At 68.6% G+C, this 225,841-nt stretch carries 198 protein-coding genes and 3 pseudogenes (2 of these 201 only partly in view); 88 read left to right on the top strand and 113 right to left on the bottom strand.

Annotated features, from left to right (window positions below; translation table 11 throughout):
• The 3 genes from CYFUS_RS42225 to CYFUS_RS52045 all read right to left on the bottom strand — a co-directional run.
• Positions 1-484: the 5' end (the start) of a choice-of-anchor D domain-containing protein gene (locus CYFUS_RS42225; protein WP_232537120.1), read on the bottom strand. Its footprint begins 2,516 nt before the window's first position; the window shows 484 of its 3,000 coding nt (coding positions 1-484); the start codon lies at positions 482-484; the stop codon falls past the left edge of the window.
• A 201-nt stretch (positions 485-685) separates the two neighbouring features.
• Positions 686-1,540 (bottom strand): alpha/beta fold hydrolase, encoded by an 855-nt coding sequence (locus CYFUS_RS42220; RefSeq protein WP_095990359.1) that lies wholly within the window; start codon positions 1,538-1,540, stop codon positions 686-688.
• Positions 1,541-1,847: 307 nt separating this feature from the next.
• Complete coding sequence (locus tag CYFUS_RS52045; RefSeq protein WP_198316326.1) at positions 1,848-2,021, bottom strand: hypothetical protein; 174 nt, start codon at positions 2,019-2,021, stop codon at positions 1,848-1,850.
• Between the two features lie 260 nt (positions 2,022-2,281).
• Here CYFUS_RS52045 and CYFUS_RS42215 point away from each other — a divergent pair, with 260 nt between their 5' ends.
• The 3 genes from CYFUS_RS42215 to CYFUS_RS42205 all read left to right on the top strand — a co-directional run bounded on the left by CYFUS_RS42215 (position 2,282) and on the right by CYFUS_RS42205 (position 4,247).
• Positions 2,282-2,701 (top strand): hypothetical protein, encoded by a 420-nt coding sequence (locus tag CYFUS_RS42215; protein WP_232537119.1) that lies wholly within the window; start codon positions 2,282-2,284, stop codon positions 2,699-2,701.
• 70 nt (positions 2,702-2,771) lie between these two features.
• A complete protein-coding gene (locus CYFUS_RS42210; protein WP_095990357.1) occupies positions 2,772-3,200 on the top strand; it encodes a hypothetical protein in 429 nt (142 codons plus the stop codon).
• A gap of 54 nt (positions 3,201-3,254) precedes the next feature.
• Positions 3,255-4,247: a bile acid:sodium symporter family protein gene (locus CYFUS_RS42205; protein ID WP_095990356.1), complete on the top strand. Its 993-nt coding sequence runs from the start codon at positions 3,255-3,257 to the stop codon at positions 4,245-4,247.
• Between the two features lie 15 nt (positions 4,248-4,262).
• On the opposite strand, the gene CYFUS_RS42200 is transcribed toward CYFUS_RS42205, so the two are convergent.
• From CYFUS_RS42200 to CYFUS_RS42190, 3 genes are read right to left on the bottom strand one after another with little or no spacing between them, the layout of a single operon-like run.
• Complete coding sequence (locus tag CYFUS_RS42200) at positions 4,263-4,955, bottom strand: Coq4 family protein (protein ID WP_095990355.1); 693 nt, start codon at positions 4,953-4,955, stop codon at positions 4,263-4,265.
• An 11-nt stretch (positions 4,956-4,966) separates the two neighbouring features.
• On the bottom strand, positions 4,967-5,776 hold the full coding sequence (locus tag CYFUS_RS42195; RefSeq protein ID WP_095990354.1) for an SDR family NAD(P)-dependent oxidoreductase: 810 nt from the start codon (positions 5,774-5,776) through the stop codon (positions 4,967-4,969).
• 57 nt (positions 5,777-5,833) lie between these two features.
• Positions 5,834-7,648, bottom strand: coding sequence for a flavin-containing monooxygenase (locus CYFUS_RS42190; protein WP_198316325.1), 1,815 nt, complete (start codon positions 7,646-7,648; stop codon positions 5,834-5,836).
• A 146-nt stretch (positions 7,649-7,794) separates the two neighbouring features.
• On the opposite strand from CYFUS_RS42190, the gene CYFUS_RS54170 reads away from it, so the two are divergent.
• Positions 7,795-7,917: a hypothetical protein gene (locus CYFUS_RS54170; protein ID WP_269770176.1), complete on the top strand. Its 123-nt coding sequence runs from the start codon at positions 7,795-7,797 to the stop codon at positions 7,915-7,917.
• Between the two features lie 81 nt (positions 7,918-7,998).
• Here CYFUS_RS54170 and CYFUS_RS42180 read toward each other — a convergent pair whose 3' ends face one another.
• Complete coding sequence (locus CYFUS_RS42180; RefSeq protein WP_232537118.1) at positions 7,999-8,544, bottom strand: MarR family winged helix-turn-helix transcriptional regulator; 546 nt, start codon at positions 8,542-8,544, stop codon at positions 7,999-8,001.
• A gap of 6 nt (positions 8,545-8,550) precedes the next feature.
• Complete coding sequence (locus CYFUS_RS42175; protein ID WP_095990353.1) at positions 8,551-9,237, bottom strand: Coq4 family protein; 687 nt, start codon at positions 9,235-9,237, stop codon at positions 8,551-8,553.
• Between the two features lie 212 nt (positions 9,238-9,449).
• Here CYFUS_RS42175 and CYFUS_RS42170 point away from each other — a divergent pair, with 212 nt between their 5' ends.
• From CYFUS_RS42170 to CYFUS_RS42130, 9 genes are all read left to right on the top strand, one after another.
• A complete protein-coding gene (locus CYFUS_RS42170; RefSeq protein ID WP_095990352.1) occupies positions 9,450-10,544 on the top strand; it encodes an SMP-30/gluconolactonase/LRE family protein in 1,095 nt (364 codons plus the stop codon).
• A gap of 12 nt (positions 10,545-10,556) precedes the next feature.
• Positions 10,557-11,543, top strand: coding sequence for an alpha/beta hydrolase (locus CYFUS_RS42165; RefSeq protein ID WP_095990351.1), 987 nt, complete (start codon positions 10,557-10,559; stop codon positions 11,541-11,543).
• 300 nt (positions 11,544-11,843) lie between these two features.
• Complete coding sequence (locus CYFUS_RS42160) at positions 11,844-12,209, top strand: DUF6184 family natural product biosynthesis lipoprotein (protein WP_095990350.1); 366 nt, start codon at positions 11,844-11,846, stop codon at positions 12,207-12,209.
• Between the two features lie 51 nt (positions 12,210-12,260).
• A complete protein-coding gene (locus tag CYFUS_RS42155) occupies positions 12,261-13,268 on the top strand; it encodes a serine/threonine-protein kinase (RefSeq protein ID WP_095990349.1) in 1,008 nt (335 codons plus the stop codon).
• A 67-nt stretch (positions 13,269-13,335) separates the two neighbouring features.
• Positions 13,336-14,676, top strand: a complete 1,341-nt coding sequence (locus CYFUS_RS42150) for a sigma 54-interacting transcriptional regulator (RefSeq protein ID WP_095990348.1) — start codon at positions 13,336-13,338, stop codon at positions 14,674-14,676.
• Between the two features lie 43 nt (positions 14,677-14,719).
• Positions 14,720-16,255 (top strand): serine/threonine-protein kinase, encoded by a 1,536-nt coding sequence (locus tag CYFUS_RS42145; RefSeq protein ID WP_198316324.1) that lies wholly within the window; start codon positions 14,720-14,722, stop codon positions 16,253-16,255.
• Between the two features lie 6 nt (positions 16,256-16,261).
• Positions 16,262-17,134 carry a PEGA domain-containing protein gene (locus CYFUS_RS42140; protein ID WP_095990346.1) on the top strand — a complete coding sequence of 291 codons (873 nt, stop codon included), beginning with the start codon at positions 16,262-16,264 and terminating at the stop codon, positions 17,132-17,134.
• Between the two features lies 1 nt (position 17,135).
• Positions 17,136-18,218, top strand: a complete 1,083-nt coding sequence (locus CYFUS_RS42135) for a hypothetical protein (protein ID WP_095990345.1) — start codon at positions 17,136-17,138, stop codon at positions 18,216-18,218.
• A 167-nt stretch (positions 18,219-18,385) separates the two neighbouring features.
• A complete protein-coding gene (locus tag CYFUS_RS42130; protein ID WP_095990344.1) occupies positions 18,386-19,372 on the top strand; it encodes a hypothetical protein in 987 nt (328 codons plus the stop codon).
• Between the two features lie 112 nt (positions 19,373-19,484).
• Here the strand turns inward: CYFUS_RS42130 and CYFUS_RS42125 are convergent, their stop codons facing one another.
• Positions 19,485-19,979 (bottom strand): imm11 family protein, encoded by a 495-nt coding sequence (locus tag CYFUS_RS42125; RefSeq protein WP_232537117.1) that lies wholly within the window; start codon positions 19,977-19,979, stop codon positions 19,485-19,487.
• A gap of 225 nt (positions 19,980-20,204) precedes the next feature.
• Positions 20,205-22,127, bottom strand: a complete 1,923-nt coding sequence (locus tag CYFUS_RS42120) for an AAA domain-containing protein (RefSeq protein WP_095990343.1) — start codon at positions 22,125-22,127, stop codon at positions 20,205-20,207.
• A gap of 131 nt (positions 22,128-22,258) precedes the next feature.
• On the opposite strand from CYFUS_RS42120, the gene CYFUS_RS42115 reads away from it, so the two are divergent.
• The gene (locus CYFUS_RS42115) at positions 22,259-23,107 is read left to right on the top strand and encodes a helix-turn-helix transcriptional regulator (RefSeq protein ID WP_095992551.1); all 849 of its coding nucleotides are present in this window, start codon (positions 22,259-22,261) and stop codon (positions 23,105-23,107) included.
• Here the strand turns inward: CYFUS_RS42115 and CYFUS_RS42110 are convergent.
• The 3 genes from CYFUS_RS42110 to CYFUS_RS42100 all read right to left on the bottom strand — a co-directional run bounded on the left by CYFUS_RS42110 (position 23,097) and on the right by CYFUS_RS42100 (position 26,116).
• Entirely contained in the window at positions 23,097-24,065 is a 969-nt protein-coding gene (locus CYFUS_RS42110) for an oxidoreductase (protein ID WP_095990342.1), read from the bottom strand. The genes CYFUS_RS42115 and CYFUS_RS42110 overlap by 11 nt on opposite strands.
• Before the next feature lie 115 nt (positions 24,066-24,180).
• A complete protein-coding gene (locus CYFUS_RS42105) occupies positions 24,181-25,269 on the bottom strand; it encodes an AAA family ATPase (protein WP_095990341.1) in 1,089 nt (362 codons plus the stop codon).
• 19 nt (positions 25,270-25,288) lie between these two features.
• Positions 25,289-26,116 (bottom strand): PPK2 family polyphosphate kinase, encoded by an 828-nt coding sequence (locus CYFUS_RS42100; protein ID WP_095990340.1) that lies wholly within the window; start codon positions 26,114-26,116, stop codon positions 25,289-25,291.
• A gap of 88 nt (positions 26,117-26,204) precedes the next feature.
• Here CYFUS_RS42100 and CYFUS_RS42095 point away from each other — a divergent pair, with 88 nt between their 5' ends.
• On the top strand, positions 26,205-26,663 hold the full coding sequence (locus CYFUS_RS42095; protein ID WP_095990339.1) for an ATP-binding protein: 459 nt from the start codon (positions 26,205-26,207) through the stop codon (positions 26,661-26,663).
• Between the two features lie 46 nt (positions 26,664-26,709).
• Positions 26,710-28,776 (top strand): thioredoxin domain-containing protein, encoded by a 2,067-nt coding sequence (locus CYFUS_RS42090; RefSeq protein WP_095990338.1) that lies wholly within the window; start codon positions 26,710-26,712, stop codon positions 28,774-28,776.
• A 39-nt stretch (positions 28,777-28,815) separates the two neighbouring features.
• Here CYFUS_RS42090 and CYFUS_RS42085 read toward each other — a convergent pair whose 3' ends face one another.
• The 6 genes from CYFUS_RS42085 to CYFUS_RS42060 form a co-directional block, all read right to left on the bottom strand.
• On the bottom strand, positions 28,816-31,803 hold the full coding sequence (locus CYFUS_RS42085) for an RICIN domain-containing protein (protein WP_232537116.1): 2,988 nt from the start codon (positions 31,801-31,803) through the stop codon (positions 28,816-28,818).
• Between the two features lie 140 nt (positions 31,804-31,943).
• The gene (locus CYFUS_RS42080; protein WP_095990336.1) at positions 31,944-32,981 is read right to left on the bottom strand and encodes a multidrug resistance efflux transporter family protein; all 1,038 of its coding nucleotides are present in this window, start codon (positions 32,979-32,981) and stop codon (positions 31,944-31,946) included.
• Positions 32,982-32,985: 4 nt separating this feature from the next.
• Positions 32,986-34,167: a trans-sulfuration enzyme family protein gene (locus CYFUS_RS42075; protein ID WP_095990335.1), complete on the bottom strand. Its 1,182-nt coding sequence runs from the start codon at positions 34,165-34,167 to the stop codon at positions 32,986-32,988.
• Positions 34,164-35,771 (bottom strand): B12-binding domain/radical SAM domain-containing protein, encoded by a 1,608-nt coding sequence (locus tag CYFUS_RS42070; RefSeq protein WP_232537115.1) that lies wholly within the window; start codon positions 35,769-35,771, stop codon positions 34,164-34,166. Before CYFUS_RS42070 ends, CYFUS_RS42075 begins: the two co-directional genes overlap by 4 nt.
• Positions 35,772-36,183: 412 nt before the next feature.
• On the bottom strand, positions 36,184-37,329 hold the full coding sequence (locus CYFUS_RS42065) for a cyclic nucleotide-binding domain-containing protein (RefSeq protein ID WP_095990333.1): 1,146 nt from the start codon (positions 37,327-37,329) through the stop codon (positions 36,184-36,186).
• Between the two features lie 240 nt (positions 37,330-37,569).
• A complete protein-coding gene (locus tag CYFUS_RS42060; RefSeq protein WP_232537114.1) occupies positions 37,570-38,427 on the bottom strand; it encodes an SCO family protein in 858 nt (285 codons plus the stop codon).
• A 307-nt stretch (positions 38,428-38,734) separates the two neighbouring features.
• On the opposite strand from CYFUS_RS42060, the gene CYFUS_RS42055 reads away from it, so the two are divergent.
• The 3 genes and pseudogenes from CYFUS_RS42055 to CYFUS_RS53445 all read left to right on the top strand — a co-directional run bounded on the left by CYFUS_RS42055 (position 38,735) and on the right by CYFUS_RS53445 (position 39,366).
• A complete protein-coding gene (locus CYFUS_RS42055; RefSeq protein WP_095990331.1) occupies positions 38,735-38,923 on the top strand; it encodes a microviridin/marinostatin family tricyclic proteinase inhibitor in 189 nt (62 codons plus the stop codon).
• An 83-nt stretch (positions 38,924-39,006) separates the two neighbouring features.
• Positions 39,007-39,099 (top strand): annotated as a pseudogene (locus tag CYFUS_RS54415) (hypothetical protein); the annotation flags it as partial.
• Between the two features lie 105 nt (positions 39,100-39,204).
• The gene (locus CYFUS_RS53445; RefSeq protein WP_232537113.1) at positions 39,205-39,366 is read left to right on the top strand and encodes a hypothetical protein; all 162 of its coding nucleotides are present in this window, start codon (positions 39,205-39,207) and stop codon (positions 39,364-39,366) included.
• Between the two features lie 72 nt (positions 39,367-39,438).
• On the opposite strand, the gene CYFUS_RS42045 is transcribed toward CYFUS_RS53445, so the two are convergent.
• From CYFUS_RS42045 to CYFUS_RS42035, 3 genes are all read right to left on the bottom strand, one after another.
• Positions 39,439-40,011, bottom strand: coding sequence for a hypothetical protein (locus CYFUS_RS42045; protein WP_157758967.1), 573 nt, complete (start codon positions 40,009-40,011; stop codon positions 39,439-39,441).
• Positions 40,012-40,727: 716 nt separating this feature from the next.
• On the bottom strand, positions 40,728-41,255 hold the full coding sequence (locus CYFUS_RS42040; protein WP_095990329.1) for a VOC family protein: 528 nt from the start codon (positions 41,253-41,255) through the stop codon (positions 40,728-40,730).
• Between the two features lie 92 nt (positions 41,256-41,347).
• A complete protein-coding gene (locus tag CYFUS_RS42035; RefSeq protein ID WP_198316323.1) occupies positions 41,348-42,277 on the bottom strand; it encodes a LysR family transcriptional regulator in 930 nt (309 codons plus the stop codon).
• A gap of 124 nt (positions 42,278-42,401) precedes the next feature.
• Here CYFUS_RS42035 and CYFUS_RS42030 point away from each other — a divergent pair, with 124 nt between their 5' ends.
• From CYFUS_RS42030 to CYFUS_RS42010, 6 genes are all read left to right on the top strand, one after another.
• The gene (locus tag CYFUS_RS42030; RefSeq protein ID WP_095990327.1) at positions 42,402-43,391 is read left to right on the top strand and encodes a zinc-binding alcohol dehydrogenase family protein; all 990 of its coding nucleotides are present in this window, start codon (positions 42,402-42,404) and stop codon (positions 43,389-43,391) included.
• Between the two features lie 57 nt (positions 43,392-43,448).
• On the top strand, positions 43,449-44,375 hold the full coding sequence (locus CYFUS_RS42025; protein WP_095990326.1) for an ADP-ribosylglycohydrolase family protein: 927 nt from the start codon (positions 43,449-43,451) through the stop codon (positions 44,373-44,375).
• A gap of 55 nt (positions 44,376-44,430) precedes the next feature.
• Positions 44,431-45,105 carry a hypothetical protein gene (locus CYFUS_RS51330; RefSeq protein WP_232537112.1) on the top strand — a complete coding sequence of 225 codons (675 nt, stop codon included), beginning with the start codon at positions 44,431-44,433 and terminating at the stop codon, positions 45,103-45,105.
• A gap of 707 nt (positions 45,106-45,812) precedes the next feature.
• Positions 45,813-46,787 carry an AHH domain-containing protein gene (locus CYFUS_RS42020; protein WP_232537111.1) on the top strand — a complete coding sequence of 325 codons (975 nt, stop codon included), beginning with the start codon at positions 45,813-45,815 and terminating at the stop codon, positions 46,785-46,787.
• A gap of 26 nt (positions 46,788-46,813) precedes the next feature.
• The gene (locus CYFUS_RS42015; RefSeq protein WP_198316322.1) at positions 46,814-47,359 is read left to right on the top strand and encodes an imm11 family protein; all 546 of its coding nucleotides are present in this window, start codon (positions 46,814-46,816) and stop codon (positions 47,357-47,359) included.
• A 182-nt stretch (positions 47,360-47,541) separates the two neighbouring features.
• The gene (locus CYFUS_RS42010; RefSeq protein ID WP_095990323.1) at positions 47,542-48,381 is read left to right on the top strand and encodes a hypothetical protein; all 840 of its coding nucleotides are present in this window, start codon (positions 47,542-47,544) and stop codon (positions 48,379-48,381) included.
• 170 nt (positions 48,382-48,551) lie between these two features.
• Here the strand turns inward: CYFUS_RS42010 and CYFUS_RS42005 are convergent, their stop codons facing one another.
• Positions 48,552-49,535 (bottom strand): FG-GAP repeat domain-containing protein, encoded by a 984-nt coding sequence (locus CYFUS_RS42005; protein WP_095990322.1) that lies wholly within the window; start codon positions 49,533-49,535, stop codon positions 48,552-48,554.
• Positions 49,536-49,892: 357 nt separating this feature from the next.
• Between CYFUS_RS42005 and CYFUS_RS42000 the strand changes: the two genes are divergently transcribed.
• Positions 49,893-50,540, top strand: a complete 648-nt coding sequence (locus CYFUS_RS42000; protein ID WP_095990321.1) for a hypothetical protein — start codon at positions 49,893-49,895, stop codon at positions 50,538-50,540.
• Positions 50,541-50,633: 93 nt separating this feature from the next.
• On the opposite strand, the gene CYFUS_RS41995 is transcribed toward CYFUS_RS42000, so the two are convergent.
• The 7 genes from CYFUS_RS41995 to CYFUS_RS41965 form a co-directional block, all read right to left on the bottom strand.
• Positions 50,634-51,446, bottom strand: a complete 813-nt coding sequence (locus tag CYFUS_RS41995) for a hypothetical protein (RefSeq protein ID WP_095990320.1) — start codon at positions 51,444-51,446, stop codon at positions 50,634-50,636.
• Positions 51,443-51,955 carry a hypothetical protein gene (locus tag CYFUS_RS53440; RefSeq protein WP_232537110.1) on the bottom strand — a complete coding sequence of 171 codons (513 nt, stop codon included), beginning with the start codon at positions 51,953-51,955 and terminating at the stop codon, positions 51,443-51,445. Before CYFUS_RS53440 ends, CYFUS_RS41995 begins: the two co-directional genes overlap by 4 nt.
• A 769-nt stretch (positions 51,956-52,724) precedes the next feature.
• Complete coding sequence (locus CYFUS_RS41985; RefSeq protein WP_232537109.1) at positions 52,725-53,570, bottom strand: hypothetical protein; 846 nt, start codon at positions 53,568-53,570, stop codon at positions 52,725-52,727.
• Positions 53,567-53,719: a hypothetical protein gene (locus CYFUS_RS41980; RefSeq protein WP_232537108.1), complete on the bottom strand. Its 153-nt coding sequence runs from the start codon at positions 53,717-53,719 to the stop codon at positions 53,567-53,569. Before CYFUS_RS41980 ends, CYFUS_RS41985 begins: the two co-directional genes overlap by 4 nt.
• Before the next feature lie 766 nt (positions 53,720-54,485).
• Positions 54,486-56,024 (bottom strand): transglutaminase-like domain-containing protein, encoded by a 1,539-nt coding sequence (locus CYFUS_RS41975; RefSeq protein WP_095990319.1) that lies wholly within the window; start codon positions 56,022-56,024, stop codon positions 54,486-54,488.
• Positions 56,025-56,064: 40 nt separating this feature from the next.
• Positions 56,065-56,445, bottom strand: a complete 381-nt coding sequence (locus tag CYFUS_RS41970) for a GNAT family N-acetyltransferase (RefSeq protein WP_232537107.1) — start codon at positions 56,443-56,445, stop codon at positions 56,065-56,067.
• The gene (locus tag CYFUS_RS41965; RefSeq protein ID WP_232537106.1) at positions 56,402-57,526 is read right to left on the bottom strand and encodes a D-alanine--D-alanine ligase family protein; all 1,125 of its coding nucleotides are present in this window, start codon (positions 57,524-57,526) and stop codon (positions 56,402-56,404) included. The genes CYFUS_RS41970 and CYFUS_RS41965 overlap by 44 nt, the downstream gene beginning before the upstream one ends.
• A gap of 110 nt (positions 57,527-57,636) precedes the next feature.
• On the opposite strand from CYFUS_RS41965, the gene CYFUS_RS41960 reads away from it, so the two are divergent.
• On the top strand, positions 57,637-58,926 hold the full coding sequence (locus CYFUS_RS41960) for an HD domain-containing protein (protein WP_095990318.1): 1,290 nt from the start codon (positions 57,637-57,639) through the stop codon (positions 58,924-58,926).
• Positions 58,923-60,434 carry an MBL fold metallo-hydrolase gene (locus tag CYFUS_RS41955; RefSeq protein ID WP_095990317.1) on the top strand — a complete coding sequence of 504 codons (1,512 nt, stop codon included), beginning with the start codon at positions 58,923-58,925 and terminating at the stop codon, positions 60,432-60,434. The genes CYFUS_RS41960 and CYFUS_RS41955 overlap by 4 nt, the downstream gene beginning before the upstream one ends.
• On the opposite strand, the gene CYFUS_RS41950 is transcribed toward CYFUS_RS41955, so the two are convergent.
• The 3 genes from CYFUS_RS41950 to CYFUS_RS41940 form a co-directional block, all read right to left on the bottom strand.
• A complete protein-coding gene (locus CYFUS_RS41950) occupies positions 60,419-62,293 on the bottom strand; it encodes an FTR1 family protein (RefSeq protein ID WP_095990316.1) in 1,875 nt (624 codons plus the stop codon). The genes CYFUS_RS41955 and CYFUS_RS41950 overlap by 16 nt on opposite strands.
• A 67-nt stretch (positions 62,294-62,360) precedes the next feature.
• On the bottom strand, positions 62,361-62,837 hold the full coding sequence (locus CYFUS_RS41945) for a dihydrofolate reductase (RefSeq protein WP_095990315.1): 477 nt from the start codon (positions 62,835-62,837) through the stop codon (positions 62,361-62,363).
• Positions 62,834-63,628 carry a thymidylate synthase gene (locus CYFUS_RS41940; protein ID WP_095990314.1) on the bottom strand — a complete coding sequence of 265 codons (795 nt, stop codon included), beginning with the start codon at positions 63,626-63,628 and terminating at the stop codon, positions 62,834-62,836. The genes CYFUS_RS41945 and CYFUS_RS41940 overlap by 4 nt, the downstream gene beginning before the upstream one ends.
• Positions 63,629-63,711: 83 nt before the next feature.
• Here CYFUS_RS41940 and CYFUS_RS41935 point away from each other — a divergent pair, with 83 nt between their 5' ends.
• The 3 genes from CYFUS_RS41935 (at position 63,712) to CYFUS_RS41925 (ending at position 66,371) form a co-directional block, all read left to right on the top strand.
• Positions 63,712-64,272 carry a cob(I)yrinic acid a,c-diamide adenosyltransferase gene (locus CYFUS_RS41935; RefSeq protein ID WP_095990313.1) on the top strand — a complete coding sequence of 187 codons (561 nt, stop codon included), beginning with the start codon at positions 63,712-63,714 and terminating at the stop codon, positions 64,270-64,272.
• Between the two features lie 50 nt (positions 64,273-64,322).
• Entirely contained in the window at positions 64,323-65,342 is a 1,020-nt protein-coding gene (gene queG, locus CYFUS_RS41930) for a tRNA epoxyqueuosine(34) reductase QueG (protein ID WP_095990312.1), read from the top strand.
• Between the two features lie 84 nt (positions 65,343-65,426).
• On the top strand, positions 65,427-66,371 hold the full coding sequence (locus CYFUS_RS41925; RefSeq protein ID WP_095990311.1) for a DMT family transporter: 945 nt from the start codon (positions 65,427-65,429) through the stop codon (positions 66,369-66,371).
• Here the strand turns inward: CYFUS_RS41925 and CYFUS_RS41920 are convergent.
• Positions 66,368-67,030 (bottom strand): hypothetical protein, encoded by a 663-nt coding sequence (locus CYFUS_RS41920; RefSeq protein WP_157758965.1) that lies wholly within the window; start codon positions 67,028-67,030, stop codon positions 66,368-66,370. The genes CYFUS_RS41925 and CYFUS_RS41920 overlap by 4 nt on opposite strands.
• Positions 67,031-67,145: 115 nt before the next feature.
• On the opposite strand from CYFUS_RS41920, the gene CYFUS_RS41915 reads away from it, so the two are divergent.
• Positions 67,146-68,216: a YihY/virulence factor BrkB family protein gene (locus tag CYFUS_RS41915; RefSeq protein ID WP_095990309.1), complete on the top strand. Its 1,071-nt coding sequence runs from the start codon at positions 67,146-67,148 to the stop codon at positions 68,214-68,216.
• 9 nt (positions 68,217-68,225) lie between these two features.
• Here CYFUS_RS41915 and CYFUS_RS41910 read toward each other — a convergent pair whose 3' ends face one another.
• From CYFUS_RS41910 to CYFUS_RS41890, 5 genes are all read right to left on the bottom strand, one after another.
• On the bottom strand, positions 68,226-69,050 hold the full coding sequence (locus CYFUS_RS41910; RefSeq protein ID WP_095990308.1) for a M48 family metallopeptidase: 825 nt from the start codon (positions 69,048-69,050) through the stop codon (positions 68,226-68,228).
• A gap of 151 nt (positions 69,051-69,201) precedes the next feature.
• Complete coding sequence (locus CYFUS_RS41905; RefSeq protein WP_095990307.1) at positions 69,202-70,665, bottom strand: O-antigen ligase family protein; 1,464 nt, start codon at positions 70,663-70,665, stop codon at positions 69,202-69,204.
• A 13-nt stretch (positions 70,666-70,678) separates the two neighbouring features.
• Complete coding sequence (locus tag CYFUS_RS41900; protein WP_157758964.1) at positions 70,679-71,764, bottom strand: glycosyltransferase family 4 protein; 1,086 nt, start codon at positions 71,762-71,764, stop codon at positions 70,679-70,681.
• Positions 71,761-72,603, bottom strand: a complete 843-nt coding sequence (locus tag CYFUS_RS41895; RefSeq protein ID WP_198316321.1) for a PIG-L deacetylase family protein — start codon at positions 72,601-72,603, stop codon at positions 71,761-71,763. Before CYFUS_RS41895 ends, CYFUS_RS41900 begins: the two co-directional genes overlap by 4 nt.
• Positions 72,593-73,858, bottom strand: coding sequence for a glycosyltransferase family 4 protein (locus CYFUS_RS41890; RefSeq protein ID WP_095990304.1), 1,266 nt, complete (start codon positions 73,856-73,858; stop codon positions 72,593-72,595). The genes CYFUS_RS41895 and CYFUS_RS41890 overlap by 11 nt, the downstream gene beginning before the upstream one ends.
• A 169-nt stretch (positions 73,859-74,027) precedes the next feature.
• Between CYFUS_RS41890 and CYFUS_RS41885 the strand changes: the two genes are divergently transcribed.
• Entirely contained in the window at positions 74,028-75,530 is a 1,503-nt protein-coding gene (locus tag CYFUS_RS41885) for a hypothetical protein (protein ID WP_157758963.1), read from the top strand.
• Positions 75,531-75,562: 32 nt separating this feature from the next.
• On the opposite strand, the gene CYFUS_RS41880 is transcribed toward CYFUS_RS41885, so the two are convergent.
• The 5 genes from CYFUS_RS41880 to CYFUS_RS52040 are packed head-to-tail and all read right to left on the bottom strand — an operon-like array spanning position 75,563 to position 80,942.
• A complete protein-coding gene (locus CYFUS_RS41880; protein ID WP_095990302.1) occupies positions 75,563-76,471 on the bottom strand; it encodes a glycosyltransferase family 2 protein in 909 nt (302 codons plus the stop codon).
• Complete coding sequence (locus tag CYFUS_RS41875) at positions 76,468-77,676, bottom strand: hypothetical protein (RefSeq protein ID WP_095990301.1); 1,209 nt, start codon at positions 77,674-77,676, stop codon at positions 76,468-76,470. Before CYFUS_RS41875 ends, CYFUS_RS41880 begins: the two co-directional genes overlap by 4 nt.
• A complete protein-coding gene (locus CYFUS_RS41870; RefSeq protein WP_095990300.1) occupies positions 77,673-78,857 on the bottom strand; it encodes a glycosyltransferase family 4 protein in 1,185 nt (394 codons plus the stop codon). The genes CYFUS_RS41875 and CYFUS_RS41870 overlap by 4 nt, the downstream gene beginning before the upstream one ends.
• Positions 78,845-80,053, bottom strand: coding sequence for an alkaline phosphatase family protein (locus tag CYFUS_RS41865; RefSeq protein WP_095990299.1), 1,209 nt, complete (start codon positions 80,051-80,053; stop codon positions 78,845-78,847). The genes CYFUS_RS41870 and CYFUS_RS41865 overlap by 13 nt, the downstream gene beginning before the upstream one ends.
• A 13-nt stretch (positions 80,054-80,066) precedes the next feature.
• A complete protein-coding gene (locus CYFUS_RS52040) occupies positions 80,067-80,942 on the bottom strand; it encodes an SLBB domain-containing protein (protein ID WP_232537879.1) in 876 nt (291 codons plus the stop codon).
• A gap of 288 nt (positions 80,943-81,230) precedes the next feature.
• On the opposite strand from CYFUS_RS52040, the gene CYFUS_RS41855 reads away from it, so the two are divergent.
• On the top strand, positions 81,231-83,078 hold the full coding sequence (locus CYFUS_RS41855) for a GumC family protein (RefSeq protein ID WP_157758962.1): 1,848 nt from the start codon (positions 81,231-81,233) through the stop codon (positions 83,076-83,078).
• 542 nt (positions 83,079-83,620) lie between these two features.
• Positions 83,621-84,823, top strand: coding sequence for a glycosyltransferase family 4 protein (locus CYFUS_RS41850; protein ID WP_095990296.1), 1,203 nt, complete (start codon positions 83,621-83,623; stop codon positions 84,821-84,823).
• Between the two features lie 20 nt (positions 84,824-84,843).
• On the opposite strand, the gene CYFUS_RS41845 is transcribed toward CYFUS_RS41850, so the two are convergent.
• Genes CYFUS_RS41845 through CYFUS_RS41835 form a run of 3 tightly spaced genes read right to left on the bottom strand, consistent with a single transcriptional unit; the run spans position 84,844 to position 87,165 of the window.
• Positions 84,844-85,797: an SGNH/GDSL hydrolase family protein gene (locus CYFUS_RS41845; protein ID WP_095990295.1), complete on the bottom strand. Its 954-nt coding sequence runs from the start codon at positions 85,795-85,797 to the stop codon at positions 84,844-84,846.
• A gap of 2 nt (positions 85,798-85,799) precedes the next feature.
• Complete coding sequence (locus tag CYFUS_RS41840) at positions 85,800-85,979, bottom strand: hypothetical protein (protein ID WP_095990294.1); 180 nt, start codon at positions 85,977-85,979, stop codon at positions 85,800-85,802.
• Between the two features lie 4 nt (positions 85,980-85,983).
• The gene (locus tag CYFUS_RS41835) at positions 85,984-87,165 is read right to left on the bottom strand and encodes an MBOAT family O-acyltransferase (protein WP_095990293.1); all 1,182 of its coding nucleotides are present in this window, start codon (positions 87,163-87,165) and stop codon (positions 85,984-85,986) included.
• Between the two features lie 319 nt (positions 87,166-87,484).
• On the opposite strand from CYFUS_RS41835, the gene CYFUS_RS41830 reads away from it, so the two are divergent.
• The 3 genes from CYFUS_RS41830 to CYFUS_RS41820 all read left to right on the top strand — a co-directional run bounded on the left by CYFUS_RS41830 (position 87,485) and on the right by CYFUS_RS41820 (position 90,025).
• On the top strand, positions 87,485-88,735 hold the full coding sequence (locus CYFUS_RS41830) for a M20/M25/M40 family metallo-hydrolase (RefSeq protein WP_095990292.1): 1,251 nt from the start codon (positions 87,485-87,487) through the stop codon (positions 88,733-88,735).
• Between the two features lie 108 nt (positions 88,736-88,843).
• Complete coding sequence (locus tag CYFUS_RS41825; RefSeq protein WP_095990291.1) at positions 88,844-89,353, top strand: YfbM family protein; 510 nt, start codon at positions 88,844-88,846, stop codon at positions 89,351-89,353.
• Positions 89,354-89,398: 45 nt separating this feature from the next.
• On the top strand, positions 89,399-90,025 hold the full coding sequence (locus CYFUS_RS41820) for an RNA polymerase sigma factor (RefSeq protein WP_095990290.1): 627 nt from the start codon (positions 89,399-89,401) through the stop codon (positions 90,023-90,025).
• A 43-nt stretch (positions 90,026-90,068) separates the two neighbouring features.
• On the opposite strand, the gene CYFUS_RS41815 is transcribed toward CYFUS_RS41820, so the two are convergent.
• The 7 genes from CYFUS_RS41815 to CYFUS_RS41785 all read right to left on the bottom strand — a co-directional run bounded on the left by CYFUS_RS41815 (position 90,069) and on the right by CYFUS_RS41785 (position 99,937).
• Complete coding sequence (locus tag CYFUS_RS41815) at positions 90,069-90,971, bottom strand: efflux RND transporter periplasmic adaptor subunit (protein WP_095990289.1); 903 nt, start codon at positions 90,969-90,971, stop codon at positions 90,069-90,071.
• Between the two features lie 179 nt (positions 90,972-91,150).
• Positions 91,151-92,398 carry an imm11 family protein gene (locus CYFUS_RS41810; RefSeq protein WP_095990288.1) on the bottom strand — a complete coding sequence of 416 codons (1,248 nt, stop codon included), beginning with the start codon at positions 92,396-92,398 and terminating at the stop codon, positions 91,151-91,153.
• Between the two features lie 8 nt (positions 92,399-92,406).
• Positions 92,407-93,726 (bottom strand): AHH domain-containing protein, encoded by a 1,320-nt coding sequence (locus CYFUS_RS41805; protein ID WP_095990287.1) that lies wholly within the window; start codon positions 93,724-93,726, stop codon positions 92,407-92,409.
• Positions 93,727-94,098: 372 nt separating this feature from the next.
• Complete coding sequence (locus CYFUS_RS41800; RefSeq protein ID WP_095990286.1) at positions 94,099-95,136, bottom strand: ATP-binding protein; 1,038 nt, start codon at positions 95,134-95,136, stop codon at positions 94,099-94,101.
• A gap of 70 nt (positions 95,137-95,206) precedes the next feature.
• Positions 95,207-96,103 (bottom strand): DUF2381 family protein, encoded by an 897-nt coding sequence (locus tag CYFUS_RS41795; protein ID WP_095990285.1) that lies wholly within the window; start codon positions 96,101-96,103, stop codon positions 95,207-95,209.
• 5 nt (positions 96,104-96,108) lie between these two features.
• Complete coding sequence (locus CYFUS_RS41790; protein WP_095990284.1) at positions 96,109-97,824, bottom strand: serine/threonine protein kinase; 1,716 nt, start codon at positions 97,822-97,824, stop codon at positions 96,109-96,111.
• A gap of 148 nt (positions 97,825-97,972) precedes the next feature.
• Entirely contained in the window at positions 97,973-99,937 is a 1,965-nt protein-coding gene (locus CYFUS_RS41785) for an SIR2 family protein (protein WP_095990283.1), read from the bottom strand.
• Between the two features lie 56 nt (positions 99,938-99,993).
• Between CYFUS_RS41785 and mutM the strand changes: the two genes are divergently transcribed.
• The 8 genes from mutM to CYFUS_RS41745 all read left to right on the top strand — a co-directional run bounded on the left by mutM (position 99,994) and on the right by CYFUS_RS41745 (position 107,943).
• The gene (gene mutM / locus CYFUS_RS41780) at positions 99,994-100,854 is read left to right on the top strand and encodes a bifunctional DNA-formamidopyrimidine glycosylase/DNA-(apurinic or apyrimidinic site) lyase (RefSeq protein WP_095990282.1); all 861 of its coding nucleotides are present in this window, start codon (positions 99,994-99,996) and stop codon (positions 100,852-100,854) included.
• Between the two features lie 77 nt (positions 100,855-100,931).
• Positions 100,932-102,785 carry a TIGR04551 family protein gene (locus CYFUS_RS41775; protein ID WP_095990281.1) on the top strand — a complete coding sequence of 618 codons (1,854 nt, stop codon included), beginning with the start codon at positions 100,932-100,934 and terminating at the stop codon, positions 102,783-102,785.
• Positions 102,786-102,797: 12 nt separating this feature from the next.
• Positions 102,798-103,007 carry a hypothetical protein gene (locus CYFUS_RS41770; protein WP_095990280.1) on the top strand — a complete coding sequence of 70 codons (210 nt, stop codon included), beginning with the start codon at positions 102,798-102,800 and terminating at the stop codon, positions 103,005-103,007.
• Positions 103,004-104,245 (top strand): diaminopimelate decarboxylase, encoded by a 1,242-nt coding sequence (lysA, locus tag CYFUS_RS41765; protein WP_095990279.1) that lies wholly within the window; start codon positions 103,004-103,006, stop codon positions 104,243-104,245. Before CYFUS_RS41770 ends, lysA begins: the two co-directional genes overlap by 4 nt.
• A gap of 16 nt (positions 104,246-104,261) precedes the next feature.
• Positions 104,262-105,149 carry a 4-hydroxy-tetrahydrodipicolinate synthase gene (gene dapA, locus CYFUS_RS41760; RefSeq protein WP_095990278.1) on the top strand — a complete coding sequence of 296 codons (888 nt, stop codon included), beginning with the start codon at positions 104,262-104,264 and terminating at the stop codon, positions 105,147-105,149.
• Between the two features lie 13 nt (positions 105,150-105,162).
• Positions 105,163-105,948, top strand: a complete 786-nt coding sequence (gene dapB, locus CYFUS_RS41755) for a 4-hydroxy-tetrahydrodipicolinate reductase (RefSeq protein ID WP_095990277.1) — start codon at positions 105,163-105,165, stop codon at positions 105,946-105,948.
• 46 nt (positions 105,949-105,994) lie between these two features.
• Entirely contained in the window at positions 105,995-106,522 is a 528-nt protein-coding gene (folK, locus tag CYFUS_RS41750; RefSeq protein WP_095990276.1) for a 2-amino-4-hydroxy-6-hydroxymethyldihydropteridine diphosphokinase, read from the top strand.
• On the top strand, positions 106,519-107,943 hold the full coding sequence (locus CYFUS_RS41745) for a tetratricopeptide repeat protein (RefSeq protein WP_095990275.1): 1,425 nt from the start codon (positions 106,519-106,521) through the stop codon (positions 107,941-107,943). Before folK ends, CYFUS_RS41745 begins: the two co-directional genes overlap by 4 nt.
• Positions 107,944-107,956: 13 nt before the next feature.
• On the opposite strand, the gene CYFUS_RS41740 is transcribed toward CYFUS_RS41745, so the two are convergent.
• Entirely contained in the window at positions 107,957-108,904 is a 948-nt protein-coding gene (locus CYFUS_RS41740; RefSeq protein ID WP_095990274.1) for a D-2-hydroxyacid dehydrogenase family protein, read from the bottom strand.
• A gap of 11 nt (positions 108,905-108,915) precedes the next feature.
• On the bottom strand, positions 108,916-109,986 hold the full coding sequence (locus CYFUS_RS41735; RefSeq protein WP_095990273.1) for a KpsF/GutQ family sugar-phosphate isomerase: 1,071 nt from the start codon (positions 109,984-109,986) through the stop codon (positions 108,916-108,918).
• 174 nt (positions 109,987-110,160) lie between these two features.
• Between CYFUS_RS41735 and fsa the strand changes: the two genes are divergently transcribed.
• The 4 genes from fsa to CYFUS_RS41715 all read left to right on the top strand — a co-directional run bounded on the left by fsa (position 110,161) and on the right by CYFUS_RS41715 (position 114,190).
• A complete protein-coding gene (gene fsa, locus CYFUS_RS41730) occupies positions 110,161-110,817 on the top strand; it encodes a fructose-6-phosphate aldolase (RefSeq protein ID WP_095990272.1) in 657 nt (218 codons plus the stop codon).
• Positions 110,818-111,063: 246 nt separating this feature from the next.
• The gene (locus CYFUS_RS41725; protein WP_095990271.1) at positions 111,064-112,200 is read left to right on the top strand and encodes an acyl-CoA dehydrogenase family protein; all 1,137 of its coding nucleotides are present in this window, start codon (positions 111,064-111,066) and stop codon (positions 112,198-112,200) included.
• Positions 112,201-112,381: 181 nt separating this feature from the next.
• Positions 112,382-113,179, top strand: coding sequence for an electron transfer flavoprotein subunit beta/FixA family protein (locus CYFUS_RS41720; protein ID WP_095990270.1), 798 nt, complete (start codon positions 112,382-112,384; stop codon positions 113,177-113,179).
• 45 nt (positions 113,180-113,224) lie between these two features.
• A complete protein-coding gene (locus CYFUS_RS41715; protein ID WP_095990269.1) occupies positions 113,225-114,190 on the top strand; it encodes an electron transfer flavoprotein subunit alpha/FixB family protein in 966 nt (321 codons plus the stop codon).
• A 107-nt stretch (positions 114,191-114,297) separates the two neighbouring features.
• Here the strand turns inward: CYFUS_RS41715 and CYFUS_RS41710 are convergent, their stop codons facing one another.
• Positions 114,298-114,852, bottom strand: a complete 555-nt coding sequence (locus CYFUS_RS41710) for a cytochrome c oxidase assembly factor Coa1 family protein (protein ID WP_095990268.1) — start codon at positions 114,850-114,852, stop codon at positions 114,298-114,300.
• Positions 114,853-114,993: 141 nt separating this feature from the next.
• On the opposite strand from CYFUS_RS41710, the gene CYFUS_RS41705 reads away from it, so the two are divergent.
• Positions 114,994-115,923 (top strand): DMT family transporter, encoded by a 930-nt coding sequence (locus tag CYFUS_RS41705; RefSeq protein ID WP_198316320.1) that lies wholly within the window; start codon positions 114,994-114,996, stop codon positions 115,921-115,923.
• A 1-nt stretch (position 115,924) separates the two neighbouring features.
• Here CYFUS_RS41705 and CYFUS_RS41700 read toward each other — a convergent pair whose 3' ends face one another.
• The gene (locus tag CYFUS_RS41700; RefSeq protein WP_095990267.1) at positions 115,925-118,339 is read right to left on the bottom strand and encodes a PAS domain-containing protein; all 2,415 of its coding nucleotides are present in this window, start codon (positions 118,337-118,339) and stop codon (positions 115,925-115,927) included.
• A 234-nt stretch (positions 118,340-118,573) separates the two neighbouring features.
• Here CYFUS_RS41700 and CYFUS_RS41695 point away from each other — a divergent pair, with 234 nt between their 5' ends.
• On the top strand, positions 118,574-119,551 hold the full coding sequence (locus CYFUS_RS41695) for an MBL fold metallo-hydrolase (RefSeq protein WP_095990266.1): 978 nt from the start codon (positions 118,574-118,576) through the stop codon (positions 119,549-119,551).
• Positions 119,552-119,567: 16 nt separating this feature from the next.
• Here CYFUS_RS41695 and CYFUS_RS41690 read toward each other — a convergent pair whose 3' ends face one another.
• Complete coding sequence (locus CYFUS_RS41690; RefSeq protein WP_095990265.1) at positions 119,568-121,043, bottom strand: pentapeptide repeat-containing protein; 1,476 nt, start codon at positions 121,041-121,043, stop codon at positions 119,568-119,570.
• A gap of 43 nt (positions 121,044-121,086) precedes the next feature.
• Here CYFUS_RS41690 and CYFUS_RS41685 point away from each other — a divergent pair, with 43 nt between their 5' ends.
• Both CYFUS_RS41685 and CYFUS_RS41680 read left to right on the top strand, forming a co-directional pair.
• The gene (locus tag CYFUS_RS41685) at positions 121,087-122,052 is read left to right on the top strand and encodes an RluA family pseudouridine synthase (RefSeq protein ID WP_095990264.1); all 966 of its coding nucleotides are present in this window, start codon (positions 121,087-121,089) and stop codon (positions 122,050-122,052) included.
• Positions 122,049-124,634 carry a penicillin-binding protein 1A gene (locus CYFUS_RS41680; protein WP_095990263.1) on the top strand — a complete coding sequence of 862 codons (2,586 nt, stop codon included), beginning with the start codon at positions 122,049-122,051 and terminating at the stop codon, positions 124,632-124,634. Before CYFUS_RS41685 ends, CYFUS_RS41680 begins: the two co-directional genes overlap by 4 nt.
• Before the next feature lie 21 nt (positions 124,635-124,655).
• Here CYFUS_RS41680 and CYFUS_RS41675 read toward each other — a convergent pair whose 3' ends face one another.
• Positions 124,656-125,417: an SDR family NAD(P)-dependent oxidoreductase gene (locus CYFUS_RS41675; RefSeq protein WP_095990262.1), complete on the bottom strand. Its 762-nt coding sequence runs from the start codon at positions 125,415-125,417 to the stop codon at positions 124,656-124,658.
• 623 nt (positions 125,418-126,040) lie between these two features.
• Between CYFUS_RS41675 and CYFUS_RS41665 the strand changes: the two genes are divergently transcribed.
• Complete coding sequence (locus tag CYFUS_RS41665) at positions 126,041-126,802, top strand: hypothetical protein (RefSeq protein WP_095990261.1); 762 nt, start codon at positions 126,041-126,043, stop codon at positions 126,800-126,802.
• A 123-nt stretch (positions 126,803-126,925) separates the two neighbouring features.
• On the opposite strand, the gene CYFUS_RS41660 is transcribed toward CYFUS_RS41665, so the two are convergent.
• A complete protein-coding gene (locus CYFUS_RS41660; protein ID WP_095990260.1) occupies positions 126,926-127,570 on the bottom strand; it encodes a glutathione S-transferase C-terminal domain-containing protein in 645 nt (214 codons plus the stop codon).
• On the opposite strand from CYFUS_RS41660, the gene CYFUS_RS41655 reads away from it, so the two are divergent.
• Together CYFUS_RS41655 and CYFUS_RS41650 are read left to right on the top strand one after the other, a co-directional pair.
• On the top strand, positions 127,569-128,468 hold the full coding sequence (locus CYFUS_RS41655) for an alpha/beta hydrolase (RefSeq protein ID WP_095990259.1): 900 nt from the start codon (positions 127,569-127,571) through the stop codon (positions 128,466-128,468). The genes CYFUS_RS41660 and CYFUS_RS41655 overlap by 2 nt on opposite strands.
• A complete protein-coding gene (locus tag CYFUS_RS41650) occupies positions 128,465-129,106 on the top strand; it encodes a hypothetical protein (protein ID WP_095990258.1) in 642 nt (213 codons plus the stop codon). Before CYFUS_RS41655 ends, CYFUS_RS41650 begins: the two co-directional genes overlap by 4 nt.
• A 39-nt stretch (positions 129,107-129,145) precedes the next feature.
• Here CYFUS_RS41650 and CYFUS_RS41645 read toward each other — a convergent pair whose 3' ends face one another.
• The 7 genes from CYFUS_RS41645 to CYFUS_RS41615 form a co-directional block, all read right to left on the bottom strand.
• Entirely contained in the window at positions 129,146-131,209 is a 2,064-nt protein-coding gene (locus CYFUS_RS41645) for a D-(-)-3-hydroxybutyrate oligomer hydrolase (RefSeq protein ID WP_232537105.1), read from the bottom strand.
• 1,031 nt (positions 131,210-132,240) lie between these two features.
• Positions 132,241-132,753, bottom strand: a complete 513-nt coding sequence (locus CYFUS_RS41640) for a hypothetical protein (protein WP_095990257.1) — start codon at positions 132,751-132,753, stop codon at positions 132,241-132,243.
• A gap of 59 nt (positions 132,754-132,812) precedes the next feature.
• Positions 132,813-133,466, bottom strand: coding sequence for an isochorismatase family cysteine hydrolase (locus CYFUS_RS41635; RefSeq protein ID WP_095990256.1), 654 nt, complete (start codon positions 133,464-133,466; stop codon positions 132,813-132,815).
• On the bottom strand, positions 133,414-133,851 hold the full coding sequence (locus CYFUS_RS53435) for a carbohydrate-binding protein (protein WP_269770175.1): 438 nt from the start codon (positions 133,849-133,851) through the stop codon (positions 133,414-133,416). Before CYFUS_RS53435 ends, CYFUS_RS41635 begins: the two co-directional genes overlap by 53 nt.
• A 53-nt stretch (positions 133,852-133,904) precedes the next feature.
• Positions 133,905-134,588, bottom strand: a complete 684-nt coding sequence (locus CYFUS_RS41625) for a glutathione S-transferase family protein (RefSeq protein WP_095990255.1) — start codon at positions 134,586-134,588, stop codon at positions 133,905-133,907.
• Positions 134,589-134,607: 19 nt separating this feature from the next.
• Positions 134,608-135,150, bottom strand: a complete 543-nt coding sequence (locus CYFUS_RS41620; protein WP_095990254.1) for a hypothetical protein — start codon at positions 135,148-135,150, stop codon at positions 134,608-134,610.
• Positions 135,151-135,191: 41 nt separating this feature from the next.
• The gene (locus CYFUS_RS41615) at positions 135,192-136,223 is read right to left on the bottom strand and encodes a histone deacetylase (RefSeq protein ID WP_095990253.1); all 1,032 of its coding nucleotides are present in this window, start codon (positions 136,221-136,223) and stop codon (positions 135,192-135,194) included.
• A 145-nt stretch (positions 136,224-136,368) separates the two neighbouring features.
• Between CYFUS_RS41615 and CYFUS_RS41610 the strand changes: the two genes are divergently transcribed.
• The 7 genes from CYFUS_RS41610 (at position 136,369) to CYFUS_RS41580 (ending at position 144,702) form a co-directional block, all read left to right on the top strand.
• Positions 136,369-138,426: a HAMP domain-containing methyl-accepting chemotaxis protein gene (locus CYFUS_RS41610; protein ID WP_095992543.1), complete on the top strand. Its 2,058-nt coding sequence runs from the start codon at positions 136,369-136,371 to the stop codon at positions 138,424-138,426.
• A gap of 117 nt (positions 138,427-138,543) precedes the next feature.
• Positions 138,544-138,987, top strand: a complete 444-nt coding sequence (locus tag CYFUS_RS41605) for a Sec-independent protein translocase subunit TatA/TatB (RefSeq protein WP_095990252.1) — start codon at positions 138,544-138,546, stop codon at positions 138,985-138,987.
• Positions 138,988-139,023: 36 nt separating this feature from the next.
• Entirely contained in the window at positions 139,024-140,235 is a 1,212-nt protein-coding gene (gene tatC / locus CYFUS_RS41600) for a twin-arginine translocase subunit TatC (RefSeq protein WP_095990251.1), read from the top strand.
• Between the two features lie 54 nt (positions 140,236-140,289).
• Positions 140,290-141,375 (top strand): potassium channel family protein, encoded by a 1,086-nt coding sequence (locus CYFUS_RS41595; protein WP_095990250.1) that lies wholly within the window; start codon positions 140,290-140,292, stop codon positions 141,373-141,375.
• A gap of 407 nt (positions 141,376-141,782) precedes the next feature.
• Complete coding sequence (locus CYFUS_RS41590; RefSeq protein ID WP_157758961.1) at positions 141,783-142,595, top strand: C2 family cysteine protease; 813 nt, start codon at positions 141,783-141,785, stop codon at positions 142,593-142,595.
• Between the two features lie 55 nt (positions 142,596-142,650).
• Positions 142,651-143,079, top strand: a complete 429-nt coding sequence (locus CYFUS_RS41585; RefSeq protein ID WP_095990248.1) for a DUF1810 domain-containing protein — start codon at positions 142,651-142,653, stop codon at positions 143,077-143,079.
• A 105-nt stretch (positions 143,080-143,184) separates the two neighbouring features.
• Positions 143,185-144,702: a class I adenylate-forming enzyme family protein gene (locus tag CYFUS_RS41580; RefSeq protein ID WP_232537104.1), complete on the top strand. Its 1,518-nt coding sequence runs from the start codon at positions 143,185-143,187 to the stop codon at positions 144,700-144,702.
• Positions 144,703-144,853: 151 nt separating this feature from the next.
• On the opposite strand, the gene CYFUS_RS41575 is transcribed toward CYFUS_RS41580, so the two are convergent.
• The gene (locus CYFUS_RS41575; protein ID WP_095990246.1) at positions 144,854-145,210 is read right to left on the bottom strand and encodes a DUF952 domain-containing protein; all 357 of its coding nucleotides are present in this window, start codon (positions 145,208-145,210) and stop codon (positions 144,854-144,856) included.
• Positions 145,211-145,346: 136 nt separating this feature from the next.
• On the opposite strand from CYFUS_RS41575, the gene CYFUS_RS41570 reads away from it, so the two are divergent.
• The gene (locus CYFUS_RS41570) at positions 145,347-145,862 is read left to right on the top strand and encodes a hypothetical protein (protein ID WP_095990245.1); all 516 of its coding nucleotides are present in this window, start codon (positions 145,347-145,349) and stop codon (positions 145,860-145,862) included.
• A 38-nt stretch (positions 145,863-145,900) separates the two neighbouring features.
• Here CYFUS_RS41570 and CYFUS_RS51310 read toward each other — a convergent pair whose 3' ends face one another.
• The 4 genes from CYFUS_RS51310 to CYFUS_RS41555 form a co-directional block, all read right to left on the bottom strand.
• Positions 145,901-146,041, bottom strand: coding sequence for a hypothetical protein (locus CYFUS_RS51310; RefSeq protein ID WP_157758960.1), 141 nt, complete (start codon positions 146,039-146,041; stop codon positions 145,901-145,903).
• A 115-nt stretch (positions 146,042-146,156) separates the two neighbouring features.
• Positions 146,157-146,381, bottom strand: a complete 225-nt coding sequence (locus CYFUS_RS41565) for a hypothetical protein (protein WP_095990244.1) — start codon at positions 146,379-146,381, stop codon at positions 146,157-146,159.
• A 100-nt stretch (positions 146,382-146,481) separates the two neighbouring features.
• On the bottom strand, positions 146,482-147,951 hold the full coding sequence (locus CYFUS_RS41560; protein ID WP_095990243.1) for an alpha/beta fold hydrolase: 1,470 nt from the start codon (positions 147,949-147,951) through the stop codon (positions 146,482-146,484).
• Positions 147,952-147,983: 32 nt separating this feature from the next.
• On the bottom strand, positions 147,984-149,273 hold the full coding sequence (locus CYFUS_RS41555; RefSeq protein ID WP_095990242.1) for an O-acetylhomoserine aminocarboxypropyltransferase/cysteine synthase family protein: 1,290 nt from the start codon (positions 149,271-149,273) through the stop codon (positions 147,984-147,986).
• Between the two features lie 390 nt (positions 149,274-149,663).
• Here CYFUS_RS41555 and CYFUS_RS41550 point away from each other — a divergent pair, with 390 nt between their 5' ends.
• A complete protein-coding gene (locus tag CYFUS_RS41550) occupies positions 149,664-151,232 on the top strand; it encodes an exopolysaccharide biosynthesis polyprenyl glycosylphosphotransferase (RefSeq protein ID WP_095990241.1) in 1,569 nt (522 codons plus the stop codon).
• Here CYFUS_RS41550 and deoD read toward each other — a convergent pair.
• A complete protein-coding gene (gene deoD, locus CYFUS_RS41545) occupies positions 151,226-151,942 on the bottom strand; it encodes a purine-nucleoside phosphorylase (RefSeq protein ID WP_095990240.1) in 717 nt (238 codons plus the stop codon). The genes CYFUS_RS41550 and deoD overlap by 7 nt on opposite strands.
• Before the next feature lie 182 nt (positions 151,943-152,124).
• Here deoD and CYFUS_RS41540 point away from each other — a divergent pair, with 182 nt between their 5' ends.
• On the top strand, positions 152,125-154,866 hold the full coding sequence (locus tag CYFUS_RS41540; protein WP_095990239.1) for an ATP-binding protein: 2,742 nt from the start codon (positions 152,125-152,127) through the stop codon (positions 154,864-154,866).
• 1 nt (position 154,867) lies between these two features.
• On the opposite strand, the gene CYFUS_RS41535 is transcribed toward CYFUS_RS41540, so the two are convergent.
• The gene (locus tag CYFUS_RS41535; RefSeq protein WP_095990238.1) at positions 154,868-156,703 is read right to left on the bottom strand and encodes a bifunctional metallophosphatase/5'-nucleotidase; all 1,836 of its coding nucleotides are present in this window, start codon (positions 156,701-156,703) and stop codon (positions 154,868-154,870) included.
• 130 nt (positions 156,704-156,833) lie between these two features.
• Between CYFUS_RS41535 and CYFUS_RS41530 the strand changes: the two genes are divergently transcribed.
• Positions 156,834-157,970, top strand: coding sequence for a pectinacetylesterase family protein (locus tag CYFUS_RS41530; RefSeq protein WP_232537103.1), 1,137 nt, complete (start codon positions 156,834-156,836; stop codon positions 157,968-157,970).
• A 54-nt stretch (positions 157,971-158,024) separates the two neighbouring features.
• Here CYFUS_RS41530 and pruA read toward each other — a convergent pair whose 3' ends face one another.
• The 3 genes from pruA to CYFUS_RS41515 form a co-directional block, all read right to left on the bottom strand.
• A complete protein-coding gene (gene pruA, locus CYFUS_RS41525; protein ID WP_095992542.1) occupies positions 158,025-159,662 on the bottom strand; it encodes an L-glutamate gamma-semialdehyde dehydrogenase in 1,638 nt (545 codons plus the stop codon).
• 79 nt (positions 159,663-159,741) lie between these two features.
• Entirely contained in the window at positions 159,742-160,122 is a 381-nt protein-coding gene (locus CYFUS_RS41520; RefSeq protein WP_095992541.1) for a response regulator, read from the bottom strand.
• A 119-nt stretch (positions 160,123-160,241) separates the two neighbouring features.
• Positions 160,242-160,934, bottom strand: coding sequence for a S1 family peptidase (locus tag CYFUS_RS41515; protein ID WP_095990236.1), 693 nt, complete (start codon positions 160,932-160,934; stop codon positions 160,242-160,244).
• 144 nt (positions 160,935-161,078) lie between these two features.
• On the opposite strand from CYFUS_RS41515, the gene CYFUS_RS41510 reads away from it, so the two are divergent.
• From CYFUS_RS41510 to CYFUS_RS41490, 5 genes are all read left to right on the top strand, one after another.
• Complete coding sequence (locus CYFUS_RS41510; protein ID WP_198316319.1) at positions 161,079-161,750, top strand: hypothetical protein; 672 nt, start codon at positions 161,079-161,081, stop codon at positions 161,748-161,750.
• 50 nt (positions 161,751-161,800) lie between these two features.
• Entirely contained in the window at positions 161,801-163,006 is a 1,206-nt protein-coding gene (locus CYFUS_RS41505; protein WP_095990235.1) for an acetyl-CoA C-acetyltransferase, read from the top strand.
• A 32-nt stretch (positions 163,007-163,038) separates the two neighbouring features.
• Entirely contained in the window at positions 163,039-163,254 is a 216-nt protein-coding gene (locus tag CYFUS_RS41500; RefSeq protein ID WP_071899186.1) for a hypothetical protein, read from the top strand.
• A 163-nt stretch (positions 163,255-163,417) separates the two neighbouring features.
• Entirely contained in the window at positions 163,418-163,615 is a 198-nt protein-coding gene (locus tag CYFUS_RS41495) for a hypothetical protein (RefSeq protein ID WP_095990234.1), read from the top strand.
• 228 nt (positions 163,616-163,843) lie between these two features.
• The gene (locus CYFUS_RS41490) at positions 163,844-164,497 is read left to right on the top strand and encodes a rhomboid family intramembrane serine protease (protein WP_332468321.1); all 654 of its coding nucleotides are present in this window, start codon (positions 163,844-163,846) and stop codon (positions 164,495-164,497) included.
• Here the strand turns inward: CYFUS_RS41490 and CYFUS_RS41485 are convergent.
• Positions 164,457-166,154, bottom strand: coding sequence for a sigma-54-dependent Fis family transcriptional regulator (locus tag CYFUS_RS41485; protein ID WP_095990233.1), 1,698 nt, complete (start codon positions 166,152-166,154; stop codon positions 164,457-164,459). The genes CYFUS_RS41490 and CYFUS_RS41485 overlap by 41 nt on opposite strands.
• 418 nt (positions 166,155-166,572) lie before the next feature.
• Here CYFUS_RS41485 and CYFUS_RS41480 point away from each other — a divergent pair, with 418 nt between their 5' ends.
• On the top strand, positions 166,573-167,220 hold the full coding sequence (locus CYFUS_RS41480) for a YceI family protein (protein ID WP_095990232.1): 648 nt from the start codon (positions 166,573-166,575) through the stop codon (positions 167,218-167,220).
• A gap of 273 nt (positions 167,221-167,493) precedes the next feature.
• On the opposite strand, the pseudogene CYFUS_RS54725 reads toward CYFUS_RS41480, so the two are convergent.
• From CYFUS_RS54725 to CYFUS_RS41455, 5 genes and pseudogenes are all read right to left on the bottom strand, one after another.
• Positions 167,494-167,622 (bottom strand): annotated as a pseudogene (locus CYFUS_RS54725) (hypothetical protein); the annotation flags it as partial.
• Between the two features lie 253 nt (positions 167,623-167,875).
• Entirely contained in the window at positions 167,876-168,985 is a 1,110-nt protein-coding gene (locus tag CYFUS_RS41470) for an NAD(P)/FAD-dependent oxidoreductase (RefSeq protein ID WP_095990231.1), read from the bottom strand.
• Positions 168,986-168,997: 12 nt separating this feature from the next.
• Complete coding sequence (locus tag CYFUS_RS41465; protein WP_332468320.1) at positions 168,998-169,576, bottom strand: isoprenylcysteine carboxyl methyltransferase family protein; 579 nt, start codon at positions 169,574-169,576, stop codon at positions 168,998-169,000.
• 163 nt (positions 169,577-169,739) lie between these two features.
• Positions 169,740-174,044 carry a DUF6982 domain-containing protein gene (locus CYFUS_RS54165; RefSeq protein WP_157758959.1) on the bottom strand — a complete coding sequence of 1,435 codons (4,305 nt, stop codon included), beginning with the start codon at positions 174,042-174,044 and terminating at the stop codon, positions 169,740-169,742.
• Positions 174,045-174,171: 127 nt separating this feature from the next.
• Positions 174,172-175,524 carry a peptidase MA family metallohydrolase gene (locus CYFUS_RS41455; RefSeq protein WP_095990229.1) on the bottom strand — a complete coding sequence of 451 codons (1,353 nt, stop codon included), beginning with the start codon at positions 175,522-175,524 and terminating at the stop codon, positions 174,172-174,174.
• 180 nt (positions 175,525-175,704) lie between these two features.
• Between CYFUS_RS41455 and CYFUS_RS41450 the strand changes: the two genes are divergently transcribed.
• Positions 175,705-177,540, top strand: coding sequence for a DUF7594 domain-containing protein (locus CYFUS_RS41450; protein ID WP_095990228.1), 1,836 nt, complete (start codon positions 175,705-175,707; stop codon positions 177,538-177,540).
• 13 nt (positions 177,541-177,553) lie between these two features.
• Here the strand turns inward: CYFUS_RS41450 and CYFUS_RS54160 are convergent, their stop codons facing one another.
• The 4 genes from CYFUS_RS54160 to CYFUS_RS41430 form a co-directional block, all read right to left on the bottom strand.
• Positions 177,554-178,867: a hypothetical protein gene (locus CYFUS_RS54160; RefSeq protein WP_157758958.1), complete on the bottom strand. Its 1,314-nt coding sequence runs from the start codon at positions 178,865-178,867 to the stop codon at positions 177,554-177,556.
• Positions 178,868-178,961: 94 nt separating this feature from the next.
• Complete coding sequence (locus tag CYFUS_RS41440; protein WP_095990226.1) at positions 178,962-181,373, bottom strand: glycoside hydrolase family 65 protein; 2,412 nt, start codon at positions 181,371-181,373, stop codon at positions 178,962-178,964.
• Positions 181,370-182,179, bottom strand: coding sequence for an HAD family hydrolase (locus CYFUS_RS41435; RefSeq protein ID WP_095990225.1), 810 nt, complete (start codon positions 182,177-182,179; stop codon positions 181,370-181,372). The genes CYFUS_RS41440 and CYFUS_RS41435 overlap by 4 nt, the downstream gene beginning before the upstream one ends.
• 186 nt (positions 182,180-182,365) lie before the next feature.
• Complete coding sequence (locus tag CYFUS_RS41430) at positions 182,366-183,268, bottom strand: hypothetical protein (protein WP_157758957.1); 903 nt, start codon at positions 183,266-183,268, stop codon at positions 182,366-182,368.
• 271 nt (positions 183,269-183,539) lie between these two features.
• Here CYFUS_RS41430 and CYFUS_RS41425 point away from each other — a divergent pair, with 271 nt between their 5' ends.
• Entirely contained in the window at positions 183,540-184,922 is a 1,383-nt protein-coding gene (locus CYFUS_RS41425; protein WP_095990223.1) for a right-handed parallel beta-helix repeat-containing protein, read from the top strand.
• Positions 184,923-184,943: 21 nt separating this feature from the next.
• On the opposite strand, the gene CYFUS_RS41420 is transcribed toward CYFUS_RS41425, so the two are convergent.
• The 5 genes from CYFUS_RS41420 to CYFUS_RS41400 all read right to left on the bottom strand — a co-directional run bounded on the left by CYFUS_RS41420 (position 184,944) and on the right by CYFUS_RS41400 (position 190,223).
• Complete coding sequence (locus CYFUS_RS41420) at positions 184,944-185,564, bottom strand: hypothetical protein (RefSeq protein WP_095990222.1); 621 nt, start codon at positions 185,562-185,564, stop codon at positions 184,944-184,946.
• A 54-nt stretch (positions 185,565-185,618) separates the two neighbouring features.
• Positions 185,619-186,476, bottom strand: coding sequence for a Uma2 family endonuclease (locus CYFUS_RS41415; RefSeq protein WP_095992538.1), 858 nt, complete (start codon positions 186,474-186,476; stop codon positions 185,619-185,621).
• Positions 186,477-186,681: 205 nt separating this feature from the next.
• The gene (locus CYFUS_RS41410) at positions 186,682-188,112 is read right to left on the bottom strand and encodes a family 43 glycosylhydrolase (protein WP_232537876.1); all 1,431 of its coding nucleotides are present in this window, start codon (positions 188,110-188,112) and stop codon (positions 186,682-186,684) included.
• Between the two features lie 195 nt (positions 188,113-188,307).
• Positions 188,308-188,943, bottom strand: coding sequence for an RloB family protein (locus CYFUS_RS41405; protein ID WP_095990220.1), 636 nt, complete (start codon positions 188,941-188,943; stop codon positions 188,308-188,310).
• Positions 188,944-188,945: 2 nt separating this feature from the next.
• The gene (locus CYFUS_RS41400) at positions 188,946-190,223 is read right to left on the bottom strand and encodes an AAA family ATPase (protein WP_095990219.1); all 1,278 of its coding nucleotides are present in this window, start codon (positions 190,221-190,223) and stop codon (positions 188,946-188,948) included.
• 350 nt (positions 190,224-190,573) lie between these two features.
• On the opposite strand from CYFUS_RS41400, the gene CYFUS_RS41395 reads away from it, so the two are divergent.
• Positions 190,574-191,920, top strand: a complete 1,347-nt coding sequence (locus CYFUS_RS41395; protein ID WP_095990218.1) for an SPFH domain-containing protein — start codon at positions 190,574-190,576, stop codon at positions 191,918-191,920.
• A gap of 4 nt (positions 191,921-191,924) precedes the next feature.
• Positions 191,925-193,328, top strand: a complete 1,404-nt coding sequence (locus CYFUS_RS41390) for a hypothetical protein (RefSeq protein WP_095990217.1) — start codon at positions 191,925-191,927, stop codon at positions 193,326-193,328.
• A gap of 16 nt (positions 193,329-193,344) precedes the next feature.
• Here the strand turns inward: CYFUS_RS41390 and CYFUS_RS41385 are convergent, their stop codons facing one another.
• Both CYFUS_RS41385 and CYFUS_RS41380 read right to left on the bottom strand, forming a co-directional pair.
• Positions 193,345-194,712, bottom strand: coding sequence for a glycosyltransferase (locus CYFUS_RS41385; RefSeq protein ID WP_095990216.1), 1,368 nt, complete (start codon positions 194,710-194,712; stop codon positions 193,345-193,347).
• Positions 194,713-194,783: 71 nt separating this feature from the next.
• Positions 194,784-195,539 (bottom strand): class I SAM-dependent methyltransferase, encoded by a 756-nt coding sequence (locus CYFUS_RS41380; RefSeq protein ID WP_095990215.1) that lies wholly within the window; start codon positions 195,537-195,539, stop codon positions 194,784-194,786.
• A gap of 90 nt (positions 195,540-195,629) precedes the next feature.
• Between CYFUS_RS41380 and CYFUS_RS41375 the strand changes: the two genes are divergently transcribed.
• Positions 195,630-196,157 (top strand): hypothetical protein, encoded by a 528-nt coding sequence (locus CYFUS_RS41375; RefSeq protein WP_095990214.1) that lies wholly within the window; start codon positions 195,630-195,632, stop codon positions 196,155-196,157.
• Here the strand turns inward: CYFUS_RS41375 and CYFUS_RS41370 are convergent.
• The 3 genes from CYFUS_RS41370 to CYFUS_RS41360 form a co-directional block, all read right to left on the bottom strand.
• Positions 196,141-196,824, bottom strand: a complete 684-nt coding sequence (locus CYFUS_RS41370; RefSeq protein WP_095992537.1) for a LysM peptidoglycan-binding domain-containing protein — start codon at positions 196,822-196,824, stop codon at positions 196,141-196,143. The two genes, CYFUS_RS41375 and CYFUS_RS41370, sit on opposite strands and share 17 nt — an antisense overlap.
• Positions 196,825-196,967: 143 nt before the next feature.
• The gene (locus tag CYFUS_RS41365; protein ID WP_095990213.1) at positions 196,968-197,978 is read right to left on the bottom strand and encodes a methyltransferase; all 1,011 of its coding nucleotides are present in this window, start codon (positions 197,976-197,978) and stop codon (positions 196,968-196,970) included.
• A gap of 189 nt (positions 197,979-198,167) precedes the next feature.
• Complete coding sequence (locus CYFUS_RS41360) at positions 198,168-199,355, bottom strand: DUF6068 family protein (protein ID WP_095990212.1); 1,188 nt, start codon at positions 199,353-199,355, stop codon at positions 198,168-198,170.
• 393 nt (positions 199,356-199,748) lie between these two features.
• Between CYFUS_RS41360 and CYFUS_RS41355 the strand changes: the two genes are divergently transcribed.
• The 3 genes from CYFUS_RS41355 to CYFUS_RS41345 all read left to right on the top strand — a co-directional run bounded on the left by CYFUS_RS41355 (position 199,749) and on the right by CYFUS_RS41345 (position 201,839).
• Entirely contained in the window at positions 199,749-200,519 is a 771-nt protein-coding gene (locus CYFUS_RS41355) for a zinc-dependent metalloprotease (protein ID WP_095990211.1), read from the top strand.
• 3 nt (positions 200,520-200,522) lie between these two features.
• Positions 200,523-201,293, top strand: a complete 771-nt coding sequence (locus CYFUS_RS41350) for a trypsin-like serine peptidase (protein ID WP_095990210.1) — start codon at positions 200,523-200,525, stop codon at positions 201,291-201,293.
• Positions 201,294-201,419: 126 nt separating this feature from the next.
• A complete protein-coding gene (locus tag CYFUS_RS41345; protein WP_095990209.1) occupies positions 201,420-201,839 on the top strand; it encodes a GFA family protein in 420 nt (139 codons plus the stop codon).
• Between the two features lie 38 nt (positions 201,840-201,877).
• Here the strand turns inward: CYFUS_RS41345 and CYFUS_RS41340 are convergent, their stop codons facing one another.
• Positions 201,878-202,741, bottom strand: a complete 864-nt coding sequence (locus CYFUS_RS41340) for a ketopantoate reductase family protein (protein WP_095990208.1) — start codon at positions 202,739-202,741, stop codon at positions 201,878-201,880.
• A gap of 90 nt (positions 202,742-202,831) precedes the next feature.
• On the opposite strand from CYFUS_RS41340, the gene CYFUS_RS41335 reads away from it, so the two are divergent.
• The gene (locus CYFUS_RS41335; protein WP_095992536.1) at positions 202,832-203,482 is read left to right on the top strand and encodes a TetR/AcrR family transcriptional regulator; all 651 of its coding nucleotides are present in this window, start codon (positions 202,832-202,834) and stop codon (positions 203,480-203,482) included.
• Positions 203,483-203,500: 18 nt separating this feature from the next.
• Here the strand turns inward: CYFUS_RS41335 and CYFUS_RS41330 are convergent, their stop codons facing one another.
• Positions 203,501-205,375, bottom strand: coding sequence for a chloride channel protein (locus CYFUS_RS41330; RefSeq protein WP_095990207.1), 1,875 nt, complete (start codon positions 205,373-205,375; stop codon positions 203,501-203,503).
• Positions 205,362-205,916 carry a MarR family winged helix-turn-helix transcriptional regulator gene (locus CYFUS_RS41325; protein WP_095990206.1) on the bottom strand — a complete coding sequence of 185 codons (555 nt, stop codon included), beginning with the start codon at positions 205,914-205,916 and terminating at the stop codon, positions 205,362-205,364. The genes CYFUS_RS41330 and CYFUS_RS41325 overlap by 14 nt, the downstream gene beginning before the upstream one ends.
• 129 nt (positions 205,917-206,045) lie before the next feature.
• Between CYFUS_RS41325 and CYFUS_RS41320 the strand changes: the two genes are divergently transcribed.
• Positions 206,046-206,690, top strand: a complete 645-nt coding sequence (locus tag CYFUS_RS41320) for a glutathione S-transferase N-terminal domain-containing protein (RefSeq protein WP_095990205.1) — start codon at positions 206,046-206,048, stop codon at positions 206,688-206,690.
• Positions 206,691-206,792: 102 nt separating this feature from the next.
• Here the strand turns inward: CYFUS_RS41320 and CYFUS_RS41315 are convergent, their stop codons facing one another.
• Complete coding sequence (locus CYFUS_RS41315) at positions 206,793-208,940, bottom strand: M13 family metallopeptidase (RefSeq protein ID WP_095990204.1); 2,148 nt, start codon at positions 208,938-208,940, stop codon at positions 206,793-206,795.
• Between the two features lie 111 nt (positions 208,941-209,051).
• On the opposite strand from CYFUS_RS41315, the gene CYFUS_RS41310 reads away from it, so the two are divergent.
• Positions 209,052-209,477 (top strand): hypothetical protein, encoded by a 426-nt coding sequence (locus CYFUS_RS41310; protein ID WP_095990203.1) that lies wholly within the window; start codon positions 209,052-209,054, stop codon positions 209,475-209,477.
• A gap of 54 nt (positions 209,478-209,531) precedes the next feature.
• Here the strand turns inward: CYFUS_RS41310 and CYFUS_RS41305 are convergent, their stop codons facing one another.
• The 4 genes and pseudogenes from CYFUS_RS41305 to CYFUS_RS41290 form a co-directional block, all read right to left on the bottom strand.
• Positions 209,532-209,984: a hypothetical protein gene (locus CYFUS_RS41305; protein ID WP_095990202.1), complete on the bottom strand. Its 453-nt coding sequence runs from the start codon at positions 209,982-209,984 to the stop codon at positions 209,532-209,534.
• Between the two features lie 71 nt (positions 209,985-210,055).
• Positions 210,056-211,603: a DUF4215 domain-containing protein gene (locus CYFUS_RS41300; protein WP_095992535.1), complete on the bottom strand. Its 1,548-nt coding sequence runs from the start codon at positions 211,601-211,603 to the stop codon at positions 210,056-210,058.
• A gap of 227 nt (positions 211,604-211,830) precedes the next feature.
• Complete coding sequence (locus CYFUS_RS41295) at positions 211,831-213,639, bottom strand: serine hydrolase (RefSeq protein WP_095990201.1); 1,809 nt, start codon at positions 213,637-213,639, stop codon at positions 211,831-211,833.
• Positions 213,640-213,848: 209 nt separating this feature from the next.
• Positions 213,849-214,103 (bottom strand): annotated as a pseudogene (locus CYFUS_RS41290) (peptidase M19); the annotation flags it as partial.
• A 210-nt stretch (positions 214,104-214,313) separates the two neighbouring features.
• Between CYFUS_RS41290 and CYFUS_RS41285 the strand changes: the two are divergent.
• Positions 214,314-214,817 (top strand): gamma-glutamylcyclotransferase, encoded by a 504-nt coding sequence (locus CYFUS_RS41285; protein ID WP_095992534.1) that lies wholly within the window; start codon positions 214,314-214,316, stop codon positions 214,815-214,817.
• Positions 214,818-214,908: 91 nt separating this feature from the next.
• Here CYFUS_RS41285 and CYFUS_RS41280 read toward each other — a convergent pair whose 3' ends face one another.
• The 3 genes from CYFUS_RS41280 to CYFUS_RS41270 form a co-directional block, all read right to left on the bottom strand.
• Positions 214,909-216,480, bottom strand: a complete 1,572-nt coding sequence (locus CYFUS_RS41280) for a hypothetical protein (RefSeq protein WP_095990200.1) — start codon at positions 216,478-216,480, stop codon at positions 214,909-214,911.
• Position 216,481: 1 nt separating this feature from the next.
• Positions 216,482-217,696: a threonine ammonia-lyase gene (gene ilvA, locus CYFUS_RS41275; protein ID WP_095990199.1), complete on the bottom strand. Its 1,215-nt coding sequence runs from the start codon at positions 217,694-217,696 to the stop codon at positions 216,482-216,484.
• Positions 217,697-217,769: 73 nt separating this feature from the next.
• Complete coding sequence (locus CYFUS_RS41270; RefSeq protein WP_095990198.1) at positions 217,770-218,999, bottom strand: Glu/Leu/Phe/Val family dehydrogenase; 1,230 nt, start codon at positions 218,997-218,999, stop codon at positions 217,770-217,772.
• A 64-nt stretch (positions 219,000-219,063) separates the two neighbouring features.
• On the opposite strand from CYFUS_RS41270, the gene CYFUS_RS41265 reads away from it, so the two are divergent.
• Positions 219,064-219,549 carry a helix-turn-helix domain-containing protein gene (locus tag CYFUS_RS41265; RefSeq protein ID WP_095992533.1) on the top strand — a complete coding sequence of 162 codons (486 nt, stop codon included), beginning with the start codon at positions 219,064-219,066 and terminating at the stop codon, positions 219,547-219,549.
• Positions 219,550-219,571: 22 nt separating this feature from the next.
• Here CYFUS_RS41265 and CYFUS_RS41260 read toward each other — a convergent pair whose 3' ends face one another.
• Positions 219,572-221,977: a DEAD/DEAH box helicase gene (locus CYFUS_RS41260; protein WP_095990197.1), complete on the bottom strand. Its 2,406-nt coding sequence runs from the start codon at positions 221,975-221,977 to the stop codon at positions 219,572-219,574.
• Positions 221,978-222,046: 69 nt separating this feature from the next.
• Between CYFUS_RS41260 and CYFUS_RS41255 the strand changes: the two genes are divergently transcribed.
• Entirely contained in the window at positions 222,047-223,132 is a 1,086-nt protein-coding gene (locus tag CYFUS_RS41255; protein ID WP_095990196.1) for a sigma-70 family RNA polymerase sigma factor, read from the top strand.
• A 10-nt stretch (positions 223,133-223,142) separates the two neighbouring features.
• Here CYFUS_RS41255 and CYFUS_RS41250 read toward each other — a convergent pair whose 3' ends face one another.
• The 3 genes from CYFUS_RS41250 to CYFUS_RS41240 all read right to left on the bottom strand — a co-directional run.
• Positions 223,143-223,529, bottom strand: coding sequence for a YkgJ family cysteine cluster protein (locus tag CYFUS_RS41250; protein ID WP_002643380.1), 387 nt, complete (start codon positions 223,527-223,529; stop codon positions 223,143-223,145).
• A 101-nt stretch (positions 223,530-223,630) separates the two neighbouring features.
• Entirely contained in the window at positions 223,631-225,472 is a 1,842-nt protein-coding gene (locus tag CYFUS_RS41245; RefSeq protein WP_232537100.1) for an RICIN domain-containing protein, read from the bottom strand.
• 313 nt (positions 225,473-225,785) lie between these two features.
• A protein-coding gene (locus CYFUS_RS41240) for a nucleotidyltransferase (RefSeq protein ID WP_095990194.1) crosses the window boundary here: on the bottom strand, positions 225,786-225,841 show its 3' end. 799 nt of this gene lie beyond the right edge of the window; the window shows 56 of its 855 coding nt (coding positions 800-855); its start codon lies beyond the right edge, outside the window; the stop codon is at positions 225,786-225,788.

Here is a 225,841-nt window from a genome sequence, read left to right as displayed (position 1 = left end):
GCAGCACGCGCTCGCTGTCCACCTCGAGCGTCTCGAAGTCGAGCACCTCGGGCTCCATGCGCACCGTCAGCGGCGCGCCCTGGCCCAGCACGCGCACCGTGTGCTCCTTGCCCGAGTTGGCGTCCGTCCGCACCTGCAACGAGGCCTCGCTGCCCCCTTCCGTGAGCGGGTGGAAGCGCACCTTCACCAGCTTCTCCTCCCCCGGCATCAGCCGCGCGTCCCCGTCGAAGGACACCTCATAGGAGGGGTTGTCCCCGAGCTTCAGCGCCTCCAGCGCATGGAAGGGCACGTAGCCCACGTTGCGCAGGCGCACGACCTTCTCGCGCCACTCGCCAACCGGCACCTCGCCAAAATCGAGCGCGTTCGTGTCCACCGCCGCCGTGGCCTGGACCGCCCGGGTCTCCCCCGTCTCGTGGCACGCCGCCAGGAGCCCCGCCAACAGCGACAACTTGATGAGCCGCCTACCGCCTCGCTCTTTCATCATCACCCGTCCCCGCCTCGCACCCAATTCCTGCGCTGCTTCCATCAAATTCCGTACCAGTCCAAGCGGCCGATCACGGATGAGGAATTCCAGGGGGTTGTGGGCGAATGGGGAGGTGTAGGTGTTGGACCGACGGAAAGGGTTTGCCCTGGGGGGTGAACGAGTTTTCACCCTTGGCTGGCGGGGAGGTGGGAAACCGGCGCCTCAGGGAGGGAGGAAGTCCACCAGGGCACGGGCCACGGCCTCGGGGTTGTCCATGTGGACGTGGTGGCCACCGGGAATCTCCTGGGGAGGCCGGGCGAGGCGCAGGGCCTCGAGGCGCGCGCGGGTGCGCTCCTCGTCGAAGCGCAGGCCCTGGGCGCCGAGCAGCAGCTGCACGGGGCAGGTGACGGCGGCGCTCAGGGCGAGCCACTGGGCCTCATCGAAGGCCTGGGCGAAGCGGCGGCGGTGGGTGGGGTCGAACGTGAAGGAGACGCCGCCCTCCACGGGCTCGGTGCCATGGCGCGCCAGGTGGATGGCCGCGGGGCCGGACAGGTCCGGGTTGTTCTCGCGCAGCCGCGCGGCAGCCGCCGCCACGTGGGGGTAGACCTTGCGATTCGGCGGGCGCTCCAGGTCCTCCAGGAAGCCGCGCAGGCGCGACACGGCCCTGTCGGGCGAGCCCGCCTGGGGGCCGAGGCTCTCGATGAGGGTGAGACTGCTCACGCGCGAGGGGCGCGCGGCGGCGTACGCCGTGGCGATGATGCCCCCGAGCGAGTGGCCGACGACGTGTGCCGCCTCCAGCCCGGCGGCGCGCAGCACGGCCTCCACGTCCACGAGGTGGTCGCCGAACTGATAGCTGGCGGGGCGTGGCAGCCACGCGCTGCGGCCCATTCCGCGCAGGTCGAACAGCACCAGCCGCCAGGTGTCCGGCAGGAGCCCGGTGAGCAGGTCGAAGCTGTGCGAGTGGTCCAGCCAGCCGTGCATGAAGAGGACGGCGGGCGAGCCCGAGGCGTTGCGCTGGCGCGCGTGAAGGGCGAGCCCGTGGGCATCGACGCTCAACGGCTCGAAGGCGGAAGGCAAGGCAGCGGACTCCTGGTGGGCGCGCGAGGGGCGGCAGCCTATCAGGTGGACTCCCGATGTCCGGTGACTTGTGTCCTCCGCTCGGTCGTCGAGCCACGCAGGGGCGGCGCGCTTCGCGTCGCTGTGCAAGGCGTGCGGCGTGCCGGCTTTCACCGAGGCGATGCGGGACAAGCACGCCGCGCCGCTTCGGCTTCCACGAGATGCACCTCGACAACGTCGAGGAGACGGTGAATCGGATGGACCGCCCGTGGGCGCTCGAGCTGCTCCCGGCCTGAGTCCGGATGGACCCGGCCCGGGTGGGGCGGGCTCACGCCGTGGGCTGGCTGGGCTGCTCCGTCGGGACCGAGAGCACCAGCGCGAGCTGCCGTGCCTGTCCCTCGGTGCTGCAGCGGTACTCCTGCACCTTGCCGGTGTGGGTATGCAGGCGCAGCACCCAGATGTCCGCTTCCTTCGACACGACCGAACGAGCATTCGACGACATGGTCTTCCCCCGTGTTTACGACCTTCGCTCGTCCTGCTCTAGAGCAGTTTCCATGCCATGTCCGGCTTTCGCCGTTACCCAATGAATCCAGGGAGTTGGCCTTTGCCCATGACTTCAGGGGTGACACTTTTTGACACAGGTGGGTCAAAACGTACAAATCACTTCGTGGAATGATCGTGAAACACGAATTCATTGTTTTATTGGATTGAACAGTTCAAGATGGAATGAAACTTCAAACCCCGACGAAGCGAGGTCTCTCCATGAAGCCCACCCATCTGCTGACCGCGTTGTCCGTGCTGTGCCCCGCCCTGGCGTGGAGCAGCCCGACGCACAACGTCATGTCGAACCGGGGCCTCTACGTGAGCGAGCCGGGCGCGGCCTCCCAGAACATCACCTCCGCTGACATGACCTTCGTCTGGACGGAGGGCACCACCAACGCGTTCGGTCTGGCCAAGGCCTGGGTCGCCACCGGGGATGCCTATGAGTTCCAGCTCGCCTCGGTGACGGCTCCCACGACGGCCACGAGCATCCAGGGGTTGTGGAACATCAGCAAGAACGGGACACTGCTGTGCGCGAGCTGCGCGGGACAGGTCTACGGCTTCTCCGGTTCCTTCAAGTTCTACACCGTCGACAGTGGCTATCACTTCAGTGGCTTCATCACGAGCCGTTACGACTACTGAGCACGGCCGACTGGCGCGTCAGGCCCTCGCGGTAGCTTGCGCTTCCACCCCGACGAAGAGAGGTCTCTCCATGAAAGCCACCCATCTGCTCTCCGCGCTGTGCGTGCTGTTGCCGGCCCTGGCGTGGAGCGCTCCGACACACAGCATCTGGTCGACGCAGGGCTACTACCTGAATGTGCCGGGTGTCTCCACGACCGTGTCCTCCGCCAACATGTCCTTCAATTGGACGGAGGGCACCGGCCTCGCGTTCGTCAACGCCCAGGCCAAGGTGCCCTCGGGCGATCTGTATGCGTTCCAGCTCGTCTCCGTGACGGCCCCCACGACGGCCGATGAGATCGTGGGGCTGTGGAACGTCAGCAAGAACGGGGCGCCGTTGTGCACGGGCTGCGCGGGAAGCGCCTACGGGCTCAGCCTGCCCCTCAACAGCTACTTCAAGATCTACGTCGGAAACTATAGCTACCACCTCAGCGGTTTCATCACGAACCGCTACGATTACTGAGCGCGGTGGCTCCCGGCCTTTCGCGAGGCTGTCCGTCCCCGCGCGATGAGGCCCATGTCCCTCCTGTCCCGACTCCGACCTGACTCCTTCACCCTGGCGCTGGCCGGGACCGTGGTGCTGGCGACCCTGCTCCCCCTGCGGGGTCCCGCCGTTCCCCTGTTCGACGCGGTGACGAACGCGGCCATCGCGCTGCTGTTCTTCCTGCATGGCGCCCGCCTGTCACGCGAGGCCGTGCTCGAGGGGGCGACGAACTGGAGGCTGCACCTGGTGGTGCTGGCCTCCACCTTCGTGCTCTTTCCCCTGCTCGGGCTGGGGCTGCGCTGGGGGCTGCGCGACTGGCTCGCGCCCGAGCTCGGGTTGGGGGTGTTGTTCCTGTGCCTCTTGCCCTCGACGGTGCAGTCCTCCATCGCGTTCACCGCCCTGGCGCGTGGCAACGTGGCGGCGGCGGTGTGCAGCGCTTCCGCCTCGAACCTGCTGGGCGTCGTCCTCACGCCCGTGCTGGTGGGCCTGCTCTTGAATCAGCGTGGAGGCGGTATCTCCGGGCAGGCGGTGGGGGCCATCTTCGCCCAGCTCTTCGTGCCCTTCGTGACGGGACACCTGCTGCGCCCCTGGATCGGCGCCTGGGTCGGGCGCCACCGCGCGGTGCTGGCGCTCGTCGACCGGGGCTCCATCCTGCTCGTGGTCTACACCGCGTTCAGCGAGGCGGTGGTCAACGGGCTCTGGTCCCAGTTGGACGCGAGGGACCTCGGGGTGCTGGGGCTGGTGAGCGCGGCGCTGCTCGCGGCGGTGCTGGGGCTCACCACGTGGTTCAGCCGGTGGCTGGGCTTCTCGCGGGAGGATGAGATCGCCATCGTCTTCTGTGGCTCGAAGAAGAGCCTGGCCAGTGGCGTGCCCATGGCGGGCGTGCTCTTTCCCCCGGCCACGGTGGGCGCCCTGGTGCTGCCGCTGATGCTCTTCCACCAGCTCCAGCTCATGGTGTGCGCGGTGCTCGCGCGCCACTATGCCCGGACGTGGCCTCGGGAGCCGTCCGAGGCCACCCCCTCCTGACGCCTCGGTCGAGGGTCAGTTCATCCGTTGCGCGGGGGCGCACAGCCGCGCGCTGAGCGTGGCCACGGGAGTCTCCCAGTGGTGCTCGAAGGGGAAGCCGAGGAACTGCGGGGACGCGTGGCCACGGCGGTACGCGGCCTGGATTCGCCGCAGGTACTCGGACCGCCCCACACCGGACTGCGGAGCCCTGAGGTGTTCGAGCGAGCTGAACAGCAGGATGAACGCCGCGGTCCGGATGCCCAGGTTGCCCAGGGCGTACGCCTGCAGCTCCATCTCGCCCATCACGTCCGTGGCGTAGCCCGTCAGCACGTGCAACAGGTCATGCGTCTCGCGGTAGCGCTTGCCAATGAAGTCGATGTCGTTCTTGAGCTCGAGCGTCGTCTCGAAGGGCGAGATCTTGTTGTCGCGGAAGTAGCGCGCGAACTCATGGCCGAGCGTGCCCTCGGGCAGGCGCTCGAGCGCGGCCAGGTCCAGTTCCTTGCCCTGCAGGGAAGGGCGCTCGGACAGCAGGCGGCGTCCCTCCTCGCCGCTCTGGAGTTGCTGGACGAGTGAGGCGTAGACGCCGAGGTCCAGGCAGATGTTGAGCAGCTGGCCGCAGGTGGGATTCGCTGGATCGTTCTTGAGCACCTCCAGGCACTGGCGCGCCACGCTCAGGCGGGTGAACAGGGAGGCGTTGTCGGGCAGGGACGGGGTGTGGGGGGCGGTCATGGGAGTCGTTCCTATTGCGGCAACAAACTGCTCATCTGATTGAAGATGAACCGCGCCGCGCGCTGGGGGTTCAGTCTGTAGATGGCGTCCATGAGCCTGGAGTCGGAGCCCACCAGGACGCGGTAGCGGTTGTTCTCGATGCCGTCGAGGATGAGCTGCGCGGCCTTGGCTGGGGCCAGCATCTTGAAGGACGTCTCCCCGCCCTTCACCTGCATGCTATTCATCACCACCCCCGAGTTCGCCGCGATGTTCGTGCCAATGGCTCCTGGGAAGACCACCGTGACGCGCACGTTCGTCCCCAGCAGCTCCGAGTTCAAACCCTCCGTCAGCAGTTTGACGGCCGCCTTGGCCGCTCCGTAGATGGTCTGTCCCGGCACGGGCAGGAAGCCCCCCATGCTGGAGATGTTCGTGATGTGCGCCTCCGGGCGTGCGAGCAGGTGGGGCAGGAACGCCTTGGTCATGTAGAGCGTTCCGAACAGGTTGACGTTCATCACCCGGTCGATCGCCGCGTAGTCGAGGTCCTTCAGCTTGACGAAGGGTTGAATGACGCCCGCGTTGTTGATGATGCCGTCGACAGCCCCGAAGCGGGAGATGACCTGCTCCGGGAGCGACTCCACCAGGGCCCGGTCCGTGATGTTCACGGTGTAGGTGGCCAGGTTGGCTCGGTTCATCCCCGCCAGCGCGGCGGTCTCCTCGAGGGCAGAGGCGTTGATGTCCACGGCGGCGACGCTCGCGCCCTTCGACAGAAGAGCGAGGACGAGCTCCCTGCCCATGCCGTTTCCGCCGCCGGTCACGACGATGATCTTGTTCTGGACCTTCATGGTTGTGTTCTCACGGGTGCGGATACGAACCGATCGATGTGGGGAGGAATCGCGGCATCATGGGTGGGAAGACGTCCCGCCACGGGTGAGTTCCAGGCCCGCGAGTTCGTTTCCCTCGCGCCAGTTGCGCAGGAGCTCGATGAACTCGATCGTGCCGCCTGAGAAAGGGGCATTGCGCATCGTGCTCGGGGGAGGCGGGGCGCCCTCGTTGTTGAAGTAGCCGGGCGTGCATTCGACACCGCTGAAGGCCGCGGCCTTCATGAGGGTGCCGAGGATCACCTCCCACCACTGCTGCTGCGCCTGCTCCGTTGCCTCGATGGTCTCGATGCCTTGCTTCAGGCACCGCGCGATGATGTAGGCGGCGTGTTGAGACTGCTCGTTGAGGATGGAAACGAAATTGATCGCCCATCCGCTCTGGGTGAGGCTGAACATCAGGAGGTTCGGATAGCCGCGGCTGTGCATGCCGTGCAGCGTCGCCGCGCCCTCGGCCCAGTTCTCATTCAGGGACTTGCCGCCGCGCCCGCGAATGTCGAAGCCCAGCCGGCGGGTATACTCGCTCGAGACCTCGAAGCCCGAGGCGTAGATGAGGCAGTCGACCTCGTACTCCTTGCCCTTGACCACCACGCCGGTGGGGGTGATTCGCTCCACGCCCTTGCCCTCGGTGTCGACGAGCTGGACGTTGGGCCGGTTGAACGTGTCCAGGTATTCGTCGTGGAAGCAGGGCCGCTTGCACATCTGGTTGTAGTAGGGCTTGAGCGCCTCGGCCGTCACCGGATCCTTGACGATGGCGTCCACCCGCGCGCGGATCTCCTCCATCTTGCGGAAGTCCGTCAACTGGCGGAGCTCGGCGGCCTCCTCGGGGGTCTTGGCACGACGGCTCTCGGTATCCTGGAAGATGTACGTCCACCCGTCGCGCACCATGTCGACGTCCTGCTCACGGCCGGAGACGAGCGCGGTGAAGTTGAGGATGCGCTCCTGCTGCCAGCCGGGCTTGAGTGTCTTCACCCATTCCGGGTCCGTCGGCTGGTTGCCTCGCACGCCGACGCCCGAGGGCGTGCGCTGGAAGACATACAACTGTTTGGCCGACGCACCGAGGTGGGGGATGGCCTGGACCGAGGTCGCGCCCGTGCCGATGATGCCCACGCGCTTGTCCGCCAGCCGGGTCATGCTGCTCGTGGGGCTGCCGCCGGTATAGGCATAGTCCCAGCGGCTGGTGTGGAAGCAATGGCCCTTGAAGGACTCGATGCCCGGGATGCCGGGCAGCTTCGCCTTGTGGAGGATGCCACCGGCGGTGATGACGAACCGCGCCGCGAGCTTGTCGCCCCGATCCGTCGTGATGTTCCAGCGCCGGGCGTTCTCGTCCCAGTCCATCGTCTGGACCAGGGTCTGGAACAGCGCCGCCTTGTAGAGATCGAAGTGCCGGCCAATGCGCTGACAGTGGGCGAAGATCTCCGGCGCCTTGGCGTACTTCTCCGTCGGGATGTAGCCGGTCTCCTCGAGCAGCGGCAGGTAGATATAGGACTCCACATCGCAGGCGGCGCCCGGATAGCGGTTCCAGTACCAGGTACCGCCGAAGTCACCCGCCTTCTCGACGATGCGGATGGACTCGACCCCCGCCTGGCGCAGCCGCGCCCCCGCGAGCAAACCACCAAAACCACCCCCGACAATCAAGACGTCGATCTTCTCGGTCAGTGCCGGACGCGTGAAGCCGGGCTCGACGTAGGGGTCCTTGTCGAAGTCCGCATAGACGCCGCTGAAGTCGCGGTACTGGGCGTTGCCGTCAGGACGCAGCCGCTTCTCGCGCTCGAGCCGGTACTTCTCCTTCAGCGCTTCCGGAGAGAAAGAGGGTTCACCCTTCTTCGACGCAGTCATTCGCGCACTTCCTTTCGGCCAGACGGCCGCGGCACATGTACACGGCTGTGTACATCACGGACATAACCCAAGTGCTGTCGTAAGTAAACACCCGTGTACATCGAAGGCGGGGCCTGGGTTCCACCGCCGCCCCGGTCCGGCGCGCCATGCACGACTTGAAGAGCGTGCTGTTCGACACGCTCTCGGCCGGCGCCGACAAGAAGATCGTCCTCGATGTGGCGGCCCTGATCGACGAGGCCGCGCAGAAGCTCGAGAGACTCCGCTCGTGAATCGTCAGGCTGCTCAGGGAATCAGGCATGAAGCTCAGGAGTCTGGCAACGCGTCTCGGGCCAGCCCTCCTGAGAGCCGTGTCACTTCTTCTGGTCACTGTTCGCGGGCGGCATGCGTCTCCGCCGGGTGGGGCGCACCTCCTCGTCCTCCGGTCCTTCCTCGGGGGGCGAGGGCGTGCGTTGCTCCAGCGCGCCGAGCGCACGCTCCAGGAGATCCATCGCGCGGCCCAGTTCCTTCAGCTCCGCCTGGGAGGCGCTCGCGAACTGGGCGGCCAGGTCACCGGTCAGCGCCTGCCGGACCTGCTGGCTCACCGACAATCCGGCCTCCGTCAGCACCATGCGCAGCCGCCGCCGATCGTCGGGCTCGGCCTCGCGTCGCACGTAGCCCTGCCGCTCCAGGCGGTCGAGCAGCCCGGTGATGACGGCCGGCGTGACCAGCAGCCGCCGCGCCAGGAGCCTGGGCGAGGAGATTCCCTGATGGATGGCGTAGAGCATGGTGAGCTGGCGCAGACTCAACTCTCCGGCCAACTGGTTCGCCTGCACGCTCGTGGCGGCCCAGCGGTGGAGGCGGGACATCAGCACCAGTGCGCGCTCGGCGTGCTCGATGGAGGGGGCGCTCCGAGTCATCGCTTCCTACGCCTTCGCGGGGGCGCACAGTCGCGCGCGCAGCGTGGCCACGGGAGTCTCCCAGTGCTCCTCGAACCAGAAGTCGAGGAACTGCGGGGACGCACGGCCACGACGGTACGCCGCCCACACCCGCCGCAGGTACTCGGACCGCTCGATGCCGGACTGCGGAGCCTTGAGTTGTCCGAGCGTGCTGTTCAGCAGGACGAACATCGTGGTCCGGAGCCCCAGGTTGCCCAGGATGTACGCCTGTAGCTCCATTTCGCCCATCACGTCCGTTGCGTAGCCCGTCAGCACGTGCTGCAGGTCATGCGTCTCGCGGTAGCGCTTGGAGAGGAAGTCGACGTCGTTCTTGAGCTCGAGCGTCGTCTCGAAGGGCGAGATCTTGTTGTCGCGGTAGTAGCGCGCGAACTCATGGCCGAGCGTGCCCTCGGGCAGGCGCTCGAGCGCGGCCAGATCCAGCTCCCTGGCAGACAGGGAAGGGCGCTTGGACAGCAGGCGGCGTCCCTCCTCGCTGCGCTGGAGTTGCTGAACGAGCGCGGCGTAGACGTTGCCGTTCAGGCTCAGGTTGAACGTCTGGCCGTAGGTGGGGTTCGTTGGGTCCTGCTTGAGCCCCTTCAGGCACTGGCCCGCCACACGCAGGCGGGTGAACAGGGAGGCATTGTCGGGCAGGCGAAGGGTCTGGGCATGGCTCATGGCGGGCTCTCGGGATTGGGCCTGGTGGTTGACGGGGCCTGGCGTGGACAAACTCGCTTCATCCGTTTATGACGTAAACGGTAAGCGAGGTAAACGAATCCGTCAACGTGTATCCTTGTTGACACGCGAGAAGGAGGCCGAGAGACATGCCGTCACCTGGTGGGGATGCGACACGGGCACCTGCTGCCCCCCGTCGCTTGTTCAGAAGGGGATTGCGCATCGCCGCACGCGGTCTCCTCGCTCTTCTGGTGTTCGCCGCCGCGTTCGCTCTCTACTGGAAGCTCTGGCCGGCCGGGCGGGGTGTGGGCAGGGAGTGCGAGCTCAAGAGCGGTGTCCACGCCCTGTGTGGGATCAACAAGCCGGAAGACATGCTGCGCCTCGGGGACAGTGCCTGGGTCGTCACGGGTAACATGGGCAACGATGACTGGGCCGGGGGCGGCTTTTATGCCATCAGGATTGGTGACGAGGCTTTCCGCGCCATGACACCCGATCTCTCTCGCCCGGTCTCGCCGACCTACCGTGACTGCCCCGGGGCACCCGATCCGAAGCTCTTCTCCGCGCACGGGGTTGCCCTCCGTGCCCGCGCCAATGATGAGTACACGCTCTACGCGGTCAACCATGGTGGTCGCGAGTCGATCGAGGTGTTCGACGTCCGGGTTTCCTCCGAGGGACCAGAGCTGACCTGGACCGGCTGCGTCGTGCTGCCTCCGGAGCATGCGGCCAACTCCGTCGCACCCCTCCCGGACGGCGGCATCGTCGCCACCATTCCGCGCCTTCCGTCTTCATCGGAGGGGGTGGTGTTGCAGTGGGTGCCTGGCGGCGGTTGGACCGAGGTTCCGGGTACCCGCCTCGAAGGAGACAACGGCCTCCTCGTGTCGCCTGATGGCACGCGCCTGTACGTGAACGAGTACAACAACAGCAGGGTGCACGAGCTCTCTCTCGATGGAGCCGCCACCCATTCCCGGTCCGTCGACCTTGGCTTTCATCCAGACAACATCCGGTTCGCGCCCGACGGCTCCATTCTCGCGACAGGGCACCCGGATTCCATCGTCGTCGTTGGCCTGTGTGGATTCCTGGTGAAGTGCGGCATTGAGACGGAGGTGGCCCGCATCGATCCGACCACCTTCCAGGCGACCACGCTCTTCGAGCGGGGTGCGAACGAGACCTTCAGTGGGGGCACGAGCGCCGTCGTCATCGGTGACGAGCTCTGGATCGGATCCTTTGTCTCGCGCGCGCTCCTGATCGTGCCGCTCGGCGAGCTGAGGCAGCCGCTCGGAGCACCCGCGGCGTCGCCAACACACGAGTGAAGGAGCAAATAGATGAAGCCAACCACGAATCCGTTTCACCCTGACCTGCAACGCGCCGCGCGCCTCATCCCGAACGTCACGATGAGCCGACCGGTGCTCTCCGTGGTGCGGTTTCTCGCCCGCTTCCAGCGGAAGCCCCGCGTCCCCGTGGACGCGGCCGTGGAGGTGCAGGACGTGCGGGTGCCCGGGCCCACGGGGGCTCCGCCGGTGCGCGTGCGGACCTATCGGCCCCGGTCGGTCCAGGGACCGACGCCGGCGCTCCTGTGGATTCACGGGGGTGGATACATCATCGGCCAACCGGAGCAGGACGATGTTCTTTGCATCGAGTTCGCGCGTGAGCTGGGCATCCTCGTCGCCTCGGTGGACTACCGGCTGGCACCCGAGCACCCCTTCCCGGCACCGCTGGAGGACTGCTACGCGGCGCTGCGGTGGCTCTTCGCCCAGGCGGGGGCGCTCGGCGTCCTCCCCGAGCGCATCGCCATCGGTGGGGCGAGCGCTGGTGGGGGACTCACGGCGGCGCTGGCTCAACTGGCGCACGACCGCCAGGAGGTCCGGCCCGCCTTCCAGCTGCTCGTCTACCCGATGCTGGACGACCGCACGACGACGCGCACGGACATCGACGGCACGAGCCACCGCGCCTGGAACCAGGGCAGCAACGTGTTCGGCTGGAGGTCCTACCTGGGACGCGAGCCGGGAGGCGCGCAGGTGCCGGTGCATGCCGTGCCCGCGCGGCGCGAGGACCTCTCGGGTCTCCCTCCGGCCTGGTTGGGCGTGGGCAACTGCGACCTCTTCCACGACGAGGATCTCGCGTACGCCAGGCGCCTGCAGGCCGCTGGCGTGTCGTGCGACGTCGTCGTGGTGCCCGGAGCCTTCCACGGCTTCGACATCATCACCCGCGGCGCCGGGGTGGCGCGTGACTTCCGTGCGGCCTACTCGGCCGCGCTCCGCCGGGCCCTGTTCCCGGCGCCCGGTGCCGCGGAGCACGCCAAGGCGGGCTGAGTCACCCAGGAACAGGGCTCGCCCTGCCCTCGGTCGGGGCCCGAGGAGCTGAAGCCAGCACCGTCCGACGTGAACGAGGCCGGGCTCGCCGTTCGGTGGCCAGTGACCCGGTGACACGTGGTCCGCTGGCCGGGGAGGGTGTTGGCCACAACCTACAGGCCCGGTGCTTCCTGTTGTCTCGAGCCTACAACCCTCGCACCGCCGCCTCGTCGTTTCGCGGGTTTGGCGTTGGTCCGTCCCTTGCTCATGGGGCGCATGTCGTCGTGCAGACCTCATCACCCCGCTTCACGAGTCACTCCTATGCGCATCTCGTCCTCCCTCTCCCTGCTGTCCCTGCTTCTCCTTCTCCCCGCGTGTGGCCCGACCACCCGCGCGGATGCGCAAAGCCAGGCCACCCGCGCTGCCTGCGACTACTACGCGGAATGTGAGGAAATCGGCTCTGGCGAAGGCAAGGAGTTCCAGGACTGGAACGAGTGTGAGGTGAAGACCCGCGATTTCTTCCAGGCCGCATGGACGGCGGACAACTGCCCCGCCATCAACGAGACGGGGCTGGAGACGTGTCTGAAGCGCATTCCCACGACCTCGTGCTCGAGCGTGGCGGACTTCTTCAACACCGCGATCCTCGTCTGTGGCGCGGGCTCGGTCTGCCAGGACGTCCAGGACTGAGCGCGTGGTGGAGCGGCTCGAGGGGGGTGGAGAACCCGCTATGTTATCGCCATGACCCAGGGAGGAGAGGCAGGCACGGTGGGCCGCTATCGGCTGGTGTCCCGCCTGGCGCGCGGAGGCATGGCGGAGGTGTTCCTCGGCGTCCTGCCCGGGCCCGAGGGCTTCGAGAAGCCGGTGGTCGTCAAGCGATTGCTGCCGGAGCTGGCCGGACAGGACGCCTACCGACAGATGTTCGCCCAGGAGGCGCGGCTGATGGCCACCTTCGGCCACGCGCACGTCGTCTCGGTGCTGGACTTCGGGCTGGAGGCGGGCGCGCCCTACCTGGTGTTGGAGTACGTGGAGGGCGTGGACCTGGCCCGGGCGCTCGCCGCGCGAGGACCGCTGGTGCCCGCGCTCGTGCGGCACCTGGGCTTGTGCCTGTTGCGCGCGCTCGAGCACGTGCACGGCCTGCGCGACACCCAGGGCGAGTGGCTGGGGCTCGTCCACCGGGACGTGAGTCCCGCGAACGTGCTGCTGGGGCATACCGGCGACGTGAAGCTGGGAGACTTCGGCATCGCCAAGGGGCTGCGCACGCCCTCGCGCACCGCGCCCGGCAGCACGCGCGGCACGCTGCGCTACATGTCCCCCGAGCAGGTGCGCGGCGGCCCCCTGGACGCGAGGGCCGATCTCTTCTCGCTCGGGGTCCTCCTCTACGAGGCGGTGGTGGGCCGCATCCCCTTCGCCGCGGCCACGGACGCGCAGCTGCTGCTCGCCGTGCGGGACGCGCGCCTGGAGCCCGCCGAGCACCTGCTGCAACGGGCCGGGCCGACCCTGGCGAGCGTCCTCCAGCGCGCCCTGCGCCCCCATCCCTCCGAGCGCTTCGCCTCGGCGGGAGACATGGCGCGGGCCCTGTTGGACGTGGACACCGGCTCCGGGGCGGAACAGCCCTGGCACGTGGCCGGGTTGGTGGCGGAGACGCTCGCCGCCGGGCGTACCCCGGAGGACTCCGGGCCCGGGAAGCGAGTCGCGAGCCCGTTCTCCGCCGCCCTACTCGAAGGCCGGGGGGACGAGGAGGCGTGATGCCGGTGTGCCCGTGACTCCCCGGCCGCGTGCCCTCCCGGACGGAAAGGTGCTATGCACGACGGGCATGTCAGGGCGTACCGAGCTCATCCCCACGCAGACACCGGCCCGTGGGCTCTCCGTCCAGAGGGTGAACCTCGAGGTGTCGGCCGGCCCGGACGCGGGCACCACGGTGAGCAGCTCCGCCGAGAAGCTCACCCTCGGCACGGCCCCGGGCAATGATCTGGTGCTCACCGACACCACCGTGTCGCGCTTCCACGCCGAGCTGGTGCGCGAGCGCGGCGGCTACCGGGTGAAGGACCTGGGCAGCACCAACGGCACGCGGGTGGACCACGTCCGCGTGCAGGACGCCTATGTCGCGGACGGCTCCACGCTGACCTTCGGTGGCACCACGGTGCGCTTCTCCCTGGTGGCCACGCGGGACGTGTTGCCCCTGCATCCCGAGCCCCGCTTCGGCGCGCTGGTGGGCGAGAGCGCCGTGATGAGGGCCCTGTTCGCCCAGCTCGTGCGTCTGGCCGCCACGGACGCCACGGTGCTCGTCGAGGGCGAGAGCGGCACCGGCAAGGAGCGGGTGGCCGAGGCGCTCCACCAGGCGAGTCCGCGGGCCTCGGGCCCCTTCGTGGTGGTGGACTGTGGCTCCATCCCCGCCGAGCTGGTGGAGAGCGAGCTGTTCGGCCACGAGAAGGGGGCCTTCACCGGCGCCACCCACGAGCGCCGGGGCGCCTTCGAGGCCGCCAACGGGGGCACCCTCTTCCTGGACGAGCTGGGCGAGCTGCCCCTGGCCGTGCAGCCCAAGCTGCTGCGCGCGCTGGAGCGTCGGCAGATCAAGCGCGTGGGCGCGGATGGGTACCGGAGCGTGGACGTGCGCTTCGTGGCCGCCACGCACCGCGACCTGCGCGAGGCCGTCAACCGCGGGCAGTTCCGCGAGGACCTGTACTTCCGGCTCGCCGTGGGCATGGTGCGCGTGCCACCGCTGCGCGCGCACCTGGAGGATCTGCCGCACCTGCTGGAGCACCTGTGGACGGAGACGTTCCGCTCACTCGGCCTGCCGCCCCGGCCCTTCACCGCTCCCAGCCCCGAGACGCTGCACCAGCTCTCCACCTTGCCCTGGCGCGGCAACGTGCGCGAGCTGCGCAACTTCGTCGAGCGCAGCGTGGCCCTCTCCGGCGCGCTGGATGCCTCGTTCCTCCAGGCGGCCAGTACTCCGGCGGCGTCGGCCGGGGCTCCCACCGTGCGCGTGGAGCTGCCCTACAAGGAGGCCAAGGAGGCCTGGCTCGCCCACTTCGAGGAGACGTACCTGCGCCAGCGCCTGGCGGCCTCGGGCGGCAACGTGAGCCAGATGGCGCGCGAGGCCGAGGTGGACCGGGCCCACGTCATCAAGCTGTTGCGCAAGCACGCGGTACGCTGACGTCCGTGACCTCTCCTTCCCCCGTGCCATGAACCCAGCTCCCATGCCGCGCTGTCCGACGTGCCAGAGCGAGTACGCGGAGGACGTCTCGTTCTGTCCCCGTGATGGCGCGGCGTTGCTGCCCGCCGTGCTGGAGGGCCGCTACCGGTTGCTGTCCCCGCTCGGCGCGGGAGGTATGGGCGTGGTGTACCTCGCCGAGCACCTGGGCCTGCGCAAGAGCGTGGCGGTGAAGCTGCTGCGCGGTGAGCTGTCTCGAGACCCCGTCTTCACCCGCCGCTTCGAGCAGGAGGCCATCGCCGCCAGCCAGATCGGCCACGAGCACATCGTCAACGTGACGGACCTGGGCCGCACCCCCTCCGGCGAACTCTTCTACGTCATGGAGTTGCTGGAGGGAGAGAGCCTCGGGGCGCTGCTGCTGCGCGAGCACTTCCTCCCGCTGTGGCGCGCCGTGCCGATCCTGACGCAGGTGTGCTGGGCGCTCGAGGCGGCGCACGCGCGCGGCATCGTCCACCGGGACGTGAAGCCACAGAACGTGATGCTCCTGCGGCGCCAGGGGCAGGCGGACTTCGTCAAGGTGGTGGACTTCGGCATCTCCAAGGTGATGCAGGGACAGACGGGCAGCGGCCTCACCGAGGCGGGCGCCATCCTCGGCACCGCCAACTACATGGCCCCGGAGCAGGCGGCGGGCGGGACGGTGGATGCCCGGGCGGATGTGTACTCGTTGGGTGTGCTCACCTATGAGGTCTGCACCGGCTCGCTCCCCTTCCGCGGGGACAACACCTTCGCCACGATGTTGCAGCACCTGGAGGCCACCGCCGAGCCCCCTGGCCGGCGCCGTCCGGACCTCGGCCTGCCGCCGGAGCTGGACGCGCTGGTGTTGAGCGCGCTCGCCAAGGATCCGGCTGCTCGCCCCACCTTGGAGACGTTCCGCGCCGGGCTGGAGGCTCTCGCCCCGGGCCGCGTTCCCCTCCAGCTCACGCCGGCCATGGCCACCGGCCACGTGTCCGCGCTCCCGTCCGCCGCACCGTTCGCTGCTCCGCCCGCCGTGGCCGAGCCCTTCGAGCCTACCGTGGTGTCCACCCGGAGCCTGGAGTCGGTCCACCAGGGCAGGCGCGGCGGGCTCCTCGTGGGGGGCGTGGGCGCGCTGCTGCTGCTCGGCGGCGTGGGGCTGTGGGCAATCACCTCGCGCGGCCCGGCCGTGGCTCCTTCCGCTGTCCCGGCGCAGGTGGCGGCCCCCGCGCCGGTTCCAGCCGTGGAGCCCCCGAAGGAGTCCGCTCCTCCGTTGGCCCCGGCCCGTCCACGCTTGTCCATCGCTTCGCGGCCCGAGGGCGCCACGGTGACGCTGGGCGGGCGGGTGCTCGGAGTCACTCCCCTGGAACTTGAGCGTCCGGATGGAGATGCCGGTTCCCTGCGCCTCACCCTGAAGGGCTATGCCCCCAAGGAACTCGAGCACCTGCCCGAGGGCGAGCGGCTGGATGTCACGCTGAAGAAAACATCACAGCAGAGCGCGCGGACCGACAAGCCCCAGACGGGCAATGCCCAGGGCAAGGTCCAGGACCTCAAGGCCAACCCCTTCTGACCGACGATGACCACCTGCCACCGCCGCATGTCCTTTCCGGCGCTCCTTGTCGCGCTGCTGCTCGCCCTGGCAGGTACAGGGGCGAGTGCCACCGAGCCCGGAGCCGCCCGCGCCGCCGCTCGCAAGCACTTCGATCGTGGCACTACCCTCTACCAGGAGGGCCGCTACGCCGAGGCCGCCGCCGCCTTCGAGGCCGCCTACCAGACGCTCGCCAACGGCGTGGTCCTCTACAACCTGGGCCAGTGCTACGAGAAGCTCGGCGATCTCCAGCGGGCCATCGGCTACTACCGCGACTACCTGCGCATGGTGCCCGGCGCGGAGGACCGGCCGCTCGTCGAATCGCTCATCGCCCGGCTGGAGAAGCGCCACGAAGAAGAGCGCCGTCCCCAGGTGACCGTCTCCAGCGAGCCCGCGGGGGCGCGAGTCCAGGTGGATGGCGAGGCGCGAGGGGTGACGCCCTGGAGCGACAAGCTCAAGGTGGGCCCGCACCGGCTCGAGGTGACACACGAGGGCTATCAGCCGTTGCGGCGCGACGTGGAGCTGCGGCCGGGCGAGCCCCTCGAGCTCCGGCTGATGCTCACGCCCCTGCCGAAGGTCGAAGTGTCGATCGATGACCATCCGGGACAACCCAGGAGGCGCGTCTGGACGTGGGTGGCCGCGGGTGCGGCGGGGGCGGCGACGGCGGGGGCGGTGACGCTCGGGCTGTTGGCGCGCTCCGACTCGCGGGAGCTGCTGGCCCGGCCGCACGAGCGCGCCGAGGCGCAGCGGCTGCACGACTCGGCTCTGGGCCGGGCGCGGGCCTCCAACATCCTCACCGGTACCGCGGGCGTGGCCCTGCTGGCGGGCACGGCCCTGTTCTTCTTCGAGGGGAGCTTCTGACGTGCGCGCATGGCTGGTGGTGATGATGATGGCCCTGGCGGGCTGCAGCGTGCAGGTGACGGGCGCGCCATGCGAGGACGACCTGCAGTGCCCGAGCGCCCAGCGCTGCACCGCCGAGGGGCGCTGTGTGGCGGGTGCCCGCTCCGGGGATCATTTGCAGGAGTCCTGCCGCATGGCGATGGAGACGCTCGCCCGGCGCGCGAACCAGTGCTACGGCGGGCCGCCGGACAGCTACCAGCGGCTGCTGGACACCGACGCGGTGTGTGCCTCGGTGGTGGCGAGCGTCCAGATGGGCCGTCAGGCCTTCCTTCCGGAGCAGTTCGGCGCGTGCGTGCGCCGCCTGCGCGACCTGCCCTGTGGCGCGCTGACGCTCGAGGAGTTCAGCCAGGGAAACCTGTTGGCCCGCTGCGACGCCCTGGCGCCCCAGGTGGCCGAAGGCGGCGTCTGCGGCGGCAACATGGACTGTCAGGGCGGCTGGTGTGACACGAGCGCCGGCTGTCCTGGCGTGTGCAAGCGCTACGTGCCCGCGGGGAGCAGATGTGACGACAGTGTCCCGTGCCAGCCCGGCTCCACCTGCTCGCTCAACGTGTGCCGCGCGTACGCGAACCTGGGGGAGTCCTGCGCCTGGGGAGTGCGCTGCGCGCCCGAGGCCAACGCCGCGTGCGTGGACAATGTGTGTGTCGCACGCAAGGAGGCCGGTGCCTGCGCGAGCACCGACGAGTGTGCGCCCGGCCAGGTCTGCGCGAAGCTGGCCGTGGACGCGACCGCCCCGCGCGAGTGCCGCCCGGCCCGGGGCCTGGACGAGGCCTGCGCGCCCGGGGCCCTCGAGTGCGGTGGCCTGCTCTACTGCGAGGCCGCCTCCGCGCACTGCCGTCCGTGGAGGGAACTCGGCCAGACGTGCTTCAACCCGGACGGCACGGAGGAGCGGGCCCTGTGCCTTGGGAGCCGGTGCGCCTTCGGTCCCTTCGCCCAGCTCGTCTGCCAGCAGTACGTCGCCCCCGGAGGGGTCTGCGTGCTCAACGCGGACTGCGGCCCCACGGGCGCCTGTCGTAACAAGGTCTGTGTCACCACCTGGTGCCGGTAGGGGCGCTCTCCACCCTGGGCCTCATGTAGGGCGCGCCCTACAGCGCGGGCGCCCCCTGTAGGGTGCGGCCTACAGGCTCGGCGGGAGCACCTCATGGTTTCGCGGGTTTGGCGTTGGTCCGTCCCTTGCTCATGGGGACGGCACGACTCCCCACCCGAGGAAACACCATGAAGAAGATGTTCGGCGTCCTGGCTTCGCTCTCCCTTGCTGCTTGCGGCCCCCAGATCGAAACGGTGTCCTTCAAGGACGGTCTGCCCTCCCAGGAGATGGCGAAGCTGGAGGTCCCCTCCGAGAGCGCGCAGCGCATCGATGACGGTCTGGTCCGCGTGGAGCAGACGCTGCGAGGTGACGTCTCCCACACCTGGCTCGTGACGGGGGGGACGGTGCTCTTCGTCAACGGCGTCACCCTGTGGACGCTCGGCGCGCTCAACTTCGTGGCGGGCTTCGAGCCGACCTCGGATGACGGCACCACGGCGGTGTGGGGTCCGCACAACAACGACTGGGAGGGCACCACCTGGAAGCTGACGGCCGTGCGCACCGCGCCCAATGCCTTCCGCTACACCCTGGAGGCCAAGGCCAGGGGCGCCGCGGACAGCGAGTACGCCGCCATCATCACCGGCGCGCACACGGTGGCGGTGGATGACAAGGGCAAGGCCATCAAGGGCTACGGCGAGGGGCGCTTCGACATCGACTACGACAAGGCCGCCCGACTCCCGCACCAGGACAGCAAGAAGGGTCGCATCAGCTTCCACTACGCTCGCCCCAACCCCACGGCCGCCGTCACGGTGGACGTGGACCTCGAGCAGTTCGTCAACGACGCCGCCGTGCCCGACACGGCCGCCTACCGCTACAGCCAGGTGCCCGGGGGCGAGGGCTCGTTCGAGTTCGCCGTCGACTCGAACATCCACTGGTTCGATCTGACCAAGATCGCCCTGGAGCGCTGGAGCATCAAGAGCCGCTGGACGGCCACGGGCGCGGGCCGCGCGGACGTGCGCGCGACCGGAGGCGATCTCGCCAGCCCCGTGACGCTCAACGAGTGCTGGGACACGAAGTTCCGCTCCACCTTCCTGGACGGCAACGTGGGCTCCCAGGTGCGTTGGGGTAACGAGTCCACGGACTGCGCCATCATCGGCGCGTCCTACTCCACGCGCTGAGGCCGATGGAAAAAGGGCCGGTCACGTAAGTGCGGCCCTTTCGTTCATCTGAATCCGGCACCCCGCGAGCCCCCTCTCTCCGCGGGTGTTGCCGGGGAAATGACGTTCCACCTCAGCCCTCGTTCGACGCGTGAGGCCCCGTTACACGATTGAAGTACACTCCTGTGTTGCCAATTCGCTCGATCCTCGCCTTGATCTCCTCGGAAACGATGAGGGCTACTTCCCAACCCATCGGGCGGAAGACACGCGCATTCTCGATCTTCGAGGTGTCTATCCGTAGACCAGAGATCGAGCGGTACTCTCCCACCCGTTCGGGCACGGCGCCATCTGAAGGGTATACCTGGACCTCCCGAGAGTTCTTTTCGTCAACGCACTTGAAACTCCTGGTCGCGTTTACGATGTAGTACCGCTCGGGCGTACCCTCGACTTCGACCGGGAACAATTGCACGTCGTCAGGTGCAAACTCACGGAAGGCACGAGCGACTTGCTCGTTTGCAATGGGTGTGCGGTCTGCATTGGCTACCGTAAACGTGCGCTCTTCTCCATGGTGGAAGGGTTTGGTCTTGAGCGGACCAGGGTCTGGCACCGGCTTGCCTTCCACGAACATCCAGGGATCCTCCAGTTCGCCACCCGCCATGGGAACGGGAGTGTCGAGTCACCATTGAGGAACATCCCCAATTTCTACTACATAGAAATTGCGCTCCATCTTACCCTTTGACTTATTTCAACGAAGCTGCGGTGGAGCAATTTCTCCACGGGAAGGACTGGGAAGAGGTCTTCGCGTCCCCGGAGGGTGGTTGGCCAGGACGCGTGCCCGGGAGCGCGCGGGGAATTAGGCATCCTCGTTGGGGTCGGGCCATTCCCAGGCGGAGCGGTAGCCCGCGCCCTCCTGGGTGGACTCGATGAAGCGCGCGTAGAAGGTATGGCCGCTGAGCGTGGCCGAGTCGCCCACGACGAAGAGGTGCCGGCGGGCGCGGGTGAGCGCCACGTTCATGCGGCGCAGGTCCGAGAGAAAGCCAATCTGCCCCTCGGAGTTGGAGCGCACGAGGCTCACGAGGATGGCGTCCTTCTCCCGCCCCTGGAAGGCATCCACGGTGTCCACCTCCACGTCGGGCGAGAGCGGCTCCACGCGCTCGCGCAGGGCGTGGGCCTGGGCACGATAGGGCGTGATGACGGCCAGCTCGCGCGGCGCGATCCCCGCGGCCAGCAGCTCCCTCACCCGGGCGACGATCAGGTCCGTCTCGCCGATGTTGAAGAGACTGCCGGTGTCCTTTTCCTGCTCCTCCTCGAAGCCCTTGCCGGCCGTGTCGAGGTAGAGCACGGGCGGGAAGTCTCCCGGCGTCTCCGGTGGCAGCACGTCCGCGAGGGTGCGCCCGGCCACGCTCGGGTGGGCGCGCAGCTCGCCGCCATACATCTCCTTCGAGGGGAAGGTCATGATGGCGGTGTTCATCCGGTACTGCTCGCGCAGCATGCGTTTGACGCCGTCCCCATGGTCCGCGAGCAGGCGCTCGAAGAGGCTCACGGCCAGGCCTGCCTTGGCGGCTTCCGGAGAGAGGATGGTGGGGGGAAGCTGCTGGGGGTCTCCCGCGAGTACGACTTTGGGGGCACGCAGGAAGCCGAGCAGGGCGAGCGGCTCGGTGGACTGGGCGGCCTCGTCCAACAGCGCGAGGTCGAACTCCTCGTGGGCGAGCACGCCGGAGTCGAGGCTCGCGAGCGTCACGCACACCACCTGGGCGCGCTCCAGCACGTTGCGCACGGCCTTGCGCTCGAGGGCGCGCGCCTCGTCGAGCAGGCCCTTGGCCTCGGTGGTGGAGGCGCGGGCGTTGGAGAAGCGCTCGCGGCTGCGGCCCTGGGTGCGCTGGCGGCGCGCGTAGCCGAGCAGCGAGAAGGCCTCGTCGAACAGCTCGCGCGAGAGGACGCGGTCGGGGTGGTCCTCGACGATGAGATCCAGGGTGTGCTCCTGGAGCCGGGGCGTGACGCGGGCCGGGTGGCCCACACGCACCGCGCGCAGGCCCTTGTCGAGACACAAGTCGAGCAGGTGGTCCACGGCGGCGTTGCTGGCGGCGGCGCACAGCAGGCGCTGGCCCTGGGCGACGGCCTGGGCGGCCACCTCGGCGAGCACGGTGCTCTTGCCGGTGCCGGGAGGGCCGTGCACGAGGAAGAAGTCCTCGGCGGCCAGTGCGCGGGCGACGGCGTCGTGCTGCTCGGGGTTGAGGGGGCGCGAGGGGGTGAACTCGCGGAGGGAGTCGAAGCGGGGGGGCTCGTTGCCGAGCAGCACCTCGCGCTTGCGGCGGCCCAGGCCCTTGTCGAGCGCCTTGACGCGGGAGAGGCCGGCGCGCATGCGCTCGTAGGTGACGTCGTTGGGGACGCGGTCGAGCCGCAGCAGGCCCTCGTGGATGAAGGGGGGCGGGGAGCGGTCGAAGGCGAGCTGGACGCGGGTGGTGGTGGCGCGGGTGACGAGTGCCCGGGCGGGCTCCTTGACCTCGGCGCGGCGGGGGAAGACGGCCACCTGGTCGCCGTTGTCGAGCCGGGCGGGGAAGCGGGCGCGGTCCTGGCGCGCGAGCGTGACGAGGACCCGGCCTCCGAGGCCCACTTCTTCCTCCAGGCTCTCCAGGTCGAGGAAGGACAGGCCCTGTTCGGCGCGCTGCTGGAGGGACATGCCCTCGGCGAGGGCCGCCATGCGGGCGCGCTCGGCATCGCGCTCCATGGAGAGGAGGCGGCCCAGGGAGTCGAAGAAGGAGACGTCGCGAGGCATGGGGGAGGTTATGCCACGGCCGCTCCGGAAACGGGCCCCGTGTCGGGGGCGAAGGGCTCGAGGTGTGGGCTCGCGCACGGTGGCCCGGTGCGGGAATTCTCGTCGATACTCTCCTCCGCTTGCTCTCCTCCATGACCGAGTCCTCCCGCCGTTCTTCCCGCTCCGAGCTCGCCGAGTTCCTCCGCAGCCGTCGCGCGCGTGTTCGTCCGGAGGACGTGGGGCTGTCCGGAGGTTCGCGCCGTCGCACGCCCGGCCTGCGCCGCGAGGAGGTCGCTCGCCTCGCGGAGGTCGGCATCAGTTGGTACACGTGGCTGGAGCAGGGACGGGACATCCAGGTGTCCGAGCCCTTCCTGGAGCGGCTCGCGCGGGCCCTTCGCCTCAACCCCGCCGAACGCGCTCATCTCTTCGAGCTCGCGCAAGGCCGGCCACCGCCGCGCCTCGCCATCACGCCCGCATCCGTGAGCCCCGCACTCCAGCGAGTGCTCGACGTGCATCCGTTTCCGGGCCTCGTGACGACTCCGCGGTGGGACGTGGTCGCGTGGAATCCGCCGGCCGTGATTCTCTATGGGGACTACGCGCTGCGGCCACCCGCGCAGCGCAACATCCTGTGGTCCGCTTTCACCAGTCCGCGCACCCGCCTGCGCACGGAGCCCTGGGAATCGCACGCACGCGGGCTGGTGGCGCGCTTCCGCCTCGACGCCGGCCGCGCCGCCGATCGTACGGAGTTCGACGCGCTGGTGGCCGAGCTCTCGGAGGTGAGCCCCGAGTTCCGGCGCTTCTGGAGCGAACATGACGTGCTCGAAACCGCCGAGGGCGTGAAGTCCATCACCCACCCCGAGGTGGGGGTGATCGAGTTCGAGCACGTCACGCTCACGCATTCCGAACCCGACGGGCGCCTGCTGCGGATCACGCTCTATGGGCCGCGTCCTGGAGTCAGCACCACGCGGGCGCGAAAGCTGTTCGGCGCGGTCACGCGTTGAGCGAGACACCCGTCCACGCTTCGCTCCTCGCCCAGAGCCGCTCGGCCGCGTCGGGATCGATGGCCCACGGCCGGACCCCCCAGGTGTGGGGCGCATCCGCCGCGACGACTCGCGCGATGTCGACATCCTCGCAGTAGACGCCCCCCATTCCCTCGAGCTGGGGGCTGGTGGCGCACCACACGTTCGTCGCCGCGCCTTGCTCGATGCTCTTGAACTCGTTCACCGCTGGGACGCGTCCGTACTCGTCGCGTACACCCGTCGCGCGAAGCTCCTCGTCGGAGAGATGACGCACCAGATCCGTCAGGATGGCGCCCGGGTGCAGGGAGAACGCGCGCACGCCATGGGGCTCTCCGCGTGCATCCAGCGCGAGGGCGAAGAGGACGTTGGCGGTCTTCGCTTGTCCGTAGGCCAACCATTTGTCATACGGGCGCCGCTCGAAGTGCGGATCGTCGAAGTCGATGCCCGCGCGTCGATGCCCGCGCGAAGACACCGAGACCACTCGCGCGCCCCGTGCCTTCCGAAGGGCGGGCCAGAGCCGAGCGGTGAGCTGGAAGTGACCGAGGTGGTTCACGGCGAGCTGCGATTCGAAGCCCCGCGTGTCGCGCGCCAGGGGGCAGGCCATGATCCCCGCGTTGTTCACGAGCATGTGGAGCGGGCGGCCCGAGTCCAGGAAGCGCCGCGCGAACGCGTCGATGGACGCCGGCTCAGCCAGGTCCAAGTGCTCGAGTTCCACTCCCGGAACGCCGGCGAGCGCGGCGCGGGCCTTGTCGGGCGTTCGCGCCGGAACGATCACGGTCGCGCCGGCTCCGGCCAGGACACGCGCTGTTTCGAGGCCGATTCCCGAATAGCCTCCGGTGACGATGGCGAACGCGCCGCGCAGGTCTCGTGAGCCGAGGGCCTCCTGGGCGGTGGTGTGGGCTCCAAATCCAGACGGAATGGGCTTCTGGGCACTGGGCATGACGTCTCCTTGTCACGTCACAGTTAACGAGCCGCGTGCGACGCACCAGAAGGTGAATTTGTCATGGGTGTGGCAGTAACAGGATCGTCCACGCGGCATGAGTGCACGCATGGAGTCAATCCGTGTCTGTTTCATCCACGAGTTCAGTGGCACCCCCTGTCCTGCGCAGCGTCAGGAGGGCTGCGCGGGTGTGCTTCTCCAGGGAGGTGGCGAGCTCCCCGGCGTGCGTGGTGACGAAGATCTGCCCCCGGCGGCTCGCGTCGGCGATGAGGCGGGCGAGTGGCTCGAGGAGCGAGGGGTGCAGGCTCGTCTCGGGCTCGTTGAGCGCGAGGAAGGCGGGCGGCCTGGGAGAGAGCAGGGCGGCGAGCAGGCACAGGTAGCGCAAGGTGCCGTCGGACAGCTCCGCCGCGCCCAGGGGGCGGCCGAGCCCGGGCATGTGCAGGTGGAGCGAGAAGCGTCCCTCCTCGGCACCCAACTCCAATCGCGCACCGGGAAAGGCCCGCGTCACGGCCTCGTGCATCGCCCGGGCGTCTCCGATTTCCTGGATGGTCATCAACGCCGCGGCCAGGTCCCTTCCGTCATGGGCCAGCGCGGGAGTACGCACGCCGACCTGCTCGTGGCGCAGGGGCGAGTCGGGATCGGTCCGGAAGTGGTGGTAGAAGCGCCAGTGGAGCAGCTCCGCGCGCAGCGCGCTCAGCAGGGGGAAGCGGTGCGGCTCGGAGATCTGCGCCAGCACGGACTCGTGGCCCCACAGCCTGGCGGCGAAGGTGGTGCGGCGGCCCTCCGCGTCCCGCGCGAAGACGCTCTGGGCACGGCGCTCGGCCACCACGTGTCGGCGTGTGCCCTCGTGCACCCAGACCGTCTCCTCCTTCACGTCCGGGTCGAGCATGAAGGGTCCCTGGGGCGGCGGCACGAGTCCGCAGGACAGCTCGTAGGCCAGGTCCTCCAGGCGCACGCCCACGGTGACGCGCGCCGTCTCCGTCTTCTTGCGCGCTCCCGCCCACAGCGCCGAGGGCATTCCTCCCTCCTCGGCCAGCGTGTGCGCGAAGTCCCCCCGGGCCGCGGCGTGCAGCAGATACAGCGAGCGGTAGACGTTCGTCTTGCCGCTGCCATTGGGGCCCACCACCACCGTCACCGGCGCGAGCTCGAAGCGCAACGCGTGCACCGAGCGGTAGCCGGAGATCCACAGTTCCCGGACGGACATGATGCTCTCCGTGCTCCCTTCACTTGCCCTTGCGCCAGGCGGCCAGCTCCTTCTTCTTCTCCTGGCCCACCTCGTCGAGCTTGCCCTGCCAGGCGTCGCGGTAGGGCCGGAGCGTCTCGGCGAGCGTGTGCGCCACCACCAGGTTGCGGTACCACTTGGCATTGGCGGGGACGATCGTCCAGGGCGCGTTCTTTGCCGACGTGCGCGCGAACACCTCCTCGTAGGCCTGGGTGTAGTCCTCCCAGTGCGCCCGGTCCTCCCAGTCTCCGGCGCTGATCTTCCACGCCTTGCGCGGCTCCTTCTCGCGCGAGCGCAGCCGCTCCTCCTGCTCCTCGAGGCTGATGTGGAGGAAGAACTTGAGGATGATCGTCCCATGCTCGGCGAGCAGCTCCTCGAAGTCGCGGATGTGGCTGTAGCGCTCCTTCCAGAGCGACTCGGGCACCAGTCCCTTCACGCGCGAGACGAGCACGTCCTCGTAGTGCGAGCGGTTGAAGATGCCGAACTCGCCCTTGCGTGGCGTGTCCTTGTGGACACGCCAGAGGAAGTCATGCTCCAGCTCCTCGGGGGTGGGCACGCCGAAGGAGGTGACGCTGAGCCCTCGGGGATTGAGGAAGCCCGCGACGTGCTTGATGGTGCCATCCTTCCCGGCGGTGTCCCGGCCCTGCAGGACGATGAGCACGGCGTTCATCCGCGCGCCCCACAGCAGATCCTGCAGGTCGAAGAGCTCCTCGCCGAGGGCTTCCAGTTGCCGCTTCGCCTCCTCCTTGTCCGTCCCCGCTGGAGGTTCCGGCGAGATGTCGTCCAGACGGATCTTCTCGTTCTGCTTGTTGATGGTACGGATGTCCATGGTGTCCTCGCCGCGAGAGCGGGGCAGGTTTCCACGCGGAGGAGGGCCTGACAACAGCCACCGCCGCCACTGTCACACAGGGCACGCCATGGAACTCGTCCTCTTCATAGGGCTACAGGGCTCGGGCAAGAGCAGCTTCTACCGGGAGCGCTTCGCGGCCACGCACGTGCACGTGAGCAAGGACCTGTGGCCCAACGCGCGCAAGCGCGAGGCGCGGCAGTGCCGGCTCATCGACGAGGCGCTCGCGCGGGGCGAGTCGGTGGTGGTGGACAACACCAACCCCCGGCTCGAGGACCGGGCTCCCCTCATCGCCATCGGCCGGGAGCGGGGGGCGAGGGTGGTGGGCTATGCCTTCGAGTCGGACCTGGAGGCGTGCCTCGCGCGCAACGCGGGGCGTGTCGGCCGGGCCCGGGTGGAGGACAGGGCCATCCTCATCACGCGGCATCACCTGCGCTGGCCCTCGTATGCCGAGGGCTTCGAGGCTTTGTTCCACGTGCGACTCACCCCGGAGGGCGGTTTCATCGTGAACGCCTGGGGCACTCCGTAGCCCTTTGCCCAGCACCTTTCCTCCCGGGCCGTTAGGGTGCGCGTCCATGGCCAACCGACTCGAGCGAGAGCCCTCTCCCTACCTGCGGCAGCACGCCTCCAACCCGGTGGACTGGTACCCCTGGGGGGAAGAAGCCTTCGCGCGGGCGCGGGCGGAGGACAAGCCCCTGCTGCTGTCGGTGGGCTACTCGGCCTGTCACTGGTGCCACGTCATGGCGCACGAGTCCTTCGAGGACGAGGCCATCGCCCGGTTGATGAACGAGGGCTTCATCAACGTGAAGGTGGACCGCGAGGAGCGGCCGGACGTGGATCAGCTCTACCAGGGCGTGGTGCAGTTGATGGGGCAGGGGGGAGGCTGGCCGCTGACGGTGTTCCTCACGCCGGACCTCGTGCCCTTCTTCGGTGGCACCTACTTCCCGCCGAAGGACCGGTATGGACGGCCGGGGTTTCCCAAGGTGCTGCAGGCGCTGCGCGAGGCCTGGGACACGAAGCGCGACGAGCTGCTGAGCCAGGCGCGGGAGTTCCGCGAGGGCCTGGGCGAGCTGGCCCTGCATGGGCTGGACGCGGCGCCGGCGGCGTTGAAGCCGGAGGACATCGTGTCCATGGGCCTGTCCCTGTTGCGCCGGATGGACGGCGTGAATGGCGGTTTCGGTGGGGCGCCCAAGTTCCCCAACCCCATGAACGTGGCGCTGGTGCTCAGGGCCTGGCGGCGGGCTCCGGAGCACGACGCGCTGAAGCAGGCGGTGCTGCTGACGCTGGAGAAGATGGCGCGTGGCGGTGTCTATGATCAGCTCGGAGGGGGCTTCCACCGCTACTCGGTGGACGAGCGGTGGACGGTGCCCCACTTCGAGAAGATGCTCTACGACAACGCGCAGCTCCTGCACCTGTACGCGGAGGCGCAGCAGGTGGAGCCGCGGCCGCTGTGGCGCAAGGTGGTGGAGGAGACGGCGGAGTACGTGCGGCGGGAGATGACGGATGCGCGGGGCGGCTTCTACGCCACCCAGGACGCGGACACGGAGGGCGAGGAAGGCCGCTTCTTCGTCTGGCTTCCCGAGCAGGTGCGCGAGGTGTTGCCGCCGGAGCTGGCGGAGCTGGCGCTGCGCCACTTCCGCGTCACCGCGCTGGGCAACTTCGAGCATGGGCGCACGGTGCTGGAGTCCGCGGTGACCGTGGAGGCCCTGGCCGAGGAGCTCCAGCGGCCGGTGGAGGAGGTGGCCAAGGGGCTGAGCGAGGCGCGGCGGCGGCTCTTCGAGGCACGCGAGCGGCGGGTGAAGCCGGGCCGGGACGACAAGATCCTGGCGGGCTGGAACGGGCTGATGATTCGCGGGCTGGCGTTCGCGGGCCGCGTCTTCGATCGGACCGACTGGGTGGAGAGCGCCCGGAAGGCGGCGGACTTCGTGCTGGCGGAGCTGTGGGACGGCCAGCGGCTCTCGCGCTCGTACCAGGAGGGGCAGGCGCGCATTCCGGGCTTCCTCGAGGACTACGGAGACCTGGCGGCGGGACTCACCGCGCTCTACCAGGTGACCTTTGAGCCCCGCTATCTGGAAGCGGCGGAAGCGCTGGTGCGCACGGCCGAGACGCTCTTCTGGGATGAGGAGCGGGGAGCGTACCTGACGGCGCCGAGGACGCAGGGCGACCTGGTGGTGGCCACCTACGCGACGTTCGACAACGCGTTTCCCTCGGGCGCGTCGACGCTGACGGAGGCGCAGGTGGCGCTCGCGGCGCTCACGTCCAACAAGCAGTACCTGGAGCTGCCCGAGCGCTACGTGTCACGCATGGGCGAGCAGTTGCGCAAGAACCCGATGGGGTATGGGCACCTGGCGCTGGCAGCGGACGCGCTCGTGGATGGCGCGCCGAGCGTGACCTTCGCGGGGACGCGGGAGGTGGTGGAGCCCCTGCTGGCGGTGTCCCGGACGGTCTACGCGCCCACGTTCGGCTTCACCTGGAAGGAGCCGGGGGCCCCCGTGCCGCCCTCGATGCGCGAGACCTTCCTGGGCCGGGAGCCGGTGGGTGGATGCGCCGCCGCGTACCTGTGCCGGAACTTCGCCTGCGAGCCGCCCCTCACGGATGCGGGGCGGTTCGCCACCCGGCTCGCGGGCCCTGCTGCTCGATGAGCTCGGGCACGGCGGTGCTTGCCGTGCCCGAACGCGGGTTCAGGGCCAGATGCGCGAGGTCCAATCCCGCCACTTCTGGATGCGCTGTGCCTCGGCACCCAGCTGCGTGGCCTTCCAGACGCCATACTGCTGCTTCTGCTCGGCCGTCACCCTTCCGTCCACCGTGTTCATCGCGAAGTTGCCCGAGGTCGGCTGTGCCAGGGGCTGGCGGGTCCGGTCCACACAGAACGCGAACCCGGCATACGGCTCGGGCTCCCCCAGCTCCGTGTTGGCTGGATCGCAACGCCGCCAGCTCGCGGGATCGGTGTCGGTGTACAGGACATTGAACTGGTTGATCGCCCCGTTGAGCACCTTCAGGTACAGGCCCGGTTGGAGTTGCTCGAGCTTGCTGAAGGGCGTCCTGCTGGTGCCCAGGGTCGTCGCCTGATCCATGAAGTTGGTGGGAGCCAGGTGCTTCAGGACCTGTGCCCGGCCGAAGCGTCCGCGGTTGTTGATGAGGCCGTTGGTCTGGGTGGGCACGTAGAGCGGGATGTCGTTGTTGACGTACTGGGCCGACTTGATACGGGCCTGCAGCAGCCGGATGTCGCTCAGGAAGGCCGCGTTCGCGTGCGCGGGCGTCGAGCTGCCCAGGCTCTGCGACAGGAGCTCGTCGAAGCCGGTCAGATAGGGCCAGTCCACCGAGAAGTTCACCCAATCACCTTGAGCGCCCGGGTTGATGGAGACCTGCATCTGGTACCAGGCGTTGGTCCGGTAGTACGAGCCCACGATGTTGGAGCGCTCCCAGGCCAGGTACCACTCCCGGGTGACCTTCCCCGAAGACTCGTCGGCCTGGTAGAGCATGTGCGGAGCCAGGAAGAACACGCTCACCGTCATGAAGGGCCAGCCGCGCACTTCACCCCGGCCTCTCCAGGTCTTGGTGGTGGAGTTGAAGTCGCCAATGAACCACTGCTGATTGCCTTCGAGCCCATGAGTGTGGGCCCACTCCCACTGCTTGATGACGTTCCAGTGGAGCATGCTCATGACGGCGCGCTCGATGAAGGCGTTGGTGGTGAAGGACGCCGGATCGCTGGCCGTCGTGGCGCTGGAGGCGCGCGCGGCCAGGAGGCGGGCACCGACCTGCGCGCCATACTCGCCGGAGCTGGCGACGTGATTGCCACGGCCCCCGCCCAGGAAGCGGTAGGCCTCCCAGCCAAAGTTGGTGAAGTAGTTCTGGGCCTCGTTGCGCTCGCTCGGGGTCAGATGGCTCCAGTCTCCGTATTGCCCGTTGGGATTCTTGTGGGCCTTGAGCCACGCCTCGATCTGGTCCGCGCTGGCCTTGGGATGGGTGCGGCTGCTTTGCGACCACTGGGCTCCGTTCTCGAAGGAGCCGGCGCTGCTGGCGCCCGTGGGCCACACGTCGAGCGGATGGATCGTGGGCAGCCAGGCGTTCCAGTCGGGGTACTGCAACGGCATGGCGACTTCCCGCGCGTTCATGGTGGCGTTGGCGTTCATCACGGCATCGACGTCGGCCTGACTCAGGGAGGCTGGCGGCTTGCCGAAGAGGGCCTGGACGGCCTGGGTGGGTGTCTCGAGCACCGCGCCCAGACCTGCTCCGGCGGCCCATTCGATGATGGGTTTACTGTCCAGCCCCGGGCCAGGCTGGTACGGCGGGTTCCACGGCGTGGCCTGGGCCACGTGGGGGACGTTCCTCTGGCTGTAGCGGATGTAGGCGGCGATCTGCTTGCCTTGTGCCTCGGTCAGGCCGTGGAAGCGCGAGCGCTGCACGATGGCGTTGTTGGAGTAGTTGAAGTACTGCAAATCCCGCCCATCGCTCGCGTGGCAGGAGGAGCAGGCGGCCGTGATGTTGCGTCTGACGATGCTGCTCTTGAGGAGCTTGCCCTGGCCATACCAGAGCGCCTCGCCCGCCGTGACGTCGGCGCTCCAGGTCTGGCCCGCCACCTTCTCGGCTTGGATGTCGGCGTACTGCACGGGGTTGCTGGCCAGGCTGTTGCCCTGGGCGTCTTGCAACTGGAGGTTGAGGACGCGGTAGCCATTGGACTCACCATCGGTCCCGTTGAAACGGAACTGGATGCGGTTGGCTCCAGGCGCGGCCACGAGCCTCGCCCGGGTGGTGGCATCGAGCGCGAGGCTCATGCGCGTGGTGTAGAACCCGCCACGGAGCAGACCGCCCTGGACGCGTTCGACATCGGCCAGTTTCACGGTGGCGTCCGTGATGTCGATCCAGGGAATGCTGCCGGCCTGATCCGGGCTGATGCCGCCGAGCACGCGCACGCTGGCCTTGATCCGGGTGGGCGGCTGGCTCGTCGCTTCGAACTCGGGGGCGCCAAAGAAGGCGCAGCGGTGGCACGTCCACCACAGCTGGCTCACGGTGCCGAGTTTGCTGGAGTCCACGTGGAGGCTGGCCTCGGAGATCGCCGGGAGCGACGGGGCGCCATCGCTCAGGAGCTCGAGCGGCAACTGGAGCGGACTGGTGGAGGGGTCGGGCTCCGGTTGGCTCACGGCCTCCAGCCGCCACTGCTGATTGGGCTGGCCGTGGCAATCCCACTGGTGGATCAGTCCGCCCACGGCCTGGCTCATGTCCTTCACGTCGATGCACTTGCCGCTGTGCGAGGCCTTGATCTGGTAGGCATCTCCCTGTGCGGTCAGGATGAAGCGCTGGTTGGGCCCGCCGTTGTCGTTCCACTGCTGGAGCGGCTCGCCACTGACCTGGTTGTTCCCGCGCACGTCCAGGGGCTTGCCACTGTGGACGGCACGCAACTGGTAGGTGCCATCCGCCGAGGACAGCACTTCGAAATGTTGATGCGCCACGTTGGCGCAGGTGGCTTGCTGGACGGGGGCTCCATCGGCCGTGCTGGCGCTGGCGACCTCCAGGCACAGGTTGGAGTGCACCGAACGCAGGCTGTACTGGCCCACGGCCAGTGCCCCCTGGTTGTTGCCGCTCTGGGGATGGAGCGGGAGGGGTTGCGGCGTCGGGTCCGTGTCGCCACGGTCTCCACACGCCGCCAGCAGGCCCACGACCAGTGCCATCACCCCGCGAGGGACGCGGCGATGGCCTTTCAAGGATTCTGAAGATTTCCAGGTAATCATGAACTCAGGGTAGAGCTTCATGCCCTGGTGGAAATCACCCCAAAGAGGGAGCGAACTCTCACCCTGATGAGGGAGAAGCGTTACCCGGGGTTGGCCCTTTCTTGCTCCGAGGGGCTCGGCTCGGCGTCGGCTCCAGCGGGGCTGCCCAGGGTGAAACCGACGAGCCCGGAGATGACCAGGAGGAGCCCCGCCAGCGCGCCCGCCTCGGGCAGGGGTGCCCCCAACAGCAGCACTTCTCCGAGCAGGGCGAAGACAACCTCGCCCGCCTGGGTCGCGTCAACGGCGGCGATGCTGTAGGCGTCACTCGCCGTGGTCCGGGCGCGGAGGAACAGCGGGGTGGCGATCACCCCCGAGGACAGCGCCACGACCAGCGTCTGTAGCACCTGGGATGACGAGGGCGCCGGCGGGCGCATGACGAGGCCGAGTCCGCACCAGAACGGAACCGAGCCGAGCACCATCAACAGCACACAGGAGGCCGCATCCACGAGGGCCGGCGAGTGGATGGGCGCGATGCGCGTGCTCGTGCCATGACGAGCCGCGTTCAGCATCTGGTTGCCGAAGGGGTAGGCGAGGGCCGCCACGAGCACGGGGACGACCCCCAACACCAGCTCCCGCGTGGACAGTCCGCCCCGCCACTCCTGCAGATTGACGAGGCTGATGCCCACGAGCACCAGGGCGATGAAGAACACGCCCCGAAGAGGAACGCGCAAGCCGAAGGCCCGCAGGACGAGGGGAGAGGCGAGCAGGGTGGACTGCCACGTGGTGGCGAGCACCCACCCCGGGGTGTGATCCGCGGCGAAGCAGATGCCCGCGTAGAACACGCCGAAGCCCACTCCGCCGGAGAGCAACCAGAAGCCGGGACGTGAGCGGAAGACCCGGGCGACCTCCACCAGCCCGTCGCGCCCCCGCCGCACGCCTACCCAGCCGCCGAGAATCAGCAGCATCGCGGCGTAGCGCAGACTGGCGCTCCAGAACCAATGCCCACCGGACAGGCTCATGGCGCGGTTGAGCACGAACGAGAGGCTGAAGAACGCGGACGCCAACACCCCCCACGCGACGAGCCGCCCCAGTCCGGGGCCGTGGGTCCGCCGCTCCCTGGACACCCGCTCGTTCTCCATGTGCCTAGCTCCTCTCGAGTGCCTGCCGCAGATCGGCGAGGATATCCGAGGGCTCCTCCAGGCCGAGGTAGATCCGCAGGCATGTCCCGCGGGCCGCGGAGCGCGACACGGTCCGCCACTCATTGGCCTCGAAGATGGTCGCCAGACTGAGCGAGCCTCCCCAGCCATAACCGATCCGGACCACCCGGAACCGATCCACCATCGCGTTCACCGTGGGCCGGTCGAGCCCATCGAACGCGATCGTCACCAGGCTGTTGGCGCCCTGGAAGTCACGCCGCCACACCGAATGTCCCGGTGCCTCCGGTAGGGACGGGTGGAACAGCGCCCGGACGCCTGGATGCCCGGCGAGGCCCTCGAGGACGAGCCGGGTGGTGTGCTCCTGATGGTTCAACCGGAGATCCAACGTCGCCAGCGCCAGGGAGGCGCGCGCGCAGGCGTCCGGACTGACGTGCAGGCCGAGCAGGGCCGTCTGGTTCTTGATGAGCGCGTGCAGGCGCTCCGTCCGCGTGACCACCGCGCCCAGGGACACGCCGGCCGGAGCCGCGTGGTACTTGGTCAGCGAGAGCACCGAGATGTCGACTCCGTGGGCGAACGGCTGGAAGCAGCGCGACGCCGCCCAGGTGTTGTCGAGCACCGTCACGATGCCGTGGCGGGCGGCCGTCTGGCAGAGGGCCGCGACATCCTGCACCTCGAAGGTCATGGAGCCCGGAGACTCCATGAACACCAGGCGGGTATTGGGCCTGAGCAGGGGTTCGAGGTCGGTGACGTCCGGTGGGTAGTAGGTAACGGCGACCCCGGCGGTGGCGAGGCACTGATCGATGTACCAGCGCGTCGTGTACGTCACCGTATCGACGATGAGGACGTGGTCGCCCTGCTTCAGCAGCGCCGACAAGGTGGCGACCAGTGCGCTCTGCCCCGAAGGCGCCAGCGCCGCGAAGGTGCCCCCCTCCAGCGCGGCCACGGCCTGGCCGAAGGCCTCGGTGGTCGGTGTTCCCACCCCTCCGTAATAGAAGTTCTCATAGGGGCTTCGCCCCGAACGGCGGAGCGAGTCCGGATCGATCGGGGCGAGCGACGCCGTGTCGGGGAACAACACCGTGGTCGCGTTGATGGCCGGCAGGACCGGGACCTCGACGCGTCCCACGGGGAACGTGCCGATCTGCGCCGTGCGGGTGGTCTTGATCGTCACGAGTAGTGTTCCCCCAGGGTGGGCAGGCCAGGCATCAGGGGCTTCTCGAGGGTGTCGAGCATCGCGGTCACCTCGCGCACCTCAGCGAGCCGTGGCGGGCCGACATGGGGCAGGGGGTAGCGCACGGAGGCCTCGCCAAAGCGATGGAAACACTCGAGGAAGGGCCCCTCGGGCGTTCCCCATTCGATGTACTCGTATCCGGCGCCGCCGTCCTGGCCACAGAGCGGGTGTTGCACCGCCCAGTTCGCGCTGACCGGCGAGGGCATTCCATACATGCCTCGCATCATCCGCAGCGCCTCGAGCAGTTCCAGCCGGCGCTCCTGCGTCTCCCCCAGGCCGAAGAGGATCGCGCAGCCACAGTGGATGCCCTGCTCGCCCAGGAACTCCAACGCCTGATGGATGCGTGACAACCAGGGAGCCTGGTCGCGGCCGAGATCCTTGCTCATGCCACCGATGGCCTCGGGGACCAGGGTCTCCACGCCGACGAACACATAGCGCAGGCCCACTCCCGCCAGCCGCGCGAGCTGGGTCCGGCGGGTGAGGATCTGATCGATGGTCAATTGGGCACCGAAGACGATGTCGAGCGGCTCGGACTCCAGCCGATCCACGAACTGATCCACCAGCCGGGGACTGCCCCCCAGTATGACGGAATCCTCCACGAAGGCGCTGGCGCCTCGGGCCGGATGATCCTCGGCGATGACCGTCACGGCCTCCGCCAATTGACGGTGGAGCCGCTCGCTGGAACGCGTGGGATCCCTCAACCCGCCCGTCACCGAGCTGCGCTCGCTGCAGAACCCACAGTCGTAGACGCAGCCGCGGCCGGTGTCGCTGAAGGCGTGCGCCGTCACCCGCCCACCGAACACATCGAACCCGGCGGCCGCGCCAAACATCCGCGAGGGCGAGGGCATCTGGCTGTAATCCAGACGCGCTCCGGTGCTGGGCAGCACACGCGGGGTGTCCCCGTCCAGCGCGCCCGCTATCCAACTGCCCGGAACCCGGGCGTCGAGCCGCTCCAACACCGAGAGCGACAGGTCCGCGCTCCCCTCGGCCTCGGCCGCCGCCACGGCCTCTCCCAGGGCGGCGATGAGGTGCTCGCCGTCTCCCGCCACGACCAGGTCGAACACCCGGGCGATCCGTCCCGTGGCCATGAGCCGCAGGGGCGAGCTGGGGTGATGGCGCACGTGCTCCGGCAGCCGCTCGGAGTGCTTCTCCAGGTACATGGATTCACTGGGGTGCCGACCGCCCAGTACCACGACGACCTGGTCTCCGAGGAGCTCCTTGGCCAACGAGGCGCAGGTCACCGCGCCCGGCAGACACAGCGTCATGGCCCCAATCAGGAGGAGGTTGGGCCGCTCTCGTCGCAGCAGCTCGGCGAACACGGACATGTCGTCGAGCGAGTACATCAAGAGGGTCTGGGCGCGTCGCTGGGCGCGCGTCCCGGCCCAATTGCTGCGTGACCAGGCGCTCGATGGATCGAACGTGCGATGCGCCGCGTAGCGGCAGGCATTGAAAAGGCTCGCGGGATCCTGGCTGTTCAACGCCCGGGAATCCTTCGCGCCCTTGATCCAGTCCGGGGCGGAGACGGCAATGGCTCTCAAAGGCATGAGACGGAACTCCTCCTTGGCTTCAAGGGAAAGGGGGGACGTACTCACACGGCGGAGTCCGCGGCCGCGGCCGGTACCCGGGCTCACGGCGATCCAACGCACGCCCGTGGTGAATCACTCCCGCCTGACATGGCCGCGCCAATGTCTCCAGGTCGACTCCAGAGAACATCACGCAATCCGTTGACTCGGATTCCACACTTCCGGGTCCTTGAACACATAGACACCGGAAAATGTGCGAGTTTTTGAAAGCAAATCAGGCACCCGACCCGGAGATCGAGCGCGTCATGTCTCCCTCCCTGCTCGCCCTCCAGTCGGCCGTGCTTCGCCTTCTCTTGGAATGTGGAACCTGCTTGAGCGAGGGTCCAGGCTCGCTCCGCGCGGCCTGTCCCTCGAGCAGGAACGCGGTGGAGCCTCAGCTGCGCCGAGGTGCCTCTCCGCGCGCCGCGGGCTCCAAGAACAGCCCGGAAGAGTACAGGATGCGATCGTTGCTCATCCGCGAGAGCGCGTCGCACAGCCCGGGCTGATCCATGAGGAACCGGTCGCAGCTTCCCCAGTCCAACCGCAGCAGCAGGCAGGTCGTCTCCGCGCGCACGGTGGCGGTGGCCGTCAGGCCGAGCATCAGGGAGATCTCCCCGAAGATGTCGCCTTCCTCCAGCGTCCGCAGGAGCCTCTCGCTGCCGTCCGGATGACGGTGCAGCACCTGGCACCGGCCCCGCAGCAGCAGGTACAGGGCATCCACCGGCGTGCCCTGTTCGAGCAGGATCGCCCCCTTCGCCCTGGCGCGGAGCTGGAATTCACCAGCCAGGGCGGCCCTGCGCTCGGGAGGGAGGAGCCGGAAGAGCGGATTGCCTCGGAGCACGTCACTCAGCAGGTGCTCGTGGTGATAGGCCCTCAGCATCTGCGCCACGGAGGGGTAGCGCTGGATGAGCCGCTCCAACCGCTCCCGTGACAGTTCGAGGACCGCCGTGCGCTCGAAGGCCTTGACGCTCGCGAGCCTCGGCACGCCGGAGAGGATGGACATCTCCCCGAAGAAGTCGCCCTCGCCCATGAAGGCGACCGTGCGCCGCCGCCCCGATTTCAGCGTCCGAACCACCTCCACGCTCCCCTCCACGATGGCGAACATGGAGTCGCCCGGCTCTCCTTCCTCGACGATGGTCTCCCCGGCGTGGAACTCCCGCAGTTCCAGCGCCTCCATGACCGACAGGAACTCCTTCTCGCCGAGCCGCGAGAGCAGGGAAACACGCTGCGAAGTCCTTCCCTCGGCCTGGCCCGTCTGGTGGGCCGACACCTGCCCCATGGGCATCGGCACGGAGAGCCCCAGCTTCGCCAGGAGAGCCATCTTCCGGACATCGAACTCCGCGAGCAGCCGCCGTGTCGGCTCATGATCCGGCTCGAATCGGAGGATGACCTTGCACAAGGAGATGGCGCGCATCAGCCATCCCCGCCGGGCCCACGTCTCCGCCAGGTGTTCGTAATCCGAGAGCGACTCTTCCGGCTGCTCGCTGGAAGGGAGTTGAACGGCCTCATCATGCAGCTCGCGCGACGTGTCGGACGACATGTTTCCCCCTGACATGTTTTTCCCCTCGAACAGGGCATTCCGTGTCGACAGGCCCTGACGACCGACAGCGTGCTCACTCCCTCGCTTCGTGTCTGTGAGCCAGTTCACAGCCCCGGCGAAAGTGCCGCCATTCCCCGTCCGGTCGGCTCGCATCCGGCTTCTCTGTTCAGCGGATGACATTGCCGTGGAATCACGGCACCCACCTCGCGGCCCGCCAGGCACGCGCCGTGGCCAGGCCCATCAAGCGCCGTTTCCCGACGCTTGCCGTTGGCGCGCGTTCCTGCGAATCAGCACCGCCAGGGTCGCGGCCATGCCGACTCCCACGAACCACCACATCCGCAGGAAGCCGAAGACGTAGAAGCCGTAGCGCCGCGTCGCCGGATCGTACTTGAAGCACGAGAGCATGACCCGCTCGAGCGTGATTCCCGCCTTGCCTTGCGCGGCCTCGTTGATGGCCAGGCGCATGTCCATGGCGGGGAAGTCGACGCCGTAGAGATAGCGGCTGACCGTCCCTTGCGGCGACAGGACCATCACCACCGCCGCGTGCGCATACTGGTCGGAGGATTTGTCATACGCGTAGCCAAAGCCCACCGCGTCCGCCACCTTCTTCACCTGCTCCTGCGTGCCGGTGAGGAACCGCCATGGGGCCTGCTCGGGCTGACCCAGTTGCTGGAGGTAGCGCGCCCGCCACTTCGAGGCCTCCTCGGGCGTGTCACGCGGATCGATGGAGAGGGTGATCGAATGGTAGTCCTTGCCCAGCCCGAGCTGGGTCTCGCTCAAGCTCTTGACGAGACCCTTGAGCACCAGACTGCATAGCTGGGGGCAACGGAAGTAGGCCAGGGAGAGCACCGTCGGCCGATCCGGGGACAGCATCTGCCGGAGCGTGACGCGCTGACCACCCTCATCGATGAGCTCGGTGTCCAAGGGAACCGGCCCGCCCAGCTTCTCGTCCACCCGGACCGCCTCGAGCGCCGAGGGCGGGGTGTTCAGCGCGGGCTCCGAGTGGGTCGGAGGACCAAACGCCTCGGCGCGTCTCGCGAGCAACAGGAGGAAGGCCAGGGCGAACAAGGTGGAAGTGGGGCGGGATCGGCTCGACAAGACGGGCTCCACGAGGTCGGGGAAGCAACTCCCCTCTCATGGTACAACTCGGGGCGAGTCCCAAGCGCTTCGTGGCCCGTCTACCCGTGCCCTTCAGTAGCGAGCCTTTTCCGAGTTATCGGCGGCCGCGTTGCGCCCTCCGCGGAGGGGAATGCTGGCGCCTGTCCGTGAGCGTTTGGTGCGCACGGCTCCACCGTCAGCAGACAGGCGAAGGGGCCGCGCTCGTGGCGCGCCCGCCGTGACATTTCACCGCGCTGGACTCTAACTCCAGTGACCACCTGATCAACGGGTGGCATGGAGGTTGGTCATGAAGAAGGACAAACAGGACTCGTCCCAGCAGAAGGGCAAGAGACCGTTCTTCGCACGCCTGCTCGAGGCCCAGGAACTCGAGCAGGCCGCCGGTGGCGCTCCGCTGCAGACCCTGAAGTTCCCCTCGGACTCGGATGAAGGGGGCCCCATCACCAGGAAGTGGCCCTCGGATTGCGAAGACGGTTAGTGACCCTCGACCCCTCTCGCCCTCCGAGGGCTGCCTGACACCCATGAGACCTCCAGCTCTCGCTCGACGAGGCCGCTGGGGGGCAGCTCTCCGGACCCGAGGGGGAGCTCGAGCTGGCCGAGGTCTCCTCCGTCTGGTACCGCCGCAACGCGACGGCCCAGCGCCTTCCCCCGGACATGGAGCCGCAGGGTGCCCCGCACGCTGATGACCAACGACCCGGAGGCGGTGCGTGCCTTCGCGGCGAGCTGCCCGGGGCCCGCGAGGACTGGCGCCGGGAGGGCGTGGCACTCCTCGATGCGTGGCGGCCCTACACGCTGCCCGAGCCGGTGCACACCCGCGTGTTGAAGCTGATGGACGCGCTGGGGCTCAACTATGGAGCGTTCGACTTCATCGTCACCCCCGAGGGGCGCCACGTCTTCCTCGAGTCGGTCCGAGTCCTTTGATTCCTTCCCGGCGGAACCTTCACGGCGTCACCGGCAGCCTGGCGCGGAACGGGCCCTCCACGTCTCTCCTTGCTACGGAATGTTGCTTGGATCACTCGTGAAAAGAGTATGGAAAAGGGTTGTTTCGGAGGGCTCGAGCAATCCGGCGTAAAGGGGCACGGGTGTTTCCGCCAGCTCACGAGGAAATGCGCTGAAGCCAAACATCTTTTCAATCGTCATGGCGACGACCTGGTCCGGCCAGGCCATGTTGGGCGGGGGTTGTTCGAAACTGGCCCTGAAGTTTTGCCTACGGCCGTCGATGTAGTCCCATTCCACGCCATACACGAAGTAGACAGGTGCCAACAGGCTCACACAGCCCACGACGTCCCAGTTGGATTGGGGGAACCATGACTCTTTTGGTAGATAAACCATGCACCGGGGCCCGCCATCCATTGATGGATATGTTTCACCGATTGTGTAATCAGGAAGTGCGCTCCGCAACTCGTCCCTGAATGCGTACCAGGGCTCCATGTGGGCAATCCATTGTTTCCAGATATCGTCATGTCGTTTCGTTTCGGGACTCGGTTCTGTCGTGAACATGAAGGCGTTGCTCGAATTGTAATATTTCCTGACGGTGGCAATCAGGTCTTCTTTGGAGGGGAGCACGAAAAGTCCGGATGGTTAGGGCTTGGGTGCGGGAATGCCAAATATGACCGGCTTTGCCGTGGAGTTGCAGGTCGATTTGACTCGAGAGCCCGGAATGGCTGCGCTGAGCCTCGACTCGAACGCTTTTCTAACAGTCATACACAGTGTGTAGAGCGGTGGTGGTGGAGGCTTGGTCATTGTTGAGAGCACTGCGTATGCGGCCTCGTTGGCACAGTCTGCCGAGATGCGCTGGGCAAGAGGTGTGGATATGGGACCGCTGTTGTTTTCTATTGGCATCTCGATGCCGAAAGGGCAGGTATATATCTCCCCTGTATCTCCGTTTTTGATCTGTGCGTGAACACACGCCACGCGCCACCCACCCGGGCCGGGTGTTCTTTGTGGTACAGTCGTAGTGAACTGGAAATGTGCTGGTTGGATTTGACCTGTCACGGTTGACGCACAGCCCGAAAACAGGACGGCTAGCGGCAGGAGTGCGGCCAGGTGTGCAAGCCGATGAGGCGTGACCGCTGCGCCGTTCAGTCGCGAACGCAAGGTAGCGGCAAGCGTCCAACGGACACGCTTGATTGCAGCTGGGGCATTGGCGGTCAGGAGAAGCAACGCCATTTTTCTCATTCCCCTCGGTGTTGCTACAAGTTCGGGCTGCGCCATGCGTGGATGCCGCATGGGCGATTCGAGCCTCCCGCTCAATCGGTAGCCATGAGCCGCTCCAACCGCGGCTACTTTCCCTTGCTCAGGGTCGAGTCCGGGCGCTTGAACGTGCGGCTCATATGCCCGGCACCCTCCTGGTCTCCGCGCGCGAAGCCCCAGGAGTAACCGCCCGGTGGATTGGAGAGGATTTCCCAGGAGTTGTCGTCCATGTCCCAGAAGTAGAAGCAATAGGTCCCGTGCTGGACGACCGGCTTCGTGATCTTCTTCAGGCCCCACTTCTCCGCGTCGCGCTTCACCACCTCGTAGGTCGCGTCGACGGCGGCCTCGTTCTCGACGTCGAGCCCATTGTGGTTGAGGAAGGGCATCTCCTCCTTCGCGCGAGCCGGACCCTGCACGACCACGATGATCTGCTCACCACCGAGCCGGGCCCAGAACGATTTGTCCGACATCTGGACGGTCTCGAAGCCGAGGAACTCCTTGAAGAATCGCCGCGTGCGCTGGATGTCGCGGCACTCCAGCGTCGCGTGGCTGTAGAACTTGAGCTTGAGCGTGGGCTCGACCTTGTCCTCTGGCTCGCGATCGATCTTGGTGTCCATGTTCGAGGAAGATACAGGAACTCGGACATGGCGCAGAAGGTGCCCGTCTCCCCCCCGAGAGGGTACTCGTGGCTCCCGGGGGAGTGGTGGTCTTACGAGGTTCGCCCCTCGGCAACGCCGTCTCGGAAGGTTTTTTCCGCCATCTCGACGAAGCGGCGCACCTTGGCCGGGACGTAGGGCGCGGGCGCATAGATGGCGAACACCCCGCGACCCACCGGCATGAAGCGTTCGAGGACCGTCTCGAGCCGCCCGGTCGCGAGGTCCTCCTCGACGAGATAACGGGGCAGATCGGCGATCCCGAGTCCAGCGAGCGCGGCCTGTCGCAGGGCGTGGGTGTTGTTGACGTGCAACCGGCCCGAGACGCGAATGGGCGTGGTGTGCTCGGCGTTCTCCGTGGCGCGCAGGTGCCACGTCTCCACGGGCTGACCCGCGACGAACACGATGCATTCATGGTTCGAGAGCTCACCAGGTCGGCGCGGGCGGCCTGCTCGGGCGAGGTAGTCGGGGCTGGCGCAGAGCACGCGCCGGTCATCACCGAGCCTGCGAGCCACGAAGGCAGGCGGTGGCTGGGCCGTCATGCGGATGGCCACGTCGACGCCCTCCTCGATGAGATCGATCCTGCGGTCCGAGAACTCGACGTGGACCTTCACGGACGGATGTGCCCGCTGGAAGGCGAGCACCACCGGCATCACCCGCACCTGGCCGAGCACCGTCGGCGCGGTGATGCGCAGCGTGCCGTGCGGGGTGTCCTGGACGCTCTCCGCCTCGCGCTCGACGGATTCGATGGACTCCAGGATGGAGCGGGCCCGCTCGCAGTAGCGCGCACCGGCCTCGGTGAGCTGCATGCGACGCGTGGTGCGCTGGAGCAGCCTTATCCCCAGCCGGGATTCGAGCCGCGAGACCTGCTTGCTCACCGCTGAAGACGTCATGCCCAGCTTCGTCGCGGCGGCGCTGAGCGAGCCCGCGTCGACGACGGCAACCAGGATGGACATTCCGGTGATGGCCTCGCGGTGCTCCAGCATTCGTGAATCCTCGGCAAGAGTGCTCGTCCTGGGGGAGCCTTTTTCATTCGCCAGGAACAACGCAAGTTCTGGGTCATCGAGGCGCCGGCCTTGATTCCCACCTTCTTCCGAAGAGAGCGCCACCATGGCCCCCACCAAGACCCAGAAAGCCCTCGTCGTCAGCCCCAGCGATACGAGCCGGTTCGAGTTCGTGGAGCGAGAGGTCCCCCAGCCCGGCCCGTATGATCTCCTCGTCGAGGTCAAGGCCGTCTCCGTCAATCCCGTCGACACCAAGGTGCGCGCGAAGCGGCCGGGCAAGGCCCTCGGCTGGGATGCCTCGGGCGTCGTCGTCGCTCGGGGCTCGGAGGTGAAGCGCTTCCGCGAGGGCGACGAGGTCTTCTACGCCGGTGACCTCACCCGGGAGGGCACGAACGCGTCGCTGCACGTGGTGGACGAGCGCATCGTCGGCCACAAGCCGCGCAAGCTGGACCACCTCCACGCCGCGAGCATCCCCCTCACGGCGCTCACCGCCTGGGAGGGTCTGTACGAGCAGCTCCGGGTCGAGCAGGGCAAGACCCTCCTCGTCATCGGCGCGGCCGGCGGCGTCGGCTCGCTCGTGGTACAGCTGGCCAAGAGGCTGACGAAGATGACCGTCATCGGCACGGCCTCGCGCGACACCACCCGGGACTGGGTGAAGAAGATGGGCGCGGACCACGTGGTGAACCACCGTGAGAACCTGCCCGCGCAGCTCGCGGCGCTCGGCCTGAAGAACGTGGACGCCATCTTCTGCTGCGTCGGCACGGATGCACACTTCGAGACGATGGCGGAGCTGATCGCCCCAGGCGGACGCATCGTGTCCATCGTGGAGCCCGAGCAACCGCTGCCGATGGGGAAGCTCTTCGGCAAGAGGGCGAGCTTCTCGTGGGAGCTCATGTTCACGAAGTCGATGTACAAGACGCCGGACATGGCCACCCAGCAGACCATCCTCGACCGCGTGGCCGACTTGTTGGACGAGGGGGTGCTCACCTCGACCCTGACGGTGGACGCGGGCGTGTTGGAGCCCGCCGCGCTCGCCGAGGCGCACCGGACCGTCTCCTCCGGCAAGATGGTGGGCAAGCTCGCCTTCCGCCTGTAGACGAGTTCAGTCTCGCGGCTCCGCGAGTAGCCCGCCTTCACGTATAAAAAGGGGGACATGACCTCTCCCTCCTCCCCCGGTAGCGACGAGCGGAGTGCCCGTCTGACCCGGGCCCTGGTGTCCCTGGAGGGCCTCTCCGTGGGGGATGCCTTCGGCGAGCGCTTCCTCCAAGCCCCGGCCGTCGCCGCGGAGAGCGTGGCGAAGCGCGAGGTCCCCGCGGCGCCGTGGCCGTACACCGACGATACGGAGATGGCGCTGGCGCTCGTCCAGGTGTTGGAGGAGCACGGCCGCGTCGAGCCGGATCGTCTGGCGCGTCTGTTGGGTGCCCGCTACCGGAAGAACCCGCGCCGCGGCTATGGCGCCACCGCTCACGACATCCTGCAGAAGATCCATCTGGGAATGCCCTGGCGGGAGGTGTCCTCCGAGGTCTTCGGCGGCACGGGCTCCATGGGCAATGGCGCGGCCATGCGCGTGGCCCCGCTCGGCGCCTGGTTCGCCACGGATCTGGAGCGCTGCGTCGCCGAGGCCCGGCTGTCGGCCCAGGTGACGCACTTCCACCCCGAGGGACAGGCGGGCGCCATCGCCATCGCCGTGGCGGCGGCCTGGGCGCACCGCTGGCGAGAGCGGCGCGGGCCCGCGCGAGAGCTCTTCGACACCGTGCTCGAACACACTCCGCCCGGGGAGACACGCGAGGGCTTGGAGAAGGCCCGGCGGTGGCCGCTCGAGGCCACTCCCACGTCCGCGGCGCGCGCCCTGGGCAGTGGCCGGCGCGTGCTCGCCCAGGACACCGTGCCCTTCTGCGTGTGGTGCACGGCCCGGCACCTGGAGGATTACGAGGCGGCGCTCTGGAGCACGGTGGCCGGACAGGGTGATTGCGATACCACCTGCGCCATCGTGGGCTCCCTCGTCTCGCTGAGCGCGGGCCGCGAGGCCATTCCCCGCGCGTGGCTCGAGGCGCGCGAGCGGCTCCAGCGCACGGTGTGACGCGTTCAATGAGTTTTTTGATACCTTCCGCGGTTTTGTTCACGAGAATGGATGGATGCTCTTGCCTGACCGTATCCGCATCTTGCGACCAAGAGGGCCGAGGAACGCCATGGATGATTTTTGGAGAAGGTTTCCGCTGCGTCAGGGCGTTTTGGATCGAGTCAAAATCATCATCGGACAGGAGCCATACAGGCAGAGTTTCGGCAATAGAAGACTTGCCGTCGATAGCCGTTCGTCGACGCATTCGTTCTATCGCGAACTCGGCTGTGTCGGGTTCTTGGTGGGTGATTGGATCAAGATTCAGGACTCTTTGGAGATGCTTTTCAATCTGCTTTTCAGACATGAGTGTGCTTTGTCTGCTTTGGATTTCCTGAGATCAAATAGAATTGATCCGGTTTCTTTCGCTGACAGCTTGTGGGATCGTGCTGGAGTTGCGCTCTTCAATAGGACTGTTGACGGAGAAGACAAGGGAGTCGATATATGGTGCTTTGCAAGGGGGCAGGCAGAAGTTTCTCAAGAAGTTCTAATGCTATTCGCCGGAGAAAAAGCCGCTCATCAATTCCCTGGTGTTTGCAGCAACTGCAAGTCGGCAGTTGCAATACATCCAAGCGGGGTAAACCTGAATAACGATCCAGTAAAGTACTCAAATACGTGGTATCGTTGTGACGAAAACGCCCTCCGAGTCGTTAATGGTGGTTTTCGTCTCGATGAGTTTCGAATACTGCGATAGAAGAGCGGGAAGCCGTCATGAGGACTCGTATCGGCACCTCTCTCCCCTACGAGTCGTTTGACACCTGGTCAGGTGGCTCCGCGGCCATACGCCCCAACTCTTTTTTCGTCCCCGTCCCCCTCGAGGCCCGGACCTGAGCGGAGGCATCGTCCGGAAGTCCGTGCCGGAAGGAAGCCACCCGACTCGGAATGTCCCGGCGAGTTCGGCTTGGTCGCATGCCCTACGGGGGACCACGCGAAGTAGAAGGTTTCGCCCAGGGGCGGTCAGATTGACTTCCCTTCGGTCCTGCTAAGAGGGCAGAACACAAGTTCATGAATCCGCGAGCCATCCTCTTTCTCTTGTTGCTGTTTCCACTCGCGGTCCGTGCAGATCCACCCGAAGTCGGGTCCCGCCTCCCGGTATTGCACCCTGTGCTGGTGAGTGAACCTCACGGCTCACCTCATGGCCGGAGACTTGAGTTCGCCTTCAAGCGCATTCCACCACATCCTCTCCTGGCCGGCCTCACCATCGACGAAGCGCGAGCATTCGTGGAGGCATTGGAGACGGAGTTCCAGGTGCCTCGCTCGGGGACCACTGGGCACATGAGCTGCTCAACCTGTGTGTTGCCAGCAGGTGCTGCTGCATGCTGTCCTTCGCACGAGGAACAAGCCGCTCAATTGGAGAAACGCCTTCGTGAGGGGTACGAGAGGATCTTCGGAACGTCATCGATGCCACGGCCATCCTCTTTGGAGAACAGCCGGTGGTTCCAGGCGCTCAAACTTTCACCGCGCTACATGGATGAGGGAGTGCGCGAGGCCGCCATCTCGCTGCTCAGTTCGCCCACCACCGCGTACTCCATGGCGCTCTCCATGATGCTATACATGATGACGTGGGCGGCGCCCGAGCCCCTCTTCTCCAAAGCGCTGGCCGCAGCGGTCACCGTGGGATTGTTGATGACCTACAGCGCGGTTGAACTCCACGCCGTGGGAGTGGCCTGCCTGAATTTGTACCGGGAGTCAGAAGCGGCCAGGACCCAGGAGCAGTTGGAGGCGGTGGCCATGCGTTTTGGAAAGGCGATAGGCGGAGTGGGACTGCGGGTACTGGTGACCGTGGCGGGAGCGAAGTTGGCTCGGAGTCTTCCGGAGGTGCCACAAGGAGGACCGTGGGCGCGTTTCTCTCCTCCACGCTTTGCTCTGCCGGCAGGAGGCACGCGAGGAAGTTGGTCAATAGGCGTGGGATCTCGCGCGCAGGTCAGTGTGGCGGATGGTACCGTGATGCTCATGGGGGCATCCGCGAGTACAGCGGCCGCCGCGACCGCTGGCGCGGCGAGCGCTTCCCGGACGATGGGGGCTTGCCGGGATGAATCGAACAAGGGCGAGGCCAAGGGACATCACATCGCCACCAACAAGAACGACACCGCCGAAGTCAGAGGTGGTCCCTGGACCCCTGTGTTCGAGCAGATCTTCAAGCGGGCGGGGATGAGCCTCGACGAACCCGCCAACATCGTGCATCTCGTCGGGCATCAGGGGCCCCATCCCGAGGAGTACCACCAGGAAATCTACAGCCGTCTGAACGATGCGATTTCAACCTGCCAAACGCGAACTGAGTGCAAGCGCAAGCTCGTCGAAGCACTCGATGAAATCGCGGGCGATATCTGTAAGCATGGGTCGCGGCTCAACAAGCTCCTCACGAAACAACCATGAGACCTCAATCCAGATATTTCCGCCTGATGGATGACGTGCACATCGAGGGACGGTGGCACGTGGAAAGCCCGCTGGATGCGCAGGGGAGAGAAATCATCCCCCAGGACTTCTTGCGAGGCAGGGCGCTCCATTGGGATGCGCCGCTTGTCCTCCCTTTGTATCGTCGGGGACGTGCTCTGGATTTCAGCCAGACGGGCCTCAATTTCGCGGTGGTCAATGGTCGGTTCGCCACCCTTTGTGAGCGGCTGGGAATCCAACATCAGATACAGCTCATTCCGGCACGGGTCGAAGAGCATCCCGAGCCCTACTTCGTCCTCAACACCCTTCGCCTCATCCGGTGTGTGGATGAGGCTCGGTGCGAAGAACTCTCCTTCTGGGAACCCCGTCATGGAGAGCCCGAGAGAGTGGGCCACTACCGGAACGTGGTCGGGCTGAAAGTGGACCCTGAGAAGGTCGGGGACGCCCACATCTTCCGGCCATGGGGCTGGCCCGTGGCCCTCATCGTCTCCGAGCGCGTGAAACGGGCACTGGAAGACGAGGGGCTGAGTGGCCCCAGGTTCGTCGAAGTTTGAGCGGTGCTAGTACTTCTCGGTGACTTGGGAAGTCGCGTCGGGGAGGACGCCCTCTCCGGGAAGGTGTCAGACTCGACTTGTAGGCGCCGGTCGGGGCCAACTGCGAGGCCACCGTCCTCTGCTCCTCCTCGTAGCGCCAGAGCGGTTCCGGCACGGTATGCTCCCTGGGAGGAGGTGGCCGGTTGCGTATCCGAGTCGCGATGTGGTCCTCGATGTGGTTCCTGGCCTTCACGGGCGCGTGCGCGCACGGTGGGGCGGGTCGGGAGCGTGTGACGGCGGCCACCGGCTGCGCGGCCTCGGGCTCCCTGTGCTGGGACTTCGAGGAGGGCACGCTGCCGGCTGGCTGGACGCCGTACCGGGATGAGTTCAGCGGGCAGTTGCTCGTGGATGACTCGCGGGCGCACCGGGGCCGGTACTCGCTGCATGCGAGGCAGCTTGTCGGCGGGAAGGAGGGCTCGCAGGGTGGGCCCAAGAAGACGGTGCGCTTCAACCTGCCCGCGGGCTTCGGGCCCGTGCTGTGGGGCCGCGTCTGGGTCTACGCGACGCCCGCACGGCCGGTGTCACATGCGGGCCTCTTCAACGCGCGATATCCCCGGCCAGGGAGCGGCGAGCGCGCCTTCGAGACGCTCGACTGGTACGAAGTGGCCACGTTCCAGCAGAAGTACATGGCCATCTGGCACCCGCCCGAGCCACCGGGATTCCCGGAGTGGGTGCAGGTGTCGGGCACGCCGCTCGTGCTGGATGCGTGGGCCTGCCTGGAATGGCAGTTCGATGGGGCCAACGGAGACAATCCGGAGGCGGCCGAGCCACGTGTCTGGCTGGACGGCGTGGAACTGGAGTGGCCCGAGCGCTTCGTCTTCTCCGATCCTCCCGCGACGGCGCCGGTGGTGAGGGAGAAGGCGTCCGACTTCACGGTGGTGGAGACGGGCGTCTTCCTCTATCAGGGCCTGTCGGTGCCCACGGACTGGTGGCTGGATGACCTGGCCATTGGCAGACAGCGCATCGGTTGTGGAGAGGGCTGAGGCGTGGGCCGTCCGTCACCGGATTCCCTCACGAGCTTCCGGGAACTCCATGAACTGCTGATGGACTACGAAGGCCCCAGCCTGTTCGAGGACATGTTGCGGCCGGCGATTCCCGCCGCGCGGGTGTTGCTCGAGCCGCTGCGGGGCGCTGATGGCTGGGGCCCACGGCACTACTGCTGCTTCGGTGGCATGGGGGTGTCGCCGCTGGTTCCCCACTGGCGGGTGACAAAGGTGCCACTGGAGCTTTGCAGGATGGTCCAGACACCGGTGGATGGGCGCCAGAGGGCATGGTCCGCCTTCCCATCCCCGTCGAAGTCGCCGTTCACGGGGATGTCCGACGCGGCGCCGAAGACGACACCGCCGGCGATCTGCCCGTCGGAACTGCGAATGGTGTAGAACTTGGTCTGCGAGGGTCTCCACACGGAGAGGTCTGTCTGCCCGTCGCCGTCGAAGTCTCCGGACAGCGGGATGTCTCCGTTGGTACCCCACTGGAGGTTGACGAAGGTTCCACTGCCGCTTGGCAGGATGGTCCAGATACCGGTGGACGGGCGCCAGAGGGCATGGTCCGCCTTCCCATCGCCATCGAAGTCGCCGTTCACGGGGATGTCCGACGCGGCGCCGAAGACGACACCGCCGGCGACCTGCCCAGTGGAACTACGAATGGTGTAGAACTTGGTCTGCGAGGGTCTCCACACGGAGAGGTCTGTCTTCCCGTCGCCGTCGAAGTCTCCGGACAGCGGGATGTCACCGCTGGTTCCCCATTGGCGGGTGACAAAGGTACCACTGGAGCTTTGCAGGAGGGTCCAGACACCGGTGGATGGGCGCCAGAGGGCATGGTCCGTCTTCCCATCCCCGTCGAAGTCTCCCTCGGTGGGGATGTCCGTCGAGGCGCCGAAGACGACGCCGCCAGCGACCTGCCCGTCGGAGCTGCGAATGGTGTAGAACTTGGTCTGCGAGGGACGGTGGACGGTGAGATCCGTCTTGTGATCGCCATCGTAGTCGGCAACGACCCGAGTGGCGGGGCCTAACCGTGCCTGCTGCGTCTGGCTGGGTTCTTCTCGCGGCATTTCGTCGGGGCCCGAGCCGCACCCGGCCGCGATGCCAAACATGCAGAGGGAGAGAGAAGCGGATGAGATCCTGCCTGGCTGGAACATGCACATCTCCTCGTGAGGAAGGAAATAGCTATTCTAGCGCACCGAATCAGGCAGACACAACGCATCAGGGAAATTTCCAAGCATTTCCACCAAGAAGAACTCGAGGTACCGAAGAGCTCCCCACTCGAAATTCATGAGTGGAGCATGGGAAGGATGGAAGGCTTGTGGAGGGAGCGGGCCTGTATGAAGTGGCGAAGGAACTGGGCATGAGCAACTGGGGCAACGTGGCTCGGAGGGCGAAGGAGTCGGCGCGTGTGGAACGGAACACCGTTGGACTGACTTCGGAGGGCATCTGGTCCTCCTTGACTTGAAGGGTCCAATTCGCTCCCCTGTGAGCCTCCAAGGAGGAGGCTCACCATGGCGGACGAGAAGAGCGGGAAGGGCGATGGACCGGGGCCCTTCGAACTGGGCAGGTGCTGCGAGGTGGATTCCCGCCTGGGGAGCCTCCACGAATCGCGGAACGCGGCCACGGGCACTCCGGCCCTGACGCTCGTTCCGAGAGAGGGCGTGGAGTGGCAACCCGAGGGAGCCTGCCGGATGCGTCTCATCTACGAGCCGGAGCGGGACTCGGTCGACGCCCACCTCTCCAGCGGGCCCGTTCCTGGCCTGGGGTCCAGGGACTCGCGCGTGCGCCGGGTGGGTCCTTCCAGGACGTGGCTTGCCGCTGGGGTTGTCGTGCTCGTGGTGGGCCTCGGTGTCTGGTCGTTACTCTGGCCTCACGCGCTCGAGCCTCTGCGGGTGGATGGCGCACCAGGCGAGTCTCTGTTCTTCGCGGATGGACAGGACCTCGCCCTGGCGGTCATCGCCTATCCGATGCCGGAGACACCCTTCAAGGAACAGCGCAAGCCGCCGTGTCTCGAAGGGACGGAGACGGAAATCCGGGGGGGATGCTGGATCCAACACAAGCTGGATGCTCCCTGTCCGCGAAACACGGCCGAGTACCAGGGCAAGTGCTTCATTCCCGTGAAGAAGCCGGAGCCCTTGCCGCGCTCCGTGCTGCCCTGAGTTCCAAGGGGCTCAGGACTCGTATCGGCGTACGTGAGAAGTGGACGCGCCAGCGCCCCGCAGGCGTGCCTCTTCGACGTCATCGACGCCTTGTCACGCACTCCCCTGCGGTGTATCGGGTGGCAGCTCGTATCCCTTGGCCATGGAAAGGGGGTAGAGGGCGCGGTGGCCGATGTTGGCATGATACACCGCGAGGTAGGGCTCACCTGCGATTGACACCCACGCCCATCTGGCTGGCTCGGGTTGTGCCGTCAGCCAGGCCTCTGCTTCCTCAATGCTGGCGAAAGACGCGGCGGCGACGGGCGGCTCCTCTTGTGCGAGCTCCGCGAGGTAGTACTCGAGACCACGGTTGCGCAGCAGGCGGCGGACGTTCGTTTCACGGTCATGGAACACATCGTGATAGCCGTTCGCGATCAGCACGTTGGCGAAATCGGGAGGATTGGGGTGATTTCCAAGCCAGGCTTCCGCCTCCTCCCTCGTATCAAAAGAGGCAATAGCATAAGGAGGTGCACCCGCCTCGACGTGCTCGAGGTACTCCCCGAAAGCGCTGGTCTGACCGGTCAAGGCGATGAAGTGGAACGCATCGAGAAAGACCTGGAGACGCTTCTTCTCCTCGGAGGAATCGGCCTCGTCGCGAAGCTTCGTGAAGAAGCCAGCCGCTCCGTCCATGCGCTCCTCGAGACTCGCGGAGGACTCTGGAGGCGGGCCGACGGTCGCGGCAGGGTGGGCATCAGACGAGAGGGCTTCGCGGAAGTCTGAAAATTGATACCGCTGTCCCGTAGCGAAAACGAAGTGGATGGCATCTCGCGCGAGCCCCAGAATGCGCGCCTGTTCGGGTGACTGTGCATCGCTCCAGAGCTTCCCAATCACCTCGTGTGAATCGGAAAGAAGGGTAGAGGACGTCATGGCTGCACCGCCGCGATTTGGGGTTCGGAAGGAGCATCAGACGACACGAGCAGGACCGCTGGAACGAGGACCAGCGCGGTTCCTCCGCTGCCCACGACAACCGCGACGAACACCACCCCGGCAATGACAACCACGGTACCAGCCAAGAGTTCGTCGTGGTGCTGCTTCAACCACTCGACTGCTTTGTCCGTAGCCGGAAATTTCAGGGTTTCGGCCAGTTCGCGGAGCCGACAACAGTCATTGTAAGCGGGCCTGCACCTGTCGCGACATATCGCATCTTTCGAGCCCCGACTCGCGTGGCTCCAATTCCGGCCCCTGAGCGACTTCATGCAAATGTCCTTGCAGGCATCAAGCTCGTCGTCGCAACTGCGAGTCCAGGCAGCCCGGACAACGGGGGCATCAGCGATACTGCTGCTCGCTCGGTTCGGGTACTTTGACAGGTCGAAACTGCTCAACGGCTCCCAGGCGTGGGTGACCTGACCCTCCGGTGTCTCCTTGATGACGAGCACCCAGCGAGAAAGTTCTTGGACGCTCGTAGGGGCAGGGCTCGAAGTCCGGAGCGTACTACAAGAAAAAAGCAGAAGGCCGAGGCTCATCACCATGAGCCGCTGAGGGGTCGAAGCCGTTCGCATGCTGTGGGTTTTGTACCATGAGGTCTCCGGGCGTCGGCCGATTTTCCGGCGCCTGCCCTGTAGTCCCGGGAGGGGGTCAAGGGACCTGGTCCGACAACTCCTCCCTTCCGAGTCGTCTGACGCCCTACCCAGGGCTTCATCCCCGTGAAGAAGCCGGAGCCCTTGCCGCGCTGCTCGGTGCAGCCCTGAGTTCCAGAGGTGGGGCAGGCGCGGTGGTACGGGCGGCACGGAGGCAGGACATGGTGTTGGACGACTCGTAGTGAGTGAGATGTCGGCACGAGTTCAACGAGTCCTTTGACTCCCTCTGCGGGCAATGACAATCCATTCGCCTTCACCTTGGAGTAGGAGGACGGTGCCACCCGTCTCGATTTGTTTGGGCTCGTGCCACGCGCTCAGTCCGGTGCCTCTCGTGTCTCCTCGGCCCGTGGGCGGGCACCCTACCTCGTCCGTAGGTTCAGGTGGGATAGCTTCTCTCGTGGGACTTTGAATCAAGCCTGGGCCTCGGTGATGGCACGGACGGCGCGCTGCACGAGGTACGCCGACGCGGGCTCGAACACATCGCCCCGATGGAGACGCCCGGAGAGCGCGTCCTCGAGCAGGCCCAGTCGCGCGGCGACCGTGGGCGCCTCGGTGAGGATGCGTGGGGCTACTCGTCCTCCCCTTCGGCCTCCACCACCGCATTTTGGGCCTCCTCACGCTCGACAGCCCGCTTCCTCTCCTCCCACTGCGTCAGGGTGGAGGCCACATGGTGAAGCGTGTGGCGCTTCAGCCTCTGGTGGTGCACCGCGAGATGATGCTCCCCGGCGATTGACACGAACTCAAAAGGCGCAGTGGGGTGGTTCTCCAGCCACGCCTCTGCTTCCGCACGGGTTTTGAAGGATGGTGGGTTGGGAGGTATTCCTTCCGCGACGAGTCCTTCGACATAGGGCTCGAGCATGTACTCGCGGTACATGCCGCGAGTGTTGTCTTTACGATCATGCCACATCTGATGATACTCATCGCCAATGAGTATCAACACCGAACTGGGGGGCTCCGTGAGGCTCCTCAGCCAGGTCTCCGCTTCCTCGCGCGTCGTGAAATGCTCGATGGCGAGCGGAGCATGGCCGAGGCGGTTTTTGATGTAGTCCTCGCAAGCCTCGAGTTGGCCAGTGTCGGCGATGAAGTTGACCTGGCTGATGAGAAGGCTCACGGACTGCTTCTGTTCAGGCACAGGCGTCTCGTCGAAAACCTTCAGGAGAAGTGCCATGACCCTTTGCGAGATCGTATCCTGATGCGCCTCGAGGGCGGTGCTCACCTGGGGAGATGTCATGGGAGCCACCTCCTTGAGGTAGTCTTCGAACAGGTAGACCTGGCCTGTCGCCATGATGAAGTCCCTGTACGCGTTCACCTGAATCCAGAGCCGCTGTTCTTCTTTTCTGCCTTCGAACTCCGCTGCGTGCCGCCGAGACGCGGCGAATAGAAATGCGCTGTGAAGGGAGTGATAGATGCTCATCGGGTCGCCTCCGCGAGAGAGGGGGCGGCTGGCGACCCCGAGGGGTTCTCCGCGACAAACACGAGCGGCATCAGGATGAGGGCACCTCCGCCTGAGGCGGCGACCGCGGCAACGAAGGCGACTCCAGCGATGACGATGACGGTGCCCACGAGAAGCTCCTCGCGGTGCGTCTTGATCCAATCAACCGCGGGCTCTATCGCATTGAACTCCGCGGCATATTCTTCGGCCCAGCTGCCCCGTTTCTTGTTGCACTGAGAAGGTGCCAAAGGACTCGTATTTCGACCTGACGGTGTCTTGGCGACGGTGAACTACCAGAGCCGATCCGTGAAGAGGCAGTGGATGATCTGGGCATGACCCAGGTCCAGATTTCCCACTTGAACGTCTGGAACTGGTGCGAAGAGAACCTCATTGGAAAGCTGGGATGTTCCCAGTACGGACCGCGCCAGCGAGTTCAATCGGGTCTCGAGTGATTGGTATTCAAGAGGGAGAGGCGGATGCCATATCCGCTGCTCGATGATTTGATGGTTTTCGACGTGTTGCCAGGAAGCGTAGATGTGGTGCACGGGCGCGAGGATGCTTGCGAGTAGCACCACGGCCTTCTGTTCGGATGCTCCTACGGGTGAGTCCACGAGCGATACTCGAACACAGCGGCAGGGGTCGTAGAGCAGAAAGGGGAGTTCCCAGAGACTACACTCCGGTAGTTCCTGGTGGATGCGTCGCAGGAGTGTGCTCCAGGTGCTGCTCTCTGCTTGGGCTGTCTTCCTGCGTTCGCGCAGTTCGACAGTCTCCGCCTGTGATTCATATCGCGCATCCGTGGTGTAGACATTCCTCGGGTAGAAGCGGTGGAGCAGGTCGGTGAGTTCAGCGGCTGTGAGTGGCATCAGCGAACTTGCCCAGCGCCCGAGTTGAAACGGCCTACTTCACCTCGAGCACCTTGAGCGAACCGATGAGGGGGGTGATCTCCGCGTTGCCCTCGCGCCCCACGCCAAAGTGCGTGGCGTCCGCCACCACCTGGTTGAAGGTCGGATCCATCTGGGTCCACTCGCCCACGAAGGCCTCCACCCACTCGTGCCAGTAGAGCGCAGGAACTCCATCCGCGTTCACCATGTAGATGACGCCATCCACCCGCCGGGCCGGAATGCCCGCCGCGCGCAGCAGCGACACCGTCAGCAGCGAGTGCTCCGTGCAGTCCCCCTTGCGCTGGCGCAGCACGTCCGTGGCCCGGTCCGCGCTCGCCCCGTAGTCCTTCTGCAGCGCCGTCGCCACCCACTCGACGATCTTCTTCGCCGCCGCGTACGCGTCCTTCTCTCCCCCCACCAGCATCCGTGACTGCTCGACGATGCGCGGGTTGTCGCTCTCGATGATGATGGACGTCTTGAGGTTCTCCCCTCCCTCGGGATCCGCGAGCGGCCGGGGCTTGAGCACCTTGGGCTCCGGAGGCTTCGCGGACAGTGTCACCAGGACGCGCCCGTCCTTCTCGCGCTGGTACTTCTGCCGGTAGCTGTCCTGCTGGAACTTCTCCGGCAGGTTCTCCATCACCAGCTTCACCTCGCCGGGAATCGCGTGCGCCGACTCGGGCAGCGCCTTGGGCAGCACGACGCGCGTCAGGCCGAACACTTCCACCAGATCCAGCCGCTTCGCCACCGCCTCGGGCTCGGCGCGTGCCTTCATCGTCTGGCCGTACTCCATCTCCAGCAGCCGCCCGTCCTCCTCGGCCACCCAGGCCGTCACCGGCACCTTCTCCTTGTCCGAGACGCTCACTGCCCGGCCCACCTTCACCTTGACGCCGCTGATGAGCCGCTCCTCGGAGGGCTGCACCGTGGTGGCGAGCTTGTAGGTGCCCAGGTCCATCCCATCCAGCACCGCCCCGCTCACGTCCTTCCGGCGCAGCAGCGCCACGCGCACCTGGTCCGCGTCCTCCACCACCTCCGTCGTGGCCGGCAGGTTCACCGTCTCGTCCTGCATCCCCGGACGCTTGCGCACCACGCTGATCCCCGTGGGCGTGGCGTTGCCCACCAGTGTCTGCGTGCCTCCATCCCCGTGCTGCTCGATGGTGAAGGCCACCAGCCTGCCCCCGGGGCGGGCCTCGTAGATGCGCTCCTCGCGGTGGACGCGCTCGGACAGCCGCGCCCCCACCTGCGCCTTGAAGTGCAATTCATTGATGGCGCGCACCCGGTCTTCCCGGCCCGGGATGAGGCCCAGGTCGTTGAAGACGTAGCCCACCTTCTTGTCCACGAGGTACAGGCCCAGGTACTCGCCCCCCGCGGGCCGCTTCGCCTTCACCACGTCGGAGACGGTGGCGGGCGCTTGCTGGGGCGCGGCGGCGGACTCGGGGGCCCGCTGCTCCTGGACCGGAGGCGGGGCCGCGGGCGCGGCGTCCTGCTTCTTGCACTGCACGAGCGCCAGACCCAGGACGGCGGCGCTCAGGGAGAGGAAGGTCTTGAGGGAAGTCACGCGCGCGGCTCCGGCGCGCGGGCCTGGCGCGCGGTGCGGCTCAGACCCGCTTGGTGAGGATGATGAGGTCGTCGCCGACCTTGTAGAAGTCGCGGATGCGCGCCTCCTCCGTGTACTTCATGGAGGCGTAGAAGCCGCGGGTGGGACCGTAGGCCTCGGTGGCGCTCGTCTCCACGCGGATGATGCGGGCCGTCAGGCGGCGCAGGTCCGCCTCCATGCCCGACACCAGCGAGGCGCCCACGCCCTGGCCCCGCACCTGCGGGTCCGAGGCGATCCAATACAGGTCGTACGTGCCCTCCGTCATCGGCGTGGGGCCGTAGCACACGTAACCGACGATCGTCCCGTCCCGGTCCGCGACGAGAATCTTGTAGTCGGGGTTATTCGGCTGAAGCGCGAGATCGACGAGCTCGATGGCGCACACCTGCTCGTCCTGGGAGAAGGTTTCGATTCGGCGAATCAGGGAGGCGAGGGGCTCCCGGTCCTTTTCTGCGAGCGGTCGGATGTCCATGGTGTCTCTCGAGGGCGATCGCCACGAGTTGCCGGGCGAGGGTGCGGTAGTCGATTCCGGCCGAACGCGCGGCCTTGGCGAAGCCCGCCTCCGGGTGGAGATCGCAGTTGGGGTTGATGTCGATGACGTAGGGCACGCCCTCGGGGGTGACGCGCAGGTCCACGCGCCCATAGTCCCGGCCCTCCAGCGCGGCGAAGGCGTCCATCGCCGTCTGGACGAGCCGTGCCTCCAGGGCGGTGTCCGTCAGCAGACAGGGGCCGGAGGGGGTGTTCACGTACTCGGGTGAGCCGGTCTCCCACTTGCCCGCGTAGGTGACGATGTTGGGCCGGTCGGCGAAGAGCTGGCCGAAGCGGATCTCCGACAGGGGCAGGGCCCGGCGGGGCGAGTTGCCCAGGAGCGGCACGTAGATTTCGCGGCCGGCGATGAACTGCTCGACGAGCGCGGGCTGGTGGAAGGTGCGCAGCACGGCGTCCACCGCGCGACGCAGGCCCTCCCGGTCGTGCACCACCGAGTCGCTCGTGATGCCCACGCTGGCGTCCTCGCGCGCCGGCTTGACGATGAGCGGATAGGGCAGGTTCACCGCGTCCAGGTCCTCGAGCCGGTCCACCCGCGCGAAGCCCGGGGTGGAGACGCCACGCGCCTTGAGCAGCTCCTTGGCCTTGTCCTTGTGCAGGGCGAGCGTCAGCGAGAGCGCGGACGCTCCCGTGTAGGGCAGCCCCAGCATGTCCAGCAGACAGGGGATGATGGTTTCCGCCCGGCTGTCCGCCGCCACGGACTCGCAGAGGTTGATGACCAGGTCGGGCTGCATCCGGGCGAGCACGTCCACGAACTCCAGCCGGGAGCCCGTGACGGGAACGAGCTCGACCTGGGTTCCATCTTGGGTGAGGGCCTCGGAGAGCGCGGAGGCCACTCGCATCACGTCTGCTCGCGCCTCCCGACCCGGGTCGTCCTCCAACTGCTCATGGTCTCGGTTGTACAGGATGGCGATGTGCATGCGGGGCATGTGTCGACGGCCAGGGTTAGCACGTCCCCAGGGGGGATGACAGTTCACAGCGGGCCCGATTGGCTGGCCGCTGAGCAGTGTCTGGAAGTATGAGGAGAACCATGCGGATTCGTGACCCCATCCACGGCACCATCGATGTGAGTGGCGAGGAGAAGGCCGTCATCGACAGCCGGTTCTACCAACGGCTTCGCCACGTGCGCCAACTGGGCTTCGGCGACCTGGCATTCCCAGGGGGCACCCATACCCGGCATGCGCATTCGCTCGGCGCCATGCACGTGGCCTCCCGGGTCTTCCTCGCCGTCACCGCCCGCTCGGGCCTGCCCGCGCCGGTGCGCGAGCGCTTCAACGCCGCCGTCCGGCTCGCCGTGCTGTGTCATGACCTGGGGCACATGCCCCTGTCCCATGCCTCCGAGAGCATCGCTCCCCGGCGTGCGCTGCTGCGGCTTCCGGCCTGGTTGGACCCCGTGGCGGAAGGCGAGCAGGCCACGCACGAAGATTTCACCGCCAAGCTTTTGTTGGACAGTTCACTCACGCCGCTCATCGAGGAGCGCTACGCGCCCCAGGGAATCACTCCCGAGGCGGCGGTGGGACTCATCACCGGGGCCATGCCCCCGAAGGATCCCGGCTTCTCCCACGAGGGGGTGGACTGGACGCCGCTGTTGCGCGCCATCGTGTCCGGGGAACTGGACGCGGACCGCATGGACTACCTGCTGCGCGACTCGTTCTACACGGGCGTGAACTATGGCCGGTACGACATGGACTGGCTGGTGTCCAACCTGAACCCGGCCATCAAGGACGGGCGCGCCTATCTGGCGTTGAGCCGGGCGGCGGCGTTCGCCTTCGAGGACTTCCTGCTCAGCCGCCACCACATGTTCCTGTCGGTGTACTACCACCACACCTCGGTGAACTTCGATCACATGCTGCGGCGCTACTACGAGGAGGCGCCCGGCGAGTTCGAGATCCCCGCCGACCCCGAGGCCTTCCTCTACTGCGACGACGTGGCGCTCTGGTACACGCTGCGCCGCTCGAAGAACCGGTGGGCCCAGCGCATCGCGTCGCGCCAGGGCTTCAAGCTGCTCGCGCAGTTCACCGAGCGCGACGTGGGCTATGATCTGGAGGTGCTGCGCAGCGCGCTGGTGACGGGCGGCTTCGAGCACTTCACGGTGGAGTCCCGGGGCGTGCTCTCCAAGTACTTCTCGGAGGGCGCGGGGCCGAGCCTGTTCATCATCGACGTGTCCACCGGTCGGCTCACGGAGGTGGCGCGCTACACGCCGCTCTACCAGCGCTACAAGGGCGCGGTGCGGCTGTCCCGGGTGTACGTGCGGCCGGATCAGATCGAGGATGCGCGCAACATGATGGCGCGGTTGCTTGGACAGGTGGTGCGGGAATGAGTGAGACGATCGCTGGTGCGCCTCCACCACCCCCCGTGGCGGTGCCCCGGCTCGCGTCGGTGGTGGTGCCCTACCGCCGCACGCCCACGGGGGTGGAGCTGTTCTGGGTGAAGCGCGAGAAGGCGCTCGCCTTCGCGGGCGGCTTCTATGCCTTTCCCGGCGGGAAGGTGGACAAGGCGGACGCGGCGGTGCCGGTGCGGGGGGCCTCGGGGCAGGAGGCGGCGCTGCGGGCGGCCGCGGCGCGCGAGCTGCTGGAGGAGACCGGGGTGCTGGTGGCCGAGGGCGCCGAGCGCCTCTCCGCCGAGGAGGTGACGGCGCTGCGCCGGGCGCTCCTGGCGGGCGAGTCGTGGGGAGCGCTGCTGGAGCGGCACGGGCTCGTGCTGCGGGCCGAGGACTTCCCGGCGGCGGGGCGGTGGGTGACGCCGGAGTTCGCGCCCGTGCGCTTCGACACCTTCTTCTATCTGGTGGAGGTGGGCGAGGGGATGCGGGCGGAGTGGTGGGCCGGGGAGCTGTCGGAGGCGGCGTGGGTGACGCCGGCCGAGGCGCTGGCTCGCTGGGAGGTGGGCACGGCGCTGCTGCACCCGCCCGCGGTGCACGTGCTGCGGGTGATGGCGCGCTTCGGCTCGCGCGAGGCGGCGCTGGCGGAGCTGGACGCGCCGCCGCTCGGCCCGGACTTCATCGCGCGCCGCATCGAGTACCACCAGGGCGTGCGGGTGTTCCCCGTGCGCACGGCGACCCTGCCACCGGCCACGCATACCAACGTGTACGTGCTGGGCAATGGGGAGCTGCTGCTCGTGGACCCCGGGGCGGGGGACGAGGAAGAGCTGGAGGGGTTGCTGGAGATGGTGGAGGGGCTGGTGGCGGAAGGGGCCCGGGTGAAGGCGGTGGTGCTCACCCACCACCATGGAGACCACATCGGGGGCGTGGGCGCGGTGAAGGCGCGGCTGAACGTGCCCCTGTGGTGCCATGCGCGCACGGCGGACCGGGTGCCCGTGCCGACGGAGCGGCTCCTGGAGGACGGTGAGGTGCTGGAACTGGCGGGGACTCCGCCCCAGCGCTGGCGGGTGCTGCACACGCCGGGACACGCGCGGGGTCACCTGTGCCTGGTGGACGAGCGCACGCGCGCGGCGGTGGTGGGTGACATGGTGGCGGGCGTGGGCTCCATCGTCATCGATCCTCCCGAGGGGGACATGAGCGAGTACCTGCGGCAGCTCGCGCGGCTGCGGGACTGGCCGGTGACGACGCTGCACCCGGCGCATGGGATGGCGATTCCGGATGGGCCGGGCAAGCTCCAGGAGTACCTGGACCACCGGGCGGCGCGCGAGGCGCGCATCGTGGCGGCGGTGCCCGAGGAGGGTGTCACCCTGGAGCAGGTGGTGGAGCGCGCCTACTCGGAGACGCCCGCGTTCCTGCTGCCCATCGCGGAGCGCAGCGCCCTGGCGGTGTTGCTCAAGCTGCTCGAGGAGGGCCGGGTGCGCGAGGAGTCCGGTCGCTACTTCCCGGCCTGAGCCTCGGCCTGGGACGAGGCGTCCGCCAGGCTCGCCGCTCCGCCGCCGCGCCGCTTGATGATGAGCAGGGCGAGCGGAATGGCGGTGAGCACCGCCTGGGGGATGAGCGACATGGCGTCGGGGTAGATGCCGAGCAGATCGATGGTGACGAAGCGGATGGGGTGGATGGGCACCAGGGCCACCTCCTGGAGCGCGCGGATCGCCTTGCCCAGGAGGATGACGGCGGTGGTCACCAGCAGCACGGTGGACGCCTTGAAGAGCGTCTTCATGGGCAGCTTGTAGCCCACGCGGTTGACGAAGAGGACGAGCACGGTGAGCGCCACCGCGCCCGCGGCGCACCCCCAGGCCACGCCCGACGCCGAGTCGAGCGCGAGCCCTTGCAGGAAGATGGCCGTCTCCACGCTCTCGCGCAGCGCCGAGGTGAAGGCGATGGCGAACAGGCCCATCATGCTGCCGCGGCCCAGCGCGCCCTTCATCTTCTCGCGCAGCTCGCCCATGAACTTGCTCATGTTGGCGCGCGCGTTGAGCCACAGCGCCGCGTACAGCAGCATCGCCACCGCCACGAGCCCGGCGATGCCCTCGAGCATCTCGCGGTTGGCCCCGTTCATCAGGTGCCGGCCGAAGATGAAGGCGAGCGCCCCCACCACCAGCGCGGACACCCAGCCCAGGTGCACCACGCGCGCGTACTCGGGCGCCTGCATCTTGCGCAGCATCGCCAGCAGCGCGGCGATGATGATGGTCGCCTCGAAGCCCTCGCGCAGCAGGATGAGCAGGGTGATCCAGATGACGGACAGGAAGCTCATCGTCTCGCCACTGTCCCGGCGCGCCTCGTCCAGCAGCGACAGGAGGACACGGCCCTCGTCCTGGAGGTGCGGGCTCTTGCGCTCGGCGGCCACGCGCGTGTCCAGGAAGGCCTTCTCCAGCTTGAGCACCAGGTCGGGGTTGCGCGCCCGGAGCGTCACCTCCACCGGCTCCAGTCCCTTGAGGTAGGCGTCCAGGAGCGCGTTGCGCGCGCCCAGCATGTCGCCGGAGGCGCCCAGCTTGAGCGCCTGTTCCACGTACTCGCGCGTCACCAGCAGGCCGCGCTCCTCGTCCACGTCGGGCATCTTGCGGCGCAGGCACGCGAGGTGCTCCTGCCCGTAGGCCTGGACGAGCTCGTTGTCCGTGGAGTTGGCGAGCTTCTCCAGCGACACGCGCGGCGGGACGGCGTCACACGCGGGCTGGCGGAGCGTGAAGAGATAGAAGGCCAGGCCCCAGCGCTCCTCCTCGTTCAGGGTGGGGAAGCCCGGCATGGGCGTGCCCGGTACGCCGAAGCCCACCGTGTTGAAGGCCTTGTAGGGCGTGAGCCCGCCCATCACCTCGGGATCATGGAAGTTGGTGGGGACGGGCTCCATCGTCCGGGCGATGGGCACCTCCGCGCGCCCGTCCGCGCCGTGACAGGCCGCACAGCTCTCCAGGTAGACCCGCTCGCCCACCTTCAGGTCCGGCGGCACCCGCGGGCTGCGCGCCAGTCCCCCCGCGAGCACCAGGTCCTCCACCAGCGCCCCGCAGTCCTGGCTGACGCCCTCGGGATCCTCGGCCTTGTCCACCCGGGCCTTGATCTCCTCCAGCCGCGCGAGGAACGTCTCTCCCGGGCGTCCCAGCTCGCGCGCCGCGTCGGTGGCCTCGGCGATGAAGCTGCGCTGCTCGGCCAGCTCGAAGTCCGACCTGGACTCCACCGCCGCCGGGTAGTCGGCCTGCAGGTATTGCAGAATGCCCACCAGGCGGTGCCAGGTGCGCGCTTCGGACTCGCTCTCGGCGGCGGTGGCCAACGGCGCCGCGAGCAGCAGGGACAGCAGCAGTAGACCGGTGCGCTTCACGCTCCACCCTCTACCAGTCCGCCCACATATTCTCAATGTTGCGAGTCAGAATCAAAACCGGGAGTCATCACCGCTCGTAGGTGAGGAAGGCGAAGGGTGGCGTGGTGTCGGTGGCCGGGTGGGACTCCTCGGCGGTGAGGCGCCAGGTGGACAGGTCCACGGCGGGAAAGAAGGTGTCGCCCTCGTACTCGCGATCGATGCGCGTGAGGTACAGCCGACGCACCCGGTCCATCGCCTGCTCGTAGAGCTGCGCGCCCCCGGCGAGGAAGACCTCGTCGCCGCGTGCCCGCGCGAGGGCCTCCTCCAGCGAGTGCGCCACCTCGATGCCCGCGGGGGCCCAACCGTGTTGACGCGTCACCACGAGCATCGTCCTGCCGGGCAGCGGCCGGCCGATGGACTCGTACGTCTTGCGGCCCATGAGGAGCGTGTGTCCCAGGGTGAGCCGCTTGAAGCGCTGGAGGTCCGCCGGCAGACGCCAGGGCAGGGTGTTGTCCCGGCCGATGCAGCGGTTGGACGCCATCGCCACGATGGCCGACAGCATCATACGGCCACCGGTGCCTTGATGGCGGGGTGGGGCTCGTACCCACTGAGTGTGAAGTCCTCGTACTTGAAGTCGAAGAGCGAGCGGACGGCCGGATTGAGCGTCATCCGGGGCAGGGGTCGGGGCTCGCGCTGGAGCTGCTCGCGTGCCTGCTCCACGTGGTTGAGGTACAGGTGCGCGTCGCCCGAGGTGTGGATGAACTCATGGGCCTCGAGCCCCGTCACCTGCGCCACCATCATCGTCAGCAGGGCGTAGGAGGCGATGTTGAAGGGCAGGCCCAGGAAGATGTCCGCGCTGCGCTGGTAGAGCTGGCAGGACAGCCGCCCGTTGGCCACGTAGAACTGGAACAGGATGTGACAGGGCGGCAGCTTCATGGCGCCCAGGTCCGCCACGTTCCACGCGCTCACCAGGTGACGCCGCGAGTCGGGGTTCTTCTTCAGCCCCTCGACGAGCTGGGTCATCTGATCGATGGCGCCCCCGTCGGGCGTGGACCAGGAGCGCCACTGGTGGCCGTAGATGGGGCCGAGGTTGCCCTCGGCGTCGGCCCACTCGTCCCAGATGGTGACGCCGTGCGCCTGGAGCGCATGCACGTTCGTGCCGCCCGCGAGCATCCACAAGAGCTCGTGGATGATGGACTTGAGGTGGAGCTTCTTCGTCGTCACCAGGGGGAAGCCCCGTGTGAGATCGAAGCGCATCTGATGGCCGAAGACACTCAGCGTGCCGGTGCCGGTGCGGTCGCTCTTCTTCGTGCCGTGATGCAGGACGTGCTCGAGCAGGGCGAGGTAGGGTGTCATGGACTTCTCCTAGCCCACGGCCCCCCCGGGCGCGAATTTCCGCCAGGTGCGGTGCCGATTGTCCAACGGAAGGGAACACGCTTTTGAAGATCTATACGAAGACTGGAGACAAGGGAGAGACGGGCCTGTTCGGTGGAGGACGGGTCCGCAAGGACAGCCTGCGCGTGGACGCCTACGGTGAGGTGGACGAGCTGAACGCCTCGCTGGGGCTGGCGCGCTCCCTGTCCATGCCGAGCGACCTGGATGCCCTGCTCCAGCGCCTGCAGGAGCAGCTCTTCACGGTGGGGGCGGTGCTGGCCACGCCTCCCGGTACCAAGGCCTCCGGTTTCATTCCCCCGCTCAAGAGCGAGTGGATCGCGGACATGGAGCGGGCGATCGACACCTTCGAGGGCGAACTGTCCCCCATGACGCACTTCATCCTGCCCGCGGGCGTCCAGGCGGCCGCCGCGCTGCATCTGGCGCGCACGGTGTGCCGGCGGGCCGAGCGCCGCGTGGTCACCGCCTTCAGCGAGGGCGAGGCGTCCAATGACGTGCTGTCCTTCCTCAACCGGCTCTCGGACCTGCTCTTCGTCATGGCGCGCGTGGCCAATCGCCGGGCGGGCGTCGAGGACGTGAAGTGGATCCCGGAGAAGTCCACGACCTAGCCCCGCGGGTCATCTCGGAAGGGGCGCGGCGGTTGGGTTATGTAGAAGCCGTGCCCCCGCTGTCCACCGAACACCTCCGCCAGCTCTCCACCCAGGTGGGCTTCGATCTCGCGGGCTTCGCGCGCGCCGAGCCCATTCCGGGTGACTTCCTCCTGGAGTGGTTGGCGGCGGGCCGCGACGCCGACATGGACTGGCTGGGCGAGCGGACGGCCGAGCGGCTCGACGTCTCGCTGCTGCTGCCCGGCGCGCGCACGGTGATCGCCTTCGCGACCAACTACTACCGCGAGGAGCCTCGGACGGAGGACTCGCCCATCGCCCGCTACGCGCGGGGTCGGGACTACCACTCCACCCTGCGCGACAGCCTGAAGTCCTTCCGCCGCCGGCTCAAGGAGGCGTACCCCGAGGTGCGCGACTACGGCAGCGTGGACTCGGGCCCGATGATGGAGAAGGTGTGGGCCTCTCGCGCCGGGCTGGGCTACGTGGGCAAGAATGGCTGCTTCATCACCGAGCCCCTGGGCTCGTGGGTGGTGCTGGCCGTGCTCGTCCTCGACGCCGAGGTGGACGCGTACGCCGACGGGCCCACCGCCGATCGCTGCGGCAGTTGCCACCTGTGCATCATGTCCTGCCCCACCGGGGCGCTACTCGGCCAGGGCCGGGTGGACGCGCGGGCCTGTCTCTCCTACCAGACCATCGAGAACCGCCATGCCGAGGTGCCCGAGTCCTTCCGGGTGGAGATGGACAACCTCGTCTTCGGTTGTGACATCTGCCAGGACGTCTGCCCCCTCAACCGCCGGCCCGTCAGCACCTCCAACAAGCGCTTTGTTCCCCGGGCGGTCGCCGAACTCGGGGTGATGGAGCTGGCGGCGCTCACCCCCGAGCAGTACGACCAGCTCATTCCTGGCACCGCGCTCGGCCGGGCCAAGTACGACGGCCTGCGCCGCAACGCCGTGTACGCGCTCGGGGCCGCCAGGCGCATGGAGGCCCGGCCCTTGATCGAGCGGCTGCGTGAGGATCCGAGCGAAGCCGTGCGTCATGCTGCCGAGTGGGCCCTGCTGCACCTCGGTTCCTGACACTTGTCCTGGTGACATTCACGCGGGCCGGGATGGCCGGCCGGGTCGGTGAATCGCGAGGGGTTATCTGCTACGTGTCGCCGCGTGCAGGCCTCCACCACCGAGATCGTTCCCGCTCAGCGCGAGTCGCTCAGCGGGGTCTATGCAGCCTTGTTCCTGCAAGTCGTCATCAGCGCGGGGACGTATCTGGCCGGCAAGCGCGCCATGGAGGAGCTGCCCCCGCTCACGGTGGTGATGTGGCGCTTCCTGCTCAGCGCCTCCCTCTTCTGCCTGCTGCTCGCCTTCACGCCCGGACCCAAGCTGCCGCCGCGCTCCGAGTGGCGCCGCGTGTTCATGCTCGGCCTGCTCGCGGGCCCGCTCAACCAGGTGTTGTTCTTCCATGGACTGTCCCACTCCACCGCGGCCCACGCGGCGCTGCTCTACGCGCTGACGCCGCTGGGCGTGTACCTGTTGGGGCTCGCGCGCGGGCAGGAGCGGGCCTCGTCGCGCGCGGTGCTCGGCATCCTCACGGCGCTCACGGGCGTGGTGGTGCTGTTGCTCGGGCGGGGGCTGGCCTCGGCGCGCGGCTCGCTGCTGGGAGATCTGCTCATCCTCGGCGCGGTGATCGCGTGGGTTGCCTTCACCACCGAGGGCAAGCCCTTCGCCTCCGCCCATGGCTCGGTGCGCTCCACCGCGTGGAGCATGGTGGCCGCCGCCCTGCTGCTGCTGCCCGTGGCCCCCTTCGTCCTCGAGCCCGCGCGCACCTTCTCCGCGAGCCCCTCCGCCCTGGGCAGCATCGCCTACCTGGCCGTCCTCACGTCCGTGGTGGCCTACCTCATCTGGTACTACGCCCTGACCAAGGTGCCCGCCTCACACGCGGCCATCTTCTCCAACCTCCAGCCGGTGATGACGGCGCTCGCCGCGTGGCTCCTGCTCGGCGAGTCCCTGCATGGGGAGCTCATCCTCGGCGGCGCCCTGGTGCTCGTCGGCGTGCGGCTGACCCAGAGCGCCCCCACGGCGCCCGGGCGTCAGGGCCTCGAGCGCGCCTAGTCCTTCCACCAGTTGTCGTCGGAGTGCCGCTTCGAGGCGCCCTTCTTCGGGGTCTCCGCGGGCTTGCCTGGCTTGGACTCCTTGGACTCCACGTGGGGCGCGGCATTCTCCTTGGATGCCTCCGTGGCCGTGTCCTCGGAGTCTCCGAAGATGCGGATCTCCTCCCGCTTTCCCCTGGGGGGCGCGCTCTTCTTCTCCTCGGCGGGCGGCTTCGGCGCGGGAGCTGGTTCCTCCTCGGGCTTCTCCTCCACCTCGGCCGGCGCGGGGGGAGGAGGGGCGGCGGGCGTTTCCTCCGGAGCGGACTCCGCGGGAGGCGCGGCCTCGCTGGCCCGGTAGACGCCCCGGCGCTCCGTGTCCTGGAAGGACGTGGGCTTGGAGGGCTCCTCGAACTGCTCCGAGGCCGGAGCCGAGCCGGTGGGGGAGGCGGGCAGATCTCCCGCCGTGTTCCGGAGCGTATAGAAGCGGGTGGTGCACGCGTCCCGCTCCCGGGTGCACCGGGCGATGCACTGGTTGAGCAACTGGTACTTCGTCGTGCCGCCGCCGTAGTCGATGGTGCAGTCCTCGCGGCATGTCCCATGGTCCTCACGGCATCCCGGGGGGATGGACCGGTCATCGCCAGCGGTGAGTGTCAGCAGGAGGACGAGCGGGAGCATGGGCATGATGGGGCGAAGGGTAGCAGGCCTCCAGGCCGCGTGGCATGGGCCGGGCACTGGTGCTCGAGCCCTTCTCGTGGCTAGCTTGCTCGCTCAACCCAAGACCCGTGCTGGGGAAGGAATGCGACTGCGTAAGCCGAGGAGCCTCACATGGCGCGAGTTCTTCCGGCGCCTCTGGGTGGAGATCGAGGAGGACGCGGTCACCGAGTGCGCGGCGCAGCTCGCCTTCTATTTCCTCTTCGCGCTCTTTCCCTTCCTCTTCTTCGTCGTGACGCTCGCGGCCCACCTGCCGCTGGAGCGGGGCGCGGTGGTGTCCATGGTGGAGCGGCTCGGCCCGCTCATGCCGGCGGATGCCCTGGGGCTGGTCCAGGCGCACCTGCGCTCCATCGCCCAGGACACCCAGCCACGCCTGGTCACCTTCGGCCTGGCGTTGTCGCTCTGGTCCGCCTCGCGCGGCGTGGACGCGTTCCGCCGGGCGCTCAACCTCGCCTATGACGTGCCCGAGTACCGGCCCCTGTGGCACACCCAGGGGCTCGCGCTGCTCATGACCGTGGCGGGCTCGCTGCTCATCCCCGTGGCCCTCACCCTGTTCCTGTTGGGCGGGCGGTTGGGGGAATGGATCGCCCAGCACCTGCACGTGCTCAACGCCTACCACGCCGTGTGGTCCTGGTTGCGCTGGCCCTCCGTCACCGCGCTCGTCATGCTGGCGCTCGCCCTGTGCTACTGGCGCCTGCCCGCCGTGCGCCACCGCTACAGCTTCCTGTCCCCCGGCGCGTTGATCGCCAGCGTGCTGTGGCTGCTCACCACCTGGGGCTTCACCCAGTACGTCGAGCACTTCGGCCGCTACAACGTCACCTATGGCTCCATCGGCGGCGTCATCGTGCTCCTGCTGTGGCTCTACCTCACCGGCCTCATCTTCATCCTCGGAGGAGAGGTGAACGCCATCCTCGAGCAGGCCGAGGCCGAGGCGGCGCTCGCGCAAGGGCGGCCCCCGCCCATCGAGACCCCCCACCTCAAGGGCGAGGCGGAGGTGGAGGCGGGAGGCTCGGGGCGTGAGCGGCTCGGCTTCTGGCGGTGGCGCCGGCGCATGGCCGAGCGCGCTCCCACCGACATCGAGCCCCCCGCCGAGTTGCGGGACGAGGCACCCGAGGCTCCCCCATCAGAAGAGTCCGAGCGCTCGTCCCTGCCGTAGCGCGGGTGCCTACTTGCGCAGGCGCTGCTTGATGGCGGCGAGCTGGCTGCCACCCAGCTCCGCGCCCTTCAGCCGGTTCTGCTGGATGAACTGGTTGATGTGCACGACGCGGTCGGCGCTCGCCGGGTGCGTGCTCAGCCACTTGAGCACCGCGGGCGTCTTGCCCTCCTGGGCCGCGAGCTTCTGGAAGAAGGAGGCCAGGGCGTGCGGATCGTAGTTCACCGCCGAGATGTACCTGGCGCCCAGCTCGTCCGCTTCCGTCTCGTTGCTGCGGCTGAAGGCCAGGGCCGCGCCATTGCCGGCCAGGCTCGCGGCGATCTGCGACACCGTCCCGGCGTTCTTGCCGAGCGCCGCGTCGACGATGGCCTGCTCGCCGTACTGCAGCAGCATCGCCTGGGCGGAGTGCCGGCCCACCACGTGCCCGGCCTCGTGGCCCATGACGCCGGCCACCTCCGCCTCGTTCTCGGCCGCGAGCAGCAGGCCCGTGTACACGTAGAGGTAGCCGCCCGGCGTGGCGAAGGCGTTCACCGTCTTCGGGTCATCGATGACGTTGATCTTCCACTTCACCCCGGGGCGATCCTTGTTGGCCTGTTGCAGGATGCCCGTGGAGAGGTTGCGCACGTACTCCACGACGGTGGGGTCCTCCAGGTACTTGATCTTCTCCTTCGTCTCCAGCTCCTGCTTCACCTGCAGGCCGAGCTGGTTCTCCTGTTGATCCGAGATGAGGAGGGAGGCCGCCGTGCGCCCCACGTTGAACTTCTTGCCCGCCGCGCAGCCCGTGGAGAACCCGAGCGCGTACGTGAGGGTGACCACCGCCAGGAGAATCCGCTTCATGCCTCGCCTTCCTTTGTCTGGGTGATGCTCCGCGAAGGGGCGTCGTATCCATCGGGCCGGGGCTCGGCAAGCGCCCCGTGATGAAGGGTCGGCATCACGACGCCTGGCCGCGAGGCCCAGGGCGCCGGGCCTCACGGGGTACGCCGCGTTTTCAGGCGTTGACGCCGGAGGGCGTGCTCGTCGCGGGACGGCTCACCTCCAGGTGACGGCGGGCGCGGGCTCGTGCGCGAAGCCGGGCCGCCACCCACCGCGAGGGTCGCGCCGGATACAGGCCAGCGAGGGCGCCCAGCAGGATGTGCAGCAGGAAGAGCAGGGGCGTCTGGCGGATCTCCCACTCGACGAGGCTCTGCAACACCACGCCGAGCAGGGAGAAGAAGACGCCGGTGCCGAAGCGGGAGCGGAACGACTTGGAGCGCGCGCGCAGGAAGCTCGCTCCCAGTTGGAGCCAGCGCCACCAGAGCACGCCCAGGAGGATGACCCCCAGCCACCCGCTCTCGCCGAGGGTGATGGCGTACAGGCTGTGCGCCGGAGCCGCCTGGGGCGCCTCCACGTTGGAGCCCGCGGGGATGGGCCTGAAGCGGGGGCGCTCGTCGGTGCTCTCGTAGGGCACGTAGCGCATTCCCAGCATCGGCCCGTAGCGGTTGGTGACGCACCAGGACCAGTTGTTCAGGCCGCAGCCCCAGGGCCGCTCGTTGACGATCAGATCGGCCAGGTTGAGGTAGACGATGCGGCCCTCGGTGGGCTTGTCGCCGTACTCCGCGGCCAGTGACGTCTCGAAGCGGGAGTTGAAGGCGTCTCCGAGCTTGAGGTACAGCCCCGTGCCCACCACGGCGAGGAGCACGGCGGTCACCGCCACGCGGATCGGGTTCTTCCAGAAGCCGCAGGTGAGGCCGACCCCGAAGAGCAGCAGCAGGATGCCGACGAAGCCCGCCCGGGAGATGGTCATCACCACCGACAGGGTGCCGAGCAGCGCGCCCACGCCGCACCAGCGCCGCAGCGTGCGCGGCGCGTCGGAGAGGTAGACGGCGAACAGCATCGGCGCCGTCATCAGGTTGTACATGGCCAGGCTGTTCGGGTGGTTGAGCGTCCCGTCCGCCCGGGCATGGCCCAGGATGATCCGCGAGTACACGGTCGCGAGGAATTCGTACGAGGTCGCGAGCGCCAGGGCCGCGACGATGATGCGCAGGTGCCGATCCTCCTTCACGTAGAGCGCCACCGCGAGGAAGAGCAGGGTGGCGCGGATCATCTTCGACAGCTCGAACATGCCGAAGATCCACGGGTCCGACGTCACCACGCGCAGCGCGTTGTAGCCGACGAACAGGACCATGGCGGACAGGCACATGGGCATGGCCGTGCCGGGTCTTCTGCGCTTCAGCTCGTCGACGAGGACGAAGATCCACAGGTAGTCGAGCCAGGACCACTCGAGGCCCCGCGTGGTGCCGCGGTACCACTCCCGGCTCATCAGGTTGATGTCGATGAAGCCGGAGTGGACGGTGCCCAGCACCAGGAGGAAGACGCAGGCGTCCTTGCGCCAGGACGCGCGCCCCACCCAGCCGCTGCCCACGTAGAGCACCACGGCCGAGACCAGCAGGAAGAGGATGGACTTGGTTTCCATCAGGGCCGCGCCCTCAAGCCAGCGCCTCTCGTGGGGCCGCCGGACTCAGCTCCTCGGCCAGATCCATCAGCACCTGGGCTCCCGCCCGGTCGGTGAAGCGCTCCTGGGCGAAGCGCAGCGCGTGGGCGGCCGTGCGGCCGAGCGCCTCGGGGTCCTCGAGCACCGAGCGCAGCGTGCGCCGCCACTCCTCCACGTCCCCCATGGGCACGAACCAGCCGTTCTCCCCGTGGTGGATGTAGTCCTCGGTGCCGATGCACCGGGTGGCCACCACCGGCACGCCGAGCGACATGGCCTGGATGAGGGTCATCTGCCCGCTGGCCGTCTCCTGGTTGTTGACGGGGATGGCGACGAGCTCCGCCTCCGCGATGATGCTCAGGTAGTCCTGCTGGGGGATGCTGGTGATGACCTTGACGTTGGCCGGGACCGGTCCGCCCGGCAGGCCATGCGGATGCGCCACGACCACCAGTTGGATGGGCAGGCCCTCCACCGCCTTGAAGAGGGTGGCGTAGTCCCGGCCCGACGAGCCGAGCGCGGCGATGTAGCGCGGCGCCAGCCCGAAGCGCTCGCGGGCCCCGCGGAACTTCTCGGCCTCGAGCGGCACCCCGGTCAGGTACGTGAAGTGGAAGCGGGACTCCGGCACGGCGAAGGTGCGCGCGTACGCGGTGCGCTCTTGCTTCGTGTAGACGATGAACCGGTCCACGTACCGGTAGGCGATGCGCGACAGCCACTTGCGCGCCCCGTGGTACTCGTGGCCGCAGTTGAAGTACCAGACGACATGCGGGGTGCGCTCGAAGGTCAGCAGGTTCACGAGCCCCTGCGTGAAGCCTCCCTGCGGGAAGGCCGTGACGATCACGTCCTGCGGATGGCGTGCCAGGTGCAACCGGGCCTTCAGGGCGAGCTGGACGAGCTGCAGCCACTTCTTGCCGGGCGTGCGCTTCTGGGTCGAGTCGACGCGCTCCTCCAGGCTCACGTACGAGCACTCGAAGCGCTCGGGTGGCAGGAACTCGCCGAGCCACTTGCGATCCGGGCGGAGGAACCACGCGACGAACAGGACGCGCACCTTCGCGCGCTCTGCTGGGGTGTCCTGGTCTTGGTTCATGAGATGGGTCGTGGGTTGAAGTCGATGCGACGATAGAACTCGAAGCCGTCGAAGAAGCATTCGAGGAACTCCCCTCCGTCGACGTCCCGGAGGGTAACCCAACGCGGATCTCCGTGGCGGCGTTCCAACTGGGAGGTGTGCCGGGCGAGGGCCGCCCGCTTGCCCGCGAGCACCTCGTGGACGTTCACGCACGTGCGGAACGCCGAGGAGCGCACCAGGCCCCTCACCGTCGAGGCGGTGTTGCGCACCCACGTCCGTGGATCCCACAAGGCGCCGTCGCGGCGCACGTGCGGCCAGTAGCGCCAGGACCAGACGGCGTATTCGAAGACCGTGACGGGCCGGTTCACGCGCCGCAGGGCCTCGTGCACGATGAGGCAGGTGGAGCCATGGTCCGGGTTCTCCCCGGCCGCGTAGGGAACGAAGAGCTGCTCGGGCCGATGCTCCTCGAGCAGGGCGACGACCCGGGAGATGGCCTCCTCCCGATGCTCCAGCAGGTAGCGGTCGGGGAAGCCCAGCAGGTGCACGCGCGAGGCGTCGACACCCAGCAGCTCCGAGGCCTCCAGGGCCTCGCGTGCCCGCACCTCCCTCAACTCCTCGGGCGGGAGCAGCTCGGGATGCGAGCCGGAGCCATCCGTCACGAAGACGATCCGCACCGGCACGTCCAGGCGCCGCTTCAAGAGGATCGTCCCGCCACAGCCTAGCGTCTCGTCGTCGGGATGGGGCGCGAAGACCATGGCGGGGCGTCGCATCTCCTCCTCGTCGAGGCGCCGCGCCGAGCGCGCCAGGGCCGAGCGGCAGGCCTGCCGGGACAGGGCTCGAATCAGGGGGCTACTTCGCACGGCGACGGTTCTCCTCCAGGACATCCAGGTAGACGTCCTGCGTTCGCTGGGCGAAGGCGGTCCAGCTGAAGCGCTGGCGGACGACTTCCCTGCCCGCCCGCGCCGCGGCGTCGAGTCTCTCGGGCGACGCGAAGCACGAGCGCAGGGCCGAGGCCCAGTCCTCCGGCTCCTGCGTCCGCACGAACAGGCCCTGCTCCCCGATGGCGTCCGCGAGGATCGCCAGGCCGAAGCGGGTCCCCATGAGCACCGGGCAGCCGGCCGCCCAGGCCTCCAGGACCACCAGGCCGAACGGCTCGACGTGGGAGGTCATCATCATCAGCCTGGACAGGGCGAGCAGATCGGGCACCTCCTGGACGGCATCCAGGTTGCCCATGATGTGGACGCGCGCGCCCAGGCCGGACGCCTGGATTTCCCGCTCGAGGCTGGCGCGGTAGTCGGCCTCCACGGTTGCGCCCGCCAGCACGAGGTGCGCGTCCGGCGGGGCTCCCCGGGCGAAGGCCTGGATGGCCAGGAGCTGGTTCTTCGCCCGGGTCAGCCGGGCGAGCACGGTGATCACCGGGCCGTTGGCGAGCTCCGGCCAGCGGCGGCGTGCCCGCTCCGCGTTGCCCGACTCCATCCGCCGCGGATCCACCCCTTGCTCCATGAGGATGACGCGCTGGCCGTACTTCTCGGTCATCGCCTGCCGTTCCTCCTCGTTGAAGACGATGATCCGCGCGGCGTCGTCGAGCACGCGGCGCGCGCCCACGAGCATCCCGAACGGGCGGCCCAGGTCCACCGCCCCCGAGAAGCGCTCCGCCATCGCCTTCTGCTGCCAGTCCTGGACGGTGAGCAGCGGCCCATGGATGGAGATGACATAGGGACGCCCCGTCAGCCGCAGGGCGGTTCGCACGGCCCCGCCGATCCGGCCGGCCGTGTGCAGGTGGACGAGCGGGAGCTGTCGGTCCCACAGCAGCCGCAAGGGCTCATCCACCGTGAGCACGCTGCCGGTCTCCTTGAGGGCCCGCCGCTTGCTCGCGGAGCCGAGGTACGGGGACAGGACGTGGTAGCGCTTGACGGGGACCGTGGGGTCCAGGGCATGGCCGGAGCCACTGGCGCCAGAGGTCATGTAGGGCGCGTGGATCTCCGCTCCCCAGCCCAGGAGCGCGAGATGGCGTGCCACCTGCTCCACGTGGGTCTCCATGCCTCCCCACTCGGCGGGATTGTATTTGCGAATGACGTGCGCCACGCGCGGCATCATCCGGGTCTCGCCAGCCATGTTCCTCCCACGCAGTCACGGGCCATTCCGGGCAGCATACGGGGGCCGGGGGTCGCCTCAAACGGGAATGGGCGGGGAGGGGGAGAAGCTCCGTGAGGGGAGCACTCGGCCGAGCATGGCGCGGGGGACGGGGTTTCGGCGCGAGGCGTGGTATGCACGGGGGCGCACCATGAGCCAGAAGCCTTCGACCCGGGGAACGATCTTCAATCTCATCGCGGCCTGCGCGCGGCACCTCGCGGGGGTCGTGGCGGGTCTCTTCACCATTCCCCTGGTGGCGCGCTCGATGGGTGCGGAAGGGCTGGGGGCCTGGGCGGTGCTCAGCACCACCGGGTACCTGATGGCGCTCTCGGATCTCGGCTTGAGCGTCTCGGTGCAGCGCACGGCCGCCCGCCCGGACCACGCCGCCACGCGCCGGATGATCCGCCTGGCGCTCCTCGTGGTGAGCATCGTCTGCCCGCTCCTGAGCGTGGGGGCGTACGCCCTGATGGTCTGGCTGCCCTCCGAGCAGAACACGGTGCTCCAGGCGGACGTGGCCCGTGCGGCCCTGCCGATGCTGTTCGCGGGACTGGTGGGCTCGCTCGCCAACCCCATCCGGGGCTTCCTCATCATGCGCAACGACTTCCCCGTGCTGGCCCGGGGGCGCGCGTATGCCTCGGCGGTCCAGGTGGCCCTGACGGCCCTGGGACTGTGGCTCTCCCCCACGCTCCTGGCGCCCACGCTGGGCGTGCTCGCCAGCTCGTTCGTCGAGGCCTTCGTCATGGTCCGGGCGGCCCGCAGGCATGACCCGGAGCTGTCGCTGCGCCCCGGGTGGCCGAACGACCCCGCCGAGGTGCGCGACGCGTTCCGCCAGGGCTCCGCGGCGCTGGCCATCAACTTCGGGGTCGCGGCGGCCGTGCGCGCGGACGTCCTCATCCTCACGTCGTATGTTCCCCTGGCCGCGGTGGGCGCCTATCAGGTCGCCGCGCGGGCCGTGGACCAGGTCGCCGTCTTCGCCAAGCAGGTGTGCGCGTGGCTGCTGCACCGGCTCGGCACCGCGGAGGAGCGCTCCTCGGCCGTGCGGCTCGGCACCGCGGCCATGGGCGGACTGGTCGCCAGCGGACTGCTGGCGCTCTGGCTGGATGGGACGCCCCTGCTCGTGGCCTGGGCGGGTCCCGTCGCCAGCGAGCGGCTCACCTCCGTGACGCTCGCCATCCTGGGCGCCGCGGCGGTCATCCAGGCTTCCCAGGAGGCATCGGCCGCCACCCTGACGCTGAGCAACGACAGCGCCTGGCGGGCGGCCCACCCCATCCTCATCGGCCACATGTTCAACGTGACCGTCTCGCTCATCGGCGTGAGGTACTTCGGCGCCTGGGCCGTCGCGGGAGGCACGGCCTGCGGCAACCTGCTCATGGCGGTGCTCATCTGGGGTCGCTCCCGCGCGTTGATGCAGTGGCGCCTGTCCCAGGTGCTCCGGACGCTCGCTCCCATCCTGGGCGCGGTGCTCGTCGCCGGGGGCGCGGGCTGGGGGCTGGCTCCGCTCTCCACGGTTCATCCCCTGGCGAGCGCGGCCGTGTGCGGCGTGGTCACCGTGCTGGGTACCGGGACGTCCCTGTTCCTCTGGTGGCGCCGCGACACCGCCAGTGCCTCCGCTCCGCCGCCGCCCGTCACCGCGGAACTGCCCGCCGTCGAATGATCGTCGGACGGGCGCCGACGGGCTCCCGCCGCTCACTGCCGCTCGAGCACCACCTTCTGCCCCGTGCTGGCGTCGCGGTTTCCGCTGCGCAGCCGCTGCTCTCCCAGCCGATGCCCCTGCAGGTGGGCCCAGTGGTAGACGAGCCGCCGGGGGAAGGTGAGCGCGAGCCCCGGCAGGTCCCTCGCCGCGACGTGGGCCAGCGCATCGCGGGCGCAGGAGATGCCCGTGCGCAGGGCGAAGCGGGCCAGGGAGGAGCGCTCACGCAGGATGAACGCGTCCGCCTCGCCCTCGATGAACCGCCGCCCGTAGAGCTGCCGGAGCGTGTAGTTGTGCGAGTGCATCACCAGCGCCTCGGGCACGTAGCGCACGCGCAGGCCGTTGTTGCGTGCCCAGTAGCCCCACTCGGTGTCCTCCGAGCCCCACGCATCCTCGTAGAAGGGGTGCTTCTCCCAGGCCGAGCGCGTCATCGCCGCGAAGGGCAGCGAGTAGGCCATCCAGGGTGGAGTGTCGCCCGTCTCGGGGAACGCCGCGGCGTAGTCCCGGCGCACCCAGGTGTGGGCCTCGGGCCGTGGGAGCTGGCGTGCGAACGTCGCGTCGGCGCTGCCGTTCTCGATGGGCGCCACCAGCCGATCCAGCGCGTCGGTGACGAGCGGCACCGTGTCCGAGTTCTGGAAGACGATGAGGCTGCCCCTGGCCTCGCGGATGGCCATGTTGAGCACCAGGCCGGGGAAGTACTCCTTGGCCTCGATCTTCACGAGCCGGCAGGGGTAGCGGCTCACGATGTCGAGCGTGGCGTCGGTGGAGCCGGAGTCCACCACGAGCAGCTCGAAGTCCCGGCGCGTCTGGGAGAACAGGGCGCTGAGCGCCTGCCCGACGACCCAGGCGGCGTTCTTCGTGCGCATGATGATGGTGATCTTCCCGTCCGTCGTCGTGTGATTCATGAGGGAGTGTCCTCCAGGGTGAGACCGAGCTTGCGGGCGGTGTGGATGAAGTTCGGGTCCCCCGCGGAACCCCAGAAGCGCAGGTAGGCGCGTTGCAGAGCGATGTCCGAGGTGCTGGCCGCGCCGAGCGCCTGCCGCGCGAACTCCCGGCCGGCTCCGGGCGCGCCGTAGGTGACGTAGGGGAACACCGCGGCCATGAGGCCCCGGGCGCCTCCGAGCCGCAGCCCGAGCCGCGCGCGCCTGCCCAGCTTCACGGGCACCGCCGGAGGGGACTTCAAGCCGGCGCGCAGCTTGTGCAGCCACGCCCGCGCGTCGAGTCCTCCCTCGATGAGGGCGTGCCGCAGCGCGCGCTGCGGGTAGTCGCTCCAGTCGAGCCAGGGCTCGCCCAGCCGGGCCGACTCGCAGGCGAGGTGCACGGCGGCGAGCTGCGTGCGTGTCTCGGACATCCACGCGCGCAGATCCCGCTCGGCGAAGCCCGTGTAGTCCGGCTCGAACCGGAAGGCACTGGCCTCCTCGTACAGGCGCCGGAAGGCTTCCGGGACGTCGGTGCGCCCGGCCATGCGGCGGCGCTTCTCCACGTAGCTCCAGTGGTACGCCCCGCGGAAGAACAGCAGCGCGTCGCCGTAGCCGATGATGGCCTTCACCGTGTGTCGGATGAGGGCGCGGCGCGACTCGGCGTCCAGCTCGCCCCGGGCCAGCAGCAGCTCGTTGATGACCAGGAGCGTGCCCCGGTTGATGAGCAGATCCCTCACGTCCTCCGGGAGGATCGCCTCGACGCGGAAGCGCTCGAGCGAGGGCAGCAGGGCCGCGTCGCCCAGGATCGTCTTGTGGCCGTGCCGCACGTCGTACCACATGACCCGGCACGGAGCGCGGCTCAGGCTGGAGAGCGTGACGAGCCCCATGTCGATGCCGACCTGGTACTCGGTGCGCAGGGGCTCCAGGGCCCGGTCGAGTTCGCCCTTGAGCCCCGCGGGTGGCGCGTTGCGGACCACGAGCATGAGATCGAGGTTGTTGTGGGGCCGCTCCTGGCCTCCGGCACGGTCCACGCCGCCCTCGCCGCGGCCATAGCCACCGATGAGGGCGAGCGTGAGCAGCTCACCTGGCGCGAAGCGCGGGGCGATGAGGGCTCCCGCCCGTGTCACCAGCTCCGAGATGGTGCGCTCGACGGCGGGGGAGCCCCGGTGGGTGTAGCGCTCCCCGGTCATGCCCGCCTCCTGCCCTCGGAGGCCACGCGCTGGAGCAACCGGTGCAGGCCGGCGACATGGTGCTCGGGCAGGAAGCGCTCGCGATGCAGCCGCGCGCCCTCCTGGCCCATCTTCTCGCGCAGGGCCTTGTCGCCGAGCATCCGGTCGATCGCGGCCGCCAGCGCGGCGGGGTCGCCCGAGGGCACGCCCAGGCCGGTGCGCTCAGGGAGGAGCCACTCGCCGATTCCACCGATGAGGCTGCCGATGACGGGCGTGCCATGCGCCAGGGCCTCGAGTCCGACGAGCCCCAACGTCTCCGGCGCGCGGCTGGGGAAGACGAGACAGGCGGCGCGGCGGTACTCGGCCGACAGGGCCTCGCTGGAGGCCAGGGGGCCCACGAAGGTGACCCGGTGCTCCAGCCGCAGGGCCCTGGTCAGGGCCTTGAGCTCCTCCTGCTGCCGCCCCTGTCCCACCAGGCGAAGCCGGGCGGGCCGCGAGGTGCGCGTGAGGGCGTGCAGCAGCACGTCGATGCCCTTGCCGGTGCTGAGCTGACCCACGGCCAGCAGCAGATCCTCCTCGCGCTCGACGGGCTGGGGCGCGTCGGCGGGAGGCTGGGCGTAGAGCGGCAGGACGTGGAGGCGGGCGCGGTCGAACCCATGGGCGGCGATGTGGCCCGCCATGTACTCGGAGCCGACGACTCCCATCTCCTCGTGGCGCACCAGCTCCTGCTCGGCCTGGAGCTCGCGCAGGGAGGCCAGCTTGACGCCGGGCCACCGGGCCGTGCGCCCGATGAAGCCCAGACACGTGATGCAGGCGCTGCCCACCGTCTGGGTGCAGGTCGTCTTCGTGAGCGTGGTGTACTTGTGCTCGCGCAGGCAGAACATCCGGTGGTCGTGGAAGAAGCGCATCACGGGCGCGGGCGAGTCGCGCAGGGCACGGGTGCCCTCCACGCCGAGCTGGTGCACGTACACCACGTCCGGCGCGAGCTCGCGCAACTGCCGCGCCAGGTCCACGATGGGGAAGGCCCCCTCGAAGGGCTCCAGCATCACGGGCGAGGGGTCCGGCGAGGCCCCGACGTCGTAGAACAGGAAGGAGCGCACGCCGTGCCGGGCGAGCTCCCGCGCCGTTTCCCGCACATAGCGCTCGGCACCACCCACCGGCCGCGCGCTCTCGTTGATCCACGCGACGGTCAGGCCGCCCATGACACCCCCGTGCCGCCCAGGCCGAGCAGGGAGCGGATCCAGGTCGCCACGTCCGTGAGCGCCCCGACACCCGCGGGAATGGGCCGGTCCGAGGCGATCGCCGCCCGGGCCGAGTGACAGTCCACGTCGTAGCCGTGCATGCCGCGCACCGTGCCACCCACGAAGCTCGGGGAGAAGAGGTTGCCCTCGTCGAGCACCAGGAGCGCGCGTCCGTACGGCGCATCCTTCACGGGCGCCTTGCGGGCCTGGAGCTCGCGCGTGTCCAGCCACCGCCCCGGAAGCCCCTCCGCCTCCACCAGGGCTCGCGCCCGGTCCAGCTCCTGGTCATCACCCCAGAAGCGCATCATCGTGCTGTCCACGAACAGGCGCATGCCCGACAGGTGCCGCACGAGGGGGCGCGGGTCGATGATGCGGTGGATGTCCGCCATGCCGTGGTCGCCCACCACGATGGTGGTCACCTCGCCGCCGCCCGCGCGCATCGCCTCCACCGCGCGCTCGATTCCGGTCGTCACCCGGCGCGCGGCCGCCGCCGCCTCCTGGCTGCCGTTGCCCGTGCGGTGGAGCGCGCCGTCGATCTCGGTCGCGTACGCGAACGCGAGCTGGGGGCGCTTCGTGCGCAGCATCTCCTCGGTGTGCCGCCAGCGCTCGGCCTCGGGCATGCGCCAGGGCGCGGTGAAGACCCGCAGTCCCGCCTGGCGCGCCTGGGACAGGAACGTCTCCTGTCCGCCGATGCGCTCGGCGGTGAAGAGGTCCTCGCGCTCGGGCATGTCCAGCCACCCGAACAGCTCGGGCGGAACCCGGTAGAGGTCCACGTAGCCGGTGAGCCCCGCGGTGCGCGCGAGCGCCCTGGCCGCCAGCCGCCGCACCCGGCCCCGCTCGTGGATGAGGCGCGGCAGCAGGCCCAGGTGGACGAGCGGCGAGAGGACGCCGGAGCCCTGATTGGCCTGGGAGAAGAGGCACATGCGCCCATGCTGCTCGGGCGCGGTGCCGGTGAGGATCGTGGGCAGCGCGCCGCAGGAGTAGCCCAGGATGCCGTGCAGGTGTCCCCGGTAGGGCAGCCCTCCCAGCCCGCCCGCGAACTCGAGCTGTGACGGCCCGAGCGCGTCGACGAAGACGAGCAGGACGCGCTGTTCGGCGCCGCCTCCCGTCCGCGCGACCGTGGGGGAGGGCTGCTGGGAGATGTGTGACGGATGCATGCTGTGTTGGTTCCTAGCGTTGGAGCTGGGTGCTCACCGCCGCGGCGGCTCCCACCGACAGGAGGGGAATGAGGCGCTGAATGACATCGGTGGTGGTGTAATACCAATGAGACGTGACGAAGACGACGTCTCCACGCGCCAGTTCGACATCCGTGCCTTTACCTCCGATGAGATCCGTGACGCTCGCCCGGTAGACACGCGGCTTGGAGAGCGGTCCCCGGATGACTCGCACATCCGCGTAGTCCGCCGCGTTGCGCACCAGGCCGCCCGCTCCGGCCAGGGCCTCCGACAGCCGCAGGCCCTTGCGCCAGGGAATCGAGCGGGGCTCGCGTACGTCGCCGTAGACGGCGATCGCGGCGCCTCGCAGCGCGGGGACGTACAGCACGTCACCGCTCTTGATCTGGACGTCGTGTCGGGGGTTGCCCATCACGGCCTCGGGGACGCTGATGGGCAGGGCCACGCCCGCCCGAATCAGCCGCGTGGACTCGAGGTCGCCGTATTCGATCAGCTCGGCCGACCGCTCCAGCTCTCCCACCCGGGTGCCGCCCGCCTTCGCCAGCAGCTCGGAGACCCGCGTCGGACCGCCCAACGGGTAGATGCCCGGTTTCTCGACCGCACCCAGGACACTCGCCTGGTGCCCCGCTGGCTCCACGAGCGAGAGAGACACGACGCCGTACTTGTCGAAGCGCCGCAGCCCTTCCTGTATCCTGGCCTCCGCCACGTCCAAACTGATGCCGCCGACCTGGACAGCGCCCACGAGTGGCACGTAGAGGACGCCGAGGTCGTCCACACTCATGCGCCCGACCTCGAACGGGGTCACCGAAATGATTCTCAAGGAGAGCACATCGCCCGGTTTCAACACGAAAGGCTCGGGGGGAATGGGAGCCATACCGGACGGCGTTGCGACTTCCTCCTGCTTGAAGTCGGGATCTTCCGAGGGCGTGGTGGGTGCGCGTGGCAGATGGGCGCACGCGGGAAGGACGAGCCAGGCGCCAAGGGCGAGTGTGAGCAGACGCGACATCGATGACCTCAATCTCCAGGCAAGAAACACGCCACGCGATTCGTGGCATCTGTTGTGTGGTAGTGGAAGGCGAAACAATGCAGACCTCCAGTAGAAAGCAGAAGATCCTCGACCTTGGGGCGAGGACACAAGGCGGCAACGATCAGGGGGTGATGCATGTTCGCGCCAGTTGAGGGGGAGGTGCCCGAGGCGGGCTTGGAGCGGCCCGGCCTTCCGTTGGAGCCCGTGCGGCTCGCGTGGGCGTTGCGCCGGAGGAGCCGGCTGATCGCCCTGGCCGTGGTGCTCGCCATTCCGGTGGGTCTGGTCGCGGCGTTCTTCCTGGCCCCGCGGGAGTTCGTGGCCCAGTCGGTGCTGGTGTGGGAGCCGGTGGCTCGTTCCTCGACACCCGCCCGGGATCTGCAGACCCTGACGAGCTCGGTGAAGTTGCCGGGCAACGTCGCGCAGGTGCGCGAGCGGCTGAAGCTGTCGAGCTCCCTCGAGGACGTGGGGGCGCGCATCCGCGTGGGCGTCGTCTCCAACGAGTCGAACGTCCTGACCATCTCGGGCACGGGCACCAGCTCGGAGGAGGCCGCCCGCTTCACCCAGGCCGTGACGGATGTCTTCCTCGATGCGCGGGTGCGGATCGCCCGGACGCGCATGGAGGAGCAGCTCAAGGGCCTCAAGGAGGAGGTGGAGCAGATGCACAAGCAGCTCACCTCCGCCCGTGAGCGCTACGACGGCTTCCGTGCCCAGCACCACGTGGTGGACTTCACGCTCGACCGCAAGACGGCCATCGAGCAGCTGGCCCTGCTGCGCTCCGAGGTGCACAAGAGCCGCGTCGAGGCGGACTCGAACTCGAAGAAGGCGAACCTGCTGCGCTCGGCGGTCCAGAAGGCCCCGGCGCAGCTCGTGCTCACGGAGAACCAGGTCCAGGCGGATCGCCAGAAGCTGGCCGAGCTGAGCGCCCAGCTGACCGCCCGCCGCGCGAGCCTCTCCCAGGAGCACCCCGAGGTCCGGGGACTCCAGGCCTCGGTGGAGGCCCTGGAGCGCACGCCCGCGGATGCCTACACCGTGACGGGCAGGCAGGTGGGAGCCAATCCGGAGTTCCTGGTCCTGCAGGAGCAGTTCACGCGCGCCTCCATCGATGGAGAGGCGGCGCAGCAGAAGTGGCAGTCCTACGCCAAGCTGGAGGAGTCCCTCAACGAGCGCGTCCTCCAGCTCACGGCGTTGGAGGGCGAGGCCAACCTGTTGCTCGCGGACGTGCATCTCGCCGAGGAGCGTCTGGGCAAGCTCAAGGCCGAGCAGGCCGAGCTCGAGGCGGGGGTGCGTCAGCCCTCGTCCGAGCTCCGGGTGCTCAACAGTCCGGTACCGCCGCCCTTTCCCGCCAACTCGTCCCGCCGCAAGGTGGCCCTGGCGTTCCCGCTGTTCGCGGGGCTGCTCGCCGTGCTCTTCGTCGTCGGTCAGGAGCTGCGGGGCCTGCGGCTGCGCACCCCGTCGGAAATCGCCTTCTGGGCGAAGGCCCCCGTGCTCGCCTCCTCGTCGTGGCCCCAGGCCCCGGAGGAGCTGCGCAACCTCACCCTGGAGCTCGCCTCGCGGGGAGAGCAGGCGCAGGGGATGACCTTGCTGCTGCCCCTGGATCCCGCGCGGGGCGCGAGCGCCGCCGAGCTGGTGGAGGCGCTGCGCGCGCGGATGCCCTCCCTGCGGCTGTGGGACGAGGCCGACCGCGTCCAGGCGCTGCGGCGTGCCGCGCGCGAGAGTGCCCGCGTGGTGGTGTTGGTGGAGGCGGGAGCGCACGCCGCGCTGGAGTTCACCGGACTGCGGCGCCTGCTCGGCCGGGAGGATGGGATTGGCCTCGTGGTGCTCGGGCTGGGGCCCGAGCTGGCCCTGCTGCGCGATCGGGTGGGGGATGACTCGGACTTCTGGGGTCCACCCCTGTCCCACGCGGAAGCCCTGTCTCCTGTCCGCGGCGTCGTGAAGGAGTCGTATCCCATCGATTCCGAGCAGCGGCTGGGCGGGCGGCGGTGACGGCGTGAGCGGCGCCCGTTGGGCACTCCCGACGGGCCCTGTCTCCGCGAGTGGGGATTTTCTTCGTCGCCTTCTGATCCAGACGTCCCGTTTGAGGACAATCCTGTCAGGAGGCTGACTCATCGGGAGGAGCGAGCCCCCTCGGACTTTCATTGGAGCCCGTAACTTCGAATGTGTGTGTCTGAGCCGCGGGGTGCGAGCTGCCCGCGGCGCACCATCTGCTTTGTTTCCTGGATGACTTTTCCAGGGCGGCGGGGCGGATTTCCTGGGAAGGGGCCTGGACACGCATGGTTACGCGGGCCGTGACGAACTTTCCCGGAAGTTTCCAAATTCTTTATTCGTTTGCTACATGTTCGACATCCCAGGCGCACTGGACCTGGTTTTTTATATCAGGTATTTACTTTGCGATAACGAAACTGTCATCCCCTGGACCAGGACAGCCCGGAGCTCTTGCTTCCGGTGTGAGGGGATGAGGGGGCCGGTGAGGCCCGGATACCAGGGCCTGGCGAATTCATTGCGGTAGAGGTGGGAGAGGCAGACGCATGAGGCTGGCAATGGCGCTGGGCGGAACCGACTGGGGACGCTCCGGAATTGGGACGTATACTCGCGCGGTGCTGGCGAGGCTGGGGCGCACGCTGCGTGCGTCCGGTGGCGAGCTGGTGGCGCTCGGTACCCCGCGGGATTTCGAAGCGTATGAGGGGGTCCTCGCGGACGCGAAGCGGGTGGTGTTGCCCTCGCTGCTGGACAAACCCGTGCTGAGTGCCTCGTGGTATCTCACCCGCGTGGGGGCCTGTGCGCGCGCGGCGGGGGCGGATGCGCTCCTGCTGCCCGCGGCCAACCGCCGGGTGCCTCTGCGGCTCGGTATTCCCTCGGTGGGCGTGGTCCACGATCTCGCCCAGTTCAGCGTCCCGAACAAGTACGACGGGCTGCGCACCCGCTACGTGCGCAACCTGCTGCCCCGGGCCTTCTCGTCCCTGTCGGCCCTGGTGGTGGTCAGCGAGTCCACCCGCGCGGACGTGGCGCGCATCCTCGACTACTCACCCGATCGGCTCCACGTGATTCCCAATGGCGTGGACACCGAGCGCTTCCACACGCCGGAGCCCTCGCAGATCGCCAAGGCCCGCGCCCACACGGGCTTGAGCGGTGACTACCTGCTCTACCTGTCGCGCCTGGAGCATCCGGGCAAGAACCACCTGCGGCTGTTGCAGGCCTATGCCGCGTCTCCCGTGCGCCAGACCCACCAGCTCGCCCTGGTGGGAGCGGACTGGGGCGGTGAGGCCCGCATCCGCGCGGAGATCCAGCGCTTGCAGCTCGAGGATCGCGTGCGCATCCTCGGCTTCGTGGCCGACGAGTTCATCCCCGGGCTGCTCGCCGACGCCTCCGCGGTCATCGCGGTGGGGCTGTGCGAGGGCTTTGGTCTGCCCGCGCTGGAGGCGCTGGCCATGGGCCGCCCCGTGGTCGTCTCCAACACCGGCGCCCTGCCCGAGGTCGTCGGAGAGCTGGGCATCCTCTGCGATCCCTACGACTCCTCGGACATGTCCGCGGCGCTGACCCGGGTGGTGGGAGATACCGCGTGGCGTGAGCGCATCACCCGCGAGGGCCCCGCGTATGCGCGACGGCTCAACTGGGATCGCTCCTGCGACCAGCTCCTGACCCTGTGCTATCAGGTGGCCGCCGTCCCCAGGCCGGTTCCGCAGGTCCCGGTTCGTCCTTCTCGCGTGACCGCGGCGATCAAGGCGGCCTAGCCGTCCGCGTGTCGCGGGCCTCAATCGCTGGAGCGATCGAGGCCGCGCGACAGCTCCCGCCCGAGCCTCTCGCTGAAGAGCCGGGCGCCCTCCGGATTCAGGTGGACTCCGTCCGCCTTGTAGTACCTGCGCTCCACAACCCACTGGCTCGCGTCGATGTAGAGGCCGTGGGCCGCCTCCACCTTCGCGCGGTTGTAGGCGCGCAACGCGCGGGAGGCCGGCTCCTCGTGGAACGCGGGCGGACGCCCGTCGGGCATCGCGACGACGATCATCCGCACGCCCCGGGTCTCGGCCAGGCGGAAGAGTTCCTTCACGGCCGCGGAGAAGCCCCGGTCCTCCTGGACCACGCGGCTGATCCGCCGGGTCAGCTCCTCCAGGTCCTCCCTCGGGGCCGTGCTGGCCGACGACATGCCCCAGGCACCCATCGCCTTGCGGAGCGTCTCCACCTTGGACCAGATCGTGGTGCGCTCGGCGAGCATGGGCAGCAGTGACATGGCGCGAAAGCGCCACGCCGTCCCCCACGAGCCAGGCGCATAGAGCGCGGCGGCGTCTTCGGGGAAGGAATAGGCGAGGGCGCGGCTGCTGATCATGTCCCGCCAACCAGTGTTGGACTGGAGGCTGAGCTGATCGTCGAAGTAGCCGTAGACGATGTCCCGCACCTGGGGCAGACGCGGGAGCGCTTGTTTCAGGATGAGCGCGTGCTCCACGGGCGTCGTCGCGTGGAGCGCCGCGTTGAACGAGGGGGGCGCGTGCCCGGCCGGGCTCCACGCCGCGGTGAAGGCGGCGATGTCGGCTCCGTCCTCGAGCAGGGAGTTGCCCAGGAAGAGCAGCCGGGTGTCTCGTGGGGCGTTGTCGAGGCGGGCGAGGAACTGGCGTCTCGCGGTCAGCCGTGTCGCCATCTCGACGGCGAGGTTGAACACGACGAGCACCACGAGCGCGGTGACAACGGACGGGAGCAGGCGCCTTCGGGTCATGGTCAGAAGTCGATGTAGATGAACTTGGAAGCCTGTCCCGAGAAGGCCAGGATGGCGCAGATGAGCAGTCCCCAGTAGAGCCCCAGCGCGAGGGGGGACAGGGGGCTCGTGCCGTCGGGTGGAGCGTCGGTGACGCCTCCCAGGTACTCGAGCCTCTCCTTGAGTCGTGGCGGTGTCTTCATCGTCTCACCCGAGGAACAGCCGGCGGAAGAAGAACCGGGCCGTGGGCAGGTCCATGCAGAAGAACGCCCAGCCCAGGTTGACCATGACGAAGGTGAGCGCCCAGCTCAGCGCCTGGCCGGCCAGGGACGGAGGGCCCTCGCGGGGGCCGCGCCAGCCCGACCAGAGGCGGTGGATGGCGAGGAGCGCTCCGTGCCAGAGCCCCCACACGACGAAGTTCGTGCCCGCGCCGTGCCAGATGCCGCTCACCAGCATGGTGGTCATCAGGTTGGCGTAGACGCGCACGGGCGCGCGCCGCGAGCCGCCGAGTGGGATGTAGACGTAGTCGGTGAGCCATTTGGAGAGCGAGATGTGCCAGTGCCGCCAGAACTCGGCGATGTTGGTGCACAGGTAGGGCCAGTCGAAGTTCTCGGGGACCTTGATGCCGAACAGGCGCGTGGAGCCGATGGCGATGTCGGAATAGGCCGAGAAGTCGAAGTAGATCTGCATCCCGTACGCGAGCAGCCACACGGGCAGTATGGCCCGGTGGGCCACGGCGAGATCGGCCTGGTTGAGATGGACGGTCATCGCGGTGAGGGTGTCGGCGATGACGAACTTCTTGGCGAGGCCACACAGGATGCGGGTGGTGCCGCGCTCCCAGTCGGTGCGCCAGTCGGTGCTCGGCGCCTCCAGCTTGGGCAGGAAGTCCTGGTAGCGCTTGATGGGCCCGGCCACCATGGTGGGGAAGAACAGGATGAAGGCCATGTACTGGCCAAGGCTCCCCGTCCTCGTCTTGTCGCGATAGCGATCCACGGCGTAGTGGATGAACTCGAAGGTGAAGAACGAGATGCCGAGCGGGAGGAACGCCCCTTCCCAGTAGAACGGATTCGTCTCCCGGGGCCCGAAGACCAGTCCGGTGAAGAAGTTCCAGTACTTGAACACCGCGAGGAAGAAGACGCTCTGCACCACGCCGAGCAGGCACAGCATCGAGCCCGGGCGGTAGAGGCGGCTGCAGAGCGCCTCCCACGCGAAGATGGCGAGGCAGGCCGCGCCCATGGCGCCACCGGACTCCGTCAGCGAGAAGTAGACGAAGAAGAGCGCGCCGAAGAGGACGCACATCCACGGTCTGGCGCCGGGCGGCAGGAGCCGGAAGAGCAGGGCCGCCGGAATGAGGAACAGGAGGAAGTACGCGAGGGTGTTGAAGATCATCCGAGAGCCGCGCCCCTTGTAGCCCAATTCGCTGGAGCGCGGGCCCCTCACTGCCGCGTCTGCTCTTCTTCGTCGCCAATGTCATGGTGACAAGAAATGCGCTCCCGGAGAGGCGTGAGCCTTATCTCCTGAACACTCACACGGTAGTGTGACAGGCGCGTCAAACTGCTTTGACGTCATTACTCCAAGAAATGCTTGTCTTCACGAGTGGTGTGGCTGATTTCTGAGAAAGCAGCTAAAAGGGCGCCTCCGGTGAATCTGGACAAAACCGGTTCACGGAATCAAACCAGGGGTAGCATCCACCGCCGAGGAGCAGCCTATGAGGACGATGAAGTTCGGTGCGGCCGCGTTGTTGCTGATGTGCACCACCCCCGCGTTCGCGGGAGAGAAGGACAAGGAGGTGTGGATCACCATCGGGACGGACGCGCTGGAGCCAGCGCTGGCCTCGTTCCAGGGGCAGGGCCTGGTGGCGCCGGCCGTGACGCGCGAGAAGGGTGGCGTCGCGGTGATGCGCGTGCGCGAGTCCCAGCTGGAGAAGCTGGCCTCGGTGATGCACGACAAGCTCAACCGGTGCGCGGGCTTCATCGCCCATGACTCCGAGGAGCAGGCGCTGGCGGCGGTGGAGAGCGCTTCCTCGCCCAAGCCGGTGCAGTCCCTCATCAGCTACACCATCGACAACGCGACGACGGTGAACTCGCTCCTGGGCAGCGTTCAGGAGTCGAGCATTCGCAGCACCATCACCTCGCTGTCGACGAAGTGGACGTCGCGCCGCTACAACGTGCAGTCGGGCGCGGACGCGGCCACGTGGATCAAGAGCCAGTGGACGACGCTGGCCGGCTCGCGCAGCGACGTCTCGGTGGCGTTCTTCAATCACTCCTCCTGGCTGCAGCCGTCCGTCATCCTCACCATCAAGGGCACCACGCTGCCCAACGAGGTGGTGGTGCTCGGCGGGCACCTGGACTCCATCAACGGCAGCAGCTCCACGGCCAGCGCGCCGGGCGCGGACGATGACGCCTCGGGTATCGCCTCGCTCACCGAGGTCATCCGCGTGGCCATGCTCAAGGGCTACAAGCCGGCCCGCACGGTGAAGTTCATGGCCTATGCCGCCGAGGAGGTGGGCCTCAAGGGCTCGGCCGCCATCGCCGCCCAGCACAAGAGCAGCGGCACCAACGTGGTGGGCGTGCTCCAGCTCGACATGACCAACTACCGCGGCTCCAGCTACGACATCGTCCTGGTGTCCGACTACACCAACGCCGCGCAGAACTCCTTCCTCACCAGCCTCATCTCCAAGTACCAGCCCGGGGTGACCTCGACCTCCACGCGCTGCGGCTACGGCTGCTCGGACCACGCCTCCTGGTACAACCAGGGCTACCCGGCCTCCATCCCCTTCGAGGCGCTCATGGGCCAGGACAACCCGTACATCCACACCTCGAGCGACACGCTCACGCAGTCGGCCGGGAGCGCGCAGAACTCGGTCAAGTTCGTGAAGCTGGCCGCGTCCTACATGGCCGAGCTGGCCAAGGGCACGGCGAGCTCCGCCCTGGTGCCGGACGCCGAAGCCGAGCGTTGATGCGACGCTGACGGCGCTCGGGTCCTTCCTCCGCCCGGAGCGTCGTCTTCCGTGGAGCATGCGGTGCGCCGCCAGGCGGGGTAGGGTCGTGGCTCACGGAGAATTCCCATGGGCATGATCCTCGTCTTCCGCCTGGCCCGGCGCGAGCAGCTTTCCTCCCTGCTCGCATCGCCGGAGCAAGTGATCGACTTCCTCCATGACACCGACGAAGAGGACGCTGGCCGCTCGGAGAGCGGTTTCGACCTCGACAAGGCCTGGCACGGACTCCACTTCCTGCTGACGGGAACGGATTGGGGAGGCAAGCCCCCGCTGAACTTCATCGTCGCGGGCGGCGAGATGATTGGAGACGTGGACGTCGGCTATGGGCCGGCTCGCGCCTTCACTCCCGAACAGCTCGCGGCGCTCTCCCGGGCCCTCGATGCGATCAGCTCGGACGCGCTGCGCCAGCGCTTCGATCCGGCGAAGATGATGGAGCTGGACATCTACCCGAGCATCTGGGACCGGGACCCCGCCGATGACGACACGTTGGGGTACGTGCTCGAGTACTTCGAGATGCTCAAGTCGTTCCTGCGCAAGGGCGCGGAGCAGGGGCTCGGGTTCCTCGTGTACATGAGTTGAGCGGCCGGCTGTAAGGCCCGGGCGGCACGTCCGTCCGCGGATTATATGATGCTCCAGCGGGTCCTCTTCCCCACGGTCGACATGCGAAGCCCTCCTCCTCCCTCCAGCGCCCCGTCCGACACCGAGCCGGCGCGCGAGGAGGCGCTGCGGATCCTGCTCGACCATCGGGACCGCTTCGCCTCCTTCCTGGCGAGCCGGGTGGACAGCGAGGCCGTGGTGGAGGAACTGCTCCAGGCCGCCTACGTCAAGGCGCTCGAGAAGAGCGCGGCGCTGCGGGACGAGGAGCGCGCGGTGGCCTGGTTCTACCGCCTGCTGCGCAATGCCCTGACCGACCACTACCGGCACCGCGCCGCGGAAGCCCGGGCACTCGAGCGCGAGGCCCGACAGCCCCTCGCCGTGCAGCCGGAGCCGGGAGCCGGCTCGAAGGTCTGTGCCTGCCTGCATGGCGTGTTGCCCACGCTCAAGCCCGAGTACGCACGCATGGTGCGGCGGGTGGACCTGGAGGAGCAGTCCGTCTCCGAGGTGGCGCACGAGGCGGGGATCACTCCCAACAACGCGATGGTCCGCCTGCACCGGGCCCGTCAGGCGCTCAAGACGAGGCTCCAGCACACCTGTGGCGCGTGCGCCGCGAGCGGGTGCCTGGACTGTTCGTGCCGGAGCGACGCTTCCTGAGCGACCCCTGTGGGCACGAAGCCGCTTCTCACGGGGCTGTTTTCTAGGGTCTCGCGCGGACGTGGACGAGCAGTCCCGTGGAGACCTCGCGTGGCGGTGGTTGGCTGAACATCGCGGTGGCGAAGAGCAGGCGGGCCGCGGCGTCCACCTCGGGTGAGATGCTCTCCACGGCTCCCTGGAGGGAGAGCTCTCCTTGGAGCACCTTCAGCTCCACGAGTGCGCCTGGTTGGAAGTCGCCTGCCTCTTCCTCGGTGACGGCGAAGCGCACCCTCCATTCGCCACTGCCGAGCAGCCGGAGCACGGGTTGCCCTGCGGAGAGGTGTGTGCCGGGGCCGACGAGCCGGGAAGTCACCACGCCAGCGAAGGGCGCCACGAGCGTGGCGTCCTCGAGGTGCTGTCTCAGCCCGGTCACCTGGGCCTGGCGCTGGAGTGTCTGGACCCGTGCCGCCTGCATGCGAGCGGCGGCGGCGCTCTCCTCGTCGCTCATTCTGTCCAGCTCCTCCCGCGAGTAGACGCCCAGCTTCAGCGCGCGCGGGGTGAAGGAGGGGCGCCTGTTGGCATGGGCCTCGGAGAGGGCGAGCGAGATGGCGTGCTCCTCGGCACGAGAACCCTGGAGGGCGGCCTCGGCCGCGGCCAGTTCCCGCTGGAGTGAGCGCGTGTCGAGCCGGGCCAGCACCTGCCCCTCGTGGACGGACTGGCCGACCTCGACGTCCACCTGCTCCAGCCGGGAGTCGAAGCGGGCGCTCACGTCCACGGAGTCATTGGGAATGACGACGCCCAGGATGGGCTGCTGGGCGCCCGGGCGGGAAGACGATGGGTCCACGACCAGGGCGGGCGGCGTGCCGTCCTCCATCGAGCCCGCGCTCGCGAGGCCAGGCACCGCGGCCCCCACGCTCCCCAGCCAGACCAGCCCCCTCATGGCCATCATTCGCACCGAACGACGCATTCCGCATCTCCCGTGGCAGGTCCCCTCTGGGAAGAGGGGGCACGGGCGCGTTGTGACGATTTCCGGCGCGCGAGGTTTGCTCCGTCTCCATCATGAAGAGGATGGCGAACTCGCGTTGTTGCACCACCATCCCCTCGATCTTGGTGCCCGGGCGCAGATGGAGCTGCCGCCGCGCCGTGCTACGCCACAGGCTTCCTTTTGAGACGCGACAGGTGCTCCTCGCCGTTCTCCGCGAAGCGTCGTGCCAGCTCGGCCTGGCCCTCCGCGCCGTGCTCCAGCAGGTACGCCAGCTCCGAGGGCAGCAGCGACTTGACGGTGACGAGCTTCACCTCCCCATACGGCGTGGGGAAGTGACTCGGCAGCGTACGTGACGCCACGCCCAGCAGCACGGCCACCCTGCCCTCCTCGGTGACGAGCGACTTGGGCATTCCCTTACCGGACACCTCCATGGAGAAGAGGCCCGCCTTCACGCTCTCGCGTACCTGCTCGTGCTCGGCGACTTCATCCGCCACACGGTTCAACAGCAGCAGGGGCCACCCCTTGGAGATGTCCTTCACGGCCGCGTCCACTTCCAGGGCGAGCTCCAGACCGAAGCCCACCGAGGGCTCCAGGCGCTCGATGAAGGGGTCCGAGAGCCCGTGCGTGACCAGCAGCGTACGCCCCGCCTCGCGACGGATGACGCGCCAGAGCTGCCGATGGCCCGGCCACGAGCCGCTCATGGCGATGGGCATGAAGACCTCCTTGTCCAGCGACCCCAAGGAACTCCAGGCGGCCTCACGAGCGGTGTCCGCCTGCTCGAACAACTCGCGGCTTTTCTGGTCCCGCGCGCGTTCCTCCGCGCTGATGGCGCTCGGGCCGGTGACCTCCTTGAACTTCGCCCCCGTTGCTCCCATGCGCTCCAGGGCCTGCTTGATGTCCTCGGAGATGATGATGGCCGGGCTCCAACCCCAGGTACGGAACACTCGGGCATCGCCCACTTTCGAGGGGTCGATGCGCATGCCAATCACGGACCTGTACTGGCCTGTCTCGTCGGGCCTGCCATCCTCCGGCTCCCAGTGGCGCACCTCGTCGGATGCCTCATCGTCGATGCACTTCACGACACGCGTGATGTTGAGCAGGACGTACGGTTCGCTCTGCCCGTCCACCTCCACCGGAATCAGCTGCACATCACCAGGCGCCAGCTCGGCGAACATGGCCGCCACCCTGGCATGAACCACGGGGATGGTTGCACCCGCCAACAAGGAGAAGTCGAGCGGCCTGCCCGGGACATAGATGGGTATCCGGATCCGCCCTTCGACGTGAGCGGGATCACCCCGTACGAACTGCCAGGTACGAATCTCCTGCCCCTGCTGATCCACGGGATCATCCAGGTGCCAGCGACCCGGGATGTAAACGTCATCGAACAGATCGAAGTACAGTCCCGTCATGAGGACTCCTAGGGTGATGCCCCGCTGGTTAGCAGCTTGTTGAGCCTGCTTCCCTCTCTGATGATCTCCTCGGCCAGCTGCCGAAGTGCTTGCCTCAATGCAAGCGCGCACTCCTGCTGGTTGGAGCACTTGTCCGTCGCACCTTTCAGGTGCTTATGAACGAGTTGATGGTACTCCTCAGGATGAGGCCCCTTGTGCCCAAGGAGCGGGATCGTATTGGCCGGGTCCTCCATCGACATGCCCGCCTTGTTGAAGAGTTTCTTGAATAGCGGCGTCCATGGCCCGCCTCGCGCAGTGGACTTGCTGTTCTCGACAGTCGCGATGTGATGCACCTCCGGCTTCTTCTTGGGCGGGTCCGCTCCGGCGGGAGACCTCCTCGCGGCCATGCTCACGGCGTTGGCGGGCAGGACGACACTGAAGGTGCCCTCGGCCACGGCGACCTTCACCTTGTCCGCTTCCTGCACGGCCGTGAGCACGTCTCGGATGCCGGCATGCGATTTGAGTGCACCGGCGGCTTTCGCGAAGCCCGGCAGCGTTGGGGCCTTGGACACGAGCGCCGCCGTCTCCCCCACCGCCGCTGTGCCCAGCAGGAGGAGAATCCGCACGCTGTTGGGCCCGATGACCTTGCCGAAGCGGTTACCCGCCTCGCGCAGTTCCGCGAACGTGCTGGCCTCCGCCGCCTCCTCCCACAGCTGAAAGTAGGCCCGCACCAGGTCGAAGAGCTCCCACCCGAGGTACCCCCACATGAGCAGGGCCAGTGCCGCGGCGACACCTTTAGAAACGGGCTCCGGCGCCGCGACCAGGGCCATGTATCCAATGAGAGTGAGGCTCAGCGTCGTCCAGAGCTGCGTCGTGGAGAACATGCCGCGCAGCTGCGCGTCCCGGGCCTCCAGCGCCGCATCCAAGGAAAGCGCCAGGGCGAGGTCACGCTTGTCCTCACCGTCCAGGCCCGGCCCGTCCTTGAACAACTCCAGGCAGTCGCCCGACGTGCCTCGCCGCTCGCAGAACCCCCCGTAGGACCGCGCCAATGGGGTACGCCACTCCTCGCCCGTGAGCGGGACGGAGGCCAGCGCCAACTTCCGGTGGAGGTAGAACGGGACGTGGGAGTCGGCCACCCGCAGCGGCATGTTCAGCACCAGGGTGGTGAGGGCTTCGTTGAGTTCGAAGTCGCTCACCCGCACGGCCCCGAATCGGGTGGGCAGGGAGAGGCGAATCTGCTCGTCCGCCGGCTTGTCCTCCGCCGCCTCGGCCTCCGCTTCATCTGTGGGCGGCCGGGCGCCCTCCTGGAAACGAGGTGTTGGGGACCCGTGCTGGGAACTCTCCCGCATTCCGTGCCGAGTACCGCTCGTGGCGCATGCGGCGTGGAGGAAGAGAACGATGCATGCCCAAGATCCCAACCAGAGACGCCGCGTGCCCTTCGGACGCGCACCAACAAGACGGGTAGACACTCCGCAGCTCCAATAGGGGGACTGAGCCCAGGAGTAGAGGGGGCCGAGAGCCACGTCAATTTGAAAAAAGCAGCGGTCTTCTTCGCGAAGGAGGGCTCGACGCCATCAACCCCGGCATCGCTCCCGACAACCCTCCCTGTACGGAGCAGCAGCCCGGTACGAGTCCAAGTGTGCCGCGAGTGGGTGTCTGGACTGCTCGTGCCAGAGCGGGGCTTCCTGGCTCCGGGAGGGGATGCCATCCCCTGCGGCACCTCAGGCCGGCGGAGGCACCTCGGAGAAGCCCCGGCGGAGGTCATCGAGATCCTCGGCGAGTCCTGTCTCCAGCCCGCGTTCGGATTCGATGTAGCGCCGCATGAGTGGCACGGGGCAATACAGACGCCCCTCTCCGTCTGGCACCAGCACGTAGCTCAGCTCCCGGTGGTCCATGGCTTCGTCGAAGTCGACGGCGGAGATGTTGGTTCCCCGCGCCTTGAGGGCTTGCCGGACCTCGTCCCGGGTGGGGCGATCGCGCAGGAGTGCCTGGCGGACCACGGCTCGATGGAGCGGGTGGTCTCCACGCCAGCGGCGGCATTGATCGCGCAGATCCTTGTCCTCGTGCAGCACACGCTCCAGATGCGCGCGGGTGAGCACGTGCGCCTCGGGGGGCAGGGTCTCCACCAGCGCCTTGCAGGCGAGCACGAGCAGGTTCGCGCGGCATCCCGCCTGCTGGAGCAGGTGCTCGGGCGTGGTGGGCGCATCCCACGGCAGTCCCAGGGCGGCGAGCGGCTCGGTGACCAGCGCCAGCGCGGAGCGCGCGTCCAGTGGCTCCAGCCGGAGGTGCTCGCCGAAGTTGCGCAGCGGTTGCCGCTCGTCGAGCACCACGGCCTGGTACAGGTCCCAGAAGCCCGCGAGGACGAAGTAGGCCCGGCCTTCCTCGGACAGCGCGCGCATGGCCTGCACCACCGGGTAGTTCGCCCGCACATCCGCCTGGATGAAGCCGTCCGCCTCGTTGATGAGCCACACCCGGGGCCGGGAGGCCGTTCCCGAGGCGAGATCCATGAAGGGGGGAAGCGCGTCCCCTGGGAGGAGGGCCTTCTGCTCACGTGCGAGCCGGCGGTGCAGGTCCGCATCGGACAGTTCGAGGTAGCGCACGTCCACGTCCGCGCGGGCCTGGAGTCGGCGCAGGACGGCGAGCAGGAGGCTGCTCTTGCCCATCTGCCGCTGGCCCACCACGAGGAAGTTGCGCGAGGTCCGGTCCGCGATGGCGCGCACCTCGCGCTCGCGGCCGAAGAACAGGTGGTCGTCCTTCACGCCACCGGATACCTGATAGGGCGACAGCTCCGAGACGGCGACCTGCTCGGCGATGCTACTGGCGCCTGATTCAGGGGAAGGCCACGTGTCCTATCGAGACGCGGCGGCTCCCGCTGTCATCCCAGATGTCGAGGGTATAGACCTGCCGTGCCTCGTCCTCCGTTTGCTCCGTCTCCATCATGACCCAGTGCCTGGATGTCCCAGGGGGAAGGGGTCTGGCTGTCCAGACGCTCAGCTCCTTCGCCCTCTGGCCCGCTCTGCCCAGCGCCGCACGCGTGGGCATCCAGGCGGTCATCCCGTGGTTGCTCAGCTCCACGGCCAAAGCCAATCGCAGCAAGGGCTGTCCTGCTTGTTTTCGTGAGGTCGTGGAGAGATAGCTGAAGATCCGTCCCCAGGAGATCACCTGCCCCGTGGGGCAGGTATTTTCCTTTGAGAGGTCTTTGGCCTCCACGCCGGTCCCAGCCTGTGCAATGACCCCCTCGGCAAGCAGCCCCGTGAGGCCTGGACCATGACCCCCGGTTCGTGGCTCCTCTGGGCAGTTCTTCACGCCGACGGGGGGGTGGACCACCGACACCTGTTTCGCGGCCCAGGAGGGATGGGCAACCAACTCGAAAGTCGCGCTCGTGGGGGGCACGTCATCCGCGAAGCGCACCTGCACCGAAAATCGCTCACCGGGCTGAATGTCCGTTGGTGGCATGAGCGTGATGCTGCGGTTCCCGACGGCCACATCCACGAAACGCTCTCGCTGTTGCACCTCCACACTCTTCGCGAGCAGAGGTGAATCGAAGAGGAACAGCGTGCCGGACCCTGGATGGATGCATACCTTCGCTGCTCTGCTTCCGGGCTCGGCGGACAGCTCGACACCAAAGGATTCCCCCATGCAGTCGAGGAGGTGTGGGCGCGCTGTGTCGCCGACGTCTGTGCTCAACACCAGCGAGAGGAGGGACGCAAGAGGCAAGGAGGGCATCGGGCTTACTTGAAGCGCTTCACGGCCATCAGCCGCTCAAGCGAGTGGATCAGGACGTTGTCCGGCGTACTCCCCTTCTCCAATCGCGAGCCGAGCAACCGGTCCGAACCTTCCCAGAGTTCCATGCAGACAGGGTAGCTTTCGCCCGTGGGCAGGATGACCCGGGTGAAGCGGCCATAGACGCGTCCTGGCACCAGATAAAGCCGACCCAAGACAAGGGTTTTGTCCACCAGTCCCTCATGATCTCCCCACACGGAAAAGGTGACCTCTCCCTCACGCACGGTGAGCGGCCCCCCGTATTCCCGGTTGACTATGGTGCCGTAATCATCACCAATATACAGACCCAACCTGCCGGTCATTGCCTCGACGGCGCCTGGCGGGCATTCCTCGGGCGGAGGAGGACGCTTGGGTGCCACTTGCTGCTGCGCACCGACGCAGGCCTGCAACGCCACTCCCACGAGGCCCGCGCACGCACCTCGAGTGGCGACCTTCGCCTTCTGCTTCCTGTCATCCGAGATTCGGTCTGTCTTCTGCTTGTTCACGGGGGCGTCGTCCTGGGTCGATGCCGCGGAAGGGGCGGCGGCCGCGGGGGGTGTTGCCGCGGTCCCGTCAGCTTCCGGTAGGGGCCCCGAGGACGCCACTTCCCGTCCGGAAGCAATCCCTTGCGTGGGGAGGAGTCCAGACGACGTCGAGCGTAGGGCAGCCCAGCCGACCACCACACTGCCCAGGACCAATCCCCCCCAGAGCACGCTCCGGCGAAGCGCCTTCCCACTCGGCCAGCGCGGGAGTCCCTCGCGCCTCTGCTGTGGGCGAGGCCTGTCCTGTAAGGGAACCCTCCAGGTGTCATCTGCCTGCGCCCGTAGGGTCTCCAGCGCCTCGCACAGGGCCACGGCGCTCGGGTAGCGGTTCTCGGGGCTCTTCTCCAGCAGCTTCAGGCACACGGCGCTCAGGGCCTTGGGGACGCGCGGGTTGACGATGTGCGGGGGCAGGGGAGGCGTCTCGATGATGGCCCGAATGGAGTCCTCGTCTTCCGTCACCCCGAAGGGATGGCGCCACGTGAGCAGCCAGTAGAGCACCACCCCGAGGGCGTACAGGTCATCGGCGGGACCCGCCCGGTAGCGAGCTCCCTTGTCGTGGGCGTGTTCGAGCCGGAAGCGCCAGGCCTCGGGGCTGCGGTACTCGAGCGTGCCCGGAGGGAACATGCCGTGGGTGATGGTAGGCGCTCGTGCGTAGTGGCCAGCTCCGAAGTCCACCAGCACCGCTTCGCCATCGCCCTCTCGCACCAGGATGTTGGCCTCCTTGACGTCCCGGTGCACCACCTGGGCATGGTGCGCCACCGCCAATCCCCGGCCCACGCCCAGGATCTTCCCAGCGGCCGTCCACGCGTCGGGATGGTGCTCCCAGGCCCACTCGTCCAGGGTTTTTCCCGGGATGTATGCGAGCCGCAGCCACAGGTACTCGTGCCGCTCCTCGGGCCAGTAGCCCCACCCTCCCAAGGAGACGAGGTTGAGGTGCTGTAGCCGCAAGAGGATGGCGAACTCGCGTTGTCCCCATGCCTCCGCGCTCCCCATGGGAATGAATTTCACGGCGCACAAACGTCCCGAGTTCATCTGCCTGGCCAGGTACACGGTGCCGTAGCCACCGGCCCCCAGGAAGGATTGCACCACCATCCCCTCGATCTCGGTGCCCGGGCGCAGATCGGGCAGGCGCCGCGGCTTCACGACTCTCTCCCGGAGAATGGATGGCTTGCTGGCGACACGTGAGGATGACCTCCTGGGACGCCCACTTATCAGGTCATGCCCTCGGAGGGGAACGTCCTCCCGCGCTCGCTCCCTGCCGAACTCCTCCCGTCACCATTTAGTCAGTGGCTCAGGGGCGCACGTCCTGCCGCGCCAGCGCCTCGCGGGCTACGCGTTCCACGGCCCTGCATCGCGGCACGGTCCTTCCCGCCGCGTCCGTGCGCACCAGCCCCGCGAAGTACAGCCGCACCTCGGGGAACTCCACCCGGTGATCGAGCGGCTCCAGCGCCTCCACGGGTTGTCCGGCAAGCAGCTTCTCGAGCACCGCGTGGCAACTGCGCTCCCCTCGATAGTCATTGCGTTCGTCCTGGAGCAGGCGCTCCCGCACCGTGCTTCGCAGCGAGGGGCTGCGCGCCAGCCGTGCCGTGATCGCATCCGCATCGCGCGGCCCTTCGCTGCTCAAGGCTTCCCGGAGCAGCCCCAGATGACCTCCCGTGGCTTCGTGAACGTCCTTCGCTTGTCGTGCCGAGTCCTCACCCTGGGCGGCCAGATAGCGTCCCACTTCCTCCACCGTGAGATCCGGCACCTCGCGCCGGGGGGCTCCCGTGAACACGGAGAAGCTCTTCACGTTGTGGAGGATCCACGCCGAGCGTTCGCCCCCCGCGATGAGGAAGTGGAAGTCCACCGGCGAGGGCTCGTCCATCATCCGGCGCAGCGTGTTGCCGAGCCGTTTGAGGTGCTCGAATGGCCCCCACTCGTTGCGCAGAACGATCAGGTGCTCGCGCCCGAGCCGCTCGGCCTTCTCGCGCAGGTGCTCCACCAACGCGTCGAAGCCCTTGACGTAGGCTCCTCCCAGGAGCGCCCGGCAGTACTCGGCCTCGGTGCAGTCGGGGACATTCGGGGGCGCCAGCCAGGTGACGTGCTCCCCATACCGCGCCGCCACGTCCCGGGCGAGTGACCGGGCCCCGCCGTCCTCGGGGGCGAGCAGCACCAGCCGATGCTGGCTCCGGAGGATGCGCGCGTACTCCTCCACCAGCGCGGGCCGGGCCACGGACGGCTGGGACGGCACCGGCGCGGGGGGCGGGCCGGACGCGAGGGCCGCGGGGCTCGAGTCGCGCATCACGGGCGGTGCTTGCGGCACCGGCGCGGGGGCCGGGCTGGACAGGAAGGCCCCGGGCGCGGCGGCGGGCCTCGCGGGCGGCCATTGCGGCACGGAGACGGGAGCGGGGGCGGGGCTGGCGCCAAAGGCCGCCCGTGCGAGTCCGCGCAGGCTCTCCGCCAGGGGCGCTCCGTGGTCCTCGTACTCGACGAGCTGGATGTTGTACTTCGGCCAGAGCGCTCCCCGATCAATCTGTCCCTTCTTCATCAGCGCGAAGCTGGGAACCTGCCGCCCCCGGGTGATGCCGATGACATGCTCGAGCTGCTTGAGCACGTAGGGGTCGCTGAAGCTGAAGCCCATGTAGAGAAAGGGCCTGGAGCGGATCCACTCGCGCAGGCGCACCAGCGCGCTCGTGTAGTGGGAGTAGCTGGCGGGCTGGGCCGAGTCCCCATAGAGGCGCTTGTAGTCGGCGCCCGCGAGCACCAGCGTGGCGAGCCGGTGGATGGTGCCATGCAGGTGCCAGACGCGAGGGTCCGAGGGAGAGGCCTGGAGGTCCAGCAGGTTCAGCTCGTCATCCTGGTCATTGGAGACGGGCTCGGCGTCCCCTCGGCCCCAGAGCAGGACGTCGTCGTAGTTGGTGGTGACCACCACGGGGGCCTGGAGTTCCCAGAGGGCCTGGACCACGGACAGATCCACGTCGTCTGGCCGCTTGTGGCGGATGCGCTCGCGCAGGAACCGGTTGAAGCGATAGGCCCCCAGCTCCTGGAAGGCCCGCTCGGCCGCGGTGAGGTAGTCCCCCTGGTCGATGCGCTGGCGAACCTCCGCGATGGCGTCCTCCGGGCTGACCTCCTCGCGCATCCGTTCGACCAGCCCCTCCAGGAGCCTGGGCCAGGAGGGGAACAGTCCTGGTTTGACGCCCATGCTGATGCCGGCACCCACGAACGGGACGACCTGGTGCCTGCGGATCGCCTCGACCAGCTCCCTCGGATAGGCCATCGCTCCCCCTTGTGTCGCGTGGGCCGAACGGTAGCGTGTGTTATTCCGCGCACGCCATGCCCGAGCTACCCGAAGTCGAGATCGCCCGGCGCCACCTCGTCCACTGGTTGGACGGTCGCCGCGTGGTGAAGGCCGATGCGGACGACACCCGGATCTTCCGGGGCGCGCGCTGGAAGGACTTCGCCTCCCTCCGGGGCCGGCTGCTCTCGCTGGAGCGGCGCGGCAAGTACCTCCTCTTCTCCTTCGAGGAAGATCGGGGCCTGCTCGCCCACCTGGGCATGTCGGGTCGCTTCGTGCGCCGCCCCCCGGACACCCCCGTGCCCTACAGCCGGGCTCGCCTCCACCTGGACTCCGAGGAGGTCGTCCATTTCGCCGACGCGCGCATGCTCGGGCGCATGGAGACGTGTCCCGCCTCGTGCCTGCGCTCGCTCGCGCCCATCCAGGCCCTGGGGTTCGATCCGCTCGCCGATGGCCTCGACGTCGCGCGGCTCCGGGACGCGGTGGGGGGCTCGAAGCAGGAACTGAAGGTGGCCCTGATGGACCAGGGGAGGGTGGCGGGGCTGGGCAACATCCACGCCGCCGAGGCGCTCTTCCGCGCGGGCCTGCACCCCTCGCGACCGCCCGCCTCGCTCACCGACGCCGAGTGGAAGCGCCTGGCCCGGGGGGTACGCGCCGCGCTCGACTTCGGCCTCCGGGAGCAGCAGGCCGAGGAGGAGGTGCGCTACCTCAAGGAGGGGGGCCGCAACGGCTTCCTCGTCTATGGCCGCGCCGGGACGCCGTGTGTCCGGTGTGGAACGACCGTGGAGTCCGTGACCCAGGGAGGGCGCACCACCCACTTCTGCCCCTCGTGCCAGCCCTCGGGCCGGGTCCCGGAATCCCGGGCGGAACGCGGCGCGCGCACCGCTCGCCGTCGTTGACACCCCCCACGCACTCCGCTTGACTCGCCCGCCCTTTGCACCCGCCGCAATCGCGCGGCCTCGGAGAAGAATCCCCTATGTCGTCCAACGCCCTGCTGGCGGCGCTCCTCGTCGCCTCCGCCACGGCCGCCGCGCAGACGCCGGAGACGCCCCCCACGGGCTCGCCGGCCCCCGCGCCCGAGAGCGCCCAGCCCGCCACGCCGCCCTCCTCCCTGGAGCCCACCGTCTCCACCGAGGAGCGCATCCGCCAGGAGGTGGAGCGGCGCGTGGAAGCCGCCAAGCAGGAGATGCGCGAGGAGATCCGCGCCCAGCTCGCCACCCAATCCCTCGCCTCGGACTGGCAGGGGGAGTGGATGGAGGAGAAGCGCAAGCTGGAGCTCTTCACGCTGGATGGCTACTTCCGCCTGCGTCCCAACCTCTACTACCAGTTCGACCTGGGCAAGCAGCAGGAGCGCCGGCTCTTCCCCTCGCCGCGCACCAACGAGCGCACCCAGTCGGGCGCCGACATGCGCCTGCGTCTGGAGCCCACCTTCAACATCTCGGAAGAGGTGCGGGTGAAGGCCCAGTTCGACGTGCTGGACAACCTGCTCCTGGGCTCCACGCCGTCCACGAGCTTCCCGAGCGACGGCTACTACCTGTTCGACCTCTTCAATGACCGGCAGACGTCGCCCCGGGCGGGCCTCAACGCCCTGCGCGACGCGTTCTCCGTGCGCGAGGTCTACGGCGAGGTGTCCACGCCGGTGGGTCTGCTGCGCTTCGGCCGGATGAACGCGCAGTGGGGTCTGGGCGTGCTGCGCAGCGACGGCAACTGCCTGGACTGCGACTACGGCGACCAGGTGGACCGGGTCATGTTCGTCACCGAGCCCCTCGAGGGCTTCTACGTGACGCCCATGTTCGAGTTCAACAACGAGGGCCGCTACGCCTATCCGAACGGGCCGGACAGCCAGCCGGTGGACGTGACCAAGACGGACGACGTGCACAGCTTCGTGCTGGCGGTGGCCCGGCGCGACACGCCGCAGGAGGTGAAGTCCAAGCTGGACAACAACCAGGGCGTGCTCAACTACGGCCTCCACGTGAGCTACCGCAGCCAGCAGTCCTCGGCCGAGGGGCTCAACTCGCCCGCGGTGCTCAACCCGGACGGCTCGGTGGGTGGCAACGTCACCTACGTGCCGCGCAACGCCTCGCTCGTCATCCCGGACGTGTGGCTGCGCTACGAGGAGAAGAACTTCCGCGTGGAGTTCGAGGTGGCCGCCTACCTGGGCACCATCGGCAGCCGGCAGAACACGCCCCTGGCTCCCGGCGTGGAGGATCCCAACCAGAACCAGTCGCTCACCGTGGCGGAGTTCGGTGGCGCGGCGGTGGGTGAGTACCGGCTGCTCAACGGCAAGCTCAACATCCAGCTCGAGCTGGGCTTCGCGTCGGGAGATCGGGCGCCGGGCTTCGGGGCGTACCCGGGGCGGCGGGGCTCGGGTCCGGGCGGCTTCACCCAGCCGGGTGACGCGGATGGTCCGCAGTTCCGCTGCGGCGGCACCGACTGCGCCGACAGCTTCCTGCGCAACTTCCGCTTCAACCGCGCCTACCGCGTGGACAACATCCTCTTCCGCGAGCTCATCGGCACCGTGACGGACGCCTTCTACGCCAAGCCCACCCTGCGCTACACGCTCACCCAGGGCTTCGACGTCTTCGGCAGCGCCATCTACTCGCAGGCCATCTACCCCCAGTCCACGCCGTCCTTCACGGACCGGCCCCTGGGTCTGGAGACGAACCTGGGCGCGAAGTACGAGACGGAGGATGGCTTCATCGCCCGCGTGGACTGGTCCGTGCTCTTCCCGCTCAGCGGTCTGCAGGACTACAACACGGGCTCGGGCATCCAGGTCACCGAGCTGAAGACGGCCCACGCCGTGCGTGGCACCATCGGCATCCGGTTCTAGGAAGGCGCTTCCATGCAACGCTCGCGCGTGCTCGTCGTGGTGCTCGGTGGTGGGGTGCTCGTGGGGCTGTTGGGGCTTGGGGGGTGCGGCATCAAGGGGCCCGTGCGGCCGCCCCTGCCGCCGTCCGCTCCGCCCACCACCGAGACGCAGGCTCCGGCCGAGGCGGGGCGCGGTCCGTTCGCCCCCTCGGCGCCTCCTTCCGAGGACGCTGGAACCCCGTGACCGCCTTCACCTACCGCAAGCGCGTCCTGCACGCCGAGCACGTCCCCCTGCCCGCCATCGCCGAGGCGGTGGGGACTCCCACCTACGTCTATTCCTCCGCCGCGCTGCGCTCGCACTTCCGGGCGGTGACGGAGTCCTTTGGCGAACACCCGCATCTGGTGTGCTACTCGGTGAAGGCCAACTCCACCCTGGCGGTGCTGTGCCTGCTGGCGGAGGAGGGCAGTGGCTTCGACATCGTCTCGGGTGGAGAGCTGGCCCGGGTGAAGGCGGCCGGGGGCGAGCCGGGCAAGACGGTGTTCGCCGGAGTGGGCAAGACGGCCGAGGAGATGGCCGCGGCGCTCGCCGCCGGCATCCTCTTCTTCAACGTGGAGAGCCCCGAGGAGCTGGAGCTGCTCGACGCGGTGGGCCGGGCCCAGGGCAGGCGCGCGCCCTTCGCCATCCGCGTCAACCCCAACGTGGACGCGCGCACCCACCGCTACATCGCCACCGGCCTGAAGACGTCCAAGTTCGGCGTCCCCTTCGAGGAGGCCGTGGGGCTCTACTCCCGCGCCCGGAAGATGAAGGGCCTGGAGGCGGTGGGTCTGGACTGTCACATCGGCTCGCAGATCACCCTGACGTCGCCCTTCAAGGCCGCGCTCACCAAGGTGGGCGGGCTCTACCAGGAGCTCAAGGCGCAGGGGCATGGGCTGCGCTACCTGGACGTGGGCGGTGGCCTGGGCATCACCTACACCGAGGAGAAGCCGCCCTCGACCGCCGAGTACGCGCGCACCATCCTCTCGGCGGTGGGGTCCACGGGCGCCACGCTCGTCTTCGAGCCCGGCCGCTCGGTGGTGGGCAATGCCGGCGTGCTGCTCACCCGCGTGCTCTTCCGCAAGAAGACGCCCGCGCGGCAGTTCGTGGTGGTGGACGCGGGGATGAACGATCTGATGCGGCCCGCCCTCTATGACGCGCACCATGGCCTCCAGCCCCTGGTGCAGCGGCGGGGCAAGGCCGTGGACGTGGACGTGGTGGGTCCGGTGTGCGAGTCCACCGACGTGCTCGCCCGACAGCGACCGCTGGTGTTGCCCCGGCAGGGCGAGCTGTATGCCTTCATGAGCGCCGGGGCCTATGGCATGAGCATGGCCTCCACCTACAACTCACGACCCCGCCCGGCCGAGGTGATGGTTGACGGGAGTGCATGGCGGGTGGTGCGCGAGCGCGAGCGCGTCGAGGACCTCTGGCGCGGCGAGAGCCCCTGACCGTATAAGCCGCTGTATGAAGACTTTCGAAGGCTCGATGACCGCGCTCGCCACGCCGTTCCGGCAGGGAGCGTTCGACGAGGGAGCCTACCGGGCGCTCATCCGCCAGCAACTCGCGGGGGGCACCAGTGGGCTCATCCCCATGGGGACGACGGGCGAGGCGGTGACGATGTCCGCCGAGGAGCGCCAGCGCGCCATCCGCGTGGCGGTGGACGAGGCGGCCGGCCGGGCGCCCGTGGTGGCGGGCGCGGGCTCCAACAGCACCGCGGAGACGATCGCGGGCGTGCGGCTCGCGCGGGACGTGGGGGCGGACGGCGCGCTGCTCGTGACGCCCTACTACAACAAGCCCACGCAGGCGGGCCTGGTGGAGCACTACAAGGCCGTGGCCCGCGCCCATCCGGGCTTTCCCATCGTCGTCTACAACGTGCCGGGCCGCACCGGCGTGGACCTGTTGCCGGAGACGGTGCTGCGGCTGTGCGACGTGCCCGAGGTGGTGGCCATCAAGGAGGCCACGGGCAACATGCCCCGCGCGGTGGACCTGGTGGAGAAGTGCGGCGATCGGTTGACGCTGCTGTCCGGAGACGACTTCACCGTGCTGCCCTTCATCGCGTGCGGAGGCAAGGGCGTCATCTCCGTGTCCTCGAACGTGGCGCCCCGGATGATGGCGGACCTGGTGGCGGCCGCGCGCGCCGGGCGGTTCGAGCAGGCGCGGGCGCTCCAGGTGCGGATGAACGAGCTGCACCGGCTGCTCTTCGTCGAGTCCAGCCCCATCCCCGTGAAGTGGGCGCTGCACGCCCTGGGGCTGTTCGGTCCCGAGGTCCGCCTGCCGCTGGTTCCCATGACCGAGCCCAACGCCCGGAAGCTGGAGGCCGAGCTGCGCAAGCTGGGCCTGCTCCAGGGCTAGGAGACGCCTCCCCATGATTCGCACCGTCCTCACGGGCGTCACCGGGCGCATGGGCGCCACCCTGAACCGCCTCGTGCGCGAGGCGCCGGACCTGGAGCTGGCCGGTGCCACCGCCCGGGGCAAGGCCGAGCAACTGGCGGCGCTCGGCGTTCCCGCGGGGGATGACCTGGGCCGGGTGCTCGACGCGGCGCGGGCCCAGGTGGTCCTCGACTTCACCAGCGCGGAGGCCAGCGTGGTGCATGCGCGCCAGTGCGCCGAGCGCGGCGTGGCCCTGGTCATCGGCTCCACGGGCTTCACCCCCGAGGCCCGCGCGGAGGTGGCCCGGAGCGCGGCCTCCATCCCCGTGGTGCTCGCCCCCAACACCTCGGTGGGGGTGAACGTGGTCATCCGCATGGCCGCCGAGTTCGCCCGCGTCCTGGGTGACGGCTACGACGTGGAGGTGCTGGAGGCCCACCACCGCATGAAGAAGGACGCTCCCTCGGGCACGGCGCTGAAGCTGGCCGAGGTGCTCGCCTCGGCGCTGGGGCGCGGCCAGGAGGACCTGACCTTCGCCCGCCACGGCCAGATCGGCGCGCGCCCCAGGAAGGAGATCGGCGTCCAGACGCTGCGGGGCGGAGATGTGGTGGGCGAGCACACCGTGTTCTTCTACGGCGAGGGCGAGCGCATCGAGCTGACCCACCGGGCGACCAGCCGGGACCAGTTCGGCCTCGGGGCCCTGCGCGCCGCGCGCTGGGTGACGGGCCGGACGCCGGGGTTGTACGACATGGCCGACGTGCTCGGCTTTCCGAGGGCGACATGAGCCCCCTGGGAATCCGGACCCGGGCTCTTCCTGTTGAGATGGAGCCTTGAACTCCAACGTCTATGTCGGATTGGGCTCCAATGAGGGAGACCGGGAAGTCCAGCTCGTCTCCGCTCTCGAGGCGCTCTCGCGCATCGACGCGGTGGTGGTGCTGCGCTGCTCCTCGCTCTTCGAGAGCGCTCCGGTGGGGCCTCCCCAGCCCCGCTACCTCAACGCCGTGGTGGAGCTGGAGTGCGCGCTGCCTCCCCAGCGCCTGTTGACCATCCTGAAGCAGATCGAGATGGATCTGGGCCGCGAGCCCGGAGGGGCGCGCTGGGGTCCGCGTCCCATCGACCTCGACATCCTCCTGTGGGAGGGTGAGATCGTGGCCGACCCCAATCTCCAGGTTCCCCACCTGGAGCTGCACAAACGCCGCTTCGCGCTGGAGCCCCTGGCCGAGCTGGCACCCCATGTGGAGCACCCGGTGTTGTGCCTGACCGTGGCGCAGTTGCTCGAGCAGCTCTCGCCCCAGGACGTGCAGCGGTGCGAGTCCACCCAGTGGCCTGAACCCTCTTACCCCCTGACCGAGTCATGACCCTCTCGCTGGCCCTGACCGCCACCGCGGCGCTGCTCGCCGCCGATCCTCCCTCCCTGCCCGCCGGTCACCCGCCCCTCGGCGCGGCCGCCGAGCCCCCGGCTGCTTCCTCGCCCCCCACGGGTCTGCCCCCGGGCCATCCCCCCGCCGTCGGTGTGGGCAGCCCGGCCCCCGTGGATCCCTCCGCGCTGCCGCAAGGCCACCCCGCGATGACGGGCCGCGCGGCGCCCACCGCGGACGAGCTGCTCAAGCAACTGGAGGGGATGCAGGGCCTGCGCGAGCGGGAGAAGACCTTCGAGATCGCCTCGTCGCTCGGCAAGCTCTACTACACGAGCGGCCGCTTCGAGGAGGCCATCCCCTACCTCCAGCAGGCCGAGGACAAGGCGAAGTCCACGCGCGAGCTGTTCCTCGCGCAGCGCAAGAAGCTGGGCGCGGGCGCGGTGCCGAGCGCGGAGGAGGCCCGCTGCGGCTTCACGGATCAGACGGCGATGGAGGAGCGGGCGAAGGTGGCGGCCGAGCGCGCGAAGAAGGGCGACACGGCGGGCGCGGTGGCCTGTGCGCGCGCGGCGCTCGAGCTGTCGCTGGACGTGGAGTCCATGCGCGCCAACGCGCTCTTCCTGACGAATGACGCCCCGGGCGCGCTCAAGGTGTACGAGCGCGTGCTGGAGGTGGCGCCGTCGTTCGCCGACGCGCTCTTCGGGCGCTCGGCGGTGCTCTACGAGACGCGGGGCGAGGACGTGAAGGCGCTGCGCAGCGCGCACGAGGGCTTCGAGGCCTTCATCGCGGCGCACCCCACCTCTCCCCGGGTGTCGCTGGCGCGCAAGCTGTCGCGCATGACGGACGAGGCGGAGAAGGCCGGCGGCATGAAGAAGTGGCTGGCCACGCGCGAGGAGGACCGGCGCATCCGCTCCTCGAAGCTGGATCTGTCGCGAGGAGGTCCTCCTGCCATGGCGCAGGCGTCGGCGCCCAACGCGGGCGGACGTCCCATGGCGGCGGGTCCCATGCAGGGCGGCGGGGCCTCGGCGCCCATGGTCTCGCAGGAGACCATGGATGCGATGAACAGCGTCGAGCACACGCCAGAGCTCGAGGCCCAGCTCGATCAGACGGTGGCTCAGGGCGAGGAGCTGCTCTCCAAGGGGCGCTACGACGAGGCGCTCACGGCGTACCGGCAGGTGATGCCGCTGCGTCCGGATGGGCGGGTGAAGGCGGGTCTGGCGTGGACGCTCGTGGGTCTGGGCAAGCCCACCGCGGATCGGGTGTGGGGCGTGGCGGTGAGCTCGGATCCCGCGGCGGTGGACAAGCTCGGCGAGACGCTCAAGGCCAAGGGCGACACGAAGGGCGCCAAGGCCCTGTGGGCGAAGCTGGCGGCCTCCGCGCCGGACTACGCGGCGAGCGCCTCGCTCCAGGCCAAGCTGGAGTAGCCGCCGTGGCGCCTCAGGCGAGCCGGCGCACGGGCTTGCCGGCCTTCCAGGCGAGGATGTCCTCCAGCGCGTCGCGGTAGAAGACGGCGTAGTTCTCCCGCGTCACGTAGCCCAGGTGTGGCGTCAACACGACGTTGTCCAGGGCGAGCAGGGGATGGTTCGACGGCAGGGGCTCGATGGGGAAGACATCCAGCCCCGCCCCGGCGATGCGCCGCTCGCGCAGCACCTCCAGGAGCGCGGTCTCGTCCACGAGCCCCGCCCGCGCGGTGTTGATGAAGCAGGCCTCCGGCTTCATGGCGTTGAGTTCCTCCGCGCCGACGATGCCCCGCGTGCGCTCCCCGAGCACCAGGTGCAGGCTGACGATGTCGGAGGTGGCGAACAGCTCGCGCTTCTCCACCCGGCGGACGCCCACCTCGGCGGCCCGCGCGTCGGTGAGGTTCTGGCTCCAGGCCACCACCTCCATGCCGAAGGCCTGACCCACGCGCGCCACCTGCGTGCCCAGCTTCCCGAGCCCCAGCAGACCCAGCCGCTTGCCCGTGAGACTCGTGGTCAGTCCCGTCTGCCAGCTCCCCGCGCGCAGGGCACGGTCCTCGAGCGGGATGCGCTTGATGAGCGCGAGGATGAGGCCCCAGGTCAGCTCCGCGGTGGACGTGCCCACCGCGCCCGTGCCGCTCACGGTGATGCCGCGCGCCCGGCAGGCCGCGAGGTCGATGGACGCGTTGCGATTGCCCGTGGTGATGAGCAGGCGCAGGTTCGGCAGCCGCTCGATCACCTCGACGGGGAAGGGCGTGCGCTCGCGCATGAGGACGATCACCTCGAAGCGTTGGAGGGTCTCGAGCAGCACCTCGCGCTCGGCGATGTGGTGGTCGAACACCACGAGCTCACTGTCCGCGGGCAGGCGCGTCCAGTCGGCGAAGTCCCGCGCGACGCGCTGATAGTCATCCAGGAGGGCGATCTTCATGTCCCCGCAGTCTAGAAGGATCGCGCGGCGAGCAGGTCCTGTACATCGAGCAGTCCCACCGCGCGGCCCTCGGCGTCCACCACGGGGAGTTGATCCACGCGCGCCTCGCGCATGAGGCGGGTGGCCTCGAGCACCAGCACCTCGGGGCCCACGCACCGGGGCCGCTTGCCCATCACCTCGCGCAGGGGCCGCTCGAAGTCGGTGAAGCCCTTCTCCACGAGCCGGCGCAGGTCTCCGTCCGTGAAGATGCCCACCAGCCGCCCCTGCTTGTCCACGACGTTGGTGGCTCCGGGGCGTCCCGGCGTGTTCGTCATCACCACCACGGCCTCGGACAGCTTCGCGGTGTCGCGCACGAGCGGATTGGAGGAGCCCGAGCGCATCAAATCGACGACGCGCATGACGGAGCGGCCGAGCTTGCCCGCGGGGTGGAGCAGGGCGTACTCGGCGGAGCCGAAGGGGCGCGAGCGCAGCACGGCCATGGCGAGCGCGTCCCCGATGGCGTGCAGCGCCGCGGTGGAGGCGGTGGGCACCAGGCCCATGGGGCACGCCTCCTCGATGCGGCCGATGTCCAGCACCACGTCCGCGCCGCGCGCCAGCGGGCTCTCCGCGTCACCCGTGAGGGCGATGACGGGCGCGCCCAGCCGCTTGAACGAGGGCAACAGCCGCACCAGCTCCTCGGTGGCGCCGCTGTTGGAGAGCGCGAGGATGACGTCTCCACGGCCCACCCGGCCCAGGTCTCCGTGCGCCGCCTCGGTGGGGTGGAGGAAGACGGAGCGGATGCCGGTGGAGGCCAGCGTGGCCGACAGCTTCTGGCCGATGAGCCCCGCCTTGCCGATGCCCGTCACCACCACCTGGCCCGGGCAGTCGCGCACCAGCTCCAGGGCGCGCAGGAAGGCATCGCCCACCCGCCCCATCAGTCCGAGGATGGCCTGGGCCTCCGCCTCCAGCACGCTGCGGGCATAGGCGAGCGTGGCCTCGCGCTCGTCCGCGGCGGGCACGGACGGCGTCACGGGTGCATCTTCCTGGGGAGGCACGGCCCGAAGGCGCGGCTTGCGGGCGGTGTTGCGGGGGGCTCGGGCCATGGTGGGGCGGCGTTGTACCTCTGGACACAGCGGGCCTGCCAGCTTGACGCACCCGGGGGCATCGGCTACGCGCCTCCTCGCCCGGCGGGCACTCGGGAGTGCCTGAGCCCACCCCGCGGGTTGACTCGAAGAGGGCCCAACCGCCCGCTGACCTGAACCTGGAGAGGGGACGAGATGAAGTTCTTCATCGATACCGCCGACATCAAGGAGATCCGCACCGCCTACGACATGGGCTGTGTGGATGGTGTGACGACCAACCCGTCGCTGCTCGCCAAGGCGGGCCGGGGCCTGGAGGAGACCATCCGGGAGATCTGCTCCATCGTGGATGGGCCGGTGAGCGCCGAGTGCGTCTCCGAGAAGGCCGACGAGCTGGTCAAGGAAGGCCGGGGCCTCGCCAAGATCCACAAGAACGTGGTGGTGAAGGTCCCCATGGGCGTGGAGGGCATGAAGGCCGTCAAGACGCTCACCGCCGAGGGCATCAAGACCAACGTGACGCTGTGCTTCTCCGCCAACCAGGCGCTGCTGGCCGCCAAGGCGGGCGCCACGTACATCTCGCCCTTCGTGGGCCGCCTGGATGACATCTCCCAGGACGGCATGGAGCTCATCGCCCACATCATCGAGATCTACCAGAACTACGACTTCCAGACGCAGGTGCTGGTGGCCAGCGTGCGCAACCCCGTGCACGTGCTGCAGGCGGCGCGCATGGGCGCCGACGTGGCCACGCTGCCCTTCAGCGTCATCGCCCAGCTCGCCAACCACCCGCTCACCGACGCGGGCATCAAGAAGTTCCTGGCCGACTGGGAGAAGGTTCCCAAGGCCGCCAAGCCCTGAGACACAACCCCGGTTTCCGGGAACGCCATTGAAGTCCACGGGCCACCGCCTCCTTCACGGGAGCCGGTGGCCTTCTCGTTTCATCAGGGGGAACGAGCGAGCGCGGGCCTCGCGAGGGGGTGGGCGGACTGGCGGAATTCCGGGCCGCGGAGTATTCGTCTGGGCACCTACAGTCGTCTGGGGCCCTGGCGGAGAGGACGGATTCCTCGCGCCCACGCGGTCCCGGCCCCACGCAGCGAGGACCCCATGGACTTCCAGCTCTCCGAATCCCAGCGCGCCCTGCAGGAGATGGCGCGCAAGTTCGCCCGCGAGGTCATCCGCCCCAAGGCGGCCCACCACGACGAGACGAGCGAGTTCCCCCGCGACATCATCGCCTCCGCCTGGGAGAATGGCCTGCTCAACATGAACATCCCCGAGTCGTGCGGCGGCCTGGGGCTGGCGCACCTCGACCAGCTCCTCGCCTACGAGGAGCTGGCCTGGGGCTGCTCGGGCATGGCCACCTCCATCACCGCCAACGATCTGGCCAACCTGCCCATCGTCGTGGGCGCCACCGAGGAGCAGAAGAAGCGCCTGCTCACCCCCTTCACGGAGAAGTTCAAGCTCGCCGCCTTCTGTCTCACCGAGCCGGAGGCGGGCTCGGACGTGGCCAACATGAGCACCACCGCCGTGCGTGACGGCGACCACTACGTGCTCAACGGCTCCAAGTGTTTCATCACCAACGGCGGCCACGCGGACCAGTACACGGTGTTCGCCACGGTCGATAAGGCCAGGAAGCACAAGGGCATCACCTGCTTCGTGGTGGAGGGCCGTCCCAAGGGCCTGACCCCCGGCAAGCACGAGAACAAGATGGGCCAGCGCGCCAGCGACACCGTCACCCTCACCTTCGAGGACGTGCGCGTGCCGGTGGCCAACCGCATCGGCGAGGAGGGCGAGGGCTTCCGCATCGCCATGGAGACGCTCGACAACAGCCGTCCCATCACCGCCATCATGTCCGTGGGCATCGCCCGCGCCGCCCTCGAGTACTCCCTGGAGTACTCCAGCCAACGCCGCACCTTCGGCAAGCCCATCCGCGAGCACCAGGCCATCCAGTTCATGCTCGCCGACATGGCCATGAACACCCACGCCGCGCGTCTGCTCTGCCACGAGAGCGCCTGGCTGCTCGACCAGGGCCAGAAGAACACCCTCCTGTCCTCCTACGCCAAGTGCTTCGCCGCCGACATGGCCATGAAGGTCGCCACCGACGCCGTCCAGGTCTACGGCGGTTACGGCTACATCAAGGAATACCCGGTCGAGAAGCTCATGCGCGACGCCAAGCTCATTCAAATCTACGAGGGCACCAGCCAGGTGCAGCGGCTCGTCATCGCCAAGGAGCTGTTCAAATAGGACTCGTCGGATAAGAAATCCTACAGTCCGCGCGCGCTTCCCGGTTGCCGGTCGGGGGTGTTGATGCGAAAATCAATGCCCTCGATTATCTCCCCAGTGCGGTGCGTCATCCGACATGACGCCCCCGCCTTTTCGAGTGGGAGATAGCCGCTCTTCGTCTTCGGAATGGAGAAGAACGACCGTGAAGATCCTCGTCACCGCCAAGCGCGTGGAAGACCCCGAGTCCAAGATCAAGGTGAAGCCGGACGGTTCGGACATCGTGAAGGAGGGGCTCAAGTACAAGATCAATCCCTTCGATGAGATCGGGGTGGAGGAGGCCCTGCGCCTCGTGGCCAAGCATGGCGGCGAGGTGGTGGTGGTCTCCATCGGCGGCAAGGAAGTGCAGGAGCAGCTGCGGCACGCGCTCGCCATGGGCGCCACGCGCGCGGTGTGGGTGAACCACACGGGCGCGTTGGATCAGATGGGCGTGGCGGGGCTGCTGCAGAAGGTGACGGAGAAGGAGAAGCCGGACCTGGTCGTCCTGGGCAAGCAGTCCATCGACGATGACCAGAACCAGGTGGGCCAGTACCTGGCCGAGTACCTCGGCTGGGGCCAGGCCACGTTCGCCTCCAAGGTCGAGTCGCTGGAGAGCGAGCAGGAGAAGAGCAAGTCGCCGGCGCTGGTGCTGGGCGCGGATGGCAAGTCGGTGCGCGTGGTGCGCGAGGTGGACAACGGACTGGCCACCATCGAGTGCACGCTGCCCGCGGTGGTCACCACGGACCTGCGCCTGAACATGCCGCGCTACGCGAGCCTGCCGGGCATCATGAAGGCCAAGAGCAAGCCCATCGAGGAGCTGACCCCGCAGAAGCTCGGCGTGGACGTCACCCCCAAGGTGCAGGTGCTCAAGATGGCCGCTCCCCCCGCGCGCAAGGCCGGCATCAGGGTGCCGGACGTGGCGACGCTGGTGGACAAGCTGCGCAACGAGGCCAAGGCCCTGTAGTCCGGGCCCCTTCCTTCCTTCTTCCGACAAGCATTGGAGTCGAACATGTCGATCGTTCTCATCGTCGCGGAGCAGCAGCCGGACGGCCACCTGCGCAAGGCCACCCTCAACGCCGTGGGCGCGGGCAAGCAGCTCGCGGACAAGGCGGGCGCCGAGCTGCACCTGGTGCTGCTCTCCAAGGATCCCTCCAAGGTCACCGAGGAGCTCAAGGGCCTGGGCGCCAAGGTGGTGCACACCGCCGCGGCCCCCGAGTTCGAGCACTACCTGGCCGAGACGTACGCCCCGGCCATCGCCGAGCTGGCCAAGAGCCTCAACGCCTCCTTCGTGGGCGCGGCCTCCACCGCCCAGGGCAAGGATCTGCTGCCGCGCGTGGCTGCCCGGCTGCAGGCCGCCATGGCCACGGACGTGCTGGGCTTCGGGGGCTCGGGCGCGGACATCGTCTTCAACCGCCCCATGTGGGCCGGTAACGTCTTCGCCGAGGTGAAGCTGACCACGCCGGTGAAGGTGTTCACCCTGCGCGCCACCGAGTTCCCGGCCGCCGCCGGGGGCCAGGGCGCCGCCGAGGTCAAGACGTTCTCCCCCAAGGTGGAGGGCGGCAAGACGAAGTTCGTGGACTTCAAGGAGGTCAAGAGCGCGCGGCCCGAGCTGACCGAGGCGCGCGTGGTAGTCTCCGGTGGCCGTGGCACCAAGGGCGACTTCAAGGAGATCGAGGCGCTGGCCGACGAGCTCAACGCCGCGGTGGGCGCGTCCCGCGCGGTGTGTGACGCCGGCTGGGTGCCCAACGATCTCCAGATCGGCCAGACGGGCAAGGTGGTCGCGCCCCAGCTCTACATCGCCGCGGGCATCAGCGGCGCCATCCAGCACCTGGCGGGCATGAAGAGCTCCAAGACGATCGTCGCCATCAACAAGGACCCCGAGGCCCCCATCTTCCAGGTGGCGGACTACGGCCTGGTGGATGATCTCTTCAAGATCCTGCCCGCGCTGCGCGAGGCCGTGCACAAGGCCAAGTAGTCCCCGGGTGGCAGGAGGTCCGGGCCCGCTCGGGTTCGGGTCTTCCATGAAGGGGCGGTGGCGGGGGTTGTGTCCCCTCGCGGCCGCCCCTTCGGCGTTGCGGGGGGCTACAGCTCGACGTCCTTGTCGTCGGAAGCGGGGGGCTCCTCCTGCATCTCTTCCTCGTCGGGCAGGGGCTCCACGTCGGGCAGGTCCGGGCGGGCGGGGATGGTGCCCGGAGGGGCGGAGGGCGCGTCGCCCAGCAGGTTGAGCTCCGGGTGGTCGGGCACGTCGAGCTCGAGCGTGGTGAAGGTCCACGTGTCCGAGTCGCGCTTGTAGGCCTCCACGTGGAGGGTGCCCTCGGCCTTGGGGCCGCGGACGGGAATGGCCAGTTGGGCCGAGCCCTGGCCGTTGGTGGTGGAGAACGAGCCCTGGACCTTCCAGTCCGCCTCGATGGGCTCGCCGAGCACCTCGCGGGCCTCGGGCGACTGCCTCGTCCGGGCGAGCGCCTCGGTGACGACGTTGTTGTCGCGGAGGCTCTTGAAGGTGAGGCCCGCGATGAGGGCACCCAGGCAGCCGCAGGACAACAGCAGGCCCAGGCACCCCATGGGGATGAACCAGGCCCAGTTGCGGCCGAACCAACTCTTCTGGGGGGTGATGGGGCCCTCGGACGTCGTGCTCATGGTCGTTCTCCTGGCGGCGAGCGCCCCCTCTTAGCGCTTCTTCCAGGGCCGGCAAGCGCCGCCCGCTTGTTGCATCGCACCGGAGGGTAGGCCAAAAGGCGGAGGTATTCCTTCCCCCTTCGTGTCTTGCCGAGCCCGTCCGTGAGCACGCCCCTCGTCACCCCTGGCCCCCGGGCCTCCCTCGAGCGCCTCCAGGTGGATGGTGTGCTGCTCCTCATGAATGCCCTGTGGGGCGTCACCTTCGTGATGGTCAAGGACGCGCTCGGCCATGGGGATCCGTTCTCCTTCCTCGGGCTGCGCTTCTGCATCGGCGCGCTGACGCTCTCGGTCATCGCCCGGCGCAAGATGCTCGAGCGGGCCACGCTGCTGCGAGGCGGCGCACTGGGCGTGCTCCTCTTCCTGTGTTTCGCCCTACAGACGCTGGGCCTGGTGTCCACCACGCCGTCGCGCTCGGCCTTCATTACCGGGACGTACGTGGTGCTGGTGCCGGTGCTGGGCTGGGCGCTCTTCCGCCGGATGCCGCGCGCCTCCTCGTGGGCGGGCGTGGCGATAGCCACGGTGGGGCTCTACGCGCTCACCGGCGCGAACCTGCGCGAGGGACTCTCCCCGGGGGATGTCCTGACGCTGGGGGGCGCGGCGGCCTACGCCTTCCACATCCTCTTCACCGACCGCATCGCCGCGAAGACGGACGTGGTGGCACTCGTGGCGGTGCAGCTCTGGGTGGTGGCGCTGCTGTCCGTGCTCTGCCTGCCCTTCACCGGCGCGCGGGTGCACTGGACGCCGTCCTTCGTGGGCGCGGCGCTGTTCTGCGGCGTCGCCGCCAGTGCCCTGGCGCTCACCCTGCAGGTGTGGGCGCAGGCCCGCACGACGGCGGTGCGCGTGGCGCTCTTCTGTTGCACGGAGCCCGTCTTCGCGGCGCTGTCCTCGGTGGGGATCGGCCACGAGCGGCTCGGTCCGCGCGAGTGGGTGGGCGGCGGCCTCATCGTGCTGGGCGTCCTGGTGGCCGAGGTGAGTGGGGTGCTCTGGGCGCGCTTCTTCCCCGGGAGGGCCTCGGCGCCCACCGGGGGGTGAGTCAGCCGCGGGGAAGCCGCACGGTGAAGGTCGTGCCCTCCTCCACGCTGGAGTGCACCTCCACGCGCCCGCCGTGCGCATTCACGATGTGATGCACGATGTAGAGGCCCAGGCCGATGCTGCGGCTGGCCGTGCCCGCCTTCTCCTTGCCCCGGGTCAGGGGCTCGAAGAGGCGCGGCAGCAACTCGGGGGGGATGGGATCGCCCATGTTGTGCACGCGGAGCAGGACGGCGCCATCCTCGCCGCGCGTCTCCACGCGCACGGGCGTGCCCGGAGGGCTGTAGGCCAGGGCGTTGTTCACCAGGTTGGTGATGACCTGGGCCAGCCGGTCCCCATCCCACTCGCCCTTGCCCAGGCCGCTTCCCTCGTGGTGCACGTCCCGCTCGGGGTGGGCGAGCCTCACCTCCTCCACCACCTGCTGGGTGAGCGCGTGGAAGTCACAGGAGCCGCGCTGCAGGGGGATGCCCCCACCGAGCCGGGCCCGGGTGAAGTCGAGCAGGTCGCGGATCATCCGGGTGGCGCGCTCCGCCGCGGCCTGGATGCGCGCGATGCCCTTGGCTTGCCGCTCGCTCAGGTCATCGTGCCGCAGGAGCGCCGCCACGGACAGGGCGATCGCGTTGAGGGGATTGCGCAGATCGTGGGAGACGATGCCGATGAGCTGCTCCTCGAACTCCGCCCGCGTGCGCGCCTGCTGTTCCTGGCGCTTGCGGTCGGAGACGTCCTGGAGCACGCCGATGAAGCGCACCGCCTGTTTGCCCTCGAAGATGGCTCGGCCCGCCGAGCGGATCCATCGATGCTCCCCCGTGGGGCCCCGTGTCAGCGTCCGGTACTCGGTGCGGTACTCGCCCCCGTTCTCTCCCGCGAGCGCCCGCTGCACCAGGGCTTTCGTGCGCTCGCGATCCTCCGGGTGGAGCCGCGAGAGGAACAGCTCGTACGTCATATGGGTCTCGGGAGGTAGACCGAAGAGCCTCTTGGCGCGCTCGTCCCAGCGCAGCACGCCCGTGACTGGCTGCAAGTCCCAGGTGCCCAGCTCCGCCGCCCAGGCCGCCACCCGCAGCCGCTCCTCGCTCTCCTGGATGGCCGCGCTCGCCATCTTCCGCGCGGTGATGTCCTGCATCGCCCCCACCATCCGCACGGCCTTGCCCCGCGCGTCGCGCTCGATGAGGCCATGGTCGGTGACGTGGACGTAATCGCCGTTCTGGTGGCGGAAGCGGTACTCGCTCTTCCACCGCGTGCCGCCCCCGTCGATGGCCTCGTGGACGGAGTGGAGGATGCGCTCGCGCTCCTCGGGGTGGATGTTGTCGGACCAGCCGGAGATGTGCGGGCCGAGCTGTTGCGGGCTGTACCCGAAGAGCGTCTGGACACTGGGGCTCCAGGCGAGGGAGTCCGTCAGCAGGTTCCAGTCCCAGAGGGCATCACTGATGGCCTCGGTCGCCATCCGGTGGAACGTCTCGGAGGCGCGCAGCCGCTCGTTGCTCGCGCGCAGCCGCTGGAGCAGGAGCGCCTTCTCGATGATGCCGGAGAGGTACTCCACCAGTGTCTCGAGGTAGCGCCGGGTCTGGGGCTGGAAGATCCGCGTCTCGGCGACGCCGAGGTACAGCACCCCGAGCAGCTTGCCGTGGGACCACAGCCGCAAGCCCAGCAGCGAGCGCAGGCCACTGCGGCGGATGCCCTCGGCGAGGGGGACATGGGCGTCCGTCGCGTCCGCCAGGGTGAGGGGTTCCTCCGAGGCCGCCAGCCGGCCCACGAAGGACTCCGGATCCTCCACGGGCTCGGCGTCGACCTGGCCGCTCCATCGGCCCGTGTACATGGTGGGCAGGAGTCTCGTGGTGTCCGGGTGCGCGAGCAGGAGCGCGGCCGCGTCCGCGTTCACCGCTTGCTGGACGACCTCGACCAGGGCGTGCATCCGCTCGTGGAGGGGCACGGGGGTCTCGGGAGTCTCGAAGAGCTCCGAGGCGATCGCCTCGAGGCGGCGAAGAAAGAGCTTCTCCCGCTGCTGGTCCTCCAGGCTGTAGCCACTGAAGGTGACGATGACCTGGTTCATCGCCTCCTGGAGCTCGGTGAACAGGAGCGCCTTGTCCGGGTAGGGGGGCTGCTCGCGCTGGGGCAGGTGCTCCCAGAGCGAGGAGATGAGGCGTCCCAGGAGGACGTACTCGCTCGTCGTCTCCTCCTGGTTGTAGCCGGAGCGCAGGCGCAGGCCGATATGCGTCTCCTCCAGACGCCGCTTGGTCGCCTCGGGGTCTCCCCGGTGGCCCTGGCGGGAGATGGTGGCGAGTGTCGCGAGGTACTCGGGGATGGTGTCGATGAGCTGGTGGGGCTTGAGCCCCCGGGCCGACTCCAGCTTGCCCGCCTCTTCCAGGAAGCGCCGGACGAGCAGGTCGCGGTTGTTCTCGATGAAGTCGGCCACCTGGGGCATTGGGCTCGGTCTCCGGTGTATGTGCGTTCGGCGGGGCGGCGGCGTGCTAGCACAATGTATTTCCCCACTTCCCCGGGTGAGGGGTGCCCTGGTCGCGGGGTGACACTGGAGCCCCCAGCGATGTCTCCCAGACGGCCATGCGCGAGGGATCGCTCCGGTGCCCGCCCGGCATCCGGGCGAGAGGGGCCAGAAGAGGTGCACGCCCGCCCGGACGCGCTATACCCAACGTCTCTCATGAGCGTCGAACTGCGAAGGAATGGGTTGCAACTGGCCGGAACGCCCCTGTTCCTGGACGCCACCCGGAAGACGCCGCTGTCCTTCGTGAGTCACGCGCACGCGGACCACATCGCCCGGCACGAGCGCACCATCGCCACGGCCGCCACGCTGCGCTTCATGGCGCACCGCCTGGGCAAGGTCGCCGCGCCGCTGCCCGCGCCCTATGGTCGCCCCTTCGACCTGGGCCCGCTCTCGCTCGAGCTCCTGCCCGCAGGCCACGTGCTCGGCAGCGCCCAACTGCGCATCATCCGCGAGGACGGCAAGCGCATCGTCTTCACGGGGGACCTGAACCTCGAGCCCTCCCTCACCGCCGAGCCCGCCCAGGTGGCCGAGTGCGATCTGCTCATCATCGAGTCCACCTTCGGGCACCCGCGCTACGCCTTTCCGCCGCGCGAGGAGGTGCTCGGGGAGGTGGAGTCCTGGGTGCGCCGCCACCTGGAGCGTGGCGCGGTGCCGGTGCTCCTGGGCTATTCACTGGGCAAGAGCCAGGAGGCGATGAAGTACCTGTCGGGCCGGGGCTTCTCGCTCGTGGCGCATGAGTCCATCCACGAGGTGGCCGTGCTCTATGGCGAGCTGGGGGTGCCCATCGAGCGCATGCGCCGCTTCGATGGCCGGGTGGAGCCGGGCGAGGTGCTCTTCTTCCCACCGCACCTGGCTCGCAACGGGGCGCTCGCGCCCTTCTGGCCCCGGGCCACCGCCGTGCTCACCGGCTGGGCGCTGGATGGACCGGGGACCGCGCGGCGCTACGGCGCGGACGTGGCCTTCCCGGTGTCCGACCACGCCGACTGCGCGTCCCTGGTGCGCTATGCCAAGGCCACCGGCGCCCGCGACATCCTCACCCACCACGGCTTCGCCGAGGAACTGGCCGAGGTGTTGCGCGGGGAGGGGTTGGACGCGCGAGCGCTCGGGCAGCCCCGGCAGCTCGCGCTCCTGTAGCACCCCTCCCGCCGCTTCACGCCTCGCCGGGTGACTGGACGATGAGCTTCTCCTTGCCGCACACGTCACAGCGCAGGTGGACGAAGAGATCCTCGTCGCTCTCCTCGGGCACCTCGCCCTCGGGCACGCCCAGCTCGCTCTTGCCCAGCGCGGGCACCTTCTTGGGGATGTCCTCGGCGCGCAGCGACTGCACGTAGGTCATCTCCCGGTCGTGACACTCGCGCGTCTCGGGGCCGGTGAGCCACGCGGGCTCCATGCCCTCGGGCAGCCTTCCGAGCAGCTCCAGGTGGCCCAGGGCCTCGGCGAGGTAGGCCAGGCGCCGCAGCCGGGCCTCCTCGGGGAGGGCGGCGAACACCTGGAAGCCCTCGAGCAGGGCCTGCCGGTCGTCCCCGGTGGCCAGCTGTGCCAGCTCCATGGCGGCGTCGGCCGACTCGAGCGCCTCGTCCCAGTTGTTCTCCGGGTTGAAGCCGGCCTCGAGCAGGGAGGTGTAGAGCTGGGTGGCGGCGTGGCGGCGGCGCACGTCGTGGGTGTGCTCCACCACTTCCTGGGGCAGGCGCAGCTCCAGCAGGGCGCCCGTGGTGCGCGGGTCCACCGTGCCGGTGAGGTCATCCACCTGGAGCTCCTCGCGCAGGGCCTCCTTGAGCACCTTGGCCGCGGAGAAGCGGAAGGCGGGCACCACACCCACCTCGCGCAGGTACATGGCGGCGATGTTGGCGTCCTTGGAGCCCATGCGCAGCGAGCGCTGGGCGCGCTCCACGGCGGCCGGATCCGCCGAGGGCTTCTTGTTCTCCAGACGCGTCTTCACCGACTCGCGGTAGAGCGTCTCCAGGGAACTGCCCGGCGGCAGGCGCGTGGGGATGAGGGGGCGCAGGCCGGGCACGTCGAGCACCCACACCGGCGGGGCCCCCAGCCGCTTGAGGGCGCGGAAGAAGAGCTGGCCGGGGTTGTCCTGGGGCCGGAAGGGGGGCAGCTCGCCCTCGGCGGGGGCCTCCGCGGAGGGCAGGCCCAGCACCGCTCCCGGTCCCATCACCTTGTCGCGCTGCTCGCGGGTGAAGGCGGTGATGCCCTGGACGGGCGGGGGAGGGGGCGGGGGCGCTTCCTGACCATCCAGGCCGACGACGCGGTCCATGTCCACGTCGTCGAAGTCCGCCTCCTCCAGGCCCTGGGCGCCGGTGAAGTCGCAGCGCAGGAGCTTGAGCTTCTCGAAGGTGGCGCCTTCCAGGTTGGCACCGCGGAAGTCACAGTCCTGCATGCGACCTCCGTGGAAGTAGGCGTTGGAGAGGTCCGCGTCCCGGAAGTTCATCTTGGACAGGTCGCAGCGCTCCCACTCGCTGCCCACCAGCCCGAGGCCCGACAGGTCGGCGTTGGCGGAGAAGAGCTGCGAGAAGGTCGCTCCCGTGTGCTCGGTTGGCACCTTGCCGGCCTTGCGCAGGCGGTTCCAGTCCGCGCTTCCGTTCTGCAGGAGCTGTTCAATCGTGGGGGCTTTCGGCATGGACCCGAATTTATCGGTGTGGTGTGGTCCGGGCGCCAGTCAAATGATCGAGTTCCGAATCGAGGAAGACAGCGCGGGCATGCGGTTGGACAAGTTCCTCCGCAAGAAGCTCGCGAACGTGCCCACCTCTCACCTCTTCAAGATGATTCGCGTGAAGAAGGTGAGGGTGAACGGCAAGCGTGCCCAACCCGAGCAGCCCCTGGCTGCCGGGGACACCATCTCCATCCGGGGCACCGAGGAGCAGCTGCTCGCCCCCTCCGCGCCCGAGGAGCGCAAACCCGCACCCGTACCCACGGTGGACCCCTCCGAGCTGGACATCCTGCTCGAGGACGACTGGCTCATGGCCGTCAACAAGCCCAGTGGCATGGCCGTCCACACCGGCAGCGGCATCACCGGGGGCACCCTCGTGGACTATGTGCGCGCCTACCTCGGCCCCAAGGCCACGCGCAACGACTTCACCGCCAGTCCCGCCCACCGCTTGGATCGGGAGACCAGCGGCGTCATCCTGGTGGCCAAGCGCCGCCCGGCCATGGTCCATTTCACGGATCTCTTCACCAACGGACATCCGCGCAAGCGCTACCTCACTTTGGTGAAGGGCAAGATGCCACGCGACTCCGGGGTCATTAACCTGCCGCTCGCCGAGCACCAGCAGACGGCCGAGTCCAAGGCCCGTCGTGGGGTGAACATGCAGGACGCCATTACCCGGTGGAAGGTCATCCGGCAGTCGAGCGAGGCAGCCCTCCTCTCCTGCGTCATCGAAACCGGGCGCACCCATCAGATAAGAAGGCATCTGGTGGCCATCGGACACCCGGTGGCGGGCGACAAGAAGTATGGAGACTTCGCCTTCAACCGGGACGTGCGGGCGCGGTGGGGTCTCAAACGGCTGTTCCTGCACGCCGAGTTCATCGAATTTCCCCACCCGGCCCATCAGGGCAAGGTGGCAGTGGAGGCGGCGTTGCCGCCGGAGTTGAAGGACGTGTTGAAGCGCGCCGCGCTGGATCCCTCATGAGCACGAAATCCCCCAAGCCCAACCGCTCCGAGTCGAAGCTGGTGCTCGACGGTGTCCCTCCCAAGCGCGCCTGGTGGGTGCGCCTGCTGAAGTTCGCCGCCTGGGCCACGCTCACCGGCGCCACGGCCGCGGGCGTGACGGGCCTCGCCCTCTACTACCACTTCTCCGACGGGCTGCCCGACATCCCCCAGGTCAGCCGCTACTGGCCCCCCATCACCAGCGAGGTCTTCACCGACGACGCGGTGCTGGCCGGCGAGTTCTACCACCACCGGCGCAAGGTCGTGCCCTACGAGCACATCCCCAAGCGCTTCGTGCAGGCCTTCATCGCCAGCGAGGACTCGAGCTTCTTCGATCACCACGGCGTGGACGTGCTCGGCACGGCGCGCGCCGCCTTCAAGACGATCTCCAAGAAGATCGGCCTGGGCGGCAGCACCCAGGGTGGCTCCACCCTGACGCAGCAGACGGCCAAGGCGGTGCTCATCGAGGCCGAGGGCTACGCGTCCGCCACGGCCAAGAACCTCACGCGCAAGGCGCGCGAGGCCATCCTCGCCCGGCGCCTGGAGGAGGCGCTCACCAAGGAGGAGATCCTCTACCTCTACCTCAACAACGTCTTCCTCGGGCACCACAGCTACGGCGTGCAGAGCGCGGCGGAGAACTACTACCGCAAGGACGTGCGCGACCTGACGCTCGGGGAGATGGCGCTCATCGCCGGCCTGCCCCAGGCGCCCAGCCGCTACTCGCCCTTCCTGCGGCCGGAGGCGGCCAAGAGGCGCCGCTCGTACGTGCTGCGGCGCATGCGCGACGAGGGGATGATCTCCGAGGCCGAGCGCAAGCAGGCCGACGAGGAGCCGGTGCGCGTGTACCCGGTGGAGGACGTCTTCCACGAGTTCGCCCCGTACTTCACCGAGCAGGTGCGCCGCAACATGGTGGACCGCTACACCAACAAGGCGTTGCTCAACGAGGGTCTGAAGATCTTCGCCACCATGGACAGCGAGCGCCAGCGCGCCGCCCAGGAGTCGGTGCTCGAGGGGCTGCTCGCCATCGACAAGCGCCAGGGCTACCGCGGGCCGGTGCAGCAGCTGGCCACCGAGCAGGAGCGCCGCGCCTTCCTCGACAAGGCCATCAAGGTCATGGGCGACGAGAAGCTCGTGGAGAACAAGTTCTACGTGGCGCTCGTCACCAGCATCGAGTCGGACGGCTCGGGTGCGCAGGTGCAGGTGGGGCCGCACAAGGGCCTGTTGCCGCTGCTCGGCATGCGCTGGGCGCGCAAGGTCAACCCCGAGGGCTATTACCCGGGCGCGCAGCTCACCTCCGTCAAGAAGGCCGTCGCCGTGGGCGACGTGCTCGTGGTTCGCCACGTGGTGCAGAAGGAACTCACGGACGACAACGTCCAGTTCGACCGCAAGCTGGACAAGGAGATCCCCCAGGGCGTGCCGCTCTTCCGGCTGGAGCAGGAGCCGGAGCTGCAGAGCGCGCTGGTGTCCATCGATCCGCACCGCCAGTACCTCACCGCCATGGTGGGCGGCTACGACTTCGACGCCAACGAGTTCAACCGGGCCTTCCAGGCGTGCCGCCAGCCGGGCAGCTCCTTCAAGCCGCTGGTGTACTCGGCGGCGCTCGAGCAGCTCGGGTGGACGGGCGCCACCATCATCGTGGACTCGCCCATCGTCGAGCATGACCCCGACAGCGGCGTGTCCTGGAAGCCGGACAACTACAGCGACGAGTTCCTCGGCGACGTGCTGCTGCGCACGGCGCTGGTCAACTCGATGAACATCCCCGCGGTGAAGACGTTCGGCGCGGTGGGCGTGAAGAACATGGCCGAGTGGTCCACGCGCCTGGGCCTGAGCACGCCCATGAACATGGACTTCTCCGCGGCGCTGGGCTCCTCGTGCGTGTACCCGTACGACCTGGCCAACGTGTACGCCACCTTCAACCGCTACGGCCGCAAGAAGCCCACGTACTTCGTGCGCAAGGTGGAGGATCGCTTCGGGCGCACGCTGGAGGATCACACCTCCTACGATGACCCCTGGGCGCCCCTGCAGGACCGGGTGGCGGCGGGCTACGCGCGGCTGTTCGAGCCGGGCGAGCAGGTGATGAGCCCCGAGACGGGCTTCATCCTCACGTCCATGCTGCGCGGCGTGGTGCAGGAGGGCACGGGCGGGCCGGCGCAGAGGCTGGGCAAGCCCGCGGCGGGCAAGACGGGCACCACCAACGACTCCTTCGACACCTGGTTCGCCGGCTACACGCGCGACCTGGTGACGGTGACGTGGGTGGGCTACGACAAGAACGAGCACCCGCTCAGCCGCTACGAGACGGGTGGCCGCGCCTCGCTGCCCATCTGGCTCAACTACATGAAGCCGGCGCTCGCGGCGCGTCCCCAGTACGAGTTCTGGCCGCCCGAGTGGATGCGCGACAACCTGCGGCTTCTGCGCATCGACAAGAAGACGGGGAAGCTCGCCGCGGCGGGGGCCCGCGACAAGGACGCGGTGAACATCTGGTTCAAGAAGGGCACCCAGCCCGACGACGTGGCCCCGGAGAAGGGCGCCGTGGGCGCGCAGGACTTCATGATGGGCGCGCCCTGAGCGCGCCCCGTGCGCCGGGCCTCAGCGGGCGCGGCGCGCGATGCCGTCGAAGAGGCCATTGGGCAGGTGCTTCACCAGGCCCATGACGCCCGCCATCTGCCAGGGGAAGGCGTACTGGGCCTCCCCGCGCAGGATGGCCTGGCCCATGAGCTCCACGGCCGCGTCCGTCTCCAGGAGGAAGGGCATGGCGAACTTGTTCTGGGCCGTCATCTCGCTCTTGACGAAGCCCGGGTAGAGGCAGCTCACCTTCACCCCCGTGCCCTGCAGGTCCACGCGCAGGCTCTCCAGGAAGATGTGGAGGAAGGCCTTGGAGGCGGAGTAGGCGGCGTTGCGCGGCAAGCCCCGGAAGGCGGCCATGCTGGCCACGCCCACGACGTGGCCCCGCTTGCGCTCCACCATGCGTGGCAGCACCGCGCTCAACGTGGCGGCGGCTCCGCTGACGTTGACGTCGATGACCCGCTTGACCGTCTCCCATTTGATTCGCTTGCCGGACGTCTCCTGGCCGAAGCCGGCGTTGGCGACGATGAGGTCCAACCCGCCGCAGGCATCATCCAGCTCGCGCACCCGGGCGAGCGTGGCGTCCGCCTGGGCGACGTCCAACTCCACCGGCTCGATGTGGGCATGGGCCGCGCGGGCCTCCTGGGCGAGCGCCTCCAGGTTGTCCTTGCGCCGGGCCGCCGCGTACACCTTGACCCCTCGCCGGGCGAACCAGAGGGCCAGCCCGCGCCCCAGGCCACTCGAGGCCCCCGTGATCAACGCCGTCCGATAGCTCGACTCCGCCATGTGTGTGCCTCCCTGAATCCGGGGGCTTCATTGCCACGGAACGCCCCGGCGGGGGAGGGAAAGCGGCGCGGATGGGCTGCGAGTATCAAGGGGCTGAACGACGCCGGGACTGCAGAGGCCATTTCATGAGCCGACCTCTGCATGGTCTCTTCCCCAATCGTGCACCGCACCGGGAGGAGCCTGTTGGATAGGAAAGGGCGTGGAACCAGGACGTGTAACACCTTGGGGTTGGCAGGTTTTCTCCTGGTGCTCGTGGCGGCCCTCGGTGCCCAGGCGGAGCCACCCTCCTTCACGCTCCCTGGCCGTAAGCCGGACTCCAGGGAGCCCTGGGGTGCTTTTCTTGGCAAGGCCGCACATGAGGCCATTGGAATAGAATACACTTTGCAGCACCCCTGCAGCATTGCTGACGGCGCTCAATGAGGCCGTCAATCCTGACAAGAAACTCGTGGGAGGCACTGGCTTCGAGGGGTCCCTCTTCCTCGAATTCGAGAATGGGGGTGCACTGTGGCATTTGTCCTGGCGCACGCCAGAGTCCGGTGTGACTCTGTACCGCTGGAATTACCGGCGCAAGAAGCCCAATGCCTCCTGGAAGGAGCGGGCGGCCCAGAAGGTAGAAGACAGCGATGCTCTACGGCTCCTCTGCCGCCATCCTTCGCAAGGTGAGAGCAGAGGGCCACTGGTGGGCTCGGGAGTACCTCAAGACCGGTGCCTTTCCCCAGCCCCGGCAGATGCGCCAGGTGCTGCCCGGCGAGGTACTGGTGGTGCGTCCAGGGGCCGAATTCGACTTGAATCACACACGCTGGTGGGTGCACCTGTTCGTCGGCGTCTTCATGGACCTGCATGAAGGCGTCCCAACGGAGAAAGTCCAGCGCACGGAAGATGCCTTCGAGTCCTTCTGCCTGAGCACCCCTTGGGGGGCCCTCTACCATGTCGTGTCTCCGCCTCCTCTACGGGGTGCTGAGCGCATGGCGAACCGGCTCGCCTCGGTGCTCCGCTTCTGGGACGTGCTCCAGGGCCCTCGCTATGCGTTCTGGTTTGGCAAGAAGTACACCCTGGAAGAACTCATGGAGGAGATCTATCGCAAGACCCTGGAGGCATGGTGCCCTGGAGGCCCTGCCTCGGTCCGCGAGCACATCGCTCTGACCGTGGAGCGCATGTCTCACGCGACCCGAGAGGATTGTCTGGAGGCCGTGCTCCGGATGATGCCTATCCTGGCGAAGGAAGACACTGACTTGAAGCACCGCGAGGTGCTCAGCGACCCGGGTTTCCTGCGCGAGCGCCTCTGCGCGCTTTCCCTGGAGCGCTTCAAGGATTTCTCCAGCGCCTACAAATTCACGGTGTCCGTACAGTTGGCCGCCTGGGACAGGGAGTTGGGGCGGCATTAGGGTAATTCGCCGTGGTTGTTGACGTAGAACACGGTGTCCACGTCGGGTTCACCCAGCGGTCCATGGAGAGAGTTCGCGCCGCCAATGTCGGCTGCCTGGCTCGGACCCGCCGTCGTGAGCGGGTCAGGTCACCGGGGTTCGAGGCTGGGCCTCGCTCGCCGTGTGGGGGCCCCGGGTGGCCGCGTCCACCCGGTCCAGATAGCGCGTCAGCCGGGGCCGCGCGGCGACCTGATCGCGCTGCCACGGGGTGAGGTCCTGGCGCAGGCTGAAGAGCTGGCTGAACAGGGCAATGTCCGCGGCGGAGAACGTCCCCAGCCAGAAGCCCTCCTCGGGGGCGCGAGCCTCCAACGAGTCGAGCAGTTCCTGGAAGCGCCGCCAGCACACCTCGGGACCCGCGCGCCAGACATCACGCGCCACGAGTCCTTTCACGATGCGCTTGCGCAACCGTCCGCCGATGAGGCGCCGCAGGGGCCCCGGTAGGCTCGAGAAGGCCGTGTCGCGGAAGCGCGCCCAGTTGCGCTCGTCGGCCCAGCGAGCGCTGACGAGGAAGCCGGAGAGCGAGGTATCGGCGAACTCCTCCCACAGGTTGGCCTCGCCGGCGAGCTTGGGGTCCGTCGTGCCGTGGAAGGTGCGGCCCGCGAGCTTCTGGAGGCGCTGGAGGATGTCGGTGGAGTCGCCCACCGCCTCGGTGTCGCCGATGAGCAGCACGGGTACGAAGTGCTCATTGGACTCCCCACCGACGGGAAGTTCTGATTCGGTGTCCACCATGAGCCCGTTCACCCACCCACCCCCGCGCCCCTGGGCGTCCCTCCTGCTGCTCTTGCCGTGGCTCGTCCTCGCGGGCTGCGCGCTTCCCGCGCCCACCGAGGGCCGCCTCCTGCGCACCGGACCCACTCCCGTCGCCGAGGCCCTCTTCGAGGTGCGCGCCCGCCACACGGACCTCGTCCCGGTGCGGGTGCTGTTTCCCTCGGACTCGGAAGGACGCCCCATCCGGCCCGCCGATGGCTCGCGGCTCCCGGCGCTCGTCCTTGTCCAGGGCGCCTTCGTCCCCCCCGAGGATTATCTCTGGCTCGCCGAGTCCCTCGCCGCCCGCGGCCATGTCGTCGCACTGCCGTCGCACCCCCTCGACTTCGCCCTGACCGCCATCGACAATGGCCGCTCCGCCCGGCAACTCCTCGTCGAGCCCCCGGAGGGCTCGCTGCTCACGGACCTCGTGGACCCCTCGCGCATCGCCGTGGCCGGGCACTCGCTCGGCGGCGTCATCGCCAGCAAGCTCGCGCTCGAGGGCGGCTTCGCGGCACTCGCCCTGCTCGCCAGCTACCCCGACCCCGCCGATGCCGAGCGCGTCCCCACGCTCGCGTTGCCTTCGCTCTCGCTCGCGGGAGCGTTGGACTGTTCGGCCCTGCTGCCTCGCGTCCGGGACGAGGCCTCCCGTCTTCCCTCGCCCTCGGTGCTCGTCGTGCTCGAAGGCGTCACCCACTACCAGTTCACCGTCAGCGACCAGAAGGATCGGGAAGGTGGCTGTGCACCCACCGAGCCGCTCGACACCGCGCACGAGCGCATCTCCGAGGTGCTCGCGCGCTTCCTCCACGCCGCGCTCGCCGGGAACGGCACGGGCGCCGATGATCTCCGCCAGGTGCCCGGCACCGAGGTGACCGTCCGATGAAGCCTTTCGTCTTCTCCTGTGCCCTGCTGCTCGCCCCCGTGGCCGCCGCCGAGGCGCCCCTGCTCACCGCGCGCGGCCGGGTGGATGCCTCGCACCTGTCACTGCTCGGGGGAACGCAGGGCGTGGGCGTGGGCTTCCTCCTGGCCCAGGCCCCCCAGCCCGACACCCGTCCCACCGCCTACGGCGGCGAGTTCTTCGTCCAGCCCACGCCCGGTGTGCTGGAACTGCGCGGCGCGGGCCAGTGGCAGCTCTCCCCGGGCCCGGGGCTCTTCAGTGCCTCGGCGCAGCTCGGTCTCACCGCGTATGGGGTGGTGCGGGGCCCCGCCGACGTGGGACTCGGGCCCCACGCGGGACTCTTCGTGGGCCTCGGCGGCACGCACGTGGAGGGCTTTCTCGGCGCCCAGGCCGGACTCGAGGCTTTCTTGCGGACGGGCGGACCGCGCGTGCCCCTGCGCTTGCTCCTTGGAGGGCGGGGGCGGCTGGGGGCCGTGGGTCTCGCCCTCTCCGCGCGCGCCGGAGTGGACCTGGAGCGCGGCGTCCAGGCCACCTGGCGCGGTGATGTGCTGCTCTCCCTGGACTGGTACGGCGCGGGCTCGAACCCGGAGACCGGACGGGTCCCGGAGACGCCCTCGCCGTGACGCGGGAGGAAGCATGAAAGCTCCGGCCGGAGCCGGAGCTTAGTTCGGGACGTCGACCGTGGTGCCACTGACACTGATCGCGTTCGCCCCCGGCGACGCCGAGATCGGCGGCACATGGGTGTTCGTGATCGGCGTCGTCGCGTCCGTCCGTGTCACGGTGTGCACGACCTGTGAGGGCGGCAGCTCGGCACCGCTCTTGAGATGGGCGAAGGCCGCGTCCAGCGCACGGAAGAGATAGACGTGCAGCGGCACGATGCTGGCGGGCAGCGCGCTGGCGAAGGAATCGAAGTGGTTGGCGTTCGTCACCTCGATGTAGCGCAGCTTGCTGCTGTTGCCCTCCACCGCCGCGTTCAGGCCCAGGTAGGCGCGCGACGCGTGGTTCACCGGGATCAGCGCATCGTTACGGCCCGCCACGATGATGGCGGGCTTGCCGTGCAGGTCGCCTGTCGCCTGCACCTCGGCGATGCCTGCGCGCACGCGGGCGCTTTGCGCCGCCGTCTCGCCCGTCAGCGGCGCGCCCGTGACGGCGTCCACGCCCGTCACCAGCGAGCGCAGACAGAGGAAGCCGTCCAGCGCCTGGTCGGCCACGTTGGTGGAAGGGGAGATCGCCGCGCTGTAGACCTTGGCGCCGCCCACCGAGTTCTCATAGACCGGCGTGCCGATGAGGCCGCTCAGGGTGGCGAAGCTGACGGCCTTCTGCGCGGCGGTAAAGGCCACCGGATTGCCGTTCGCATCGGTGTTCGCCCAGCTGAAGCCGCAGACGTGGTCGGTCACCGAGAACCTGCCGTAGGCGTTCACGTAGGTCACCGCGACGAGGAGATTGCTCAGCGCGTGCAGGCTCTGCAGCGGCTCCGACTCCGGCAGCCAGCCGTAGGCCTTCATGCGCGCCTTGGCATCGTTCATCTGCGCCGTCAGGTCGGCCCCCGACAGCAGGCCCTTGGCGACCAGCGATGCGCAACGGCCAGCGGCACCGGCGATGCAGGGCTGGTACAGCGCCGCGTAGCTGGAGAAGTCCAGGATGGACTTGCCTTGCGCCGCCGCGCTCGCTCCGCCCTGATTGACCGTGTAGCCGGTGCTGCTCTTCGGCTGGATCTGCGGCTCGGTCACGGCCACGGCGTCGATCAGCCCTTTCGTATCCTGCTCGGCGGCCAGCAGCGCCGCGCCCGCGCCGTTCGAGATGCTGGAGGCGATGGTCCATGTGTTCTCGGGCGTCAGGCGCACGAGCCTGCTCTTGCCGTCCGGCGCCAGCTCGCCGTACTGCTCGTTCAGCACATAGAAAGCGAACTCCACGGCCTGCAGCGTCATCCTGCCCCAGTCCTTCTCGGGATTCTGCTGGGAGTGCGCGTGCTTGAAGGCGATACGGTTGGGGAAGGTGGTGGCGTAGGCGCTGCGCTCCGCGTCGCCGAGGGCTGGCGCGAAGAGGGCGTCCTTGCCCGCGGCCGTGCGCGTCGCGCGCGTGCCGTTCCGCTGGTTGACGTTGTCGTCGTCGAAGGTATAGAGGCCGGTGCCGCCGCCCTTGTCCGTGTAGGCGACGGCGCAATGGTGCTTCAGGCCCCACTCGCCCGCGCTACCGATCGCCCCGTACATGCCGCGCGAGCCGCTGGAAGTGCCGGTGACGATGCAGGGATTGTGGGTGGGATCGAAGCTGGCCGGCACCTGCACCATCAGCGTCACGTTCTGCGTGCCGCTGCCGTCGTCCGCATAGGCGATGTATTCGGTGCCCGCGACCTTGCCGGTGTCGGTGGTCGCCACGCCCGCCGCGTTCACGTTCGGGCCGTACATCGTGCCGTAGCCGCTGTTGGCGGAGATATCGAGCACGGCCCTGTAGTTGGTGTAGATGGCGTTGCGGCGCAGCTCGGCCGCGGTGGGGTTGTTGGGATCGGCATAGGCGGGTGGAGTGGTGGCGGCAATGCCGCTGGCGCCGAGGCCCGCGGTGAGCAGGTCGTCGCTGTTGCCGTCGTATGAGGTGGCCGTGACCGTGCCGAGATAACCGGGTTTCTGGTTCAGCGGGCCACTGTTCTCGCCCTTACAGGAAATCAGGGTGAGGAGCGTCGCGCTGGCAATGACCAAGGGATGGGTGTTTTTGTGCATGTCGCCATCCATCTTCCGTTTTCTGGGCGTCTGGCGACAGGGGCTCCTGGCCCTTTCAGCGAGTTGTCCAGGCGCGTCATCGGCGATGACGGCACGTCATCGCCCAGGTGGCGCCGGCCCCATTGCCCGGGTGCTCGGAGATGAACACGCGCACCGGAACCACGCGGCCCCATGGCGACGTCGTGCCGCGGCATCGTCCGGGCGAGCAGTGGATCGCCAATCACATACATCCACCGTCTCGAACGGACGGTCGCTTACGTACTCGCGGTGAACGAGGGTGCTCTCCTTGAACCATGGCTGATTTGGATGAGATGACGACCGTCATGCGTCGAGGCGTGACGGAGAGCGCCTGAGGGGAGGGAACTCGCTACGGTCGAGCCCTTGTCCTCGCGACTTGGAGCAATGGACCCCATGCGCAACTCGAAGTGGCCTCGTGAATGGACCTGGCGAGTCGTGAGCCTCTGCTTCGTGGGCTGCTCGAGCCCGGAGGTGGAACCGCCCGTGGACCCTGGCTGTGCCGAGCCCACGGGAGCGCCCGTGGAGCACGCCGAGCCTGTCGCTGAGCGCCCCGGTGACCGTGGAGGCGTGCGCCGTGGTGCGGCTGGGCCCGGGGGTGCAGGTGTCGGTGGACGCCTCACGTTGGAGCCCGGCGTGGAGCTGCGCTTCTCACCCGCGACGAGGCTCGAGGTGTATGACGCACGCAGCGCACTGGTCGCCGTGGGCACGGAGCAGCACCCCGTGGTGTTCACCTCGGAGCGAGCCGTCCCGGCCCCCGGGGATTGGACGGGACTGAGCTTCCAGGAGCCTCAATCCCAGAACCGCCTGGAGCACGTGCGGGTGCGCTACGCGGGCGGTGACTGCCAGTGCTCGAGCTACGGGTGCAACTACCTGCCGGGCTCGTTCTCGGTCGCCTCGGCCATCCTGCTGTTCGAGAAGCCCGCCACGGCGTTCATCACCCATACCCATATCGAACACAGCGCCGGACACGGCATCCTCCGGGGGGTGGGAGGGGACGTCGGACGTGGGCTTCCTGGACACCAACACTACCCACCGCTCGGCGTGCTCAGCGCGGCGAGCGGCCGGCTCCGTCGAACAGCGAGAATACCCAGCATGACGAACGCGATGAGCGTTGCTGCCTGTGCCGCCGCGAAAGGGGGCTCGGTGCCGTTGGGCGCGAGCGCATGCAATGGTGCGATCTTGAGGAAGGCCTGAACGACGCCGACGAAGCAGTTGAGGTAGAGCGCGATCGTTGCCGTGATGATGTAGGTCGTCTTTCCCGCTGGGTGAGCGTTCATCCGAAGCAACGCGTGGGTCGCGATCGCGAGGTCGATCGCGGAAATGATGGCAACACCCAGCGCCGGGGTGAAGATCGTGATTGGGAACAAGAAGCTGGTCACGGTCGTGAGCACGGTCGTCGTGAAGAACAGCACATTCACCGACGATAGCCATCGGCCGTTCGTGAGTGCCAACAACCAGACGAGCCCGGCGGCGATGCCAACGAGGCTGAACAGCACGTGGATGATGGTGAGGGTGGATATCGACAATCCGAGTATCATGGTGACGCTCCTTGTTTGTGGGCCAAAGCCGTTGGTATTGCTCTGAGGTGGTGCGGATGTCATCGGGGTTGTTTCTCGGCCGCCTGGGGGGGCTCGAGGGGAGCCAGAGCGCTGACCAGCTCCGCCGTCGTCGTCACGACATGGGCATAGGTCGGCGCGTTGATGTCATGGGCGCAGCGCATTGCCTCGGCGCTCGCCGCCGCGGTCGCGTCGCGGACGAGGGTCACGTGATAGCCGAGTTCGACCGCGTACCTGGCCGTGCTTTCGATGCATGTATTGGCGATGAGCCCGATCAGGATGACGTGGGTGATGCCCTTCTGTTTCAGGATCGTGTCGAGATTGGTGTTCGCGAAGCCGCTGGAACCCCAGTGCTCCGTGCAGATCAAGTCACCACTCCGCGGAGCGAAATCCGGGTACCACTCGCCACCCCATGTGCCTTCGGCGAATACCTGGCGCCGATAGCCACCGGCCATATAGGGGTTGGGGTGCGACCATCCGTCGAGATCGCCCGGCTTCCAGCGATGGTGCGGCACGATCACGACCTGGATGCCAGCCGTCCGCGCCGCGTGGGTGATCGCTTTCAGATGGGCGTGAAGGCCGACCTCGGTCGCGACCTGCGCGACCATCGGCCATAGCTTGCCTTGCTCCGCCAGGAAGTCGTTATAGGGGTCGACGAACAGTAGCGCGGTACGCGTGACATCCAGGGTCATCATCTACCTCCCGTGCTCCGCCTCGATGGCGGTGGAACGGGAGGGATGATGACCCGGACGCCGTAACGGCGAAATCGTACTGGGATGTCATCCTGCTCATACCAAGGGATGACCCCGGCTTTCCTCGGGTATAGGGAGGGGGCGGGCCAGCCCCCCGAAGACGGGAGCCCGGGGACTTGCGCCCCTCCAGGTTCACTTGCGTGCTCACCGTCGTATAGGTCTGCCACTCTCCGGTGTTCGGCACGGCGAGGGTGCCCACCTTCTTTCCGTCGAACAGGATGCGCAACGAGCTGCCATTGGCCGTCTGCGTCGCGACCCGGGCGGACACGGTATACGTGCCGCTCGTCGCCACGTTTACCGTGTACTCCGCCCACTCCGAGCTGCTCACCCAACTGGACAGGCGAAGGCGGCGAGGCTCACGGCGGCTGACGCTCCCCTGGCTTAGCGCTGGAGGATCGACTGGGCGGACTGGACGGTCTGGGCGGCCTGGGTCGGGTTGGTGAGGTCGAGCTTCGACTCGTGCGGCACGGTGAGGCCCTTGCGCGCCGCGGGCCGCTGCTCGATGGCGGCGAGCCAGCGCTGCAGGTTCGGCAGCCCCTCCACGGAGACGCCCGCCCAGGCGTGGACGCGCACCCAGGCCCAGTTGGCGATGTCCGCGATGCTGTAGTCCCCCGCGAGGTACTCGCCGCGCGCGAGCTGGGTGTCGAGCACGGTGTACAGCCGCCGCGTCTCGTTCTGGTAGCGGTCGATGGCCGGTTGGAGCTTCTCCGGGAAGTAGCGGAAGAAGACGTTGGCCTGGCCCTGCATGGGCCCCACGCCCGCCATCTGGAACATCAGCCACTGCGTCACCCGCGAGCGGCCCTTGCGGTCCGTGGGCATGAGCTTGCCCGTCTTCTCCGCCAGGTAGAGCATGATCGCCCCCGACTCGAAGATGGGGAAGTCGCCCTCCTCGCGGTCCACGATGGCCGGGATGCGCCCGTTGGGGTTGAGCTTCAGGAAGTCGGGCTGTTTCTGCACGCCCTTGCCGATGTCGATGGGGTGCACCGTGTAGGGCAGCCCCAGCTCCTCCAGCGTGACGGAAATCTTGTAACCATTGGGCGTCGCCCACGTGTACAGGTCGATCATCTCCGGTCTCCTCCGCGTCTCAGGCCCCGAATAGCTTCTGGAGCACCTCGCGGTGGTAGTTGGTACTGCCCACGTGGGTGGAATGCCACTTCGCCGACTGGCTCAGCCGGTTGAGCACCGCCTCGAACTCGGCCTGGCTCGTGTCGCGCAGGGACAGGTACAGCCGCGCCGCTCCTCGCAGGTACGAGAAGAGCGGGTGGGGGTCGCGTCCCTCCGGCTTGCGGCGCAACTGGCGGTAGAGCCGCTCGAAGGTGTCGTCCGTCTCGGGCTTGCCCGTGGCCGCGCAATAGTTGGCGGCCGTCGACTCCAGCAGCAGCAGGAAGGCGTGGTACTCGGGCGGCGGCGTCCGGCTCAGGTCCGGTGGCACCGCCGTTCCCGTCCACAGGCGCGAGACGGGCTGGAGCGAGATCAGCACCAGGCCCTCGTTGCCCATCACCGGCACCGCGTCTTCCACCGCAATCACCTGGCCCGCCTCGTCGCGCTGGACGGGAACCCGCAGCAGCTCGGGCTGCTCCACCTTCAGGCCCGCGCGCTGCAACTTCTCCACGGCTTCACGATCCACGTCTCACCCATCCCCTGTACGAGTCGTTGCCATGCTCCGCCTCACTGGCCCAACACGGGCCAGTGGGGTTGGAGCGCCTCCCGGCTGCGGCGCAGGGCATCGGCCGCGTCGCGCGAGACGCCCTCCACGAAGTGCTCCTCGCGCTGCCCCGCCATCACCTCCACGCACGCGTGTACCGAGCGCGACAGGCCCTCCAGCGAGTAGCCCCCCTCGAGCAGCAGCACGAGCCGGCCGTCGCAGAAGTCCCGCGCCAGCCGCTGGAACGCCGTGCACATGGCGGCGAAGCCGCGCTCGGTGACGACCATGCCACCGATGGGATCCTCGCGGTGCGCGTCGAACCCCGCGGAGATGATGACCAGGTCGGGCCGCCAGGCGCGTGCCACCGGGAGGAAGAGCCGCTCGCAGAGCGCGCCATAGTCCGCGTCACCCGAGCCCCCGGGGAGCCCGCAGTTGACGGTGTAGCCCAGGCCCTCGCCCTCGCCGATCTCCGTGGGGGCTCCCGTGCCGGGGTAGTAGGGGAACTGGTGCGCGGACATGTAGAGCACGTCCCGCCGCTTCCAGAAGGCCGCCTGGGTACCGTTGCCGTGGTGTACGTCCCAGTCGAAGATGAGCACCCGCTGGGCGCCCAGCCGGCGCGCGGCCTCGGCGGCGATGGCCGCGTTGTTCAGCAGGCAGAATCCCATGGCCTGGTCCGGCTCGGCGTGGTGGCCGGGGGGGCGCACCAGCGCGAAGGCATTGCGCGCCCGGCCCGCCATGACCTCCTCCACCGCCTGCACCGAGGCCCCGGCCGCCAGTACCGCCGCGTCGTAGCTGTCCGGGGACATTGTCGTGTCCGGATCCAGGCTCGTGCTCTTCCCGCGCAGCCCCCGCAGGGCCTCGAGCAACTGGGGGGAGTGCACCGCGGCGAGCTCCTCGTCGGTGGCCGGGCGGGGGGCCCGGCGCTCCGTTCCCGGGATGGGCTGACTCTCCAGCAGGCTCAGGATGCGCCCCAACCGCGCGGGACACTCGGGGTGGTCGGGTCCCGGGTCATGCTGGAGGAAGAGCGCGTCGGTCAGCAGCAGCGTCTGGGTCATCGGGTCTCCCACCCATGCAGTATGGCGGGGCCGAAGTCCAGACGCTCGCCATCTCCCCCTCCAGCCGGGGAATGGCGCGTCGGGCAGGCGGTGGAGCGCCGGTTCCTTGCCCTCCACCAGAGAACCTCTCTACAGTCCGGGCGCCTTGCTCAGACGCCTGAAAAAGCCCGGTCTTCGAGTCGCTCTCCTCGCCACGTTCACGCTGACCCTGTCCGTCATCCTGGCGACCCTGTACGTCTCCATCTCCTGGTTGGTCTCGAACTACCTCGAGACCCGGTTGATGGAACATGGCCGCGCCAAGGCGCAGGAATTGGCGGGCCTGATGGCCCGGCCCGATTCGGATCGGCTCGCCATGAGGGCCGTTGGCGGGGTGACCGACTCGGACAAGGACTTCATCTACGCCGCCATCGTCGCCAGCGACGGCAGCCTCCTCCTGGAGGGGGGGGAGCCTCCGCAGCGGCTCCCGGAGTGGCAGTCCCGGTTCTTCCGGCCGGGTGCCGAGTCCTCCTTCATCCTCCCCAACGGGGACCGGCTCCTGACGGAGCTGGCGCCGGGGCCCCAGTGCCGGGCCGAGTCGTGCCGGGTGGTGGTGGTGGTGAGCTTCGAGCCCCTGCGCGCCATGCAGCGCCAGCTCACCATCATGCTGGTGGTGGTCTTCGTCACCGGGCTCGTGCTGGTGGTGACGCTCGTCTACTTCGTCACCAACAAGCTCATCCTCCAGCCCCTGGAGCGGATGATGGCGGTGGCGCGCAAGATGGCCGAGGGCGATCTCACCAACCGGGTGACGGTGGACGCCGGAGGTGAGCTGGGCCAGCTCGCCGAGGCGCTCGACAGCATCGGCCAGTCCCTGCGCAAGACGCTCAGCCAGGTGCGGGGCGTGTCCGAGGTGGTCTCCAACGTCATCGAGCAGTTGTCGCGCGCGGGCAACACCGTGTCCTCGGGCGCCGCCACCACCCAGGGCCGGGTGGCCGAGACGTCCTCCTCCATGGAGCAGATGCTCGCTTCCTTGCGCGGCATCGCGGAGAACGTGGAGGTGCTCTACCAGAGCGCCGAGGAGAGCAGCTCCTCCATCATGGAGATGGCCGCCACCAACGACGAGGTGGCCGAGAACGTCCAGGCCATGGCGGGCAGCGTGGAGGAGACCACGAGCGCCATCGAGGAGATGACGTTCTCCATCAAGGAAGTGGCCAAGAACATCGACGAGCTGCGCGACTCCACCGAGGAGACCAGCTCGTCCATCAGCCAGATGGACAGCTCCATCAGCCAGGTGGAGGCCAACGCCAACGAGACGGCGCGCCTGTCCGAGCAGGTGTCCGAGGACGCCAAGACGGGCGTGGAGGCGCTGCGCAAGACGATGAAGGGCATGGACCGCATCAAGGAGTCCAGCCTCACCGCCTCGGGCGTCATCGACAGCCTGGGCCGGCGCATCTCGGAGATCGGCAACATCCTCAACGTCATCGACGACGTGGCCGAGCAGACCAACCTGCTCGCGCTCAACGCGGCCATCATCGCCGCGCAGTCGGGCGAGCACGGCAAGGGCTTCGCGGTGGTGGCGGACGAAATCAAGGATCTGGCCGACCGCACCGGCAAGTCCACCAAGGAGATCGCCGACCTCATCAGCAGCGTGCAGGAGGAGAGCCGCAACGCGGTGCAGGTGATGAACCTGGGCGTGCGCAACGTGGAGGAGGGCGTGCAACTGGGTCTCGAGGCCGAGGCCACGCTGCGTAAAATCAACGACAGCGCCCAGAAGTCCACGCAGATGGTCAAGGCGATCGCCCGCGCCACGGTGGAGCAGGCGCGCGGCAGCAAGCAGGTGACGCAGGCCATCCAGCGCATCTCCCAGACGGTGCAGATGATCTCCAAGGCCTCCAACGAGCAGGCCAAGGGCGGCGAGCAGATCATGAACAGCGCCGAGCGGATGAAGGCCATCACCGTGCACGTGCAGCGAAGCAGCCAGGAGCAGGCCCACGGCAGCAAGCAGATCACCCGCTCCATCGAGAACATCAACGAGATGGTCACCCACCTCAACCGCGCCCAGAAGGAGCAGACCAAGGGCAGCGAGCAGGTGCTCAAGGCGGTGGAGGCCATCAAGGGCGTGTCCGACCATCAGGCACGCTCGGTGAAGGCGCTGGAGGAGGCGATCGACAGCCTGCAACGCCAGTCCGAGGTGCTGCGCGCCGAGAGCCGGCGCTTCAAGGTCTAGGAAGGAGCGGGCCTTGTGTCCGCGCTGGACGGATGCCGGGCGAACAGGCACTCATCGGGTTGCACCAGGCCGCCCGGGGCGTCATAACCCGGGGCGGTTCATTCGGAGTCCGTGCGCATGTTCAACGTCGGTGCAGGCGAGCTGATCTTCATCTTGGTGGCGGCGTTGGTGGTGCTCGGCCCGAAGCAGTTGCCCGAGTTCGCCCGGGCCATCGGCAAGTTCGTGCGCGAGTTCCGCCGGCAGACGGACGACGTGCGCACGGTGGTGGAGCGCGAGTTCTACAAGATGGACCAGGAGTTCAACGACGAGCCGCGCCCCCCGGTGCCCATGGGCAGGCCGGCGGTGCTGCCCTCGCCGGTGCCGGCCGTGTCGTCCGAGTCCCTGTCCTCCCTGCCCGCGCCGGAGGCCTCGCCCGACGCCCCGGTGGCGCCCATGCCGGTCCCGGGTGCCCTGGCCGCCTCGGCCTCCGCCGACTCCCCCGAACTGCCCGCCCCCTCTCCCGTTCCCACCGCCGAGCCCCTGCCCGGCACGGTGGCGCAGGACCCCTCCAAGAGCGGCTAGCCCCCGAGATCCGTACCCGTGGAAAATGACCTTCGGATGAGTTTGATGGAGCACCTGTCGGAGCTCCGTTCCCGCCTGATCAAATGCATCGCCGCGGTGTTCGTCCTCGGGGCCGTGTCGCTCGTGTTCGCCCGGCCCATCTTCGGCTTGTTGATGAGGCCGGTGCTGGACGCGCTGCCGCCCGATGGGCGCTCGCTCGTCTACACGTCGGGTATCGAGGAAATCAACGTCCTCATGAAGGTGGGCGTCTACTGCGGCATCTTCCTGACGACGCCCGTGCTCCTGTGGCAGATCTGGGGCTTCGTGGCGCCGGGGCTCTACCCCGAGGAGCGCCGCTACGCCTCGCCGTTCGTGTTCATGGGCACGCTCGCGTTCCTGCTGGGCGCGCTGTTCTGCTACTTCGCGGTGCTGCCCTCGATGTTCCAGTTCCTCCTCAACGAGGAGGAGAGCACGGCGACGGCGCAGCGGCTGGACGTGGGGCGGCTGAGAGCAGACGACGCGCTGCGCTTCCTGAGCATCGGCGAGGCCGAGCGCGCGGGAAGGCTCGCCCAGGAGACGAGCACGGCGCTCAAGGCGGACGGCGCGGGAGCGATGCCCGAGGCCGCGCGGGAGCCCTCGGAGAAGGTGGAGCTGGAGGCGCGGCTGAGCGGACTGGGTCGGCTGGTGGACGCGGCGGCGCAGGGCTTCAACACGGTGCCGGCGCGCGTCGTGCTGCGGCAGACGGTGGAGAAGCGCGCGGAGGCGGTGGAGGCGTACGCCCGGGAGGACTTCTCGGCCTCCAGCCGGGCCATGGACGAGGCGGCGAGCCTGCTGGCGGGCGTGGCGCCCTCCCGGGCCGAGGAGGTGGCGGGCCTGTGGCGCCTGGAGAAGGAGCTGGCGCTGGGCAAGGCGCGCTACGTGGCGCAGGCGTGGACGCGGCCGATGCTCACCATGGAGGAGCAGTTGTCGCTGGTGCTGCTCCTGCTCTTGTCCTTCGGCATCATCTTCGAGCTGCCGCTGGTGATGGCGCTGCTGGGCGTGGTGGGCATCATCAAGGCGAGCTTCCTCCTCAAGTACCAGCGGCACGCCTTCGTCGTGTGCCTCATCCTGGCGGCGGTCCTCACCCCCACCGGTGACGTGGTGAACCTGTCGCTCATGGCCGGGCCCATGCTCATGTGCTACGAGATGGGCGTGATCGCGGTGTGGCTCATCGAGCGCCGCCGGGCGAAGAACGCGGCCGAGACGGGCATCACCCCGACGGGCGCCTGAGCCGGGGCCCGGCGCGGGTGGCCGGAGCAGTGGGGGCGTGCTAGGCACGGGGGCGTGTTGGTGACTCCCCCCCGCCGCCGCCGACTGGCCAATGACTTGCGCTACCTCGTGGCGCTGCTGCGCCGCTTCCGCCCCACGGTGCTCATGGCGGTGGTCCTCTTCGGCTTCATGCCGCTGGTGTACCGCTGGCGGCACGTGGGGGCGGATGGCCACGGGGTGAGCCTGGGCAAGGCGCTGCGCCACGTGTACTTCCTGCTCTACGGGCAGCCCTCGCTGGACGTGGATGACACCCTGTTGATGGTGCTCGACATGGTGATTCCCCCGGTGGGGATCGCCGTGCTGGTGGACGGCGTGGTGCGCTTCGCCTACCTCTTCTTCGCCAGGCACCGGCAGGACAAGGAGTGGTTCGAGGTGATCGCCGAGACGATGAAGGGCCACGTGGTGGTGTGCGGCGCGGGGCGCGTGGGCTACCGGGTGGTGTCGCAGCTCCGGGCGCTGGGCCGGGACGTGGTGGTGGTGGAGAAGCGCGAGGAGGCGGCCTTCGTGGCGGTGCTCCGCGACGAGCAGGTGCCGCTGCTCATCGACGACATCCGCAGCCAGCAGTGCCTGCCGCGCACCAACGTGAAGACGGCGGCGGCCATCGTCTGCGCCACGGATGATGACCTGGCCAACCTGAACATCGCGCTGGATGCCCGGAAGGTGAACCCGAACATCCGCGTGGTCATCCGGCTCTTCGATGACGACCTGGTGGCCAAGGTGCGCGACACCTTCAAGGCCGAGGCGCTGAGCAGCTCGTCGCTGGCGGCCCCCGCCATGGCGCTCGCGGCGTTGGATCCCCGCATCATCCACTCGTTCCGCATCGGCACGCACCTGATGGTGGTGTCCGTCTTCGAGGCGCGCGAGAAGCTGCCGGGCATGACGCTCTCCGAGGTGCGCGACCGCTTCGGTGGCCTGACCCTGTCCATGCGCCGGCACGGGGGAGGGGAGGAGCGGCTGCATCCCCCCGGAAACACCCTCATCGAGCCGGGAGACCTGCTGACGCTGCAGGCCGAGTACGAGGACTACCGCAAGCTGCGCGACTTCACCCTGGAGGCCGAGGCTCCGGTGTTCGCGCCCCCTCGCCCCGAGTCCATGTCCTGAACCCTCCTCCGCCCTTCGTTCGACGCGTGGGCCGCCAGGGCGGTGGTGACTTCTGTCACCACCCAGGACAACTGTCATCAGGTGACGGCGGGGGGAAAGGCGCTCCTCCCGAGACGTTCCCGAGGAAATCCGGGGTCTTCCCCGGCGGGGTGGGTTGGCCTCTTTCTTGCTGATGGACAGGGCAACTCCCCTTTCTCCCGGATTTGCTCATGCCCTATGAAGTCCGTCGTTCCGGAAGCGGTTCCCCCTATTCTTCTTCTTCCCGGACCCATGGTCACTCGCGGTCGTCGAGCAGCTCTTCCTCGCGGGCTTCTCCTCCCCGGGCTTCCTACGTCTCCGCCGAGCCCTCCACCAGTGCCGCGGCTTATGACCAGTACGCCTCCTATCGGGAGGAAGACCGTCACACGTTGAGCGACCCCTACGCCCAGCCCCAGTGGGGCTCCGCGTACTCGGGGGAGAATCCCTATGCGCAGGTCCAGAACCACACGCTGTATGGGCGTGGCGGTCCTCAGCCCAAGCATGTCAGACAGGGCAATCTCGGGGATTGCCACGTGCTGGCGTCACTGGCGGGCGTCGCCAGCGACCCCAACGCCATCCAGTACATGGTGCAGCCACAAGGATCCGGTTCGTACCAGGTCAATCTTCACGACCCCAGGACCATGCAGCCGGTGCAAGTGCATGTGGACAGCCAGCTCCCCACGGGAATGGAGCCCAGCTTCCACACGTCCCAGAGACAGCGGGTCATCTGGCCGCACATGGTTGAGAAGGGCTACGCCAAGGTTCACGACGCCAGCGAGTCCGCCTATCGGGGACAGGACACGAGTACTCGCCAGACCAGGGGGTACGGTGACCTGGAGGGAGGGACGGGCATCCACGCCATGCAGTCCTTCACGGGGCGGCCCGCGGATTATGTGTCCATCCGGGGTATGCCGGACCAGCAGCTCGTGAACATCCTCAGCATGGCCAACACGCGGGGCGTCTCGGTGATCGCCGGGTCCAACTACCATGGGACCGAAGGGATGAGTTCGAGAGTTGAAACCGCTCACGCCTACACCGTGACCGGCACTCGGACTTCCAGCCGCGGCGAGATCATGGTCGGCTTGCGCAATCCACACGGCGGGGACCAATACCCTCTCGTGGGCACCGTGAACGACACCTTCGAACTGCCGCTGCGTAAGTTCAAGGCCTCCTTCGAATCCGTGACCTATCCGGTAGGGTGACTCCAGTCGGGGTGGGGCCGTCGACCTTTTCCGCGTGCGCGCGTAGCGTCACGGCATGAACGACGATCCCCACGACCTCGCCCGCTTCGTGCGAGCCCAGGATGACGGTGGCACCTACGACCGGGCTCTCGCGGAGCTGCGCCGCGGACGCAAGACCTCGCACTGGATGTGGTTCGTGTTCCCGCAGATCGCCGGCCTCGGCCGCAGCTCCATGGCCCAGCGGTATGCGATTTCGTCGCTCGACGAGGCGCGGGCGTACCTGGCGCATCCGACGCTGGGGCCGCGGCTCGTCGAGTGCGCGAGGGTTGTCGCCGACACGTCCGCGCCCTCCGCGGAGGCGATCTTCGGCGGCATCGACGCGCAGAAGCTCCGGTCCTCGATGACGCTGTTCCTGCGCGCCGACCCGTCACAGCCGGTGTTCCAGCGGGTCCTCGACGCGTTCTTCGGCGGGAAGGCAGATGAGGCGACGGACCGCCTGCTCTGAGTCACGACAGACGGAAAAACCTTGGACGCACGGCTCCTCGCGGAGGCTTCCCGGCACATGGGCTGAGCGTTGAAGTCCCTGGAGCGCTGTCCCATAGTGGTCCTCATGACCGACCTCATGTTTCCCCAAACCGTTCTCGATCGGATGCGTGACGACGGAGACCGGATCTGGTTCGAGCACGGAAGCCGACGGGTCACCGCGGCCGAGATCCTGCGCACGACCCGGCGCGTGGCCTCGGGCCTGCGGGCCGCCGGTGTGGGACCGGGCTCCGGTCTGGCCGTGTCCGCCAGCGTCACGCCGGAAACCTTCGCGGCGATGATGGCGGCCTGGGCGTTGGGCGCCCGCATCGCGGGTATCCGTCCAGGGTTGACGTCCGGGCAACTGACACACCTGCTCGGTGATCGTGTCGACGCTCTGCTCATCGATCCGGCGAACAACACCGCAGAGATGCGCGAGGCGGCTGGGAAGCTGCCGGTGCTGTGCCTCGGCGCGGCGCCGGATCTGCCGGATGTGTTGGCCGCGGCGGATGATGGAGCGCCCCTGCGGGCCTCGGGACGGCCGGGGGACGTCGCCCGGATCATCTATACCAGCGGCAGTACCGGCAATCCCAAGGGAGGCGTCCAGACGTACGCGGCGATCAGCCAGGATTGGCCGGCCTACCCCGAGTACTGGAGTCCCGCCATCCGCGAGATGGCCTCCGGGATGCAACGCCATCTGCTGTTTGGCACGCTGAACAGCCAGGTCGCGCTGGACTACGCGCTGGTGGCGCTACTCGGTGGGGGGATGGTGGTCATTCCGGAGAGCATGGACCTGCGGCCGTTCTTCCCGACCGTGATCGCCCGCCACCGCATCACCAGCAGCATCCTGAGCGTGCCGCGCCTCTACCAGATGCTCGACAGCCTGCGGACGGACCCGGTCGATGTCAGCAGCCTGCGCACGCTCATGGTCTCCGGCTCACCGTTGAACCCGCAGCGCTATGCCGAGTCCCTGCGGCGGCTCGGCCCGGTGGTCTTCCAGGGCTATGGCCAGACGGAGGCGGGCCTGCTGTCGATGTTGACGCCCCGCGAAGCCCTGGCGTCGAAGGGGGCCCTGGAGTCCGTGGGCCGCCTTCATCACAGGGTGAAGCTGGAGGTTCGCGGCCCCAACGGCTCCCAGATGCCGCCTGGAGAGGTGGGCGAGCTGTTCGTCCAGACGCCATACCAGACGTCCGGTTACTGGGCGGACCCGCAGGAGGCCGCCGAGGTGTTCGTCAATGGTTGGATTCGTACCCGCGACCTGGGCTACGTCGACGGTGACGGTTATGTGCACCTCGCGGGCCGGGCGCGAGATGTGATCATCGTCAACGCGAATGTCTATTACGCGGGCCCCATCGAGCGGGTGCTCGCCGAGCACCCCTCCGTGGATCAGGCCTACGTCGTCGGCAAGGACGACGAGCAGACCGGGGAGGCGGTACATGCCTTCGTGGTGCCGAGGCCGGGCGCGCAGCCGGACGTGGGTGAACTGCGGGACTGGGTGGTGGGTCGATTGGGGCAGGCCTGCGCGCCACGCACCGTGACCTTCATCACCGAGGTTCCCGTCGGGCCGAGTGGCAAGCCGAACAAGCGCGCGCTGGCCAGCCGCTGATCGCGGAAGCCAGGGCGCGCTCGCTGACGCGCCCGCGCGCCGTTGGTGTGTGAATGACGCCTGCTATGCGCGTTATCAATACGGCAGGACCTGTCCCGACGGCCTGCATAACGCCGAGGAGATCATGCACGGCCAGCTGTTCTTCCCGGGCTCATGGCACCTCGTCGGGGAAGACGTGCTGTCCGTTCCCTCCCAGTGGAAGCGAAGTCTCCGACAGCACGGCCGACATGGGCAGTGGGCCATACAGGTGCGGGAATAGTCCCGGGCGACGGCCACCCGAGGCGGGCTCCCAGCGCAGCGCGGCGCCCAGTGCCGCCGGGTCGACGGCCACCAGCCACAGGTCACGTTCCCCCGAGCGGTGCTTGCGTGCGCTCTCACGCACCTGCTCGGCCGTGGACAGGTGCAGGAAGCCATCGCGCGTGTCATCGGCCGAGCCGTGATAGGCACCCATCGTTCTGGCGGCTCGCCAGTCGGCGCCGCGGACGAGCGTATAGATCGGGGAGTTCATGCCCTCTCCCCTATCGCACCTGTACGGGTGGTGACAGTTGGTTTCTGGCAGGGACACACTCTCTGAGATCAATCCACTGGCCCGAGCTCTGTGGCGCCACCGCCATCCCGACCTGGTGCCGATTGTTCGAGAGACCTTGGAGCAACTCGACCTGTCGGAGTTGAACTCCCTGCGGGGTCTACGACTGCTTCTGGAGAAGTCACCCGAGGAACTTCGCATATGGGCTCAGGACATGTCGGTGCCCATAAAGGACAAGACGGAAGTCCTCACGGTGCTCGAAGAAGAGTTGCCCGACGCATGGCTGCCTACCCTTTCCGTCTTTATCTCCACGGCGGAGGCTAGGGTCGATAGTGCGGTGAGCCAGGATGGAGAGGCCGCTTACTTCTGCGAGCGCTTGCTGCTCCTCCTGCTCGGGCAGGAGCGGCTCCTCCCGAGGGTTGCTCCCGAAGTCCGCTTTGATTTGCGCATCCTGGCCCGGAGACTGCTCTCTGCGACGTCTCTCAACTGCGCCACGCGAGCAGCCAGCCTCCTGGCGTTGATAGGCCAGCCGGAGGATGTTGCTCTCCTGGAGAGACACCGTCCGGCGGAGCCGATTCTGGCCAGTCTCTTCGATGAGGCGGCCCAGGTTCTGCGCCGCATCCAGGAAAAATGAGCCTCCTCGCGGAAAGCGAGGAGGCCTATTCGGCTGGTTTAGGCGGCGCACAGCAGCAGCAAGCCCGAGCGAAGACGGGAGACGATGCGCGTTTCCGAGAGGCGTCCCGAGTCGTCGAACAGTGATGCATTGATGAAGCGGAGGCGCTCCTTGTCGCCCATGCCGCCGAGGACGGTCACCCGAGCGGTGAATCCGCCCCGGGCGGCGATGACATTACCCAGGGAACAAGAGGCAGTTGACGAGTTGTCTTGACGAGTTGTCAGACACCCACCCAGCGGACGAGGGGATGGAGACTCATGGCTGAGATTTGCCGTGGCCTGGATAGGGCTCGACCACGAGAGCGTTGGGCGGACGCTCCTCCTGCTGCGGAGGCTTCGGCGCGATGACGTACTCGCCCGGAGTACCCGGACGGATGGACATGTAGGGGTCCACCTTCACTGGGATACCGAATACCGTGACCTTCTTGCGCGTCTCGGGCTTGCCAAACTCCGTGGAAGGGGGCGGCTTCGTCTCGGACATTCCCCGAGTCTAACGCCGACGCACCCAGGGTGGGAAACCCGTGCTGCTACCTACCGGGCTCTCTCGCGCGGGGAGGCCCAGCGTCCTCGACAGACAGCTCTCAATGAGGCGCACCCGATCTCCCGTGTGCACCAGGTCCGCGAGCGTGCGCGGCACGGGCAGGCTCGAGCCGATGTAGTGCCAGGTCCGGTGGTGCTCCCACGCCAGGGCGAAGAGCCGCTGCCTCGTCTCCTACCAGGCTCACCTCCGTGCGCGGCTCCTCCCCGGAGGCGACCTCCGCCGCTGTCCTGCCTCCCGGCGGCAGGGCGAGCGCGCGCCGCAGCAGCGCGTCGAGCGGCTCCCACTCGATGAGGAAGCCATCGTGGCCGTAGGGGCTGGAGAGCGCGGCGTACTCCGCGTGGCAGCCCAGTGCGCTCAGGCTCCGGGTCAGCTCCTCCATGTGCCGGGCGGGAAAGAGCTGGTCCTCCTCGATGCCCACGCACAGCGCGCTCGCCTGGATGCGCGGCACGCCCCACGTTCCCCGGGTGTTGGGCTCGGGGGACCGCGAGAGATCATGGTGATCCATGGCGCCCAGGAGCGCCAGGTAGGACCGGGCATCGAAGCGCGCCCGGAGCTTGGTTCCCTGGTGTTCCAGGTAGCTCTGGATGGGGTAGTGCCCCCGAGAGGACCAGCCCGGGGCCTGGGTCTCTCCGGGCCGGGGCCGACCGCGTCCGTGGTGCGCGTCCATGCCCGGCTCCGCGCGGTAGGTGAGGGTGGCGAGCTGGCGCGCCAGCTCCAGTCCCCGCTCGGGGTTGTTCGGATACCCGGGGTCCGCCAGCAAGGTCTGCCGCGCCACGTGGTTCCACCCCACCACCCACGCGCTCGACTCGCTCGCGGCGGCGATGGGCGCGATGCGCTCGAAGCGCTCGGGCGCCAGCACCGCGAGGCACAGGACGATCATCCCCCCGAGCGAGCCGCCCGTGAGGAGCGACACGCGCTCGATGCCCAGCGCGTCCAGGGACTGGAGGATGGCGCGCGCCTGATCCCACGGGGTGATCGTCGCCGGGAGGTGCGTCTCGTCGAGCCGCAGGTCTCCCTTGAGCAGCGGCGCGGGGGGACCGAAGCGCGCGTCATCCACGCGCCGGGGAAAGCCCTCGTCCGCCGGGCCCGAGCTGCCATAGCAGGAGCCCAGGTTGTTGAAGCACAGCAGCCGCACCCGCTCGGGATCCAACGCGCGGCCCGGTCCGATGACGGGCTCCCACCAGCCGCCCGGCCCTCCGGCGCGCATGTCCCCGGTGAGCGCGTGGACGAGCAGCACCGTGGGCACGGACGGGTCGGGGGCCACGCGCTCCGGGTGCAGGAGCGAGTCGGTCCGCTCGTCCAGCTCGGCCCGGGTGCGGCGCACGACCTCGAGCGCGTTGTCCCGCACCGCTTCCTCGGAGAGGAGGTGGGCGCGGGATTGGAGCCAGGGGAGATCCCCGGCGGGTCCCCACCACCAGCCCCGCGCGATGTGGGAGCGGATCCGGGCACCGGCCTCGAGGGGCAGGTCGGGCAGGGGAAGGTCGAAGACGCGGGCGGTGGGAGCGGACATGGCGGGTCTCCAGGAAGAAGCGAGGAAGGGGCTCAGGCCTCCGAGAGCGCCTGCTCCAGGTCCGCGGTGATGTCGTCGATGTGCTCCAGACCCACCGACAGCCGGACGAGTCCGTCCGTCACGCCGGTGCTCAGGCGCTCCTCGGGGGTGAGCTGCTGGTGGGTGGTGCTCGCCGGGTGGATGATGAGCGAGCGCGTGTCACCGATGTTGGCCAGCAGGCTCCACAGCTTCACGCCGTCGATGAGCCGCCGTCCCGCGTCCACGCCGCCGCGCACCCCGAACGTCACCAGGCCGCCCGAGCCGTTGCGCAGGTACTTCTTCGCGAGCGGGAAGGAGGGATCCTCCTCCAGGCCAGGGTAGCGCACCCACTCCACCTTCGGGTGCTGGCGCAGCCAGCGGGCCACGGCCAGGGCGTTCTGCGAGTGGCGCTCCACGCGCAGCTTGAGTGTCTCCAGGCCCAGGATGAAGGCGTGCGCGTTGAAGGGGCTGAGCGCGGGGCCGAGGTCGCGCAGGCCCTCCAGGCGCGCCTTGGCGATGAACGCCGCCGGGCCGAGCGCCTCGTGCAGCCGCAGGCCGTGGTAGCTGGGGTTGGGGTCGGTGAACTCGGGGAAGCGGCCGTTGTTCCAGGGGAAGTTGCCGCCATCCACGATGACGCCACCAATGGAGGTGCCATGGCCGCCGATGTACTTCGTCGCGCTGTGCACCACGATGTGGGCCCCGTGGCGCAGCGGGTTGAAGAGCGCCGGGGACAGCGCCGTGTTGTCCACGATGAGGGGGATGCCCGCCTCCCTGGCGATTTCCCCCAGCGCCTCGAAGTCCGGGATGTCCAGGCGCGGGTTGCCGATGGACTCGATGTAGAGCGCCTTCGTCCTGGGCCCGATGGCCGCGCGCACCGTCTCCAGCTCGTTCACGTCCGCGAAGCGCGCCTGGATGCCCAGCCGCGCCAGCGTCACCTTGAAGAGGTTGTACGTGCCGCCGTAGAGGCTGGTGGCGGTGACGAACTCGTCTCCGGCCTTGAGGAGGGTGAGCAGCGCGATCGTCTCGGCGGCCTGGCCCGACGCCACCGCGAGCGCTCCCACGCCGCCCTCGAGCGCGGCGATGCGCTTCTCGAAGACGTCCGTGGTGGGGTTGGTGATGCGCGTGTAGATGTTGCCCGGCTCCTTGAGCGCGAAGAGGTCCGCCGCGTGCTGCGCGTTGCGGAAGCGGTAGCTCGTCGTCTGGTAGATGGGCACCGCGCGCGAGCCGGTGGTGGGCTCGGGCTCGTAGCCGGCGTGGAGCGACAGCGTCTCGAAGTGCTGCGAGGGGGTCTGCTTCGTGCTCATGGGGTGCTCCTCGAGTGGGGTGAAGCCACGAGGACACCGGCAGCCCTGAAACGACCGAGCCCACCGGCCCCTCGTGGGGGATGGTGGGCTCCGCGCTCTCTGCCACTGGTCGACGGACGTCGGTCAACCGGTGGCGGGCGCGCGCCCACCACTCGGCATCAACATTCGACGACAGTTCAGAGCCACGGAGATCATGACGGGCGGCAAGATGCGCCTCCTCCGCCATCTTGTCAATACATCCGCCGTAGCGGATAAGTGACGCTTTCGAAAGCAGGCAGGCGGACGTGCCTGGCGCGGGGGTCGGGAGGACGTCCTCCATCCATCACCTGGAGCGGGACGCCAGAGGGGGGGTCCGTGGACTAATAGGAAAAGCAAAGAGAAGATGCGGGGGTGACCCCCTCGGTTCCCCCCCCTGCCCCAGGCAAGTTCACCGCGTCGGGCCGTTTCGCGGCGGTCAACGCGGCGGTCAAGTCGCTCTGGATGGTGCCGCCCCGGGTGATGTTGCAGCGCCGCGCCTCGCGCACGCTGCTGATGCACGCGCTGCGGGCCTCCGCCCGGGTGCTGTTGTTGCTGGCCGCGGATGCCACGGCCTTCGTGCTGGCGCGCGCCGCGCTGAATGCCTTTCAGACGAGTCACCGCTTCGAGCCACTCGACGCGGCCACGCGCTGGGCGGTGCCTCCGCTGGGTTCCGCGGGCGGCTGGCAGATGGGGGCCGCGCTCGTGGTGGGGCTGCTGGTGGCGGGGGCCTACCACTCGGGGGATGACTGGCGTTCGCCGCGGAAGATCGTCAGTGGCGTGTTGCTCGCCGTGGGCCTGGTGCTCTGGCGAGATCTGTGGCTGCGCGGCATCGCCCCCGTGGTGGTGCACTACATCACGGCGGTGGCGGGCCTCGGTGTCGCCCTGGTGGGGGCACGCCGGGGGCTGGCCTGGCTCATCGCCCGGCTGATCCGCATTCCCTTCTTCAGCTCGCCCGCCGAGCGGGTGCTGCTGGTGGGCGACCCGGAGGCCCTGGAGAGTCGCCGGGTGCGAGAGCGTCTGGAGCACTTCGGCGTGCTGGACATGATGGGCTGGGTGTCCATCCAGAAGAGCGCGCGGGTCTCCGGCGAGGACAAGCTGCTCGGCTCGTTGGACGACCTGTGGAGCGTGCTGCAGAACAACTCCGCGGACACCGTGGTGCTCTGCGGGATGCTCGGGGACTCGCAGCTCAGGCAGTTGCTCGAGGCGGTGGACTCCGCGGGCGTGCGGCTGCTCGCCGTGTCCCGATATGACCGGCTCGGCGGCTGGGTGCGCCCCTCGCCCATCTCCTACCGCGCCATGCCCTTCATGGAGCTGACGCTGCCGTCGCTGCGCGCGCAGCAGCTGTGGGTGAAGCGGATCGTGGACCTGGTGGGGGCGGGGCTGGGGCTCTTGCTCATCTCGCCGCTGCTCATGCTGATCGCGGCCGCCATCAAGCTCGACTCGCGCGGGCCCGTCTTCTTCGCCCAGGAGCGCGTGGGGCGCGGTGGCCGTACCTTCCGCATGATGAAGTTCCGCACCATGCGGGTGGGCGCGGACGCGGAGAAGGCGAAGCTGGCGCACCTGAATACCAGCGGGGACGCGCGCCTGTTCAAGATTCCCAATGATCCGCGCGTCACGCGCGTGGGGGCCGTGCTGCGCAAGTGGAGCCTGGACGAGCTGCCCCAGCTCTTCAACGTGCTGCGCGGGGAGATGTCCATCGTGGGGCCCCGGCCCTTCTTCGAGTCGGACCTGGCCACCTACCGCGACCACCACTTCGGCCGGCTGGGGGCCCGTCCGGGCATCACCGGCCTGTGGCAGGTCAGCGGCCGCAGCTCCATCACCGACTTCGAGGAGGTGGTGCGGCTGGACTGCGAGTACATCCACCGCTGGTCGCTCTGGCTGGACATTGAAATCCTCTTCCGCACGTTGCCAGCGGTGCTCCGGCGCACGGGCGCCTACTGAGCGGCGGCCACGTCCAGGGCCAGTTCGATCATCTCGTCGAACGTGGTCTGGCGGTCGGCGGCGCTGAGGGACTCCCGGGTGAGGAGGTGGTCGGACACCGTGAGCAGGCCGAGGGCGCGGGCGCCGAACTCGGCCGCGACGCCGTAGAGGCCGGCCACCTCCATCTCCACCGCGAGCATGCCCATGCGGGCATAGAGGGCGTTCTTCGCCGCCTCGCCCTCGGGGGAGTAGAAGAGATCCGAGGTGAACACGCTGCCCACGCGCACGGGCCGCCCGCGCTTCTCGGCGGCTTCCACCGCGTGGCGGGCGAGCGTGAAGTCCGCCACGGCGGGGAAGTCATGGCCGCCCAGGCGCATGCGGTTGACGTTGGAGTCGGTGCCCGCGGCCGTCGCCACGATGATGTCGCGCAGCTTCACGTCCTGGCGCAGGGCGCCGCAGCTGCCCACGCGGAGGATGACGCGCACGCCGTACTCGCGGATGAGCTCGGTGGTGTAGATGGAGAGCGAGGGGATGCCCATGCCATGGCCCATCACGGACAGCCGGCGGCCCTGGTGGGTGCCCGTGTAGCCGAACATGTTGCGGACCGAGGTGACCTCGCGTGCGTCCTGGAGGAAGCGCTGGGCGATGTAGCGGGCGCGCAGGGGATCTCCGGGCATGAGGATCACCTCGGCGAAGTCTCCCGGTGCGGCGGAAATGTGAGGAGTAGACATGGGGTGGCAGCATAGCCCCCCTCCCTCGGGGACGGGATGAAGTTCCGGAATCCACCGCACCGGTGACCGCGCCCTGGAGTTTCCAGGAGATCCACCCCGAACGGGGTCGCCCCGTGGGCCCATGCCCTGCCCCGCGATGCGTTGGCGCCGGTCTTGCTCGTGACAATCCTTGCGCGCAGACCATGCGTTCCCTGTCCTTCCGTTCGCTCTTTCTGCTGCTGATGGTGACACCAGTGGTGGTGGCGACGGGGCTGTTGGGCTGGTTGTCCTACCGGGCCGCCCGCGAGGTGGTGGCGCAGGACGCCATCCGGGCGGTGGAGATCGCCGCCAACGCACGGGAACAATCGCTGAAGTTCCGCCTCTCCCGGCAGCGTGAGCGCGCCCAGGGCTTCCTGAACCTCACGCGCGTGCGGTGTGCGCCCATGCCCGAGCGCGAGCGCACCCGGTGTTTCCGGGACGCGCTCGCCGACTTCGCCTTCACCGAGACGGCACTGGGGGCGCGGCTCCAGCTCTCCCACGGAGAGCCGCTGCGGGTGGGCACCGCACCGGAGGATCCGGCGCCCCTGGCTCGGCTGCCGCCCGGCCAGTGGGTGCGCTTCGAGCCGGGACAGGGCTTCGAGCGCGTGTACGAACTCATCGTCCACTCCGGAGACGACCTGCTGGGGATCCGCTTCGGCCTGGGTCCCATCAACGGCATCTTCCTGGATCGCTATGGGTTGGGGATGTCCGGAGAGACCTTCCTGGTAGACCCCGAGGGCGCCTTCCTCACGACGCCGAAGTACCCCGGGTACGGAGTGGAGAGCCATCCCCTCGACTCGCGGCCCATCGGGCTGTGTCTGGAGGGCCGGGACGACGAGATGGCGGGGGTGGACTATCGCGGCGTCCAGGTCATCCACGCCTTTCGCTACGTCGAGGAGATAGGCGGGGGCTGCATCATGGCCCAGATCGAGCATGACGAGGCCTTCGCCCCGGCGTACAGGTTGCGCCTCCGGGTGGCCCAGGCCTCCGCCGCGCTGGTGTCGCTCACCGTGGGGCTGTCCTTCCTCTTCTCGCGCCGGCTGTCGCGCCCCGTGCGCAACCTCACGCGGACGGCGCGGGCGCTGCAGGCGGGGGACTTCGACGTCGCGGTGCCGGCCGAGGGCCCCGGGGAGTTGAAGACCTTCGCCACCACCTTCGAGCGGATGGCGCGCTCGCTCCAGGCCTCCACCGACGAGCGCAACCAGTTGCTCGTGCGCGAGACGGAGGCCCGCCAGGAGGCCGAGTCCCAGAAGGCGCTGCTGCGGCTCATCATCGAGCAGAGCGGCGAGGGCCTCATCATGGCGGACACGAGTGGAACCGTTCGTCTCTTCAACGCCGCCGCCGAGCGTCACCATGGGGCCACCGCGGCGCAGGCGGCCGCGCCGTTCGATGCCCGGCCCTACAAGCTCTTCACGGTGGACGGGCGGGCCATGACGCGCGAGGACGCTCCCCTACAACGGGCGGTGCGGGGCGAGGTCGTCACCAACTTCCGTTGGCGGGTGCTCCGGCCGGATGGCCAGTGGCGCACGTTGGAGGGAACGGCCTCGCCGCTGCGCCAGCCCGATGGCACTCCCGTGGGCGGGGTCCTCATCGCCCATGACGTCACCCAGCAGCAGCAGGCCGAGGCCGATCGCGAGCGGTTGGTGCGCGAGCTGAAGGCGGAGCGCACGCGCCTGGTGGCGCTCGCGGGCCTGTCGCGCGCCCTGGCCGAGTCCCGGTTGTCGCTGGAGTCCATCCTGGACACCACGTGCTGGCAACTGGCCGAGCACGTCGGGGACGTGTGCTGCTGGCGGATGGTCTCCGCGGATGGTCGTCTGCTGGAGGCCCGGGTGCTCCATGCCCGGGACCCGGAGCTGGAGGCCAGTGCCCGCCAGTTCCTGATGCAGGTGCCCCTGCGCACCCAGGACGAGGCGCCGGCCCGGGCATTGGCCTCGGACGAGCCCCTGCTCGTGTCTCCCGAAGCACCGGGTCTGCGCGACATGTTCCTGGCGGTGCCGCCCAAGGGAGCGCTGGAGCTCGAGCGGTGGCGGCCGAACGGTGTCGCCCTGCTGCCCTTGCGCGCTCCGGGGCGGACCCTCGGCTTGATGGTGCTCTACCGGTTCGTTCCCAACCCGGCCTACTCCGAGGATGATCTCGTGCTCTTCCGCGAGGTCGTCGATCGCACGGCGCTGGCCATCGAGAACGCCCGGCTCTTCCAGCAGGAGCAACAGGCGGTGCGCATCCGGGACGACCTGGTGGCCGTGGTGTCCCATGATCTGCGCAATCCCATCTCCGCCATCTCCATGTCGGCCAGCGTGATGCTCAAGCGCGAGGGGCTCACCGACTGGCAGGCCAAGGGGCTCAGCCGCATCTACTCGGCGGCGGATCGGGCGCTGCGGATGATCCGGGATCTGCTCGATTCCACCCAGGCGCGCGTGGGGGGCATCCCCGTGTCGCCCAGACCGCTCGACCTGCACGGGCTCGCGCGGCACGTGGTGGAGGAAGTGCAGCTCGCGCACCCCGAGCGGCACATCCTCTTCCTGGCGAGTGGGGACGCGTACGGCGCATGGGACGCGGACCGCATGGCCCAGGTCATCACCAACCTGGTGGGCAACGCCGTGCAGCACAGCCCCGTGGACAGCGCGGTGCGCGTGGAGTCGCGGGGCCTGGAGGCGGAGGTCCAGTTGAGCGTCCACAACGAGGGCTCGCCCATTCCCGCCGAGGAGCTGTCGACCTTGTTCGAGCCCTTCCGGCGGGGGCGGGGGGCGACGGGTGCTCCGGGCAGCGTGGGCCTGGGCCTCTTCATCACCCGGCAGATCGTCGAGGCGCACGGGGGTGTCATCGAGGTGAGCTCCCAGGCGGGGGAGGGGACCTTGTTCCGGGTCCGTTTCCCCCGCGACGAGCTGCCCTCACTCCCGGCGGCGTGAGCTATGGCGCCGTGCACTTCACCGGGCTGGCCGTGCCCTGGAAGAAGTAGAGGTAGGGGTCCGGCGCGAGCACGAAGTTGCAGGTGTTCACGCTGTCCGGATCGAGGTCGGGGTGGTTGCGCACGTAGCTGGCGATGTAGTCGCGCACGCCATCGGCCGAGGTCCACAGCACACGGCCCTCGCGGTACATGGTGTAGCCGCCGCCGCCGCCCGCCCGGTAGTTGTTGATGGCGACGTGGAAGACGTCCGTGTCGCTCACGTCCTTGCCCTTGAAGCGCAGGTGGGTGAGGCGCGAGCCGGCGGGCCGGGTGAGGTCGTACCCGTACTCGATGCCCGAGTACAAATCCCAGTTGTAGTCGGCCACGGTGCTGGTCAGGGCGCTCCGGGGCCGCGAGGCATCGGGCGGGGCCTGGGTGTTCCAGGGGGCGAAGTAGTTCGCGTTCCACTCCAGGGCGCGGCGCAGGATGGAGCCGGTGATCTCCATCACGTAGAGCGTGTTGTCATAGATGTAGATGCTGTAGGCGTCGCGCAGGGTGAGGTTTCCCGCGGGCAGCTGGCCCTCGTCGGTGAAGAGGGCCGCGAGCGAGAAGTCCACGGGATGGCCGTTCTCCTTGGCCGCCTCCTCCTGCACGGTGTTGATGAGGTCCGCGAGCGCGCTGTCCACGTAGCGCGCCTGCAGGCCACCGGGAAACGCCGCGCGCGTGGAGCCGATGGGCGTGTTGACGTAGGCGACGGTGGTGTCGTGGTAGCCGCGCACGAGCCGCGTCACCTCCGCGTCCTCCGCCACGCTGGCGTCCACCTTGAGCAGGCGCGAGTCCTTGCCCTCCACCTTCCAGTGTCCGTCCTCGTGGACGAGCGACAGGTCCACCACGCCCAGGTGGCTGCCCCAGCGGTTGGGCTGGATGAGCAGCACGTCCTGGCCGCTCGTGTTGCGCAGGAGCATCTTGGGGATGGGCTGGTGGGTGTGGCCGGTGAGCATCACGTCGATGCCCTCGACCTGCTGGGCGATCTGCACGGCCTGGTTCTCGCCGGGCAGGTTGCCGCGGTCGGTCCACTTCGACGTGTCCGCGTAGTCCACGAGCCAGCTCGTCGGATCGCTCGCGCTGCCGGTGGGCTGCTTGTCCGGGCCGCTGTGGATGGCCACCACCACCACGTCCGCGCCCGCGCGCCGCAGCTCGGGCACGTACTTGCGGGCCGTCTCCAGGGGGTCCGCGAAGCTCAGGCCGGGGATGTTCTCCGGGCGCTCCCAGGTGGTCACGCCCGGTGTCACCAGGCCGAGGATGCCGACCTTCACCCCGCACACGTCCTTGAGGAGGAAGGGGGTGAAGGCCTCGCCGTCATCCGCGCTCTTGCGCACGTTGGCGCCGAGCACGGGGAAGTCCAGCTCGCGCTGGAACCTGCCGAGGGTGTCCAGGCCGTAGTTGAACTCGTGGTTGCCCAGCGCCATGGCGTCATAGCGCAGCGCGTTCATGGCCACGGCCATGGGGTGCTTGGACGTCTTGTCCACCAGGGCGTAGTAGGTGCCCAGGGGCGTGCCCTGGATGGTGTCGCCCGTGTCGAGCAGGAGGTTGCACTCGGGGTTCTCCGCGCGGGCCTGCTGCACGAGCGTGGCGACCTTGGCGAGGCCCCGCTGCGCGTCCGCCTTGCCGGTGAAGTAGTCCCAGGCGAACACGTTGGTGTGCAGGTCGCTCGTCTGGAGCAGCCGCAGGGTGCGCGGAGTGGGTGGCGAGGGAGGCGGAGGCTCCGGGGATTCACAGGCGGCGAGTGGAAGGAGGGCGCAGGTGAGGACGCGGAGGAGGGCCGCGTGACGCGGGCGCGTCGCGGAACGTGGAGTCATGGAAGAGGACCTCGAGGCAGGGCCCGGAACACCTCGCCGGGCGCGCGCACCCTACTACCTGGCCCCGACCCCGGCCCTGTCCGATGGACGACCGAGCGCTCGCACGCCCCGCATTGGAGTGGAGCGGCTCATGCCCCCTTCTTATTGTCCCGCCCCCCTCATCCTCGAAGGACGGACGATGCGCGGTTCGAGCAAGACGAGAAAGCTGTGGGCGGTGCTGGTGGCGGTGTCGGTGCTGGGCGTGGGCTGTGAGAAGCCGGACGAGACGCCGGACAACCCGGCTCCGGTGGAGCCCCCCATCACCACTCCGACCCATACGTGGAGCTGGGTCGATTTCCCCAACACCCAGTGTGACGAGGGAACACCCACGGGCCTGGGCGTCAACCTGACCGACAGCAAGAACGTGGTCATCTTCTTCAATGGCGGTGGGGCCTGTTGGGACGCGCGCACCTGCCTGGAGCAGAACCTCTCCACGCATGGGCCCTTCACCAAGACCCAGTTCGATCAGCTCGCCCCGCGCATCTCGGCGGGGAACATCTTCGACCGGGCGCTGGCCAACAACCCGTACAAGGACTGGAACCACTTCTTCATCCCGTACTGCACGGGTGACCTGCACATCGGCAACGCGGACAACGTGTACACGAGTGGCTCCGTCTCCGTGACGTTCCACCACAAGGGCCGGCCGAACGCCGAGGCCTTCCTCGCGCGCATCGCCTCCACGGTGTCCGAGCCCGAGCAGGTGGTCGTCACCGGCTCGAGCGCGGGCGGCTACGGCGCGGTGCTCAACTACGCGCTCGTGCGCTCGCACTTCCCCAAGGCGAAGGTCTTCCTGCTGGACGACTCGGGGCCGATGCTCAAGAGCGACGCCATCCACCCGCTCCTGCGGGCCGCCTGGGCCAACGCGTGGAAGTACGACGCGGTGATGAACGACATCGACCCCGCGGTGAAGGATGACTTCTCGGCCATCCACCCGGCGCTCGCGCGCAAGTTCCCCGAGGATCGCATGGCGCTCTTGTCCTCGACGCAGGACCAGGTCATCCGGGGCTACATGGGGTTGCCGCCGGCCCAGTTCCAGGCGGCGCTGCTGGATCTCTCCAGCTCGGTGCTCGAGCCGCTCGCCCACACCCGTGCCTTCATCGTCCCGGGCCAGAGCCACACCATGTTGCTGAATCCCGGCGGCTACAGCGCCCAGGGCGTGCCATTGCTGGAGTGGATCAACCAGATGCACACCGTGGACGACGCCACCTGGAAGACCCTGCGGCCGTGAGTGCTTCCGGGACGCGACCTCGGGGAGAGGCCGCGCCCCGGGATTCCCGCGTTCCTACTGCCCCATGTAGGGGTAGGGGACGCGGGTAGGCGGCACGAAGTTCTCCTTGATGGTGCGCGGAGACGTCCAGCGCACCAGGTTGAGCATGGAGCCGGCCTTGTCGTTGGTGCCCGAGGCGCGCGAGCCGCCAAAGGGCTGCTGTCCCACCACCGCGCCGGTGGGCTTGTCGTTGATGTAGAAGTTGCCCGCGGTGTGGCGCAGCGTGTCCATCATCTGGCGGATGGCCTTGCGATCCCTCGCGAACACGGCGCCCGTGAGCGCGTAGGTGGCGCTCTGGTCGCACTCGCGCAGCGTCTCCTCGAAGCGCGCGTCCGGGTAGACGTACACGCCCACCACCGGCGCGAAGATCTCCTCCTGCATGATGCGGTGGCGGGGGTTGGTGAGCTGCACCAGGGTGGGCTTGACGAACCAGCCCTCGTTGCGATCCACCTCGCCGCCCGCGAGGATGGCCGCCTCGGTGCCGCCGTGCCGGGCCATCTCGATGTACGAGGAGGTCCGCTTGAAGGACTTCTCGTCGATGACCGCGCCCATGAAGTTGCGGAAGTCGCTCACGTCGCCCACGCGCAGCTCGGCGATGAGCTCCTGCAGCCGCGGCTTGAGCCGGGGCCAGATGGACTCGGGCACGTAGACGCGCGAGGCGGCCGAGCACTTCTGTCCCTGGTACTCGTAGCCGCCGCGCACGATGGCGGTGGCGAGCGCGTCCAGGTCATCGGCCGCCGAGGCGTGCGCGAAGATGAAGTCCTTGCCACCCGTCTCGCCGACGAGCCGCGGGTACTGCTTGTAGTGGGAGATGTTCTCGCCGATGAGCCGCCACATGCCCTGGAAGGTGGGAGTGGAGCCGGTGAAGTGGATGCCGCCCAGGTGGGGGCTGGCCAGCACGGGGTTGCCGATGGTGGGGCCGTCTCCGGGCAGCATGTTGATGACGCCGTCGGGCAGGCCCGCCTCGCGCAACAGCTCCATGAGGTACCAGTTGCTCAGCGCCGCCGTGCTCGAGGGCTTGAAGAGCACCACGTTGCCCATGAGGGCCGGCGCCACGCTCAGGTTGAGCGCGATGGCGGTGAAGTTGAAGGGCGCCACCGCGAAGACGAACCCGTCCAGCGGCCGGTAGTCCGTCTGGTTCCACGTCTGTGCGGAGCTCACCGGCTGCTCGTGCAGGAGCTGCTGGGCGAAGTGGACGTTGTAGCGCAGGAAGTCGATGGCCTCGCACGCCGCGTCGATCTCCGCCTGGTGCGCCGTCTTCGACTGCCCGAGCATGGTGGCGGCGTTGAGCACCGGCCGGTACTTCGTGGCCAGCAGCTCCGCGGCGCGCAGGAAGATGGCCGCGCGCTCCTCGAAGGGCATGCGCGCCCACTCGTCCTTGGCCTCCAGGGCGACCTGGATGGCCTGCTGCGCGTGGGTGGCATCCGCCTCGTGCAGCGTGGCGAGCACGTGCGAGTGCCGGTGGGGCATGCGCACCGTGTCCGTGCGGGTGGAGTGGATGCGCTTGCCGCCGATGAGGATGGGGATTTCAATCTGCTCGGAGGCCATGCGCTTGAGCGTGGCCTCGAGCCCGGCGCGCTCGGGGCTTCCGGGAGCGTAGGAGAGGATGGGCTCGTTCTGCGGAGAGGGAACGCGGACGTAGGCGTTGATCACGCGGAGCACCTGGGGGTGGAAGAAGGGCGGCGGAGCATAGCCGCTCGGTGGCAATACCCAGGAACTTCCGGGGGGGTCCTCAGCTTCCCGTCGGCGGGATGGCGCGGCGCGGCGGAAGCATCTCGCGCAGCCGGGAAACGAGGATCGCCGGGGGCACCGGCTTGACGAGGTAGATGTGGCCCTGCTCGCGGACTCCCGGGGGAGGCTCATGCCCGCTCAGGAAGAGGAAGGGCACCTGCTCCAGGGCAGGTTCGGCGCGCACCTGTCGGCACAACTCGAAGCCGTCCATGCCCGCCATGTTCACGTCCGACAGGATGATGTCGGGCGGCTGGCTCCTCGCATGGTTCAGGGCGGACGGACCGTCCTCGGCGAGCGCGCAGTCGAAGTCCGGGGCGAGCAGCAACCGCAGCGTCTGCCGCATGGACCACGAGTCGTCCACGATCAGGAGCCTCGGTTTCACGGCGGCCACCTCTCTTGGAAATGGGTGCCGCTGGTCCCCTGCATGACCCGCGCACCGCGAGCCCAACATGTTCAGTTTCGCTCGTTTTCCGCGAAGAGGGAAGGGGATGCGGGTGAATGTCAGTGGGGCCCGGAGTGTCCGGCGCCGCCCACCCCTTGTTGGGCGTCGGGCCGGGCCACCTCCGCGACGAGCATGTCCACCAGGGGAGAGAGCTCGGCGGTGGGCGCGGCGATGCTGCATGCCGCTCCCCCGTGGACCAGGCCCACCACCCGCAGGTGTCGGTCCACCACGGGGGCGCCCGAGTCCCCCGGCGCACCCCTCAAGCTGGTGAAGAGCGCGCGGGGGACGTCCGGCAGGGACGGGCAGCGGCCGAGCCGCCGCAGCTCGACTTCCTGGGGCGGGATGGCACGGTCGTTGCGGCCAGCGAAGAGGAGCGCCTCGCCGGGAGTGGGGAGCCACGAGGCCACGGGCAGCGGGTGTACGGGAGCCAGGGTGTCGAAGCGCAGGACGGCCAGATCGCGCTGGGTGTCCACGACCTTCACCTCGCCCCCCAGCACCTTTCCCTCGCGCGTCACCACGGATTGCCGCGCCCCGGGGGCGCCCTTGATGCAGTGCGCCGCGGTGAGCGCATGGCGGCCGTCGGCCACGATGACGCCCGCGCAATGCCCAGGGGAGAGCGTCACCGTGGCGTCCTTGAGGGAGCGGATGTCGTCCTGCCAGGCCTCCTGGGGTGCTGGCTCCTCGGGCTTCGTGGGAGAGCAGCCCAGCAGCCCCAGTCCCAGGAGCAGTCCCGCCAGTGTCGCGCGCTTCATCTCACGCCTCCCGTCTTCCCGCGGCGCCTTCCCGGCTCCGCTTCCTGGAAGGACGATGTGCATGCTCCGGGCGCGGCCCTCGCCGCAGGTTCGCCTGGCGGGCGTGCCACCGGGCGCTTCGTGGAGTGCTAGGGTGGCCGCCCCATGTCTCCTGGCGGTTCCGCGGTGAATGCGCTCGTCGAGCTCTTCCTGGTGCTCGCCGTGCTGGCAATGGGCGTGAAGCTGTTGATGCTCAACGCCTGGCGCGCCTTCCTCTTCGTCTTTCCGGACCGGGTGCGGCTGTTGCCCGACGCGACCGTGGAGCGGATGGAGCTGCCACCCGAGCTGGTGGCTCCGGGCGAGCAGCTCCGGGCCCTGGGCTTCCGGCCGCTCGGCGTGCACCTGGAGAAGTCCCCCTTGCGCCGGGGCACGCGCTCCTATGACTTCGTCCACCCGGAGGAGCGCGTCTTCGCCACCCTCCACGTTTCTTCCCAGGGGCAGCCCCGGCTCTACCTGCTGACGCCGCTCGCTCCCAGGGGGTTCGTGCTCACGGCCGATTCCAAACGGCCGACGGTCGACGTTCCCGGGGTGTACCGGGTGGTGGGCATGCCAGAGTGCCCTCCCGAGTTGCTCCTCCAGGCCCATCGCCTGCGGGTGCGGGAGGTCTGTCCGGCGGAAGACTTCACGTGGGAAGGCCGGTTACAGGCGGGGCGCGACTGGTATCAGGGGCCGGGTGCCCAGGAGATCCGGCGACAGAACCTGCCGGGGTTGTTATGGACGCTCGTGGCCCTCGCCATCGTGGTGTCCCTCTTCCTGGGCGGCGAGCGCGCGGTTTGATGCAGCCGGGGCGTGCACCGCGCACCGGTGGAGAGTAGGAAGAGCCATCTATGAAGAGCCTGTCCAAGAGCGAAGAAATCTATTTCCTGTCCGGGAAGCGGACGCCGTTTGGGACGTACGGTGGCGCGTTGAAGGACGTGAGCGCCACGGACCTGGCCATCGAGTCCGCCCGGGCCGCGCTCGCGCAGGCCAGGGTATCGCCCGAGTCCATCCAGCACGTGGTCTACGGCAACGTGGTGCAGACGAGCGCGGACGCCATCTACCTGCCCCGCCACGTGGGTCTCAAGACGGGGGTGCCGGTGCCGGTGCCCGCGCTGGGCGTCAACCGGCTGTGCGGCTCGGGCTTCCAGGCCTTCGTGACCGCCGCGGAGATGATGCTCACCGAGCAGGCCGATTGCGTGCTCGCCGGGGGCACCGAGTCCATGAGCCAGGCGCCCCACGTCATCCGCGGCGCGCGCTTCGGCATCCCCCTGGGCATGGGCAAGGGCAGCGGCATGGAGGACATGCTCTGGAGCGCCCTCACGGACACCTATACCGGCAATCCCATGGCGATGACCGCCGAGCAGCTCGCGGTGGACTACGCGCTGTCGCAGGACGCGGTGGACGAGTACGCGGTGCTCACCCAGAAGCGCTTCGCCGCCGCGCAGGAGTCCGGTCGCTTCGACCAGGAGATTTCCCCCGTCACGCTCAAGGGCAGGAAGGGTGACACGGTGGTCAGCCGGGACGAGCACAACCGGCCGGAGACGTCGCTCGAGGGGCTCAAGAAGCTGCCCAAGGTCTTCAAGAAGGACGGCGTGGTGCACGCGGGCGCGGCCAGCGGCATCTGCGACGGCGCGGGCTCCATGGTGATGGCGACCCGGAGCTTCGTGGAGAAGCACGGCCTCACCCCCATCGCCCGGCTGGTCAACTGGGGCATCTCCGGGTGCGATCCGAAGGTGATGGGCATCGGCCCCGCGCCCGCCATCCGCCGGCTGCTCGAGCGCGCCCAGTGCAAGCTCGGCGACGTGGACCTCTTCGAGGTGAACGAGGCCTTCGCGCCGCAGTTCCTCGCGGTGGAGAAGGAGCTGGGGCTGCCGCGCGAGCGCACCAACGTCAACGGAGGCGCCATCGCCGTGGGCCACCCGCTGGGCGCCTCGGGCGCGCGCATCACCATGACGCTCGCTTATGAGCTCAAGCGCCAGGGAGCCCGCTACGGCATCGGCTCCGCGTGCATCGGGGGCGGCCAGGGAATCGCGCTCCTCATCGAAGCGCTCTAAGAGGCGCTCTCAAGAGAATGGATCCGATGACGATGAGCAACGAGCTGGATGCGAAGGCGGCCCGGGAGCGGGCCAAGGCGATCGCCGAGCAGCGGCGGGCCGAGCGGCGCAACCGCAAGCGCCGCTGCGTGGTGTGCGGTCTGGAGGAGAGCGACAAGGCGCCCCTGGTGGCCCACCCCGATGGCATCGGGCCGTCCTGCAAGGACGACCTGTCCTGTCAGGCCCGCCGCGCCTCGGGTACGCGCTGAGCCCCCGCCCGGGCACGTCCCGGGCCCCCCTCCCACTCCCAGAGGTAGGGTGGGGGGATCCCCTGAACTGTCGTCCCAGGGGTGGAAATCGGGGTCGTTTCCTTGATGGCCGTCAAGACTCGCGATAAACCTGCGGAATCTCTTCGGCTGCACGAGGATCGGAATGGCCGTTACCAACTTCACGGGAGTGAAGGTGTTCTCCACGACGCTCGCGCGTGATCGCGAGAACATGGGTGAGAACATCACCAAGTGGCTCAAGGAGAATCCGAACGCGGACGTGGTGGACAAGACGGTCACGCAGTCCTCCGACAAGGAGTTCCACTGCCTGACCATCACCCTGTTCTACCGCCATAAGTCCTGAGCCGGACGTATCGGCCGCGGCTGGTTCGCGCGAAGGCGCTCTTCCCGGAAGCAGGGGAAGGGCGCCTTTCGTCATTTGGACTGGGCGGTAGTGGACGGAAACGGTTGCCAAGCGCGCGGCGTTTCCCCACCTTTGTCCGACTCCTGGATACTCCGGGCGGAGGATGACGAGATGAGACCGATGCGAAGCTTTGGCGGGGGCAGGTTCGGATTCGCCGGCGTGGAATCCATGGCCGCCAAGCTGGCCATCGGGCTGGTGGTGGGCTCGGTGCTCTCCCTGTTGCTGCGCCCGGCGGGAGACCTGTTGCTGCTGTCGCCCGAGGGCGTGCTGTCCCACCTGTGGCTGTGGCAGCCCTTCACCTACGGCTTCGTCGAGCGAAGCTCGCTGGGCATCATCTTCGGGGCGATGATTCTCTACTCCGTCGGCGGTGGCCTGGAGATGAGCTGGGGCTCGCGCCGGCTGCTGGCGGTGGCATGGGGCGGCTCGGTGCTCGCGGGCCTGCTCACCATCGCGGTGAGTCTCTTCTCGCGCCTGCCCATGGTCTACACCGGCGGCGGGGTGATGACGACCCTGGTCTGGGTAACCTACGGCCTGTCGCTCGGGCGCGCCCAGTCCAACTTCTGGGGCATTCCCGTCACCGGCAACGTCCTGGCTGGCATTGGCGCGGGCTTCGTCCTGCTCAATGGGCTCATTTACGGATGGGTGACCCAGATTCCCGAACTGTTCGCGCTCGTCATCGCCTTCGTGGCCACGCGCGGCTTCAATCCCCGGCACCTGTGGCTGCGCGTGCAGCACTGGCGGCTGCAGCGGCAATTGCGCGGGCGCTCGCGCCACCTGCGCGTCATCTCCGAGGAGCGGCCGAACGACCGCTACCTGAACTGAGTCCCCCGGCGCCCGGAGGCGGCGGCTCGGGGGGCTCTCCGTACTGCTTGAGCTTGCGGTAGAGCGTGGCGATGCCGATGTCGAGCTGCTCGGCGGTGCGCGCCCGGTTGCCGCCGTTGCGCGCCAGCACCGCGAGCACGTACTCGCGCTCCATGGCCTCCAGGGTGCGCGGTTGCTCTCCGGGCAGGAGGCTCGGAGGCGCCGCGCGCACCTCTTCCGGCAGATCGTCCTTCTCCACCCGCGAGCCCTCGCACAGCGCCACGGCGCGCTCGATGGCGTTGCCCAGCTCGCGCACGTTGCCGGGCCACTCGTAGCGCAGCAGTTGTTCGGCCGCCTCCGGCGACAGCCCCATCACCCGTCGCCCGAGCCGCTCCGTCGCCTCCGCCAGCAACAGCCGCGCGAGCGGCAGCACATCGTCCCGGCGCTCGCGCAGGGGCGGCACCTTGAGCTCGATGACACGCAGCCGGTAGTACAGGTCCTGCCGGAAGCGGCCGGCGGCCACCTCGGCGGGGAGCTGGCGGTTGGTGGCCGCCACCAGGCGCACGTCCACCTTGCGGCTCACGTTCTCTCCCACGCGCCGCACCTCGCGCTCCTGGAGCACGCGCAGCAGCCGGGCCTGCATCGCCGGGGGCACCTCGCCCACCTCGTCGAGCAAGAGCGTGCCGCCGTGCGCCGCCTCGAAGAGCCCCGGCCGATCATGGGTGGCACCGGTGAAGGCGCCGCGCACGTGGCCGAACAGCTCGCTCTCCAGCAGGCTCTCCGTCACCGCCGCGCAGTTGACCGCGATGAAGGCCTTGTGCGCCCGGCCCGACTCCTCGTGGATGAGCCGCGCGATGCGCTCCTTGCCCACGCCACTCTCGCCGGTGATGAGCACCGTGGAGTCCACCCGGGCCGCGCGACGCGACAGATCCAGCACCCGCTTCATGGCCTCGGTGCGCGCCACCATCCCCGCGGGGTCCTCCTTCACGCCTGACACCCGCGCGAGCGTCTGGCGCCGGGCGCGCAGCTCGCGCTCGGCCTCCTTGAGCGCATGGGTCACCTGCGCGAGCGCTCCTTCCATGCACTGCGTCTCGTAGAAGCGCAGCGCCTCGCGGCACTCCGGGCGCCACGCCTCCTCGGGCTTGCCCATGATCTGGCAGACAGGGTCCCCCTTGCCCACGCAGCGCGTCTCGATGCAGTAGATGGGCTTGCCGTTGCAGTAGCTCAGGTAGCCGCTGGCGAAGCCCGTGAGCGACCAGCACACCGGCTCCTCCGCCGTGCCCAGGTGCAACAGGTGCTGCTCGGCCTCGTACGAGTCGCGCCACAGCGCCTCGGCGAAGGGGGCGGGGCCGTCCTCCTCGCGGCGCTCCACCGGCTCGAGCACCACCTGGCCCTGCAGGGTGTGCAGCCGTCCTCCCGAGCGGCGCCAGTGCGCCTCGTCCGTCCAGGGGATGGCGTTCTTCATCGTCTCCGCCGTACGCCAGCCGTGCGCGAAGCCCAGCCGCGTGAGCAGTCCCCGCGCCGCCGTCACCCCCAGCGTCTCGATGAGCTCCTTGCGCAGCAGCCCCATGGCCACCGGATCCCACAGCAACACCCGCTGGCCCGCGAAGTGGATGAGCCCTCCGTGGGGGTCGAACGTCAGCAACTCGCGCAGGTCCAACGGGGGCAGGGGCTCCATGACATCCTCTCGAAATGAGTGTCCACACTATCATTTTGAGAGGTTGTCCGCGAATCCAGGAGGCCGTGTCCGAGTTGTTTCAAGGGGTTGGAGGGGTGGACTCCATGGCTCGGGGCTTGCTGTAGAGTCCGGGCATGCATTCGGACGTCCAGGGAGGCGAGGTGGCGGGAGGGGCAGTGGCCCCAGCGCTCTTCGTGTCCACGGGCGCGCGGTGCTGGAACGATGCACCGGATCGCCGGCTCGCGCATCTGAGTGCCGAACACGTGTCGTCCCTGTTCTTCGTCCTCGGTGCCACCCTCCCCGAGGACCGGGTCATCCCCCGTATTCGAGGGTTTTCATCAGGCGGGCTCGTCCATGCGCAGCCTCGAGCTGCGCGGCTGAGCCGCTTTTCGTCCGTGCCCCCAGTTGGAGATACACCATGAAGATGTTCATGAAGTCCGCCGTCGCCGCCCTCGTGCTCGCCGCCCCCTCGCTCGCCTCCGCCACCGAGTACGTCATCGACTCGGGCCACTCGAGCGCGGCCTTCTCCGTGAAGCACATGATGGTGTCGAACGTGCGCGGCGCCTTCTCGAAGGTGACCGGCAGCGCCAACATCGATGAGAAGGACCTGACCAAGTCCACCATCGAGGCGACCATCGACGCCACCACCGTCAACACCAACGAGCCCAAGCGCGACGAGCACCTGCGCAGCCCGGAGTTCTTCGACACCGCGAAGTACCCGACCATCACCTTCAAGTCGACGAAGATCGCCAAGGCCGGCAAGAACCTCAAGGTGACGGGCGACCTCACCCTGCACGGCGTGACCAAGCCGGTGGTGCTGGACGTGGAGGGCTTCACCACCGAGTCGAAGGATCCCTGGGGCAACCTCAAGCGCGGTGGCTCGGCCACCACGAAGATCAACCGCAAGGACTTCGGCCTGACCTGGAACTCGGCCATCGAGACGGGCGGCGTGGCCGTGGGTGAGGAGGTCTCCATCACCATCGACCTGGAGATCAACAAGAAGCAGGAGGCCGCTGCCGCTCCGGCCGCTGCCCCCGCCGCCCCCGCCGCCAAGACCACGAAGTAGTTCCCGGCGAAGTCCGGCGCAGCACCCGGCGGGGCCCTGGTAACGGGGCCCCGTCGTCGTTGGGGCTCCTTGGCTCATGCCCCGGGATGAGGCATCGTGGTGTTTCATGATGAACACGAGATGTTCGCGAGCGTCGCGCTGGCGCGCGTTCGCTGGTGCCTTGATCGCCACCTGTGCCCTGTGGGGCGGAGGCGAGCGCATCGCCGAGGCCCGTGAGGCCCCAACGCAGGGCACGCCGGAGAAGAAGGCGCCGGAGAAGAAGGCATCCGAGAAGAAGGCGCCGGAGAAGAAGGCACCCGAGAAGAAGGCGCCCGAGAAGAAGACTCCCGGCAAGAAGGCTCCTGGCAAGACCCCGCCCGCCAAGGCGGCCAAGCCCCCGGTGGACCCCGCGGCGCTCTTCACGAAGCTCGGCTGCCCGGTGTGTCACGCGCCCGGTGCCCGCTACCACGGGAAGATCCTCACGGCTCCCCACAAGTCCCCCGAGATGTTGGCGAAGTGGATCCGCACCCCCGAGAAGTTTCTCCCCAACACGGCGATGCCCTCCTACGAGACGCTGCTCGACGAGCCGAGCGCGCTCGCCCTGGCTCGCTGGCTCAATGAGGCCGGTCCCGGCTCTCCGACGCACGGCTATTAGTGGCCCCGCGCGGTCGCGCGCTCACGGCTCGATGACCTGGTGGAGCATCCACTCGAAGACGGGCGGCACGCGAGCGAGCTGGCGGATGATCCGGGCGCGCAACCCGGGACGCCGCGCCAGGGTGAGCAGCAGCCGGGTGAAGAACACGTAGCGGAGATAGGGCGCGCGCACCGCCCGCTCATAGCCGGCGAGCGACGTGCGCGACGCCCCATTCGCGAGCACCTCGGGCAGCCGCCGTCCCAGCTCGGCCGCGGAGCGGAAGGCGAGCGTCAGCCCCTCGCCGGTGATGGCATCCACGTACCCCGCCGCGTCTCCCACCAGCACGAAGCGGTCCAGACTCCGGGCGCGCACGCCGCGCTCCAGGGGCCCCGCGCCTCGTGGCGAGGAGTCCGGGGGCGCGCCCTCGAGCCGGGCCCGCAACGCGGGGAAGTGGCGCACGAGCTCGGCGAAGCCGATGTGCCCCTGTATTCCTCCGTCCTGCCAGAGGAAGGCCACGCCCACGCGCTCGCCACCCGCGGGCGTGACATAGGCCTCCACGCCCTGGGCGAAGTGGACCTCCACGAAGGGCGTCCAGGGCTTCATCCGGAAGTGCTGGCGCAGGCCATAGCGCTTGGGCGCCGAGGCGCTCGACTCCATGTCCAGGCCCTGGTCCCTCCGCAGTGGCGAGGCCAGTCCATCCGCGGCCACCAGCAGGCGTGCCTCCACCTGCTCTCCGGTGGCGGTCGTCAGCCGTACGCGCTCGGACGTGCGATCCACCGTGGTGACCTGGGCGTGTTCGCGGATCTCCACGCCCACGTTCCGGGCCACGCGCTCCAGCGCCATCTCCAGGGCGAGCCGGCGGATGCCGAGCCCACCGGGCGAGGGCAGGCGGCCCTCGACCGAGGTGCCATCCTCCTGGAGGTAGCGGATGCCCACGATGGGGGCACAGTCGGCCGGGGTGAGGTGCGCGCGCGCCCCGAGCGCCTCGAGCTCGCGCAGGCCCGCGGGCATCAACCCCTCCCCACAGGCCTTGTCGCGGGGCAGTCCCTGCCGCTCGAAGAGGAGCGTGGAGATTCCCCGACGCGCGGCGTGGATGGCCACCGCGAGCCCCGAGGGTCCTCCGCCCACGATCGCCACGTCCGTCTTCGTCATGGCGCGGCGGCCTCAGCGCGGCTCATGGGCGCTTCCGGGAATGAAGCGGGGACGTGCCTGGAAGGCCCGTTGGTACTCGGCGCCGAGCGCCGCCTCCTCCGCGCGGATGCGTACGGAGAGCAGCACCGCGTTGGCCACCGAGAACAGGAGGGCCGTCAGGTAGCCTCCGTGGATGAGGGGGATGCACGCCATCTCCAGGATGACCGCGACGTAGTTGGGATGGCGCACGAAGCGGTAGGGGCCGGAGGTCACCGGCCGCGCCCCGGGAATGAAGATGATGCGCGTGTTCCAGCGCTCGCCGAGCGTGGAGATCGCCCAGTAGCGCAGCGCCTGTGCCGCCACGGCTCCCACGAGCGCGGCCCACCCCAGCACCCCTGGGAAGGTCCGCTGGAAGACGAGCACCTCGCCCGCGCAGGCCAGCAGGAACGCCGTGTGGAGCACCGTCATCACCCGGTAGTGCTCCTGCCCGACCTCCCGGCCTCCCTGGGCCAGTGCCCGGCGCGCGTTGCGCGCGGAGAGGACGAGCTCGAAGAGGCGCTCGACCAGGATGAACCCCAGGAAGAGCAGCCAGGCCCGTGCGGAATCGGACATCACCATCGCAGTCACACCCGTTCCAAGAGGAAACGGCCTCCCTGGAACCCGGAGGTTCCAGGGGGCCGTTGGTTCAAGGGCGTCCTGGATGTCGAGCGCCCGCGGGGAAGATAGGTCCGCGGGTCCTCTCACGCACCCACTCGGGGTGGACTCCGAGTGGAACTCAACCTTCGGCGACGGTCTGCACGCTGGAGCGGTAGATGAAGATGCGCGAGGTGTTGGTACGGGTGTCCGCAGGGATGACGAAGAAGCCCTGGCCCGTGCCCTGGTAGTCGTTGGAGAAGCCCGCGACCTGGCGGCCGTCGTTGAAGGTGACGCGGATCTTCTGTCCCTCGGGTTGAGGGGGACGGCTGCCCGTGGCGAGCATGAAGAAGATGGCCTTCACGCGCTGGATGGCGATGGACTCGGGGGCGAAGCCGGCCTGCTGCTCCAGGGGGATGGCCGCGTCGAGCAGGTCCACGTCGCGGATGGCGCCTCGCTTCACCTGTCCCTCCACCGTGTGGATGATGACGCGGTGCTCGCCCGCGATGAAGGCATTGAGGGGAGCCACGGCGGCCTGGGCCGCTGGCGGGGTCGTCACGGTCGCCATGGCCTGTCGCGAGGCTCGCGGCGGCGGAGAGCCGGGCACGAGGGCGGCTGGAGCGGCGGGCGCGGTCGGAATGGCGAAGACCGGTGGAGTGGTCTGGGCCCTCGGGAGCGGCGCGGGCGCGGGCGGAGGCGTCACGGGCGCGGGCGGAGGCGTCACGGGCGCGGGCGGAGGCGCCTTGGGGAGCGCCACGCTTCGCGGTGCCGGAGCAGCGGGAGCCGGAGCCCTGGGCACGGGCGCGGGGGCGGGCGGAGGCGCGACGGGAGTCGGCGCCACCGCCGGAGCCTCCTCGACCTCATCCGAGAGATCGATCTCCTGGAAGTCCATCGTGGCCAGACGCACTGGCTCGGGCTCGGCTTCCATGACGGGGAGGTCGGGCTCGGCGGGCGGCGGTGGCTCGGCGGGCGCGGCGCTCTCCTGGGCTTGTTCCCACGACTCGGAGGCGGCGGGAGCGCTCCATTCGCTCTGCATGGGGCTGGCCCAGGTGGAGTCCTGCTCCGCGGCGGGAGCGCTCCATTCAGGCGTGGCCGTCCCCGAGGCGGGCTCCGACGCCGCCCACTCGGAGGGAGCCGGAGCCTGCTCGCCCGGCGCACCCCACTGCGAGGCGGTGCCATCCGTCGACCACTCGGGCTGCGCGGGCTCCGTCCAGTGGGCGGAGTCCTGGCCCGGGAGTGGCTCGGGCGCGGGCGTGGCCCACTCGGGCTGAGCCTCGGCGGCGGGCTGGGCCTCCGCTGACGCGCTCCAGTCGGAATGCGTGCCAGTGGGCGCGTAGGGGTCGGCGGGTGCCGACCAATCCGTCTGAGCCCCGATGCCGGGTTGGGCCTCGGCGCTCGCCCACTCGCCCTGGGCACTCCACTCGGGCTGGGCCTCCATCACCGGCTGGGCGCCCCATTCGGCCTGGGCCTCCGGCTGAGCGCCCCATTCGGGCTGCGCCTCCGGCTGAGCGCCCCATTCGGGCTGCGCCTCCATCACCGGCTGGGCGCCCCATTCGGGCTGGGCTTCCGGCTGGGCGCCCCACTCGGACTGGGCCTCCATCACCGGCTGGGCCTCCGGCTGCGCGGCCCACGGCTGGGCTTCCTCGGGCTGAGCCTCCATGACGGGCTGGGCTTCCCCGGGTTGGGTGCCCCACTCGGACTGGGCCTCCGGTTGCGCGGCCCACTCGGGCTGGGCTTCCTCGGGCTGAGCCTCCATGACGGGCTGGGCTTCCTCGGGCTGGGCGCCCCACTCGGACTGGACCTCAGGCTGGGCGCCCCACTCGGACTGGGCCTCCATCACCGGCTGGGCCTCCGCTTGAGCGGCCCACTCGGACTGGGCCTCAGGCTGGGCGTCCCACTCGGACTGGGCCTCCAGCACCGGCTGGGCCTCTTCGGGCTGAGCGGCCCACTCGGGCTGAGCCTCCATGACGGGCTGGGCTTCCTCGGGCTGGGCCTCCAGCACCGGCTGGGCCTCTTCGGGCTGAGCGGCCCATTCGGGCTGAGCCTCCATGACGGGCTGGGCCTCTTCGGGCTGGGCCTCCAGCACCGGCTGGGCCTCTTCGGGCTGAGCGGCCCATTGGGGCTGAGCCTCCATGACGGGCTGGGCCTCTTCGGGCTGAGCCTCCATGACGGGCTGGGCCTCTTCGGGCTGAGTGGCCCACTCGGGCTGAGCCTCCATGACGGGCTGGGCCTCTTCGGGCTGAGCCTCCAGCACCGGCTGGGCCTCTTCGGGCTGAGCGGCCCACTCGGGCTGAGCCTCCATGACGGGCTGGGCTTCCTCGGGCTGGGCCTCCAGCACCGGCTGGGCCTCCTCGGGCTGAGCGGCCCATTCCGGCTGGGCCTCGATGGGGGCCGACTCGCTGGCGGGAGTGGACCACTCGGGCTGGGCCTCGGTGGCCGGGGCCACGTCGCTCGGAGTGCCCCAGCCCGCGGCGTCGCTCGACCCGTTGCCGTCGTACGCCGTGCCGTAGCCATACGGCTCCTCGGCGGCGTGGGTCTCCTGGACGGGCTGCTCGCTCTCCGGCCGATGACCCCAGGTGGCGCTCGCCGAGATGAACTCCGGCGTGTTCATGAAGTCCGCGGCGCTCTGCAACTGGAGCGGCTCCGCGGTGCCGTGGTCCAGGTCGTTGCTCATCCAGCTCGAGCGGATGTCCGCCTCGAGCGGCACCGGCTCGTCGGACACCGTGCCGTCGGCGTGCCGCGTGTTGTGTCCCAGGTAGTCGGAGGCGCTGGTGAGCGGGACGGGGTCTCCCGGATGGCCCGTGTCGAACGTCTGCTCACTCGTGCCCCAGTCCGACGGCTGGGTGGCCTCGGGGTTGAACGAGTCGGCGACCTGGACGGTGTCCGCCACCAGATCGGGTCCCACCTGCACTGGATTGAGCTCCAGCGTGGTCGGGCGGTAATCGGCCGGGTCTTCCATGGCGGCCGGAGCGGGTTCCATCTCGGCGCCAAGGTCGGCCACGTCGAAGGTGGGCTGCTCCGTGGACTCGGGCTCCGCCGAGAGCTGCGCGGAGGGCGGTTGCTCGACGGGCGCGCTGCTCGGTGCCACCTCCGGCGCGGTCTCCCACGGGGTCTCCAGCGAGGCGTCCGTGGGGGCCGGCTCGGGAGCGGCTTCGAGCTCGGAGACATCGAACGTGGGCGCTTCGTCGGCCGCGGGGGTCTCCGCGGGGTAGGGTTGCGGTTCCTGATAGGCGGGCAGCGCGTACGACGCGGTGACCTCCATCCGGTCCGCGTCCCTCAGGGCCTCCTCGGTGGAGGTGGCATCGAAGGAGCGGTGCGCGCTGGCATCCCATGCGTCCTCGGTGGGCGGAGGGGCCGTGGCGGCGCCATCCACCGCGAGCGGCGCGGAGGCCCACTCCTCGGAGACGGGGGCCATGGGCTCCTCGGCGAACATCGGCTCGGCTTGGAGCGGACCGTCCGCGGTGTCGAGCACCGAGACGTCCGTGGCCGGGATGTCGAGGGTCTGGGGCTGAGCCAGCAGCTCCTCGTGCACGGGCGGCGGGGAGGAGACGGGGATGGGGTCCGTGTCGGTGTTGAGCGAGGAGAAGTCGTCCTCACCCAGTTCCTGGATGGGCTCCGAGGCGCCCCTCACGGGAGCGGGAGTCGGAGGCGGGGAGGCGAGCGCGGTCGCCGAGGGCGTGGTGGTGTCCTCCCAGTCGCTCATGTCGACCGTCTCGACAGGCTCGGGAATGCTGATGGCCTCGCTGACGGGCGTCAGGTCGGTGTCGGCCACCTCGAAGACATCGTCGGCGGGCTGGGCCCCATCCAGGGACTGGGGCTCGGACTCGAGCGGAAGCGCGGTCAGCTCGTCGGTGGGCGGGGCCTCGAGGACGGCATCGTTCCCGGCCTGGGCGTCCTGGGCCGAGAGGGGTTGGGCGAAAGGCGTCGTGTGGTCCGAGTCCTGCTGCGCGTAGGCCTGGGGATCATAGGCCTGGGGCTGCTGGGGATCGTAGCCAGCGGGGTAGGCGTACCACTGGCCATCATCGCCGTAGTAGCCCTGGGGCTGCTGCTGCGCGTAGGCCTGGGGATCATAGGCCTGGGGCTGCTGGGGATCGTAGCCAGCGGGGTAGGCGTACCACTGGCCATCATCGCCGTAGTAGCCCTGGGGCTGCTGGGGATCGTAGCCAGCGGGGTAGGCGTACCACTGGCCATCGGCGCCGTAGTAGCCCTGGGGCTGCTGGGGATCGTAGCCAGCGGGGTAGGCGTACCACTGGCCATCATCGCCGTAGTAGCCCTGGGGCTGTTGCGCGTAGTCCACGGCCTCCGCGGGCTGCGTGGACGCACCCTGGCCGCCCAGGAATCCCTGGAGCTCGGTCCATCGAGCTTGTTCCGCGGGGGAAAGACTCCCCTGCGTCCGCTTCTCGTCCAGGAAGCGAAACTCCCTCATCGCCACGCTCGTGTCGGACATCCGTCACCTCGCTGCGAACCGGAGAGCCGGCTCTCCCGTCACAGCGCCAAGCAAGAAATTTCCGCGCGCGAGTCTAGGAGAGTCGGCAAGGGGGGTAAACTTCACGAACGCGGATTCCGCCTGCCTGTTACCTCCGCGAGAGAGCCGCCTTCACCGCTTCGTCCAACTGCGTCACGCTCCGGCCGTATTGGTGCTGGAGGGCCTCTTCGAAGGTGTCGCCCTGGCCGACCTGACGGATGAGGCCGAGGAGCCGGCCGGGCCCTCCCTGACTCAACAGTTCGCGCACCGCCATGCCCGAGGTGCCATAGGCCAGGGCCGGATCACCCTGCTGGATGAGGGCCTGCCCCGCCATCCGCGACAGCGAGGGAAGCTGACCGGCCTGGGCCGCGCCCCGCAGGCGGTTGGTGAGCGAGTAGGGCGGCTTGTCGCTGCCCAGGTAGCGCCACTCCACGTACTCCGCGAGCCCCTCGTTGAGCCAGACGGGGATGGGCTGGCCGCCCGCGTCGGCGCCCACGAGGTCATCCACCACGGCGTGCACGTACTCGTGCACGAGGGTGGCCTTGGTTTGGGGGGTGAGCTCGGCGGCGTCGTTGATGCGGATGGCGCCCGCGGAGTACAGGCCGGCCACGGCGCGCGCGAGGGCGGCGCCCTGGTGGGTGCGGAACTCCTCGCGGGTGTAGAGGACGACGTCGACGGGCGTCTCGCGCGCCTCGCCGAGCACCTGGCGGGTGTGGTGGCGCGCCTCGTCGAGCGCGGCGACGATGCGGCCCTCGTAGTCGGCGCGCTGGCCGAAGTCGCGCGCGTTGTTGAAGTACTTCACGATGAAGCGGCTGTTGGCGCGCGTGCGCATGCCGTCCTCGCCCACGCTGGAGGCGAAGGCGAGCCCCGAGGTGGACGCCGGGCGCGAGGGTGGGGTCTCCTCCTCGCCCGAGAAGCGCCGCTCGATGGCGCGCAACTGGGCTCGCGCCTCGTTCTCCTCGTTCGCCGAGGCGAGGGCCTTCTGCAGCAGGGCCCGGGCCTGGGGCGCCTCGGGGGCGCGCGAGGGAACGCGCCGCAGCGCCGCGAGCGCACCCTCCGGGTCCTTGTCCTCGAGCAGCAGCCGGCCCAGCTCCAGCCCGAAGTAGCCCTGCTTGGGGAAGTGCTCCAGTCCCTGGCGCAGGGCCTCCTCGGCGGCGCCGCGCTGGTCGGTGACGAGCGCCGTGCGGACCAGGCAGCGCAGGCCCGGCACCGTCTCCATGAAGTTCACGGCACGCTCGGCGAGCGAGTACGCCATGACGGCGTCCGAGCCGGCGAGGGTCTCGCATCCCTGGAGCAGGGCGGTGGCGATGGTGCGGCGCTCGGCGGGGGAGTGGGTCTTGGGTTTCACCGCGGCCCAGGCCAGGTACAGCTCATCCCAGTTGCCCTGGGCGGCGAGCTTCTGGGCCTGCGCCGGCGTGGGGGGAGCGGCCGAGAGCAGGGCGGAGAGGAACAGGGCACGCATTCACGGCGCAGTATGGCCGAGCCCGCTCTCCCGGGCGAGCCGGAAGTCCTCCCAGGTGGGTCATCCGGCAGGCTCTCGCAGGTAGTCCCTCGAGGACCCGGGGACATGTCTTCCCTTCATCGGGTTTTGGGCTTAAGTCGGCTTAAACTGCTTTTGCTCGAACCGAAGGAAGGGAGCCTCATGAACAGGGACCAGCATGGGAAGACGCGAGGGCGTGGCGGGCGGTGGCTGTTGTTCGCGGGACTGGCCACGGCGCTCGCGGGCTGCGGCGGGGAGCCCGGGGAGCAGGCCGAGCCCCTGGACACGGCGCGGCGGGCGCTCACGACCCTGACGCCGTCGGAGGACGCCCATGTCCATGAATCCAACGCCGCCTCCAACTATGGCGCGAGCACCTCGCTGGCCATCAAGAACGATCCGGGCGCGAGCCGGTATGCCTATGTGAAGTTCAAGCTGACGGGAATCACCGGGGTCTCGAGTGCCCGGCTGAGAGTCCATGGCAGCGCGTCCTCGAACACGACGCTCCAGGCCTTCCAGACAACGGATGGTTGGTCGGAGTCCTCCCTCACCTGGAGCAACAAGCCGGCCGTGGGCGCGCTGGTGGCAGACGTGGCGATCAACACGACCGCGAAGTATTACGAACTCGACGTCACGTCCTACGTGAACGCGCAGGCGGGTGGGGACGGCACGGTGTCCTTCGTGTTGCAGGAGACCGTGGGCAAGTACACGACGCTGGTGAGCAGTGAAGGCAGCGCGAACGTGCCGCAGCTGGAGCTCACCCCGAGCGGTGGTGGTACGGTGGACACCCAGGCGCCCTCGGTGCCCGCGAACCTGACGGCCACCGGGGTCTCCAGCGGTCAGATCGATCTGCGCTGGAGCGCCTCCTCGGACAACGTGGGGGTCACCGGCTACGCCCTCTACCGGAACAACGCGTTCCTGAAGAACGTCACGGGCACCTCGACGAGTGACACGGGCCTCGCCGCCTCGACCTCCTACACCTATTTCCTCCAGGCCCAGGACGCGGCGGGCAATACCTCGGCCAGCAGCGCACCCGTCACCGTGACGACCTCGAGCGGCGGCACGTCCTCGTGCGCGAACGCCCTGGACTCGACGGCCCGGATTCAAGCGGCCCTGAAGACCGCGGCTCCGGGGTCCGTCCTGCTGCTCGCTCCGGGAACCTATACGGGCGATCGGAAGAACAGCGGAGATCCGGGGGGACAGGGCCTGTTCTACTCGGGCCAGAGCGGGACGTCCGCCCAGCCCATCGTCCTGCGCAGCTGTGATCCCAGCCAGCCGGCCACCCTCCAGGGCACCGCGGTCAACGATGGCTCCTACGGCCTGCACCTGACGGGGGACTACTGGCAGATCCGCGACCTGCGCGTCACCACCGCGCAGAAGGGCATCATCATCGACAACGGCAACCGCAACCTGCTCCACGGGCTCGAGGTGCACACGATCGGGGACGAAGGCGTCCACTTCCGGGATGGCAGCTCCTACAACACGCTCGAGTCCTCGCGAATCCACGACACGGGCAAGTACCAGCCCGGATATGGCGAAGGCGCCTATGTCGGCTCCGACGCCAGCTCCTCGTACGAGCATGTCGTCATCGGCAATGTCATCCGCTCCGTGGAGTTCGCCGGAGGCATCACCGCGGAGCACATCGACATCAAGGAAGGCGCCGATGGCACGCTCGTGGAGGGCTGCACCTTCCAGGGCGCGGGCATCTCCGGCGACAACAGCGCGGACAGCTTCGTGGACGTCAAGGGCGTCAACACCGTCGTGCGCGACAACCGGGGCTTCCGTCAGGGCAATGCCAAGGTCCTGGATGCCTTCCAGGTGCGCACGCATGGCACCGGGTACGCGACGGGCGAGAACAACGCCTTCTCCGGCAACGTCGTCGATCTGGACGACTCGCCGGGCTACGTCGTGTACGCCACGAGCGCGGCGGTGGGGACGACAGCGCACGACGATGTCCGCACGGGGGGCGGCAATCTGTACAACGCCAACGTGAACCGTTGACGCCCCCCGGGGCTCAGGGACATTCGTAGCGGAAGTCGCGGCGCACGGGCCCCGCATCCAGGCCCGGCGTGCCCGAGTACTCCTCGTGCACCAGCCGGCCCGTGGCGTCCCGGACGTGCGTGCGCCGGGCATCCACCGCTCCGTCCTCGTTGCTGTCCCACTCGTCGAGCGCGACGATCGGGGTGCCACAGATGAGGGTGGTGCGGCGGGTGACGCGTTGGTGGGTCCAGTAGTCCTCGCAGGCACCGATCTGGCAGTCACCGCGATGGAAGACATCCTCCGCGAACCGCTCGCGCCAGCCCGCCGGATCGTGGACGGTGGTGGTGAGGGACTCGCTCGAGGTGGTGAACGTGCTGGAGACCTTCCTCACGCGGATGAGGCGGCCTGACGAGTCGTAGGCCAGCGTGGAGTCGCTCCCGCCAGCGCTCAACTCCGAGACGGAGTGGATGAGCCGGCCGGCCTCGTCGTACTCATCGAAGTAGGTGGCGTATCCCGCCGTCGACCAGTCATGGCGTTTGAGCTGGCCATTGGGCCAGTAGGAGAAGGTCGCGCATCGGGTTTCATCCCCGCCGCAGCGCTCGTCGCTGTCGATGGAGATCAGCCGGCCCGCCGCGTCGTACGTGTAGTGGCTCGTGATGACCAGGGTGTTGTAGTGGCCGACCACCTGGGAGATGCGGCCCTGGGTGTCATAGGTGATGTCGACCGAGTTCGTGCCGTACCAGTTCCATCCCGTCATGACCCGCCGCAGGAGCCGGCGCTGCGTGTCGTAGGTCCACTCCGTCTGCTCGAACCGCCCATCCGGGTAGTCCACCCGGCGGAGCAGCTCGAGCCCGTTCCGCCAGGTGTGGGTCTCCACCGAGGCGAGCGCTCCCGTGGCGGTAGAGGTGCGCAGCTCCAGCGGACGGCTGTCGGCGTCATACCGGGCGCGTTGGGTGGTGCCATCCGCGAACTCGGAGGACACCTCGCAGGCCGTCGCCCGCACCGGAGGCGTGGTGTACGTCCACGGGATGCAGGCCCGCGGCGGCAGTGAAGGCTCGGCCTCCAGGGGTGACGGCGTGCCGCCGTCTCCAGGAGGCGTGCCTCCATCTGGAGCGGGAGTGCCGCCATCCGTCGGGGCAGGGCTTCCCGCATCCGGCGGGGCGCCGCCTCCGTCGGGGGGCGTGGAGCCATCGGGCGTGGGAGACGGTGTGCCCGGGCCCGTGCCAGGCGGGGGGCCTGTCCGCTCGCCATTTCCTGGCGTCTCCGGGGACGGAGGTGGAGTGGAGGAACCACACCCGATCAACGCCAGACAGATGCCCAGCGCCCATGCCCCGTGCCATCGCCCCATGATGCCTTCCCCTCCGTGGGCGCAAGCTGCTCATGGAGCATCCAATCGCCAAGTCTGGGGTTGGCCGCGCTCGCTGGCTTGCCTACCGTTTCGCTCAGGCGATGCGCAGCTCCTGGGTCTCGCAGGACTGGAGCCGCAGACACTCGCCCCGCACACAGACCTCCAGCGGCTGCTCCAGGGGGCTCCACAGGCCGGTGAGCCGCAGCACGGTCGGAGTGAGCTCCACCTCCACCCAATGCTTGTGATAGCGCAGCGAGAACTTCAGCCGCTTCAACTCCTGGGGCAGGTGGGGATTGAAGTGCAACACACCCGCCCGGACCTCGAGGCCCGTGTACGCGCGCTGTAGCAGGTCCACCGTGCCCGCCATGGCGCCCAGGTGGATGCCCTCGGGCGTCGTCCCGCCCTGCACGTCCGAGATGTCGCTGCGCAGGGCCTCGTTGAAGAGCCTCCACGAGGCCTCCCGGTCACTGCGCGCCAGCACCCACGAGTGCACCACCCCGCTGAGCGTCGAGCCGTGGGAGGTGCGTTGCAGGTAATAATCCACGGTGCGCGGGATCATCTCCGGCTCGAACGGGTAGCCGAGCCGCTCGAAGAGCTCGCGCAGCTCGTCGGCCGAGAAGAGATAGAAGAGCATCAGCACGTCCGCCTGCTTCGACAGCTTGTAGCGGTTGGGCGAGTCCCCCTCGGCCTCCAGGATGCGATCCAACCGATGGATGTCCGGGTAGCGCGCGCGGTACGTCTTCCAGTCGAACTCCTGGAGGCGCTCGTAGCCCTCGAACTGGCTGAGCACCCCGTCCTGGTGGAACACCAGCCGCATCTTCCGGCTCACGTCGTCCCAGCGCTTGAGCTCCGAGTGCTCCAGCCGCAAGAACTCGAGGAGCTCCGCGCGGCGCTCGCGCGGCAGCAGGTGGAGGGTCTCCAACGCCTTGCTCAACACCCACACCGCCATGAGGTTGGTATAGGCGTTGTTGTCCAGCCCGGGCGCGGGCCGGTCCGGGTAGCCCGTGTGGTATTCGTCCGGCCCCATCACGTCCTTGATTTCGTAGCGCCCGAGCACGGGATTCCACTGGGCCAGGCTCGCCCAGAAGCGCGCCAGCTCCAGCATCATCTCGGCCCCGTAGTAGTAGAGGAACTCCGAGTCGGCCGTGGCCCGATGGTATTGCCAGACATTGTAGGCGACGGCCGCGTTGATGTGCCGTTGCAGCCACGTCACGTCCTCCACCCACCGCCCCGAGCGGGGATTGAGGTGCAGCCGCTGGCTCTCCTCGCGGCCGTTGCTGCCGCTCTGCCAGGGGAACATCGCGCCCTGGAAGCCCGCCTCGCGTGCCGCCTGGCGCGCCCGCCCCAGCCGCCGGTAGCGGTAGCGCAGGATGGCGCGGGTGAGGAAGGGCAGCCGCAGGTTGAGGAAGGGGAAGATGAACAGCTCGTCCCAGAAGATGTGCCCCCGGTAGGCCTCGCCGTGCCAGCCGCGCGCGGGCACGCCCACGTCCTGGTCGATGCTGTGTGGGGACACCGTCTGCAACAGGTGGAAGATGTGCAGGCGCAGCACGCGCTGGGGCTCGTCCTCCCCGTCCAGCTCCAGCTCGATGTCCACCCGGCGCCACAGGTGCGACCATGCCTGGACGTGTGTGGCCACCAGCTCCTCGAAGCGCCCGGGTGCCGTCTTCAGCGCGTCCCGCGCCTCCATCGCCGCCTCGGACACGGCGGGATCCTTGGACGAGTACAGCGCCACCACCTTCTCCACCGTGAGGCGCTGACCCTCGGCCAGCGTCAGGGTGAACTCGTGCGCGAGGAATCCCTCCTCCTGGAGGAGCGTCTTCAGGAGCGCCGCCGGGTGATCCTCCACGAACAGCCGGGTGCGCGCCGCCTCCGCCACCTCCAGGCGTGACTGCACCGTCTCGACCTCCAGCAGCAGCGTCTCCGGATCCACCTCCTCGGCCACGAGCAGTCGCAGGTGCTGGCCATTGAGCTGCCGGTAGCGGGCCACGCCCGCGTTCACCACCCGCCCATCCAGCGCCGAGCGCACCTGGACGCGCCCGCTCCAGTTCTCCGGCACGAGCACCAGCTCCTGTCCCGCCAGGTGCTTGTCGCCCATGTGCACGAACCGGCGTTGCTCCAGGCGCGTCCTGCGGCCCGCCGCGTCCTCGAAGCGCACCGTGCGCAGCAGCAGCCCCCGCTCCAGGTCCAGCACCTGCCGGTATTCCAGCGGGGTGACGGCACGCACGTCGAACCAGTCGCCGCCCTCGAGCCGGAAGGTCAGGGGCAGCCAGTTGGGCATGTTGACGAGGTCCTCGTTCTCCACTACCCGCCCGGCCAGGTCCGTCTTCAACCGGTTGTAGCCGCCCGCGAGGTACGTCCCCGGGTAGTGCGTCTCATCCGCGTGGGCCTCGGGCGCGGCCCCGCGCGTGGCGAAGTAGCCATTGCCCAGCGAGCAGAGCGCCTCGCGCAGTCCTTCCCTCGCGGGCTCGAAGCCGTCATAGGTGAACAGCCATTGTTCCCGACTCATGGCATCGCTCCCTCGGCGTGGAACTCCGGACGCGGAGGTGCTGCCCCCTCCACGCGCACGGCGGACAGCTCCTCCACCTCCACGTCCGCGCCAGCCCGCAGCAGGGCGCCCGTCTCTCCCGAGCGGCGGACCCCGATGACGAGCGCGAAGCCTCCGAGGTGCCCCGCCCGCACTCCCGCCTGGGCGTCCTCGAACACCGCGGTGCGAGCAGGCTCCGACCCCAGACGCCGTGCGCCCTCGAGGAACGTGTCGGGGGCGGGCTTGCCCGCGAGGCCCAGCTTCCCAGCCTCCACTCCATCCACGCGGGCGTCGAACAGGTGCTCCAAGCCTCCCAGCCGCAGCACCGCCGCGCCGTTGCGGCTGGAGGTCACCACCGCTGTGCGCAGGCCCGCCGCTCGCACCTGCTCCAGCAGCGCCACCGCCGCCGGATCCACTTCCACGCCTCGCTGCTCCAGCTCCTCGAGGAACCAGGCGTTCTTGCGCGCTCCCAGCCCGTGGACTGTTTCCGCGTCCGGACCATCGTCGGGGGCGCCCTCGGGGAGGGACAGGCCCCGGCTCGCCAGGAAGCAGCGGATGCCTTCCAGCCGGGGACGGCCATCCACGTACCGCCGATAGTCCTCCTGCGTGAAGGGCTGGAAGTCCCGGTCCGGGTCCGTTGAATGCTCGCGGAGGTACGCGTCGAACAGCCGCTTCCACGCGGCGGCATGCACCCGGGCGGTCCGGGTCACCACTCCATCCAAGTCGAACAGGACCGCATCGAGTTCCCCACGCGACAGGATGACGGCCACGGGTTCGGGCGAGGACATGGCGGGGCACTCCTGGAGGGCACGGTGCCTCTCCGCCTTCACGCTATGCACGCGCCTCGTTCGCCGGTCAGTGCCTTGGGAAGGCCAGATCTTGGTGCCAGGCGATGGCTCCCCGGGTTGGGCGAACACCTGCCCGGCTTGCTTCCGCTCGAAGAAGAAGGCCGCCGGGCTCGCGAGCCGAGCCCCTCACCGCCGTGAGTAGGTGCCTTGGGGGACGGGCTCCACTCCGTAGGTGAAGATGAACTCCTCGCCCTGCTGCATCTCCCGGGTATGCACCGTCCCATCATCGCGGCACCAGTCCATCTGGTACTCGCTCAGCGAGCGCGTCAGGTAGGGCAGGAGTGTCCGCGGATCCGTCACGAGTTCGAAGCGCTTGGTGGCCCGGGCTCGCGCGCATGGATCAGACGCCCGGTATGGCTGGAGGGGCTCGGTCACCGTGCGCACCCGCACACAGTGCTTCTCCGTGTCGTCCAGCGAGCACGCGACTCCTGTCTCGATCGTGGTGCGCTCCTCGGCTTCCATCTCCTCCCGCTCGAAGGCGTTCTGCCCCACCCACATCCGAGTCCTGGTCCGCACCGTCTCTCCCGGCACCAACATGACGTCGCGCCAGCGCCCCACGCGCTGCATCCAGCGCTCCCGGGCCACGTCCTCCCGCGCCGCATCCATCCGCTCGCGAACCTCGGCGGCCTGCTCGGCACTGAGCGGCAATGCGTTCAGCAAGCCCATGGAGTCCGAATCCTCGTGCGCCTCGTAGCTCACGAAGTCGCCCTGGGCGTCGAAGATGATCGAACTCTCGGGGTCCGCCATCGTGGAGAGCACGGACTGGGAGGTACCGGCCTCCTCTCGAACGAGCAGCCGCCGCTGTCCCTCTTCGGGTCCTGGCAACATCGACCACCAGTAGGTCCGCTGGCCCTGGGAGCCGCTGAGGAGGAGGGTGTGGGTGACCCTGGCGGAGAGTTGCTCCGGCCACGCGAACCGCAGGACGACCGCGCCTTCGGGTACCGGCTTGCGTGAAGTCGAGGAGGTGACGCAGGCGCACACCCCGGTGAGCAGGGCGGCGGACAACGATGAGCGAAGCAATGAGTTCATGACGCCCGCAGGGTAGTCCACGCGGGACGGAGCATGACGGATTCGTGGAGTCCTGCTGTCCACTGTCGACCCTGTGCGGGGGATTTCCAGTTTTCCCGCCCACCGAGCCTCGGGTCGGTCATGGCGCAACATCTGCGCATACCTTTCCCTCGTCAGACGTGTCTTATGGCTCCTTCACTGAAGCCTTATGTAACAGGAGTGCGGTGTTTCCGTGACAGCTCTTGAACGGACTGACCTGACATGCTTGAATATCCGTGAAAACAGGAGATTCATGATCATGCGTAATAGATCCGTGCGCTACACGCTGCTCTCCCTGGTCCTCGCGGGATGTTCGCTCGGGGGATGTGGGCCGGAGGGGTCGGAGGAGCCCGAGACGCTCTCGCTCGACGAGCCGACGGCTTCGGCGGAACCTCCGGCGGGCGGCGCGGAGCGCCTGGGTATCAACGTCGATAGACGGGATGCTACCCCAGCGCCGACAGCCACCGCTGCCGCAGCCAGGACCTATTATGTCTCGCCCACCGGAAAGTCGACCAATACCGGCGCTGGTTTCGACAGCGCCTGGGATTTCAAGACCGCTCTCGCCGCGGTCGTGGCGGGGGACACCATCTTGCTTCAGGGCGGGACGTACGCGATCCCCTATACCTCTGGGGAGAAGAACACGATTGGTTTCACCAAATCCGGCCAATCCGACAAACGGATAACCATTTCGTCCTACAACAACGCCAGGGCCGTATTCGACTTCTCCTTCCCCGAGCAGGCCTGGGTTCAGGACTCCTTCGGCTTCCACGTGACCGGTAGCTATTGGACCTTCAAGGGGATTGATATTACCCGGGCCGGCTACCAGGGCGCCTACGTCACTGGTTCCTACAACACTTTCGAGAATTGCCGTTTCTATGAAAACCGCAACACCGGCCTGGAGATCAACAAGGGGGGCAATCATACCACGGTGATCAACTGTGATGCCTTCCGGAACTACGACCCGAAGAAGCTCGGCAGCATGGCCGATGGCTTCGGACCCAAACAAACCATGGGTCCCGGTAACGTCTTCATCGGTTGCCGGGCCTGGGAAAACTCCGATGACGGCTACGACGCCTTCGATAGTCCCGAGACGGTTGTCTTCAAGGACTCCTGGGCCTTCCGCAATGGGGTGGACGTCTGGGGTTACGGCGGCTTCACCGGCAACGGTAACGGCTTCAAGATCGGTGGCAACTACGCGCAGGCCAATCACCAATTGACCAACTGCGTGGCTTTCGGCCATCCGAAAAAGGGTTTCGACCAGAACAACAATACCGGTGGGGTGATCATCTACAACTCGATCGCCTACAAGAACGGCACCAACTTCGGGCTCGGAAACCCGGTGAACTCGGGTCAGAAGCACATCCTGAAGAACAACATCTCGCTCGGTGCCTCGAACAGCATCGCCAATTCCACCGAGCAGAAGAACTCCTGGAACTCTGGCTTCTCGGCGTCGTCGGCCGACTTCCAAAGCCTGGACACCAACCTGGCGACCGCCGCCCGCAACCCGGACGGGAGCCTGCCAGCCACGACCCTGTTCCGCCTCAAATCGACGAGTGCCCTCGTCAACGCTGGGGTCAACGTCGGTCTGCCCTACAACGGTTCGGCGCCCGACCTGGGAGCTTTCGAGACTCCGTAGCCGCAGCGGCTCGACGCCCCTTCACGTGGAAGGTCTGCTCTCCGTCGAGGAGGGCACCTGACGGCGCTCCCAGCGATACAACGCGGCGACGAGGGCGAGCGTCGCGGCCAGGCCTCCCAGGAAGAAGGGCCGGCCGCTCACGAGGGCGGCGATCGCGCAGAAGGCCGCCATCTCGAACTTCCGGGCACGGGTCACCATCATGACCGTGCCCCGGTCGTAGCTCAGGCGGACGCTCGCCGCCTCGGGCACATGAAGCATCCGGCGGAAGAGCACGAGGTTCTGCAGGTGAACGGAAATGACCGCGAAGCGCGTCACGACCAGCGCGCCACACATGGCCTCAGACAGGTTGTCGGCCACCCCCTCCTGTAGCTCCTCCGCCACCCACTGGATGTACGCCACCACCATGGGGAACAGGACGGCGCCAAGTGCCAGCGTCAAGAGGAACCTCGGGGATACCCACTGCCCCTTCTCCACCGCCCGCACGAAGAGGGGATTGAGCTCGAGGCTGCCCCCGAAGCGCACCCGCTCCGTGAGGTCCCCACGGACACGCAACCTCGCCGTGGCGATGGTGAGCAGATAGTCAGCGCAGTGCAGCACGAGCCACAGCACGCCGATCCCGACCGGACTCCAGAGCCAATCCATGAGACCTCTCCCCTCCCGCGCATAACACGAAGCCCCCGCGCCCCGTGTCTCCGCTCACACCCCACGCTGCCTGAGTCGCTCCAGCTCGGCCTGTGACTCCGCGAGGCGGCGCTCCAACTCCTCCCGCCGCCGTGTCTCGTCCGCCAGACGCCGTGTCTCGTCCGCCAGACGCCGCTCAGCTTCCTGGCGCAGCCGCTCCGCCGCCTCCAACTGCCGGGCTTCCTCGTCGGCGCGCTGTTGCAGCCCCTCCATCATCTCCTGCATCCGGGCGATGAGCTCCTCGTACTCCAGCAACAGCGCGTGACCCGCCCAGAAGCGCAGCCGCCCCTCTTCCACCTGCAACTCCAGCCCCAATACCTCCGAGCCGTAGCGACCCTGCTCCGGTGTGATGGGGACGTACTCCCTCGCCTCGATGGACGGCAGCCGATAACCCTCCAGCCGCTGACGGGCCCGGTCGTAGATGAAGTACTCGGGGATGCCCAGCCGCGCGTAGCGCCTCACGTTGTATTCGGCGTCCTTCTTCCGGTCGCCGCCGACGTGAACCTCCAGCACCCAGTCCAGCCCCTTGCCCTCCTGGCTCACCACCCACTTGCTTCGAGGGTGTGTCTCGGCGTCCAGCACGGCCAACAGGTCCGGAGCGAAACGGCGCTCGGCGGGGTAGTACACCGGCAGCTCCGTGCCCAGGTACACCCGCCGCCGTTGCCGGGAGAAATACCCCTTGAGGGCCTGCAGCGCGCCCATCTTCGCCTGGGAGTGCAGGTCTCCCTCCGGCATCGCCATCTCGTCCCACGTCACCTCTCCGGGCAAGGCCTCCACCACCCGGACCCGCTCCTCCTCGCTCATCCTCGCCCACTCTTCCCGAGAGGGTGCCCGGGGAAAGGCATCCTCTCGTTCCTGTTCGTCCCGTGCCATGCCCGCCAGGGTGAGGCGCGCGGCGGGCCCGGTCAATCGTCCCCGCGGCGCCAGTGAGCAAGCGGTAGGCCATGTGACACAGGCACGCTCCTTCGAGTGAGCATCGCCGGGAGGCGCGACGAGCCTACTCCAGCGCACGTCTCACGTGAGAGACGGTTCGGGCTCGCGCCACCAGCTTCGCCGGGCTCGAGACCCCTGGCCGAACTCAACCGCCGAGCAACTGCACTTCATACAGAGTCGGCGTGTACCAGTTGTTCGGATTGTTCCACAGTACTGCGTTGACGAGCACGATACGGACGTACCGGGCGTTGAAGTTCACCGGGTCTGTCGTGAAGCCGTATGTTTTATTCGTCGTTCTATCGATCGTCGTCCAGGTCGTGCCGTTCGTGCTGTGTTCGATCCGATATTGGTGATAGGCTTCCGAGCCGTTGTACAAAAACCACGAGATATCGACCTCCTGGATGTTCCGGGTCGCACCGAGATCGACCTGCCACCAGGAGGGCCAGGTCACGCCGGACGCCTTCCATTCCGCCTGATAATTGCCGTCGTTCACCCGGCTCGCGGCGAAGCCAGAAGCGGAGGAGCTGGCCGTCGCCGTTTTCCCCAGGGCATGGTTGACGAGATTCGGATACGAAACAGCCCCTGTCACGGCGTCGATGTTCCACTGACTGCGCCATTCCAGGGAGGCGGTTGCGTTCGCGCCGTTCAAGGTCAGCGGGAGCCAGATGTAGCGAGAATCTCCGAGGCGGCTCGGATTCCACCGGTTTCCCATGTAGAGGTACGTCGTCGCCGACGTGCCCTGCACGGGCAGGATGAAATTGGACTGCGAGTAGAACGTCGAGCTGTTGCCCAGATTCTGCGCGGCCGACCACGGTCCGTTCATGGAGGTGGCCGTCATGTATCTGGCCTGGTTCGGATACCAGCCAGATGCACCCGAGGTGATCAGGAAATACCGTCCGCCCTGCTTGGCGATCGCCGGAGCCTCCCGATGTCCGTTCTCGGCCACCCAACCGAGGAAGGTGGAGACGTTCAAGTAGTCGTTCGTCAGTTTGAAGGACGCGAGTGAGCCGTTGGTCCCCGTTCCGGAGTTCGAGGCGGACATCAGGTAGGCGCTGCCGTCCTCGTCCTTGAACACGGTCATGTCCCTCGACTCGTAGCCGAGCGGCCGGAAGCTGCCGTGATAGGTATAGCTGCCGCAGACCGAATTGCTGGAGGCGACCGCGACCCGGCCCAGGGAATAGTCCGTGGCGTTCTCGTAATGCATCCACATGACGTATTTGCCGGTCGTCTGGTTGTAGATGACCTTGGGTCTCTCGATCTTGCTGCTCGCCAATTCGGCATGAGAACTGGGTTTCAGCGGGTAGCTGACCCATTTCCAGTTCTTCAAGTCGGGCGAGGAGTAGCACACGACGTTCCTGAACGTCGCCGAATCATGGAGCTTGTCTTCGCCGATCCAATAATACGTGGAGTCCACCTTGATGACGGAGCCCCCATGCGCCTGAATCGTTCCTCCCGTCGTATCGTACCAGACCGGCCCGTTGTTGATCGTCACGCTCGCCAGGTCGGCACGGTAGTCGTAGACGGAAGCCGCTGACACCAGCGGCAAGGAGCAAATCGCAAGCACTCGCTTCATCATCTTCACGAGCATTCCTCCAGAACATGGGTTGATACGGCGATGCAGGCCGATCATGCTCCATCAAACAAGGAGCTGTCCGAATGCTCGATGCCGGTGCCTGGTCGAAATGCTCTTTTTCGACTATCCGACAGAAGGGCAGGTGCCTCGTTCGGACCTTGGGGGATGCCTTCGCCCGTGCACTTCAGTGGCACTCCCTCAGGGACTGCCTCCCTGACGAATGGACTCGGTCAACCGGTAGACACCCGTGGTCGGGTTGCGGCCCGGTGCAGCCTGCCGTTGCGCCTCTGCGTCCAGCGCCTGCGCCCGGCGAACGGCGTTTCCATATCCAGGGTGGAGCTTTGGAAGATCAAGCCCCTTGTCGTAACCAGGTAGGTGGCGCCGCAGCACGGCTTGGGCCTTGCCACGCTCGACATGGGCACGCTGCTTCTGGAAGTGGAGCAGCGCCCAGAGTTCGAAGCAGGGATTGGAAATGGCAAGGTCGATGTCGTTCTTCAAGGCCAGTTGCTGGGCCTCGTCGAGCTTCGCATGCTCGTCCACGTCCACGACCCCCCAGACATCGTCCCAGCGAAGGTTGTCGTCGTGCTGCGACCTTGCCTCGCCCTCGGCCTTCTTCTTGAGGCGCACTGCAATCTCGACGACCTGCAAGGGCTCCCCGGTCTCGCTGGCCACCTCCACGTGGACGCCTGGGTTGCGAACCTCACGCTGGAAGTCTTTGAAATAGCCGCGCTCTGTCTTCTCCCCCTCGCAAACGATGAGGATGCGCCGTTTGGGCTCACGGGTAGGTCCGCGCCGCCGGATGGGGCGCTCATCGTGGCGTCGCCTTGAAACCATCTCTATTGCTCCTCCTCTGGATCGATGACGAGCTGGCCCAGGAATGGGATGGCGCCGTAACGGCCCTGGAGGTACCCACGCTCCAGGTTCTCCTCTTTGCGAGGCCGGAAGTCGGTGAGCGGATACAGCTGGGTGGCCCCAGTCCGGTCCTTCTCCGTGAACCATATCTGGTCTCGCCGCAGCGGCGGTTCACCAAGGACGTTGCCGAGCAGGTTCGTATCGTGCGTGGTGAAGAGGAGTTGCGCTCCCTTGGGGTTGTGCCGCGGATCTTGGAAGAGGCGCAACAGTTCAAACCCAAGAGCAGGGTGCAGGTTCGCCTCCAGCTCATCGATACAGAGGAGTCCTCCGCGCCTCAGCATCCTCACCAACCGAGTGGCAAGACCGAGCAGGGTGACTGTCCCAGCGGACTCCCACTCCAGTGGAAGCCAGACCTCGTGCCCGGCCTCTGCCTGATGGCGCAGGAGAATCTCCACTTTGCGGGGGTCGAACCTGCCCGGAAGAATCGGGCGCGGGAGCTCGACCTTCATGTCCAGGATGCCCAGGTCCGCTGAGCGCAGGAGGTGAACGATGGCTTCACGCTCGTGTTTCCGCGCCGTATTGTCCTCCTCGAACAGGGCGAGTTGCCCGGAGAAGAGGTCTCCGAGAAATGCGGCCCGTGAGGGCTCGAGCCCGAGGAGCGGGCCGCGGCGCAGCTCGAGGTGGGCTGACCGGAACCAGCCAAAGAGAGGGAGGAGCGCGGCGTGATTGTTCTGTGCGGCGGCCGAGAGGAACAGGCTGTTCACGCGAGTGAGTCCGCGAATGGTCTCGTTCTCGCCGTGCAGGTGCTTGCCAAAATCGAAGCGGTCCCCTTCGCGCTCGAACCACAGCTGCTTACGCCCATGCGGCCAGGCATGAAGCCACTCTTCCTCGATGCGCGCCGCACTCAGGACGAAGCCATAGCGAAAGCGCACTCCGCCCACGAGGAAGTCCACCTCATAGAGTGAAGGTTTCTGAGCCTTGCTCGACAGCGCGAACGATTCCTGGGGTACGCCCGCCTCCGGATCCCAGAAGCGGTGGGAGCGGAGGACGGCCTCGCGCATGAATGCAAGGGCGTTGAGCACATTGCTCTTGCCGGAGGCGTTCGCGCCGTAGAGCGCCACGGCCGGCAGCAGCGCTTCGCCGAGCTCGGGGGGACGGAGCAGCCGAGGATCCTCCGCGCCACCGAGGTTGGCGGCGACCAGGGAGAGCACCTGCTCGTCGCGCAGCGAGCGGTGGTTCTCGACGCGGAACTGGATCAGCATGGCAGCCTCCGAAGGAGCCCTCGTAGCCGTTTCGAGCGTCTATGCGCAAGATTTACGCACGAAACGCTTCGAAAAGGAGGCTCCAGACGCACAAGAGGGATGGGTGACGGGTTCCACCTCGTAGGTGAAGATGGACTTCTCACCCTGGCGCACTTCCTGGTGCGTAGGCACCCGTGGGTTTCAGGACGCACCCGTGCACGTGTCCGTGGGTTCCTCCAGCCACGCGGTGTGTCCGTGCGACCACGTCCTCGCGCTCCCTCTCGGCACTCGCCACGGCCCGCTCCTCTGGCCTCGTTCGCTCGCCTGCCCGGCACTCGACGTGCATTGCCCTTCATCCCGAGAGGGCACTCATGAGCGAGCAGAATCAGAACGAGACGCAGCAGCAGGAGCAGCGGAAGCACGGCGAGGAGAAACGGGGCGAGTTCCTCCGGAGGATGAGCTCCCTGGCCAGCGAGGCGACACGCGGGATGGTCAGCCGGGTCCGGTGGCTCATCTACGCCGAGCGCGGGCGCCGGGTGATGGCCGGGTTGGCGGTGACGGGGATGGTGGCGGGCGTGGTGGTTGCCCAACCCGTGTGCATGATCGAGCCGGGCGAGGTCGGCATCCGGGTCAACCGACTCACCGGCAAGGTCGCCGAGCTGCGTGAGGGCTGGGCCCTCCTGGTGCCACAGGTCCACCGGCTGAGCCGCTACAGCCTGAAGGACCAGACCTACCAGCCCACCCGGAGCACCCGCGCCACGGATCCGGCCCCCTTCCAGTCCGTCGAGGGCCTGTCCATCGGCGTCGAGGTCACCATCCGCTACGTGCTCGACCCGGAGCGGATTCCCGCCCTGGCCGCGCGGCTTCCCGAGGACATCGGCCGGGACATCGTCGAGCCGGTCATCGACGGCGTGCTCCGCCGCCACTTCGCCCAGCACACGGTCCGGGAGATCTTCTCGACCCACCGGGTGAAGATCCAGCAGGACCTCTCCGCCGAGCTCTTGCCCCTGTTGGCCGCCGATGGCGTCATCGTCCGCACGGTCACGCTGGGCAACGTGGACCTGCCCCAGCAGTACCGTACCGGCATGGAGGTGCTGCTCGCCGAGGAGCTGAACGCGGAGAAGATGCGCTACACGCTCGAGCTCAAGGACAAACAGGTGAAGCAGTCCGCGCTCGAGGCCGAGGCCGACAAGGTCCGGCGCGAGAAGGCCGCCGAGGCCGCTGGCAACGAGGAGATCATCGCCGCCAAGGCCAAGGCCGAGGCCATGCGCCACGTTCTTCCCTTCAAGGAGAAGGAGATCGAACAGCGGCGCCTGGAGGCCGAAGCCGCCAAGGTCTCCCGTCTCACCCAGGCCAGCGCCGAGGCCGAGGCCCACCGCATCGAGGCCGCCGGCGAGGCGGATGCCCGGCGCAAGCTCGCCGAGGCCGATGCCTACCGCGTGGATGTCACCGGCAAGGCGGCCTCCGAGCAGCTCGCTCGCGACGCCGAGCTGATCAGCCGCAACCCGCTGCTCATCCAGAAGACGCTCGCGGACAAGCTGTCCGACAAGATTCAAGTCATCATCGCTCCGCCCCAGGCGGGCGGGTTCATCGCCGGCAACCTGTTGGGACAGCCCCAGGAGGCCCGGTACGCGGGCGGCTCGTCGAAGGGCTCGTCCCTGGCGCAGGCCGCGGTCTCCGAGAACACGGACTCCGACACCACCGGCTCCGAGGAGTAGGAACATGCTCGCCACGCTCGTCGCCATCGCCCTCGTGGTGCAGGACCAGGCGCCCCTGCGCGCCGCGTCGCAGGACTCCGCTCCCCGCCAGGCCACCCTCTGGCAGGGAGAGTGGCTGGAGGTCCGAGGAGAACGGCAGGGGTTCATCCAGGTCTACGATCACCGCCGCGAGCGCCCCGGCTACGTGCGCGAGCAGCAGGTGCGCGTCGTCCACCTCGACGAGGCGAGCGTGCCCCGGCTCCAGGCGGTGGTGGAGTTCCTCGAGGACACGCCGGGCGCGGAGGCGCTGGGCATCGGCTACGCGGCGGCGCTGCTGCGCGCGGTACCGGCCTCCCAGGTGGGGCCGGAGCTGTTCGACGCACTGGGCTCCATGGCGGACCGGCTCGCCCGGCGGGCCACCTCCCACAGGAGCAATGACGCGTCCCTGGCGGCGCACCTCGACGTGGCGGCCAGCTACGGGGTGAAGCTCGTCAGCTTCGAGCGCGAGGGCCGCACCCGCGTCTGCTATGACGGGGAGGCGTTCCGCCGGGTGCTGGCGCTCGGTGGAAGCCCCGAGATGCGGCTCCGGGCGGCGCTCGCGCTGACGCGGCCCGAGTGCATCGACCCGGCGATGAACCCGCTGGAGCGGCAGGCGCTCGACGAGTGGCGGAGCACGGTGCTGGAGCAGGTGGACGCGGGTCGGCTGCCGGCGTACCTGGCCAACCGGCTCCACCTGCGCCGTGCCGAGGTCCACGCGGCCCTGTCCTACCAGCTCTCCCGCCGGGGCGAGGCGCAGCGGGGCGCGAAGGCCAGCGAGCGCGCGGTGGCGTCGCTGGCGAGCGTCCTCAAGGCGGAGCTGGCCGAGGAGGACAAGTCCGCCTACGCGGCCGCCGCGGTGCGGGTGGGTGCCTCGCGCTTCGCGTCCGAGCCCGCCTCGGAGCAGCCAGGGGCCGGGCCGGTGCTCGCGCTCTCCAAGGGGCAGCCGGGAGAGACGTGCCTGCGCCTGGCGGACGCGAAGGCTCCAGGGTCCGCCCTCTTCGAGCGCTGCACCTATGGGCTGGTGTGGCCGGGCTCGGTGCGGCGGTCCGCCCAGGGCTCGGCGGTGGCGGTGGCGGTGCAACTGCTGGAGGGGTGGACCGAGCTGTGGGTCTTCCACCAGGAGGGGGAGGGCTGGGTGCTGGACGCGCTGGCGCCCGCGGCGACCGAGCCGAGCCTGGGCTATGTGGAACTCGCGGGCTTCTCCCCGGATGGCTCGCGTGTGCTGGTGGCTCGCGAGGCCCTGGTGGAGGGCCGTATCAAGTCCTCCTTCCAGGTGCTCAAGCGCGACACCCTGCTGCCGGAGAAGAGCGCCGATAGCCCGGGGGCCCTGGGCGCCTTCCAGCGTTGGAGCTCCGCCGACTGGCGCGGCGGCACCGTGGCCATGCGGTGAGCCCGATAGAGGAGTGTCATTCCCTCGATGCGTAACCCAGCCCGCGCCTCTGCTTGAGCCGATGCCGCATGTGATCGTAGATGAGCCGCACCCGCGAGTTGGGCTGGGCGATGAACTGATCCTTGATGCCTCGGACCTGGCTCACCACCTTCCAGGCCAGACTGGAACGGATCATCGCCAGCTCGGAGCCCAGGTGCGCGCACTCCGCCTCCTTCACGGAAAGCGCGCTCGCGAGTTGTTCCACTTCTGTCCGCAGCCGGGCGGAGAGGGTGCGCTCGGCCTGGAGGCATTCCCTCAGGGTCGTCACCTCGCTGGCCTTTGCCTCGGACTCGCGCTGAAGCGCCTTCTCCCGTGCTTCGGCGTGCAGCCGCCCCACCCAGGCCTCCGTGTAGACCTGACCCTCCCGGCCATAGGCGCTCCGGGTCTGCTCCCCGAGGGAGGTCTTGCCCTCCAGGAGCCGGGTGTAGAGCGCCAGCAACTCCTCGACCCGCCGGCTGAGGGCATACTCGCGCCAGATCCGTTCCGCGAGCGCGGCGACATCGACCTGCCGTGCCTCGTCCAGCAGCAGGTGCTCCAGCTCCCGCCGTGAAGGACGCGACCGGGTAAGCCGGCCGGAGAAGTTCCGGGAGGCCAGGGCATCCAGACGCTCCGGTGTCATCAGGCCATCGCAGCCGTGCACGTCGTACAGCAGGCAGGGCTTCTGGAGGGCCGCCGCCAGCAGCGCCGTCCGTCCGATGGTGATGACCCGATCGAAGCCCCGCAGCAGCTCCGGGCTCATTTCCACGGAATTGTTCGGGTAGCCGAAGTGCGTCCACTCCAGCCCCGGGTGAGCGGCTCGGATGGCCTCGAGATCCCTCGCCAGCGTCTGATCCAGGTGGTTGCTCACCACGGCGATGCGCCGGGCCTCGCCAGGCCTGCCGGGTACCTCGGGTACCAGCCCGGTGTCGTCGAACCAATTCCGGAAGATCGTGAGCGGCACCTCCGAGCCGAATCGCGACGAGCGCAGCGCGTCCAGCACCTCCTCCGACACCGCCAACCCCTGGGCCACTCCCTCCCAGACGAGGGGGGCGGCTTCGAGCGCTGGAATGACTCCCAGAGAGGAGAACAGCACCTTCGCGCGCAGCCGGAGTGCTCCCAGGTAATAGAGGCACGGGGCGTGATGGACATGGAGGAGGTCGGGATCGAACGCCTCGATGCGCGCATCGTCCCCCGTGGTGAAGATCGGCACCCCGCGGCGGGCCAGTTCGTCGGAGATGTGTCCCGGCCGCAGGGTGAAGACGGCCACCTCATGCCCCACCCGTCGCAGCGCGGGGGCGAGCTCCGAGCAGTACAGTTCCGAGCCTCCGCGGTCGTCCAGGTGGTGATTGGTCAGGATGAGCTTCATACTTTGAACTCATACCTTGTTTTCCCGTGGCGGTGCATCTCCTGACCACCATCCGGAGCCCCAGCGGAGGGCTACGAGCTGGACAGGAGGATCAGATCCTCATCCTGCTCCAGGCGATAGAGCCCGTCGTCGCCCCGGCAGCGCTCGGCGTGCACGCGAATCCTCGCATCGAGCGCGCGCACCTCGTCCTCGCTCAGGGCGGCGAGCTGCTCCGCCGTGAAGCAGCCCTCGAGCACGAAGAAGCGACAGAGCGTGTACATCTCCTCGAAGGTCCTCGCCACGAACCCGCTCATCGTCGGGAGCACCTCGTGCGGCAGCCGCTTGTGTTGCATGGTGGTGAGCAATTGCTCGCCAAACAGCATCGTCTCCGAGAAGTCGCGACACAGCTCGTAGGTTGGGCCCCGGGCCGCGGCCATGACGATCACGCAAGCGCCTCCGGGGCGCACGAACGAGAGCAGTCTGTCGATGAACGCTCCCCATTCGGAGAGCGGCACGTGGTAGAGGACGTGCGAGCACACGACGAGTTCATATCGTTCGGGCGAGTGGTAGTGCTCCAGGGGTTCGAGAAGGATTTTCGCCTTCTCGAGCTTGAACCCGGCGATCTGGTTCGGATTGGGCTCGAGCAAGGTGAGCGAGCTGAAGTGCGGCGCGAGCCGTTCGGCCACCTTGCCCGACCCCGCGCCGACATCCAGCAGCGTGGGCTGCTTCGGCAGCCGGGGGAGGAGTCGTTCCTCGACGACCTGCTGGATGTTCTCGGGGTGTCGGGCGGAGGCCGCGAGCAAGCGGAACGCCGTGGCGTACTCCTGCGGAGACATCGTGATTCGCATGGCGGGTTCCTTCTCCTCCGGGGCCTGTCCCCAGGCGCTGGCCCGTCTCGGCCGGCTCACGTCAGCGCACAGTATAGAGGAAGCTCCTCCGTGAACCGGCTCGATCGCCGCCCCTTCGCACCGGATGCGTGCGGAGAGCTGCGCCTGATCTACCGCCTGAGATACGAACGCTCGCGCCTGCCGTTCGCGGTCAACGCCATCTATTGGATGAAGGACCGCCGAGCCGGCAACGACTGCGCGGAGATCGCGCGGCGATGGGATGCGGCCGGCCGCCTCGGTGGCAAGGCCCTGGCCGAGTACCTCGTGTCGAGCGAAGGTCCGTTGGCGCCGATCGACCTCGAGCCCGCGCGTCTGAAGTCCATCGAGGTCAATCTGCAGAGCGTGCGTTGGCCGTCGGGGGTGCGTCCCGATCGCGGCGGCGCGAGCAGGCACGCCAGGACGACGAGTCTCCGCACGAGTTCCCCCTCTTCCACATCAGGGGGGTTTATATCCAACCGTCAGATGTCGGGCCAGCGGCTCTCCCATCACCCGAGCATGCCATCGTGGGTCCTGGTGGCACGGGGGCCTGCTCCGGGGACGGTACTCGGCCGGGCGACGGGAGCTACATCGTCGGCATGAAGATCTTCAGTCCGGTGCGGCCACCGGCGCCAAGCGTGTTGCGCTCGATGAAGTCGCTCACGGACGAGCGACCGTCGCCGGTGGTTATCGCGGTGTGGCCGTAGATGCTGCCCGCGCGTGACGAGGTCTTCTCCCAGGTCAGCACGAGACCCGGAATCTTCAGCGCATCCGCGAGCGACATGTTGACCTGCTTGAACTTGTCGCGCGGCAGGTTGTTGTCGATCTGGTTGCCGTTGCCCCAGACCTTGAAGCCGAAGGCGTTCTGGATGGCCCTGCTCACGCCGGTGGCGCACAGGCCCTGGCTGTTGTACCCGCCGATGCTCATCGCGGCCGCACGGCCCGCGTCCGCGAGCTTGCGCATCGCGGCGGTCGCCTGGCCCGGACTCCCGGCACCACGGCTCTGTTCGACCTGCCCGCCGCCCCTCGAGCCGCCGCTGCGACCCGCGCCGCCAGAACCCCTCGTGCCGCTGCCGCCGTGGGCCCCGCCGGCCTTGGCGGACTCGAAGCTGTCCTTCCCGTCGTAACCAGGGATGCGCAGGGTCTTGCCCGCGTAGATGAGGTCCGGGTTGGCGATCTTGTTGACGCGCGCCAGCTCCGAGACGCTGGTCTTGTACCGGGCGGCGAGAGCCGAGAGGGTGTCGCCTTGGCGGATGCGATAGGTGGACATGTAGGTCTCCTGGGGCAATTGTCGCCGTGGCCCTCCTGGAGTTTCGTCCGAATTTCTCAGGCTCTTAAAATCCGCCTGGGCCCATGAGCGCCCCCGTGCGGTGGATGATTCGTGCGAGCGTCGTCCAACCCCGAGGGGTTTTCTCAGGCCGCCACGGCCTCGGCGATGCTGAGCGCGGCCGGCGTGTGGATGACGCGCGTGAGCCGCAGCCCCGCCTGAGCGAAGAGCTGCCTGAACTCCTCCTCCGTGCGCTCGCGCCCCGGCAGGGACATCATCATCAAGACGTCCAAAAGCTTGCCGTCATGCGGCGTGTTCCCTGGGGGAATGACGGTGTCCACGACCAGGATGCGCCCGTGTTCCGGCATGGCCTTCCGGCAATTGTGGAGGATGCGTACGCAGACCTCGTCGCTCCAGTCGTGGAGGATGCGCTTGAGGAGATACGCGTCCGCGCCCGCGGGCACCGACTCGAAGAAGTCTCCCTCCGCGAGCTCGCAGCGGCCCGCCAGGCCCGCCTGGGCGATCCGGGCCTCGGCGAGGACGTGGCGATGGTCGTAGAGCACGCCGCGCACCTGGGGAGCGGCCTTGAGCACTTCGATGATGAAGCCACCATGTCCTCCCCCCACGTCCACCACGCGTCGCATCGCCGTGAAGTCGTAGCTCCTGGCGATGGGGCCATTCTCCAGGTCGGAGAGGCAGGACATGCCGCGGTGGAAGCGGGCCCCTTCCTTGGCGTCACGCTCGAGGTAGTCGAAGAAGGGCGCGCCGAAGATGCGGTCGAAGGGGTCCTTCCCCGTGCGCACCGTCTCCGAGAGCTCCCCGGCGGGCGACCAGAAGATGCGCTGCGTGAGCATCAGCACGGCGCTGCGCAGGGAGCCCGGGGCGTTCGTGCGGAGGTGATGGGCGGCGGGCGTGAGCGAGAAGCGCCCGGAGTCGTCCTCGGAAAACACCTCCACGCTCGCCAGCAGGCGGAGGAGCCGGTACAGCGATTGGGCATCGGCCCCCAGCTCCTTCGCGAGTGATGCCGCGCTCCGAGGGCCTTGCTCCAGCAGGTCGGCCACGCCCAGTTCCGCCGCGGCACACAGCGCGGCGGAGTAGATGAAGCCAAAGCTCAGGTCGACAATTCGCTGCGAGGGATTCACCGTGGGTGGATTCATGCCTCGCATTCTTGGGAGGACTCACGAGGAGAGGTCAACAGGAGCGCATACCCGTCGTGAATGTCATGCGCTTCTGCTCGGTGCTCCAGGTGAGCGTCGAGGGGCGCCTCGACTCCGATGCTCCACCGGAGTCATGCCGACTCGGAGTCGGGCGCCGCCTCGAGGCTGACGACGTGGAGAGGGCTGGCGTTACTTCTGGCCCCCGAGCCACGTGCCCCACCGCACGAGGCGCGTGCCACCCTCGGACTCGCGCTTGCCACCGGCGGCCACGCGCTCGGTGCCGCTGGCGAGCGGCTGGAAGCGCGCCTCATAGGGCAGGCCCGCGAGCGCCGGAGCCCACGGCTCGGCCGCGTAGGTCTCCGAGGAGACGCGCGTGGTGCCCTCGACGTTCTCGGTGCGCTGCTCGGTGACGGCGGGCACGTTGCGGCCATCCGCGGTGAAGGTGCCACGGGTACCGGACGCGGCGGCGGCGGGAGGCCAGTTCCCCGAGGCCAGCGCCTCCCAGGGCAGGTTCAGCAGCAGCTCCTCGAGCGGCTCCGGCTCGGCCTGGGAGAAGTCCGAGCAGGGGGCGGCCTGGGGATCGATGGGGCCCTCGGTGCGCAGGAGGTAGCCACGCTCGGCGGCGAAGCACACGCGCTGCACGCTGGGCGAGGGGCCCACGTCCACGCTCCGCTCGTAGTACGCGCCCGGGCCCAGGGGCCGCTCCAGCGCGGGCACGGGGGCGTTGGCACCGGCCGAGCCCTCACGGAACTCGCGCAGGGTGAGCTGGAAGCCGCCCGAGGCGCCGAAGCCGGAGAGCGTGGTGTTCGCGTCGAGCAGGCCGTGGGTGAGGTAGAGCGGGCCCGGAGTGTTGGCGTACACGCGCGTGCGCAGGGGGCCGTCCACGGGGCGCTGGTCGCTGACGTAGCGCATCGCCTCCCAGGTGCGGCCCGCGCTGGAGGGCGTCTCGGCGGTGGCCTCGCCCGCGTGGGGCACGTCGAGCGGGCGCGTCGTGTCCGCGCGCACGGGGATCAAGAGCTCCTGCGCCAGCCGCGGGTGGGACAGGGGCTTGCCGGCCTCGTCGATGAAGGCCAGTCGCACCCAGACCCAGGGTTGTTGCACGGCCACCACCTCCAGCGTCAGCTGACCGCCGAGGGTGCGCGCGGTACCACCGCCGCCGCGGGGCTCGGCGCCGTGGGTCGCGGAGAAGGAGTAGGTGACACGGTCGCCCACGCGGGCGCGCTTCCAGGCTTCAGCGGCCTGCATGGCGGTGGGCTCCTGGGTCTGGGGGTTGGAAGGGGAAGGGCTGCTCGACTTCGTGGTTTCGCAGCCCGGGAGGAAGGACAGGGCCGCGCCCAGCAGTGCGGCGAGGGAGAGGTTGGAGTGGCGCATGTGCATGTGGGGCTTGATACACCGGGAGCGTGTTCACGCCCATTCCAGGGACGAGGAGTGCATCCGGCTCAACCTCGAGCCCTGACGCGTGCGCGGGGTGGTAGGGGCCCACTGTCCGAATGAAAAGCACACCGTCCGAGATTCGGACAATTCGGTGTCGTGTGCGTAACCCTTCATGCTGATAGATGTTTCAGCAGAAAACGTCAGGGCTCTTTACATGAAGTCCTGGGACAGCAGGAGCACCCGTGCTCCATGGTTAAGCGGGTATTGCTCGCCAAGTCCTTGTTTTCCGGTGTGCCCAGGTGTTGGCCCGGGGGTTGCTCATGGCAAGGGGCGCGCGGTCGCGGCTGGACCCCCCCCAGGCGACCGCGTCCAACTCAGGACAACGGGATCACGAAAATGTTCAAGAGAGCGGCAATCCTCGTGGCGAGCTGTGGCGCGGTGCTGTCTGGTTGCGGTGCCGACCTGGAGAGCGAGAACCAGGAGATCATCTCCAACCTGGTCGAGGCCGGGTTTCCCGCCGACGACATCATGGTTCACGAGGGTTCCGTGTTCGTGGGACTCGACGCTCACGTGACCCTCGAGGCGTCCCGCGAGATGCTCCAGCCGGGCAAGGAGAGCGCGGAGCAGTACCAGACGACCAACCTCGTCGGCACCAGCGTGACGAAGATCTGCGTCAACCCCACCTCCTCGTTCACCAGCTACAGCCGGCTGAGCGCCGGGCTCGATGCGGCCATCGCCAATTACAACGGCCTGGGGCTGCGCATCACCTTCGCGCGGGGACCGACCACCGGCTGCACCGCGAACATCACCGCGACGACCATGTCCGGCGCCGGCGGCTCCGCGGGCTTCCCCTCGGGCGGCAAGCCCTACGGGACCATCAACATCGGCACCGGGCTGCAGAGCTACAGCGCTGACGTGAACGAGCACGTCATCACGCACGAGCTCGGCCACGCGATCGGCTTCCGCCACTCGGACTACTACAACCGCTCCATCAGCTGCGGCGGCTCCGCCACCAACGAGGGCACCGCCGGCGTGGGTGCCATCCTCATCCCCGGGACGCCGAGCACGGCCACGGTGGGCGGTTCGATCATGAACTCCTGCTTCCGGTCGACCGAGACCGGCGAGTGGACCAGCTCCGACAAGACGGCGCTGAACTACCTCTACTGAGAGATGTCGCGACAGCCCCCTGGTTCGTTCATGACTCCGTGGGGCCCGCTCCTCGCGGGCACCGTCATCCTGGGCCTCGCGGCCTGTGGAACAGCGGTGCCCGCGGATCCTCCGGTCTGCGAGGAGCCGGAGAAGCCAGAGGTGAGCAGCCTCTGGCAGTGCGGTCCGACGCTCGATTTCACTCCCATCAACAGCTACCAGGGCGAGTTCGCCGACGTCATCCAGGACAGGGAAGACGCGGTCGTCCTGATCGACGGGCGCTGCACCGGAACGCTGATTGAAGCGAGCGCGGGACCGGTGGTGTTGACCGCGGGTCACTGTGTCGGGCTCGGAGACCGGTCGCTGCTGGTCTTCAACTTCGAGAACGACCCCGACGGCGATCCGCTGGTGGTCGAGGGCTCGGTCATCGAGCAATCGCTCGAGCCCGACTATGCGCTCATCAAGCCCGACGCGCTTCCCGCCGTCACGCCGGTCTTGCTGACGACCCGGATCAGCGAGCGGTTGGCGATCATCCAGCATCCCCGGGGCCGGCCCAAGGTCATCGCCGAAGGCAGATTCCTGGGCTCATGCAATCGGCTTGTCTACTACACGGACCTGGACACCCTGGTCGGCAGTTCCGGCGCTGGCGTGCTCAACCGTCAAGGCTACCTGGTGGGCATCCACACCGACGGCGATTGCGATGAAAAAGGCCACGGTGCGAACAGGGGCTGGACCATGGTCTCGATTGTCGAAGCCTCCCCGTACCTGCAGAGCGCCGACATCGCCGATCGTTGACCGGGGCCGGTGAGGACTCCTCACCAGACACAGAAGCAAGTCCGCGCGGTTGGACGGTGCCACCGCTCGGAAGCCGGGCCACCTGCTTGAATTGCACGTGAGTGGGAGACCGGATAAGCCCCGGGAATGAGTGAAAATGGGGCTCGGTACACGGGCGGTTGTCTCTGCGGCGCGCTGCGGTACGAAGCCGAGGGGAAGCCGTTGTTCACTGGCTTCTGCTATTGCGCCGACTGCCGGAAGGCCTCCGGTTCGGGGTTCATCGCCTTCATGGGGTTCGCGAGCACCGCGGTTCGCTTCAGCGGCGAGACACGGCAGTTCTGGTCGAAGTCATACAAAGGCACGGACTCCGTGCGCAACTTCTGTCCTGTCTGCGGTGGGCTCGTGTTCGGGGGAGAGGTCGGCAAGGACGATTCCCACACCATCTATGCGGGTTCCCTGGACGATCCGTCCTCCTTCCATCCGGAGATCGCGATCTTCACCCGCGACCGACCGGCCTGGGTCGCGCTGCCGCCGGACCTCCCGGCCTTCGACACCATGCCGGACTGAGTTGGAAGCGCGTTCGCAGCTGGGCCCGCCGGGCCATGTCACGGCCGCAGCGACTGGAGCCTCGTGCTCCGCGCCGGCGCGGCGGCAACCATGGCGTCGATCAGCGTGCGCGCCTCCCCGGGTCCATGTGCCCCAAGTGAGGCCATCAGGGGGTGGCGGCTGAGCATCCACAGCCCGAGCGTGGTGACCGGAGCCGGTAGCTTGCCGAGGATGGCCAGGTTCGAAGGTGTCACCGGATGACCGAGCGAGCGAACGAGCGCGAACCCTTCGGCCAGGCCGAGCGCGAGTTCGCGCGACTCCTTCCACGAGAGCCCAGACCCGCGCTCGTGCGCATGGTTCGCGGTGAGCATCACGGGCACCACCAGGGCCGCGTGGGTCCGCAACCAACTGTGCATGTCGGGCTGCGTGTCGGTGGGGATTCCGGCCTTCGAGAAGTGCTCGGCCCAGGCGGGGTCCGTCACGATGGTGATCTGCAGCGCGGAGAACGAGCGGGGGATGACGTGGGAGTCGAGCTTGCCCTCCTTGAGTTCGGCGAGGATGGCTGGAAAGCCAAAGACGAAGCGGTGGGCCCCCACCGCGTCTCGCAACCGGTCGAGCGGCGCGAAGGTGTTGAACATGAACATCACCTGCTTCGCGGCGCTGTGTTGCAGCGCTGGCAACACCGCGTCGACCTGTGACTCGAGGACGGTGACCAGCACCAGATCCCACGGGGTGGTGGTGTCGAGCGCGGCACTCACCTCGACCGGTGCGCGCTGCTCCTCCGTGGTGACGATGGCGCGCTCCTTCTCGAGCCACGCGAGGCGTGCGCCGCGCGCGACGACCGTCACGTCGTGACCCGCGCGAGCGAGGTGAAAAGCGAAAGTGCTTCCGATGGCACCGGGACCGACGATGGCGATTTTCATGATGGGTGAGACATTTGTACGAATGTCTTGGACGGAAGTCTAGGACAAGTGTCCAAGACGCTTGTGCCGATATCGGGTATGCTCCCACCCATGGGAAATCGTGAGGATCTGCTCGCGGGAGCCAGGCGCTGCCTGTACGAGAAGGGGTACGCGCGGACGACAGCGCGCGACATCGCCGCCGCGGCGGGAACGAGCCTGGCGGCGATCGGCTATCACTTCAAATCCACCGAGGCGCTGCTGAATGCGGCGCTCCTCCACGCGTGCGAGGAGTGGGGCGGGGAGATGCAGCGCGCGCTGGCCGCCGATGTCCAGGCCGAGGCCACGCCCCTGGAGCGGTTCGAGGCCATCTGGAAGCACGTGTTCGAGTCGTTCGCCACGCACCGGCAGATGGTGTCCGCGAACCTCGAGGTCTTCGCGAGCGCCGGGCACGTGCCGGAGGTCCGCGAGCAGCTCGCCACCGGTCTGGAGGCGGGGCGCGTCCAGATGGCCCGGATGTTCCAGGGCCTGGATGCCACCGCCGACAGGAAGGCGTGGGCGGTCGGTTCGTTCTACCAGGCCCTCCTCAGTGGGTTGCTGTTGCAGTGGCTGGTGGATCCAGCGCGTGCGCCATCGAGCAAGGACCTGGCGGACGCACTGCGGACCATCGCGGCGAGCGTCGAGCCGGCCGGTACGAAGGGCAAGGTCCGGAAGGGCGCCGCCAGGAAAGGCAAGGCGCCCCCGGCTGGTGGCAAGCGAGGCTGAGCGCGCCCGGCCGGGCGGTCAGGACGACGAGGTGGATGGGCGTGGCGCACCCCATCCCCGTTCGGGCTCGTGGGCCTCTTGCAGCCGACGATGGTGCGCGGCCAGGAGATCGCTGCGCGTGAGGATTCCCACCAGCGTCCACGGCGCGTCGCGCTTGACCACCGGCAGCCTCCCCACGCCCTCCCTCACCATGTGGTCCGCCGCCTCGCGCAGGGTGCTGTCCTCGAAGACCACCGCCGGGGGCCTGCCAATGAGCCCGCTCACGAGCCGGGACTCCACGGCCTCTTCCATCAGCTCGCGCCGGGTGATGACCCCCAGCAGCCGTCCAGCCGCGTCCACCACCGGGAAGCCCTGGTGCCGTGTGCCCGCCGCCCCTCCCGTGAGCCAGACGCGTACCGCCGCCACCGTGTCCTCCGCCCGCAAGGTCACCACGGGCCGCAGTCCCTGCTCACGCACCAGCGTGTTGGCGAGCACGTCCGCCGCGTATTCCGTGGGCACTCGCGCCCCGCGCCGCGCCAGCTTCTCCGTCATGATGGAGTGGCGCATGAGCAGCGCCGAGACGAGGTAGGCCGCCGCGCAGCCGCCCAGCAGGGGCAAGAGACCCAGGGGCTGGCGCGTCGTCTCGAAGGCGAACACCACCGAGGCCAACAGCGCGCGCGACGCCCCGGCGAAGATGGCCGCCATGCCCACCAGCGCCGCGATGCGCACGTCCACCCCCAATCCGGGCACCCACGCCACCGCCAGCGCTCCCAGCGCCGAGCCGAGCCCTCCCCCGATGGTGAACAGCGGGGCCAGCGTCCCGCCCGAGGTTCCGCTGCCCAGCGCGATGGACCAGGAGGTGAACTTCAACAGGCAGAAGACGAGCGCCGCCGTGCCCACCAGCCGCCCCGAGAGGATGGCCTCGATGTTGGTGTAGCCCACGCCCAGCGTGCGCGGCTCGAACCAGCCCACCGCCCCCACCGCGAGCGCCCCGAGCGCTGGCCACCACATCCAGTGCAGCGGCAGCCGCTCGAAGGCGTCCTCGATGGCATAGACGGCCCGGGTGGCCCCCACCGAGGCCACGCCCACCAGTGCTCCCAGGGCGATGTAGAAGGCCAGCGCTCCGCCTCCGGGGGCCGCCACGTCCGGCACCGTGAAGGCCGGCACGCCCCCCACGAAGAGCATCCGCACCGCCGTGGCCGTGCTGGTGGCCAGCGCCACCGGGATGAGCGAGCGCGGCTTGAGCTCGAACAGCAGCAGCTCCACGGCCAGCAGCACCGCGGACACCGGCGCCCCGAAGGTGGCCGCCATGCCCGCTCCCGCTCCCGCCGCCAGCAGCACCTTGCGCTCGTCCGCCGTCACCCGGAGCACCTGGCCCAGCAGCGAGCCCAGCGCGCCGCCCGTGGCGATGATGGGCCCCTCGGCGCCGAAGGGTCCTCCCGTGCCGATGGCCACCGCCGCCGACAGCGGCTTGAGGAACGTCATCCGCGGAGGAATGCGGCTGCGGTTGAGCAGCACCTGCTCCATGGCCTCGGGGATGCCGTGCCCGCGGATGGCCTTGGAGCCATAGCGTGCCATCACCCCCACCACGAGCGCCCCGAGCACGGGAATCACGAGCACCCACGCGCCGCGCGTGTGCTCCGCTGGCGACACCTCCGCCAGCGACACCCGGCCGAAGAAGGCCAGTTGGGTGATGAGCGCGATGAGCGCGCCGAGCAGCCGGGCCACCAGCCCCGCGGCGATCGCCAGCAGGACGCTCAGGCCACAGAGCCACACCACGCGGCCGTCCACGGGGCCCGTGCTGAGGGGCGCGCGTGGCTCGGTCTGCAACGTGGGCCCCATCGAGGGCGCCACCGGCAGCGCGTCCCGGCCGTTCAGCCCCTCCTCGGGAGAGAGAATCTCAGGTCTTTTCATGGCGTCGTTTCCCCTGGCGGCGCCTGGTGGGCGCCTCGTCCTCGAAGAAGAGCGGTGCGGACTGCTCCTCCAGCCCCAGCTCGCGCACGAGCGCGTCGAGTCCCCGCGCGAGCGCGGCGCGCTGGTCCGGCTCCAGCCGGAGCACTCCCGCGATGAGCCGTGCCTGGGCCATGGGCGGCGCGGTGCGCAGCAGTTGCTGGCCCTCGGCCGTCAGTGACACCTCCACACGCCGCCCATCCACCGGCGAGGGCCGGCGCGACACCAGCCCCGCCTCGATGAGGCCGCTGACCGCCACCGAGACCGAGCTCTGGTGCGTGAACGTCCGCTCGGCCAGCTGGTTGATGGAGCAGGCGCCCGCCTCGGCGAGCTGTTGGAGCACGAAGAGCCGCGCGCCACTCAGGCCCAGCCGCTCCTCGGAGGCCCGGGCGGACATGCGCAGCATCCGCACGATGCGCCGGATCGCGTCCAGCGACGTGCGCACCTCCTCTGGATTCTCCGAGGCGGGCCTGGCCCGGGTGGGGCGAATTGTATGGGAGCCCATATAATTCTCCAGATACATCCCGGCGAGCACGTGCGCAAGGGCAAGGCGCTCCCGTGCTCCTCGAGTCACTCGCCATTCACGGGACGTGGTGACAGTCTTCGTGTCGTTCCCTGAAGGGAAGGAGCACGTATGCCCACTGCGTTCGAAGAACCGGCCAGGCCAGTCCTCATCGGCCGCTCGAGCTCACACTTCACGCGCGTCACGCGGATCTTCGCCGCGGAGATGCGCATCGACTACTCCTTCCGGGTGGTGCGCGACCTCATGTCCTCCGATCCGGAGGACTACGGCGGCAACCCGGCGCTCCGCATACCGAGCTTGCGGACGTCCCGAGGCGTCTGGTTCGGCGCGCTCAATGTCTGTCGCGAGCTGTGGCGGCGGTCGAGTCCCAGACCCCGCGTGGTCTGGCCAGAAGAGCTCGACGAGCCGTTGCTCGCCAATGCGCAGGAGCTCGTGCTTCAGGCCATGGCGACGGAGGTGTCGCTGATCATGGCCGGGCTGGCCGGCACCAGCGACAGCAGTGCCCACCACGCGAAGATGCGAAAGGGGCTGGTCAACATGATGTCGTGGCTGGAGGAGAACGCGAGCCCCGTGCTCGCCGCGCTCCCGCCGCATCGGGACCTGAGCTTCCTGGAGGTCACGCTCTTCTGTCTCGTGACCCATCTGGAGTTCCGGGGCGTCTTGCCGACCACCTCCTACTCCGAGCTGAACACGTTCTGTCAGCGGTTCGCGACGCGGGCATCCAGCGGGGAGACCGCCTATCGCTTCGACACGTGAAGGCCGGCCGTGTGGAGCGGCTCCACGTTCATGGAGGCGCGGCCCCGCTCGTTGGCACCGAGGACTTCCCGCTCCTCGGTGCCTCGCTTCGTCCTCCCCTCCTCACCAGATGCGCACGCGCTGCTCGGGGGCGAGGTAGAGCGCCTGTCCAGGCGTGGCGTCAAAGGCCTCGTACCAGGCGTCCTGGTTGCGCACGGTCGCGGCGCGGTACTCGCCCGGCGAGTGCCCATCCGTCAGCAGCAGGCGGCGGAGCGTCGGCTCGCGATACTTGTTGCGCCAGACCTGACCGAAGCCGAGGAAGAAGCGCTGCTCGCCGGAGAAGCCATCGAGCACCGGCGCCGGCTGCCCACCCAGCGACAGCCGGTAGGCATCATGGGAGATCGCCAGCCCGGCGACATCGGCGATGTTCTCGCCGAGGGTCAGCTTGCCGTTGACCGAGACGTCGGGCAGCGGCCGGTAGGCGCTGTACTGCGCGACGAGCGCCTGGCCCGCCGCCTTGAACTTCGCCGCGTCCTCCTGGGTCCACCAGTTCTCCAGCTTGCCGCGCGCGTCGAACTGCGCGCCCACGTCGTCGAAGCTGTGAACGATTTCGTGCCCGATGACGGAGCCGATGCCACCGTAGTTCACCGCCGGGTCCGCGTGCGCGTCGAAGAAGGGCGGTTGGAGGATGGCCGCGGGGAAGATGATGGAGTTCTGCTGCGGGGAGTTCAGTGCGTTCACGAGCTGCGGAACCATGAACCACTCCGACCTGTCCACGGGCTTGCCGAGCTTGCGCAGGTCGCGCTGGTACTCGAAGCGCGACGCGCGCTCGGTGTTGCCGTAGGCGTCTCCCCGCACGATCTCCAGCTCCGAGTAGTCACGCCACCGGGCCGGGTGGCCGATGCCCACCTGAAGGGTGGCGAGCTTCTCCTTCGCGCGCTTCTTCGTCTCCGGGGACATCCACGCCAGGGCGTCGATGCGCCGATCGAACGCCGCGATGATGTTGCGCACCATCTTGTCGGCCTCCGCCTTGGCCTCCGGCGGGAAGTACTTCTCGACGTAGAGCTTGCCGATGGCCTCGCCCATCGCCTCGCCGGTCACGTCGACGCCCCGCTTCCAGCGCTCGCGCAACTGTTGCGCGCCGGAGAGCACCCGGTCGTTGAAGGCGAAGTGCTCCTCGACGAAGGCCTTGGGCAGCAAGGGCGCGGCACGCTCGATGGCGTGGAAGGTCAGGTAGTCCTTCCAGGTCTGCAAGGGCGCGCCACCGACGAGCTTCGCGATTCCCGTCAGCGCGCTCGGCTGCCAGACGATGAACTCGCGCTGCTGCCCGAGGCCCGCGGCGCCCAGGTAGGTGTCCCAGTCGAGGCCGGGCGCGCGCCGCGCCAGCTCCTCCCGGGGCCAGGGATTGTTGGCCTTGAGCACGTCCCGCGTGTCCACCTGGCTCCAATGCACCCGCGCGATGTCGCGCTCGAGCTCGAGGATGCGTTTGGCCCGGGCCTCCGGGTCGGTGATGCCCGCCAAGCGCAACATGGCGGCGACGTGCTGCTGGTACTTCTGACGGACGTCCGTGAAGCGCTCGTTGTCGACGAGGTAGTAGTCGCGATCCGGCAGCCCCAGGCCCCCTTGCAGCAGATAGGCGGCATAGCGCGAGGGCTCGTTCAGGTCCTCGGACACCCAGAGGCCGAGGAGCCGGTCCGTGGTGACGCGGCCCGTGTTGAGCGCATCCACGTCGGCGCGCAGGGTGTCGCCGAGGGCGGCGGCGAGCTCCTTCCGGTTGGTGATGGCGGCGATGCGGTCCAGCTCGGGCGCGAGCGGGGTGACGCCCTTCGCCTCGATGGCCGCCTCGTCCATGAAGCTCGCGAACAGGTCACCCAGCTTGCGGAGCTCGCTGCCCTCGGGCGCGTTGGCGCTCGCGGACTCCTCGAGCAGCGCGCGCGTGCGCCGGCTCGCCTCTTCCGCGAGCGTGGTGAACATGCCGTAGCTCGGCCTGTCGGCGGGGATCTCGACCTTGTCGTTCCACGTGCCATTGACGAAGCGGTAGAAGTTGTCACCGGGCGCGACGGAGGTGTCCATCCCGGCGGTGTCCACGCCGAAGCTGCCGTAGGTGGGTTTCGGCGAGCGGGCCGGGGCGGCCGCCGTCGCGGTGGGCTTCGCCTGCGCGGGCGTCTTGTCCAGCGGCGCGGACGTGGCACACGCGGCGAGCCACGCGGCCGCGCTGGTCGTGAGCACCACGCGTGCGGCGCCCGGGATACGTCGGTTCTGGAGGGTCATTCATGGCTCTCTAGCAGACGAGATTGTTTGGAGTCGCGACAACGTGACTTGGCTCGGTGCGCCAGAAATGATTGCCTCGAGCCTTCCCCTCACCTGGAAAGGCTCTCCTCCATGCGCAACATCCTCGCGGCCTCTGTCTCCCTCTTCTCGCTCGCCCTGTTCGGCCCCGTGGCCTGTGGCGGCACGGTGGCCGAGCCGCCCCAGGTGCTCTCGGAGCAGAAGCAGGGCCTGAATGCCGTGGGCTCCGGCTGCTCCTCCGACGCGCAGTGTTCGACCGGACTGTGCTGGACCGAGGCGGACTCCTACCCCCTCTACAACCCGCAGTGGATCCGCGCCGATAGCTGCACCGAGGAGTGCGGGGGCCCGGGCGACGACGCGTACTGCCAGCAGCTCGCCGCCGAGTTCAACGCGCCGCGTCCCGCGTCGGCGCGCTGCATCGCCGCCCGGGGCGTCTATGACAACTATCCGTATGACGACATCTTCTATGTGTGTGACCTGATCCCCGCCGGTCTGGGCAAGGTGCACTGGGTCGAGTAGTCGCGCGGCGGGACTCGCGCCGTCCGGGGGAAGATGGCCTTCCCGGACGGCGCGTTACGGCTCGGACAGCCCCGAGGCGAGCAGCGCCAGCCGGGTGACGATCTGCTCCTCCGAGGGCGGAATGACCGCGCTGATCGAATGCAGCAGGCTGATGCGCAGGCCGTTGTTCCTCAACCAGATGATCAGCTCGTCGGCGTTGAGGGGATCCGGCCGGATGAGGAACTTCCGGGCGATGGGCACGCGCGACAGGTAGAGCGCCTCGAGCGAGGACAGGTCGCCCTCGGGGCCGGCGTAGACGGGCTCCGTGTGTTTGAACCAGGGCTTGATGTCCTCCAGGAGCCACTGCACGCGGGTGCTCTTGAAGCGCTCGAGCTTCAGGAACTCCTCCAGGTGGTTGCGCTCCAGGAGGATGCAGTCGTCTCCCGCGCACCACGCCTCGATGCTCAGGTGGTGGGCCAGGAGCCGGTGCTGACGTCGGCAATATTCGCGGTGGGGATCCATGGACATGTGCGTGCGCTCGAGAATGGCCTGGGAGCGGGTCCCAGGCCAGGGGTTGATGGACTACGGAGCGCGTCCGCTCATCTTATTTCCAGCAGACAGGTGGCACTGCAGCCGTCGTTGGAGGTGTTGTTGCCATCATCACACTGCTCTCCCACGTCGATGACGCCGTTGCCACACAGGCGCATGCATTGGGTGCGGCGCGTGGCGAAGTTGTTGAGCGTGAGCCGGTACGAGGAGCCCGTGGTGTGGCGCTCGGCCTGGAACACCGCGACCTCGTAGATGCCCCCCCGCTGCAGGCCCAGCTCGGCGGCCTTCTGCGAGAGATTGATGCTGCCTGATTCCGGGCCATGCACGCCGCCCAGGTCGAGTGCCAGCCGGCCGTTGATGAATACCCACACATCATCGTCGCCGAAGAACTCGAGCACCTCGATTCCCTTGTACTCGAACCAGTAGCGCGTCTCGCTCGTGAAGCTGAAGTTGTGGGCGACTCCGTCGCTGCCATTGCGCAGGCGCTCCAGGTTCTGGGCGACCCAGCCCGCGTTGTCGAGCGGGAAGAAGCTCGTGTCCTCGAACCGGTATGAACCGTTCGGCTGGCGCATCAGGGAGAGCGTCTGGACCCGCGTCATGTTGATGTTGTACACGTCCCGGTACCATTGATCGAACGCGACCTTGCCGTGGGTGGTGGCGGAGGAGACGTTGGTCTTCGCGTACACGGGCTTGCCGTCGTAGCCCAGGAGGCTGGCCACGATGCCCCTCTCCGCGCCGTTGGCGTTCTCGAAGTCGACGTGGCCGCGCGGCAGGTTGCCGCTGGCCGGCAGATCGTAGCCGCGGAAGTCGCGGTAGACGATGGGGAGCTCCACTCTGTCGGGAGGGGCCTGCTCGATGGACTGGCAGACGAAGCCCTCCTCGCGCTTGCACTCCGGAGAGCAGCCGTCGTTGGCGCGGGTGTTGCCGTCATCGCACTCCTCGGTGGTGCCAGGGAGCATCACGCCATCTCCACACACCGCCTGGCACGTTCCGTTGGTGCACCGGGGCTCGCGCATGCACAGGGGGGAGCACCCGTCACCCAGGTTGTTGTTGCCATCGTCGCACTGCTCCGTTCCCTCGGTCACCTGATCGCCGCAAACGGTGCGGACGCACGGCTCGCCGATGGTGTCACACTTGTACCCGGACTCGAGGCGGCACTCGTTGCTGCAGCCGTCTCCCGAGAGGGTATTGCCGTCCTCGCACTCCTCGTCACCGGCGATGAGCTGATCACCACACCGCGCGGCGAGGCAGGGCCTGCCAGCGGACGGGCAGCTCCAACCCGGCTCCAGGGCGCAGGTGGCGGAACAGCCGTCGCCAGCGAGCGTGTTGCCGTCGTCACAGGCCTCCTCGGTTTGTTTCAGGCCGTCACCACACGAGGTGGCGCCGCCATCGAGGGGCGTGGAGGCATCGGGGTCATCCGGGGTCGGGCCGGCGTCCGTGTCCGAGGCGCCGCCAACGAGGGGAGTGGAGGCGGCGAGAGGGTTCGAGGGCGGGCCGTCACCCGCGTCCGGTTCACGGATTCCGCAAGCCACGAGTGACGAGAAGAGCGTCGCCAACAAGAGGACCGAGAGCCGCGGTGTTCTGGATGTATTCATCATGGGGAAGTGCAATCGCTCCATTGGGAGGGTGGTGCCCCCTGGGCAGCGCCGGACTCCATGGCCCGACATGCTTGGGGGCGGTTGGAGATCGAGTCTGCCATACATGTCTGACTGGAGCGTGACTCCATGGGCGTTTGAACACACGTCATGTACCGTTCCCCGCAACGAAGACGGCGGAGGCGTGGTGCATCCGCCTCCGCCGGGTTCGAGATTGTCTCGGTGAGAGACTACGGGTAGCAGGTGCTCCAGTTGGAGAGGGCCGCGCGGATGGATTCGCGCAGGGGCTCGACCTTGGCGGCATGGAAGGTATTGCTCGCCGCGGTCTTGTTGCTGGCTCCGGAGATGAAGATTCCCCACACGTAGTTCTGTGTAGACGTCACACCGAGCGAGCAGCGGGGGACCTCCGCCACGCCAGCCACCGAGATGTATTCCAGGCACGAGCCGCTGCCGCACAGCGTGTAGTTGCCCGCCTTGTAGTGGGAGACGAGACGGTTCTTGTACTGGGTGAGGGCGGTGGTGCTCAGCCCGAGGCTCGCGCCCTCCTGATCCACCAGCGTCCTCAACGCGCTCCGGATGCTGGTGAAGTCCCCCGCCTGCTCGGGCATGCGCTGGTACAGGGCGGTGCGGCTGGAGGCGGACAGCAACGTGCCGTTGGCGATGCCCTCGTACATGCGGCCGGCGTCCGCCAGGGTGAGCGCGTTGGCCACCGGGCCCCCGCAGCCCGGGTAGTGGTTGAGCTGGGTGGAGGTCATGCCCGCGGCATCGGCCGTCTGGTTGATGGGCGCGAAACCAAACGCGTCGATGACCGCCCGGGTGCGCTGGTTGTCGGAGAACTCGAGCATGTTGTAGATGGCGTTGCCCAGCGTCTCCGTGCCGGTGATGGTGCTGGTGGGGCAGCTCCCGGACGACGGCGCGTAGATGTTGACGAGCTGGTTCAGGCTGGCACGGCCGGCGTCGACCTCGCGCATGGCGTGCAGGCCGATGAGCGCCTTGATGGTGCTGGCGGGCTCGAAGACGAGGTTGCCCTGGAGGGACGCCTGGACGGAGCCGCCCACCTGCTTGACGTAGTGGCCGGTGTCGCCATCCGTCCCGTCGCGCATCAGCTCACCGATGCGCGTGGTGGCCGCGTTCGAGTTGTTGACCATGATGGCCGCGAACTTGCGCGCGCCACCCGACGTGTACGTCTTCACGTCCAGCAGCCGCGCGCCGTTCTGCGACAGGGCATCCGCGAGCCGTGAGGAAGAGACACCGTGGTACCACCACCAGCCGATGCCCGGGTTCTGCTCCATGATGACGTTGAACGTGGAGCCGCTGGCATCCGCGGGCTGGATGTGGGTCAGGAATCCGTTGTTCTGCGACAGGTAGCTGGAGACCTGACTGCCAGTGACGCCGTAGTACCACCACCAGCCCTTGGCGTCGGCGCCGGTGTTGCTGATCATCACCGCCGCGTAGCGCGTGCCGGCGCTGGTGGCGTAGCTCTCGATGTCCACCAACCGCGCGTTGTTCTGCTGGAGCACGGTGCCAATCTGCGCCGGGGTCGCGGCGTAGTACCACCACCAGCCCTTGGCGTCGGCGCCGGTGTTGCTGATCATCACCGCCGCGAAGTACGTCGTCCCGTTGAGCTCGTAGGGAGACAGGCTGACGATGCGCGCGTTGTTGGTGCTGAGATACGAGGAGAGCTGGCTGGCCGTCAGCCCGTAGTACCACCACCAGCCCTTGGCGTGGGTGCCGGTGTTCTTCACCAGGGCCGCGGTGAAGCGCGGCGGAGAGGCCTGCTCCACCTGGAGGCTGATGATGCGAGCGTCATTGGCACTGACCAGCGCCGAGAGCTGTTCGGGGGTCTGGCCGTAGTACCACCAGGCTGCGGTGGGCGTGGTGTTGAGGTTCTCGCCGAGCGCGGCGTCCTCGCGCTGGGCCAGGCCGGCCTCGGCGGGGGAATCCGTGTCGGCGGTGGGCTCGAGCGGGCCACACGCGGTGGAGAAGGTCACGCTGGCCAGGGTCAGCGCGGACAACAAGCGGGAACGCAGGTGGAACATGGTGGGGCTCCTGCCGGGCCGATGCGCCCGGTGGTGTTTGAGATTGCGCTGGAGCCCATTGCAGCGTGCGTGCCGAGGCCCGGAGCCCCGTTTGGACGGGGCATCTGGGCGAGCGCGGGCCCCCCGCTCCTCGGCGTACAGAGGAGAGGCGGGCCCGAGGGGGCCGTGCCTCGGGGTCATGAGGCACGGGGGTGGCACGGGAGGTGGCACAGTCCGGTGGCACGGCGAGTGCCTCGATCCGCTCCATCCTCGCGGGACAGGCCTGCTGGTGGGCGATGGTGTCCCACCGCGCCCGCCACTCCGAAGAGCTGAGACAACACCGGCACCCCGCGCAGGTCCACGCTGCCCGAGTCGGGGCACAGGTTGAGATGGTCGCTCTCGGGCCACCCGCCATCACAGCGTGTCAGGGCGCCCGTGTGCCCTCCATGGAACCACCCGCCTCCGAAGGCCTCCTCGGCGAACATGTCTCAATCCAGATGTCAATGCATCCCCGTGAGATGAAGCCATCCGAGAATGACTGGGAAATGATTGGCGGGTGATAGGGAAATGACTGGACGATGACTGGGCATGAATGACAGCCGGTTCTCGTGGTCCGTGTCGCCCTCCGTCCGGGGGGCGCGGAGTGGGTGACCGCCGCAGGGTCTCCGCGTAGGATGGCGCGCGGGAACGTCTCCATGTGGATCTTCGGCTATGGCTCTCTCATCTTCCGCCCCTCCTTCGCGTACGAGGAGCGGCGTGACGCGTGGCTGACGGGCTGGGTGCGGCGCTTCTGGCAGTCCTCGACGGACCACCGGGGCGTGCCGACGGCGCCCGGACGGGTGGTGACGCTGGTGCCCGAGCCCGGCGCGCGCTGCTGGGGGATGGCGTACCGGATCGCCACCGAGCGGGTGGAGGAGGTGCTGGCCCACCTGGACTACCGCGAGCAGAATGGGTACGAGCGGCACCGGGTGATCCTGGAGACGCGCGAGACCACGCTGCTGGACGCCCTGGTGTACGTGGCCGGCCCTTCCAATCCCCACTACCTGGGGCCCTCCCCGCTGGAGGAGATCGCGGCGGTGGTGCGCTCCGCTCACGGCCCCAGCGGTTCGAACCGCGACTACGTGCAGCGTCTGGCGGAGGCGCTGGCCGAGGCCGGCGAGCAGGACGCGCACGTGATGGAGCTGATGCGCTTGCTGTAGCCGCCGGCCGTGACGCTCCCGGAGCGGGTTGCCTCCTTCCTCATGAAACACATGCTCCGTTCATCGGAATGCATGTGTTTCACGGCACCCCTCATCGGGGTGGAGGCTGACGCAAGGAAACCCCGCGCGGATGTTCGGGGCCCGGCCGCAGCCGGCGCATGTCGACGAGGATGTCGTAGGTGCTCGGCGTGGCGACGGCCTGTCCGCCGGTGAAGCGGTAGAGTCGGCTCACATCGCTTTCCTGGGGAAAGCGCTCCTGCACCAGCTCCCGGAGCATCTCCTTGGCCACCCACTCGGCATCCACCGACACGGAGCCGAACTCGTCCAGGTAGCGGCGGGGGGCGGAGGTGTCGGTCTGCCTGGCATAGCGCACGAAGACCCGGGGCCGGTTCTGGGGCACCACCTGGCGCGCGCCTGCCTCCATGAGCGCCAGCTCCCGGGCCTGCGGCAGCGCGAACAGCTCGAGCGATTGCTGGTGGGCGAGCACGGCACTGGCCGCCACCAGGCCCCCGAGCAGCAGCGTCGCGACGCGCGGACCGCGCGAGGGCCAGACGCCGCCGAGGTTCATGAGCGACGCGACGAAGAAGACGCTCCACACGCCGGTGAGCGCGTAGATGGTGCGGTAGGAGGGCCAGCGCTCTCCGGCGAGGAAGCTGACCGAGTAGGTGATGGCGGACAGCATCACCAGGCCGAGCAGCCAGCGGCCCACGCCCGTGCGGCCCGTGCGTTGGCCCTCGACGGTGAGCCCCGCGCCCAGGAGCACCAGCGTCACGCCCACCATGAGCCGATAGCTGTCGGGGGAGGGGGTGCCGGGGCTGTTGTTGAGCACGGACAGGGCGAGGGCATTGGGCAGGACATGGGTGAGTGCCCAGACGAGCTTGTCCAGCCAGTGCTTCTCGAACACCATCCGGACCGAGGGCGTGAGCCACCCCAGCGCGAAGGCGAGCTTGGTGAGGCCGAACGCCAGGGCCAGCCCCAGGCCCATGACGAGCAGGTGCCGCGCCAGCCAGTGCGCGGTGTCCCGGAGCGAGGCCTCGCGCCGCGCCACGAGTGCCGCCGCCACCAGCACGGCGTAGAACAGGCCACTGGCCTGGTAGGTGAGCGTCGCCGTGGCCATGAGCCCCACCGCGGCGATCCGCCATCCCTGGGAACGGGGAGGGGGTTGAGGCGGCCAGGGCAGGCCGCGCCGGGCGAGCGCGAAGGCGCCAACGCCCATCAGCAGGGCTGGCGCCTGGGGCCAGCAGATGCCCCAGTTGGCGATCACCTGCGCGGAGGGGGCCAGGGGCAGGAAGGCGGCGAGCAGGGCCGCGGGCGCCGGACGCCACCCCTCGTCGAGCAGGAGCAGGAACACCGAGGCGGCGAGCAGTCCGAGCGTCACGACACCCAGCAGTCGCAGCCCGCTCAGGCCGTCGATGTCACCAGCGAGGCGCGTGGACAGCTCGAGCAGGGCGCCATACAGGGGCCGCCCTTGAGAGGCGCACACCCGGAAGATCTTGCCGGGCTCCATCTCCGCTTCCCGGAGGATGGCGTAGTCATCGCGCAGCCCGTAGCGGCGGAAGATGACACTGGCATAGGTGACGAGGGGCAGCAGGCAGAGCAGGGCGGCCGTGCCCCAGACACGGGGCCCACGGGGAGGACGGGGAGGGAGGGAGGCGGTCGTCATCTCAGGTCTCTTCCGCGACTTGCCAGCCGTTCTGTCCCAGGCTCGCCATCAATTCCTCGATGTGGCCGCGTCCGCGCGTCTCCAGTGTCACCTCCACCGCCACCTCGCCCAGGCCCGTCCGGGAGAAGGCGCGGTTGTGGTAGATCTCCACCACGTTGGCGCCCTGCTGAGCGATTCCCGCCGTGAGCCGCGCGAGCATCCCCGGCCGGTCCGGCATGCGCACCACCAGCCGCACCAGGCGCCCGTCCTTCACCAGGCCTCGCTCGATGATGCGGCTGACCAGGTTGACGTCGATGTTGCCCCCGGACAGCAGCAGCACCACCTTGCGGCCTCGCGCCGAGGGAATCTTGCCGTTGATGAGCGCCGCGAGCCCCACGGCCCCCGCGCCCTCGGTCACCGTCTTCTCGCGCTCGAGCAACAGGAGGATGGCGTTGGCGATCTCCTCCTCGTCCACCGTGACGATGTCGTCCACGTAGCGGCGGATCATCTCGAAGGTGTAGTCGCCGGGGCGCCGCACCGCGATGCCGTCCGCGATGGTGGTGCCCGCGGGCAGCTCCGTCACCTGGCCCGCGTCCACCGACGCCTTCATGCTCGCGATGGCCGAGGCCTGCACGCCGATGATCTTGATGCGCGGGTTGGTCTCCTTGAGCGCGCACGCCACGCCGGAGATGAGCCCTCCGCCGCCAATGGGCACCACCACCATGTCCATGTGGGGGCACTGCTCGAGCAGCTCCAATCCGATGGTGCCCTGGCCGGCGATGACGCGTGGATCATTGAAGGGGTGGATGAAGACGCGCCCGTCGTGCTCTTGCAGCCGCAGGGCCTCGGCGTAGGCCTCGTCGAAGTTGCTGCCGTGCAGCACCACCTGGGCGCCGTAGGCGCGCGTGCGCGAGGCCTTGATGATGGGTGTGCGCTCGGGCATCACGATGATGCTGGAGATGCCCTGGCGGCCAGCGTGGTAGGCGAGCCCCTGGGCGTGGTTGCCCGCCGAGGCGGCGATGACACCGCGTGCCCGCTCCTCGGGCGTCAGGGAGAGCAGGGTGTTGAGCGCGCCCCTCTCCTTGAAGGCTCCCGTGCGCTGCAGGTTCTCCATCTTGCAGTAGAGCGCCGCGCACTGGGTGATGTCCTTGAACTGCTCGGAGCGCGGGCAGGGGGAGCGGTGGATGGCTTCGCCGATGCGCTGCTGGGCGGCCTCGATATCCTGGAGCGTGACCATGAGTGTCTGTCGCGCCCCATAGCCGATGCGCGGCCCGGACGAAAGGGACGGGGGGGACCCCTCCCCGCGCCCGTCAGATGCCGCGCAACACCGTGGCCTTGCCCACCCGGCCGATGGCCAGGATGTACGCCGCGGTGCGCAGGGGCACCTTGCGCGTGCGCGCGAGCTGGGCAACCCGGTCGTACGCCTCCTTCATCGTCCGCTCCAGCTCGGCGTTCACCCGCTCCTCTTCCCAGGACAGGTGCTGGAGGTTCTGCACCCACTCGTAGTAGCTGACCGTTACCCCGCCCGCGTTGGCGAGGATGTCCGGCACCACGAGCACGCCGCGCTTCTCGAGGATTTCGTCGGCCTCGGGCTCGATGGGGCCGTTGGCGGCCTCGATGACGAGCCGGGCGCGCACGTGGGGGGCGTTGGCGCGCGTGATCGCCTGGCTGAGCGCCGCGGGAACGAGCACGTCACAGTCCGAGGCGATGACCTCCTCGTTGGAGCACGCCTGGCCGCCGCCGAAGCCCGTCACGGTGCCCGCGCGCTTGACGTGCTCGAAGAGGCCGGGGATGTCCAGGCCCTGGGGGTTGTGCACGCCGCCGTACACGTCGGACACGGCCACGATCACGGCCCCGTCCTGCCAGAGCAGCTGCGCGGTGTGGCTGCCCACGTTGCCAAAGCCCTGGATGGCGAAGCGCGTGCCCTTCATGGGCAGGCCCGTGTCCCGGAGGATTTCCCGGGTGATGTAGAGCAGACCGCGTCCGGCGGCCGAGTCCCGGCCCCGGGTGCCGTAGAGCTCCGGCGGCTTGCCGGTGACGACGGCGGGCGAGTGCCCGTGGTAGCGCGAGTACTGGTCCATGATCCACGCCATCACCTGGGGGTTGGTGTTGACGTCGGGGGCGGCGATGTCGCGGGTGGGGCCGATGAGGTCCTGCACCTGGTCCACGTACTTGCGCGTCAGGCGCTCCACTTCCTTCATGGACAGCTGGGTGGTGTCCACCGCGATGCCGCCCTTGGCGCCACCGTAGGGCAGGTTCACCACGGCCGTCTTCCACGTCATCAAGGAGGCGAGCGTCGCGCACTCCTCCTGGGTGATGCTGGGGTGGTAGCGCAGGCCGCCCTTCATGGGACCGCGGCTGTTGTCGTGCTGGATGCGGTAGCCGTGGAAGGTGCGGATCTCCCCCGTGTCCAGCTCGATGGAGACCTGGACCTTCACCTCGCGCAGGGGGGTGGCGAGCAGCGTCTCGATGCGTTCGCCCACGTCCATGATGCGCGCGGCCCTGCGGAAGTAGTGATGGATTCCTTCAACGGCTTGCATGGCCGGAGTGCTCCCTTGGGCGCGATACCAGCAACGGCGAGTCTTGCGCTACCATGGGTTGGTCATGCGCTCCAGTTCCCCGTTGGTGACGGACACGAGCGGTGCCCTGCGGGGACTGGCCCGCCGCATCCGCGCGCTGCGAGAACGTCGGGGCCTCAAGCAGGAGGACTTCGCCGCCCGGTGCGGCATCTCGGCGAGTTTCGCGTCCCTGCTGGAGCGCGGCGAGCGCAGCCCCAGCTACGAGACCCTGGTCCAGATCTCCGAGGCCCTGGGCGTGCCCCTGGCCGATCTCTTCCGCGAGGAAGACGATGCGGCGGGGGCACACCGGTTGGTGGACTTCGTCCGGAAGAACGCACTGTCGCGCCCGGAGGTGGACCGGCTGCTGGCGGTGGCGGACGTGTTGTTCGCCGAGCGCTCCGAGCCGCCGCCTCCCGCCGCGCCGCCCCCGGAGTGCCGGGAGCGGGGTTGCGGCAAGCCGGTGCTGGCCCGGGAGCTGTGCGGTGCGCACTACCACCGGGAACGCCGGGCCCGGGCGAAGGCTCCGCCCTGAGGCGCGCTCCCGGTAGGTGGGACTACTTGCGCCGGGCCCGCTCCAGCTTGAGCGGCTTGTCGTTGTGGGGCTTGCCCTGGAGCGCCTCGAAGGCGGCCACGTCCTCCTCGGCGATGAAGACGTAGGCGTAGGAGGGCTTGAGCTCCACGCGCTGCACCTTGCCCGCCGGGGCGCCGAGCGACTCCAGGGCGCTGGTGAGGGCGGCCTCGTCCGCGACGTCGGAGCGGCCCAGGCCCACCCAGAGGCGCGCCTGGCCGGGCACCTCGGGCGTCTCGGTGCGCTCGGGGCGGGGCGGGCGCTCGCGGGTGCCGCGGGGCCGGTGCTTGTCCACCTTGATGGCCTTGTCGCCGTGGGACTTGCCGTCGAGCGCCTCGAAGGCCTGAGCCTCGGACTCGGGCACGTAGGCGTAGCCGTAGTGGCCGCGCAGGAGCGCCTTGTTCACCTTGCCCGCGGGGGCACCGGCGGCCTCCAGGGCGGCGATGAACTTCGCCTCGTCCAGGCCGTCGTCCGTGCCCAGGTTGAAGCGCAGCTTCGCCTCGCCGGGGCCCGCGTCGGGGGAGGGCGGCGGCCGGTTCGGATCCCGCTCGCCGCGCGGCCGGCTCTTCTCCACCTTGAGCGTCTTGTCCTTGTACGGCTTGCCGCTCAGCGCCTCGAAGGCCGCCAGGTCCTCCTCGGCGACGAAGACATAGGCGAAGCCGGGCTTGAGGTCGGCGCGCAGCACCTTGTTGGCCGGGGCTCCCGCCTCCTCCAGCGCGGTGACGATGCTGCCGGGCCCGAGGCCATCCTCGGTCCCCAGGTTGATCCACAGCTTCACCTCGCCCGCGGCGGCGTCCATGCGCGAGGGGCCCCGCTCGGGGCGCTCCCGGCGGCGCTTGTCGCCCCGGTCCTCCCGGCGCGACTCGCCCGGGCCTTCCGCGCGGCGCTCGTCCCGGCGCGGGGGCCGCTCCCGCTCCTCGCGGCGGGGCGGACGCTCGCGCTCGGTGCGCTCGCCGCGCTCCTTGCGGCGGGGCTCGGACGGGCGTGGAGCCGGCGCCTCGCCCGCCTGCTCGCTGGCCTGGGCCTTCTCCATGCGCAGGTGGCTGAAGAAGTACTTGAGCAGGAAGGAGATGAGGTCATCCGCGTCCGCGCGGCCCTTGAGCTGGGCGGCCAGGGGGAGGAAGCCCTCGAAGATGGCGCCGGAGGCGGCCTCGCGGATCTCCCGCACGTGGCGTTCGGCCCACAGGCGCATGGCCTCCTCGGGCGCGGGCATCTCCTTCTTCTCGAACTTGATGCCGAACTTCTTCTCCAGCGTGGTGTACGTGGCCAGCTCGCGGCCGGAGAAGAGGTTGATGGCGGTGCCCTTGTTGCCGATGCGGCCGGTGCGGCCCACGCGGTGCAGGTAGACGGCCGGGTCCTCGGGCAGCGAGTAGTTGATGACGTACTCGAGGCCGGAGATGTCGATGCCGCGCGCGGCGATGTCCGTGGCCACCATGAAGGCCACCTCGCCCCGCTTCACCTTGGCCATCACCCGCTCGCGCTCCTTCTGCGGCAGGTCTCCGTTGAGCAGCTCCGCGTCGAAGCCGTTGCGGTTGAGCACCGCCGTCACCAGCGCCGTGTCATCCCGGGTGTTGCAGAAGATGATGGCGTTGCTGGGCTCCTCGGCCTCCAGCACGTAGATGAGGTTGCGCGGCTTGGGGAACGCGTCCGACACGTCGTAGCGCACGTGGTGGATGTGCTCCACGGTGAACACGTCGCCGGAGAGCAGCAGCGTCTCGGCGTTGGTGGTGTAGCGCGCGATGAGGTTCTGGATGTCCGTGGGGACGGTGGCGCTGAAGAGCAGCACCTGCCGGTCCTTGGGAAGCCGGTCGAGGATGCGGGTGACCTCTTCGTAGAAGCCCTGGTTGAGCATCTCGTCGGCCTCGTCGAGCACCGCGTGGGTGCAGCCGTCGAGCTTGAGGTTGCCGCGGTTGATGTGATCGAACACGCGGCCAGGCGTGCCGACGATGATCTGCGTGCCCTCCTCGAGCGCGTCCTCCTGCTGCTTCATGGAGGCGCCGCCGTAGATGGCGGCCACGCGCACGCCCTTGTACTTGCCCAGGGCGGTGAGCTCCTCGGACACCTGGAGCGCCAGCTCGCGCGTGGGGCAGAGGATGAGGGCGCGCACGCGCTTGTCCTCCGCCGACAGCTTCTCCAGCAGGGGCAGGCCGAAGGCGGCCGTCTTGCCCGTGCCGGTCTTGCTCCGCACGATGAGATCCCTGCCTTCCACGACGGGCCGGAAGGCCTTCGCCTGGACGGGCGTGGGGTGGGTGTAGCCGCGCTCGGCGATGCCGCGCCGCAGGGGCTCGGAAAGGTTCAGGTCATCGAAGCTGACGTCCGCCACGTACTCGGCGGGGCGGGACGAGGCTTCGGCAGTGTTTCCCGGCTGCTCCGGGGTATCGATGTCACTCATCAAGCAGGGGGCATAACCCCTGCATTACGCTGTGGCAACAATCGGAGCACTTTGCTTAAGAAACCCTCCATGGCGAATGGGCGGAAGAAAACGGCGGGGACGGGTTCTCGGAGCCGGGCGAAGCGGCCCGCCGAGGCCTCCGCGCCCCAGGAATCCGAACCGTTGGAGCCGGAATCGGTCGACCCGGAGGCCCTCGAGCCCGTCCTCGAGGAGCTGGAGGAGGTCGAGGCCGAGGTGGAGGCCTCCCCCGTCCCCCCGGCGCGCGCCCTGGTGAGGGCGGGCGAGTCGGCGGTGACCCGGGCCGACCCCCTCCAGTCCTATATGAACGAGGTGCACCGCCACGCCCTGCTCACCCGGGAGGAGGAGGTGTCGCTCGCCCGGCGCTTCCGGGACACGGGGGACGTGCAGGCGGCCTACCGGCTGGTGGCCTCCAACCTGCGGCTGGTGGTGAAGCTGGCGCACGAGTACCACCGCAACCCCCTGTCCCTGCTGGACCTGGTGCAGGAGGGCAACATCGGGTTGATGCAGGCGGTGAAGAAGTACGATCCCGAACGGGGCGTGAAGCTCAGCTCGTACGCGGCGTGGTGGATCCGCGCGTACATCCTCCGCTACATCATGGACAACTGGAAGATGGTGAAGCTGGGCACGACGGAGGCCCAGCGAAAGCTCTTCTTCAAGCTGCGCCAGGAGCAGGAGAAGCTGGTGGCGCAGGGCTTCGAGGTGACGCCGAAGATGCTGGCGGACCGCCTCAACGTCACCGAGCAGGACGTGGTGGAGATGGACCAGCGGCTGGGGCACGACGAGGTGTCGCTGGACGCGCCCGTGGGTGGAGACGACTCGACGGCGACCCGGGGGGACCGGATGTTGCCGTCGTCCTCGCAGGGGGCGGAGGAGCGGCTGGGCAACGAGGAGTTGCGCGCCCTGTTCCGCGAGAAGCTCCAGGCCTTCTCCCAGTCGCTCGAGGGCAAGGAGCGCTACATCTTCGAGCACCGGCTCATCTCCGACGAGCCGCTCACGCTCCAGGACATCGGCGACAAGTACGGGGTGAGCCGCGAGCGGGCCCGGCAGATCGAGGCCGCGCTCATCAATCGGATGCGCGAGTACATGCGCGAGCACATCCCGGACTTCGATCTGGTGGCGGTGCCCAAGAGCTAGGCCGGGCCGACTAACGCCGGTGCCGCCCCCGGAAGTGCCGGTCCAGGTAGGCCTCCACCTCGGGGCCTCGCCCGGCACCCTGGGCGGCGAGCAGGGCATGAGCCCCGTCCACCACGGCGAGGGCCTCGGGCAGGGACACCTCGCCCTCGGCGAGCGCGGAGAAGAGCTGGCAGTGGTAGCGGCGGCAGCCCTCGGGGCGCGCGGCGTAGGCGGTGCAGTGGCGTCCGTCCAGGGCCGCGCAGCGCTGGGGCAGCACCTGGGTGCCGTCCTCGCGCTCCTTCACCGGCAGGCCGAGCGCCCGGAGCGGGGCGGCCTCGGCGCGCTGGAGCGGCACGTGGGTGAAGAGCGTGCCGTCGCAGCACAGACCGCAGTGCAGGCAGAGGGTGGACAGGGACATGGTGAGCCCCTGGTAACACGGCGGCGGTGGACTCGCCCGGAGTCCATGGACTGGCGGGCGAGCCCCTTACCGCCCGGGAGTGCTCCCAGTTACTGGAGCGTCTACTGGAGCGTCCACTGCTGGTTGGTGCCGCCGTTGCAGCTCCACTGGCGCACCTTCGCCCCGTCATTGAGCGAGGAGGCGTCGACATCGGCGCACCTGGCGCTGTTGGCGTTCACGACCGTGTAGCCCCCGCTGCTCAGCGCGTTCAGGCTGAAGGTCTGGGCGCTCGTGTTGTTGCAATCCCACTGCTGGATGGTGGCGCCATCCGCGGTGCTGGAGTTGCTCACGTCGACGCACTTGCCGCTGTTGACGTTCACGAGGTTGAAGCCCCCGATGGCCGACTGCAGGCGGAAGGCCTGGGCGTTCGTCCCGTTGCAGGTGTACTGCTGGAGGGCGGTCCCACTCGTGGTGCTGGAGTTGGGGACGTCCAGGCACTTGCCGCTGTGCTTCGCGACGAGCCGCACGATGGAGCCGTCCTGGGGACCGGGAGGGGTGCCACCGCCGGGCAGCGTGCCGTCCGCGCAGGTGTTGGTGCCCGTGCCGCCGTTGGGGAAGGAGACCTTCACCGTGGCCTTGGTGCTGCTCTGCGACACCACGGTGATGCTCACGCGGCCATCGGGGTCGCTGAAGGTGCGGCCCGAGGTGAGGCGGGGGTCGCGGTGGGTGTTGGGGTAGTTGGGCGCGAGGTCCAACAGCAGGGGCCGGGAGTACAGGGCGCTGGAGGAGCGGAAGTCCTGGGCGACGTTGATGTGCACGCCCGTGTTGACCTCGGGCGCGCCATCCGGCCCCGCGTTGAAGGTGGCGAGCGTCGGGTTGCGGTACTCCACCCAGTAGTAGAGGGGGTTGCTGCCATCCTTGTCGCCGCCGGTGGAGATCTCCAGGGCCTGGATGCCGGTGGAGGACGTCTGGATGGGCACGAGATCATACGTGGCATCGCGCGAGGCGCGCACGATGTTGCACTTGTTCAGCCAGCCCATGGTGGACTTGTGGAAGGCATCCAGGTGCCCGAGTCCGCCGCCCATGGTGTTGAAGCGGTTGCCGTACTCATCGGGGCTGCAGCTGGCGAAGGGATCGCGCCGGTAGGCAACGCCCGTGCCGCAGCGCGCCGTGGGCGAGTGGTTCATGCCAAAGCCATGTCCCATCTCGTGCGCGAAGGCGTTGGGGTCCGTGCACGTGTAGAGGCTGCCCGGGCCGATGCCCGGCGAGGACGACGTGGGCGGATTGCCAATCCACGCGAGGCCGCAGGCGCAATCGCTGAAGCCCGGGTTGTTGGGAATGACGAAGGCCACGTGTGCATAGACATCCAGGTTGATGCCCTGGCTCTTGGCCGCCGCGCGCGCGGAGCTGTTGATGACATCCAGCGCGCAGCTGGTCGGCTTGGGCATGTTCAGCGGCGCGAGCGCGTCGCCCTGGACGGTCCAGGAGCCGTAGGAGATCTCCTTGTAGTACGCGGCGACCGTGTCCAGGCGCTGCCGGGAGGTGGCGGTGTCGATGCGCGCCGTGGTGCCCGGGAACACCAGGGGGAGGATGGCCACCCGCGCCGTCTTCGCCGTGCCGCCCGCGAGGGCGTCGCGCGAGGTGGACAGGCCCTCGGACGCCGGGGTGACGACGTCGAAGGAGTGCACCGAGAACTGCTCGCCCACGTGGCCCGAGCGGCCCACGCGCTCACCGCGGACGATGAGGCGGTCTCCCGGCTTCGCCGTGGGCTCGCCATCGAACTTCAGCTCGAGCGTCGTGCCGTCTCCGGCCACCAGGCCGTACCCCATCTGGTGCGAGCCATCCGCGTTGTCCACGGCGAACATCCGCAGCTCGCCCTCGTAGCTGCCCGCCTCGTCCATGCCCGCGCACCCCAGGGACATGCCCAGGGTCAGGGCCAGACCCGTCCGGCCCCAGCGGTTCATTCGCGAAACAATGGAAATACCTCGTGCCACGCCAATGGAAGGCATGTCTGTCCCCTGTGTCTGGGTTGAATGAAGTCTTTCTACCTCATTCCCAGCCTAGGCAGGAACAGGAAAACGAGTTTAAAATGTTTGTCGAGAATTAACCCGAAAAAATGAACCCCCTCCTCTTGGGTTGTCTTGGGCCGGGAGTTCTCTCACGGCTGGAGTTCTCGCGGCGGAGTGAAGTTCGCGGCGATCGAAACGATTGCGGAAAGCACGACAGGCACACCCGGAGGGATGTGCCTGTCGGAGGAGTCAGGGCAGAGGTGCGCGCTCAGGGCTTCTTGTAGTCCCGGAAGGTGGGTACCTCTTCCATGCGGGCATCGGTGT

Origin of the sequence: Cystobacter fuscus (genome assembly GCF_002305875.1) — a bacterium.
Classification (GTDB): Bacteria; Myxococcota; Myxococcia; order Myxococcales; family Myxococcaceae; genus Cystobacter; species Cystobacter fuscus_A.
This window is presented reverse-complemented; position numbering and strand designations above follow the sequence as displayed.

Bases quoted from the DNA above. Each gene is read 5' to 3' on its own strand.
- CYFUS_RS52045 (WP_198316326.1), bottom strand. From the start codon at position 2,021: ATGTCGTCGAATGCTCGTTCGGTCGTGTCGAAGGAAGCGGACATCTGG.
- CYFUS_RS42215 (WP_232537119.1), top strand. From the start codon at position 2,282: ATGAAGCCCACCCATCTGCTGACCGCGTTGTCCGTGCTGTGCCCCGCC.
- CYFUS_RS42210 (WP_095990357.1), top strand. From the start codon at position 2,772: ATGAAAGCCACCCATCTGCTCTCCGCGCTGTGCGTGCTGTTGCCGGCC.
- CYFUS_RS42205 (WP_095990356.1), top strand. From the start codon at position 3,255: ATGTCCCTCCTGTCCCGACTCCGACCTGACTCCTTCACCCTGGCGCTG.
- CYFUS_RS42200 (WP_095990355.1), bottom strand. From the start codon at position 4,955: ATGACCGCCCCCCACACCCCGTCCCTGCCCGACAACGCCTCCCTGTTC.
- CYFUS_RS42195 (WP_095990354.1), bottom strand. From the start codon at position 5,776: ATGAAGGTCCAGAACAAGATCATCGTCGTGACCGGCGGCGGAAACGGC.
- CYFUS_RS42190 (WP_198316325.1), bottom strand. From the start codon at position 7,648: ATGACTGCGTCGAAGAAGGGTGAACCCTCTTTCTCTCCGGAAGCGCTG.
- CYFUS_RS54170 (WP_269770176.1), top strand. From the start codon at position 7,795: ATGCACGACTTGAAGAGCGTGCTGTTCGACACGCTCTCGGCCGGCGCC.
- CYFUS_RS42180 (WP_232537118.1), bottom strand. From the start codon at position 8,544: ATGACTCGGAGCGCCCCCTCCATCGAGCACGCCGAGCGCGCACTGGTG.
- CYFUS_RS42175 (WP_095990353.1), bottom strand. From the start codon at position 9,237: ATGAGCCATGCCCAGACCCTTCGCCTGCCCGACAATGCCTCCCTGTTC.
- CYFUS_RS42165 (WP_095990351.1), top strand. From the start codon at position 10,557: ATGAAGCCAACCACGAATCCGTTTCACCCTGACCTGCAACGCGCCGCG.
- CYFUS_RS42160 (WP_095990350.1), top strand. From the start codon at position 11,844: ATGCGCATCTCGTCCTCCCTCTCCCTGCTGTCCCTGCTTCTCCTTCTC.
- CYFUS_RS42155 (WP_095990349.1), top strand. From the start codon at position 12,261: ATGACCCAGGGAGGAGAGGCAGGCACGGTGGGCCGCTATCGGCTGGTG.
- CYFUS_RS42150 (WP_095990348.1), top strand. From the start codon at position 13,336: ATGTCAGGGCGTACCGAGCTCATCCCCACGCAGACACCGGCCCGTGGG.
- CYFUS_RS42145 (WP_198316324.1), top strand. From the start codon at position 14,720: ATGCCGCGCTGTCCGACGTGCCAGAGCGAGTACGCGGAGGACGTCTCG.
- CYFUS_RS42140 (WP_095990346.1), top strand. From the start codon at position 16,262: ATGACCACCTGCCACCGCCGCATGTCCTTTCCGGCGCTCCTTGTCGCG.
- CYFUS_RS42130 (WP_095990344.1), top strand. From the start codon at position 18,386: ATGAAGAAGATGTTCGGCGTCCTGGCTTCGCTCTCCCTTGCTGCTTGC.
- CYFUS_RS42125 (WP_232537117.1), bottom strand. From the start codon at position 19,979: ATGTTCGTGGAAGGCAAGCCGGTGCCAGACCCTGGTCCGCTCAAGACC.
- CYFUS_RS42120 (WP_095990343.1), bottom strand. From the start codon at position 22,127: ATGCCTCGCGACGTCTCCTTCTTCGACTCCCTGGGCCGCCTCCTCTCC.
- CYFUS_RS42115 (WP_095992551.1), top strand. From the start codon at position 22,259: ATGACCGAGTCCTCCCGCCGTTCTTCCCGCTCCGAGCTCGCCGAGTTC.
- CYFUS_RS42110 (WP_095990342.1), bottom strand. From the start codon at position 24,065: ATGCCCAGTGCCCAGAAGCCCATTCCGTCTGGATTTGGAGCCCACACC.
- CYFUS_RS42105 (WP_095990341.1), bottom strand. From the start codon at position 25,269: ATGTCCGTCCGGGAACTGTGGATCTCCGGCTACCGCTCGGTGCACGCG.
- CYFUS_RS42100 (WP_095990340.1), bottom strand. From the start codon at position 26,116: ATGGACATCCGTACCATCAACAAGCAGAACGAGAAGATCCGTCTGGAC.
- CYFUS_RS42095 (WP_095990339.1), top strand. From the start codon at position 26,205: ATGGAACTCGTCCTCTTCATAGGGCTACAGGGCTCGGGCAAGAGCAGC.
- CYFUS_RS42090 (WP_095990338.1), top strand. From the start codon at position 26,710: ATGGCCAACCGACTCGAGCGAGAGCCCTCTCCCTACCTGCGGCAGCAC.
- CYFUS_RS42085 (WP_232537116.1), bottom strand. From the start codon at position 31,803: ATGGCACTGGTCGTGGGCCTGCTGGCGGCGTGTGGAGACCGTGGCGAC.
- CYFUS_RS42080 (WP_095990336.1), bottom strand. From the start codon at position 32,981: ATGGAGAACGAGCGGGTGTCCAGGGAGCGGCGGACCCACGGCCCCGGA.
- CYFUS_RS42070 (WP_232537115.1), bottom strand. From the start codon at position 35,771: ATGCCTTTGAGAGCCATTGCCGTCTCCGCCCCGGACTGGATCAAGGGC.
- CYFUS_RS42065 (WP_095990333.1), bottom strand. From the start codon at position 37,329: ATGTCGTCCGACACGTCGCGCGAGCTGCATGATGAGGCCGTTCAACTC.
- CYFUS_RS42055 (WP_095990331.1), top strand. From the start codon at position 38,735: ATGAAGAAGGACAAACAGGACTCGTCCCAGCAGAAGGGCAAGAGACCG.
- CYFUS_RS42040 (WP_095990329.1), bottom strand. From the start codon at position 41,255: ATGGACACCAAGATCGATCGCGAGCCAGAGGACAAGGTCGAGCCCACG.
- CYFUS_RS42035 (WP_198316323.1), bottom strand. From the start codon at position 42,277: ATGCTGGAGCACCGCGAGGCCATCACCGGAATGTCCATCCTGGTTGCC.
- CYFUS_RS42030 (WP_095990327.1), top strand. From the start codon at position 42,402: ATGGCCCCCACCAAGACCCAGAAAGCCCTCGTCGTCAGCCCCAGCGAT.
- CYFUS_RS42025 (WP_095990326.1), top strand. From the start codon at position 43,449: ATGACCTCTCCCTCCTCCCCCGGTAGCGACGAGCGGAGTGCCCGTCTG.
- CYFUS_RS51330 (WP_232537112.1), top strand. From the start codon at position 44,431: ATGCTCTTGCCTGACCGTATCCGCATCTTGCGACCAAGAGGGCCGAGG.
- CYFUS_RS42020 (WP_232537111.1), top strand. From the start codon at position 45,813: ATGCCACGGCCATCCTCTTTGGAGAACAGCCGGTGGTTCCAGGCGCTC.
- CYFUS_RS42015 (WP_198316322.1), top strand. From the start codon at position 46,814: ATGGATGACGTGCACATCGAGGGACGGTGGCACGTGGAAAGCCCGCTG.
- CYFUS_RS42005 (WP_095990322.1), bottom strand. From the start codon at position 49,535: ATGTTCCAGCCAGGCAGGATCTCATCCGCTTCTCTCTCCCTCTGCATG.
- CYFUS_RS42000 (WP_095990321.1), top strand. From the start codon at position 49,893: ATGGCGGACGAGAAGAGCGGGAAGGGCGATGGACCGGGGCCCTTCGAA.
- CYFUS_RS41995 (WP_095990320.1), bottom strand. From the start codon at position 51,446: ATGACGTCCTCTACCCTTCTTTCCGATTCACACGAGGTGATTGGGAAG.
- CYFUS_RS41985 (WP_232537109.1), bottom strand. From the start codon at position 53,570: ATGAGCATCTATCACTCCCTTCACAGCGCATTTCTATTCGCCGCGTCT.
- CYFUS_RS41965 (WP_232537106.1), bottom strand. From the start codon at position 57,526: ATGCACATCGCCATCCTGTACAACCGAGACCATGAGCAGTTGGAGGAC.
- CYFUS_RS41960 (WP_095990318.1), top strand. From the start codon at position 57,637: ATGCGGATTCGTGACCCCATCCACGGCACCATCGATGTGAGTGGCGAG.
- CYFUS_RS41955 (WP_095990317.1), top strand. From the start codon at position 58,923: ATGAGTGAGACGATCGCTGGTGCGCCTCCACCACCCCCCGTGGCGGTG.
- CYFUS_RS41945 (WP_095990315.1), bottom strand. From the start codon at position 62,837: ATGATGCTGTCGGCCATCGTGGCGATGGCGTCCAACCGCTGCATCGGC.
- CYFUS_RS41940 (WP_095990314.1), bottom strand. From the start codon at position 63,628: ATGACACCCTACCTCGCCCTGCTCGAGCACGTCCTGCATCACGGCACG.
- CYFUS_RS41920 (WP_157758965.1), bottom strand. From the start codon at position 67,030: ATGCCCATGCTCCCGCTCGTCCTCCTGCTGACACTCACCGCTGGCGAT.
- CYFUS_RS41915 (WP_095990309.1), top strand. From the start codon at position 67,146: ATGCGACTGCGTAAGCCGAGGAGCCTCACATGGCGCGAGTTCTTCCGG.
- CYFUS_RS41910 (WP_095990308.1), bottom strand. From the start codon at position 69,050: ATGAAGCGGATTCTCCTGGCGGTGGTCACCCTCACGTACGCGCTCGGG.
- CYFUS_RS41905 (WP_095990307.1), bottom strand. From the start codon at position 70,665: ATGGAAACCAAGTCCATCCTCTTCCTGCTGGTCTCGGCCGTGGTGCTC.
- CYFUS_RS41900 (WP_157758964.1), bottom strand. From the start codon at position 71,764: ATGAACCAAGACCAGGACACCCCAGCAGAGCGCGCGAAGGTGCGCGTC.
- CYFUS_RS41890 (WP_095990304.1), bottom strand. From the start codon at position 73,858: ATGGCTGGCGAGACCCGGATGATGCCGCGCGTGGCGCACGTCATTCGC.
- CYFUS_RS41885 (WP_157758963.1), top strand. From the start codon at position 74,028: ATGAGCCAGAAGCCTTCGACCCGGGGAACGATCTTCAATCTCATCGCG.
- CYFUS_RS41880 (WP_095990302.1), bottom strand. From the start codon at position 76,471: ATGAATCACACGACGACGGACGGGAAGATCACCATCATCATGCGCACG.
- CYFUS_RS41875 (WP_095990301.1), bottom strand. From the start codon at position 77,676: ATGACCGGGGAGCGCTACACCCACCGGGGCTCCCCCGCCGTCGAGCGC.
- CYFUS_RS41870 (WP_095990300.1), bottom strand. From the start codon at position 78,857: ATGGGCGGCCTGACCGTCGCGTGGATCAACGAGAGCGCGCGGCCGGTG.
- CYFUS_RS41865 (WP_095990299.1), bottom strand. From the start codon at position 80,053: ATGCATCCGTCACACATCTCCCAGCAGCCCTCCCCCACGGTCGCGCGG.
- CYFUS_RS52040 (WP_232537879.1), bottom strand. From the start codon at position 80,942: ATGGCTCCCATTCCCCCCGAGCCTTTCGTGTTGAAACCGGGCGATGTG.
- CYFUS_RS41855 (WP_157758962.1), top strand. From the start codon at position 81,231: ATGTTCGCGCCAGTTGAGGGGGAGGTGCCCGAGGCGGGCTTGGAGCGG.
- CYFUS_RS41850 (WP_095990296.1), top strand. From the start codon at position 83,621: ATGAGGCTGGCAATGGCGCTGGGCGGAACCGACTGGGGACGCTCCGGA.
- CYFUS_RS41845 (WP_095990295.1), bottom strand. From the start codon at position 85,797: ATGACCCGAAGGCGCCTGCTCCCGTCCGTTGTCACCGCGCTCGTGGTG.
- CYFUS_RS41840 (WP_095990294.1), bottom strand. From the start codon at position 85,979: ATGAAGACACCGCCACGACTCAAGGAGAGGCTCGAGTACCTGGGAGGC.
- CYFUS_RS41835 (WP_095990293.1), bottom strand. From the start codon at position 87,165: ATGATCTTCAACACCCTCGCGTACTTCCTCCTGTTCCTCATTCCGGCG.
- CYFUS_RS41830 (WP_095990292.1), top strand. From the start codon at position 87,485: ATGAGGACGATGAAGTTCGGTGCGGCCGCGTTGTTGCTGATGTGCACC.
- CYFUS_RS41825 (WP_095990291.1), top strand. From the start codon at position 88,844: ATGGGCATGATCCTCGTCTTCCGCCTGGCCCGGCGCGAGCAGCTTTCC.
- CYFUS_RS41820 (WP_095990290.1), top strand. From the start codon at position 89,399: ATGATGCTCCAGCGGGTCCTCTTCCCCACGGTCGACATGCGAAGCCCT.
- CYFUS_RS41815 (WP_095990289.1), bottom strand. From the start codon at position 90,971: ATGCGTCGTTCGGTGCGAATGATGGCCATGAGGGGGCTGGTCTGGCTG.
- CYFUS_RS41810 (WP_095990288.1), bottom strand. From the start codon at position 92,398: ATGACGGGACTGTACTTCGATCTGTTCGATGACGTTTACATCCCGGGT.
- CYFUS_RS41805 (WP_095990287.1), bottom strand. From the start codon at position 93,726: ATGCGGGAGAGTTCCCAGCACGGGTCCCCAACACCTCGTTTCCAGGAG.
- CYFUS_RS41795 (WP_095990285.1), bottom strand. From the start codon at position 96,103: ATGCCCTCCTTGCCTCTTGCGTCCCTCCTCTCGCTGGTGTTGAGCACA.
- CYFUS_RS41785 (WP_095990283.1), bottom strand. From the start codon at position 99,937: ATGGCCTATCCGAGGGAGCTGGTCGAGGCGATCCGCAGGCACCAGGTC.
- mutM (WP_095990282.1), top strand. From the start codon at position 99,994: ATGCCCGAGCTACCCGAAGTCGAGATCGCCCGGCGCCACCTCGTCCAC.
- CYFUS_RS41775 (WP_095990281.1), top strand. From the start codon at position 100,932: ATGTCGTCCAACGCCCTGCTGGCGGCGCTCCTCGTCGCCTCCGCCACG.
- CYFUS_RS41770 (WP_095990280.1), top strand. From the start codon at position 102,798: ATGCAACGCTCGCGCGTGCTCGTCGTGGTGCTCGGTGGTGGGGTGCTC.
- dapA (WP_095990278.1), top strand. From the start codon at position 104,262: ATGAAGACTTTCGAAGGCTCGATGACCGCGCTCGCCACGCCGTTCCGG.
- dapB (WP_095990277.1), top strand. From the start codon at position 105,163: ATGATTCGCACCGTCCTCACGGGCGTCACCGGGCGCATGGGCGCCACC.
- CYFUS_RS41745 (WP_095990275.1), top strand. From the start codon at position 106,519: ATGACCCTCTCGCTGGCCCTGACCGCCACCGCGGCGCTGCTCGCCGCC.
- CYFUS_RS41740 (WP_095990274.1), bottom strand. From the start codon at position 108,904: ATGAAGATCGCCCTCCTGGATGACTATCAGCGCGTCGCGCGGGACTTC.
- CYFUS_RS41735 (WP_095990273.1), bottom strand. From the start codon at position 109,986: ATGGCCCGAGCCCCCCGCAACACCGCCCGCAAGCCGCGCCTTCGGGCC.
- fsa (WP_095990272.1), top strand. From the start codon at position 110,161: ATGAAGTTCTTCATCGATACCGCCGACATCAAGGAGATCCGCACCGCC.
- CYFUS_RS41725 (WP_095990271.1), top strand. From the start codon at position 111,064: ATGGACTTCCAGCTCTCCGAATCCCAGCGCGCCCTGCAGGAGATGGCG.
- CYFUS_RS41715 (WP_095990269.1), top strand. From the start codon at position 113,225: ATGTCGATCGTTCTCATCGTCGCGGAGCAGCAGCCGGACGGCCACCTG.
- CYFUS_RS41710 (WP_095990268.1), bottom strand. From the start codon at position 114,852: ATGAGCACGACGTCCGAGGGCCCCATCACCCCCCAGAAGAGTTGGTTC.
- CYFUS_RS41700 (WP_095990267.1), bottom strand. From the start codon at position 118,339: ATGCCCCAGGTGGCCGACTTCATCGAGAACAACCGCGACCTGCTCGTC.
- CYFUS_RS41695 (WP_095990266.1), top strand. From the start codon at position 118,574: ATGAGCGTCGAACTGCGAAGGAATGGGTTGCAACTGGCCGGAACGCCC.
- CYFUS_RS41690 (WP_095990265.1), bottom strand. From the start codon at position 121,043: ATGCCGAAAGCCCCCACGATTGAACAGCTCCTGCAGAACGGAAGCGCG.
- CYFUS_RS41685 (WP_095990264.1), top strand. From the start codon at position 121,087: ATGATCGAGTTCCGAATCGAGGAAGACAGCGCGGGCATGCGGTTGGAC.
- CYFUS_RS41680 (WP_095990263.1), top strand. From the start codon at position 122,049: ATGAGCACGAAATCCCCCAAGCCCAACCGCTCCGAGTCGAAGCTGGTG.
- CYFUS_RS41675 (WP_095990262.1), bottom strand. From the start codon at position 125,417: ATGGCGGAGTCGAGCTATCGGACGGCGTTGATCACGGGGGCCTCGAGT.
- CYFUS_RS41665 (WP_095990261.1), top strand. From the start codon at position 126,041: ATGCTCTACGGCTCCTCTGCCGCCATCCTTCGCAAGGTGAGAGCAGAG.
- CYFUS_RS41655 (WP_095990259.1), top strand. From the start codon at position 127,569: ATGAGCCCGTTCACCCACCCACCCCCGCGCCCCTGGGCGTCCCTCCTG.
- CYFUS_RS41660 (WP_095990260.1), bottom strand. From the start codon at position 127,570: ATGGTGGACACCGAATCAGAACTTCCCGTCGGTGGGGAGTCCAATGAG.
- CYFUS_RS41650 (WP_095990258.1), top strand. From the start codon at position 128,465: ATGAAGCCTTTCGTCTTCTCCTGTGCCCTGCTGCTCGCCCCCGTGGCC.
- CYFUS_RS41645 (WP_232537105.1), bottom strand. From the start codon at position 131,209: ATGGATGGCGACATGCACAAAAACACCCATCCCTTGGTCATTGCCAGC.
- CYFUS_RS41640 (WP_095990257.1), bottom strand. From the start codon at position 132,753: ATGATACTCGGATTGTCGATATCCACCCTCACCATCATCCACGTGCTG.
- CYFUS_RS41635 (WP_095990256.1), bottom strand. From the start codon at position 133,466: ATGATGACCCTGGATGTCACGCGTACCGCGCTACTGTTCGTCGACCCC.
- CYFUS_RS41625 (WP_095990255.1), bottom strand. From the start codon at position 134,588: ATGATCGACCTGTACACGTGGGCGACGCCCAATGGTTACAAGATTTCC.
- CYFUS_RS41615 (WP_095990253.1), bottom strand. From the start codon at position 136,223: ATGACCCAGACGCTGCTGCTGACCGACGCGCTCTTCCTCCAGCATGAC.
- CYFUS_RS41605 (WP_095990252.1), top strand. From the start codon at position 138,544: ATGTTCAACGTCGGTGCAGGCGAGCTGATCTTCATCTTGGTGGCGGCG.
- tatC (WP_095990251.1), top strand. From the start codon at position 139,024: ATGAGTTTGATGGAGCACCTGTCGGAGCTCCGTTCCCGCCTGATCAAA.
- CYFUS_RS41585 (WP_095990248.1), top strand. From the start codon at position 142,651: ATGAACGACGATCCCCACGACCTCGCCCGCTTCGTGCGAGCCCAGGAT.
- CYFUS_RS41580 (WP_232537104.1), top strand. From the start codon at position 143,185: ATGACCGACCTCATGTTTCCCCAAACCGTTCTCGATCGGATGCGTGAC.
- CYFUS_RS41575 (WP_095990246.1), bottom strand. From the start codon at position 145,210: ATGAACTCCCCGATCTATACGCTCGTCCGCGGCGCCGACTGGCGAGCC.
- CYFUS_RS41565 (WP_095990244.1), bottom strand. From the start codon at position 146,381: ATGTCCGAGACGAAGCCGCCCCCTTCCACGGAGTTTGGCAAGCCCGAG.
- CYFUS_RS41560 (WP_095990243.1), bottom strand. From the start codon at position 147,951: ATGTCCGCTCCCACCGCCCGCGTCTTCGACCTTCCCCTGCCCGACCTG.
- CYFUS_RS41555 (WP_095990242.1), bottom strand. From the start codon at position 149,273: ATGAGCACGAAGCAGACCCCCTCGCAGCACTTCGAGACGCTGTCGCTC.
- deoD (WP_095990240.1), bottom strand. From the start codon at position 151,942: ATGTCTACTCCTCACATTTCCGCCGCACCGGGAGACTTCGCCGAGGTG.
- CYFUS_RS41540 (WP_095990239.1), top strand. From the start codon at position 152,125: ATGCGTTCCCTGTCCTTCCGTTCGCTCTTTCTGCTGCTGATGGTGACA.
- CYFUS_RS41535 (WP_095990238.1), bottom strand. From the start codon at position 156,703: ATGACTCCACGTTCCGCGACGCGCCCGCGTCACGCGGCCCTCCTCCGC.
- CYFUS_RS41530 (WP_232537103.1), top strand. From the start codon at position 156,834: ATGCCCCCTTCTTATTGTCCCGCCCCCCTCATCCTCGAAGGACGGACG.
- CYFUS_RS41515 (WP_095990236.1), bottom strand. From the start codon at position 160,934: ATGAAGCGCGCGACACTGGCGGGACTGCTCCTGGGACTGGGGCTGCTG.
- CYFUS_RS41510 (WP_198316319.1), top strand. From the start codon at position 161,079: ATGTCTCCTGGCGGTTCCGCGGTGAATGCGCTCGTCGAGCTCTTCCTG.
- CYFUS_RS41505 (WP_095990235.1), top strand. From the start codon at position 161,801: ATGAAGAGCCTGTCCAAGAGCGAAGAAATCTATTTCCTGTCCGGGAAG.
- CYFUS_RS41500 (WP_071899186.1), top strand. From the start codon at position 163,039: ATGAGCAACGAGCTGGATGCGAAGGCGGCCCGGGAGCGGGCCAAGGCG.
- CYFUS_RS41495 (WP_095990234.1), top strand. From the start codon at position 163,418: ATGGCCGTTACCAACTTCACGGGAGTGAAGGTGTTCTCCACGACGCTC.
- CYFUS_RS41490 (WP_332468321.1), top strand. From the start codon at position 163,844: ATGGCCGCCAAGCTGGCCATCGGGCTGGTGGTGGGCTCGGTGCTCTCC.
- CYFUS_RS41485 (WP_095990233.1), bottom strand. From the start codon at position 166,154: ATGGAGCCCCTGCCCCCGTTGGACCTGCGCGAGTTGCTGACGTTCGAC.
- CYFUS_RS41480 (WP_095990232.1), top strand. From the start codon at position 166,573: ATGAAGATGTTCATGAAGTCCGCCGTCGCCGCCCTCGTGCTCGCCGCC.
- CYFUS_RS41470 (WP_095990231.1), bottom strand. From the start codon at position 168,985: ATGACGAAGACGGACGTGGCGATCGTGGGCGGAGGACCCTCGGGGCTC.
- CYFUS_RS41465 (WP_332468320.1), bottom strand. From the start codon at position 169,576: ATGTCCGATTCCGCACGGGCCTGGCTGCTCTTCCTGGGGTTCATCCTG.
- CYFUS_RS54165 (WP_157758959.1), bottom strand. From the start codon at position 174,044: ATGTCCGACACGAGCGTGGCGATGAGGGAGTTTCGCTTCCTGGACGAG.
- CYFUS_RS41455 (WP_095990229.1), bottom strand. From the start codon at position 175,524: ATGCGTGCCCTGTTCCTCTCCGCCCTGCTCTCGGCCGCTCCCCCCACG.
- CYFUS_RS41450 (WP_095990228.1), top strand. From the start codon at position 175,705: ATGAACAGGGACCAGCATGGGAAGACGCGAGGGCGTGGCGGGCGGTGG.
- CYFUS_RS54160 (WP_157758958.1), bottom strand. From the start codon at position 178,867: ATGGGGCGATGGCACGGGGCATGGGCGCTGGGCATCTGTCTGGCGTTG.
- CYFUS_RS41440 (WP_095990226.1), bottom strand. From the start codon at position 181,373: ATGAGTCGGGAACAATGGCTGTTCACCTATGACGGCTTCGAGCCCGCG.
- CYFUS_RS41435 (WP_095990225.1), bottom strand. From the start codon at position 182,179: ATGTCCTCGCCCGAACCCGTGGCCGTCATCCTGTCGCGTGGGGAACTC.
- CYFUS_RS41430 (WP_157758957.1), bottom strand. From the start codon at position 183,268: ATGAACTCATTGCTTCGCTCATCGTTGTCCGCCGCCCTGCTCACCGGG.
- CYFUS_RS41425 (WP_095990223.1), top strand. From the start codon at position 183,540: ATGATCATGCGTAATAGATCCGTGCGCTACACGCTGCTCTCCCTGGTC.
- CYFUS_RS41420 (WP_095990222.1), bottom strand. From the start codon at position 185,564: ATGGATTGGCTCTGGAGTCCGGTCGGGATCGGCGTGCTGTGGCTCGTG.
- CYFUS_RS41415 (WP_095992538.1), bottom strand. From the start codon at position 186,476: ATGGCACGGGACGAACAGGAACGAGAGGATGCCTTTCCCCGGGCACCC.
- CYFUS_RS41410 (WP_232537876.1), bottom strand. From the start codon at position 188,112: ATGATGAAGCGAGTGCTTGCGATTTGCTCCTTGCCGCTGGTGTCAGCG.
- CYFUS_RS41405 (WP_095990220.1), bottom strand. From the start codon at position 188,943: ATGGTTTCAAGGCGACGCCACGATGAGCGCCCCATCCGGCGGCGCGGA.
- CYFUS_RS41400 (WP_095990219.1), bottom strand. From the start codon at position 190,223: ATGCTGATCCAGTTCCGCGTCGAGAACCACCGCTCGCTGCGCGACGAG.
- CYFUS_RS41395 (WP_095990218.1), top strand. From the start codon at position 190,574: ATGAGCGAGCAGAATCAGAACGAGACGCAGCAGCAGGAGCAGCGGAAG.
- CYFUS_RS41390 (WP_095990217.1), top strand. From the start codon at position 191,925: ATGCTCGCCACGCTCGTCGCCATCGCCCTCGTGGTGCAGGACCAGGCG.
- CYFUS_RS41385 (WP_095990216.1), bottom strand. From the start codon at position 194,712: ATGAAGCTCATCCTGACCAATCACCACCTGGACGACCGCGGAGGCTCG.
- CYFUS_RS41380 (WP_095990215.1), bottom strand. From the start codon at position 195,539: ATGCGAATCACGATGTCTCCGCAGGAGTACGCCACGGCGTTCCGCTTG.
- CYFUS_RS41370 (WP_095992537.1), bottom strand. From the start codon at position 196,824: ATGTCCACCTATCGCATCCGCCAAGGCGACACCCTCTCGGCTCTCGCC.
- CYFUS_RS41365 (WP_095990213.1), bottom strand. From the start codon at position 197,978: ATGAATCCACCCACGGTGAATCCCTCGCAGCGAATTGTCGACCTGAGC.
- CYFUS_RS41360 (WP_095990212.1), bottom strand. From the start codon at position 199,355: ATGCACATGCGCCACTCCAACCTCTCCCTCGCCGCACTGCTGGGCGCG.
- CYFUS_RS41355 (WP_095990211.1), top strand. From the start codon at position 199,749: ATGTTCAAGAGAGCGGCAATCCTCGTGGCGAGCTGTGGCGCGGTGCTG.
- CYFUS_RS41350 (WP_095990210.1), top strand. From the start codon at position 200,523: ATGTCGCGACAGCCCCCTGGTTCGTTCATGACTCCGTGGGGCCCGCTC.
- CYFUS_RS41345 (WP_095990209.1), top strand. From the start codon at position 201,420: ATGAGTGAAAATGGGGCTCGGTACACGGGCGGTTGTCTCTGCGGCGCG.
- CYFUS_RS41340 (WP_095990208.1), bottom strand. From the start codon at position 202,741: ATGAAAATCGCCATCGTCGGTCCCGGTGCCATCGGAAGCACTTTCGCT.
- CYFUS_RS41335 (WP_095992536.1), top strand. From the start codon at position 202,832: ATGGGAAATCGTGAGGATCTGCTCGCGGGAGCCAGGCGCTGCCTGTAC.
- CYFUS_RS41330 (WP_095990207.1), bottom strand. From the start codon at position 205,375: ATGAAAAGACCTGAGATTCTCTCTCCCGAGGAGGGGCTGAACGGCCGG.
- CYFUS_RS41325 (WP_095990206.1), bottom strand. From the start codon at position 205,916: ATGGGCTCCCATACAATTCGCCCCACCCGGGCCAGGCCCGCCTCGGAG.
- CYFUS_RS41320 (WP_095990205.1), top strand. From the start codon at position 206,046: ATGCCCACTGCGTTCGAAGAACCGGCCAGGCCAGTCCTCATCGGCCGC.
- CYFUS_RS41315 (WP_095990204.1), bottom strand. From the start codon at position 208,940: ATGACCCTCCAGAACCGACGTATCCCGGGCGCCGCACGCGTGGTGCTC.
- CYFUS_RS41310 (WP_095990203.1), top strand. From the start codon at position 209,052: ATGCGCAACATCCTCGCGGCCTCTGTCTCCCTCTTCTCGCTCGCCCTG.
- CYFUS_RS41305 (WP_095990202.1), bottom strand. From the start codon at position 209,984: ATGTCCATGGATCCCCACCGCGAATATTGCCGACGTCAGCACCGGCTC.
- CYFUS_RS41300 (WP_095992535.1), bottom strand. From the start codon at position 211,603: ATGATGAATACATCCAGAACACCGCGGCTCTCGGTCCTCTTGTTGGCG.
- CYFUS_RS41295 (WP_095990201.1), bottom strand. From the start codon at position 213,639: ATGTTCCACCTGCGTTCCCGCTTGTTGTCCGCGCTGACCCTGGCCAGC.
- CYFUS_RS41285 (WP_095992534.1), top strand. From the start codon at position 214,314: ATGTGGATCTTCGGCTATGGCTCTCTCATCTTCCGCCCCTCCTTCGCG.
- CYFUS_RS41280 (WP_095990200.1), bottom strand. From the start codon at position 216,480: ATGACGACCGCCTCCCTCCCTCCCCGTCCTCCCCGTGGGCCCCGTGTC.
- ilvA (WP_095990199.1), bottom strand. From the start codon at position 217,696: ATGGTCACGCTCCAGGATATCGAGGCCGCCCAGCAGCGCATCGGCGAA.
- CYFUS_RS41270 (WP_095990198.1), bottom strand. From the start codon at position 218,999: ATGCAAGCCGTTGAAGGAATCCATCACTACTTCCGCAGGGCCGCGCGC.
- CYFUS_RS41265 (WP_095992533.1), top strand. From the start codon at position 219,064: ATGCGCTCCAGTTCCCCGTTGGTGACGGACACGAGCGGTGCCCTGCGG.
- CYFUS_RS41260 (WP_095990197.1), bottom strand. From the start codon at position 221,977: ATGAGTGACATCGATACCCCGGAGCAGCCGGGAAACACTGCCGAAGCC.
- CYFUS_RS41255 (WP_095990196.1), top strand. From the start codon at position 222,047: ATGGCGAATGGGCGGAAGAAAACGGCGGGGACGGGTTCTCGGAGCCGG.
- CYFUS_RS41250 (WP_002643380.1), bottom strand. From the start codon at position 223,529: ATGTCCCTGTCCACCCTCTGCCTGCACTGCGGTCTGTGCTGCGACGGC.
- CYFUS_RS41245 (WP_232537100.1), bottom strand. From the start codon at position 225,472: ATGAACCGCTGGGGCCGGACGGGTCTGGCCCTGACCCTGGGCATGTCC.